The sequence below is a fragment of the Arenibacter sp. P308M17 genome, from assembly GCF_003426735.1.
Lineage (GTDB): Bacteria > Bacteroidota > Bacteroidia > Flavobacteriales > Flavobacteriaceae > Arenibacter.
Window position 1 is genome coordinate 749,729 of sequence record NZ_QVON01000002.1, and the last position, 198,975, is coordinate 948,703.

General features: G+C 40.8%; 175 protein-coding genes, 1 rRNA gene and 1 other RNA gene. 105 read left to right on the top strand and 72 right to left on the bottom strand.

The window, feature by feature from the left end; genetic code table 11:
- The first annotated feature begins 281 nt into the window (after positions 1-281).
- Together D0S24_RS07130 and D0S24_RS07135 are read left to right on the top strand one after the other, a co-directional pair.
- Entirely contained in the window at positions 282-1,175 is an 894-nt protein-coding gene (locus tag D0S24_RS07130; RefSeq protein WP_117019145.1) for a DnaJ C-terminal domain-containing protein, read from the top strand.
- Between the two features lie 66 nt (positions 1,176-1,241).
- Entirely contained in the window at positions 1,242-1,529 is a 288-nt protein-coding gene (locus tag D0S24_RS07135) for a chaperone modulator CbpM (RefSeq protein WP_117019357.1), read from the top strand.
- Between the two features lie 18 nt (positions 1,530-1,547).
- Here the strand turns inward: D0S24_RS07135 and D0S24_RS07140 are convergent, their stop codons facing one another.
- From D0S24_RS07140 to D0S24_RS07170, 7 genes are all read right to left on the bottom strand, one after another.
- Positions 1,548-2,597, bottom strand: coding sequence for a UDP-glucose--hexose-1-phosphate uridylyltransferase (locus tag D0S24_RS07140; protein WP_117019146.1), 1,050 nt, complete (start codon positions 2,595-2,597; stop codon positions 1,548-1,550).
- The gene (gene galK, locus D0S24_RS07145) at positions 2,597-3,733 is read right to left on the bottom strand and encodes a galactokinase (protein WP_117019147.1); all 1,137 of its coding nucleotides are present in this window, start codon (positions 3,731-3,733) and stop codon (positions 2,597-2,599) included. The genes D0S24_RS07140 and galK overlap by 1 nt, the downstream gene beginning before the upstream one ends.
- Before the next feature lie 372 nt (positions 3,734-4,105).
- Complete coding sequence (locus D0S24_RS07150) at positions 4,106-5,245, bottom strand: formylglycine-generating enzyme family protein (RefSeq protein ID WP_117019148.1); 1,140 nt, start codon at positions 5,243-5,245, stop codon at positions 4,106-4,108.
- A 44-nt stretch (positions 5,246-5,289) separates the two neighbouring features.
- Positions 5,290-6,270, bottom strand: a complete 981-nt coding sequence (locus tag D0S24_RS07155) for a M28 family metallopeptidase (RefSeq protein ID WP_251795740.1) — start codon at positions 6,268-6,270, stop codon at positions 5,290-5,292.
- Between the two features lie 561 nt (positions 6,271-6,831).
- The gene (locus D0S24_RS07160; RefSeq protein ID WP_117019149.1) at positions 6,832-8,379 is read right to left on the bottom strand and encodes an arylsulfatase; all 1,548 of its coding nucleotides are present in this window, start codon (positions 8,377-8,379) and stop codon (positions 6,832-6,834) included.
- Between the two features lie 360 nt (positions 8,380-8,739).
- Positions 8,740-10,080: a DUF3472 domain-containing protein gene (locus tag D0S24_RS07165; RefSeq protein ID WP_251795741.1), complete on the bottom strand. Its 1,341-nt coding sequence runs from the start codon at positions 10,078-10,080 to the stop codon at positions 8,740-8,742.
- Between the two features lie 225 nt (positions 10,081-10,305).
- Positions 10,306-14,385, bottom strand: coding sequence for an ATP-binding protein (locus D0S24_RS07170; RefSeq protein WP_147321435.1), 4,080 nt, complete (start codon positions 14,383-14,385; stop codon positions 10,306-10,308).
- Between the two features lie 228 nt (positions 14,386-14,613).
- Between D0S24_RS07170 and D0S24_RS07175 the strand changes: the two genes are divergently transcribed.
- The 5 genes from D0S24_RS07175 (at position 14,614) to D0S24_RS07195 (ending at position 22,694) form a co-directional block, all read left to right on the top strand.
- The gene (locus D0S24_RS07175) at positions 14,614-15,978 is read left to right on the top strand and encodes a Gfo/Idh/MocA family protein (protein WP_117019151.1); all 1,365 of its coding nucleotides are present in this window, start codon (positions 14,614-14,616) and stop codon (positions 15,976-15,978) included.
- A 181-nt stretch (positions 15,979-16,159) separates the two neighbouring features.
- The gene (locus D0S24_RS07180) at positions 16,160-19,351 is read left to right on the top strand and encodes a SusC/RagA family TonB-linked outer membrane protein (protein WP_117019152.1); all 3,192 of its coding nucleotides are present in this window, start codon (positions 16,160-16,162) and stop codon (positions 19,349-19,351) included.
- Between the two features lie 10 nt (positions 19,352-19,361).
- Positions 19,362-20,906: a RagB/SusD family nutrient uptake outer membrane protein gene (locus D0S24_RS07185; protein ID WP_117019153.1), complete on the top strand. Its 1,545-nt coding sequence runs from the start codon at positions 19,362-19,364 to the stop codon at positions 20,904-20,906.
- Positions 20,907-20,938: 32 nt separating this feature from the next.
- On the top strand, positions 20,939-21,583 hold the full coding sequence (locus D0S24_RS07190) for a fasciclin domain-containing protein (protein ID WP_117019154.1): 645 nt from the start codon (positions 20,939-20,941) through the stop codon (positions 21,581-21,583).
- A 22-nt stretch (positions 21,584-21,605) separates the two neighbouring features.
- On the top strand, positions 21,606-22,694 hold the full coding sequence (locus D0S24_RS07195) for a DUF5007 domain-containing protein (protein ID WP_181938043.1): 1,089 nt from the start codon (positions 21,606-21,608) through the stop codon (positions 22,692-22,694).
- A gap of 187 nt (positions 22,695-22,881) precedes the next feature.
- Here D0S24_RS07195 and D0S24_RS07200 read toward each other — a convergent pair whose 3' ends face one another.
- Positions 22,882-24,198: a Gfo/Idh/MocA family protein gene (locus tag D0S24_RS07200; RefSeq protein WP_117019156.1), complete on the bottom strand. Its 1,317-nt coding sequence runs from the start codon at positions 24,196-24,198 to the stop codon at positions 22,882-22,884.
- A gap of 446 nt (positions 24,199-24,644) precedes the next feature.
- Positions 24,645-25,154, bottom strand: a complete 510-nt coding sequence (locus tag D0S24_RS07210; protein ID WP_117019158.1) for a hypothetical protein — start codon at positions 25,152-25,154, stop codon at positions 24,645-24,647.
- Positions 25,155-25,348: 194 nt separating this feature from the next.
- Here D0S24_RS07210 and D0S24_RS07215 point away from each other — a divergent pair, with 194 nt between their 5' ends.
- Both D0S24_RS07215 and D0S24_RS07220 read left to right on the top strand, forming a co-directional pair.
- The gene (locus tag D0S24_RS07215) at positions 25,349-27,985 is read left to right on the top strand and encodes an MGH1-like glycoside hydrolase domain-containing protein (protein ID WP_117019159.1); all 2,637 of its coding nucleotides are present in this window, start codon (positions 25,349-25,351) and stop codon (positions 27,983-27,985) included.
- A 7-nt stretch (positions 27,986-27,992) separates the two neighbouring features.
- Positions 27,993-29,981: an amylo-alpha-1,6-glucosidase gene (locus tag D0S24_RS07220; RefSeq protein WP_117019160.1), complete on the top strand. Its 1,989-nt coding sequence runs from the start codon at positions 27,993-27,995 to the stop codon at positions 29,979-29,981.
- A gap of 8 nt (positions 29,982-29,989) precedes the next feature.
- On the opposite strand, the gene D0S24_RS07225 is transcribed toward D0S24_RS07220, so the two are convergent.
- Positions 29,990-30,247 (bottom strand): heavy-metal-associated domain-containing protein, encoded by a 258-nt coding sequence (locus tag D0S24_RS07225; protein ID WP_117019161.1) that lies wholly within the window; start codon positions 30,245-30,247, stop codon positions 29,990-29,992.
- 544 nt (positions 30,248-30,791) lie between these two features.
- Between D0S24_RS07225 and D0S24_RS07230 the strand changes: the two genes are divergently transcribed.
- Positions 30,792-32,168 (top strand): Gfo/Idh/MocA family oxidoreductase, encoded by a 1,377-nt coding sequence (locus D0S24_RS07230; RefSeq protein ID WP_117019162.1) that lies wholly within the window; start codon positions 30,792-30,794, stop codon positions 32,166-32,168.
- Positions 32,169-32,207: 39 nt separating this feature from the next.
- Here D0S24_RS07230 and D0S24_RS07235 read toward each other — a convergent pair whose 3' ends face one another.
- Genes D0S24_RS07235 through D0S24_RS07245 form a run of 3 tightly spaced genes read right to left on the bottom strand, consistent with a single transcriptional unit; the run spans position 32,208 to position 35,233 of the window.
- Positions 32,208-32,882 (bottom strand): ABC transporter ATP-binding protein, encoded by a 675-nt coding sequence (locus D0S24_RS07235; protein WP_117019163.1) that lies wholly within the window; start codon positions 32,880-32,882, stop codon positions 32,208-32,210.
- A 9-nt stretch (positions 32,883-32,891) separates the two neighbouring features.
- Entirely contained in the window at positions 32,892-34,154 is a 1,263-nt protein-coding gene (locus D0S24_RS07240) for an FtsX-like permease family protein (RefSeq protein ID WP_117019164.1), read from the bottom strand.
- Positions 34,151-35,233 (bottom strand): efflux RND transporter periplasmic adaptor subunit, encoded by a 1,083-nt coding sequence (locus D0S24_RS07245; protein ID WP_117019165.1) that lies wholly within the window; start codon positions 35,231-35,233, stop codon positions 34,151-34,153. Before D0S24_RS07245 ends, D0S24_RS07240 begins: the two co-directional genes overlap by 4 nt.
- 286 nt (positions 35,234-35,519) lie before the next feature.
- On the opposite strand from D0S24_RS07245, the gene D0S24_RS07250 reads away from it, so the two are divergent.
- From D0S24_RS07250 to glk, 4 genes are all read left to right on the top strand, one after another.
- Entirely contained in the window at positions 35,520-35,972 is a 453-nt protein-coding gene (locus D0S24_RS07250) for a pyridoxamine 5'-phosphate oxidase family protein (protein WP_117019166.1), read from the top strand.
- 102 nt (positions 35,973-36,074) lie between these two features.
- Positions 36,075-38,483, top strand: coding sequence for a phosphoenolpyruvate synthase (gene ppsA / locus D0S24_RS07255; RefSeq protein ID WP_117019167.1), 2,409 nt, complete (start codon positions 36,075-36,077; stop codon positions 38,481-38,483).
- A gap of 237 nt (positions 38,484-38,720) precedes the next feature.
- Complete coding sequence (locus tag D0S24_RS07260; protein ID WP_117019168.1) at positions 38,721-39,656, top strand: 1-phosphofructokinase family hexose kinase; 936 nt, start codon at positions 38,721-38,723, stop codon at positions 39,654-39,656.
- A gap of 176 nt (positions 39,657-39,832) precedes the next feature.
- On the top strand, positions 39,833-40,909 hold the full coding sequence (gene glk / locus D0S24_RS07265; RefSeq protein WP_117019169.1) for a glucokinase: 1,077 nt from the start codon (positions 39,833-39,835) through the stop codon (positions 40,907-40,909).
- A gap of 367 nt (positions 40,910-41,276) precedes the next feature.
- Here glk and D0S24_RS07270 read toward each other — a convergent pair whose 3' ends face one another.
- Positions 41,277-42,137 (bottom strand): universal stress protein, encoded by an 861-nt coding sequence (locus D0S24_RS07270; RefSeq protein WP_117019170.1) that lies wholly within the window; start codon positions 42,135-42,137, stop codon positions 41,277-41,279.
- A gap of 220 nt (positions 42,138-42,357) precedes the next feature.
- Between D0S24_RS07270 and pta the strand changes: the two genes are divergently transcribed.
- The gene (gene pta, locus D0S24_RS07275) at positions 42,358-44,451 is read left to right on the top strand and encodes a phosphate acetyltransferase (protein WP_117019171.1); all 2,094 of its coding nucleotides are present in this window, start codon (positions 42,358-42,360) and stop codon (positions 44,449-44,451) included.
- Between the two features lie 24 nt (positions 44,452-44,475).
- Entirely contained in the window at positions 44,476-45,666 is a 1,191-nt protein-coding gene (locus D0S24_RS07280) for an acetate/propionate family kinase (RefSeq protein ID WP_117019172.1), read from the top strand.
- Positions 45,667-45,766: 100 nt separating this feature from the next.
- Here D0S24_RS07280 and D0S24_RS07285 read toward each other — a convergent pair whose 3' ends face one another.
- Positions 45,767-45,976 carry a DUF2892 domain-containing protein gene (locus tag D0S24_RS07285; RefSeq protein WP_117019173.1) on the bottom strand — a complete coding sequence of 70 codons (210 nt, stop codon included), beginning with the start codon at positions 45,974-45,976 and terminating at the stop codon, positions 45,767-45,769.
- Positions 45,977-46,265: 289 nt separating this feature from the next.
- Here D0S24_RS07285 and D0S24_RS07290 point away from each other — a divergent pair, with 289 nt between their 5' ends.
- Positions 46,266-46,652, top strand: a complete 387-nt coding sequence (locus D0S24_RS07290; protein WP_117019174.1) for a hypothetical protein — start codon at positions 46,266-46,268, stop codon at positions 46,650-46,652.
- Positions 46,653-46,885: 233 nt separating this feature from the next.
- Complete coding sequence (locus tag D0S24_RS07295) at positions 46,886-47,650, top strand: exodeoxyribonuclease III (protein ID WP_117019175.1); 765 nt, start codon at positions 46,886-46,888, stop codon at positions 47,648-47,650.
- A gap of 226 nt (positions 47,651-47,876) precedes the next feature.
- Here D0S24_RS07295 and D0S24_RS07300 read toward each other — a convergent pair whose 3' ends face one another.
- Positions 47,877-48,272: a hypothetical protein gene (locus D0S24_RS07300; protein ID WP_117019176.1), complete on the bottom strand. Its 396-nt coding sequence runs from the start codon at positions 48,270-48,272 to the stop codon at positions 47,877-47,879.
- A gap of 154 nt (positions 48,273-48,426) precedes the next feature.
- Between D0S24_RS07300 and D0S24_RS07305 the strand changes: the two genes are divergently transcribed.
- Genes D0S24_RS07305 through D0S24_RS07315 form a run of 3 tightly spaced genes read left to right on the top strand, consistent with a single transcriptional unit; the run spans position 48,427 to position 49,330 of the window.
- Entirely contained in the window at positions 48,427-48,756 is a 330-nt protein-coding gene (locus tag D0S24_RS07305) for a YtxH domain-containing protein (protein WP_117019177.1), read from the top strand.
- 6 nt (positions 48,757-48,762) lie between these two features.
- Complete coding sequence (locus tag D0S24_RS07310) at positions 48,763-49,107, top strand: hypothetical protein (protein WP_117019178.1); 345 nt, start codon at positions 48,763-48,765, stop codon at positions 49,105-49,107.
- 4 nt (positions 49,108-49,111) lie between these two features.
- On the top strand, positions 49,112-49,330 hold the full coding sequence (locus D0S24_RS07315) for a DUF6327 family protein (protein WP_117019179.1): 219 nt from the start codon (positions 49,112-49,114) through the stop codon (positions 49,328-49,330).
- A gap of 38 nt (positions 49,331-49,368) precedes the next feature.
- Here the strand turns inward: D0S24_RS07315 and D0S24_RS07320 are convergent, their stop codons facing one another.
- A complete protein-coding gene (locus D0S24_RS07320) occupies positions 49,369-50,436 on the bottom strand; it encodes a response regulator (RefSeq protein ID WP_117019180.1) in 1,068 nt (355 codons plus the stop codon).
- Entirely contained in the window at positions 50,414-53,167 is a 2,754-nt protein-coding gene (locus tag D0S24_RS07325) for a PAS domain S-box protein (protein WP_117019181.1), read from the bottom strand. Before D0S24_RS07325 ends, D0S24_RS07320 begins: the two co-directional genes overlap by 23 nt.
- Positions 53,168-53,429: 262 nt before the next feature.
- On the opposite strand from D0S24_RS07325, the gene D0S24_RS07330 reads away from it, so the two are divergent.
- Positions 53,430-54,263, top strand: a complete 834-nt coding sequence (locus tag D0S24_RS07330) for a patatin-like phospholipase family protein (protein ID WP_117019360.1) — start codon at positions 53,430-53,432, stop codon at positions 54,261-54,263.
- 230 nt (positions 54,264-54,493) lie between these two features.
- Here the strand turns inward: D0S24_RS07330 and D0S24_RS07335 are convergent, their stop codons facing one another.
- The gene (locus D0S24_RS07335; protein WP_117019182.1) at positions 54,494-54,958 is read right to left on the bottom strand and encodes an Hsp20/alpha crystallin family protein; all 465 of its coding nucleotides are present in this window, start codon (positions 54,956-54,958) and stop codon (positions 54,494-54,496) included.
- A gap of 224 nt (positions 54,959-55,182) precedes the next feature.
- Here D0S24_RS07335 and D0S24_RS07340 point away from each other — a divergent pair, with 224 nt between their 5' ends.
- A complete protein-coding gene (locus tag D0S24_RS07340) occupies positions 55,183-57,687 on the top strand; it encodes a cation-translocating P-type ATPase (RefSeq protein WP_117019183.1) in 2,505 nt (834 codons plus the stop codon).
- Positions 57,688-57,714: 27 nt separating this feature from the next.
- On the opposite strand, the gene D0S24_RS07345 is transcribed toward D0S24_RS07340, so the two are convergent.
- Positions 57,715-58,314 (bottom strand): hypothetical protein, encoded by a 600-nt coding sequence (locus D0S24_RS07345; protein WP_117019184.1) that lies wholly within the window; start codon positions 58,312-58,314, stop codon positions 57,715-57,717.
- Between the two features lie 39 nt (positions 58,315-58,353).
- On the opposite strand from D0S24_RS07345, the gene D0S24_RS07350 reads away from it, so the two are divergent.
- Genes D0S24_RS07350 through D0S24_RS21320 form a run of 4 tightly spaced genes read left to right on the top strand, consistent with a single transcriptional unit; the run spans position 58,354 to position 60,636 of the window.
- On the top strand, positions 58,354-59,373 hold the full coding sequence (locus D0S24_RS07350; protein WP_117019185.1) for a zinc-binding dehydrogenase: 1,020 nt from the start codon (positions 58,354-58,356) through the stop codon (positions 59,371-59,373).
- Between the two features lie 12 nt (positions 59,374-59,385).
- On the top strand, positions 59,386-60,249 hold the full coding sequence (locus D0S24_RS07355; RefSeq protein WP_117019186.1) for an SDR family oxidoreductase: 864 nt from the start codon (positions 59,386-59,388) through the stop codon (positions 60,247-60,249).
- A gap of 23 nt (positions 60,250-60,272) precedes the next feature.
- The gene (locus tag D0S24_RS07360) at positions 60,273-60,518 is read left to right on the top strand and encodes an alpha/beta fold hydrolase (protein ID WP_181938044.1); all 246 of its coding nucleotides are present in this window, start codon (positions 60,273-60,275) and stop codon (positions 60,516-60,518) included.
- A complete protein-coding gene (locus D0S24_RS21320; protein WP_258922822.1) occupies positions 60,511-60,636 on the top strand; it encodes a hypothetical protein in 126 nt (41 codons plus the stop codon). Before D0S24_RS07360 ends, D0S24_RS21320 begins: the two co-directional genes overlap by 8 nt.
- A 128-nt stretch (positions 60,637-60,764) precedes the next feature.
- Here D0S24_RS21320 and upp read toward each other — a convergent pair whose 3' ends face one another.
- From upp to D0S24_RS07390, 6 genes are all read right to left on the bottom strand, one after another.
- A complete protein-coding gene (upp, locus tag D0S24_RS07365; protein ID WP_117019187.1) occupies positions 60,765-61,418 on the bottom strand; it encodes a uracil phosphoribosyltransferase in 654 nt (217 codons plus the stop codon).
- A gap of 94 nt (positions 61,419-61,512) precedes the next feature.
- On the bottom strand, positions 61,513-64,077 hold the full coding sequence (gene glgP / locus D0S24_RS07370; RefSeq protein WP_117019188.1) for an alpha-glucan family phosphorylase: 2,565 nt from the start codon (positions 64,075-64,077) through the stop codon (positions 61,513-61,515).
- Positions 64,078-64,255: 178 nt separating this feature from the next.
- Positions 64,256-65,344 (bottom strand): site-2 protease family protein, encoded by a 1,089-nt coding sequence (locus D0S24_RS07375; RefSeq protein WP_117019361.1) that lies wholly within the window; start codon positions 65,342-65,344, stop codon positions 64,256-64,258.
- Between the two features lie 313 nt (positions 65,345-65,657).
- Positions 65,658-66,419, bottom strand: coding sequence for an SDR family NAD(P)-dependent oxidoreductase (locus tag D0S24_RS07380; protein WP_117019362.1), 762 nt, complete (start codon positions 66,417-66,419; stop codon positions 65,658-65,660).
- Between the two features lie 2 nt (positions 66,420-66,421).
- Positions 66,422-67,060, bottom strand: coding sequence for a WG repeat-containing protein (locus tag D0S24_RS07385; RefSeq protein WP_117019189.1), 639 nt, complete (start codon positions 67,058-67,060; stop codon positions 66,422-66,424).
- 277 nt (positions 67,061-67,337) lie between these two features.
- Entirely contained in the window at positions 67,338-67,742 is a 405-nt protein-coding gene (locus D0S24_RS07390; RefSeq protein ID WP_117019190.1) for a hypothetical protein, read from the bottom strand.
- Between the two features lie 93 nt (positions 67,743-67,835).
- On the opposite strand from D0S24_RS07390, the gene D0S24_RS07395 reads away from it, so the two are divergent.
- The 6 genes from D0S24_RS07395 to D0S24_RS07425 all read left to right on the top strand — a co-directional run bounded on the left by D0S24_RS07395 (position 67,836) and on the right by D0S24_RS07425 (position 74,532).
- The gene (locus D0S24_RS07395; protein WP_117019191.1) at positions 67,836-69,347 is read left to right on the top strand and encodes a PAS domain S-box protein; all 1,512 of its coding nucleotides are present in this window, start codon (positions 67,836-67,838) and stop codon (positions 69,345-69,347) included.
- 7 nt (positions 69,348-69,354) lie between these two features.
- Complete coding sequence (locus D0S24_RS07400; protein ID WP_117019192.1) at positions 69,355-70,407, top strand: response regulator; 1,053 nt, start codon at positions 69,355-69,357, stop codon at positions 70,405-70,407.
- A gap of 441 nt (positions 70,408-70,848) precedes the next feature.
- Positions 70,849-71,700: a universal stress protein gene (locus tag D0S24_RS07410; protein ID WP_117019194.1), complete on the top strand. Its 852-nt coding sequence runs from the start codon at positions 70,849-70,851 to the stop codon at positions 71,698-71,700.
- 96 nt (positions 71,701-71,796) lie between these two features.
- Complete coding sequence (locus D0S24_RS07415; protein ID WP_117019195.1) at positions 71,797-72,642, top strand: universal stress protein; 846 nt, start codon at positions 71,797-71,799, stop codon at positions 72,640-72,642.
- 17 nt (positions 72,643-72,659) lie between these two features.
- The gene (locus D0S24_RS07420) at positions 72,660-73,508 is read left to right on the top strand and encodes a universal stress protein (protein WP_117019196.1); all 849 of its coding nucleotides are present in this window, start codon (positions 72,660-72,662) and stop codon (positions 73,506-73,508) included.
- 184 nt (positions 73,509-73,692) lie between these two features.
- Positions 73,693-74,532 carry a universal stress protein gene (locus D0S24_RS07425; protein WP_117019363.1) on the top strand — a complete coding sequence of 280 codons (840 nt, stop codon included), beginning with the start codon at positions 73,693-73,695 and terminating at the stop codon, positions 74,530-74,532.
- A 41-nt stretch (positions 74,533-74,573) separates the two neighbouring features.
- On the opposite strand, the gene trxA is transcribed toward D0S24_RS07425, so the two are convergent.
- Entirely contained in the window at positions 74,574-74,873 is a 300-nt protein-coding gene (gene trxA, locus D0S24_RS07430; protein WP_117019197.1) for a thioredoxin, read from the bottom strand.
- 239 nt (positions 74,874-75,112) lie between these two features.
- Here trxA and D0S24_RS07440 point away from each other — a divergent pair, with 239 nt between their 5' ends.
- The 10 genes from D0S24_RS07440 to D0S24_RS07485 all read left to right on the top strand — a co-directional run bounded on the left by D0S24_RS07440 (position 75,113) and on the right by D0S24_RS07485 (position 83,955).
- Complete coding sequence (locus D0S24_RS07440; RefSeq protein ID WP_117019199.1) at positions 75,113-75,949, top strand: universal stress protein; 837 nt, start codon at positions 75,113-75,115, stop codon at positions 75,947-75,949.
- Positions 75,950-75,959: 10 nt separating this feature from the next.
- Positions 75,960-76,808, top strand: a complete 849-nt coding sequence (locus D0S24_RS07445; protein WP_117019200.1) for a universal stress protein — start codon at positions 75,960-75,962, stop codon at positions 76,806-76,808.
- A 60-nt stretch (positions 76,809-76,868) separates the two neighbouring features.
- Positions 76,869-77,714: a universal stress protein gene (locus tag D0S24_RS07450; RefSeq protein WP_117019201.1), complete on the top strand. Its 846-nt coding sequence runs from the start codon at positions 76,869-76,871 to the stop codon at positions 77,712-77,714.
- A gap of 255 nt (positions 77,715-77,969) precedes the next feature.
- Positions 77,970-78,380 (top strand): hypothetical protein, encoded by a 411-nt coding sequence (locus D0S24_RS07455; protein ID WP_117019202.1) that lies wholly within the window; start codon positions 77,970-77,972, stop codon positions 78,378-78,380.
- Between the two features lie 72 nt (positions 78,381-78,452).
- Complete coding sequence (locus tag D0S24_RS07460; protein WP_117019203.1) at positions 78,453-79,376, top strand: mechanosensitive ion channel family protein; 924 nt, start codon at positions 78,453-78,455, stop codon at positions 79,374-79,376.
- A complete protein-coding gene (locus tag D0S24_RS07465) occupies positions 79,354-80,199 on the top strand; it encodes an ATP cone domain-containing protein (RefSeq protein WP_117019204.1) in 846 nt (281 codons plus the stop codon). The genes D0S24_RS07460 and D0S24_RS07465 overlap by 23 nt, the downstream gene beginning before the upstream one ends.
- 3 nt (positions 80,200-80,202) lie before the next feature.
- Positions 80,203-81,573, top strand: coding sequence for an MBL fold metallo-hydrolase RNA specificity domain-containing protein (locus D0S24_RS07470; protein WP_117019205.1), 1,371 nt, complete (start codon positions 80,203-80,205; stop codon positions 81,571-81,573).
- 100 nt (positions 81,574-81,673) lie between these two features.
- Positions 81,674-82,102 (top strand): hypothetical protein, encoded by a 429-nt coding sequence (locus D0S24_RS07475; protein ID WP_147321436.1) that lies wholly within the window; start codon positions 81,674-81,676, stop codon positions 82,100-82,102.
- A 223-nt stretch (positions 82,103-82,325) separates the two neighbouring features.
- Positions 82,326-82,982 (top strand): hypothetical protein, encoded by a 657-nt coding sequence (locus D0S24_RS07480; protein ID WP_117019207.1) that lies wholly within the window; start codon positions 82,326-82,328, stop codon positions 82,980-82,982.
- Entirely contained in the window at positions 82,963-83,955 is a 993-nt protein-coding gene (locus D0S24_RS07485; protein WP_117019208.1) for a 2-hydroxyacid dehydrogenase, read from the top strand. The genes D0S24_RS07480 and D0S24_RS07485 overlap by 20 nt, the downstream gene beginning before the upstream one ends.
- Positions 83,956-83,966: 11 nt before the next feature.
- On the opposite strand, the gene cls is transcribed toward D0S24_RS07485, so the two are convergent.
- Together cls and D0S24_RS07495 are read right to left on the bottom strand one after the other, a co-directional pair.
- Positions 83,967-85,379, bottom strand: coding sequence for a cardiolipin synthase (gene cls / locus D0S24_RS07490; protein ID WP_117019209.1), 1,413 nt, complete (start codon positions 85,377-85,379; stop codon positions 83,967-83,969).
- Between the two features lie 262 nt (positions 85,380-85,641).
- Positions 85,642-86,193, bottom strand: coding sequence for a hypothetical protein (locus D0S24_RS07495; protein ID WP_117019210.1), 552 nt, complete (start codon positions 86,191-86,193; stop codon positions 85,642-85,644).
- Positions 86,194-86,453: 260 nt separating this feature from the next.
- On the opposite strand from D0S24_RS07495, the gene D0S24_RS07500 reads away from it, so the two are divergent.
- The 3 genes from D0S24_RS07500 to D0S24_RS07510 are packed head-to-tail and all read left to right on the top strand — an operon-like array spanning position 86,454 to position 90,280.
- On the top strand, positions 86,454-87,761 hold the full coding sequence (locus D0S24_RS07500) for a mechanosensitive ion channel family protein (RefSeq protein ID WP_117019211.1): 1,308 nt from the start codon (positions 86,454-86,456) through the stop codon (positions 87,759-87,761).
- Positions 87,762-87,785: 24 nt separating this feature from the next.
- Positions 87,786-88,391, top strand: coding sequence for an NAD(P)H-dependent oxidoreductase (locus D0S24_RS07505; RefSeq protein ID WP_117019212.1), 606 nt, complete (start codon positions 87,786-87,788; stop codon positions 88,389-88,391).
- A complete protein-coding gene (locus tag D0S24_RS07510) occupies positions 88,388-90,280 on the top strand; it encodes a monovalent cation:proton antiporter-2 (CPA2) family protein (protein ID WP_117019213.1) in 1,893 nt (630 codons plus the stop codon). The genes D0S24_RS07505 and D0S24_RS07510 overlap by 4 nt, the downstream gene beginning before the upstream one ends.
- A gap of 48 nt (positions 90,281-90,328) precedes the next feature.
- Here D0S24_RS07510 and D0S24_RS07515 read toward each other — a convergent pair whose 3' ends face one another.
- Positions 90,329-90,610, bottom strand: coding sequence for a DUF983 domain-containing protein (locus tag D0S24_RS07515; protein ID WP_251795742.1), 282 nt, complete (start codon positions 90,608-90,610; stop codon positions 90,329-90,331).
- Positions 90,611-90,809: 199 nt separating this feature from the next.
- Between D0S24_RS07515 and D0S24_RS07520 the strand changes: the two genes are divergently transcribed.
- Positions 90,810-91,685: an AraC family transcriptional regulator gene (locus D0S24_RS07520; protein WP_117019214.1), complete on the top strand. Its 876-nt coding sequence runs from the start codon at positions 90,810-90,812 to the stop codon at positions 91,683-91,685.
- Positions 91,686-91,828: 143 nt separating this feature from the next.
- On the opposite strand, the gene D0S24_RS07525 is transcribed toward D0S24_RS07520, so the two are convergent.
- From D0S24_RS07525 to D0S24_RS21430, 4 genes are all read right to left on the bottom strand, one after another.
- Positions 91,829-92,287 carry an Lrp/AsnC family transcriptional regulator gene (locus D0S24_RS07525; protein ID WP_181938045.1) on the bottom strand — a complete coding sequence of 153 codons (459 nt, stop codon included), beginning with the start codon at positions 92,285-92,287 and terminating at the stop codon, positions 91,829-91,831.
- A gap of 894 nt (positions 92,288-93,181) precedes the next feature.
- Complete coding sequence (locus D0S24_RS07530) at positions 93,182-94,486, bottom strand: sulfatase-like hydrolase/transferase (RefSeq protein WP_251795743.1); 1,305 nt, start codon at positions 94,484-94,486, stop codon at positions 93,182-93,184.
- Between the two features lie 7 nt (positions 94,487-94,493).
- Positions 94,494-95,966, bottom strand: a complete 1,473-nt coding sequence (locus D0S24_RS07535) for a sulfatase (protein ID WP_220377734.1) — start codon at positions 95,964-95,966, stop codon at positions 94,494-94,496.
- 161 nt (positions 95,967-96,127) lie between these two features.
- Complete coding sequence (locus D0S24_RS21430; protein WP_220377735.1) at positions 96,128-96,229, bottom strand: RagB/SusD family nutrient uptake outer membrane protein; 102 nt, start codon at positions 96,227-96,229, stop codon at positions 96,128-96,130.
- Here D0S24_RS21430 and D0S24_RS07545 point away from each other — a divergent pair.
- From D0S24_RS07545 to D0S24_RS07585, 9 genes are all read left to right on the top strand, one after another.
- On the top strand, positions 96,229-96,444 hold the full coding sequence (locus tag D0S24_RS07545; protein WP_117019216.1) for a sigma factor-like helix-turn-helix DNA-binding protein: 216 nt from the start codon (positions 96,229-96,231) through the stop codon (positions 96,442-96,444). The two genes, D0S24_RS21430 and D0S24_RS07545, sit on opposite strands and share 1 nt — an antisense overlap.
- 87 nt (positions 96,445-96,531) lie before the next feature.
- A complete protein-coding gene (locus D0S24_RS07550) occupies positions 96,532-96,840 on the top strand; it encodes a hypothetical protein (protein ID WP_147321437.1) in 309 nt (102 codons plus the stop codon).
- Between the two features lie 432 nt (positions 96,841-97,272).
- Complete coding sequence (locus tag D0S24_RS07555; RefSeq protein ID WP_117019218.1) at positions 97,273-99,642, top strand: TonB-dependent receptor; 2,370 nt, start codon at positions 97,273-97,275, stop codon at positions 99,640-99,642.
- Between the two features lie 49 nt (positions 99,643-99,691).
- Complete coding sequence (locus D0S24_RS07560; protein WP_117019219.1) at positions 99,692-100,468, top strand: DUF4625 domain-containing protein; 777 nt, start codon at positions 99,692-99,694, stop codon at positions 100,466-100,468.
- A gap of 55 nt (positions 100,469-100,523) precedes the next feature.
- The gene (locus D0S24_RS07565) at positions 100,524-101,003 is read left to right on the top strand and encodes a DUF4625 domain-containing protein (RefSeq protein ID WP_117019220.1); all 480 of its coding nucleotides are present in this window, start codon (positions 100,524-100,526) and stop codon (positions 101,001-101,003) included.
- A 576-nt stretch (positions 101,004-101,579) separates the two neighbouring features.
- Complete coding sequence (locus D0S24_RS07570; RefSeq protein WP_117019367.1) at positions 101,580-103,820, top strand: hypothetical protein; 2,241 nt, start codon at positions 101,580-101,582, stop codon at positions 103,818-103,820.
- 152 nt (positions 103,821-103,972) lie between these two features.
- Positions 103,973-105,394 (top strand): DUF3748 domain-containing protein, encoded by a 1,422-nt coding sequence (locus tag D0S24_RS07575; protein WP_220377736.1) that lies wholly within the window; start codon positions 103,973-103,975, stop codon positions 105,392-105,394.
- A 10-nt stretch (positions 105,395-105,404) separates the two neighbouring features.
- Complete coding sequence (locus D0S24_RS07580) at positions 105,405-107,534, top strand: two-component regulator propeller domain-containing protein (RefSeq protein ID WP_117019222.1); 2,130 nt, start codon at positions 105,405-105,407, stop codon at positions 107,532-107,534.
- A 43-nt stretch (positions 107,535-107,577) separates the two neighbouring features.
- On the top strand, positions 107,578-108,405 hold the full coding sequence (locus D0S24_RS07585) for a glycerophosphodiester phosphodiesterase family protein (RefSeq protein ID WP_181938046.1): 828 nt from the start codon (positions 107,578-107,580) through the stop codon (positions 108,403-108,405).
- Positions 108,406-108,411: 6 nt separating this feature from the next.
- Here D0S24_RS07585 and D0S24_RS07590 read toward each other — a convergent pair whose 3' ends face one another.
- Positions 108,412-108,870, bottom strand: coding sequence for a nuclear transport factor 2 family protein (locus tag D0S24_RS07590; protein ID WP_117019224.1), 459 nt, complete (start codon positions 108,868-108,870; stop codon positions 108,412-108,414).
- A 122-nt stretch (positions 108,871-108,992) separates the two neighbouring features.
- Here D0S24_RS07590 and panB point away from each other — a divergent pair, with 122 nt between their 5' ends.
- Together panB and D0S24_RS07600 are read left to right on the top strand one after the other, a co-directional pair.
- Positions 108,993-109,811, top strand: coding sequence for a 3-methyl-2-oxobutanoate hydroxymethyltransferase (gene panB, locus D0S24_RS07595; RefSeq protein WP_117019225.1), 819 nt, complete (start codon positions 108,993-108,995; stop codon positions 109,809-109,811).
- 83 nt (positions 109,812-109,894) lie between these two features.
- A complete protein-coding gene (locus D0S24_RS07600; protein WP_117019226.1) occupies positions 109,895-110,593 on the top strand; it encodes an RluA family pseudouridine synthase in 699 nt (232 codons plus the stop codon).
- Positions 110,594-110,767: 174 nt separating this feature from the next.
- Here the strand turns inward: D0S24_RS07600 and D0S24_RS07605 are convergent, their stop codons facing one another.
- Positions 110,768-111,628: a DMT family transporter gene (locus tag D0S24_RS07605; RefSeq protein ID WP_251795744.1), complete on the bottom strand. Its 861-nt coding sequence runs from the start codon at positions 111,626-111,628 to the stop codon at positions 110,768-110,770.
- A 9-nt stretch (positions 111,629-111,637) separates the two neighbouring features.
- Positions 111,638-113,182, bottom strand: coding sequence for a hypothetical protein (locus D0S24_RS07610; protein ID WP_117019228.1), 1,545 nt, complete (start codon positions 113,180-113,182; stop codon positions 111,638-111,640).
- 147 nt (positions 113,183-113,329) lie between these two features.
- On the opposite strand from D0S24_RS07610, the gene D0S24_RS07615 reads away from it, so the two are divergent.
- The 3 genes from D0S24_RS07615 (at position 113,330) to pheT (ending at position 118,238) form a co-directional block, all read left to right on the top strand.
- Positions 113,330-114,502, top strand: a complete 1,173-nt coding sequence (locus D0S24_RS07615) for a 2-isopropylmalate synthase (protein ID WP_117019229.1) — start codon at positions 113,330-113,332, stop codon at positions 114,500-114,502.
- Positions 114,503-114,504: 2 nt separating this feature from the next.
- Positions 114,505-115,623, top strand: a complete 1,119-nt coding sequence (gene leuB, locus D0S24_RS07620) for a 3-isopropylmalate dehydrogenase (RefSeq protein WP_117019230.1) — start codon at positions 114,505-114,507, stop codon at positions 115,621-115,623.
- Between the two features lie 188 nt (positions 115,624-115,811).
- On the top strand, positions 115,812-118,238 hold the full coding sequence (pheT, locus tag D0S24_RS07625; protein ID WP_117019231.1) for a phenylalanine--tRNA ligase subunit beta: 2,427 nt from the start codon (positions 115,812-115,814) through the stop codon (positions 118,236-118,238).
- Here pheT and D0S24_RS07630 read toward each other — a convergent pair.
- On the bottom strand, positions 118,230-118,796 hold the full coding sequence (locus D0S24_RS07630; RefSeq protein WP_117019232.1) for a fasciclin domain-containing protein: 567 nt from the start codon (positions 118,794-118,796) through the stop codon (positions 118,230-118,232). The two genes, pheT and D0S24_RS07630, sit on opposite strands and share 9 nt — an antisense overlap.
- 248 nt (positions 118,797-119,044) lie before the next feature.
- Between D0S24_RS07630 and D0S24_RS07635 the strand changes: the two genes are divergently transcribed.
- Positions 119,045-119,764: a hypothetical protein gene (locus tag D0S24_RS07635; RefSeq protein WP_117019233.1), complete on the top strand. Its 720-nt coding sequence runs from the start codon at positions 119,045-119,047 to the stop codon at positions 119,762-119,764.
- 100 nt (positions 119,765-119,864) lie between these two features.
- Here D0S24_RS07635 and D0S24_RS07640 read toward each other — a convergent pair whose 3' ends face one another.
- Complete coding sequence (locus tag D0S24_RS07640) at positions 119,865-121,493, bottom strand: ABC-F family ATP-binding cassette domain-containing protein (RefSeq protein ID WP_117019234.1); 1,629 nt, start codon at positions 121,491-121,493, stop codon at positions 119,865-119,867.
- A 173-nt stretch (positions 121,494-121,666) separates the two neighbouring features.
- Here D0S24_RS07640 and D0S24_RS07645 point away from each other — a divergent pair, with 173 nt between their 5' ends.
- The gene (locus D0S24_RS07645) at positions 121,667-123,055 is read left to right on the top strand and encodes a transaldolase (protein ID WP_117019235.1); all 1,389 of its coding nucleotides are present in this window, start codon (positions 121,667-121,669) and stop codon (positions 123,053-123,055) included.
- 172 nt (positions 123,056-123,227) lie between these two features.
- Here D0S24_RS07645 and fsa read toward each other — a convergent pair whose 3' ends face one another.
- The 3 genes from fsa to ffs form a co-directional block, all read right to left on the bottom strand.
- Positions 123,228-123,881, bottom strand: coding sequence for a fructose-6-phosphate aldolase (gene fsa / locus D0S24_RS07650; protein WP_117019236.1), 654 nt, complete (start codon positions 123,879-123,881; stop codon positions 123,228-123,230).
- 72 nt (positions 123,882-123,953) lie between these two features.
- The gene (locus D0S24_RS07655; protein ID WP_117019237.1) at positions 123,954-124,763 is read right to left on the bottom strand and encodes an SDR family oxidoreductase; all 810 of its coding nucleotides are present in this window, start codon (positions 124,761-124,763) and stop codon (positions 123,954-123,956) included.
- A gap of 125 nt (positions 124,764-124,888) precedes the next feature.
- An RNA gene (gene ffs, locus D0S24_RS07660) (signal recognition particle sRNA small type) lies at positions 124,889-124,987 on the bottom strand.
- A 203-nt stretch (positions 124,988-125,190) separates the two neighbouring features.
- On the opposite strand from ffs, the gene D0S24_RS07665 reads away from it, so the two are divergent.
- The 7 genes from D0S24_RS07665 to D0S24_RS07695 all read left to right on the top strand — a co-directional run bounded on the left by D0S24_RS07665 (position 125,191) and on the right by D0S24_RS07695 (position 132,185).
- The gene (locus D0S24_RS07665; RefSeq protein WP_117019238.1) at positions 125,191-126,231 is read left to right on the top strand and encodes a glutaminyl-peptide cyclotransferase; all 1,041 of its coding nucleotides are present in this window, start codon (positions 125,191-125,193) and stop codon (positions 126,229-126,231) included.
- Between the two features lie 2 nt (positions 126,232-126,233).
- Positions 126,234-126,632, top strand: coding sequence for a thioesterase family protein (locus tag D0S24_RS07670; RefSeq protein WP_117019239.1), 399 nt, complete (start codon positions 126,234-126,236; stop codon positions 126,630-126,632).
- Positions 126,633-127,074: 442 nt separating this feature from the next.
- Complete coding sequence (locus D0S24_RS07675; RefSeq protein WP_117019240.1) at positions 127,075-127,806, top strand: LytTR family DNA-binding domain-containing protein; 732 nt, start codon at positions 127,075-127,077, stop codon at positions 127,804-127,806.
- Between the two features lie 142 nt (positions 127,807-127,948).
- Entirely contained in the window at positions 127,949-128,389 is a 441-nt protein-coding gene (locus tag D0S24_RS07680; protein WP_117019241.1) for a hypothetical protein, read from the top strand.
- Positions 128,390-128,548: 159 nt separating this feature from the next.
- Positions 128,549-130,564: a sensor histidine kinase gene (locus D0S24_RS07685; protein WP_181938047.1), complete on the top strand. Its 2,016-nt coding sequence runs from the start codon at positions 128,549-128,551 to the stop codon at positions 130,562-130,564.
- A 24-nt stretch (positions 130,565-130,588) separates the two neighbouring features.
- Entirely contained in the window at positions 130,589-131,257 is a 669-nt protein-coding gene (locus D0S24_RS07690) for a response regulator (protein WP_117019243.1), read from the top strand.
- Positions 131,258-131,513: 256 nt separating this feature from the next.
- Positions 131,514-132,185, top strand: a complete 672-nt coding sequence (locus D0S24_RS07695) for a hypothetical protein (protein ID WP_117019244.1) — start codon at positions 131,514-131,516, stop codon at positions 132,183-132,185.
- Between the two features lie 77 nt (positions 132,186-132,262).
- Here the strand turns inward: D0S24_RS07695 and glyA are convergent, their stop codons facing one another.
- Positions 132,263-133,537, bottom strand: coding sequence for a serine hydroxymethyltransferase (gene glyA / locus D0S24_RS07700; RefSeq protein WP_117019245.1), 1,275 nt, complete (start codon positions 133,535-133,537; stop codon positions 132,263-132,265).
- Positions 133,538-133,648: 111 nt separating this feature from the next.
- On the opposite strand from glyA, the gene fahA reads away from it, so the two are divergent.
- A complete protein-coding gene (gene fahA / locus D0S24_RS07705) occupies positions 133,649-134,938 on the top strand; it encodes a fumarylacetoacetase (RefSeq protein ID WP_117019246.1) in 1,290 nt (429 codons plus the stop codon).
- A 117-nt stretch (positions 134,939-135,055) separates the two neighbouring features.
- On the top strand, positions 135,056-136,243 hold the full coding sequence (locus D0S24_RS07710; RefSeq protein ID WP_117019247.1) for a hypothetical protein: 1,188 nt from the start codon (positions 135,056-135,058) through the stop codon (positions 136,241-136,243).
- A 241-nt stretch (positions 136,244-136,484) separates the two neighbouring features.
- Here the strand turns inward: D0S24_RS07710 and ytxJ are convergent, their stop codons facing one another.
- Complete coding sequence (ytxJ, locus tag D0S24_RS07715; RefSeq protein ID WP_117019248.1) at positions 136,485-136,886, bottom strand: bacillithiol system redox-active protein YtxJ; 402 nt, start codon at positions 136,884-136,886, stop codon at positions 136,485-136,487.
- Positions 136,887-137,051: 165 nt separating this feature from the next.
- On the opposite strand from ytxJ, the gene clpB reads away from it, so the two are divergent.
- Both clpB and D0S24_RS07725 read left to right on the top strand, forming a co-directional pair.
- Positions 137,052-139,652, top strand: a complete 2,601-nt coding sequence (gene clpB, locus D0S24_RS07720) for an ATP-dependent chaperone ClpB (RefSeq protein ID WP_117019249.1) — start codon at positions 137,052-137,054, stop codon at positions 139,650-139,652.
- A gap of 111 nt (positions 139,653-139,763) precedes the next feature.
- Positions 139,764-140,360 carry a TetR/AcrR family transcriptional regulator gene (locus D0S24_RS07725; protein WP_117019250.1) on the top strand — a complete coding sequence of 199 codons (597 nt, stop codon included), beginning with the start codon at positions 139,764-139,766 and terminating at the stop codon, positions 140,358-140,360.
- A gap of 248 nt (positions 140,361-140,608) precedes the next feature.
- On the opposite strand, the gene D0S24_RS07730 is transcribed toward D0S24_RS07725, so the two are convergent.
- On the bottom strand, positions 140,609-142,240 hold the full coding sequence (locus tag D0S24_RS07730) for a PorP/SprF family type IX secretion system membrane protein (RefSeq protein ID WP_117019251.1): 1,632 nt from the start codon (positions 142,238-142,240) through the stop codon (positions 140,609-140,611).
- A gap of 20 nt (positions 142,241-142,260) precedes the next feature.
- Here D0S24_RS07730 and D0S24_RS07735 point away from each other — a divergent pair, with 20 nt between their 5' ends.
- Positions 142,261-142,866: a phosphoglycerate mutase family protein gene (locus D0S24_RS07735; RefSeq protein WP_309545094.1), complete on the top strand. Its 606-nt coding sequence runs from the start codon at positions 142,261-142,263 to the stop codon at positions 142,864-142,866.
- Positions 142,867-142,869: 3 nt separating this feature from the next.
- On the opposite strand, the gene D0S24_RS07740 is transcribed toward D0S24_RS07735, so the two are convergent.
- Positions 142,870-143,616 carry a DUF6503 family protein gene (locus tag D0S24_RS07740; RefSeq protein WP_117019252.1) on the bottom strand — a complete coding sequence of 249 codons (747 nt, stop codon included), beginning with the start codon at positions 143,614-143,616 and terminating at the stop codon, positions 142,870-142,872.
- Positions 143,617-143,754: 138 nt separating this feature from the next.
- Here D0S24_RS07740 and smpB point away from each other — a divergent pair, with 138 nt between their 5' ends.
- Positions 143,755-144,216, top strand: a complete 462-nt coding sequence (gene smpB, locus D0S24_RS07745; RefSeq protein WP_117019253.1) for an SsrA-binding protein SmpB — start codon at positions 143,755-143,757, stop codon at positions 144,214-144,216.
- Between the two features lie 8 nt (positions 144,217-144,224).
- Here smpB and D0S24_RS07750 read toward each other — a convergent pair whose 3' ends face one another.
- The gene (locus D0S24_RS07750) at positions 144,225-144,866 is read right to left on the bottom strand and encodes a protein-L-isoaspartate(D-aspartate) O-methyltransferase (protein ID WP_117019369.1); all 642 of its coding nucleotides are present in this window, start codon (positions 144,864-144,866) and stop codon (positions 144,225-144,227) included.
- Positions 144,867-145,147: 281 nt separating this feature from the next.
- On the opposite strand from D0S24_RS07750, the gene D0S24_RS07755 reads away from it, so the two are divergent.
- The 7 genes from D0S24_RS07755 to D0S24_RS07785 all read left to right on the top strand — a co-directional run bounded on the left by D0S24_RS07755 (position 145,148) and on the right by D0S24_RS07785 (position 151,549).
- On the top strand, positions 145,148-146,116 hold the full coding sequence (locus D0S24_RS07755) for a Gfo/Idh/MocA family protein (RefSeq protein WP_117019254.1): 969 nt from the start codon (positions 145,148-145,150) through the stop codon (positions 146,114-146,116).
- 72 nt (positions 146,117-146,188) lie between these two features.
- Positions 146,189-147,079 (top strand): 3-hydroxyacyl-CoA dehydrogenase family protein, encoded by an 891-nt coding sequence (locus D0S24_RS07760; RefSeq protein ID WP_117019255.1) that lies wholly within the window; start codon positions 146,189-146,191, stop codon positions 147,077-147,079.
- Between the two features lie 81 nt (positions 147,080-147,160).
- Complete coding sequence (locus tag D0S24_RS07765) at positions 147,161-147,814, top strand: YggS family pyridoxal phosphate-dependent enzyme (protein ID WP_117019256.1); 654 nt, start codon at positions 147,161-147,163, stop codon at positions 147,812-147,814.
- A gap of 71 nt (positions 147,815-147,885) precedes the next feature.
- Positions 147,886-149,253, top strand: coding sequence for an exonuclease domain-containing protein (locus D0S24_RS07770; RefSeq protein WP_117019257.1), 1,368 nt, complete (start codon positions 147,886-147,888; stop codon positions 149,251-149,253).
- Positions 149,254-149,256: 3 nt separating this feature from the next.
- Positions 149,257-150,084, top strand: a complete 828-nt coding sequence (locus D0S24_RS07775) for an ion transporter (RefSeq protein WP_251795745.1) — start codon at positions 149,257-149,259, stop codon at positions 150,082-150,084.
- Positions 150,084-150,998 (top strand): tRNA (adenosine(37)-N6)-dimethylallyltransferase MiaA, encoded by a 915-nt coding sequence (gene miaA / locus D0S24_RS07780; RefSeq protein ID WP_117019259.1) that lies wholly within the window; start codon positions 150,084-150,086, stop codon positions 150,996-150,998. The genes D0S24_RS07775 and miaA overlap by 1 nt, the downstream gene beginning before the upstream one ends.
- Positions 150,995-151,549, top strand: a complete 555-nt coding sequence (locus D0S24_RS07785) for a gluconokinase (RefSeq protein WP_117019260.1) — start codon at positions 150,995-150,997, stop codon at positions 151,547-151,549. Before miaA ends, D0S24_RS07785 begins: the two co-directional genes overlap by 4 nt.
- 149 nt (positions 151,550-151,698) lie before the next feature.
- Here the strand turns inward: D0S24_RS07785 and D0S24_RS07790 are convergent, their stop codons facing one another.
- The 13 genes from D0S24_RS07790 to D0S24_RS07850 form a co-directional block, all read right to left on the bottom strand.
- The gene (locus D0S24_RS07790; protein ID WP_117019261.1) at positions 151,699-152,406 is read right to left on the bottom strand and encodes a response regulator transcription factor; all 708 of its coding nucleotides are present in this window, start codon (positions 152,404-152,406) and stop codon (positions 151,699-151,701) included.
- A gap of 7 nt (positions 152,407-152,413) precedes the next feature.
- Positions 152,414-153,988, bottom strand: coding sequence for a sensor histidine kinase KdpD (locus D0S24_RS07795; protein ID WP_117019262.1), 1,575 nt, complete (start codon positions 153,986-153,988; stop codon positions 152,414-152,416).
- 80 nt (positions 153,989-154,068) lie between these two features.
- The gene (gene coaE / locus D0S24_RS07800) at positions 154,069-154,656 is read right to left on the bottom strand and encodes a dephospho-CoA kinase (protein ID WP_117019263.1); all 588 of its coding nucleotides are present in this window, start codon (positions 154,654-154,656) and stop codon (positions 154,069-154,071) included.
- Positions 154,653-155,606: a hypothetical protein gene (locus D0S24_RS07805; protein WP_117019264.1), complete on the bottom strand. Its 954-nt coding sequence runs from the start codon at positions 155,604-155,606 to the stop codon at positions 154,653-154,655. The genes coaE and D0S24_RS07805 overlap by 4 nt, the downstream gene beginning before the upstream one ends.
- Positions 155,607-155,613: 7 nt before the next feature.
- On the bottom strand, positions 155,614-156,621 hold the full coding sequence (locus D0S24_RS07810; RefSeq protein WP_117019265.1) for a glycosyltransferase family 2 protein: 1,008 nt from the start codon (positions 156,619-156,621) through the stop codon (positions 155,614-155,616).
- A 151-nt stretch (positions 156,622-156,772) separates the two neighbouring features.
- On the bottom strand, positions 156,773-157,585 hold the full coding sequence (locus tag D0S24_RS07815; protein WP_117019266.1) for an enoyl-ACP reductase: 813 nt from the start codon (positions 157,583-157,585) through the stop codon (positions 156,773-156,775).
- A 244-nt stretch (positions 157,586-157,829) separates the two neighbouring features.
- A complete protein-coding gene (gene recN, locus D0S24_RS07820) occupies positions 157,830-159,482 on the bottom strand; it encodes a DNA repair protein RecN (protein WP_117019267.1) in 1,653 nt (550 codons plus the stop codon).
- 121 nt (positions 159,483-159,603) lie between these two features.
- Positions 159,604-160,494, bottom strand: a complete 891-nt coding sequence (locus D0S24_RS07825) for a DUF4835 family protein (protein WP_117019268.1) — start codon at positions 160,492-160,494, stop codon at positions 159,604-159,606.
- Entirely contained in the window at positions 160,487-161,692 is a 1,206-nt protein-coding gene (gene coaBC, locus D0S24_RS07830; RefSeq protein ID WP_117019269.1) for a bifunctional phosphopantothenoylcysteine decarboxylase/phosphopantothenate--cysteine ligase CoaBC, read from the bottom strand. Before coaBC ends, D0S24_RS07825 begins: the two co-directional genes overlap by 8 nt.
- A gap of 3 nt (positions 161,693-161,695) precedes the next feature.
- Positions 161,696-162,028: a DNA-directed RNA polymerase subunit omega gene (locus tag D0S24_RS07835; protein WP_181938048.1), complete on the bottom strand. Its 333-nt coding sequence runs from the start codon at positions 162,026-162,028 to the stop codon at positions 161,696-161,698.
- A 13-nt stretch (positions 162,029-162,041) separates the two neighbouring features.
- A complete protein-coding gene (locus D0S24_RS07840; RefSeq protein ID WP_117019270.1) occupies positions 162,042-162,863 on the bottom strand; it encodes an outer membrane protein assembly factor BamD in 822 nt (273 codons plus the stop codon).
- Positions 162,864-163,000: 137 nt separating this feature from the next.
- Entirely contained in the window at positions 163,001-163,894 is an 894-nt protein-coding gene (gene dapA, locus D0S24_RS07845) for a 4-hydroxy-tetrahydrodipicolinate synthase (RefSeq protein ID WP_117019271.1), read from the bottom strand.
- Positions 163,894-164,430, bottom strand: coding sequence for a DUF6913 domain-containing protein (locus D0S24_RS07850; protein ID WP_117019272.1), 537 nt, complete (start codon positions 164,428-164,430; stop codon positions 163,894-163,896). The genes dapA and D0S24_RS07850 overlap by 1 nt, the downstream gene beginning before the upstream one ends.
- Positions 164,431-164,547: 117 nt before the next feature.
- Here D0S24_RS07850 and D0S24_RS07855 point away from each other — a divergent pair, with 117 nt between their 5' ends.
- The 5 genes from D0S24_RS07855 (at position 164,548) to D0S24_RS07875 (ending at position 170,362) form a co-directional block, all read left to right on the top strand.
- Positions 164,548-165,267 carry a 5'-nucleotidase C-terminal domain-containing protein gene (locus D0S24_RS07855; RefSeq protein ID WP_251795746.1) on the top strand — a complete coding sequence of 240 codons (720 nt, stop codon included), beginning with the start codon at positions 164,548-164,550 and terminating at the stop codon, positions 165,265-165,267.
- A gap of 2 nt (positions 165,268-165,269) precedes the next feature.
- Positions 165,270-166,181 (top strand): bifunctional UDP-sugar hydrolase/5'-nucleotidase, encoded by a 912-nt coding sequence (locus tag D0S24_RS07860; RefSeq protein ID WP_117019274.1) that lies wholly within the window; start codon positions 165,270-165,272, stop codon positions 166,179-166,181.
- Positions 166,182-166,190: 9 nt separating this feature from the next.
- A complete protein-coding gene (fdhD, locus tag D0S24_RS07865; RefSeq protein WP_117019275.1) occupies positions 166,191-167,024 on the top strand; it encodes a formate dehydrogenase accessory sulfurtransferase FdhD in 834 nt (277 codons plus the stop codon).
- A 124-nt stretch (positions 167,025-167,148) separates the two neighbouring features.
- Entirely contained in the window at positions 167,149-169,458 is a 2,310-nt protein-coding gene (locus tag D0S24_RS07870) for an FdhF/YdeP family oxidoreductase (RefSeq protein WP_117019276.1), read from the top strand.
- A 127-nt stretch (positions 169,459-169,585) separates the two neighbouring features.
- Positions 169,586-170,362, top strand: coding sequence for an NIPSNAP family protein (locus tag D0S24_RS07875; protein WP_117019277.1), 777 nt, complete (start codon positions 169,586-169,588; stop codon positions 170,360-170,362).
- A gap of 86 nt (positions 170,363-170,448) precedes the next feature.
- On the opposite strand, the gene D0S24_RS07880 is transcribed toward D0S24_RS07875, so the two are convergent.
- From D0S24_RS07880 to D0S24_RS21055, 6 genes are all read right to left on the bottom strand, one after another.
- Positions 170,449-170,736, bottom strand: coding sequence for a hypothetical protein (locus tag D0S24_RS07880; protein WP_117019371.1), 288 nt, complete (start codon positions 170,734-170,736; stop codon positions 170,449-170,451).
- A 17-nt stretch (positions 170,737-170,753) separates the two neighbouring features.
- Positions 170,754-171,587: a fumarylacetoacetate hydrolase family protein gene (locus D0S24_RS07885; protein ID WP_117019278.1), complete on the bottom strand. Its 834-nt coding sequence runs from the start codon at positions 171,585-171,587 to the stop codon at positions 170,754-170,756.
- 11 nt (positions 171,588-171,598) lie between these two features.
- Positions 171,599-172,933: a GntP family permease gene (locus D0S24_RS07890; protein WP_117019279.1), complete on the bottom strand. Its 1,335-nt coding sequence runs from the start codon at positions 172,931-172,933 to the stop codon at positions 171,599-171,601.
- Between the two features lie 91 nt (positions 172,934-173,024).
- Positions 173,025-175,019 carry an NAD-dependent DNA ligase LigA gene (gene ligA / locus D0S24_RS07895; RefSeq protein ID WP_117019280.1) on the bottom strand — a complete coding sequence of 665 codons (1,995 nt, stop codon included), beginning with the start codon at positions 175,017-175,019 and terminating at the stop codon, positions 173,025-173,027.
- 198 nt (positions 175,020-175,217) lie between these two features.
- The gene (gene prmC / locus D0S24_RS07900) at positions 175,218-176,075 is read right to left on the bottom strand and encodes a peptide chain release factor N(5)-glutamine methyltransferase (protein ID WP_117019281.1); all 858 of its coding nucleotides are present in this window, start codon (positions 176,073-176,075) and stop codon (positions 175,218-175,220) included.
- Between the two features lie 3 nt (positions 176,076-176,078).
- Positions 176,079-176,228, bottom strand: a complete 150-nt coding sequence (locus D0S24_RS21055; protein WP_181938049.1) for a hypothetical protein — start codon at positions 176,226-176,228, stop codon at positions 176,079-176,081.
- A gap of 42 nt (positions 176,229-176,270) precedes the next feature.
- Between D0S24_RS21055 and ribD the strand changes: the two genes are divergently transcribed.
- From ribD to D0S24_RS07920, 4 genes are read left to right on the top strand one after another with little or no spacing between them, the layout of a single operon-like run.
- Complete coding sequence (ribD, locus tag D0S24_RS07905; protein WP_117019282.1) at positions 176,271-177,320, top strand: bifunctional diaminohydroxyphosphoribosylaminopyrimidine deaminase/5-amino-6-(5-phosphoribosylamino)uracil reductase RibD; 1,050 nt, start codon at positions 176,271-176,273, stop codon at positions 177,318-177,320.
- Positions 177,313-177,915 carry an HAD family phosphatase gene (locus D0S24_RS07910; RefSeq protein ID WP_117019283.1) on the top strand — a complete coding sequence of 201 codons (603 nt, stop codon included), beginning with the start codon at positions 177,313-177,315 and terminating at the stop codon, positions 177,913-177,915. Before ribD ends, D0S24_RS07910 begins: the two co-directional genes overlap by 8 nt.
- A gap of 2 nt (positions 177,916-177,917) precedes the next feature.
- Positions 177,918-178,781 carry a DMT family transporter gene (locus tag D0S24_RS07915; protein ID WP_117019284.1) on the top strand — a complete coding sequence of 288 codons (864 nt, stop codon included), beginning with the start codon at positions 177,918-177,920 and terminating at the stop codon, positions 178,779-178,781.
- A gap of 7 nt (positions 178,782-178,788) precedes the next feature.
- Positions 178,789-179,400, top strand: coding sequence for a YigZ family protein (locus D0S24_RS07920; RefSeq protein ID WP_117019285.1), 612 nt, complete (start codon positions 178,789-178,791; stop codon positions 179,398-179,400).
- Here D0S24_RS07920 and D0S24_RS07925 read toward each other — a convergent pair.
- Complete coding sequence (locus D0S24_RS07925; RefSeq protein ID WP_117019286.1) at positions 179,389-179,787, bottom strand: thioesterase family protein; 399 nt, start codon at positions 179,785-179,787, stop codon at positions 179,389-179,391. The two genes, D0S24_RS07920 and D0S24_RS07925, sit on opposite strands and share 12 nt — an antisense overlap.
- Before the next feature lie 200 nt (positions 179,788-179,987).
- Here D0S24_RS07925 and dnaA point away from each other — a divergent pair, with 200 nt between their 5' ends.
- The 3 genes from dnaA to D0S24_RS07940 are packed head-to-tail and all read left to right on the top strand — an operon-like array spanning position 179,988 to position 182,617.
- Positions 179,988-181,412: a chromosomal replication initiator protein DnaA gene (gene dnaA / locus D0S24_RS07930; RefSeq protein WP_117019287.1), complete on the top strand. Its 1,425-nt coding sequence runs from the start codon at positions 179,988-179,990 to the stop codon at positions 181,410-181,412.
- Positions 181,413-181,425: 13 nt separating this feature from the next.
- Positions 181,426-181,884, top strand: a complete 459-nt coding sequence (locus D0S24_RS07935; protein ID WP_117019288.1) for a low molecular weight protein-tyrosine-phosphatase — start codon at positions 181,426-181,428, stop codon at positions 181,882-181,884.
- A gap of 10 nt (positions 181,885-181,894) precedes the next feature.
- The gene (locus D0S24_RS07940; protein ID WP_117019289.1) at positions 181,895-182,617 is read left to right on the top strand and encodes an SAM-dependent methyltransferase; all 723 of its coding nucleotides are present in this window, start codon (positions 181,895-181,897) and stop codon (positions 182,615-182,617) included.
- A 52-nt stretch (positions 182,618-182,669) separates the two neighbouring features.
- On the opposite strand, the gene D0S24_RS07945 is transcribed toward D0S24_RS07940, so the two are convergent.
- The 4 genes from D0S24_RS07945 to dapF form a co-directional block, all read right to left on the bottom strand.
- Positions 182,670-183,299 (bottom strand): hypothetical protein, encoded by a 630-nt coding sequence (locus D0S24_RS07945; protein ID WP_117019290.1) that lies wholly within the window; start codon positions 183,297-183,299, stop codon positions 182,670-182,672.
- A gap of 157 nt (positions 183,300-183,456) precedes the next feature.
- Positions 183,457-184,500, bottom strand: a complete 1,044-nt coding sequence (mltG, locus tag D0S24_RS07950) for an endolytic transglycosylase MltG (protein WP_117019291.1) — start codon at positions 184,498-184,500, stop codon at positions 183,457-183,459.
- Positions 184,500-185,024, bottom strand: coding sequence for a GNAT family N-acetyltransferase (locus tag D0S24_RS07955; RefSeq protein WP_117019292.1), 525 nt, complete (start codon positions 185,022-185,024; stop codon positions 184,500-184,502). Before D0S24_RS07955 ends, mltG begins: the two co-directional genes overlap by 1 nt.
- On the bottom strand, positions 185,011-185,793 hold the full coding sequence (gene dapF, locus D0S24_RS07960) for a diaminopimelate epimerase (RefSeq protein ID WP_117019293.1): 783 nt from the start codon (positions 185,791-185,793) through the stop codon (positions 185,011-185,013). Before dapF ends, D0S24_RS07955 begins: the two co-directional genes overlap by 14 nt.
- A 125-nt stretch (positions 185,794-185,918) precedes the next feature.
- Between dapF and D0S24_RS07965 the strand changes: the two genes are divergently transcribed.
- The 10 genes from D0S24_RS07965 (at position 185,919) to D0S24_RS08015 (ending at position 198,503) form a co-directional block, all read left to right on the top strand.
- A complete protein-coding gene (locus D0S24_RS07965) occupies positions 185,919-187,313 on the top strand; it encodes a S1C family serine protease (RefSeq protein ID WP_117019294.1) in 1,395 nt (464 codons plus the stop codon).
- 119 nt (positions 187,314-187,432) lie between these two features.
- Positions 187,433-188,881 carry a glyceraldehyde-3-phosphate dehydrogenase gene (locus tag D0S24_RS07970; protein WP_117019295.1) on the top strand — a complete coding sequence of 483 codons (1,449 nt, stop codon included), beginning with the start codon at positions 187,433-187,435 and terminating at the stop codon, positions 188,879-188,881.
- Between the two features lie 141 nt (positions 188,882-189,022).
- Entirely contained in the window at positions 189,023-189,643 is a 621-nt protein-coding gene (locus D0S24_RS07975; RefSeq protein ID WP_117019296.1) for a tRNA (guanine-N1)-methyltransferase, read from the top strand.
- A gap of 341 nt (positions 189,644-189,984) precedes the next feature.
- Positions 189,985-190,662 (top strand): tRNA (guanosine(37)-N1)-methyltransferase TrmD, encoded by a 678-nt coding sequence (trmD, locus tag D0S24_RS07980; RefSeq protein ID WP_117019297.1) that lies wholly within the window; start codon positions 189,985-189,987, stop codon positions 190,660-190,662.
- Between the two features lie 150 nt (positions 190,663-190,812).
- Positions 190,813-191,163 carry a 50S ribosomal protein L19 gene (gene rplS / locus D0S24_RS07985; RefSeq protein WP_031444555.1) on the top strand — a complete coding sequence of 117 codons (351 nt, stop codon included), beginning with the start codon at positions 190,813-190,815 and terminating at the stop codon, positions 191,161-191,163.
- A gap of 828 nt (positions 191,164-191,991) precedes the next feature.
- Positions 191,992-194,211 (top strand): NADP-dependent isocitrate dehydrogenase, encoded by a 2,220-nt coding sequence (locus tag D0S24_RS07995; protein WP_117019299.1) that lies wholly within the window; start codon positions 191,992-191,994, stop codon positions 194,209-194,211.
- A gap of 117 nt (positions 194,212-194,328) precedes the next feature.
- Positions 194,329-196,704 carry a TonB-dependent receptor gene (locus D0S24_RS08000; protein WP_117019300.1) on the top strand — a complete coding sequence of 792 codons (2,376 nt, stop codon included), beginning with the start codon at positions 194,329-194,331 and terminating at the stop codon, positions 196,702-196,704.
- A gap of 4 nt (positions 196,705-196,708) precedes the next feature.
- Positions 196,709-197,527 carry a DUF4249 family protein gene (locus tag D0S24_RS08005; RefSeq protein ID WP_117019301.1) on the top strand — a complete coding sequence of 273 codons (819 nt, stop codon included), beginning with the start codon at positions 196,709-196,711 and terminating at the stop codon, positions 197,525-197,527.
- A 19-nt stretch (positions 197,528-197,546) separates the two neighbouring features.
- Positions 197,547-197,783, top strand: a complete 237-nt coding sequence (locus tag D0S24_RS08010) for a DUF6095 family protein (protein WP_117019302.1) — start codon at positions 197,547-197,549, stop codon at positions 197,781-197,783.
- Positions 197,784-197,981: 198 nt separating this feature from the next.
- Positions 197,982-198,503 (top strand): 5' nucleotidase, NT5C type, encoded by a 522-nt coding sequence (locus D0S24_RS08015; protein ID WP_117019303.1) that lies wholly within the window; start codon positions 197,982-197,984, stop codon positions 198,501-198,503.
- A 375-nt stretch (positions 198,504-198,878) separates the two neighbouring features.
- On the opposite strand, the gene rrf is transcribed toward D0S24_RS08015, so the two are convergent.
- Positions 198,879-198,975 (bottom strand): 5S ribosomal RNA (gene rrf / locus D0S24_RS08020); the annotation flags it as partial.

Sequence of the window (198,975 nt, forward strand, 5' to 3'; positions counted from 1 at the left end):
TTGTTCTATTGTTTTTATGTTTTTATGTTTTTAAAACATATTACCAAAATAGGCCTCAAGTCTATTTCCAATCAATTTTCCATTAAATTTAGCGGGAACCAAACGAATAATTCATGACTTTAATCAGTTTCATGTACTCTGTTTTTTTATAATTTTACTTTGATACTTAGGAGGGATACAAATATTATTATTGAATTTGCTTTGCGTAAATCCCCATAATAGGTATATATTACATTTGGTTCAACAATCCACAAGAATAAGGGAAAACAAATAACTGCTAGGTGAAATTTATAGACTACTACAAAATCTTGGAATTGGACAAAAGTGCCAGTCAAAACGAAATTAAAAAGGCCTATCGGAAATTGGCAAGAAAACATCATCCGGATGTCAACCCCAACGACAAGGAGGCCGAAAGAAAGTTTAAGGAAATCAATGAGGCCAATGAGGTACTGAGCGATCCGGAAAAACGTAAAAAATACGATAAATACGGAAAGGATTGGGAACATGCGGAAGAGTTTGAAAAGGCCAGAGCGTCCCAGCAGTCGGCCTATGGCGGTGGTGGGCAGACTTATTCGCAAAGTTATGGGGAACAAGATTTTTCGGATTTTTTCGAATCCATGTTTGGAGGGTCCGGTGGCTTTTCCCAAAGGAGAAAGGCAGGTTTTAGAGGACAGGATCTAAACGCAGAGTTAAAATTGCACCTTAGGGATGTATATACGGCCCATAAGCAAACCCTTAATGTAAACGGTAAAAATATTAGAATTACCGTCCCGGCCGGAATTGAGAATGGGCAGACCATAAAAATTAGTGGTCATGGCGGGCCCGGACACCAAGGGGGGCCCAAAGGCGACCTTTATATAACCTTTGGTATTATAAACGATACCGACTTTAAAAGGGACGGCAACAATCTATACACTAAGATAAACCTGGATCTTTATACGGCCCTTTTGGGCGGTGAAATAATGGTGAATACCTTTGACGGACAGGTGAAATTGAACGTTAAGCCGGAAACACAGAACGGCACCAAGATCAAATTAAAAGGCAAGGGCTTCCCGGTATATAAAAAAACAGGGGTTTACGGGGATTTGTACATTACCTACAATCTGGTTACCCCTACCAATTTAACGGTCAAGGAAAAGGAACTTTTTAGGGAATTGGCCAATCTGAGAAAATAAGTTATCTATGAAAGGAGCAAACTACACTAGGACATCAAACAATTATACTTATCAAAGTTAATGCTTATGGACCAGGAATATATACTTATTACCGACTTTTGCACAAGTCATAACATAGAAACCCATTTCGTATTGGAGCTATACGAGTACGGACTGGTAGATGTAGTGGTTAAGGAAAATACGCATTACCTCCCCATACAGCAGTTGCCGAAAGCGGAAAAAATACTTAGACTGCATTCCGATCTCGATATTAATTTGGAAGGTATCGCCGTTATTACGCGACTTCTAAATAGGATGGAAAAAATGCAAAATGAAATTACCCGGCTAAAGAATAAATTGGACCTCTATAATTAAGGGAGCACCTTTATCAGATTATTCTTCCCCACTCCCACTATAATGCCAATTGGGCAATGTCTTCATCGTTTCCGCTGCCTGTTCGGCAGTGATATCCCGTTGTGGATTGGCAAACATTTCATAACCTACCATAAATTTTTTCACCGTAGCCGATCGCAATAAGGGCGGGTAAAAAGACATATGGAAGTGCCACTCCGGGTGGTCCCTGCCATCTGTGGGCGCTTGATGAATTCCCGCAGAATAGGGAAAAGAAGTATTGAAAATATTATCGTACTTTATGGTAAGTTGTTTCAGGATTTCGGCATAGGATACCTTTTCGGGTTCCGAAAGTAAACCAATATGTGCCAATTTTCTTTTAGGAATGATCATCGTCTCATAAGGCCATATCGCCCAATAGGGAATCAATGCCACAAAATGTTCATTTTCAAGAATATTACGTTCCTGCAATTCTAATTCCTGGACCATGTAATCTTCCAAAATACTTCTACCGTGCTTTTTCCAATAAGCCAGCAGGTTTCCGGATTTCTTGTGCACTTCCTGTGGAATATTATGCTGTGCCCAAATTTGCCCATGCGGATGGGGATTGCTACACCCCATTATGGCTCCTTTATTTTCAAATATCTGAACATACTCAATACCTTCCCTGGCCCCTAATTCCTTATATTCTTTTTGCCAGAGCGAGATTACGTCCGTAATGTCCGGAACGGACATTAAAGGCAATGTAAGGGAGTGATCGGGTGAAAAGCAGACTACCTTACAGATACCGGATTCCGATTCTGCGTACAAAAGTCCGTTTTTATAGGTCTCCTCCTTAACATTGGGCAATAGGGCCGAAAAATCATTGACAAAGGAATAGGGTTTTTCATAGTTGGGGTTGAACCCGCCTCCCATTCTTTCATTTGTAGGGCAAAGATAGCAGGAAGTGTCGTAAGCAGGTAGGTCTGTCCTAGCACTTTTTTCGGTCTTTCCCTGCCATGGCCTTTTGGTCCTATGGGGAGAAACCAAAATCCATTCCCCTGTAAGAATATTTAATCTTCTATGGGGATTATTATTAAAACTATTTTCCATTATACGCTACTATGTATGTAAGTTCCTGCACTGGGTTGCACCCCAAAGGCCTCCAAATCAATATTGAAAGCTTCCTTATATGCCTTAGTGGCTTCCTCTACAAAGGCCTCCACCTTATCCTTATGCACAATGTTCAAAACACAGCCTCCAAATCCACCACCGGTCTGTCTTGCCCCCAATACGGCATCAAATTGTTTGGAAAAATCAACCAAAAAATCGGATTCCGGACAACTTACCTCGTATAATGTACTGATCCCTTCATGTGCCTCGTAGAGCAGGGTTCCCAAAAGTTTAATATCATTGGCCTTTAAGGCATTTGCCGCTTTCAGCACCCTCTCATTTTCACTAACAATAAAACTGCTCCTTTTAAAAAGTGTGGTGTCCATTGTATTCTTAAACTCCTCTATCATGATAGCCGTTACATCCCTTAACGACCGTACTTCCGGATATTTTCCCCGAATAATGTCCACAGCTTCACCACATTCCCGCCGCCTGGTATTATACTCACTGGAGGCTAGGTTATGGGACACTTTTGTATTCAGCATTATCATTTTGTAGGGTTCCATTTGGATCGGGATCTGCTGATGCTCCAGGGACTTGCAATCCAATAAAATAACATGTCCCTTTTCGCTCATTACCGAAGCAAATTGGTCCATGATTCCACATTGGGTACCTACAAAAGTATGCTCTGCCTTTTGCGATAGATGCACTATATCCATTTTGGAAAGCCCCAGATCAAATAATTCATTGAGTCCAAAGGCCAAACCACATTCCAAGGCAGCGGATGAACTGAGACCCGAACCCATTGGTAATTTACTATCAATGGTACAATCGAACCCCCTTAACCTATCCGTTCTCAGCAAAATTTCATTGATAACGCCCAGAATATAATTTTCCCATTCCACCCCGCTCCTGGCAATTTTATCCAATTGTAGGGTGAAGCCGGTATTGTAACCCAAACTATACAGTCTGCACTCCTTATCGGAATGGTTTCGTTTGAATTTAAAGGTGATTTTCTTCCCTATGGCCGTAGGCAATACATAGCCCAGGTTATAATCCGTATGTTCCCCTATCAAATTGATCCTTCCGGGGGATTCAATAACTAGTTCTGGGGAGAAATTGTCGGGAAACGGCATATACTTTCAGTGTTTAGACCACAAATATAGAAAATATATTTTAAATGTAAATTTTACGTTTAAAATATATTTTATTATACCATAGACTTTCAGACCAAGCCAAAAAAAATCCCCTTGGCATGGCCTAGAGGACTAAAACTTAAGGTGAATTCGATTACTGTTTAAATGCTTAATGCAAGATAATTAATTGCCAATAAAATGATTGTCATTTCAACAGAGTGAGGAACGAACGACGAGAAATCCCATTGTTGTGGGATTCCTTCTCGTACCTCGTTCGGAATGACGGATGTTTTATGGTATTATTATATAACTATCTGAAAAACAGTATTTTTAAAATCGAACTCAGGATAATTTTAAAAAAAACAGAAAATACTATTTATTCCCTGCTAGCATATCTACGGTGGCCACTGTCCTAAAACCCAGGTGCTCCAAGGAAGAATCCAAGCTGGAGGCCATCCTGGAAGAAATCCTATAGCTGGCACAATAGGAAGCATTACATAGAAAGGACCCTCCCCTCATTACCTTCTCCTTGGCATAGGGCATACTGGGGTTATAGGCCGTGGCTGCGCCTTGGGGGTTGACCACCGGACCATTCAAGGCACCCAATTCCTTATAATAATTGGTATTGTACCAATCACTGGTCCATTCCCAAACATTACCGGCCATATCGTAAAGGCCAAAATCGTTGGGAGGGTAGGATTTAACTTTGGCGCGCTGTTCAAAACCATCGGCTTTGGTATTGGTTACCGGAAATTCCCCTTCCCAGGTATTGGCCATTTGGGACAAATTGGAATCGTCATCGCCCCAGAAATAGATACTTTCGGTTTTATTGCCCCTGGCAGCCCTTTCCCACTCCGCCTCCGTAGGCAACCTTCTACCTGCCCATTCACAATAGGCCAGGGCATCCTCATAGGCCACCTGTACTACAGGCTCATTATCCTTACCCTCAATAGAACTTCCAGGTCCATTGGGGTGTTTCCAATTGGCCCCAATGGTCCAGTTCCACCATTGTGAAAAGTCGTATAGATTGGGTACGGAGCTCTTGGTTTTCTTAAAGGTCAGAGAACCTGGTTGTAAAATGGAATCATGGGGCTTGGGAGTACCCTCAGGAACCTGGGTCTTCATTTCCTCCCAATCTATGGCCCGCTCGGCTACGGTAACGTAGCCCGTTTCCTTGACAAATTGTGCAAATTGGGCATTGGTCACCTCTGTTTCATCCATAAAAAAACCATCTAGCTTCACCTTATGGGCAGGCTTTTCATGTTCCATCGCCATTTTATCCCCTTTTACGGCTCCTTGTGTAAATTCACCTCCGGGTATCCATACCATGCCATCCGGGGCATTTACATTTTCGGGCTGTTCTATCAAAATAGAGGTAGTATCTGCGGTAGATTCCGAAACCTCCGATATAGGGGAATTATTTTCTTCCTTTTGGGCCGACTTACTTTCTTCCTTGCATTGAACCATCAAAACCAATAGAAAAAGGGCAGTTAAAACATTATTTTTTTGCATTCCAAAATTTTTAATCCTTACAAATGTAAAGAACGAAAGTGATTCTAGTCTACTTGCGGAATAAATTTCATGTCATAAGATGTTGAAGCTACCTTCATTATGGCATTATATATATATTCGCAAACCTGTTTTTGACCTTCAAAGTTAATCAGTTCTACCGTATCCTCGGGCGTATGGTATTGTAGATGGCCCCCGGTATGGATTCCAAGTACGGAAATATTCTTTTTATAAAAGGAAACATGATCCGAACCTCCAACAGACCCTGCATGTACTACTGGCGACAAGCCCAATGGGGGTCCCAATTCCTTCATTAATTCTACCCCGTCCGGAAAGGTTCCGGCTCCGCCCATATAAACCTGCTTGGCATCGTTCAACCGTCCCACCATATCCATATTGATCATTAACTTAATCTGTGATAAGGGAACTACAGGGTGGTCCGTAAAATATGCACTCCCCAAAAGGCCCTGTTCCTCTGCCCCAAAGGCGACCAGCAAAACACTTCTTTTTAGGGTCGGCCTATGGGCCATTAATTTCTCCCCTATTTCCAGTAGTGCCGAAGTACCACTTGCGTTATCGTCCGCGCCATGGTGTATCCCCATTTTATCCGATTTTGAAGACGGTCCGCCCCCCATTCCCAAATGATCGTAATGGGCCCCCAACACAATATATTCGTTCTTTAATACGGGGTCGTTACCCTCTATATAGCCTATGACATTCCAAGTTTTAACCGCCTTTTTTGGCCTTTCCCCTTTCTTTACACGTAATTGCGCCACAAAAGGCTGCCTATAGGATGGTAAAAAGGGAGGTATACCCGATTTATTAAATTCCTTTTTTAAATACTTGACGACTCTTTTATTGGCTTTCCCTCCTGGATAACGACCAGAATTTTTATCGGAGGTCAAGAACGAAATATGATCTTTTAATTCCTTTTCCGTAATTTCTTCTTGGGCCATTGAAAAATTCACCCATAATGCAACAGTAAGCAAGGTGATGTAAAATCCCCTTGTGTAAAAATCTTTGAACATAAAGCACCATATTATTTAAGCCGGTAAAAGTACCATTATTTCACTTTCCAAAAAAATCGACTCCAATTTATGCTCGTGTTGATGCATTGCAGTTATGATTGAAGATTGCAATAGCCGGTAGCCAGTAGGCAGTAGGCAGTAGGCAGTAGCCAAATTAACTCATTTCCTTGAGTACACGACAAAAACTAATTTTTTGTCACTGCGAGGACATAGAGTTTGGAAGTATGCTGTTTAGCAACTTTCATTTTGCAGATGGCTTCGTCTTTCGTTCCTCATTCCTCGCCATGACGTATTTTTTTTATGCTCCAATCAGTCTTGGTCATGTACTAAACCCATTTCCAAATTAACTCATTTCCTAATTATCAAATTAACCCATTGGTTCATTGGTTCATTGGTTCATTGGTACATTGGTACATTGGTACATTTCCCCATTGACCACAATTAACCCATTTTCAAATCATCAAATCATCAAATTGATTTATTGGTACATTGTTACATTTCCCCATTGAACAATTAACCCATTTCCAAATCATCAAATCATCGAAATATCAAATCAAATTACTACTTTAAATTAGGGATTTTAAACTTTTCAATGCTAGGTTCCGTGTGCTGGCTTTCCAATATTTTGGCGGCTTTTTCCAATATTTCCGGATGTTGATCCGCTACATTGGTGGTTTCTCTTATATCTGTTTTTAAGTTGTAGAGTTCCAAGGTAGGTTCATTTTTTTCGTCCTTCAGATGGGTTTTTACCATTTTCCAATCGCCCATTCTAATGGCCAATTGCCCCCCATATTCGGGGAATTCCCAATATAGAAAATCGTGTTCCTTTTGATCTTCCTGCGAAAACAGGGTAGGCAAAAAACTAAGTCCATCCGTATAGCTTGGTTTTTCATAGCCCGCCACATCGGCCAGCGTGGCCATAACGTCATAATGTACGGAGATATGATCGGTTTTGCTGGCCGCTTTTATCTTTCCCGGCCAAGTGGCGATCATTGGTACCCTGATCCCTCCTTCATAAACAAAGCCTTTTCCCCTACCATACTCACTTCTAAAAGGTTTTGCGCTATCAAACCAAGGCGAATCGGTTCCACCGTTAAATGAAGGGCCATTATCCGAGGTAAATATAATCAGGGTATTGTCATAGAGTCCGTCCGCCTTCAATTTGTCCACCAGTTTCCCAATATTTTCATCCAAATAAGAAACCATGGCTGCGTAACCCGCCCGTGGGTTTGGATGCGGAAAATAACCTCTTTCCCCTAAGTAGGGTACTTCTTCCCCAAATTTGTTCTTATAATGATCCACCCATCTTTGGGGCGCTTGTATGGCCGCATGCGGTATGGGGGTTGCCCAGTATATAAAAAATGGGCCTTTCTTGTTTCTATCTACAAAACCTGTAAGTTCATTGAACATAAGGTCCGGTGCATATTCGTTCAAGGTATAGGAAGCATAACTTTGGGGGTCGTTAATATCCGCTCCTTGGGCCAATTTGGTGTTTGGGGCAATGGTATCGTTATTCAAATGAACCCTATTTTCATTTTTGTACAAATGCAAAGGATAATAGGTATGTGCCTGTCGCTGGCAATTATATCCGAAAAAGTAATCGAATCCCATTGTGGTGGGAATGGAATGGGTGTGGGGCGCACCCAGGCCCCATTTTCCGAACATGGCCGTGCTATAGCCCACCTCCTTTAATTTTTTGGCAATGGTAATGGTACTGTCGGGCATGGGCCTTTGTCCCTCCAATACGGAATCTTTGGCCATGGCCCTGTAATTCCATACTTCCCCTCGCTCTCCCCATTCCTCATTCCCACGAATATGCGCATGACCGGAATGCGTACCTGTTAACAACATATAACGTGCAGGGGCACAGACCGGGGCACTGGTATAGTGTTGGGTAAACAACATACCTTCTTTGGCCAGGGCGTCAATATTGGGTGTTTCAATTTTTTCCTGTCCATAGGCCCCTATTTCCGCATATCCCAGATCATCCGCCAAAATGTAGATAATATTTGGCCTTAGGGGCCGATCCAACTTTAGCGTTTTGGTTTTTTCCTCCTTACAGGAAATCAGGCTACTTGCTATTAAGGTCAAGGCAATTAATTTCTTCATTGTTTCTGGTTTCTTATCTGTGGTTTCTTGTTTCTGATTCTGATTTGTTTCTAATTTCTAGTTATGGTTTTGGCTCATAGCCCATGGCTCATGGCTTATGGTTTCCTAAATTAACAAATTTCCAAATTATCAAATTAACACATTGGTACATTGGTACATTGATATATTTCCAAATTAACCCATTTCCAAATCATCAAATTAATACATTGGTACATTGGTACATTGGTTCATTGGTACATTGATATATTTCCAAATTAACCCATTTCCAAATTATCAAATTAACACATTGGTACATTGGTACATTGGTACATTGATATATTTCCAAATTAACCCATTCCCAAATTATCAAATTAACAATAGTTATTGCACGGGTTTCTCCAACAAAGAAAAATCGATTGTAGGGGCCACCCCGTTGGCAGCCCTTTCATGAAAGGTATCCATGGTGGTCCTTTCGTTAAAAAAACCGCAATTCTTCATAAAAAATTTGTTTCCGACTGCCCCTCCGGCGTAATCTTCCCTAGAACCTTTCCTGGCGGTAGCGTCTGCAGTGAACTTTGCCTCTGTAAGTTCGTGCCACTCCCCTGCAGTATCCATTATCCATTGGTTGGTATATTCTCCCATTCTTGAAATATGGCCTACTTCTGTCCTAAAATTTTCCAGAAAGGAATGTGGCCTTTTTAAATAGGTGGAAGTATGCGGTCTTCTAAAACTGGCTATTAAGTTCCATTTTTCAGTTTCCACCTCATAGAAATAGGCGGTATAGTCCGTAGAGTTATTTACTGATGGCTCCCCCTTTAATAAAAACTTATAGGTATTGCCCGCCTTCCAATTGAATACTTTATAACTTTGTCCGCCAGAGCCTTCGTTGCCAAATTCACCTGTGGTTACCCCTTCCCCTTTGCCAAGCAAAATTATTCGATATTCTTCAGGAATACTTTTGGGGTCCTGGGTTTCGAACGGACTCCATACGGAAAAGAGGATCCTCCTTTCGGTTTCAGAATTTACCTGCATACCAAAATAGCCCTCCCCAAAGCCGTTGGCCATATAATAGGATCCTATAACATCCTCATTTTTAGGAACCGTTATTTCATTATAAAACCATAATATATCCTTATTTTCCGGAGCGGTGTAGCTTAAATGTACGGATGGCCCCCTTCTGCCCCAATAAAAATCCTCCTTTACGTAAGTAAGTTTACCATTGGCAGCCTGCCCTCCTATAAGTACTTCATTGACATCCGCAAAATTGGTTGCATTTTTTTCAAGCCCCTCCAGTTCAACAAAGTGATAACCGGGTGTTGTAATCTCAAAGACACCTACATCCACCTTTTCAAAATCATGATTGGAAACTTGGATCTCTTTTGTGGTCCCGTTCAGGGAAACCCTGATTTTGGAAGTACCATCGCTCACCTTAAGGTTTAGCCCTACATTTAATTGACCCGTTTGATCGGTCTTAAAATAAGTTCTAATAATAGAACCCGGATCATTCCAATTTCTTATTCCCTTGTCGGAAATTAGATGACGATTATCCTTTACTTCATTCACCGCCCAACTGTTGCCCCCTGGTTGTATACTGTCCGTAAAGCTCAATCTTTCCATGGAAATATCTTCCGCATTATCCTGCTTGGACAAGGTTGTACAGGAACCTGCCATAAGCAAAAGGCCCAATCCTATATGATGTATACTCCTTTTGCCAACTAACATTGTATTTTTAGTAGTCATTTTAAAAAATCTGGATTTCAAATAGGTTATTGCCATCATTGTAATTGTTAGCGTTATTATTCAAATATTTTGCACTATGCAGTTTAATCCCATTAAATGGGTGTAATTCCTCGATGTTCTTCATCGAAATGGGTAAAGTTTTGTTCATTTGAATACCTCGAGGGCCTGCCTTTGTCGGCAGACAGGATTTCCCAGAGGTAGTTGATTTTAAATCTCCCTATGCGACCCGCTTTTTTCCTTTAACTTCCTCGGGCTCTTCCCAAACTCCCTTTTAAAACATTTCGAAAAATATTTGGGGTCGTTAAAACCCACCAAAAAAGCGGCCTCGGATACGGAGTAATTACATTCGGCGATTAAGACGGCCGCCTTTTTAAGGCGCATGGTCCTAACAAAGTCCACTATCTTCTTCCCGGTCAGCCCCTGAAATTTTCTATAAATGGCGGAATAGCTCATATTTAGGTCCTGTGAAAGATCTTCGGTCTTAAAATCTGGATTACTGATCTGATTTTCCACAAGATGTATCAAATTCTCTAGAAAAACCTCATCTTGGGACCTATTTCCCCCATTTTTGGGCGTAGTAATTAAATCGTTCTTATATTTCATGATCAACCGATCACTACGGGTAATGATGTTGTTCACCTTTAAAACCAGTTCATTGATATTAAATGGTTTATTAATGTATTCGACCGCACCGGCCCGCAACCCTAAGATTTTATTTTTTGCCGCTTTTTTGGCGGTAAGCAATATTATTGGGATATGGGTAGTAAGTTCGTTTTTTTGGAGCATTTTGCTCATTTCAATTCCGTCCAGTTTGGGCATCATGATATCACTTATTATCAGATCAGGGTTATGTTCCATGGCCAGGGCATAACCTTCCTCCCCATTTTCTGCCAGAAGAACATTATAGTAATCGTTAAAAATATCTTTCAATGATATCTGTAGTTCATAATTATCCTCCACCACCAATATGGTCTTTGCCAATTTAGCAGTACCCGTGCCCATATTTTCCTCCTTCAAATCATAATCCACTTCCTCAACTTCTACCATTGCCGCTTCCATGGCTCCCTCGTTTTCAACATCCTCCCTCCTGTTTTTATCAATTGGAAAGCTAACGCTAAAGCAAGTGCCCTTAATGGGGTCCGATTTTACATCTATCTTCCCTTGGTGCAGATCTACCAATTCTTTGGTCAATGCCAGGCCAATCCCGGTACCTGCTTTTTGCTTCCCGGTATCGGCCTGATAAAACAATTGAAAAACATTTTCAAGTTCCTCCCTTGGAATACCAGGTCCAGAATCGGTAACGGATATCTTTACATTTCTATCCCAGTCCTCTACTATTACATCCAAGGTAATGGCCCCGCCTTTAGGGGTAAACTTGAAGGCATTGGATAAAAGATTAAAGAATATATGTTCCATTTTATCCTTGTCGTACCACATTTTCAATTCATCACAGGGGTAACTACATCTAAAGTTGATGCCCTTGAACTTAGCTTGCTCTTCAAAGGAGCTGGTTATTTCCGATAGATCGGCAACAATATTGTGCTCTGCCGCCCTCAACACCAATTTTTCCAATTCCTTGTCCCTTAAGGAGGTTAATTCGAATACAATTCTGGACAAGCGATTTGCGTTGTTGGAAATTAATCTTAATCGCTGTTGCAACAGTACATTGCCACTTTTCACGGCACGTTGCAACATGTTTTCCAAGGGAATCAAGATCAAGGTCAGTGGGGTCTGGATTTCATGCGACATCTTGGCAAAGAAATCCATTTTTAATGCATAAAGCTCCTTTTCATGTTTGTGTTCCAACTCATCGGCAATTACCCGGTTCCTAAGTCTGATCCAGACGACCATTCCGTAGACGAGGCCGAATACTATAAGTAAATAAATAAACTGGGCCAGGTTTGAACGCCAAAATGGCCGTGAAATACTTATGGCAACCGATTTTTCCTTAATATCCCAGTCTCCATTACCGGTACTGGCCTTGACTTCAAAAACATAATTTCCGGGAGGGATATTGGTATAGGTTGCCAGACGCTCCTTTTCGGAATCTATCCAGTTATCATTAAAACCTTTTAGCCGATACGCATAATTATAATTGGAAAACAACACATTGTCTATTGCCAAAAACCGGAAGGAAAATGAGGATTGATCATGATCCAATTTCAATAACTCCAACTTCTCCACCCCTTCTTCCACCTGATCCGGAATGACCTTTATGGCAGGCTGGTTCAGGATTTCTATGTCTTCAATAAACAATTTGGCTATAGTTTCCTCTTTTTTAATTTGATTGGGCTTAAAGTAGCTTACCCCGTTCAGGCCCCCAAAATAAATATTCCCCTCCCTACCCTTATGTGCACTTCTTTGCATAAAGGAATCATCCTGTAGGCCATCTACTTTTTGAAACACCCTCGATATGGAATCCCTCACGTTTATATGCCAGATACCCTTGGTGGAACCCAACCATAAATTGTCCGGGTCCTCCAATACTACGGATCTAAAGATGGTATTGTCATAGGTCCCGTTTATATTTATTTTTTCCAGCTGTTGATCCGCTATATTAAATTTAATCAATCCACCACTTACCATTACCAGCCAAATGGCATCGGTACTGCTAGCGGCCATGGACCATATATCGTAATTCTTATTGGTAATGAGCGTATCGGCAACATGTTGGTACCTGGTAAAATTGGATTTGGCAATGTCTTTTTCATCTTCATTGAACCTAAATAATCCTCCTCCGTTATAGGCAAGCCAGACGGTACCGGAGGCATCCTCAACAACAGATTGGGAAATGGACCCTACTAAACCGACCGTGCCATTTTCAAAACGTGCCAACAATTTGTCGTTGGAAAACAAATAAATTCCCATGTCGGTCGTTACCCATATCCTATCTTTGGAGTCCTTAAAAATAAATCGAACGTCCAGGACCATATTGTTCCTGGAATTGCTCAATGGTACCTTGGAGAACCCACCTTTATCCGGACGATACACCCATAGTCCGTTTTTATAAGTTCCCATCCATATATTACCATTATTATCCTCATTGATAGAGTGGATATAAAACCCTTTACTTTGGGCCGAATTGTTAAAAAATTGCGCTTCCTTTCCATTGGGAGCCACCTTGGTGACCCCGTCCCCGTCCGTCCCTATCCACAACGTTCCATCCATTGCCCTGTAAGAGGACAACACCCGTGAAGGACTTCCCAGAACAGCTCCCGAATGATAATTTATCTGATTGTTCCTATTGCGCAAGATGTTTATATCCCCATAATTGGTAAGTACCCATAAATTGTTTTTAAGGTCTTCATTTATTCCGATCACCGTATTGGTACTCAAGGAAAACCCATTAAGATGATTGTGCTTGTAAATCGTTAATTCGCCAGACTCCGTATCTATTCTGTACAATCCATTTCCGTCCGTTCCCAACCAAACAAAACCATTAACATCACAATACATTGCCGTAAACAATTCATTTAACTGACTTCGCCATTGCGCATTTATAATCCCATCCTGAACAAAGGATTCTTTGTCAAAATCATATACCATTATACCATGCCCCACATAGGAAGAACCTATCCAAAGTCTATTTTTTTTATCCAAGAGCAATAGGCTGTTATCGGCCAAGGTGTAGTCATATGGCACCTCCAATTTCTCCAGACGCTTGGTTTCCAAGTAATAAATATAAAGAGGTCCCTTATAGGTACTTACTATTAATTGATCGGATTTCCTAAGGACCATGGAGTTGATCTCATTAAGGCCCGGGGTATTCACCGGAATAGTGGTTATACTATCCAATACACCCTTCCCATGGTCATAGGAATAAATGTCCCCTTTGTCCGTAGCCAACCAGATAACACCATCTCCCTCCTTAACAATAGTGACCTTATGCCTCTTCTGGAAGCCCTCTATGGCATTGTCTATGGACAAAAATGTTCCATTTTTCTCCAAATAGGATATTTGTCCGTTCATGGACAGGGCCCAAATTACCCCTTTGGCATCCTTCACTATTTTTTTAACCTCATCCGAAGCGGTACCCTCCTTAAAAATAGATCCCTTGGGAATGAATTCGAAATTGTAACCATCGTACTTGGAAATTCCTTCAGCATGGGCCAACCAAACAAACCCTAGGCTATCCTGTACGGTGTGGGTTACCTTTATATTACGATTGTCCAGTTTACTGGAAAGGTGGATAAAATTGGAAGAATGTTGCCCATATGAATAGGACCGGCAAAACAACGCCAGTATTAAGAAAACGTAAATCCTATTCCTATTTAACTTCTTGTTCAAACTGCTTCAATTTCAATTAATCCTCCCTAATTCTGGACTTAACAAATGTACCCAAAATTGACCTTACCCTAAAGGGGATATTTTATGCAAAAAGGTGGAAAAAAACACTAAATAACCCAATTATCCGAAAATTTACCCCTAGAACGCAGAAAAAGAACACCTAAGTAATTAACATAATATTAATATTTGCGAAACACAATGATCAAGTATCCCAATTTAAAGTAACATATGAACCAGAGAAGAAATTTTATTAAAAAGACTGCCATTACAGGGGCCGGCATAGCATTATTGCCCAACTTGAGCTTAGGAAATGGTTTTGCAAAAGACACCCAAAAATTGAGAGTGGGCGTAATAGGTGTCGGACTCAGGGGAACCAATCATTTGGACAACCTTTTAAAGAGAACCGATGTTGTGGTAACCGCCATTTGCGACATAGACCAAAACCGCATTGATATTGCTCAGGATCATATTGTAAAAGCAGGCCAAAAAAAGGCAAAAGCCTTTGGAAAGAATGAACAGGATTACAAAAATCTATTGGCATTGACAGAGGTGGATGCTGTGGTCATTGCCACTCCTTGGTTATGGCATACCAAGATGGCGGTAGATTCCATGAAGGCCGGGAAATATACCGGGCTCGAAGTATCAGCGGCCAATACTCTTGAAGAGTGTTGGGACTTGGTAAACACCCATGAAGAAACGGGTTCCCATCTTATGATATTGGAAAATGTCAACTACAGACGGGATGTGCTTGCCGTATTGAATATGGTTAAACAGAATGTTTTTGGGGAACTTTTGCATTTCAGATGTGGATATCAGCACGACCTTCGAGGGGTAAAGTTCAATGATGGCAAAACTGCCTACGGAAAAGGTGCCGAGTTCGGCACCAAGGGTATCTCGGAATCGGCCTGGAGAACACAGCATTCCTTGTTGAGGAATGCGGATGTATATCCAACCCATGGCCTTGGACCCATAGCGGTTATGGCAGATATAAACAGGGGCAATCGTTTACTTTCGCTTACCTCACATGCTACCAAAGGTGTTGGCCTGCATAAATATATTGTAGATACTGCTGGCGAAAACCATCCCAACGCCAAATTAAAATTTAAACAGGGAGATATCATTACCTCCACCATAGAGACCTCCAATGGGGAGACCATCATTGTTACCCATAATGTAAACAACCCCCACCCCTACTCCTTGGGCTTTAAGGTTCAGGGGGGCCAAGGACTTACGGACTTTGATTACCACACCCAACGCATCCATATTGAAGGTACTACAGAGGGACATGGATGGGAATCCATGGACAAATGGTTTGAAAAATATGATCATCCGCTTTGGAAAAAATTTGGTGATGGTGCTACCGAAGCGGGCCATGGAGGAATCGATTTCTTTGTCATGAACGCCTTTATAGAATCGGCCAAAGAGAATATTGCCCCTCCCATGGATGCCTATGACGCTGCTGCCTGGAGTGCGGTTACCCCACTGTCCGAGCTATCTATAGAAAACAATGGGGAACCACAGGATTTCCCTGATTTCACCAGGGGCACTTGGATAAAGAGAAAACCGTACAACTGGATAAAGGATACCTACTAAAAATTACCAAAAAGATTTTGAGTTGTTTGATTAGTTGTTTTTCATAACCCATTTCATGAAAATGGAATGGGTTTAAAACCAAAACACACAAATAACCTTGGCCAAGGATCATACTCTGATAGACCGCCAGAAGAATTTTGCAATTTTTAAACTCAACCAATTATTAACTTAAACTAGATCAATGAAAAAACCATTCTATTATTTACTAATTCTATTTTTGAGCGTAGGTCATTTTGCCCATGCTCAAAATATAACGGTCCAAGGAACCGTTTTCGATGACAATGGAGTTCCTCTACCTGGAGCTTCAATCGTAGTTAAAGGAACCACTAGCGGAACACAAACCGACTTTGATGGTAATTTTTATATAGACGTACAAGGTTCGCAATCCATATTGGCTGTATCCTATCTTGGTTTTAAGCCACAGGAAATAATTGTGGGTAACCAAACACAGGTAAATATCACCTTGGCCCCAGATGCTACACAATTGGACGATGTAGTTTTGATTGGGTACCAAAAAGTCTTTAAAAGGGATGTTACCAGTGCGGTATCCAGTATTAAGAGCGAGGATATTGAAGGAATCCCGGTATTGGATGTATCAGGGTTGATAGCCACCCAGGCCACAGGTATTCAGAGCGTAAATATGACAGGGGCACCCGCAGGCAGGGGAGCTTTAATTATTCGTGGCAATACAAGCATCGGAGGCAATATTGATGCCGATTTAGCTTATAGTAGCCCATTATATGTAATTGATGGGGTCCAGACCAGCCTAGAGGATTTGGCAGGTTATGGTGTTTCCAATGTAGACTTCTTGGCCTCGCTTAACCCTAACGACATTGCCAGCATAGATGTTCTTAAAGATGCCTCGGCAGCGGCCATCTACGGATCCCGGGGAGCCAATGGGGTTATTATTATTGAAACCAAGAAAGGTGTTGCGCTAGACAAACCAGAATTTTCGTTTTCCTCCAGTTTGGGATTGCAGCCAAAACCCAACTTGGTACCCATGTTGGTTGGGGCAGCCGAACGCCAAGCTAAAATGGGGATGATCCAAAGATGGTGGCATACGGACGAATTACAATCCGATCAAACACCAATGGTCTTGACCGATAGTATAAACCCAGCATTTAACAACAATATAGATTATCAAGGCCTGTTCTATAAAACGGGGATTGATCAGCAATACGACTTCAGTGTTCGAGGTGGCAGTGAAAAAACCAACTATAGGGTTTCACTTGGATATGACAATCAGGAAGGTGTTATAAAGGGGACCGGGGTAGACAGGATTACTTTTTCTTCCAATCTCAATTTTAAGGCCGGTGAAAAATTTCGCGACCAATTAATTACACGGTTTACGCATACCGATCTACAAACTGGACAGGGAAATCCTTACCAAGGAAGTTTTAACCTTAACTCTTCCTTACCAGTGGATCCTGCTGGACTACAATCTTCCCTTTTTTATATCACAGACGAAAGAACACAGTCGTTAAGCGGTGAACTGGAAGGAAAGTTGAACGAGGATAGAACCGTAAACTTTACCATTTCCAATTTTGCCACCTATGATCTTTTACCAAGTCTTAGCCTAAATTCACAATTAAGTTTCGTATATGACAGTAATAAAAAGAACTTTTATGAGCCGTCTACCATACGGACAGAAGGAGATGGTTTTGCTAGTTATGCCCTGTATAACAGAAAAAACTTGACTGCTGAAACCTATTTAAGCCTCTTTAAAAACATAGGCGCCAATAACGATCATGAAGTTACCGGAGTATTGGGAAATAGAGTGGATTACAACAAATATGAGGACATGGCCATGACCGCCTTTGGTTTTGGTAGTGATGCTATTCAAACCATTAACAACAGATACACCCAGGACCAGATAAGTGGATACACCGATATTAGTGCCAATGCTTTGGTATCCTATTTTGGGCGTGTGAGCTATAAGTACAAAAATCGTTACATGATTGGTGGAAACTTCAGTATCGATGGTTCTTCCAGATTTGGTAAAGATGTGCGTTGGGCCAAGTTCCCTTCCCTAAATGCAGGTTGGGTTATTTCGGATGAGCCCTTCCTTAAACCCCACATTTCCGGTTTTATAGATTATTTAAAGATAAGGGGTAGCTGGGGTATCAACGGGAAGCAATTCCCGGAAAACTACTTACGTTTCGGAAAATACAATCTAGGTTACGGTGGTAATCCATATTGGGCCAATCAAATGAATGTTTCCAGCTATGGAGGTGTAACCGGAGTTATTCCAAATTACGACCAAATTGGGAATGCATCCCTTTCATGGGAAGAAACCGAACAATGGAATATTGGGTTTGATCTGGATATGTTCAACAGAAGGGTAAGTCTCGCGTTTGATGCGTACAACAAGAGTACGGACAAGCTATTTTTTGACGTAGCTTTCCCTGCCTACTCGGGTTATAATTCCGCTCCCACCAATGTTGCCGGGGTCTTAAACTACGGTTGGGAATCCATGCTACGTTACCACGTTTTCCCCAGGACCAACGATCTTCGCTTGGAGTTGTCCGTAGGTTTTGCCCAGAACAAGAATTACGTTTCCAAATTGCCCAATGGCAATCAGGATTATATAGGTGGAGATTACGGATATGTAGTTGGGCGTCCCCTAAACCTATATAAAATGTTCATTAATGATTATATTATTGATGATTTGGACCAATTGCCTGTAAATCCATTTACTGGAGAGCCTTTACAAGGTAAATCCGCTTGGGCCAGCATCCGACCCGGTTTTCCAATATGGCAGGATCTTAACGGGGATTATTTACTTAATGAAGAACACGATCTTAAGTTAACTACGGACTACTCTCCTATTCCCGATATTACCGGTTCTTTCAATATCAACCTACAGTATAAAAAATGGTATTTCCAGGCCTATAGTCAATTCTCGTTTGGTGCCGATATTAAAAATACTGTGCTAAATAGTTATATGGATAGCTACGATAGAGGAGGTGATGATTGGGCAAGAAGAGGACTTGCAGACCTAAGTGATTATACTTTTTGGCAGCAACCCGGTGATGGTGCTGCAGGAGTAGACTTTCCTGCAATGTACCCACAGAGCCCTACGCTTGGAGCCTTTTACGGTTTCAGGGACAATCAGACGCTTTGGATAGAAAGCGGTGACTATTGGAAAGTCAACAATGCTTCAATTGGATACACTTTTGATCAGAACGACAACTTTATGAAGAACATTGGACTATCACGTTTAAGAATCTACGGAGCTATGTTGAATCCTTACCAGTGGCAAAGATCCAAGAAGGTGGTAGATGCCTCCATGGTGGATGCCAAAGGACATACTTATGGAAATGGATATCCACAAGCTAGGACAATTACCATTGGAATTGACACAAAATTTTAAATTATAAACGATGAAACAGATAAAAAGTTTTAAAACATATATCATGGTCCTATGTCTTCTAGGTGCAGCCAGTTGTTCCGATTTGTTGGACCAGGAGCCGATAAGCATTACCCATCCCGATGTTTTTTGGGATAGTCAGGCCAACGCCGAACAAGCCGTAGCAGGTGCCTATGGTCTATTTAAGGAGGCTATTATGACACAATCCAATTTTTTGTATTGGGGTGAATGGACCGGGATGACCTTTATGAACAGTCGTAACTGGATTGTTGACTATATTGAAGGTAGTGGCAATTACGTTTTGGCATACCGCGATGCTTCCATGAACTGGAAAAACTTCTACAGGGCTGCCAACTGGGCCTATACCATTGAGCAATATATTACCGACATGCCCGTGGATATGTTCGATTCCCAGGCAGAAAAGGATCGTCTTTTAGGAGAAGCTGCATTCATTAGATCACTGACCTATTTTTATATGGCCCGTATTTGGGGAGATGTGCCCATTGTAGAGCAATCGATAGAAAGTTCTGACCAGCTTATTTCAGAAGACGGATACATTGTGGAAAATGCGAGGGTAGATGAACTTGAGGTTTTGGATTATGCGTTGGAAGCCGTTAATAAATCCATAGGATTACTGCAATATTCCAGTCCCGGAGCTTCCAATTGGGCCATAACCGCCAATAAGGCAAGCGCTGAAGCCTTAAAAGCCCATATTACTCTTTGGTATGCCGGTAGGGACAATGACAATCCGGAAATGATTCAACAAGCCATTGACGCAACTACATCGGTTATCAATAATAGTGGTGCCAGTTTAATCGATTACGTAAATGAGGGTGAAGAAGGTTTTGATGAAATGTGTATTGGCCAATCCAAGACAGGCTTGTTCGAAATCAACATCAGCTCGGATATGAACGAATCCTTTAGGTTGATCCAATATGATGATAACCACACAGGACTCACCTTAAATTACCCGGTTTGGCAAAGTGTCAATACGGGAATAAGCCCTTATATGGATCCGGATTTCTATGGAAATGAGATGATGGCCACAGATGCGGATAGGGCCAACGATGTTCGTAAAGATCTTTTCTTTTATGAATATGGGACCAATACAGATTACGCTTATCTTCAGAAATATTCGCATTCCGCACAAGATGAAGCTTCCGAAGATGCCTATGCCCAATTTTCCGAGTCCAATATCTTAATTTTTAGGTTGGCCGACATGTATTTATTAAGAGCAGAAGCCAATGCTAGAAAGGGCGTTTCCGGACCCGCTATTTCCGATTTAAATACTATAAGAAGTAAAGCCAACGTACCGGATTATACAGGTGGAACAGACCGTGAATCCCTTATGAAGGCCATATTTGATGAACGTGCCATTGAATTGGTTGGTGAAGCGCATTCCGGATATGATAGAATCCGAATGGATTATTACGACGGAGTGCCATGGGCAAATCAAGCAAGAAATGCAAAAAAAGGGTATTTCTGGCCTATCCTTCCGGCCGTGATATCCAGGAACCCCTCTATTCTACAGACTGAATATTGGAGAGGTAAATTGTAGACTAATTTTTAGAACTAAAGAAAACAATCACGATGAAAAAAATAATAATCATACTAACGGCAATAGTAGTCCTTTATTCTTGTGATAAGGATGGGAATTACCTTGTGGATGGAGGAATTAGCAGTCCAGAGGTGGGAACTACCACCATGGAATTTTTCAGATCCCATAATCAATTGGATACTTTGGCCATTCTCATAGAAAAAGCTGGCATGGCCGATTTGGTGAACGGAAACAACACCATCTTTGCTCCCAATAACCTTTCTATAAAGAATTATGTAAACGCTGTACTGACCGATATGAGGGAAATAGATCCCCAGGCCGAATTTACTATAAACGATATTCCTACGGATACCCTTACCAAATATATGGGAGGTTATATTTTTTCCGGAAAAATCAGGAGGGAAAACATGACCAAGGACCAAGGAAAAATCCTTATTGCCCAAAATGGTGAAGAAAGAAGAATTTCCTTGGAACCAACAGATCAATATAACAATGAGTTGGATTCCAAACCCGAATATGTTTATTTCACCTATAAGAAAGGTGATGACTGGGACGAATGGGATAACATTGAAGATGACGATAAGGTGGTAATAAAGACCTCCAATCTAATCTCAACCAATGGAGTTATTCATGTCCTGCAGGGAAACCATACTTTATTCAATTTCGAAAGGGACTAATAAAAATCTTAAAAACAAAAAGATGAAAAATATATTATATTCCATACTGATCATTATTGTAATGGTCGCATCTTGTCAGCCTCCGGAAGTAGGTTATATCAGTGATAATATCCATGCCTTGGAAGACACCATTTCCGTTCCGCGCGGGGTTTTTAAAGTTGGGGCCGCACCGGCCATAGAAGGATCTACCTATCCATTAAAATGGGAGATTACCAGTATAACGGATGCCCAGGGCAACCCTACCAACGATCTGTTCGACGAGTACGAGCTTTTAACTTGGAAATCGGCTTTTAATGCGGATACCGATACCACCTTGGCCTTAGTGGAAGAAAAGTTGGAGTTGGGCAACTACCCTACTATAATGATCAATGAAGTAAGTGGACAATTGGCCTTCACCCAGTCCAGTAAATTTGTAACCAACAATGACATTTACAAAATAAACGTTAAAGCAACCAATGTTAGGGGCGAACGTCAATTGGATGACTTTGTAATTGTTAAATTGGATGATTTTCAACCGGTTGAATTCCCCACAGAAATGCGTTCCAGACTACAATTGGGCACAGGTGGCGGAGCTTATGACATAGGTTATACCTCGACCATTATGAACGATTTTGACGACGGCGTCCCCAGTGTTTTGGATGGCACCCATCCTTATATCACAGTAACCAAAGTAAGTGAGGAACCTGCATTGGGAGTAAAGGTTAAAATGATAATTGCCGACAGCTATGACCAACCTTTAAATCCCGAAAAGGTTATCTTTTATCCTTCTGGATCAACCTATTTACAAAATTATCACGACAATTCCATAGATACTGAAGTGGATGCCATAGGTACCACATTTTCCTTGCCTGCTCCCCCATTCCCCCAATATGGCAGGAGCTATACCGGAACCAGCTCCTATTTGATGTACTATCTAACCACCGATGATGCCTTTACGGTGGATACAGAGGCATTTGAAGCGGATAACGGCCCCAAGGACTGGTCACCTTATCTGGATCCAGATACTGGTGAAATAAGAAATAGGGCATATATACGCTGGGGAATTAAAATAAATGATTCCGGTAGCTGGGAAATAAAAATGAAAATCCCCTATACCAAAATAAAGGAATAGTATAAATTAACATTATATACCTTATAAATGGTTTGTTTTGGAGCAACTTAGGTTCCCATTACAAACCATTTTTTATTTCGCCAAAGCGCATTCCTTTAGGGGACAGTATAAAATAGTACAACCAAAAAAATCCCAAACTCTCTATAAAACAAGAAAGTTTGGGATTATTATTTTAGAATGTAAAGGCTTAAATAACCACCGTCTTTCCCGGGATGGGAATATTATAGGTGCCATCGGCATTGGGCTGTACCGGTGCCGGGGAATCCCAGGTTAAATTGTCCGGTGCCAGATCTATATTGGAAGTCATGGCCTCCTCCCATTTAATTACCTGGCCCGAATAAGTGGCCATTCTGCCTATAATGGCACTCATAGTGCTAAAAGCCCCGTTTTCGGCATCGGAAATAACGCCTTTGTTCCTTATGGATTCGAAAAGCTTAATGTGTTCTACCTGATAAGGATTCGGATCATCCTTGCCCCGGTGTGTAAATATTTCACCTCCGTTATAATCCTTGATGAACGTATTGTCCCCATAGGTTTCAATAGTTCCTTTGGTTCCTTGGAAGGTTTCGGCCACCCTGCTCATGGTCTCCGGCATATGGCGACATTGACTGGCGATAACCGCACCACTTGGATAGGTGTACTCTACAAAGTGATGATCAAAAATTTCCCCATGGTCCTTGCCGGTCCTTACCTGTCTACCGCCAAAACCTTGGGCAGAAACAGGATATTCCCCAAGAAACCAGTTGGCAACATCTATGTTATGAATGTGCTGTTCCAAGATATGGTCTCCGCACAACCAGTTGAAATAATACCAATTGCGCATCTGGTATTCCAGCTCGGACTGTCCGGGCTGTCTTTCCCTTACCCAAACTCCCCCACTGTTCCAGTACACCTGACCGGATACGATTTTACCAATTTTATTATCCTTTATATGTTGCAGACCTGCCAAATAGCTGTCCTGATAATGTCTTTGCAGACCAACGACCACATTTAACTTCTTGTCCTTTGCTACTTGCGCCGCGGCCAACACCTTCCTAACCCCCGGTATGTCCGTAGCTACCGGTTTTTCCATAAATACGTGTTTCCCTGCATTAACGGCATATTCAAAATGCTGCGGCCTAAATCCTGGAGGGGTGGCCAGTATAACCACGTCTGCCATGTCTATGGCCTTTTCGGCCCCATCAAAACCAACAAACTGATTGGCCCGGGGCACATTTACCTTCTTGGTATCCTTAAACTCCTTTTGCAAATTCATTAAACTTTCCTGCAACCTGTCCTCAAAAGCATCGGCCATTGCCACCAACTCAACATTCGGATCCGCGTTCAATGCCTGTTGTGCAGCACCTGTACCACGGCCACCACAACCGATCAAGGCTATCTTTAATTTCTTGTCGTTAGCTACATTTACCATAGCATTCATCTGCATGGTAGGTAACATCATTGCTCCGGTTACCAAAGCACTGCTCTTAACAAAATCCCTTCTACTATTTTTAATATTGGTCATGGTATTTCCTGTTTGCTTAGTTTTTAGTTTTTATATAATAATTGATAGGTCATTGCCCAAGACAAAAATTGGAGGACAAGAACGGGTGGTCAAGATAGAGATTTATTTGGAAACGTACAATGTACATTTTTAAAGAATGCCATTTATTATGTTAAATATGCTACAATATCTTAATATGGCGAAATTTAATCTAAACAATTCTCCGAAGGCTCTGCCTCGGGGTAACCAATTCACCTCTCCTTGGGAGAGGTCAGAACTGCCTTTTCGGGCAGTTTTGGGTGAGGTTAAATACAAAATTTCGGTTTTTGAACCTAAGGTCGAAACGAAACAGACGAAATACCTCTATGGCTCTGCCCCTAGGATAGTCTGTTTCAAGAAATTTTTTATTTCCCCTAATGCCAAAAAATAGGCCATAATTATCAGGTATCTACAAAGGGGGTTTTTGCCTATATTTTAGACTTTTCTTCCTTAGCCTCCGGTTTAAATTGCCCAAACCTTTCCATCATTATATTTTGAAGGGAATCCATTTGTTGGAATAGTTTCCTCATGTCCGAAAAGTTATGGTGGCCCTGTCCTTCAAAGAAATCCTTAAAATATTGGTTGCCGGTCATGAGGGAATCCATTTCCATTGTCCGTCCCAAATTATACTCCTCCATAAAAGTGGATAGATCATCCTGTGAAAAAAACTTCATAGCTCCCATAATACTGTCCAGGTCCATCTCCATGGGCAAGTTCTTGAAATTGTTGTAAGAATAGGAGTAAAGGGAGTCATAGCCTATAACATTGCCGTTCTCATCGTATTTCTTATCTACCTTCCAACTTATTTTCGGTTTATCTACAGCACTACTATCCGTGTTTTTGTCCGCCAAATCAGCCCTGGATCTATTACGGTCGTCCTGGGCTTGGCATGAAGCCAACATTAGTCCCAACAAAAGGGTGGATAACAACTTTTTCATATGTTTAAAATTTTAATTAAACCTCCGTTTTTTTATCATTGGCCGCAAAAAAAATGCCATCCAAGTCATTATTTAAGCGATTGACAGGTTAAAAATGTGTTAAACATATACTATCTTTAATTATGGAATTCAAAGGCGCCAAATGCGCACCGCAATGGATATCCGTATTACCCTTTTTAAGTTATTTTAATTGAATGGTTAAAGAAAGAATAGCTCAAGAACAAAAGCGATTGGACGATTCCCGATCGAAAAGCAAGGATTGGCTTAAATGGGGCCCATATTTAAGTGAGCGGCAATGGGGAACGGTCAGGGAAGATTACAGTCCGGATGGGGATGCCTGGAACTACTTTTCGCACGACGATTCCCGCAGTAGGGCTTACAGATGGGGTGAAGATGGCATCGCCGGAATATCCGACCGATATTGTAATATTTGCTTTGGAATTTCCCTCTGGAACGGCAAGGACCATATCTTAAAGGAGCGCCTATTTGGACTAACAGGGCCCCAAGGGAACCATGGTGAGGATGTTAAGGAACTCTATTATTATTTGGAGAATACCCCTACCCATTCCTATATGAAGCATCTGTACAAATATCCACAGAACCAATTTCCCTATGTACAATTGGTGGAAGAAAACAGGAAGCGGGGAAAAAACGATGTAGAGTACGAGCTTTTGGATACCGGCATCTTCGACAACGATGAATATTTTGATGTTGTTACGGAATATGCCAAGGCGGACAATGAAGACATTCTCATAAGAATTTCCATTGCCAATAGAAGTGCCAAGGCTGCCCCTATACATGTCCTGCCCACCCTTTGGACGAGAAATCTGTGGAGTTTTGTGGGCATGCCCGAAAAACCTATCATAAAAAAGCAAATCCATAATGGCCAGACCTTTGTTTCCATAGATCACATCTACGTAGGCAACTACAACCTCTATTTTGAAGCTCCATCCCGATTGTTATTTACCGAAAACGAGACCAATATGGAGAAGATCTATGCGCAGCCCAACGATCATCCCTTCAAAAAAGATCTTTTTCACAGTTCCGTGATAAACAACGATTATTCCATAATAGCCGCAAATAATCAAGGTACCAAATTTGCACCCTTGTACCAATTGCACCTTGAAGGAGGGGAAACTAAGACCATTAAATTACGCTTGACCGCCTCTTCCTTGAACGACCCGTTCAACAAGGGTTTTGAAGCTACCTTTTCAAAAAGAATCCAGGAATCCCAGGAATTTCTGGATGCTACCTTTAAGACTGCCACCGAGGAAGCCAAAGAAATACAAAAACAGGCCATTGCGGGACTTTTATGGTCCAAGCAATACTACAATTACGAGGTGGAAAGATGGCTGAACGGGGACCACAAGGAGATGCCGCCCCCGCAAAGTAGATTTAACGGACGAAACAAGCAATGGAAAACACTGAGGAACCACGATATCCTTGCCATGCCGGACAAATGGGAATATCCCTGGTTCGCAGCTTGGGATACGGCATTCCATTGTGTTAGCCTGGCCCTGGTGGATCCTAGTTTTGCCAAGGATCAACTGTTGTTATTTACCAAAGAATGGTATATGGCCCCGAACGGACAGATCCCGGCATATGAATGGAATTTTAGCGATGTTAACCCTCCCGTACAAGCTTGGGCCTCCCTACAGGTTTATCAAATGGAGAAAAAAAAGACAGGGAAGGGAGACATTGCTTTTTTAAAACGGATGTTCAATAAGTTGGCCCTTAATTTTACCTGGTGGGTGAACCGGGAGGATAGTCTTGAAAACAACGTTTTTGAAGGAGGATTTTTAGGTCTGGACAATATTGGGGTCTTTGATCGTAGTCGCGATATCCCCGGGGGCGGGGTACTGGAACAGGTAGATGGAACCTCATGGATGGCCCTGTATTGCCTCAACATGTTGGAAATGGCCTTGGAAATAGCGCTGGAAGATATTTCCTTTGAGGATATGACCATGAAATATTTTGGCCATTTTGTCTTTATCGCGGAAGCCCTGAACAATATAAGTCAGGATTATAACGGCTCATGGGATGAAAGCGAAGGTTTTTTCTATGATAAGTTGATATTTCCCAATGGGGAATCCTTACCCATTAAAGTGCGCTCCATTTCGGGATTGTTATCCCTAACGGCGGTATTGAATATCAAAAAGGAATATTTGGACAAACTGCCGCGGTTTAGAAAGAGTATGGAGTGGTTTCGTAGGCACCGTATCGAGAACGCAAAATATCAGGTTATGGAGGAATATTTCGAAAATCAGGATGTTTTGTTATCATTGGTACCCAAAGAGCGTTTGCAAAAGCTGATTGGAAGTATCTTGGACGAAAAGGAATTTCTTTCGCAATTCGGCATTAGATCCTTATCAAAAATCCATAAAAATCCTTACACCATCCACATAGATGGACAAATCTATGGGATTAATTACGAACCTGCGGAGTCTACCACAGGACTATTTGGAGGCAATTCCAATTGGAGGGGACCCATTTGGATGCCCATGAACTATTTGTTTATAAATTCCCTAAGGGAATACCATAGCTATTTTGGAAACAAGTTGGAATTTTCTTATCCCACGGGCAATGGCAATAGGATGAATTTAAAGGATATCAGTGATGAAATCGGCAAAAGACTGATACTGCTTTTTGAAAAGGATGCCAACGGCAATAGGCCCATTCACCAATTACACGAAAAGCATTACCGGGACCCCCATTTCAAGGACCTAATACTATTTTATGAGTATTTTCATGGGGACAGTGGCAGGGGCGTCGGGGCTTCACATCAAACCGGATGGACCGCTTTGGTAGTGAATTTAATGGAAGAAATATAATAACAATTTGGAAAATTTGTTCAACAAGGAATGGTTGGCCACCAATGGCCTGGGCGGATATGCCTCGGGTGCCGTTAACGGTGCCAATACAAGACAGTACCACGGCCTATTGGTAGCTGCCCTTGTACCACCTACAGACCGCACCGTAGTGGTGGCAAAAATTGAAGAACGCATTCTAATGGATGGTCAATATCATGATATTTCCACCAATCAATATCCCAAAGTCGTTTTTCCGGATGGAGGTCGATATTTAAAGGGTTTTGATGTTGATCCCACTCCTACCTGGCAATATGGGGACAATGATTGGGCCTTGCGTAAAAATGTACAAATGATATCAGGGTCCAACACCACTTTACTGACCTATGGTAACTGTGGAAAAAGGCCATTTGTCCTGGAGTTGCACCCACTCTACGCCTATAACGACTTTCATACCACCTTTCACGAAGCGTCATGCTATAATTTCTTCACCGAGTTCCATAAGGACCACCTAAAAACCTACCCCAAATATGGGTGCAATCCTGTTTTTACCGGGTGGACGGCAGGGCAATATTTTGAGGCGCGTAGTTGGTTTAAAAATATTATCCTCTCCAAGGGCAAGGCCCGTGGCCTTGGTTCGGTATGCGACTATTATAGGATCGGATACCTGGTACATGAACTGCTGCCCGGGGAAGAACTTGTAATGTATTTCACCGTCGAAGAGGACATGGTAGGGAAAAGCATAGAAAAAATACCATCCCTAGCCGACAAAAAATATACTTGGAACCAAGAAAAACCTGCCCATGGGTTCTTCCATGACCTAATGGTATCCGGAGAACAATTTTTGGTCAACAGAAAATCTACGAATAGCATGTCCATCATTGCCGGCTATCATTGGTTTACGGATTGGGGAAGGGATACCATGATCGCCATGCGCGGATTGACCATAGCTACGGGAAAAAAAGAGTTGTCCCGTTCTATTTTGAATACTTTCTTTAAAAGTGTGGATCGGGGAATGATCCCGGACCGATTTCCCGATAACTCCAAAGATCCGGTTCATTATAACACCATGGACGCCACGCTTTGGCTTTTTGTGGCAAGCTACGATTACCATCAAAAATTTGAGGATAATGAATTCCTGGAAGATCATATTGGGATATTAAAAAATATATTGGACCAGCATATTGCGGGTGCCCGCTATAATATTCAAATTACCAAGGAAGGATTTATCTACGGTGGGGAACCCGATGTACAGCTCACCTGGATGGACGCCATAGTAGGCGGCAAAGTAATTACCCCAAGAATAGGATGCCCTTTGGAGGTGAATGCACTTTGGTACAATGCCCTAAGGATTTACGAAAATTTCTGCCAAATTCTTGAGCTCGAAATTGAAACCTGTTACTTGGAATTGATCAACAAGTTCGAATCCAATTTCACCAAATTTTTCACCAATGCACAAGGAACCTTATATGATGTGATCATCCCCGGGATATCACAGGACAATAGCTTGCGCCCCAATCAAATATATTGCCTTAGCCTACCTTTCTGCATTTTGGACACCGAACAACAAAAGACCATTTTTGAGACGATAGAAAACAAACTTTATACCCCCTATGGCCTTCGTACCCTGGATCCTGACAACCCTGAATATAAACCGAACTATGAAGGTAACCAATGGTCTCGGGACCATGCCTACCACCAAGGAACGGTATGGCCTTTTCTACTTCACGAATATTTTCAGGCCTATTTCAAAATCTTCGGTACTTCCTTAAATAACAAGAAAAAAGTATTGTTGGAACTGGAGCCGTTGCGCAAACATTTTTATAAGGACAATGGCATCCATTGCATTTCCGAGATTTTTAACGGCAGCGGCCCCCAGGAGGGAAAAGGTTGTATTCACCAAGCTTGGTCCGTAGCAGCCATTATTAAATTGTATATAGACTTTGGACTCGACAAAATTGAACAGGAAATATTGTCAGAACAGGAACAAAACCTTAAAAAAGCTAAAAGTGGAATTTAGTTATTCCCTTATAAAGAAAACAGCCCCTTGGGTATGGCATGAAACCCTAAACCTTTTACCATATTTTCAATCTCTTTTATTTCTACCATCTTTGTGGTATGCACTGTGAACTCTACAGGGAAATCATCGTTGAAAATTACATTTTCTATACCATTGATTTTTAATAGATGTTCCTTAATGCGCCTTAGGTCTTTAACCTCTTTGGCATTGGTCCCAAATACTTTTCCATGATTTCCGGGAATTACATTTTCCGATAGAATGCCCATAATAAATTTCTGTTTGTCAAAATATATTTCATGGACCTAAACCTCTTTAAAACTATATCCATTTAAGTGCGGTAAGTCCTATATAAATTTACAAAAACTAAAACGGAAAAGGGTCATAATTATAATAACTTTAAATATGAATCCAACATCGCCCAATTCCTGAATTTTTAAAGGAAATTTATCCCCTGGGGAACCAATGACCCTAGAATTAGTGGGAATTCCACACTGCTTTGAAAGCTTCCTTATTTTTTCCAGGCCATGTTGCCCCTTCCTTTTTCAACATATTGGATATGGATATCTGGATAGGCTTGCTGCATGAAGAATTGGACCACCTTATCGCCAAAATCAGGAATTATTGAATATTTAGTAAATTCAAGCTGAGATGATGTAGGACATCATGAATAAAATAAAAGGTCAACGGAAATCCTGATATTTAAGGCCCAATAAATCACCTAACAAAATTTTATATAGATTTATAATTCAGGATAGAAGATATTTCGTATTTTTTGAAAACCAATAAATCCGTTAAATAAATAAACTAACCATGGAAACCAAAATGTTCAACATCAATAGAAGACACTTTTTAAAGGGGGCTGCGGCATCCCTGGCACTTTCCTCCTTCGGATCCTATGGCATGGAACTAATTTATCGGGACAAACCGCTTCGTGTTGGACTTATTGGTACGGGTTGGTATGGAAAAAGCGATCTTTTTAGGCTGATGCAGGTGACCAAGGTAGACGTAGTTTCTATCTGTGATGTGGACGGTAATTTACTGAAAGAAGCAGCCCAACTGATCGGCCTTAGACAGTCCTCCGGAAAAACCCCCAGAATGTACAGGGATTATAGAAAAATGCTGGCAGAAAAGGATTTGGACATTGTACTTATTGGTACCCCGGACCATTGGCATGCCCTGCAGGCCATAGAAGCCTTAAAATCCGGGGCACATGTTTATGTGCAAAAACCTATAAGCGTTGATGTAATTGAGGGGGAAGCCATGGTAGCTGCTGCCAGAAAATACAACAGGGTAGTTCAGGTAGGTACCCAGCGTAAAAGTACCCCACATCTTATTGAAGCTAAAAAAAACATTGTGGATGCGGGGCTTTTGGGCAAGGTTTCCCATGTGGAGATGTGTTGTTATTACCATATGAGGGCCAATGGCAATCCTCCCATAGAGAAGGTCCCGGATTTTTTGGATTATGAAATGTGGACAGGTCCCGCACCCCTGCGGCCATACGATGGAATTCCGCACAGGCGTTGGTGGCGTACCTTTATGGAGTATGGCAATGGCATTATGGGCGATATGTGCGTGCATATGTTGGACACCGTTAGGTGGATGTTGGAACTGGATTGGCCAAAAAGAATAAGTTCTACTGGTGGGATCTATGTACAAAAAGATGGGAAATCCAACATTGCCGATACCCAAACCGCCATTTTTGAATATGGGGAACTCAACTGTGTATGGCAACATAGAAGTTGGGGAACCCCTGCTGACCCCGATTATCCCTGGTCGTTTAAACTCTATGGGGAAAAAGGTACTTTGTCCGGAAGTACCATGAGAGCGGATTTTGTCCCGCATGGGGATGGGGAAAAAATACATTTGGATGTTGTTTATGAAAAAGAAAAATATCCGGAAGACCTTACCGAGAAAGATATAGAACTGAATGCCGCCCCTGCGACCAGGCTGCATATGTTGGACTTCCTGGCCGCCATTGATAAAGGCACCTTGCCTATTGCCGATATCCGGGAAGGTCATGTGTCTACCGCCAGCTGTATTTTGGCCAATATGGCCATGGCCACTGGAAGACCTTTAATTTATGATCCCAAAAATATCGTGGTGGTGAATGATGCCGAGGCAACGGCACTCCTACAAAGGGATTATCGTGCTCCTTGGAAGCATCCACATCCCAAAGATTTTATGTAGGGCTTTACTGGTTTACGAGCTGTATTGTCCCATAGAACATTAATTCAAAATACGTCCGTCCTCCATCTGGATGATGCGATCGGTACGTTTTGCAAAATCTTCGTCATGGGTTACTATCAATAGGGAGAGGCCTTCCTCCTCTTTGAGACGTTTAAAAATACTGAAGACATTTTCCGAGTTATGGCTGTCCAGATTTCCGGTGGGTTCATCTCCCATAAGTATGGAAGGATTGTTGATCAATGCCCTGGCAATGGCTACCCGCTGTTTTTCCCCACCGGAGATACGGGAAGCCCGTTGCATTGCCAACTTTTCTATCCCTAACATTCTTAATTTTTCCATGGCATCATGCTCTATTTCCGACAAGGACTTTTCTGCCAGTTTCTTGGCAGGAAGCATTACATTTTCAAGTACACTGAATTCGGACAATAAATAATGAAACTGGAATACGAATCCTATATTTTTATTTCGGATCTTGGAAAGTTCGTGACGCTTCTGTCCGGTAACCAATTTATTATTTAGGTATAGTTCTCCTGTATAGTCCGTATCCATGGTAGACAGAATATAAAGTAAGGTAGACTTTCCCGAACCCGATTTACCCATGATAGAGGCAAATTCCCCCTTTTCTATTCCGAAAAAAATATCTTTGAGCACATGGAATTCCACGGGCTTTTCAAAGTACTTATTAATGTTTTTTGTCTCTAAAACGAATTCCATTTGTCTTGCTTATGTTCCCCTAATAATACGCACAGGGTCTATGCGCTTTGCTTTATTGGAAGGCAACCAACCGGCAACGAAGGTCGAGATCAGTGCAAAGGAAATTCCAATGACATAATACCATGCATTATAGTTTATAGGATATGTGGTTATGGTTGGCAATGCCTCGGTCTCGAAGGCCACATTGTCTATTAGTTTGGAAAGGACAAACCCAACAATTAGCCCAAAGATCCCGCCTATAGCACCAATGATCATGGCCTGGCTCATAAATATAAGTTGCACATCATTTCCAGAGAATCCGGTAGCTTTTAAAATGGCGATATCCTTCATCTTTTCATAAATGAGCATGTTGAGGATATTGTAGATGCCAAATCCGGCCACAATCAATAAAGTAATGGATACGGCGTAGGTAATAAGGTTACGGATATTGGATCCTGTTTCGAATTGGGCATTGGCCTCGTTGATACTTGTTGCCTTTACCTGAAATTGCTGGCCAAAGCTTTTTGCCATGCTAGTGGCTTCATTAATGTCATATAACTTAACATTGATATCGGTAATATAGTTCTGGGCCTCTCCCAAAATACGTTGTATCGTCTTTAAATTGGTATAACTTTGAATATTATCTATATCTGCAATTCCACTTTGGTAAATACCAACAATTTTCAGGGGAAAAACATCTCCCTTTATGGTGCTGACCTGTACCCGATCCCCTTTTTTAAGCGACATTTTTTTAGCGAGTCCTGCGCCCAAAAGTATCCCATTTTCACTATTTTTTAGATCCTGAGCCGTTCCCTCAACTATATAGTCGCCAATATTTGAAAGTTTTGCCTCCTCCATAATATCCACACCTACCAAATTACCACCCAATTCTATAGATCCTGACAGATAAAAGATCTGTGCTCTGAGCTGTGGCGTAGCGCCATACACCTTTTTGTCCCTTTTTAGATAATTCAGAATGGGCAGGCCGTTATGAATCTTCTTTTGACTTTGTTTGGGTTTAATGGAATTTACCACATTAAAGGCATCCTCAAATTCTTGGTAGAGGGCAATAGGCTGCTTCTCCGAGGGCTCTATCTCATTGTAAATATGGATATGCGGTGTTTGGTTCAAAATAAGGCTGTCCAACATTTCGTTAAGCCCAGTCATAAAGCTTACCAAAGTAATATATGCCCCAATTCCAAACGTAACTCCAAGGGAGGCCGTCACCGTAGATTTCATTTTAGTGAGCAGATGGGTTTTGGCAATGTTCAATATGACCTTCCAGTTGATCATTCTTCCGGTTTTAGAATTTCCGTATACTCGTTGATCCCATTCAAAATTTCGACTCGCTCCAAATTTTTCAATCCGGTAACCACCTCAACTACTCCATCCGCTGTCCTCACCTTATTCCCTTCCAACAAGAATTCCCTGGGAATACTCAAGACGCTCTCCTTTTCGGAAATAATAATATTTCCTTCCCCGGCCAAACCAGGGTAAAGAGCGGTCGGGGGAGTGTTAAAAATGGCCTCTGCCTTAAAGGTCTGGGAACGCTCGTCCTTTTTGGGATATATTTTGCTGACTTTGGCATCAAAGACGCTATCCCCATAAGCATCCAAAGTAATAAGTGCTTTTTGGCCCAATTGAAGTTTAACGATATCGACCTCGTCTATCAACAATTCGATAATAAAATCCGTAGCACTGCCCACCGAAGCCAATGGCTCCATGGTACTGACTATTTCCCCTGGTTTTTTGTATAGGGCATACACCTTTCCGTTGATCTTACTACTAACGGTAAAGTCTTTGGTAGAGAGTTCTGAGGTATTATAATTATTGAGTGCTTGCCGGACTTGGGTAGAAAGTTCGTTCTTGGTCTGGACATACTTATCTTTAAGTTGTTCTAAATTATTTCCTGAAATTTCATAGGCCAACTTACGGGTCTCGAACTGCACTTGTGATCCAATATTTTGGTCCCAAAGCCTTTTTTGCCTGAAGTAATTCATGGAATCGTTTTTATAGGATAAGGTTGCAGATCGGATCCCCTCTTCCAAGGAACTCAAAACAGCCGAAGGTCCACTAAAATTTTCCTGTGCCAACTGAAGCGCCAAACGGGCATTATCCGACTGCAGTTTCGGAGTACTGTTCACCATCTGGATCATTGGCGTTCCCCGCCTTACCAAATCCCCTTCCTCCAATAAATTACGATCCAAAATACCCGCTACGGGGGCATAGGCCTGGTACAGACTATCGGGCTGTACGGTTACGGAAGCATATACGGATTCTGTTAAATGTACTTTAGCGGGAAATATTTTTTCTTGCTTATCCACGCAAGCAAAAAAAAGAAATAGATATGGGGCCAATAGAAAATTCTTCATAGATAATATAAAATATTATAGCCTAAAATAACGGGAATTAAACTTTTTAGAATATGAGGAAAGTCATGATTGCTTTTTTCTTTCCAAATCAGCGCGGTTTTAAGTGAATGATCTATTGAAATGAATAAACCCTAGATATGGATTTAATAAAATATACCAAACTGACGGATATCATATTTTACCCAAAAAGAAGAAACTAGATTTGATTCAATTGAAAGATTGAAGATTTTAAAAAAGCATTCCATAAAAAGAAAGCCAAGGGGGTTTCTTGACCATTAAAAGACATATGACAGATTTAACCGTTCACGAAAGCATTCGCCTACTCAAGGATAACTATATTGGCCACTTGGGATATATTTCCCAGCATCTGCCTTATGTAATTCCTATTACCTATTACTATGACAAGGAAGATAATTCCCTTATAAGTTATTCGGCAGACGGCCATAAGATCGATGCCATGCGCAAGAATACTGCCGTGACATTATTGGTTGAGGAAATAAAATCGTCCTACAACTGGCAATCGGTTATGGTCCATGGCACCTATGAGGAACTTCAGGGTCCGGATGCCAAGTTTAAATTGCACCAGTTTACAGAAGGGGTCAAGGACATTATCCTTCGGAAAGAGAAAAGGGAAACCGAATATATAAGTGAGTTTTCCAGCAAATTGTATTCTCGTGGTAATCCAACCGTATACCGTATCAAAATATTGGAGATTACTGGAAAAAGAAAAGAGACCTAGAAGCGAAATCTACAAGGTTGGTTCCCCTAATTTTTCCAGCTTATAGCCATTGGCCTTACATCTCCAAAGTACCTGATCCAATAACCAATTAATGTATAGGAGATGATAAACTACATAAAACACTTTAACGAAATAGACATTGGCAATGTCCAAGAAGTAGGAGGCAAAAATGCCTCATTGGGTGAAATGTATCAAAAGCTGACCTCCAAGGGAATACAAGTTCCCGACGGATTCGCCACTACCACTGAGGCCTATTGGCTCTTTCTTAAGGAGGCCAAGTTATTGGATTTCATTTTCGGAGAAATTGAAAAATTGGACAAAGAGGATTTTTCAAATCTAAGGGAAGTGGGATCGGCCATAAGGCAAGAAATTGCACAGGCAGAATTTCCTGAAGCCATTAAAAATTCAGTGGCAAACGGATATAATGCCCTTGTAAAAAAATATGGCAATGAAATTTCCCTAGCGGTCAGAAGTAGCGCTACGGCAGAAGATCTTCCCAATGCCAGCTTTGCAGGACAGCAAGAAACCTATCTCAACGTAAAGGGCATCGATGGGCTAATTGCTGCCTGCCACAAATGTTACGCCTCCCTATTTACGGATAGGGCCATAAAATACAGGGAAGACAATCACTTTGACCAGACAAAGGTGGCCCTATCCATAGGCGTACAGTTAATGGTACGCTCGGATTTGGCCAGTTCCGGCGTAAATTTCACCTTGGATCCCGATACCGGATTTGATAAGGTAGTTCTTGTTTCCAGTATTTGGGGTCTAGGTGAAAATATAGTTCAGGGCAGTGTAAATCCCGACGAATACTTCGTTTATAAACCCAGTCTAAAAAATAGCATTCGCCAACCCATCATTTCAAGAAAACTGGGCAGCAAGGAAAAAACCATGATCTATGATAGCTCTGGTAGCGGTACCCTTAACCTCGACACCAAAATAGAAAAACAAGAAAAATTTGTACTTACAGATGCAGAAGTAGTAAAACTTGCCAACTGGTCCATCATCATTGAAGAACATTATGGACGTCCAATGGATATAGAATGGGCCAAGGATGGATTGACCAATGAATTGTTTATAGTCCAGGCCAGACCGGAGACGGTGCAAAGTGCAAAAAAGGATAAACTTAAAATTAGTACCTATTCCTTAATTGATAAAGGCAAGGAAATTACCAGGGGAATGGGTCTGGGCAATAAAATAGCCGCTGGCAAAGCACGGATTATCCATAGCCCCCTAGAATCCTATAAGTTACGACCTGGAGAAATTCTTATAACGGAAAAGACCGATCCCGATTGGGACCCTATCCTTAAAAAGGCTGCCGGCATCATTACGGACCAAGGAGGACGTACCAGTCATGCCGCCATTGTTGCCCGTGAAGTTGGTGCTGCGGCCATAGTTGGTACCCTCAATGCCACTAAAACCATTACGGATGGCCAGCAAATTACCATTTCCTGTGCGGATGGTGACACCGGGGTCGTCTACGACGGAATACTGAAATGGGATGAAAAAACAGTGGATACCAAATCCCTTAAAAAACCTGCAACCCAACCCATGCTCATTTTGGCAGATCCTGAGCAGGCATTTAAACTATCGTTCTACCCCTCGGCCGGGGTGGGCCTGATGCGATTGGAATTCGTTATCAACAATTCCATACAAATCCATCCTATGGCCTTAAAACATTTTGACAATTTAAAGGATACTTCTGTCAGAACACTTATTGAAAAACTTACCAATCACTACCCGGACAAGGCAGATTATTTTGTGCACAAGCTGGCAGAGGGCATTGCTACCATCGCGGCCGCATTCCACCCCAAAGATGTTATAGTGCGTACCAGTGATTTTAAATCCAACGAATACGCCAACCTCATCGGAGGCAAAGAATTTGAGCCAGTGGAATCCAACCCCATGATAGGATTTCGGGGAGCCTCACGCTACTATCATCCCAAATACCAGGAGGCCTTTGAACTGGAATGTAAAGCTTTGAAAATGGTCAGGGAGGATATGGGTCTGAATAATGTTAAGATTATGATTCCTTTCTGCCGTACCCTTAAAGAGGCTGAAAAAGTAGTAGCCCTTATGGCCCATTACGGGTTGAAAAGGGGAGAAAACGGCCTAGAGCTATTTATGATGACCGAGATACCCAATAATGTTATTTTGGCCGAAGAGTTTTCACGTTTTTTTGATGGCTTTTCAATAGGCTCCAACGACCTTACCCAATTGACCCTGGGAGTGGATCGGGACTCCGAACTACTGGGCGATATTTTTGACACCAATGATCCGGGAGTAAAAAAAATGATAGCGATGGTCATTGCCTCCGCCCATAAAACGAATACAAAAATTGGTCTTTGCGGACAAGCCCCGAGCGACTATCCAGAATTTGCCCAATTCCTCGTGGAAGCTGGAATTAACTCCATTTCCTTCAATCCCGATGCACTCATTGAAGGCATCAGGAATATAAATATGGCAGAACAAAGTAAGATCAGTTTCGGAATGGCCGAAAGTAGTAATTAAGGAGGGAAAAAAGAATTATGGAAACGGACCGTCCAATGGGCATCGCCCCTTTCGAAAGGCACGGGCGGACCTAAAGCTACCCGCCCGACAAGGCCGTTCTGGCAGATTTCGCATTACCGATAGCTCCTACCCACATCGGCACCCTGATAGGCAACCGGGGGCGCCCCAACTTAAAGGACCAATTACGGTCCAGATCTAAAATCATTAAGCGGTGAACAATCATAAATTTCAACAAGGATGCACAACAAAATAGTAACTCTTACCCTAAACCCGGTAATAGACAAAAACGTTACCGTTGCCGGCATTAGCCCCAATACCAAATTACGCTGTTCCTCCCCCACCTACTATGCTGGGGGCGGGGGAATAAATGTTTCCCGGGCCATTAAAAAATTGGGAGGGGATTCTCTTTGTGCCTATTTGGCCGGAGGCCCTACAGGAGAACACTTAAGGCAACTTTTGAATGAGGTGGGTATTGATCAATTAGTGGTTCCCATTAAGGGATGGACACGGGATAATCTTGCCGTTACAGATACCATAACCAAACTGCAGTACCGCTTCGGAGTTCCCGGACCAAAAGTGGACAAAGAAGAATGGGAGACCTTACTTGATCAATTGGAAAAAAAATTGGAAGATGGTGATTATTTGGTGGCCAGTGGTAAACTGCCCCCTGGAATGCCCAATGATTTTTATGTTCAGGTAGCAGAGATGGCCGATAGGAAAAAAGTCCGCTTTGTTTTGGACACTTCCGGGGAAGCCCTGATCAATGCCGTTAAATCCAAAATATTCCTGCTAAAACCCAACTTGGGCGAATTGGGTACCTTGTGCGGGGTTAACTCAATTTCCGCAATGGAATTGGAACCCCTTGCCAAAAAGTTTCTGGAGGAGCACGATTGTGAAATACTTGTTGTCTCCTTGGGAGCCAAAGGGGCCCTATTGGCCACTAAGCATCTAATACAGCACATTCCGGCCCCTACCGTATTGCAAAAAAGTACTATCGGAGCAGGAGATAGCATGGTAGCCGGTATGTTAACGAGTTTGTTAGGGGGCAGGACCTTCAGCGAAATGGCAAAATACGGCGTTGCCTGCGGTACTGCAGCTACCATGCATGAAGGAACACAATTGTGCAACAGGGAGGATGCGGATAATTTGTACCAATGGATCCTAAGACAATAAAATAGTAACAATTGAATACCGTGAACCTATTGGGGATAATGCCCCTTTCCCAGATTTTTTTTAACGATTTCCAATATTTTTCTTTTAAACCTTTTATGACAGTCATAGAATTACTTATTTTAATCGAGAATATTCCACTTAAAAAGAACATAACCACTGTGTAAAAGATAAACTTCATGAAAAATTTCACAAAATTCCCATTATCGGCCATACATGAAGGAAAAATTCCGTTGGCCCTGATGAACGCTGGCCAACCCAACAACAAAGGTGTAGTCTTGGCTGCCGATGTGGGGGGTACAAAAACCAATTTGGCCCTTTTTGAAATCAAGTCGGGAGATCTGGTAGTCCTAAAGGAAAAATCCTATCCCACCAAGAAATATAAATCCTTTTTAGAAATAGTAAAGGCTTTCCAAACCCCCGCAATGCCCAGAATAAATGCAATCTGCCTGGGTGTTGCCGGACCAGTAACCCAAGGTAAGGTATATGGTACCAATTTTCCTTGGGCCATTGATAGGGAAGAAATAAGCCGGGAACTGCATATACGTTATGTTTCGCTTATCAATGATATGGAAGCAAATGCCTATGGGCTGGCGGTGCTCCAAGAAAAAGACTTTGAAACCCTAAAATACGGATCAAAAATACCGGGCAACGTCGCTTTAATATCTCCTGGTACAGGGCTTGGGGAAGCTGGCATGTTCTGGGATGGATCGTACTACCATCCATTTGCCTGCGAGGGCGGTCATTGTGATTTTAGCCCCCGAAATGAAACGGACATAAAAATCTTACGGCACCTCCAACAAAAATACGGACATGTTAGCTGGGAAAGGTTGGTATCCGGTCCCGGCATCTTGGATCTATATTCCTTCAATCGGGCAGAAAGTAGCGAAACGGAACCGCAGTGGTTGAGGGATAAGATGGCGCAGAACGATCCTTCCGCCGTAATAACAGAGACCGCTCTTGCCGGAAAAGATCCGGTCTGTATGGCCACATTGAATCTTTTTATTCGATTCCTGGCCATAGAATCGGCACAGCTTGCCCTAAAATTTAAGGCTACCGGGGGTATTTATATAGGTGGGGGCATCTTGCCAAAAATTATCCAAGGCATGAAAAAGGAAGTTTTTTATAATAATTTCGTACAGTCCGGAAGACTGAACCCCCTCCTTGAAATGGTACCTGTAAAAGTAATCCTTAATGAAAAAACAGCGCTTCTGGGAGCTGCCTATTATGGGGCCATGGCCTTGCGATGGGATTAAGGCGGATTAATCTCAAAAGTGGTGTGTGAATAGGAATAAGATAGAATTTACCATTCCAAACTCCATAGATAGTCCATAGATAGTCCATAGATAGTCCATAGTTAGTCCATAGATAGTCCATAGATAGTCCATAGTTAGTCCATAGATACTCCATAGATAGTCCATAGTTAGTCCATAGATAGTCCATAGTTAGTCCATAGTTAGTCCGTATATGAATCGGGCATGGCCAAAATTTGGTCGCCAGCCCAAAAAATTCATTCTGGTGGGCAAACTCAAATGAAGATATGCGAATTACACCCGCCTGGCCTTATGGCAACAATCATGTCTTCCTTTAAGAATTGCCGAAGACCAATAATAACCCATACCTTTAAAAATATAAGGTCTGGTGATTGTGCTCATTAAAGCTGATCAGGATTACCTGTCCATATTCCTCCATTCTCTTTACAAGGTCATTATGGAACCATTTATTGGAAAATCCTTTCCTTTCCCTTTCCAACATGGCCACAACATCTGCATTTACCTCGCCTAGATAGCCTTGGAGTGTGCTAAATACATCTTCCGAGAACAAAAGTTCAAAGGCCAAATCCTGGTAGTCTACCTTGGAATGAAGCATTTCCTTGAACCATTCCATCAACAAATCCCCGGCATATTCTTGCTTGGCTGAAATATGCACTACTTTAATCTTTGCCTTTAAGGGTTGGGTTATTTCCAGAAGCTTTTGGATAGCATGTATATCTTCCTCTTCAAAATCCGTGGCGTAGACTATGGTGCGGATCGTCCTAGGCTTCATATCCATAGGAATTGCCACTACCGGACATGGCGCTTTTTCTATGAGCTTCTTGGTAGTACTTCCCAAAATCATTTCTTCAATACCACTTTTTCCTTTGGTTCCCACCAAAATCAATTGCGCCCTATATTCTTCCGCCTTTGAAATAATCCCATTTGGCACCGAATTGTGCTGTACAGGTTCCAATAGGATGTTGGGACTTTCCCACTTGCTCCCAAGGCATTCATTACAGAATTTTTCCAACTCCGATCGGTGCAGTTTAAACGGATTTATTTCCAGAAGCGGCCTTACATCAAGGCCTTCCATACCCAATACCTTAGGGTAATTAAAAACATGGGTAATAACCAACCGTGTACCCAAATCCCGACTCAAACTATAGGCCGACTGCAAAGCGGAAACCGAACTTTTGGAATAATCCGTGGCATAAAGAAGTGCTTTCATTATACAATTTATATGGGTTTATTGGCAAAACTTACAGGCATCGTACCATATGCGGTTGAAGCCAATTACTTTGAATGGGATAAAATCTATTTGTTAAAATTAAGGGCTATTGTGGTATCCATAAATGACTTCTATCATATATGCTCATGTTTCTAAGCCCGAACTTCGCAATTGATAAATAATAGGTTTTAATTTACAGGCCTTTAAATTTTATATATAAATGAGCAAAGCCATATATATTGCCACCACGGAACCCAATAGTGGAAAATCGATCGTTTCCTTGGGGCTTATGCAGTTATTATTGGGAAAAACCGCCAAAGTTGGCTATTTCAGACCCATTATAGATGACTTTGAAGTGGGAAAAGTGGATGACCACATAGATACAGTGTTGAAACATTTTGAAGTAGATCAGCAATTTGAGGACTCCTATGCCTATACCAGAAACCAGGTGGTACAGCTTAAAAACATGGATAAGGATGATGAAATTATGGGCCACATCATCAATAAATATAAGGCCATTGAGGACAGGTTCGATATTGTATTGGTAGAAGGTACCGATTTTTCCGGGGAAGGTGCCATCATTGAATGGGACATCAATGTACTTATTGCAAAAAATTTAGGTATCCCTGCAGTAATAATCGCCAATGGTATGGGAAAAAGTCTGCAAGAACTGGCCGGAAATATATACATGGCCTATGACTCCTTTAGGGAAAAGGGGGTTGAAGTATTATTAACGGTTGCCAACAAGGTGCCATCCCAAAATGTGGATGATGTAGTTGCAGCGCTCCAGAAGAAATTACCTTCAAAAATCTTGGTGGGGGCTATACCCTATAATCCCATATTGGGAAATCCTACAGTCAAGGAAATTGCACAAAAGCTATCGGCCAAGGTCCTGTTCGGTGAAGACTTTTTAAATAATCAAGTGGGGGAATTTAGTGTAGGGGCCATGCAGCTCCGTAATTATATTACCCACTTAAAAAAAGATGGCCTGGTCATTACTCCCGGCGATAGGGCAGACATTATTTTGGGGGCACTACAGGCCAACATTTCCAGAAATTATCCCAATCTGTCCGGTATAGTACTTACGGGTGGACTCCTGCCAGAGGAATCTATAATTAAGCTTATTGAGGGACTGTCCGATATTATTCCGATTATTTCCGTTGCAGATGGTACTTTCTCGGTAACCAATCGAATAGGCACCATTAAACCCAGAATATATCCGGAGAACAAGGTGAAAATTATGGCTTCCATACAAGAGTTCGAAAAATACGTCCCCATCAACGATCTGGCCGAACGTCTAATTACTTTTCAGGCAGAAGGAATTACCCCAAGGATGTTTCAGTACAATCTTTTAAAAAGGGCCAAATCTTCACAAAAGCATATTGTTCTCCCCGAAGGTACGGACCAACGCATCCTAATGGCCACTAAAAAACTAATAGATACCAAGGCCGTAAAGATTACCCTATTGGGAGAACGGGAACAAATACTCGCTAAAATAAATGAGCTGGACCTTAATTTGGATTCCGACGGTATCGCTATAATAGACCCCAAGAATTCCCCCTTCTTTTTGGATTATGCCACTACCCTTTATGAACTGCGAAAGGGTAAGAATGTTAACCTTGCCATGGCAAAAGACCTTATGGAAGATGTTTCCTATTTTGGAACCATGATGGTCTATAAAGGACATGCGGACGGAATGGTTTCTGGAGCGGTACACACCACCCAACATACGATAAGGCCTGCCTTGCAATTCATTAAGACCAGGCCAGAGGTCTCCATCGTTTCCTCCGTCTTTTTTATGTGCCTGCCAAACCGTGTCACTATTTTTGGCGATTGTGCCATTAACCCCAATCCCACTGCAGAACAACTGGCAGAAATCGCCATTTCTTCGGCGGCCACAAGCGCATCATTTGGTATTGAGCCCAAAATTGCCATGCTTTCCTATTCCTCCGGATCCTCAGGGATTGGCGAAGACGTGGATAGGGTCCGAAAAGCAACGGAAATAATAAAAAGAAAAAGGCCCGATCTAAAAGTGGAAGGTCCTATCCAGTATGATGCCGCCGTGGACATCAATGTAGGCAAAAGCAAATTGCCCAACTCAGAAGTTGCAGGCCAGGCAAGTGTATTTATATTTCCCGACCTAAATACAGGTAACAACACCTATAAGGCCGTTCAAAGAGAAACCGGTGCCCTCGCCATTGGCCCCATGCTACAAGGGTTGAACAAACCGGTAAACGACCTAAGCCGTGGCTGCACGGTGGACGATATCTTTAATACCGTAATTATAACTGCAATACAGGCCCAAGGCCTTTAAAATTAACCTTATAAAAATTACATAATGAACATACTGATCCTTAACGCAGGTAGTTCCTCCATCAAATATCAAGTTATCCAAATGCCTAGGGAGCGTCTGATCTGTAAGGGAATGGTAGAGTGTATCGGTTCCAAAAATGCCACCTTAAAGTTCAAAACCGATAGGACAGAAATTAAGGACATCATGGCCATTCCCGATCACAGAACAGGGTTGTTAAAAATGGTGGAACTGTTAATGGATCCAGGGCACGGGGTAATAAAAAATGTCAACGATATTGACATAGTAAGCCACAGGGTGGTACATGGCGGGAATACCTATTCCAAAACAACTTTGGTCACCAAGGAAGTAAAGAATAAAATCAGGGAACTCTCAAAACTGGCCCCATTGCACAATCCACATAACTTGGAAGGAATTATATTGGCTGAGCAAGTTTTTCCCCATGCCCAACAAATTGCAGTATTTGATACCGCTTTTCACCAGACCATGCCGATAAAGGCAAAAAAATACGCCTTGCCCAATGAATTTTATACAAAATCCGGGATCCAGGCCTATGGGTTCCACGGAACCAGTCACAAATATGTGTCCGAAAAAGCTATTTCTTATTTACAGACCAAAGAATCCAAGATTATTACCATGCACTTGGGGCATGGCTGTAGTGTAACAGCTGTTAAAAATGGAAAAAGTGTTGATCATTCCATGGGTTTTACTCCTTCCAACGGACTAATTATGGGTACCAGAAGTGGGGATATAGATCATGCCCTGATATTCTATTTGGTAAATAGCCTAGGGTATAACCTGGAGGACGTAAATATCCTGCTCACCAAAAAAAGTGGAATGCTGGGACTTACGGGCTACAATGACATGAGGGATATCGAGAGCCAGATAGCTGCTGGGAATCCTGAATGTTTGCTGGCCTTGGAAATGAACGCCTACCGCATAAAAAAATACATAGGAGCCTATATCGCTGCCATGAACGGCCTGGATGCCCTAGTTTTTACCGCTGGTATAGGAGAAAATTCCAGCACGCTCAGAAAACTTGTATGTGCGGATATGGAGTATTTCGGCATTGTACTGGATGTTTCCAGAAACGAAGAGAAATCCTCGGAATTGAGGATAATAAACAGCGACAGCTCGAAAATCAAAATTATGGTAATCCCAACCAATGAAGAGTTGGAAATCGCGAAACAGGCCTATAAACTTTCCCATGACCTATGATTTTGATTTCATAGATTTGGGCCACTTTTGGTAAAAATCCTATTTTCCATCATAATCAATGTTTAGGATATAAAGTATTGTAGAATTGCAGAACCAAGGCCTATTTCCTTTTTGCCCCACATGTTTTTATTCCCAATGGAAGGTACAACGGACAAAAGCCCATAAAACTGGTCAGGAAAAAAATTATGGCCAAAACCACCAGTACAATACCCAAGGTTCCCGAGATGGTACCGTTATAATACAGCGCTATCAAAGCCGCGGCGACCACAAACCGCAAGATTCGGTCCAAATTACCCATATTTTTCTTCATGACAATAAAATTAAGTTACACAATTTATAAAGGCCCACAACAGACCTACCATACCATTGTTCATGGCTTTTTCAAATAAGTATTGGCTACCTATCCACCTGTTAAAAGTACCCAATGGAGTTAAACCCTAAAAGTTCCGATCAAATTTCGGATTTCACCAATTTTTATCTTGATAATTCAAAGTAAATGGATATACATACCACTCCAAATGATATAAGTCATTTTAGGGGCCCATGTATTTAAATAATTTTACAGCAAACTGCATTTATAATGATTAAATCCAAAAATCATGCAAAAAGAAATCATATTTAATTCGAACCTGCATTTTGAACACCAACTTTGGAAGCGCGAACTCCTTTTTTGGAAGGATGAATTGGTGTTTTTCAATAATAGGCTAAGTGAAATGGTAACTAGATGGACCAAAAAAGAGGTACTGATAAAACTGGAACATTTTCAAAACGAATTTATCCTGCACGGAGGAGTAATAGAAGATATGTTGGAAGCCATTGAAATACATGAAACCCGTATAGCAGGACAAGATCTAATGGGACAGGATGCCCTGGATACCGCCATGGTAAAAAAGCACATGGAATTTAGAAATAAAATGGAGACCCAGGAACGGATCTATGCAGATCTAAAAAAGGAATTCTTCATGTTTTTATCCAAGTACCTATAAATTAAACGATTGGCATAAAATTCCCTAAGTAACATAGTATAAAAAGATACCATGTCCTAATTGGGATATTTGCCAAATATAGTTTTGAAGTTACTATGGCCGGTAGTATCAATCCCTTCCCACAAAAGGGTCGATTGCCCAAAACTTTCCCGGGGTATTTTTTATTAATTGTTCCGATTCATTATCTTTATTCCGCTACATTAAGACAACCTATTTAAAATAAGATCGAAGCAATGAAAATAATTTCATGGAACGTCAACGGCATTAGGGCCGTTGCCAAAAAAAGTTTTTTTGAATCCGTAAATAAAATGGCACCGGATATTCTCTGTCTTCAAGAAACCAAGGCCCAGGACCATGAGGTTGAAGATACCCTAGCTTCCATCCCAAATTACAACAAACATTATAATTCTGCCAATACCAAGGGATATTCCGGGACGGCCCTTTTGAGCAAAATAGCACCTCTTGGCCTTGCAATGGATATGAATGTTTCGGAGCATGACACCGAAGGCCGCATACAATGTGCAGAGTACGATAATTTCTTTTTGGTAAATGTATACGTGCCCAATTCAGGGCAACAATTGGACAGGTTGGACTATCGTAAACAGTGGGATGCTGATTTTTTAAGGTACCTTAAAAACCTTGAAAAAACCAAACCGGTAATTGCCTGTGGGGATTTTAACGTGGCCCATAGACCAATAGATCTTAAAAACGACAAAAGCAATTACAACAAAACGGCTGGCTATACCCAAATTGAAATTGACGGTATGGATAATTTTATCAAGGCAGGGTTTGTGGATTCCTTTAGACATTTACATCCCGATGCCGTGGAATATACCTATTGGAGTTACCGTTTTAAGTCGCGCGAAAGAAATACGGGCTGGCGTATAGACTATTTCTTGGTAAGCCGATCTTTGGTAGACCACGTCAAGTCTGTAAACATCCTTTCGGATTATTTTGGTTCCGACCACTGCCCCATCTCCTTGGAAATTGAAATCTAGTGTCTTATTATCCGTTTAAAATAGGAATTTGACCGTACATAACAAAAACCGATTGAACATAAAAAATGCGTCATTGCGAACAAAGTGATACAATCTGCCCAATGGGCGACAGATCGCTTCGTACCTCGCGATGACGAAAAACTATTTTTTGTCATTTACTTGATAGGGATTTACATAATTTTTAATGTTATGCTGATTTGGATCGTGATATTGTACAGAGCCATTGTCATAATTTCTTGGCATAGCCAAAGACCATTTTTTTTAGTTCGATAAAGTCTTTGGTAAACAGATCCATTTGATCCCTTAAATTTGTATGTTTTTCCCTGTAATCCTGATCTGATATTCCTTTCTGCCCCTCTATTAAACGGGACAAAAGACTTTCATGGGCTACAATGTCCTCGGCCAAATAATCAAAAAGGGTTTGGTGGACCTTGTCCATGTATTGAAGCATCTGTCCGTATTCCGAAGCATTTACGTTTTCCCTATCCAGCAAGTCCTTAAAGAACTTGGCTTCGTCCTTCCAAAAGGCTATGGTATTCAACCATTCCGTACTTTCCCTGTGCAGGGCGTTCAACCCTTCACCCAACAATATTTCTTTTTTGGCATTTGATCCAGTGTCCATAGTGCAGTAAATTATAGTTTTAGTCTCCTGTCAACCCCAATTTAAGAACTTAAGCTTGTAATGGATATGATTTATATCATTTACAAATCATTTTAATAGGTTTATTTTTGAGTATCATATTTAAAATATATAATAATCAAAAAAATCAATAATCATGACAAACAATAATGGAAATATTCTTTTGGCTTTATTGACAGGGGCTGCCATAGGTGCAGGAATAGGGATTCTGTACGCTCCCGACAAGGGAACGGAGACCAGGCATAAAATAAAGCAAAAAGTAGGGGAGACTACGCACGATCTGTCCGAAAGAATCTCCCATGCCAAGGAAGAACTTACCAAAACGGCCATTGAGAAAAAAGATGCCTTTGACCGCAAACTGGATGAGGCCATATCCACAATGAGCTATAAGGCGGATGATATCATCTCCACCCTGGAGCGCAAATTGGAAGACTTAAAAAAGAAAAACGCCCAATTTCAAAAATAAGGGAATATGGCCTTGGAAGCACTTAAGAGAGACCTTACCGGGGCCGAGGCCGACGTAAGGTCTTATCTGGAAAATAGCGAGGAGTATGCCAAGCTTAAAATATTTAAGATACTCATGGAGCTTGTGACCGCCTTTGCACAAACCCTACTTATAGGGGCTATGCTTTTATTGGCCATGCTCCTATTGTCCTGGGCAGCGGCTAATGCCCTGAACGAGGCGTTGGAAAGTCATTGCTTAGGATTTTTAATAATAGGTTTAGGCTATATGTTTGTAGCTATGCTTTGTTTTTTTCTTAGGGATAGACTAAATGGGCCAATACTACGCACATTTTCCAAACATTATTTTGATTAAGATTATGGGGAAGCAGTACAGTTCTTTTAAAGAGATTGATGAAAGACTAAAGATCTTGAAATTACATCGTAAAATTGAAATTGAAAGCCTTAAACTTAATATCCATCAGGTAAAGACATATTTTGGACCACAGTATTTGGCAGGGAACCTTAAGGGCAACATTCAACAAATGTTGTTGGTCTTTGCCATAAGGAAACTCAAGGCCATATTTAACAGAAGGTAGCACTTTAAGTTTTGAGCAATATCCCCACAATGACTTCCCTAAAAATCCGCTACCTCCCTAAGGCCCTTTTCATTTATAATAAGGATCCTTCTTCCGTGGTCTGTGGCAATGAGGCCTTCGTCCTTGAAATCGGATAAGGTGCGGATTGCGGTTTCGGTTGCGGTACCGATCATCCCTGCAAAATCCTCCCGTGGAATTCCTATTCCACCATTGGGCCTGTCCTGTACAACATGTTTGTCATAAAGTTCCAACAGGGCCTTTGCCGCCCTCTGCCTTACCGACGCAAAGGCCATATCCACCAATTGTTCCTGTAAGTGCATTAGATTATTGGATATCATTCCAATAAATTTTTGGGAAACCACCGAATTGCCATATAACAATTTCGTAAAATCTTCCCTAGGAATGGCACAGATCCGGGCATCCTCCATAGCAGTGGCATTTTCTATATAAGACTTATTTGAATTCAACATCGACATTTGCCCAATAAAATCTCCGGGACCAAAAATACCTGTCACAAATTCCTTTCCGGATTCAGTGCTTTTATACGTCTTTACACTTCCCTTCTCAATAAAATATAAGGAATGTGCATTATCTCCTTCCCAATAAATAATTTCTTTTTTACTGTAATCCTTAAGGGTGTAATTCTTGGATAGGTTTTTAAGATCACTGTATTGGGAGGCTTCGTCCAAAAATTTGTGTATCCCTTCCATGTTTTTGGCTATCTCTGCCTTAAGAAAATCACTTTTACGCAATCGTGAGGCAACGGCATCCAACAATTCCTTTTCTTCAAAGGGTTTGGTCAAATAATCGTCCGCCCCTAAATTCATTCCCAACCTCACTTCCGACCTATCCGTCTTTGCCGTTAAAAATATAAGGGGAATACCAGATGTGGCACCGCTCTTTCCCAAAGCTTCCAAGACCCCGTAACCATCCAGTTCGGGCATCATAATATCACATATTACCAGGTCCGGCCCAAATCGTTTTGCCAGGTCTACCCCTATCCTTCCATTCTCGGCCGCCAATACTTGGTAATTGGCCAACTCCAAAATATCCTTTGTATTTTCCCTAACATCCTTGTTGTCCTCAATTAATAGAATTTTTTTCATATTCGCTTTTATTAACGGGAATCCTTAAGCTAAAGGTACTACCATTCCCCAGTTTACTTTTAAACCTTATACTACCACCGAGAAGCCCCGTGTAATGTTTTACTATATGAAGTCCAAGGCCGGTCCCTTGGAAATTGGTGGCATTTTCTGCACGAAAAAACCGAGTGAACAACTTTTTCCGATCTGCCTTCGGGATGCCTATTCCCTGATCATTAATATGAATGGTTACCTCTTTTTCATTTGCCTCTACCACCATTCCTATAATTTGTCCCTCCATAGAGTACTTAATGGCATTGGAAAGTAAATTAATAATAATATGGTTCAATAGTTTGGGATCAAGATTAACCCATATAGAGGGGTCGGAATGATCAAAAATAATGACCTGCCCCTCTTTTTTGATAGGTTCCATCTCATCGACCAACATTTTTATAAATTGTATTAATTCAAAAGACTGGGCCATTACCTGTACCTTACCCTCTTCCAACTTGCTCAAGGACAGAAAATCGTTAAGGATAACAACAAGATCCTTGACATTGGTCCTTATCCTGGAGACATGTTTCATTCTCCGTTCCTCTTTGCCCGGCTCGTTTTGTTTTCCTATCAGGATGGCCGAAGAAAGAATGGCGCTCAAGGGCGTACGGAATTCATGGGAGGCCATGGAAATAAAACGGGATTTGAGTTCATTAAGCTCCTTTTCCACTTTAACGGTCTTTTCCAATTCATACTGTATCTTCTTCTGTTTGCTAACATTATTGTAAACAAATAGGGCCCACATTATTTTATTTTGATCGGAATAGAGTGGTGTGGAATTCACGGCATAACTTTGATCCTGAAAATCTACCTCAAAAGAAATATTGGCCCCTTTCAATGTCCTTCTAATATCCGACTTTATTTTTGTGATCTGCCGTCTGGAAAAAATAGGAATGTTGTCTATGGGAAGTCCCTCAACACTGGACTTGTTGAGATGTATCCAGTCCATTTCCTTTCCTTCCACATAGACCAATTCAAAATCCGTATTAAAGACCATGATAACACCATTGGGAAAATTATGGGCAATAGCCGTAAACAACGCCCTACTGAGACTTGCCTTCCTTTGGGCCCTTTGCGTCTCTAATATTTGATCTTCCAGGCTTAAATTGGTCGATACCAGTTTTTGTACCGTAATTTGAACTTCCCTTGTCCGTTCCTCCACCTTATCTTCCAAGGCCTGGGCATATATCTCCAGTTTTTTCTTGGCCTCCTGAATTTCGGTAACATCGTTCAGAACCCCAATGAAATGGGTTAATTTCTGACCGTTATCATACAGGGGGGTAATAGACAGGTCATTCCAAAAAAGGGTGCCATCCTTTCGGTAATTTCGAACCAATGCCCTACAGGGGGTACCGTGACCAATTGCTTTGGACATGAAAGCGATTTCAGGCTGATTACTATCCCCCTTCTGCAAGAATCTACAATTTTTCCCAAGAACTTCATGGGATTCATACCCGGTAATTTGGGTAAAGGCCTTATTCGTATATAGAATGGGAAGTTCGGGATGTTGGGCATCCACTATGATAATCCCGTTCCCAACAGCTTCCATGGCCCTGTTTCTTATTCTCAAGGTCTCCTGTGTCAATTTGTTTTCAGTGACATCCAATCCAGAACTTACGACCCCTATAATTTCATTGTTTCCATTCCTTAGGGCAGCATTGCTCCATTGAATTAGGCGCTTCTGCCCACCTTTGGCAATAACATGGTTTTCGTGAAAGTTGGGTAGGTTTAATTTATCCGCAAAAATAGATTCAAACAATTCGATAAGTTGATTTTTGTTCTTTTTGGGTATAAATTCTGTAAACCAGTTTTTGTTCAAGATAGCATTTTGATCAAGTCCCAATATATCGCAGGTACTTTTATTTACCAATTGAACGGTGTAGTCCTTATCAATGGCCAAAAACATGGAAGGGGAAGTATCCATATATTGACGGAGCAATTCTTTTTCCTTGACCAGTGCATTTTCAATCGTCCTAAGATCCGTTACATCCTGAATAAAGCCTTCCCGCCTGATGGGAGTATTGGTATTGTCCACAACAAAGTTACCCTGCTCCCAGATCCACTTTATTTCCTTATTGGAGGTCATTATCCTATAGGAAAGCTGATAGCCTCCTTTTCCCTTAACGGCCATGGCAAGCCCATCCATCACCTTTGGTAAATCTTCAGGGTAGATCAGGTTTTCCCAATAGAGTTCGGAATCGTCATAAAATTGTTGGGATGAATAACCACAAATGGTCTGGCAATTCTCGCTGATAAACTCCATATAATAGGGTCTATTTGGCATACAGCTATAGACTATCCCTGCAACATTGGACACCAAAGTCCGAAACTTTCTATCACTTTCAAAAACGGAAGTATCCGCCGGTTTACAATAAATTGAATATAGAATTTGCCCTTTTAAAACTGTTGGGGCACACCTAATATCCAATGGAAAATGAATTCCATTTTTTTTAAGGCCAAAAAGCGGAATTGGCGCTACCCTATTTTTCTTGGATCGGGTGGTCTCTACCTTTTTCTTCCAATCGGGGACGATTATTTGCATATTCATATTGGTCAATTCTCCAGTACTGAAACCGAAAAGATTTTCCATTGCACGGTTTGCAGCAAGAATAGCCCCAAGTTCATCGATTACCAACAATCCGTCCAAAGAAACATCAAAACTGACTTGCAAAAGATCGTTATTTGTTATTCTGCCGTTCATTGCTGATGATGGATTTAACCAAAAATTGTTTTCCCAAAAAGAAAAAGGGCCGATTGGAGGTATTGGCACTGGTAAACCTATTCTATTGCAAGTATTTCAACCCATTCCCACTAAGTCCAGCAAATGTATTGGTATCCTCCTCTGTAAGAAATGACATCCGTCATAATATGGCCCATGGGTAGATTTCCTTAAACCTGATAAAGGTCATATGACCATTTCCCTGTATATAATAATTTTGAATCAAATTTTAAATAAAATACATATGACAACAGGCCTCGTCCTATCCGGTGGTGGTATTCGCGGGGTTGCCCATATTGGGGCCATTAAGGCCATGCAAGAATATGGCATTTCACCTTCCCATATTGCCGGGACCAGTGCAGGGGCCATAGTAGGAGCCCTTTATGCCGCTGGCCGTACCTGGGAAGAAATGTTGGATTTTTTTAAAGCAACGCAGATTTTCAGTATAAACAATTATGCCAAGGGAAAACCAGGTTTTTTGGATACGGAAAAGTTCTATGATCAATTTAAATCCTACTTGCGCCATGATTCCTTTGAAGCTTTGGAGATCCCTCTTTATATAACGGCAACCAACTTACTGGACGGGACACTGAAGGTATTTGATAGTGGTGAACTTATTCAACCAATATTGGCATCGTCTGCCGTTCCAGGATTATTTGCACCCGTACAGATCAAGAATGGCTATTATGTAGATGGCGGTACCCTGAACAATTTTCCGGTAGACCTTATTAAACAGATCTGTAACAAGATCATTGGAGTATATGTAAACCCTTTCAACAGTGTTAAAATAGAGGAGTTGAATCACGTGACCAAGGTTTTGGAAAGGACCTATCATGTAATGATGGCCAATAAGGCCAACCTTAAATTCAACGATTGCGATTTATTGATAAGGCCTCTGAATATGGATAGATATAGTATGTTCAGCTTAAAAAATTTGGACAATATTTTCAATTTGGGGTATGCCGCTGCCCAGGATATCTTAAAAATCAGCCCTCTTGCCACTGAATTACTTCAGGCAGCAGAATTGGAAGCCATGAATGGTTTTTCAATGGATACTTCCGTTATAGACTCCCATTAATAATATACTCACTGAAATAACTTTGTATCCATGGTTCTTCCATTTTAAAAATTAATAATATTAAAATTCTAAGTTTTATCTACAAAGATTTCAAATACATACTAGATCTTACTTATTCCAAAGACCTCGAGTGAGGTTTCTATATTCAAAACCCTCCCGCCCAAACCCCCCACATGGACATATATTGGGTTTTGACGGGAAGGCATTGCTAACAAATAACCAACCAATAGCTATCCGATAAGTATTTTCTTAGGGGGCATTTTTTTTGCCTCTTCTTTTTTTGATAGATTAAAGCTCAAAATACCATCCTTGTATGCTGCCTTAATGGCTTCCTGCTTAACGGAATCCGGTAACTGTAAAGAACGTTGAAAGGAATTATAACTAAACTCCCTACGGGTATAGTCGTCCTCCTTATCCTCTTTGGATTCGGACTTCTCTGCTGCAATATTTAAACAACCATCATCAATGGTAACCTCAAAATCCTTCTTTTGAAATCCGGGAGCGGCCAGTTCGATCTCAAAATGGTCATCGGTTTCTTTAATGTTCAATGCAGGTTCCATTCTCTTTCCGTTCCAGAAACGATCGGGCAACATATCCCTGACCCATCTACGGTTATCAAAAAAATCGTCCATGTCAAAAAAATCCTGGGACATTAAATTGCCAAATGGCCTACTTTTAAATTTTACTAGTGTCATAATATCTTATTTTTAAGGGTTACATATTTATTATGCTTCTAAAGTACATCCAACTGTGTTTGTACAAAATGATTTAGGTCAGTCCCACAAATTTTCTTTACATTTAATTTTACGATATCCAATAACAGCATCACAACAATATTTTTCCCTGTCCAATATTGGGATAACAAGTGCGGTCCGATTTTTAAGACAGGGAACAGTTCATTTTTTTATTTCAGGTCCCTATGATCAATCCAACCGATTTTGGCATTCACGGGCTTTCCGATGAAGCCGTAGAACAATCCAGAGAAAAGCACGGAGAAAATAGCCTTAGCTATAAAAGTAACAATGGTTTTTTGGAAGCTTTAAAAAGTATCGCCCAAGAACCTATGGTCATCTTATTGATAGTAGCCACCTCCATTTACTTTATTACAGGAAATAACGGGGATGGCATATTTATGGCCTCCGCGATTATCCTGGTAGCCTCAATTTCCCTTTACCAGGATTCCAAAAGCAGGATGGCCTTGGAGAAATTAAAAGACCTTACCCAACCCAATAGTCAGGTCATCCGAAACGGTGTAATCAAAGAAATTCCCAGTGAGGAATTGGTGGTAGGCGATAGCCTTATGATAGAAGAGGGCAATACCATTCCCGCAGATGGTACCATAGTACATTCCAACGATTTTTCGGTTAACGAATCCATACTCACAGGTGAGTCGCTTTCCGTTTTTAAGGATGCTACCAAATTGGACAATAAAATATATAGTGGCACTACGGTAGCAAGCGGATTGGCCATTGCAACCATCACCGGGATCGGCAACGAAACCCGATTGGGTAAAATTGGAAAAAGCCTTGAAGGTATACAGGACGAAAAGACACCACTGGAAAGACAGATTTCCGGTTTCGTTAAAAGCATGTCCCTGTGGGGCGGCATTATTTTCCTATTGGTTTGGGGAATTAATTATTTTCAGTCCAAGGAAGTTTTGGATAGTCTGCTCAAAGCCCTCACCTTGGCCATGAGTATCCTGCCCGAAGAGATCCCCGTGGCATTCACCACCTTTATGGCCCTGGGTGCCTTTAGGTTGATGAAAATGGGTGTCGTGGTAAAACATATGAAAACTGTGGAATCCCTGGGAAGCGCTACGGTGATATGTGCCGATAAAACCGGTACCCTTACCCAAAACAAAATGGAACTCGCCAAACTTTATAGCCTAGAAACGGGAGAGATAGTTGTCCCCGACGGTCCACTCAATGCCTCCTTGAAACAACTGCTGACAATGGCCATGTGGGCCAGCGAACCCATACCTTTTGACCCTATGGAAAAGGCACTTCACAATGCCTATGGCAACATGGTTACAGAAGACCGGAGGCCCCAATTTAAAATGGTGCACGAATATCCGCTAAGCGGGAAACCTCCAATGATGACACATCTGTTCGAAAATAATGAAGGCGAGCGTATTATCGCCTCCAAAGGGGCCCCAGAGGCCATTATGGCGGTTTCCATATTAACGGATGCCCAAAAAAATAGAATCAAGGACATATTGACTCAATTGGGGCAGGAAGGATACCGTATGTTAGGGGTGGGACAAGCCCATTTTAAAGGATACGATTATCCTCAAAAACAGCAGGACTTTAAGTTTTCGTTCATTGGAATAGTAGCCTTTTATGATCCCCCGAAGAAAAACATCTCCAAGGTCCTAAAAGAATTTGATGGGGCGGGAATCAAAGTGAAATTGGTTACGGGGGACAACCCCACAACTTCCATGGCAATTTGTAAACAAATACATTTTCCCGGATATGAAAAAAACATGACCGGGGATCAACTCATGCAATTAAGCGATGCAGAATTGCAACAAAAAGTTATGGATACGCAAGTCTTTACGCGTATGTTTCCCGAAGCCAAATTAAGAATAGTCAATGCCATTAAGGCGAATAACGAAGTGGTTGCCATGACAGGCGACGGGGTCAATGACGGTCCGGCACTGAAAGCCTCCCATATTGGTATAGCCATGGGCAAGAAGGGGACGGAAATTGCCAAGCAGGCCGCCTCCCTGATCCTGCTAGACGACGACCTGTCCAAAATGGTCGATGCCATTGCCATGGGCAGAAAGATTTATAATAACTTAAAAAAGGCCATCCAGTATATTATATCCATTCATATCCCTATTATATTAACGGTGTTTATCCCCTTGGCCCTAGGATGGGCCTATCCTTCAATTTTTTCACCTTCCCATGTTATTTTACTGGAATTGATAATGGGGCCCACCTGCTCCATCATCTATGAAAACGAGCCCCTGGAGAAAAATGCGATGATTAAAAAACCAAGGCCGTTCACCACTACATTTTTTAAGTTCAAGGAATTGATAACCAGTATCGTTCAGGGACTGGTGATTACCTTAGGGGCTTTATCGGTATATCAATACGCCGTTTTCCAGGATTATAACGAAACCATCACCAGGACTATGGTATTCATGGTTTTGATCTCCGCCAATATTTTTCTGACCTTGGTCAACCGCTCCTTCTATTATTCCCTATGGACAACCATTAAATATAGGAACAATTTGGTGCCATTGATCATCGGTATTACCTTGGCATTGGTTATCCTATTGCTCTTTGTACCTCCTCTTACCAGATTTTTTCAATTCGAAACCTTAAAAGGGCATCAACTGGGGATTTCCGTCCTTGCTGGTATGTTATCCGTTCTTTGGTATGAAATCGTGAAAGGAATAAAACGTGCCAGAAAAGAATAAAAATTCTTTTCTAATCGAGAACAAATCCTACATAAGGCTTCCCAAGTATTCGAATACATTTGTTTTGTAATCATTGAAATCCTTATAATGCTCCTCGAACCGGTCTTTTAGCTCTTTATGGCTATCCAGATAATAAGTGTCGCAATTAATTTCCTCACACTCCAAAATTCCTTTTAACTCATCCCCGTATTGTTCTATCGCTTTTTTGAAGGCATGTGTTTCCTTAGTTTTGGTTTCCATTTCTCCCTTGAATTGCTGCAAATGCTCAAAAAGATTAGGGGTGTTTCCCTTAAAAGTATTTGAGTTCAATAATCGGGTAATGAATTGTATTTCGTTTTCCATATATCCAATCATCAATTTCCACCATTCGGCTTCACGGTGGAAGGCCGAAAATTCTTCTTCCTGTGTGTTCTGTTCGCTGGGCATTTTATTATATTTTAATATGGAAGAAAGATAATTCCACCAGCGAATTATAACAATGACCATTATCAGTTTCATTATGTTAAAAAAAGAATGGTCCGATCCCAACTGGATCCGGCCCAATAGAAATAGGAGGCCCCCAAATGCGCTAGGTAATATTTTCAAATAAGCAGGGGCCAACTGATCTGGGTCATTATCTGTTAGCATTATGGGGCCTACCTTGCACCAACCTAAAGGAAACCAACAATGAAAGCAGCTTACCTCGTAAAATACGGCCCTGCCGAAAATGCTTTTGAAATAAGGGAAGTGCCAAGGCCTAAACCGGGCCGCAACCAAGTATTGATAAAAGTAGAAGCGTTCGGGCTAAATTTTGCAGACGTCGCTGCCCGTTACGGCAAATATCGCGGGGCACCCCCCTTACCTACCCTCTTGGGTTATGATGTGGTTGGACATATTGAGGAATATGGAGCAAATGTCAAAAATTTAGTTAAGGGCGACCGCGTTACCGCCCTGACCCTTTTTGGTGGTTATGCAGAATATGCCATTGCCGAAGAAGGAATAGCCCAAAAAATACCGGAAAGTATTGATGCCGGTACTGCCGTTGCTTTAGCTACACAATATTGTACCGCTTATTTTTTATCCGATCGGATGACCAACCTACAGGAAAACGAAAAGATTTTGATTCACGCCGCTGCAGGAGGGGTAGGTACCGCCTTGGTACAACTTGCCCTGTACAGGAAATGTATTGTATTCGGCACTTGTAGCTCCTCCAAAAAAATAGAATATCTGAGAAAAATCGGTGTACACCATCCCATTGACCATACAGAAAATGATTTTGCCAAAACTATTGAAAAACGAGTTGGCAATAAGGGTATCGATGTAGTTTTTAATCCCATTGGCGGCAAATCGCTCAAAGAGGGATATGGATTGCTGGGTGCGGGAGGGAGATTGGTCAGCTATGGGGTTTCTTCACTCAACAACAAGAAAAATATATTTGGAAAACTGAAGGATTTATGGCAATTCGGATTCTATCATCCCGTACAGTTTTTAAGCAGTTCTAAAGGTATAATCGGGTTGAACATGCTCAAAATTGCCGCCGAGAGACCGAAAAAAATTGCGAAGGTCATGCAAGAGGTTCTCCAATTGCACCAAGAGGGAATATTGCTCCCGCATGTGGGCGGGGAATATTCCATTGACCAATTGTCCGAGGCGCACCAGTTTTTGGAATCGCGGAAATCAATGGGAAAGATCGTAGTGAAATGGTAAAAAAGAAATAAAATGAAATGGAAGGGCAAGGTGGCGGTAGTATCAGGGTCAAGCATGGGGATCGGAAAGGCCATTGCGACCGCTTTGGCCCAAAAAGGGGCAAACGTAGTCCTGAACGGTAGGCACAAGGCCCAACTTTATGATACCGAAAAGGAATTATTGCTCAAAGGCTACGATGTTAAAGCGGTAGTTGCCGATATTGGCCGTCCAGGTCAATGTAAACATCTGGTAGCTGAAACCATAAAGGCATTTGGTAAAATCGATATCCTAATTAACAATGCGGGCCAAAGCAGTCGTGGAACTGTTGAAAAAATGGTTGTTTCAAACATTAAAGCCTTGATCGAAACCAATTACTCCGGGGCGGCATATCTTTCAAAATATGCCGTTCCCCATCTTAAAAACTCTAAAGGGCATATTGTTTTTATCAATAGTGTTGGCGGCTTGCGAGGTATGCCCTATAATTCGGCCTATACCGCATCAAAAATGGCACAGGCAGCATTGGCGGAAGCCCTTCGGATAGAATTGTACGACTACGGCATCCATGTGGGCTTGGTATATGTGGGATTTACTGAAAACGATCCCAAGAAAATAATTCTGGATGAAGATGGCACCCGGATATATCTTCCAAAAAGGGACAATATTCGATTGGCGAAACCCCAAACGGTCGCCGAAAGCGTGCTAGCGATGGTCGAAAAAAGAACGGATAGGATCATCTTGACAAATCTCGGACTTCTAGCCAATTTCATGATACGTTACTTTCCTTCCCTTAGCAATTGGATTCTACTGCACCACCGAAAAAAAATCAAGGAACAGTTTACGGAAATCGGTGGAAAAAAGGTAGTGGAAAAAATGGAAATGGAAAAATTGACCTTATAAGGGTATGGAATAGTTGCCAACACATGAGGAATGCCGAACTTCACAAGGTTACCGCACCTACCCTTCTTATTGTTGGTGGTTGGGATGATGTGGTCATTGAACTGAACCAAAAAGCCTACGATAAATTACAATGTGAGCGCAAACTGGAAATTGTTCCACACACTACCCATCTTTTTGAAGAGACCGGAAAACTGGAAGAGGTGGCCCAATTGTCGGCCAACTGGTTCAAGACCCATTTGTCAACCAAAAAAAAAGAAAATAATGTTTGAAGATAGAATCGATGCGGGAACGCAACTGGCAGAAAAATTACAGAAGTTTAAAGGTGAAAAAGTGGTTGTTATGGCCGTCCCAAGGGGTGGACTTCCAATTTTCAATTCGAAACCTTAGAAGGGCATCAACTGGGGATTTCCGTCCTTGCTGGTATGTTATCCGTTCTTTGGTATAAAATTTTGAAAGGAACAAAACGTGACAAAAAAAACAGAAAAATCCAATAAAATTATAGGGATCCAAAGTAGCTATAGTTTCTCCCCAAATGCCAAATCTCCGGCATCCCCGATACCTGGAACAATATAACCCCTGTTGTTCAATTCAAAATCTATAGCGGCAATCCATAAATGTGTCGACTCAGGAAAAACGGCTTTAATATGTTCTATACCGGATTGCGAACCTATTACGGAGATAATATGGATCTGCTTGGGACTGCCATGATTTTTTAGGGCGTTCAAAACGTTCTCCAAAGTCTTGCCCGTGGCCAACATTGGGTCTGTTAGTACCAAGGTCTTATTCTCCAGGGACGGGGCCGCAAAGTATTTTACAATGACCTCAAAAGCATCTTCATCGCCTCTGTGATGCCTAAATGCTGAAATAAAGGCATTCTCCGCATTGTCAAAATAATTTAATAGGCCCTGATGTAAGGGAAGACCGGCACGTAAAACGGAGCACAAAACCAAATCATCTAAGGGCAAGGACATTTCCTTGGTTCCCAAGGGAGTTTGAACGGTTTGGTTCCTATAGTTTAGGGTCTTGCTCAATTCATAGCCCAAAATTTCACCAATGCGTTCAATATTACGCCTGAAGCGCATGCTATCGCGCTGAGTTTTAATTTCCCTGATTTCGGATACAAATTTATTGAGCAGTGAATTTCCGTCCCCCAAGCTGTGTATGACCATCTATTGCCTTTTGGTTTCAAGATACTGAATTCTCCATACAAAGACCATAAAATTTTCGGTATCCGGGGCATGATACTATTTTTCTTTTAAACAATTACCGCTGCCATAATATCAAATTGTTTTCCAAGGGTACGGATATATTTGCATAACAGGGAACTATTCTTGCCGTATAATGACTTGAAGGCCTATTGGTACTAATACATACATGGCATTCATATTCCTGCCCATTCCCTGCAAGCCCCCCGATTTCCATTTTTACTATTTCATTTGCACTGCCATTCAGGCCTTCGGCAAAAAGTTCAACAGAAACGTTGTCGGGACTTATGTGGTTCAACCAAACCTTTATATTGAATTGATACCCTCCTTCAATATTTTCAATTAAGGTTTGCCCAATGCGCATTTGTTGCCATTTTTTCCTCAGATCGTGAAATATATTTACCATTTTCCTACCTTCCATTCCCTTTAAGCTTGCTCTCTTAATGTAATTATCCGCAGCAGGGAGGTAGTACTTTTCCGTGTACTCCCTTACGGCACGATTGGCAGAATACTTGGGAGTCAAGATAGACATACTATTTCGCATTTTTGCAACCCATTGTTCCGGTATCCCATCCTTATTGCGATCATAAAATTCCGGCACCACTTTTTGTTCCAGCAATTCGTACATTTCATTGGCTTCCATAGCATCCCAGGTAAGATCATCCCCATGTTCACGGCCATCTCCCAAGGCCCAGCCTACTTCTGGAGTATAGGCTTCCGCCCACCAGCCGTCCAGCTCAGATAAATTGACCCCTCCGTTTACCAAAACCTTCATACCACTGGTACCACAGGCCTCCCAAGGCCTTCTAGGCGTATTTATCCACACGTCCACTCCTTGAACAAGATGCTCCGTTAACAACATATCATAGTCGCTTAGAAACACCACGTGCCTATATAAATTATGTTTTTGAATGAATTGTATCCATTGCCTTATCAAAGCTTTTCCCGTTTCATCAAATGGTGGGGACTTCCCGGCTATCACCAATTGCACCGGGCGCTGGGGATTAGTAAGGATACGGATAAATCTAGCCTCATCGTACAAAAGTAAGTTTGGCCTTTTATAAGGAACAAATCTCCGGGCAAATCCCAGGGTCAAGGTTTCCATATTAAAGATCTGCATGGCCCTTTCCACTATTTCCGGGGACTGACCGGCATCTTCCGTTTGCCCTTGGAACCTTTCACGGACAAATTTTATCATATGGTACCTGGAATCGTTCCTAAATTGCCATAAATCCAGATCGGATACCGTAAAAATATCTTGTTCGACCGATTCCAAATGCCCCCTCCATCTCTCCTTTCCGCAGGCTTGTGTCCAGATTTTATCGGCATATATGGAGTCCCAGCTGGGCATATGAACCCCATTGGTGACATACCCTACCGGTACTTCATTTGCAGGCCATCTTTTAAACAATTTTCCAAAAAGATTTCGGCTAACCTCCCCGTGAAGCCTGCTTACCCCATTTACGGCACTACTGCCGCGAATGGCCAAATAGGCCATATTGAAATACTGGGATGAATTTTGTGGATCATCCCTGCCCAATGCCAAAAGGTCATTAATGTCTATATGTAAATCCTCTTTGGCATAATTGCCAAAAAACTGCCACATTAAGGACGGACTGAAATTATCAAATCCTGCCGCCACCGCCGTATGGGTAGTGAACAAATTACCTGCACGTGTCACTGCCAGGGCCTCCTCAAAGGAAACGTCATTCCCTCTCATAAAATCGGCCGCCCGTTCCAGTACAAGAAATGCGGAGTGCCCTTCGTTCATGTGGCACACCTCAGGTGCAATGTCCATTGCACGAAGCAATCTCCAACCCCCAATGCCCAGAATAATTTCCTGCTGAATACGAAGGTCCGTCCCACCACCGTATACCGCACTGGTAATTCCTCTATGCAGTGGCATGTTTACAGGATCATTACTATCCAACAGGTAAAGTTTGGCACGGCCTACCTGCACCTGCCATGTCCGCAACCAAACCGTATGGCCTGACAAGGATATATTGATCCGCAACCATTCCCCATTCGGCAACCGTAGGGGCGAAATGGGCAATTGCCCCGGATCATTGTATGGAAAAAGTGCCTGTTGGGTACCAAACCGATCGATCAGTTGTCTAAAATATCCCTGTTGATAAAGAAGTCCAACAGCAATTACGGGAATCCCTAGATCACTTGCCGATTTTAATTGATCCCCCGCAACATTGCCGAGACCGCCGACATAAATGGGCAATGCTTCACTGAGCATAAATTCCATACTAAAATAAGCTAGACATTTTAGGGGAGAAGTGGGATATTTCCTTTGGAACCAGGCCGGGTCGTTGCGCGACTTCTCCTTAAGTTTCATCATTTCATCCAACTTGTTCCGGAAAGCTTCATTTGACATTTGAAATATGAGCTGGTCCCGGGATACGTTCTGCAAAACCACCCACGGATTATGGGTTTCCATCCAAAGATCCGGATCTAACTGGTACCATAATTCATCTACCGCATGGTTCCATGACCATCGCAGATCAAGGGCGAGTTCCGCAAGATCGTCCACCCCATCAATATCGGTAGGTATAAATCCATATACCTGATTGCTGATTGGTGGATGTCGCAAATTATTTTTTTTGTTTCCTGCCATATGTCCATTTTTAAAGACCTTTAAATAGTGGGAGGTTGTATACCTTCGAAACAAAGATTTTTAATTCTGTATTTGGGACATATATCATGGGCCGGCATATTTTTCTTAGGATTTCCTTAAAGTAGCCTCAAAAATAAAGACCCTCTTAAACAGAAATATTGCTTCAAAATAGGCCTCCCTAATCGAACGATATGGTTTTCAGTAATATGAATTCACTAATATTCACCGTGTCTATGGCACCGATCAATTTTTCATTACTTGTCACCGGAAAAAAACGCTTCTTTGCCTTCCCAATAAGTTCCAATACCTTGGTTATTTCTGTAGATCCATCAATCGCAGTAAAGTCCTTATCCATAATATCCTTGACTAAAATGGAGGGGGTCTTGGCGTGCTTAATGACATCGTTTTGGGTCACTATTCCCATTATTTCGTTATCCAGTGCTACTACAAAATCCTTTTCTGTACCTGCCAAAAGGATGTCCATTACTTCCTGAACATTACTGTCCGGCCGCAACACTGTTATATTGGTCAAGGTAGCCTCCTTAACCAGATGCCCCTGCAATATGGAATTTTGCCTAACCATTTGATTCTCGCCATACGCCCCAAAGAAAATAAAAAAGGCGATCAGGATTAAAAAGGGATTTATGAAAAAGCCCAAAATGAAAAATACAACGGCCAAGGCCTGACCAATGGTCGCGGCTATATTGGTGGCTTCCACCCTACTTAACCTAAAACCCAACAAGGCCCTAAGGACACGACCCCCATCCATGGGAAACGCCGGAATAAGATTGAAGAGCACCAGCATAACGTTGGCTATAAACAAATAGAAAAGGAAATTTTGCAAGTTGGGTGCGTAAAGCATCTCCCCTACCACCACATCATCAAAATTAAAATAACTCTTTAGCGGTATCACCAGGGACAATAGGAGGGCAATTACAACATTAACGGCCGGACCGGCTAGGGCCACTAGAAGTTCCTGCCCAGGTTTTTCAGGCATTTTGTCCAAGGTTGCTACTCCCCCAATAGGTAAAAGGATAATGCTACGTGTTTTAATATTAAATTTTCCGGCCATCAGGGCATGGCCCAGTTCATGCAACACTACACAGGCCATCAACACCAAAATAAAACCCTGGTTTACAGCCACCCTTGTAAAGTTACCGCTATTCTGAAATTCAACGAACCCGGCCCAAATCAACAATAAAGCAAAGGTCCAGTGTACCTCCAATTGGATTCCGGCAATCTTTCCCAACCTTAAAAAACCCTTCATAAACATTATTTTGTTGAAGATATTTGCGCAGTGCGACATTGACAATGACAATTGTCATGAGTTGCTATATTACCGTAAGAATATCTATGAATTATAAGAACTGAACACTTGAAGTCCATGAATGGATGCTCCATTGCACTAAAGAACACTGAGGACATTTACATTTGTAGGTATTGGATGATAAAGATTTTTATTTTGCCAATGGCATAAGATCCTTATCCGAAAAAAGGGAAAACCCTAACATTTCCCAATTCCATTCAGGTCCGTTGGAAATTGGTTGCAGTCTTCCCTTTTAATTGTGAATTTCCCAACATTATAAAGCCAACATTCCACCATCGACCACATGGGTAGTGCCCGTAATGTATTTGCTCTGGTCCGATGCCAGAAAAAGAGCCATCTCGGCAATTTCCCTAGATTCTGCATATCTACCTAAAGGTACGGCGGTCTCAAAACCCTTCAAGGCCTCGTTGGGACTGCCGGGCGACATATCCTCTTCAATACGTCGCATCATATTATTGTTTACCGGGCCGGGATGAATGGTATTTACCCGAATTTTGCGCTTGGCATTTTCTAGGGCTGCTACCCTCATTATACCCACCAATGCATGTTTGCTGGCCACATAGGCCCCCAGTCCCTCAAAACCCTTTAAACCGGCAACAGAAGAAGTTATAATTACACTGCCGCCATCCTTCATTCTTGGAATCACATATTTACACCCTAACCAAACTCCTTTTAGGTTTACCGCAATAACCTTATCGAAAATCTCGTCGGGATATTCCGTTATGGGCTTTGAAGTACCTTCAATCCCTGCATTTGAAAAGAATATATCAATCTTTCCATGGACCTCCATGGTCGTTTCCACAAACTTTTCCGTATCCTTTACCTTGGATACATCGGCCACGTAAAAGGAAAGATTCTCGTGATCCAGCTCATAACTTGCCTTTTCCAAAACCTCCTTACTTATGTCCACGATCACCACCTTGGCGCCCTCTTCCAAAAAGAGTTTTGCCGTTGCCAGGCCAATACCTCCGGCTCCACCGGTAATAACGGCTACTTTATCCTGTAATCTTGACATTATCAATTGTTTAAAGTTATTTTTCTTATTTCCCAACCTTGATCCTGGGTGTGAACGGCAATAAGACCATCAGACAATCTCTTTGCCCCTATTGTGGGCCGCTCATATCTTTTTTTGGTCATTTGGATATTGTACCTTCTATTGAAAAACTCAAGGATTTCCCCAGAAGTGTCCAACATTACATCATGAAATTTAAATTCGTAAATATTTAGATTAAATTCGTTTTTGCCCTTCATGGCCTTCTCAAATAGGACTGCAGTAGTATAGCCATCCTTAAAGGGATACACATTTAACAGTTGGGGTTCAAGAACTACCTTTCCCTGGGCATCGATAAATCCAAATACGGGAACATCCTCTTCAACAGTTTTGGTGATCCAGCACCTACCCTCTTTGAACATTGGAAATCGGACCCCAGAAATATCATTCTTAGAGGTATCGGCATCCTTGTTCCAATAGATATCGCTGCGAAAATTGATGACCATAATACCCTCTTCATTAATGAAACCCCATTGATCTCCTTGCCGAACAGCCGCCAAGCCTTCGCTAAAAGGAGCAATTTCATCAATATTTTTTAGGGCTTGGGAAGAAACTGGATTAAATGATAATAATATGGCACATGCCATAAAAACAAATTTTTTCATGACTTCAAATTTTAATTTTTACTAAAGTAGTTTACAGAATACCAGAACAAAATGACCAATGTCATACCTATGGAAATAAAAAACCCATCCTAGTGTCAATACTTAAATGACGGGTAATACTAAAAATTTGATATCCATGCCCTGCCAACATATGGTAGAAAAGGTCTGCCCATTGTATGTTGGGAAGTATTGGGGAAGATATGGCCAACCGTGCAAGATTCGCCTTAATGACATTCAAGGTTCAATCAGTGGTCGGAATCCAGTGGCGACTATGGTATTAATCCTTCAACAATAGTTCCAGTTTGCCCAACATTACCAGTTCGGCCTTGTTCTTTCCTGCAAAACTATTGGAAATGGCGTTTGCCGTATCCAGGATCAATACCTTGATGAATGCGCTGAACATACCCCTATTGTCCTTATAGAACTCCCGAAACTCTTGAAATGATGCATCACTGTCCATATCATTGTCCACTGCCCAGTCGAATACCGATTCGATCTGAAAGGCCGCATCACTACCAAATTCATCCTCCAATTCATCTACCTCTAACCAATATTTTCGGATAAAGTTCCTTAGTTTGCCTATTTCCTTCCCATGTATGCGGGAGTCTGCCTTAGCTATGGCATAAAACAATTTTCCTAGGTTTTCGTATAATTCCATACCCACTTTCTCTGTATTCTTCATTTTTAAATTCCTTGATCCGATAGTTCCAAAAATAGGAAATGGCACATTTTTTTTCTATGACAATAATCAGTTTAAAAAATTTATCTTTGGCTTATGCAGGCCTTCCAAAAAAATAGTGACATCTTCAATATACTTTCCGAAGGGGTATCCGAAGGAATTATAGTAGTCAATACCCAACAGATAATAGTGGCAACCAATTCCTCTGCCGAGCGAATGTTTGGATATGTAAAAGGGGAACTTTTGGAAAAACCATTGGATACCTTGATACCGGGAAGGTTCCATAGGCATCATAGTCATCATGTGGAAGATTTTATCCATAAAAGTGAACGTCGGCAAATGGGCCGGGGAAGGGATTTACATGGGGTACGGAAAAATGGAGAGGAATTTCCTGTTGAGGCAGGCCTCAACCCTTTCAAGCTATTCGATGAAACCTATGTAATGGCACTTGTCATAGATATTACGGAACGAAAGATTAAAGAAAGGGAACTCAGCCATTGGGCAAGAATATTTGATGAATCCCTTAACGAAATCTATGTTTTCGACGCCAACTCACTTTATTTTGTAAACGTAAACAAAGAGGCGCAGCGAAATATCGGCTATGACCTGGAAGAATTTAAGTCCTTGAGACCTTTGGATATAAAGCCCCATATGGATTCCCCTCAATTCCATCTACTATTGGAACCCCTGCTCAATGGCGCAAGGGATAAGGTAAAATTTGAGACCGACCATAAAAGAAAGGACGGGACCATCTATCCTGTGGAAGTACATTTGCAGCTATCCACCTTTGGTGAAAAGGACGTTATTGTAGCTATAATACTCGATATAACGGAACGAAAAAATTATACCGAAAAACTGGAAAAAAAGGTACAGGAGCGTACCCTACAGCTTACGGAGGCCTTGGCCAAGGAAAAGGAATTGAACGAACTAAAAACACGCTTTCTCTCCTTGGTCTCCCATGAATTCAAGACCCCTTTGAGCAGTATACTTACCTCTATAACCTTATTGGCCAAGTATACGGAAAGCCACCAACAGCAAAAGCGCGACAAGCACGTAGAGACCATAAAGAACAAAGTACGTTATTTGGATACCATTTTAACCGACTTTCTTTCTGTGGAGCGTTTGGATTCGGGCAAGGTAAATTATAAGATCGAAACTTTTCCCCTCAGCAAGATCGTAAACGAGGTAGTATATGGAGCCAATATGTTGCTCAAGGCTGGCCAAACGATACAGTATCCTGAGAATATCGATGATATTTTCATCAGGTTTGATGAAAAAACCTTGGAATTGGCCCTGTCCAACCTGATTCACAATGCCATTAAATATTCGCCTGAAGATACCATCATAAGCCTAGCAGTGAATCAGGTAAAGGATACCACTCTAATAGAAGTAATCGATCGCGGCATTGGTATACCTGCCGAGGATCAAAAACATATTTTCAACCGTTACTTCAGAGCAGAAAATGCATTATTGAACCAAGGAACGGGCATTGGGCTTAATATTGCCAAACAGCATTTGGAGAATCTTGGTGCCACCATTGAATTTACAAGTGAAGAAAATAAAGGATCTATTTTTACTATAGCTATCCCATTGGAAAACATAAATTGAAAAAGCAATGAAGAATATTCTATTGATCGAGGACGATAGGGCCTTACGCGAAAACACGGAAGAGCTTTTGGAACTTTCAGGTTATTCCGTGATTACCGCCCCAAACGGAAAAATTGGCATCCACATGGCCAAAGAAAAATTGCCAGATATTATTGTGTGTGACATAATGATGCCAGAAGTTGATGGTTATGGTGTCCTAAAGGATCTGTCCTCAAATGAAAAGACCAAACATATTCCCTTTATATTCCTATCGGCCAAAACAGAACACAAAGAAATCCGAAAAGGAATGGACCTGGGGGCAGATGACTACCTCACCAAACCCTTTGAAGAGGAAGACCTCATAAATGCCATAGAAAGCCGATTGGCAAAAGTGGAACTTTTGGGGCGTATGGCACAGGAGGGCTCTTTAGATCCAGAAGGTTCGGAAAATCAGATACGCACCTTGAACGAGTTGAAGAATTTTTTTGACGACAATGGGGAGCCCGTTAGCCTTATCCAAGGAAGTACCATCTTTCAAGAAGGCAGCTATTCCCATAAAATATATCTTATCCTTAAAGGGGTAGTAAAATGCCATACTATGGACGAGGACGGAAAAGAACTGATCACTTCCCTATACAGGGCGGACGACTTTTTGGGATTTACCTCCCTTATGGACAATATCCCGTATCAGGAATCGGCAACCGCCATTGAGGATGTGGAACTCGCTGGGATATCCAAGGAAAATCTAAAACAGGTATTGGAAAAGAACCACAATATTTCCTTGGAATTAATGGAATTGCTATCCGGAAATATTAAGGACATAAAACAACAACTGTTGCAAATGGCCTACAGTTCCGTTCGCAAAAAAACCGCCCAAACCTTGTTGCAGTTTGCTGAAATAATGAACAAAAAAACCGAGGATCCGATTAAAATTTCTCGAAACGATCTGGCCAGTGTAGCCGGTATTGCCACTGAAAGCCTAATACGTACACTGTCCGGGTTCAAAAAAGAAGGGCTAATCGACATTGAAGGAAGAAATATCCGAATAAAGGAACTAAAGGCCCTGCAGTACATAAATTAAATGAACTACCTCGACGCAGAGCGTACGAGGTATCAGAATCAAGACCGCTGCGCTTCTGGAACCAAGATACAAGACAAAATAATCCAATGCCGTATATCGTATCTACCTATAGCGCTATACCCGAGGCCCGTCCGTTTCCTGTCGGACGGGCTTCGGGGAATTATTTAGATTAAACTTTAAATTTCAATACCACTGGCCTATTACTTATGGCTTATGGCTTATGGCTTATGGCTTATGGCTTATGGCAAAAATACTTTTATCTGCTAAGGCGAAATACCCAAAAGTACATACCTGCTTTTGCTGCCCTACTTCTTTTAGACGGGGTTTTAACTCTAACCGAGATCAATAAATTTCCAATATTCTTAATGAAAACTGACCAATGTCATATTTCGTTGATGGCCATAGGCCTAGCTTTGTAGCCATGCATCTATTTAATTTTGAATGAAGAATATACTGTTCCCCACCGATTTTTCCAAAAATTCCTGGAACGCTATTGAATACGCCATAACGCTTTTAAAAAATATTCCCTGTAATTTTTATGTACTCCACGTGGACGCTTTAAGTCAATCCGGTGTGGACTACAATTCCTTTGCCTTGCCATCCGATGTTATGCCCTCCAAGGCTATAAATATGGCACTCAGGGATAATTTGGCAGCTACCTTTGCTCGTATTAAGACCATTACCACCAACAAGGAGCATCATTTTATTGCCCTTCACGAGTTTGGAAACATCATAGATGTAATTCGCAAAACCGTAGTGGACAAAAGGATAAGTCTTATAGTCATGGGAACCAAAGGGGCCTCGGGCATAAAAGGAACCATCTTGGGCAGCAATACCGGGAACGTCATGACCAAAGTACCCTGTAACCTATTGGTGATTCCAGAAAAAGCCTTACAGTACATCCCCAAGGAAATTGCCTTTCCTACCGATTACAATATTTTCTATTCCCATTCCATATTGGAGGTAATTTCAAAAATGCTCCGTATCACCAATGCCAAACTAAGAGTTGTTAATATCTCCAAACCCAACGTAAAATTAAATGAGGCCCAAAAACAGAATATGGTCTATTTACAGGACTATCTATTGGAGCTCCATGAAAAATCGCATAGCATCCACAACCTGAAAGTTGAAAGGACAAAAACGGCCATTGAGGAGTTTGTGATCAACGAGAAAATAGATATGGTAATCATGGTGGCCAAGAACCTCAATTTTTTGCAACAACTTTTGTTCCGCCCCTCCATTAAAAAGATTAGTTTTCAGAACAGCGTTCCTTTACTTGTCCTTCACGAATAAACGTTCCAAACTTAAGTTGATATGGGGCTACTGATAAATATCATAGGTTGTATATACCGCTAACGATACCTTTGGCAGGTATACAAAAGATAACCTATGAGAACAGTTTTAATTCCTACCGATTTCTCCAATAGTGCAATGCACGCCATAGACTATGCCCTGAACCTATACAAATGTGAGCGCACCAATTTTTACTTTTTACATGCATATGCGGATGAGGTTTATGGACCTTTCAAGACCCATGGGGAAACCTCCATTGAAGAACGAAAGAAAACTGTTGGGAACAATACGGATAAATCCTTAAAAAATCTTATCCAAAAATTAGCTGTCAGGGAATACAATCCAAAACACACTTATGAAACGCTTTCAGCATTCGACACCTTGGTCGATGCAGTTAACGAATTTGCCAATAAAATTAATATCGATCTGGTAATTATGGGTACAAAAGGGCAAACTGCAGACAAAAATATTACTTTTGGCAGCCATACCGTACAGGTTTTCAAATACGTGCAATGCCCAGTACTTGCAGTTCCCTTGGACTACAAATACCAACAGCCAAAAAAAATACTGTTTCCCACAGATTATATGCTACCGTATAAGCGCAGGGAATTGAAGTTACTTGATACTTTGGCCTCCGAATTTAAATCGGAAATACACTGTCTTTACATTTCGGATTTTGAAGACCTAAGCTTCAGACAAATGGATAACCAACGCTTTTTAAAGGAATCTTTGGGCAACGCATTCCTTTTTTTTGAAAGACACCCCACTACCAATAAGGTCGAGGCCATAATGGATTACATCAAAAAGAACAATATAAACCTTTTGGTCATGGTAAACTCTCGGCATTCATTCCTAGAGGATATGTTGTACAGATCTACGGTAGATGATATTGGACTACGATTAAAGCTGCCCTTTTTGGTGATGCAAAACCTACCCCGATAAAATAAAAGGCTACAAGGATGAAAAAAATCTTATTGCCCACCGATTTTTCCGCCAATGCGTGGAATGCCATATTTACAGCATTAAAACTCTATACCGATGTAAAATGTAAGTTTTTCCTTTTACATGCCTTTGAGCCAAAGGCCATGAACATGTTGGGACGGAAAAGTCAACAACGGTTGGGAGTCATATATGACTCATTGGCACAGTATTCCGCCCAGGAACTAGATAAAATATTGTCTTACATGAATCAAAACCACCCCAACCCGAACCATAGTTTTGAATCCATTTCCCGGTCCGCCACCTTGGAGGAATCGGTCCTGGAATTAGTATCGGTAAGAGACATAGATCTCGTTATCATGGGTACTCAAGGGGCTACAGGAGCAAAGGAAATCTTTATGGGCAGCAATACGGTAAAAGTGCTAAAACAACTCAAAAATATTTCCATAATAGTGGTTCCTTCAGCCTTTAACTTCCAAAAGCTAAAAACACTGGTCTTTCCAACGGATTATACCCGAAAACATGAAAAGTTTGAGCTATTGCCCGTGATGGAGCTTTCAAAACTTTGGAACACGGCCATACAGGTAATCCATTTGGGAGAAGAATTTGTACTCACCGATGTCCAAAAAACAAATATGAAAATTTTGGAAGAACGTTTGGCCGGTTCCAACTATTCCCTACATAAACTTGGTATGGAGACCAATATTGCCAAAAGTATTGAACAGTATGTTAATGATACCAGGGCAGATTTATTGGCCATGGTGAGATACCGGCACACTTTTTGGGAAAAAATTATGGGTGAGCCCGTTATTAAAAAAGTAGCCTTTCATTCTATGGTTCCAGTATTGTTCCTTCCCGAACAAGCCTAAGAGCCACCGATAAATGCCGACTAACCGTAACTTTTGCCAAGGGTAAGGGACACCCATTTATTTAGGGTCATAGAGATAGCACCTAAATCCCCACTGCCCGTTAAAGTATTTATGATAATTGTCATTGGGGGAAAGGGCAAGACCAGCTACTTTTAAATTGTTGAAATTAAACAAAGATTTAAGGATGAAAAATATTTTGATACCTACAGACTTCTCCCATAATGCTTGGAATGCCGTAAAATACGGAATGGAACTGTACCACAAAACCAAATGCACCTTTTATATAGTCCATATTAATCCCATTTCTTATAATTCCGGTGGAGAAGCTGCCATGTATGTTTCCCCGGAAATCTTGGAGGAATCCTTACTTAAGGAAAGTAAGAAAAAATTAGAGGAATTGCTTAAAAAGATCCAACGTTTGCCCTTAAACACAAAACATACCTTTAATACATTGGCGCTGTACGGATTTTTTACAGATCATATTAAGCAAGAGGTCAAAGATAAAAATATTGACCTTATCATTATGGGGACCAAAGGGGCCACCGGCCTTAAGGCTGTTTCCCTTGGGAGCAATACCGGTAATGTACTTACCAAAGTGCGATGTGCGGTTTTGGCCGTGCCGGAAGACGCCGAATACAATACCCCTCGAGAAATTGGGTTTCCTACAGATTTCCAGCTAAGCTATGATATAAAGGCCCTGAACCATGTCAAAGAGCTTGCATTATTGCATAATTCCGCCCTGCGCTTCCTATATGTGTCCCAAAAAGGGAAGGACCTCAGCGATCTCCAAATGAAGAACAAGGAATTTATTAAGAACTATTTTAAGGAAAACGAACACTCCTTTCATACCCTCACCATAAAGAACCTGGAAGATGCAGTACAGGCATTTGTAGAAAGTAGGGATTTGGATATGTTGGTGATGGTGGCCAAGAACTTGAACTTTTTGGAACGCATTCTGTTTAAGCCAGCCGTGGAAAAGATAAGTTACCATACCAAGGTTCCTTTTCTAATTGTTCACGAATAGAAAATTACAACTTGAACCCATTACCGGGAACATCTCCGCAATTAAATATGCTGTTGAACAATCCTTAGGATGTCGTTCTTTTGAAGCACTCCGGATTCCCGCCAAACCTGCTTTCCGTTTTTAAACAATAACAAGGTAGGGACCCCCCTTACTTGATAGGTACTGGCCAAGGATTGATTCTTGTCCACATCGATCTTTACGATTTTTAGGGTATTTCCCATTTCCTCCTTGACCTGTTTTAAAATAGGTGCCAACATTTTACAGGGGCCGCACCAGTCGGCGTAAAAATCGACCAAAACAGGGATATCAGAATTGATAATATTATTAAAACTATCCTTCATAATTCAATTTTTGAAAAGTTAACTACCTCGGGCAAGCCCGCCTGAACGAAACGGGCTGACCTGTCTACTGACAAATCCAGGCCCATCCGAACACAAGGGTCGGAGCTCCAGATAGTTATCGGGATTAAATCTCGATTATCGAGTAAAATTACCAAAATAATGAAAATCCGGAACTGACGAATATCATGGTTTTCATAAATCTTACGCATTAATTTTATAGTTCTAACGCAATTCTTACAATGAAACGAATATTGCTTCCCACAGATTTTTCAGATAACTCCCTTAAGGCGATCCACTACGCATTAAAGCTGTTCAAAAATGCAAAATGTAAATTTTACCTTATGCATACCTATATGCCGCCAGTGTACAATATGGAATATTTGGTGGGTAGTCCGGGTCTTATAGGCCTGGGAGATATAATGCAGGAAACATCCATGACCCAACTGGAAAAACTAAAAAGCCGTTTGGAAAAGGAATACCATAACCCCGATCATAATTTTGTTGTTCACACTGCCTTCAACACCTTGGTAAACGAAGTTATGGAAACCGTTGAATCCGAAGGTATACATTTGGTTGTAATGGGTACCAAAGGGGCCACAGGGGCAGAGGAAATACTCTTTGGAACGAATACGGTCCATGTTATAAGAAAAGTTGATTGCCCCGTTCTGGTAATACCCCCCAATTTTGAATATGAAAATCCCTTGGAAATTTTATTTCCAACAGATTTTGAAATAGAATTCAGTAAAGAAAGATTAGCACAGCTTTTGGAAATAGCGGATGAACACGGTTCACAGATAAATGTGCTTCATGTATCCACGGGATATGAATTGACCCCTGAACAAGAAAGGCAAAAGAAAGGCCTTGAAAAAATTTTGGGTCCCAAGGCACTGTTCCACGATGTTCCCAATAATGAAATTATCAATGCAATCAATGAGTTCCAGGCCAAAGAAAAAATCAACCTTCTGGTCATGGTTCAGAACAAGCATACTTTTATGGAGCGACTTTTTATTGAACCCGTAATCAAGAAAATTGGTTTCCACGTCACTATTCCATTTATGGTAATTCCACAATTTTAATTCATGGATAATGAAAAACATACTTGTTGCCACCGACTTTTCCAATAATGCCTATTGTGCCCTATTCTATGTATCAAAACTTCTTGCATCGGAAACATGTACTTTTTTCATTCTAAACACCTATTCAGAACTTACCTTGTCCCCCGGCAAAACACTTCCCATCCTAAACCCCAAAAAATATCTGAAGGAACTGGAATCGGAATCCAAGGAAAAATTAACGCAAACCAAACACAAAATAGTCTTGGACAACGAGAATCCCCTACATGTTTACAAGACCATTTCGCAAAAGGGCGACTTGACCAGTATAATAGCACAAAAGATTGAGGAACTTAATATCGATTTGTTGACCATGGGCAACAAAGGACTTACTGAAGCTACCGATGTATTTTTTGGAAGCAACACTATAAAAGTGGCCGATCACCTTAAAAAATGCCCATTATTGGCCATTCCCGGGGAAATGGATTTTCACCCGATTAAACAAATCGCCTTTGTGACCGACTTAAAAAAGGATTGTGGCCCAAAAACGATAGATCAACTGTTATACATCGCTTCCCTTTCCAATGCAGCCATTAGGGTAGTCCACGTTCAGGAGCAACATATCCTGAACAAGGCCCAAGAGGAGCATAAAAAGAAATTGAAAGACTATTTAAACAAGGTAGACCATTCATTTCAGTGGATCAGGAATTTTGACGACAAGGCCAAGGTAATAGATGTTTTTTTGGAGAAGTTGAAAGTGGATATGTACGCCATGGTACATCAAAAACGAAACCTTTTTGAAAAACTAACCCGTGAACCGGTTGTAAAGGACGTGAGTATGTATTCCGATATCCCATTCCTAATTCTCCCATCCCAAGAATGACCGTTGTCATAGAATCTGTCACGAAAGCCTATTATTTTTAAATAATTAAATAATACTGTTATGGACAAAAGAATTTTAGTTCCTACCGATTTTTCCAAAAATGCACTGAACGCCATACGCTATGCCTTGGGCCTTTACGCAAAGCTTAATTGTGAATTCTATTTTCTGAACGTGTTCCGTTTGGACAATTACACCACCGCCACCCTTATAATGCCAGAACCGGGCAGTGCGGAATATGAAGCGGCCAAAGGGGCTTCGGAGGAAGCATTTGCTAAACTATTGGACATGCTGGAGCTGCATTACGACAACCCCAAACATTCTTATCACACCATTTCTTCTTTCAATTTTCTCTCAGAAGCTATGAAACGGACCATTGCCAGTAAGGATATAGACCTTGTAATCATGGGAACACAGGGAGCTACGGGTGTCAAGGGGATAATTTTTGGGAGCAATACGGTAAATGCCATGGAGCAAATAAGGGAGTGCCCGGTCATGGCGATTCCGGATGGACTGCGGTTTAGTACTCCCAAGGAAATTGTATTTCCTACCAATTATAAATCCGCCTTTAGCCGCAAGGAATTGAATTATTTGATCGAGATAGCCAAATTGCACAATGCGACCATACGCGTTTTACACTTTACGAAAAAAACTGTACTGGACGAAGGGCAGGAAACCCACAAACAACTCCTGGACGACATCCTTAACAGTGTTGACCATAGCTTCCATACGCTCACGGATAAGGATATCGCCAGAGGAATAAGCTCGTTTGTCGAAAGCAGGAACAGCGACATGATAGCATTCATAAACAAAAAACATTTTCTTTTCCATAGTATTTTTTCCAGACCATTGGTCAAGGAAATTGGTTATGATGCCACCGTTCCCATTTTGGCTTTGAACGAACCTTAAAAACTCGGTATTATGAAATAAGCCATAACAATAAAGTTGATACCTCCAGATAATTATCCGGACGAAATGTTAATAGGCGAAATCGAAGATTCATGAACTCCTTTAAAAATAAGTCAAAATGATGTGAATAATTACCCCCGCCTGTCCGCCCGTTCCGGTAAGGACAGGAACGAAGAATTCGGGCAGGTCTAACTCCCGATAACTATCGGGATAATAAACCTATCTGCCGAACAGGCAGGCAATAAATGTTAACATATGAAAAATATTGGAATTTGGATGGATAGGGAAAAAGCCTATATTATCCGTTTGGACAAAGAAGAAGAGCAGCTGGAAACCATATTTTCGGAGATGGAATTTTATAATCGTAAAAGTAGCTCAGGACCAAGGGTAAAATCCGGTGCAACCCAAGATATTACGCATGAACGCACCTACCTGGAAAGGGAGAAAGCACAGCTAAAAACATATTTTAAAAAACTGGTAGATGCCATAGGGGATGCGGATGCCATAGCGCTTTTTGGTCCTGCAGATACCAACGAGAAATTTAGAAAAGAACTTTTGGAGCACCACAAAGGCCTGGCAGGTAAAATAAAAACGGTCACCAAGACCGACAGCATGACCGAAAACCAGACTAGGGCATTGGTAAGGGACTTTTATAACCTACTATAATAAAAATTAAATACCATCCGCAAGACCTTTTAATATTAATGGTTTTGGCTGTTTTAATAATACCATGTACCTATGGAAAAATATTTGGACCTTTTCAATAATCCTACTATCCTAAGATATACAAAATTGGTACTTTGGATATTGGTCATTGTATTATGTATAGGGATTTTTAGAAGGGTACTAAGAAAAAGTATAGACAATATTTCCATTAGGTACAAGGCACAAAAGGGAGTAGAGGTCCTTGGCTATGTGCTTATAGCACTGGTAATATTAATGGGCTTTACCTTTGAAAATATTAAAGATTATACTATTATCATCGGGCTATTTACAGCGGGAATAACCTTTACTCTACAAGAGTTGATACTTAGTATCGCCGGATCCTTCTATATCTTTTTTGTACGGGTCTACCAACCTGGAGACCGTATTGAAATCAATGGAATTAGAGGAGATGTTATTGACATAGACAGTATATATACCACATTAATGGAAATTGGGGAATGGGTAAGTAGCGACAATTATTCCGGTAGGATCGTAAAAATCAGCAATGCCTTTGTTTTTAAAGGGCCAATTAAAAATTATTCCATGGATTTCCCCTTTGTTTGGGATGAACTTAATGTACTTATCACTTACGGTTCCGATGTGGAATTGGCAAAAAAAATAATTCTGGATAATGCCACCGAACTTCTATCGGACGCTACAAAAAACTCCTTGGCCATATGGGAAGGGATGGTAAAACGCTACTATATTGAAAATGCAAAAATAGCCCCTACACTTGCTATTAGCCTTACCGACAATTGGATAGCCATAAATTTAAGGTATATCACGGATTATAAATTAAGGCGTAATACCAAACATGAACTTTTTGAACTTATAGAGAGGTCCATTTTAAGTACCGAAGGAAAAGTGACATTGGCCTCCAATACTTTACAACTATTGAAAATTCCCGAAGTTGATATTAAACTAAAACAGCAATATGAAGGAGCCTGTGAACTTTGAAATTCTAAAATCCTCTGGGGAACGGGCCAAATTTTCTTTGGACAAACTTCGCAACTCCCTAAAACACAGTGGAGCGGACCATAAGGTTGTTGAAAAAATTGTTGACAAGGTAAAAGATGAACTTTATGAGGGGATATCCACAACGGAAATCTACAATAGGGCCTTTGCACTGTTAAAAAAAAATAAATCGATCTTTGCCTCAAAATACAAATTAAAAAAAGCCCTCTACGAACTGGGACCCACCGGATTTCCCTTTGAACGTTTTGTTGCCGCTATCCTGGAGTATTCGGGTTACCATACCCGTGTGGATGAAATTATGAACGGTATCTGTGTCACCCATGAAATTGATGTAATTGCTGAAAAAAATGGGACCATCACCATTATAGAATGTAAATTCCACTCTGAAGAAGGCCGAAACTGCAACGTTAAGATTCCCCTCTATATCCATTCCAGATATGAGGACGTAAAGGCGCATTGGGAAACCAAAAAAAATGAAACAAAAAAAATGGATATAGGATGGGTGGTAACCAATACCAGGTTTACGGCAGACGCCATAGCTTATGGCAAATGCGCCGACCTTTATCTATTAAGCTGGGACCTTCCGCCAAATGATGGCATTAAAGATCGTATCGATCGATTGGGACTTTACCCCATCACCGTATCCACACTGCTCAGCAATAGGGAAAAACAATTTCTATTGAGTAGGGATGTGGTGTTGTGCAGACAACTTTGGAAGGACAAGTTTTTTTTGGACCATATGGGAATCTCCAATACAAGAAAGGAAAAAATATTGGAAGAAATTAAACAACTCTGTAACCAATAAACCATGAATACTGTAAAAATCCATTTCTTGGGCGCTTCCGGAACCGTTACGGGTTCCAAATTCTATTTGGAAACCCCTGAATTGAATATTATGGTGGATTGTGGCTTGTTCCAGGGACTTAAAGAACTACGACAACAAAACTGGATTCCCTTACCCATAGATGCGTCTAAGATAGATTTGGTCCTATTAACGCACGGACACCTGGACCATACAGGATACCTTCCCAGATTATTGAAGGAAGGCTTTAAAGGAAAAATTATAGGTACAGCTCCCACTTTGGCCGTTACCCGAATAATTCTTTTGGACAGTGCCAAGATACATGAAGAAGAGGCCGAACAGGCCAATAAGGAAGGATATAGCAAGCATAGCCCGGCATTGGCATTTTACACCATAAAGGATGCGGAGCGTACCATTGACTTATTCGAATCCCGCGAAAAGGAGGTTTGGATTACCTTATCGGATAATATACGTTTCAAATTCCGATATAATGGGCATATCATTGGGGCAACTTTTATAGAATTGGAAATCTTCGGGAAATTGTTCGTCTTTTCCGGAGATATTGGGAGGCTCCACGACGACCTATTGGAGGCACCGGAGCGTCCAAAATGGGCCGATTACCTTTTTTTGGAAAGCACCTATGGAAATAAATTACATCCTGAGGAGGATGTGGAAGGAATACTTGGAAATCTTATTAAAACCACCATTCGGGAAAGGGGAAATCTGATCATCCCTTCCTTTGCCGTAGAGCGACTACAATCTTTAATGTACCTCCTCTGGCGGTTGTATAAAAAAAACAGGATCCCCAATATTCCTATTTTTATAGATAGCCCCATGGGGAATAATGTACTATCCGTTTTTGAACAATTTCCACATTGGCACAAAATGCCCATGAACGAGTATAAGGCCATGTGCAGTCATTTTAATATTATAACCTCCTACGCCGACACTTGGAAGACCATTGACGATCCCAGATCCAAAATTGTAATTGCGGGAAGCGGTATGGTTACCGGAGGCAGGGTACTCACCTATTTAAAACAGTGGATAGACCTACCATCAACATTTGTTTTATTGGTAGGTTTCCAAGCGGAAGGAACCCGTGGACGCCAACTATTGGAAGGAGCATATGAACTAAAGCTGTTCGGAAAATATTATCCGGTGAAGGGCAAGGTTCATCATTTGGAAAGTCTATCTGCCCATGCCGATCAAAGCGAACTGTTACATTGGATGGAGGACATCGAAAATATTCCTGAAACAGTGTTCCTTATCCATGGAGAACCTACTTCCCTCGATGCCTTTAGGGTAAAGATCAGGGATGTTCTTGGTTGGAACGTACAAATTCCAAAATTAAGTGAAATACATCAAGTCATTGTCTGAATAGGACAGACCATATTATATGGGATGGTCCTTAAGTTGGCCTTAATAATACTATACAATGAATTTACCAGGTTATGCCCTTAAACTTGATTTAAAAAAAATGGAACAAGAAAATTCGACTTCCGATAAAGCAAGAATAATTGCCGATTTAGATTGGAATATTAAAATTTGGAAAACAGACCTTCAGTTTATAGAAGAAGAGATTACTTTTATAGAGCGGTTATTAAAGTCCAATGCTTTTAATACCAACACTCCAAATCTTTTTGAACGGCTTCAGAACTATGGAAGCCGAATTGCCAGCCTTACCTCTGGATGTCAGGAAATTAAAAAGGATATTTACACATTCTTGAGAGATTTGGAATTTATAGGAGAAAACACCCACTCTTCAGTCTTGGTAGCTGAAAACAAAAGACTTGATAAATTAAAGGCCGAAGTGAAGGAATGCCTTGTGAACTTCAAACATCTTAAAGCCGAAATTTTCCATTATGCCGACGGTGTTCTAAAAATGTACTCTAAGGTGGAAAAATAAAAGTGTATGTGACCCCCGTCATTTTTTTTAGACCGTTTATCAGCTACCTTGTACGCCGTTCCAGATCAAAAGAAGAAATTAGTTATACAATATCCATAATTTTTAAAAACATTTTCATTGTAGAGAATACAGTAGCAGTTAAATATGATCGATCCTTTGCAATTCAATATCATTTTTCCCATAAAGGTTCAATTAAAGTAAAATAATCAAATAAAATGGTACCATGAAAAAAATATTAGTCCTATCCGCAATAGTATTAATGGGATGTTCTTCCACGAGTTTGGTAGAAAACTGGAAAAACCCGGACATTGTACTGTTCCATGCCAATAAGGTATTGATAGTAGGTATGGCCTCAAACCCGGAGGCCAGAATGGATTTTGAAACCAACATGCAGGAAGAATTTAGCAAACGAAATGTTGAGGCCATGCGAAGCCTCGATGTTTTTGACGTTTCCTTTTCCAACTCCCGCAAGACCGAAAAAGAACTGGACGATGTGGAACAAAGTCTACTGAACAAGGATTTTGATGCCATATTGTTTACCAAGGTCGTTGGTTCGGAGGATAAGGAAAGCTTTTTGAAATCCATTGCCAAGTGGAACAATTACCAAGGCAGGTTTAATGACGATTATCTAAGTCACCAGGACATCTATTACGACCAAGGATATTATGATAAATTTACGGTATACCATGCCGAGACTACACTGTACTGTATTTGTGAGGGCAAGGAAAGGGCAATGATCTGGAGGGGAAGTATAGACATCACCGACCCCAATAACCTACAAAAGACTATAAAAGATTACATAAAACTTGTTGTTATGGCTATGGAAGACCAAGATCTAATTTTTATCAAAGAAGGAAAAAATGAAATTACTGGTCTATAGCGCTAAAGATTTTGAAATCCCTTTTTTAGATAATGCCAATAACGACCGTCATAAGGTAAGCTATACAAAAGATGCCTTAAATTCCGAGACGGCCATCCAAGCTCTTGGCCATAAGGCGGTATCCATATTTTCTGGTGATGATGCCTCCTCCTTGGTATTGGAAAAATTATCCGATATGGGGGTTCGCTACATTAGCCTGCGTTCGGCAGGGTATAACAACGTGCATCTTAAAACGGCACATAAATATGGGCTTAAGGTAGCCAATGTCCCGTACTATTCCCCCTACTCCATTGCCGAACATGCCATTGCCCTATTGCAGGCACTTAACCGGAAGATTGTTTTGGCAGATAGGCAGGTACACTCCTATAATTTTCTACAGAACAACTTGATGGGCTTCGATTTGAACCAAAAAACCGTAGGCATTATAGGAACAGGTAATATAGGCAGTGTTATGGCGAAGATTATGCACGGTTTTGGCTGCAAGATATTGGCCAACGACCTTAAACCTGATTTTGGACTTGTTCAATTATATGATCTCTCCTACACTTCATTGGACCAGCTTTGCGAACAATCCGATATAATAAGCCTTCACATTCCATTAACCCAAGAGAGCCACTATTTGATAGACAAACAAAAACTATCACTAATGAAACCGGAAGTTGTTTTGATAAATACAGCAAGAGGGGCCCTGGTGGAAACCAAAGAGTTGATCAGTGCTCTAGAGAAAAAAGCTATTGGGGGCTACTGCACTGATGTTTATGAAAAGGAAATAGGGTCGTTCTTTACGGATAATTCTACCGAAGGGATAAAAGATATGCAATTAATTAAATTATTGTCCTTTCCCAATGTACTGCTTACGCCACACCAAGGCTTTATAACCAAAGAAGCGCTGACCAATATAGCGATGGTTACTTTTGAAAATCTAAATAGTTGGAAAGAAGGGAAACCCAGTAGGAATGAACTGGACGTATAAAAACTATAGCTTCACAACAACGAACTAAACACTTTTCCAAAACCCTCCTTTAGCTTGTCCGCCCAAGGTCTCTTTATATAATCTTCATATATCAGCATTCTACTGGAGTAGGCATCACTAAGAAAATCCTCCTTTAACAACTGTGCAAAAGAGCTATCATAAACAATGGCATTTACTTCATAGTTCTGTTCAAAACTCCTATCATCCAAATTAGCCGTACCTATGGTAGCAATGGCATCATCACTTACAATAATTTTACTATGTAAAAATCCGTCGGGAAATAAATAGATCTTGATACCAGATCTAAGAAGGGGTTCAAAATAAGACCGTACACTCCAACTTACTATTTTGTTGTCCGCATTCTCGGAAACCATTAACCGTATATCCACACCTCCCAGGGCGGCGGTCTGCAAGGCCTGCATCATAGCCTGTCCTGGAATTACATAGGGATTGGTTATAAACAGATAATTCTTCGCCTTATTGATCATTGTAAAATAAGTTTGTTCAAGCGAAGGAAAATCATCGTCCGGCCCCCCCGAGACAATTTGTACAAGTTTGCCTTCACTTTTTTTAAAGGTACCGTTATGCGTATCCAAGGGAAGCACAGAAATGGTCTTCTGACAAACCAGGTACCAATCCATTGCAAAAACAAAATCCAAATGACTGGCTGCGGTACCTTCCAACCTAAGGTGCATATCGTGCCAGTTGCCCAGTTCCATATCACCTTTCAAGTATTTATCAGAGACATTGATTCCTCCGGTAAATGCCACTTTGCCATCTACTATAATGATCTTTCTATGGTTTCTATAGTTTAAGGAAGAAAAAAAACGCCCGAACCTGAACGGAAGAAAAGGATATACCTCTACCCCCATAATCTTTAATTTTTTCAAATAGGCCTTACTTAAGGAAAAGCTACCAATACCGTCATAGATCATTCTTACTTCTACCCCTTGCTCAATTTTATGCTCAAAAAGCTGCAATAGCTTCTGCGCAAGTTCCCCTTCTTCAAAAATGTAATACTGTAGATGTATCCTATATTGAGCATTTTCCAAAGCTTCGAAGATAGATTCGAAGGTCGTTTTTCCATCTTTCAACAGACGGAGATCATTCTGGTCCGTGGGAGGAAAATGTGAATTACGGTACACCAAGGTCATTAGTTTTTGGTACTTCCCGTTCATGGAAGCCATGTGCTTCATTAAGGGTTCCGGTAAATTTAAAAAAGCCTTCTTTTTTAATTTCAACAACTTATTTTTTCTCCTATTTCTTCCTAAAAGTAGATAAAGTACCATTCCACCTACGGGTATGGTAAAAATGGCCAGCATCCAGGCCAAACTTTTTGAAGGTTTGGCACCGTGCAAAAGGATACTTATAATAATGGTAAAAGCAATAAGTAAATAGAGACTAAGAAAAAAAGCATTCCACATATTTCCTTTATTGTTTGTTGACCGGGATGGGTGCAATGAACAAAGTTCGGGAATTGTTGTGTTCCAACTATGATAATTATCAGCTGTTGGTAGCGTTGAGTTATTTACAACTTCGCCATTCTAGAGGTTTATGATAAAATAAAACCCTCAAAACATAAATACTTTGTGTTGAGGGTTCTTAATAGTCAAAATAATATTAAGATTCTACGTTTCTAAAAATTAGTGAAGTACTGGGTATAAAGAAAGTTTTGGATCACTAACCCTATGAGTGTGCGAGTTTGCCCGCAAGTACACCTTGACCCTTAAAAACCTGTGCAATGGATTTAAAAAATCCTATTGCTTTAAAGGGTGCAAAATCGAACCGAAGAATGGCTTCCGGTGACTCTTCCCCTACAACAATTAGTCCGTTCACTATCTCAAAATCCAAATATTTAATTCCGTCCGCATCTTCTTCATACCTATCACTATAGGTAATTCTGCTCCCCGTTTTTCCTAGATAAAATCTAATCGCACTATAGGATCCCGGTGCTAAGCTAAGTACACTTTTTGATTTTAGAAAAAGACCGGTATGCATACCTTTGATAGGTATGGCGGTCTGACCAGGGAAGTCCGCTATAAAATGCTCCTGTCCCTTAGTATCTATTGCAGAAAACTTAGTAATGTTCAATTCCATTTCGGACACTTTCATATCCGTGGCATAGCTATTTTGCAATACCAAATCCTTAATACATTTTCCATCGGAATCCAATTGGTACCTATCGGATATAAGTGGAACTACCTGCCAAGTTTTGGGATAAAAATTCATTTTTTTCATGACGCAATATTTAAAGGGTACACTTACAAAGTTATAAGTACCTGTCCTCCAATAAAACAGCAGAATTTTCCAATTTATATGCTATCTTAACTACAGATCCAAAACATATCATAAAAATGGCCAGTATCCATTCTAAACATTAGTATTCAGCATACTTAAATCAATACAGGTCGATTCCATTTTATACTTTTTACATAACCTCCGCCACATCTGGACCTCAATCCTTATTTTTGCCAAGTATTCAACATTGCATTCCGACTATGAACAACGGTTTAAGACGATTACTATACGATTACCTGATCCAATCCGGTTTGGAAGCCAATTCGGCCGCCTACATAAATGCCCTGATCCTTTTCCTAGGCATAATTTTAGTGGCCGTAATAATGGATTATATCCTCTGGAAAATCTTGCGTTTTTTATCGGTAAGGTTCGCTAGGCGGTCCAGGACCAATTTTGATAATTATTTAGTATTTAATAAGGTACCTAGATATGTGGCCCACATTATACCCTTATTGTTGTTGTACCAGTATCTTCCCCTGGCCTTCCTCGATTTTGAAAATGCCGAGGGCATAATATTAAAGGCCATTGAAGTCCTAGCCGTAATCTTGGTATTGTTACTTGTAAGAAGCATGCTCCGGAGTATAAAGGATTATCTAAAGACCCTGCCCCATTTGAAGGACAAGCCACTGGATAGCTACAGCCAGGTGTTTATGATAATCGCCTGGATCGGGGGTACCCTAACACTTTTTGCGGTATTGACCGACACCACAATTTGGAAATTCTTTACGGCCTTGGGGGCGGCCTCAGCCGTAATCCTGTTAATATTTAAAGATACCATTCTAGGCCTTGTTGCCAGTATACAGGTAAGCATTAACGACATGGTCCGTATTGGGGATTGGATAACTATTGATAAATTTGGGGCCGATGGCAATGTTACCGAAATTTCTCTGGCCACTGTAAAGGTCCAGAATTTTGACAATACCATTACGACTATTCCTACCTATTCCCTTATTTCGGATTCGTTCAAAAACTGGAGGGGAATGCAGGCTTCCGGAGGCCGCAGGATTAAACGGGCACTGCATATAAAACAGAAAAGTATCAAATTCCTGACAGCAGGGAATATTGAAACCCTGAAAGGCATACAGCTAATTTCCAAATATTTGGAGATTAGAAACAACAATATAGACACCTACAACAAGGAACACCATATTGACAAACAATTGCCTATAAACGGAAGGAACTTGACCAATATTGGTGTTTTTAGGAAATATATTGAATCCTATTTAAAAAACCATTCCGCCATAAACCAGACGATGACTTTAATGACCAGGCAATTAGCTCCTACCTCTCAAGGAATACCATTGGAAATCTATGCCTTTAGCAGTGATAAGCGATGGGAAAACTACGAATATATAATGGCCGATATTTTTGATCATTTGTTGGCGGCACTACCTTATTTTGAGTTGGAAGTTTTTGAACTGCCGACCACTTTGGGCCATGACCTTGACAAAATAACATCTGGAAAGGAAGGACTACTCAGCGAGGATGGTATGCCAGGGCCGGAATAAATATTTTTGATTAATTTTAAAAGTATGAACCGAATATTAATTTTGTTTGCCCATCCAAAATTTGAACAGTCCAGAGCAAACAAGGCCCTCGTCAAAAAAATTGAAAATAAAGAGGGGGTTACCTTTCATGACCTCTATGAGCGCTATCCCGATTTCAACATAGATATCATAAAAGAAAAAAAACTGTTGACAGATCATGATGTAATTATTTGGCACCATCCCTTTTATTGGTACAGTTGCCCTCCTTTAATGAAACAATGGATGGATGTTGTTCTGGAATTTGGTTGGGCCCATGGTCCCAATGGAAGGGCGCTTCAAGCAAAAAAGTGTTTAAACGTAATTACCACGGGAGGAACCAGGGCCGTTTACTGCTCCGAAGGAAACCATAATTATTCCGTACACGAATTTTTGCGCCCCTTTGAGCAGACTGCCCGACTTTGTGGAATGGAATACCTTCCCCCTTTCACGGTTATGGGAACCCATAACCTGTCCGATCAGGAGCTGGATACATATACCTTCCAATACGAACAATTGATAGATGGATTACTACAAGGCCTTCCTTTTAGCAAGATCAATAACTGTGAGTTCTTAAACGACACGCCCCAACTAAATAAAGTAACTTCCAAATGAGCGGTAGCATACTCTTTGCGGCAATTGTTTTTCTGGCCGGTGCCATTATTTGCGTTCCCATAGCCAAAAGATTGGGCCTGAGTTCCGTTCTTGGCTACCTCCTGGCCGGAATACTGATAGGACCTTATATTTTGGGCTTTGTAGGTGATGAAGGCCAGGACATACTTCACTTTGCAGAATTTGGAGTTGTTATGATGCTATTTCTAATAGGCCTGGAGATAGAACCAAAGCACTTTTGGCAAATGAGGAAAACCATAATTGGTATGGGCGGAGCCCAGGTATTGGGTACCATGCTGGTTTCCTACCTTTTATTTGCCTCCATTGGATTTGATTGGAAGGTTTCACTGATCATTTCCATGGCAGTTTCCCTCTCTTCCACTGCCATAACCCTGCAGACAATCAAGGAAAATGGTTTGATGGATACTACCTATGGGGCATCTTCGTTTTCCATTCTTCTGTTTCAGGATATCATCGTTATTTTTATGTTGGCGGTCATCCCCCTGCTCTCCAATACTAAAAAGGCCGTTGTTACCAACGACCATTCGGAGCATATCTATCTACTTGAAAATTTACCCTTGGGTTTTCAGGCCTTGGCCATTTTCCTATCTGTAGTGATTATTGTTCTTGCCGGCCGTTACTGCTTTGTTCCCATGTTGCGGTTGGTAGCCAAAACCAGGCTCAGGGAGCTACTGTCCGCCTCTGCCCTCCTTATCGTAATCGCCCTTGCCTACCTTATGGAATTGGTGGGACTTAGTCCGGCCTTGGGGGCGTTTTTGGGAGGGGTGGTATTGGCTACCAGTGAATTTAAACATGAACTGGAAAGTAATTTGCAGCCCTTCAAAGGCCTATTGCTGGGCCTGTTCTTTATGGCTGTCGGTGCTTCCATCAATTTTATCGTTATTGCAAATAATCCTTTAATTATCAGCGGTTTGGTCATCAGTGTTATCGTTTTAAAGGCCTTGATCCTATTTTTGGTCGGAGCTATTTTTAAACTCAAGACAGACCAAAGCCTGCTCCTCACGGTAGGGCTGGCCCAAATTGGGGAGTTTGCCTTTGTCCTGTTTTCCTTTGCCTTTCAATTGAATATTCTGGACAAGGCCGCTTTGGATATGATGTTGGTGGTGACCGCCCTTAGCATGACCCTTACGCCCATACTCGGAATTATAAATGAACGATTCATCTTGCCGCGTGTTGGTACAAAAAAAATGGAAAACAGACCGTTGGACCATATTGCAAAGACCCACAATGTTATTTTGGTAGGTTTTGGTCATTTTGGGAGTACGATCGGCAGGTTCCTCAGATCCTATGGCATTGAAGCCACTATATTGGATAACGATTCCAACCGTGTAGATCTTCTAAGAAAAATGGGATTCGAAGTCTACTATGGCGATGCCACGCGAATAGACCTTTTGGAATCGGCAGGAATAGCAGAGGCCAAGATTTTGATATCGGCAATTGACAATAGTGATCACGTAAGGCATTTGACCAAAATGGTCAAAGAAAAATATCCAAACGTAAAGTTGATGTTGCGCGCAAAAAACAGATACGATGCCTATGATTTACTAAATATGGGTGTTGAGGATGTTTACCGGGAATCTTTGGATACCTCTGTCAGGATGGCCAGTGACGCACTGAACTATTTGGGCTTTAGAAAATACACCATATACAGACAAGCCCAAAAATTTATCCAGTATGATGAGGAAAGCCTGAGACGCCTATCGGACAAGCCCCAAACCAGGGAAGAATATATTTTTAAGGCCAAAGAAGAAATCGAACAGCAGGAAAAACAGTTGGAAGAAGATCTAAAAAGAGGCATTATCGAATATGACAATCATTGGGATAGCGAACAAATGAGAGCTGCCCATAAATTGCCCAGGAATAAAATATAAATTCCAATAATATTTATTGAACCCCAGAGCCCTCGCCGGATAGTTCCTCTAAATTTCCCCCGATGCCGGAAGCTTGGTGGATTTGGTCTTGGTAAAAATATACATCCAAATAATTCTGGATAGCCTAAAATTTATAGTACTCAGTAATATGGCCAATACTACCACTCCAAAAAAGGTAGTAGTGAGGGACATGCCCAGAATAAAATAGGAAATAATGGAAAAAGTTATAAACTCGGCTGCTGTAAGTGCATAACTGACAAACATGGCTCCAAAGAAAAAACCGGGTTCCCTTTCAAATTTAAAATTGCATTTATTACACCTCTCATACATTGTAGGGATTCTAAATAGCAACAGATTTCCTTTTGAACTAAAGATTTTTGATTTCTTACAACTCGGGCACTCTCCCCTTAAAATAGATGAAATAAGCATAACAATGGAAAATTGATCTTGCAAATGTAAGCTTTTTAGACTATATAATGGTTGTACACAATTCGCCATTTTTTGTACATTTAGGACATATATTCCATATATGAAAACCATACCTATTTTAAATATCACTGCATTTGAAGCTGATTTATCCCACTCCCAATTTTACTGCAATGACATAAAGGAACACTTGGAGCGCAACAAAAACCACTTCCACAAACCACATAAGCACAATTTTTATCTATGTGTACTTTTTTCCCAAGGCACCGGCATACATGAAATAGATTTCAATACATATGAAATAGTACCTGGAAGTGTGTTTTTCCTGAGACCCGGGCAGACGCATTACTGGAAATTTAATACGGCACCCGAGGGGTATATCTTTTTTCATACCCATGATTTTTACGAGCTATATGTATCCAAGAGCAAACTGGAACAATTTCCGTTTTACCATACCTATGAAAATGAACCCATGCTACAATTAACTACCAAGGAGATCGGTTTATCCGAATCCAGGTTCAAGGAACTTTACCATGAATATAAGACCCATAAAGCCTATAAAGCCCAGAAATTGGCCAGCCTCATAAATACGGCCTACATAGATTTGGCTAGGCAGTATCTCACCAAAGAAAACATTAAAAAAATAAGCTCTACTACCTATTCGGATACCATGAGGTTATTGGAGAAATGCATAGAAGATCATTTTAGAACCGAGAAGTCGGTCCAATATTATGCAGATTATTTGAACATTACCCCCAAGCATTTGAACAGAATCGTGAGGGCGACTTTGGGCAGAACTACCACAGATGTAATTATGGATCGCGTTATCTTGGAATCCAAGCGATTAATTGTACATTCCGGCAATTCTTTATCCGATATTTCGGAGAGTTTAGGTTATCGGGATTATGCCTATTTCTCCCGATTGTTTAAATTGAAGACAAATATGACCCCACGGGAATTTAAAAAGAGCTATAGCTAGATGGTTAGTATTGAGATACTAGAATTGAGATGCTAGATACTAGATTCTAGATATTTAGATGCTAGATGTTTACAACTTCAACTTTATAACTTTAAACCTTCCAACTTTCAACTTTAAGTCCACTACTATCGGAAAAACCTGAATTACTCAAAACATATGTGCCTGTTCATGTTCTCTTCAACGGACATAAAGGATTCTACTCCTTTTATCCCATCAATGGTCAAAATGGTATCCTGATATACCTTACGGTAATGCATACTATCCCTAGCGTGCATTTTAATAAAAATATCATACTTACCGGTACTGTGGTGAATTTTGACAACCTCGGGCACCTTCTCCAAGGCCAATATAACTTGCTTGTACATAAAACTTTCACGCAGATAAACCCCTAAAAAAATGGTCATTTTCCATCCAATCTTACTATAGTCCAGGTTTAGGGTAGCACCCTTTATCAATCCCAAATTGATCATTTTCTTGGTCCTTGCATGAACCGTGCCTGGCGAAATACCCGCTTTCTTCGCTACCTCGGTATAGGGCATCTGTGCATTGTCTGCCAATAAACTTAAAATTTTGAAATCCATTTCATCTATTCTATCTTTCATATTGTTCAATTTTAGATCACCTAGATCATTAAATGGCTGTTGCCCATATTGCATCAGTTACAAAAAGATGAGTTTTATTCTGATAATTATACGTTTCAGTAAATTTAATTCATCGTTTAACGAAAAACACTAATTATATGATAATAAAAAGATGTAATAATAATTTTATATCATTTTTCAGAAGTAAGATTTTTCATATTATTAAAAATTGCTTTTCATTTCCAACGTTGGCTTGGAAGACCCTTAGAAAGCAATCGGCAAAAAACTGACAAATCATTAATAAAAAGTGATCAAAATTATCAATATTCCCTCCGAAACTTATTTCAGCCGCCAATTATTGGGCTATATAAAATCAACCTTTTTTTTGACATCCGGGGTTTTGGAACTGAATGTAATTCCTTGGCGATAACTGGATGATATGTCGGCAAAAAGCAGTAAGGAGTAAGCAGTAAGCAATTGGCAAAAAAACGGATTTCACTGCCCAAATAATAAACAATAAAGGAACAATGGTTTCCCAATGTTCCTTTTTCAACTCAATCAACTAACAAACTCAAATTTTTATTGTTTATAAGAGGTATTACAGTACATGACAAAATTCCTTTTAGAAAGATTTTCCTCAGTTTTTGATCCCGACCCTAAAGCCCGCCTGTCCGCCCGTTCCGGTACGGACGGGAACGAAGTAATCTGGCAGGGGAGAAATCAAGAAAAATCAGGCTCCCTTTAGTCCCGATAGCTCTATCGGGAGAGGTAAAACTGATTTTCCAAGTAACTTTATTCAGACCATTTTTGTCATTTACTTAAAAGAGGTATAAAAAATACCGCTGCAATTTTTCTTGAAAATTAAATGGAGTGTCCATAGCTAACCACTATAATCCCAGCTGTGCCGGCAGAAAATCATTTATAACTTTTCAATACCTCTTGAAATTGTTCCAATGTTGTTTTGGACTCCCCGGAAAGGTGGGATATTTTGAGTGGATCTATCTCTAAAATATCCTGTTCCAAATTATAGAACTCCCCATTTCCATATAACTTCCACTTTTTATTCTGGACGTATCTCCTTGCTTTAAATTTACCCCAATTGGGGTCATAATGGCAAAAGATCCAATCGCGGGTTTCAGAATTATTACCCAATAATTGTGGAAAAAAGCTAATTCCGTCCAAGAACATGGCTTCCTTTTTTTCTAAGCGGGAACAGTCCAATAAGGTAGGTAGGAAATCTGTGAAATCAATTAAATTGTCGTTTACACTTTTAGGAGCTATTTTTCCCTTCCAATTGGCTATCAAGGGAACGTGGGTACCGGCATCGGTCGTCTGGCCTTTGTTTCCTTTTACTAAGGAGCCATTGACCATGGAGCTTACTTTAATGTCCGTACCATTATCGCCAACAAAAAGAATGAGTGTATTTTCACGAATCCCAAGTTCATCCGTTTTTTTAACAATGCTTCCTACTATCATATCCATATAAGTGACCATTTCCCCAAAATAAGCAGGGTCGTTCACTTTTGAACTGGAATCGAAGTCCGAAAAACCTTTGTTTAAGGGAGTGGGCACAAACGGGTCATGGGTAAGGGCCATAGGGTAGTAAACAAAAAAGGGGGAATCTTTATTGTCTTCCATAAAGGAAACAATTTTTTGTAGAAAAATATCAGGACCATATTTACCGGGATAGGTTTGTGTACCCCCATTTTTGGTACTTAACTTTGGATCTTTGTAACGCGATCCCAATTGATCTATTTGCCAAAGGCAATAATCATCAAACCCAGCTTTTTCTGGAGTGGTTCCAATCTTGTTCCCTGCTAATTGCTGTTGATTCGGATTCCCCAGCAGCTGCCATTTTCCGGCAATGTACGTGCTATAACCTGCTTCCTTCATATAATGTCCAAATGTTTTCTCCTTTGGATCCAGCAGTCCGAAGCCGATATAATTTCTATTGTTATACTTTCCGGTCATTAACTGTACACGGGACGGAGTACAGAGCGGCATGGAATAACAATGGTCAAACCGCATACCCTCCTCGGCAAGCCGGTCTAGATTCGGGGTCCGGTAGCTTGTACCTCCATAAGTTCCCAAAGCCTCATAACCCAGGTCATCGGCCATAATGAGGATGATGTTGGGTTTATTTTGGGACATGGCCTCCATACCGCCCATCAGTGTTATGGATAGCATCATAAAATACGTCCTCATCAATTTCTTCCTCATAATATGGTCAGTTTATTAAATTTCCGGCCTTTCTTACATTTTCACCGATACGTCCGGTAAGTTCATCCCCAAGGTCTTTCCTTGCTTTTTCGGCCAATTGCTTTAAGTCCTCTACCACCTCCGGATAAAGTACCTTTACATCGTAATCTTCCCCCGGATCCCTTCTAAGGTCGAACAGTGCAATTGAATCAAATTCAACTTGGGTGGTAGGCCCCGGAAAGCCATCATTCCCTGGTAAATTATTCCTATAGGACCGATGTTTATGTGGAAACACCAATTTCCAATTATCCTTCCTAACGGCCTCCAAATTATTGCTGCCGTAATAATAATATAAATGATTCCTTGGATTGGCATTCTTCTCACCTTTGAGCAATGGCAAAATATTGACCCCATCTATTTTGTGGCCGGGCAAATCCCCCCCTGTAATGGCACTGATCGTTGGCAGGATATCTATTGTGGATGCTATATTGTTGCAAATGGTTCCTTCCAGAACCACATTGGGCCACCTCACTATACAAGGTTCCCGTTGTCCTCCTTCCCAACTGGTTCCCTTGCCCTCGCGCAATCCACCACTGGAGCCGGCATGATTTCCATAGTTCAGCCATGGTCCATTGTCACTTGTAAATATGACCAATGTATTTTCATCCAATCCGTTATCCTTGAGGGCTTTTAAAATTTGGCCTACGGACCAATCCAATTCCATCATAAGATCGCCATAAAGCCCAATTTCGCTTTTTCCTTTAAATTTATCCGATACCGCAATGGGCACATGCGGCATGGAATGGGGAACATAGAGAAAGAATGGCTTTTCTTTATTTCTGCCTATAAAATCGACCGCCTTTTCCGTATATATCGTAGTAAGCTCGGCTTGGTCTTCCAGTGTCCGTATTTCCCTGACCATATCATTACCTTCCATAAATGGTAAAGGTGGAAATGCCTTTTTCCTCCAATTTGAGGTATCGGCAATGGCTTTACCGTCATAATCTACCGGCCACATATCATTGGAATAGGGTAAACCGGTGAATTCGTCAAATCCATGCTGTAGGGGTAAAAAAGCTTTGGCGTCGCCCAAATGCCATTTTCCAAATATGGCGGTGGCATAGCCTTTGTCCTTAAGCATTTCCGCTATGGTAATTTCATTGGGATTGAGGCCTTTTTTGGCATTGGGAAATAAAGCGCCGCTAATTCCTATCCTATTGGGATAACAACCGGTCAATATTCCCGCTCTGGAAGCACTGCAAACTGCCTGGGCCGCATAAAAGTTTGTAAACCTCATTCCTTCCTTTGCCATCCTATCCAAAGAAGGAGTGTTATAATCGGTAGCACCATAGGATCCTATATCCCCATAACCCAGGTCGTCCATGAAGATAAGAACAATATTGGGGGAATTGGCTGTAGTATTCTTTGGACCGGTATCATTGCCACAACCAAACATGGAGATCAATACCGGAACAAGCAAGTGTTTTATTTTCAGGCTCATCAATATTATGTTTAATTATTTTCTTAAATATAATGACAAAATTCGATCCAACTTTTTTCCGATAAATCCGTATGGAACGAATTTTGCCATGTACTGATGTTCATGTTCAGTCAATCCTAAACCTACGGGAAATTTAAACTTTGACTGGACACTAGCACCTTTTACCAATTGGGGTTTTGTTCCAGGTTGGGGTTCAAAATAAGCTCATCCTGAGGAATTGGGGACAAATAGTCCTGGTCTTCCCTAAAGCCATAGGACGGCAATAAATGACCTGCCCCCCAAATGCCGACAAATCTTCATCTTAAGTAAAAAGGAGGGGCTGGACAATATTGAAATTGCCGAGTATTTGGAAGTATCCCGTAAAACCGTTGAGAACCAAATAACCAAAGCCTTTGCAATACTAAGAAAGAAATTGGGCGAAAAATACGAAACCATTCTAATGTTTGTTTTTGGTATCCATACCAAAAAGTTGATTTAGTGCAGGTTAAGGACAATAACCAAAGGTTGGCAACAATTCATGTTTTATTAACATAATTTTTTGGTGTATTTTAGTAAGTTTGTTCCTGTGAAAAATGGTCCTCTAAAAAATAGCATCACTTATTTCTTCCTGTTCCTTCTCATTTCGATGAAGTTGGCAGGACTTCATGTGCTGCCCCATACGGATGACAAGGACCATGCTATTCATTGTAGTATTTGTGACCAAGCCATTTCGAACAACCTGACTCCGGCACTTGCCCCTGAAGAACAGGATTTCACTATTGCAAATACGGAACCGATTTTTCGGACCGGGATAATTGAAAACTATCATTTCATTGTCTCGAATACTATTGCCACAGACCAGCTCTTTTCCCGGCCCCCTCCTTCCCTATTATAAGTTTTCCTATACATTTAACTGATTAAGTGATTAAGAGTACGATTCGTTGAATCGTTACATCGCCATTATACGGAATTTAAATCCCGGGTAAATGATGATGGTTATGGTATAAGGACGGCCACTGCCGTTCTCCAATTGACTTGATATAAGCAGTTGGTTTTCGGACTAAAGGCGCCGGATTACCATCAATTTCAAGCTCTTCCAATGTATAGGTTTGTGATGGTCCTTTCACAAGTGTCATGTCAATGCTATTGTGTCGTTTAAGTCGTCGTTATTTTTTATCTGGCCAAGGCAAAAAAACGTTGCATATCCGTAGCTACGGAACTGTTTTTTAACGAAGGCCGGGGGAAAAAGAACAAGACTTGGAATGGCTAAAGTAGGATTGACAGGACACTAACTAGGTCAATTGTTCAAATCTTATAGTTTCCCATTATGTTTTATAAAATACTGGGTGCATGGCTATATTTTAGCCTATGCTCCCTTGCCGTTGCACAGGAATCCTTTGAAGTAAAAGGGTCTGTAATAAATGCAGGCACCTTAGAACCCATTGAAGGCGTCAATATCATAGGCAAAGGCCTATTTGCAATTTCGTCGGCCAACGGAGAATTTACCATAAGAAATGTGGCTGAAGGTATCCACTCTTTTACCATATCCCACCTAGGCCACTCCTCCAAAACAGTTACCGTCAAGGTGGGACCGGAAATGGAGGAGGTGAAGGTTTTACTAGTGGAGTCTGCTACCAATCTTGAAGAAGTGGCGGTATACGGCAAAACTACAAGTAGAAAAGCCCAAGAACTTCCAACGGCATCACATCAGGTCTACAAAGATTTTTTAGAGGAAAATAGGGAAAACAGCCTTATGCAGACGCTGAAAAAAATCCCAGGAGTAAGCACGATCACCATTGGGTCCGGGCAGTCCAAACCTATAATTCGGGGATTGGGCTTCAATAGGGTTGCCGTAGTTCAAAACGGAATAAAGCATGAGGCGCAGCAATGGGGCAGCGACCATGGACTCGAAATAGATCAGTATGGCATAGAAAATATGCAGATCATAAAGGGACCGGCCTCCTTGCTGTACGGCTCGGATGCTATCGCCGGAGTAGTCGATATACAGCCTTCCGCCATTCCCAAGCCAAATTCATTTGTTGGAGATCTCAACCTTTTGGGCGAAAGTAACAATAATTTATTGGGCCTATCCACAGGAATAGTCTCCAGAAAGGACAAGTGGTTCTATAGGGCGCGTTTAACCTTTAGGGATTATGGCGATTACAAAGTTCCGACAGACAGGATCAATTATGAGAACTATATTTTTGAATTGCACCATAACCATTTAAGGAACACGGCCGGGGAGGAAGCCAACGCCGCTTTTAGTGTTGGATATGTTGCAGATCATATAAAATCGGAGACCTTTTTTAGCAATGTGTACGCCAAGAACGGTTTTTTTGCCAATGCCCACGGTCTGGAGGTTAGAAATTCAAACATAGATTATGACAGATCCTCCAGGGATATAGATCTCCCCCATCATGTAGTAAACCATTTTAAGGTGACCAATACTACTACGATAGCCAAAGGCAAGCACAGTTTACAGTTCGATATCGGGTTTCAGAACAACTATAGGGAAGAACATTCCGAACCCGTTCCCCATGGGCATATGCCCAAGCCGGAGGAGAGCAAGGAAAGGCAATTTAATAAAAACACCTACTCCATCAATATCAGGGATGCCTTCAATCCGGACCAAAGGAACGATATCGTAATCGGAATGAATGCGGAACTACAACAAAACACCATTGGAGGGTGGGGATTTTTGATTCCCGGATACCATCGGTTTACCCTCGGGATTTTTGCTTACGATCAAATAGAACTGAATCCAAACCTACATCTTCAGGCCGGGGTACGGTACGATTATGGCCTTTTGGATACAAAGAGCCATTATGATTGGTTCCGAACTCCAGTAGATAACCCCGACGGTACCACCTCACAGGTATTTTTACAGCGGGCTCAGGATAAAACCCTTGCTTTTGGCAATTTTAGTGCCTCCACGGGCCTAAGCTTTATTCAAAACAATACCACTTTTAAAATAAATTTGGGAAAGAGCTTTAGAATGCCCTTGGCCAATGAACTGGCTTCGGATGGTGTTAATTACCATATGTATCGATTTGAAAGGGGGAACCTTGATCTGGATGCCGAAGAATCCTATCAAATGGATATCGATATCGACCATACCACCGAGCGTTTTAGCATAGGAATAAGTCCATTTATCAACCTCTTTGACAATTTCATTTATCTGAACCCTACCTCCAATTATTATGAGGCCCTTCAAATTTACGAGTACACCCAAAGTAAGGTGTTCCGGACCGGTGGGGAGATTAGGGCAAGTACGCGCTTATTTAAAAATTTGCAGTTGGATGCCTCTGGAGAATTTGTGTATTCAAGGCAGACCAGTGGTGCCAAAAAGGGGTTCACTTTACCTTTTTCCCCTCCCTTATCCGGTTTCTTCTCTGCCCGGTACCAGTTTAATAAGCTTTTGTTTTTTGATGCTCCGCAGCTCATTGCGGATTACCGGATTACTGCGGCGCAGAAGGAGATTGTTCCCCCGGAGGAAAAAACCGAAGGTTACCGTGTTATGCACCTTTCATTTATGGGCAAAATACCCATGTTCAAAGAGAATATCCCCGTTGGCATACGGTTAAAAATCAACAATGTGTTTAACACCGAATATTTTGACCATACCAGTTTTTACAGACTTATCGATGTGCCCGAAGCGGGCAGGAACATCTCATTGTCCATAACCGTACCCTTTTAATAAACAAGAACAATTAATAACTAAATAGTAATCCTTTAAATTAAACATTATGAAGACAAATTTTAAATTTTTAGCAATCATTGCCTTTACAGGAGTCATTTTACAATCATGTAGCAATGACGATGATAATCTGGCACTCAACGCTCCGGCAATCTCCAATTTTGAATATGGGGAAGGCAGTAGCCATTCAACAGAACGGGTCGCCTACAAGGGATCGGACATCCATTTTGAGGCTGAAATAAGTGCAGAGGCCGTGGTGAGCAGTATTAGCCTGGACATCCATGCACATGACCTGACCCCCGGAGAAGCTGAGGTAGAATGGGATCATGAGCAGATCTTTACGGATACAGCTTATTTGGTGATGAATCCCATATTTCATGAGCACATTGATGTACCTTCCAATATTCCCGCGGGAGAATACCACATTACATTGACAGTGACGGACGAGCTGGGCAACAGCACTGAAATTGAAGGGCATATCGATATTTTGGACCCTATCGGCTTAAGTGACATTTCCATAGCCTCCTCTGTTGTTCGTGGAGATGATTTCCATGCCGAATTTATGGTGCATGCGGTACATGGCGTTCACAACATAACCGTAGATATTCATGCCCATGGTATTACACCGGGAGAGGGAGAAGTGGAATGGCATTTTGAAGAAGTCTTTACAGAAGGGTACCATGACCAAACGGAAGTGGAGTTCCACAAACACATAGATGTGCCGGTCACTGCCCCTGCCGGAGAGTACCATATGGTATTCACTGTAGAAGATGATGAGGGCAATACCGTAAACCACAGTGCCCATATAGATGTAGCAACAGAATAAAACAATGATACCGCACAGCTTCAGTAAAGGGGTTGTGCGGTTTAAAATTTACAGTATGAAATTAATATCAAAGTATTTTTATCCTCTATTTTTAATCGTACTTATTACCGCTTGCTCTAGCGATGCCGGTCTTGATAAAGATGACGAAAAACCTACTATTGGCATAAATCACAACGGTGGATTTCCTCAAGCCTGTGAAATACTCCAAAAAGGGGAAACCTATACCTTTAAGGCACAGGTAACGGACAATCAGGCGTTGGCCTCATACAGTCTCAATATCCATCATAACTTCGATCATCACACCCATGACGATCAAGGTGCCCAATGCGATCTGGAAGCTGTAAAGCAGGCCGTGAATCCGATGATCTTTATGGAAAATTATGACATTGCCAATGGGGGCACTACTTATGAAATTAACATTGAACTGACCATCCCAAAGGATATCGATAGCGGAAATTACCATTGTTCCTATTCCGTTACCGACGAAACCGGATGGCAAAGCAGAACATCGGTCGATATCAAAATCGTTGAATAAAATGAACTACCGCGACTAACGGCGTAATAGGTATTGAATCAAGACCACTAGGCTATTGGAACCAAGATACAAGACAGAGAATATTATCTAGGTATTGTCTTGACCAATAGCACATATAACATAAGCGTTTATTACAATCTTGATGTTGGTATAGTAATGGATTAATTACATAAAAGCAGTGCCGGAAAGCAAATGTCGGCACTGCTATTTTTTATTTAATTGGAGAAACATAGGCTAAGCTAAGTGCCAAACCAAGCAGAAAAAAACCTGCCACAAACATTCCCTTTTCACCATCCATATTCCCCATTTCCAAATAATCACATTTTCAAAATTTTCAAATCACCTCATTTTCACATTTTTAAATTGTTACATTATCAAAATTTCAATTATTCTAACACTTTATTTGAAATTTAAATAAGAAATCAATAATAAAGTTAATATATGATGTAAATCACGTAATATATAGGAAGTCCAATACCCTCAAAATGGGTTTATTTGTACAAGTGTTCTGTGAATTTCATTCAGGAATTCCTTACAGTCCATCTAATCTACTACAACCAAAAAATATTCATTGAAATGAAACAACGCTTTCGAAATTTATCATGGATTGTTCTCCTGGTGGGCATATCCTGTTCAGAGGCCCCAAAAGGGGAAACCGCTACAAAATCATTGCCCGTTTATAAGGATGTGCCCTATCTGCAGGATTATAGCATTAAATACGACAAACAAAGGGAGGATTTGGTGCTCTTCGAAGCTTTTATGGATCGTAATAAGGTTATCCAAGCCTCCTCATCGGACGGGATCTTACGTACCCATGATGGACAGTTCCTCTACCCCGGCGTCCTTTTACAGGATAAAACATACCGCCCTATTGCCGATAAGAATATCTCTTCAATGACCACCTTTCAGGACCAATTTGTCTACTTGGACGACAGGGCGGTACTCAGCAACGCCTGGGCAGGTAGCCTATACCTAAAGCACAACCTTCCCCAAGCGAATATGTTTGCTGCAGGAAATGATTTTGATTTCCTGATAAGCGAAGGACAATTGTTGCAATATGTTTCCAAAAATAATAAGGGTTGGCAGGGTGCCATGCCCAAGGGTATGGCCATAGCCATCAAATTCGACAAAAAGACCAACTCCTTCTGGATTTTGGGAGAAAAATCCGTTACCACCTTCAACCCTAAGGATAAAACCCTAAAAACCTTTTATGAAGGAAGTAATTTTACCTCCTTCGCCCTTTTGGACAATATATTAATAGTGACCACCTTGGATGGGTATTTCGAAGTGGATGCCACTTCCGGAAAACAGATTGGTGAAAAAAAGACCAAATTACCATGGACTGAAATTAACTATGTAGGGCAAATTAATGGAAATCTCTGGTTCGGATCCACCAAAGGGGCATTTATGCTGAAAGACGATGGCAAATTCAATTACTATTATGGAAAACGTTGGCTGCCGGACAACAATGTTAAACATATATCCAAAGGTACAGACGGTTCTATTCTGATGGTGACGGACAAGGGCCTTGGACAAATAGTATATGAAGAAATGACGCTTTTTGACAAGGCACAATATTATGAAAAACAGGTACGGGACAGACATATTAGACTAGGGTTCAATGCCACACTTGTGGATATGGAAAGTGGTAATTTTGATACGGGCCGACTTTCAGATTCCGATAACGACGGACTATGGACTACTATGTACCTGGCAGGAGAGGTTTTTCGCTATGCAGTGACCAAATCCGAAGACGCCCTTCAAAACTGTAGGGAATCTATGGACGCCATGGAAAGGTTGTTCAGTATCAATCCCGTTCCAGGATTTCCCTCCAGGTCCTTTGAGCGTAGTGGTTATATAGAAAGATTGGGAGATCCTGAAAGGTGGCAGCATACCAATGACCCCGAATGGGATTGGAAATCTACCACTAGTAGCGATGAGGCCATCGGGCATATCTTTGCCTATGGAGTCATGGCCGAATTAATGGACAACGATCTGAAAGATCGCGCTATTGTTCTTATAGACACCCTCATGAGCCATATTGTACGAAATGATATGTATATGGTAGATTTTGATGGCAAACCTACCACATGGGGCCGTTGGAACCCGGAATATGTTAATGCAAGACCCAAGATGGTAGGGGATCGTAAAATAAATGCCTCCAATATTATAGGCATGCTACAAACGGCCTATCATTTTACAGGAAAGGAAAAATACAAGGAAAAAGCCTTCGACCTAATGGATAACCATGGCTATCTCGACAATCTAATGTGGCCCATGGAGAAAGTGGCCAAGGCCCCGGATGATGCGGATGACTGGAGCAAAATGCTATCCGAATCCTGGAACCATTCCGATGATGAAATGTATTTTGTAGGGTATTGGGGACTTTATAGATATGCCTTTAACGACACCCTAAAAACCAAATTTAAAGAAGCCATCATTGACCATTGGGAAATTGAACGCCCTGAAAAAGAGGGTGCCTGGAATATTATGACCGCCCTCACCGGGACTGGGGAATTCGACTTGGAAGAAGCGGCCTGGTACCTTAGGGAACACCCAATGGACATGGTAGCTTGGGAGGTACTGAACAGTCATAGAAAAGACATTACTTTTATAGCACCAAATTTTAGGGAACAGACAACTAAAGAGGTATTGCCTCCTGATGAGCGCCGGGTACAAAGGCATAACGCCAACATGTTTACCCTGGATGGGGGTAGAAATGGTACGGAAGAATACTCTGCAGGGGATATCTGGCTATTGCCCTATTGGATGGGCAGGTACCTAGGGGTTATAAGTGCCCCTCAAAATAAGGATTGAAATTTGAATATAAAGAGAACAACCTCTGGGCAGGCCCACGAGGCATCATGCAAAAAACCTGAAAAACATTTCGACGCCCGCCTGAACGGATACGGACGGGCCTGTCTGCCAACAAAGGCTGGCAAGCGTTGGAGCATTTTAAATCTCACTTAGTGAGTAATAACGACCCAAGTAATAGTATGGACAACAAGAGAAAACTAATGAATTTAAATTTAGAATGTAGACCAATGCTCCTTCTCTTCATTACACCCATACTTTTTAGTGCCTGTGGACAAGACAATTATAAAATGGAAAGACAAATTACCCAAGATCTTACTTATAACCATGACCTGGACAATAATGACAATTTTTCCCCAGATGATGAATGGCTGGTGTATGACACCAGAACCGAGGAAGGAGGTATTGGGGCAAATAGTAAAATTGAAAAGGTGCATGTCAAGACCGGCGAAAAGGTAGTTTTGTACGAACTACAACAAAACAGGGCCTACGGTCCCGGGGTAGGAGCCGTAAGTTATAACCACACCAACAACGAAGTGGTTTTTATACATGGGTTATTGAATTGCTCCCTGGACAAACCCTATGAGCAATGGAGGAGGACCGGAGTAATAATCAAGGATGAACAACCTGGAAAGCCCATTTTTATGGATGCGAGGGATATATCCTTTCCATTTACAGTTGGGGCCCTGCGCGGGGGGACCCATAGGCATGAATTTAGTGGTGACGGAAAATGGATAGGCTTTACCTATAATGATGCCATAATGAAGAAACTTGAAGATTCCACTGGCCTTTCCCATAATCTTAGAACCATAGGGGTGTCTGTTATGCATCACCCGGTAACCGTGCCCGAATCCCATGGCGGGGAGAATTTTTCAGGGGAATGGTTCAGTGCGTTAGTCGTAAAAGTAGTACCGGAACCGGTGCCAGGTTCCGATGAAATTCTTAAGGCGGCGGGAGACAGCTGGGTAGGACGCGTAGGTTACCTAAAATCCGATGGAGCTACCCAAAGGGCAAGGGCCTTTATAGGCGCTACCCTAAATAATGAAGGAGAACAGGTAGATGAGGTCTATATAGTGGATATTCCTGAGGATATTACCGTTCAGGGCGATACTCCCCTAGAAGGTACGGAGACAAGCCTGCCCTCCCCGCCCAAAGGAACCCGCCAACGTAGGCTGACCTTTACTGCCAATAGCAAATACCCAGGTTGCGAAGGTATTGTGCGCTCCTCATATGAAGGAAGCATTCTTGCCTATCTGGCCAAAGATGACCATAACATTAAACAAATATTTACCATCTCACCATGGGGAGGCCAGGCCATACAGCGAACTTTCCATGACTCGGACGTACAAGGTCATTTTCGTTGGCATCCCAAAGAGCATAGCCTGGTATACGTATGGCAAAATTCCCTGATAGGTCTGAGCATTGAAGATGGCAAAAGTACGATCTTGACCAAGCCTTCCCAAAATCCGCCAAAAAATCCGGTGTGGTCCCACGACGGACGTAAAATAGCCTACAACCGCATAGTTTCCGAAAACGGAAATACACCTACCATGCAAATTTTTGTCATCGACCTTTAAATGCTACAATATGCATAGAATCCTATTTTCAATGAGCGTAATTCTTTATTTTTCCTCTGGAATCTGCGCACAGGAAACCGTATTTTACCAGGATGTTGCCCTAATCAATGGTATTTCCGAAGGACTTCCCAAAGGCAGTATCGATAAAATATTAATAGTGGACAATGCCCCAATGGCTACTTCCTCTTCGGGACAATTTGAATGGAGGAATTCCAAATGGATCTCCAACAATAAAAAAGGTTCGCCTACTACCCTACCTAATTTTAAGGGAATACCAAAGGAGGCAGGTAAGGTACTTAGTACAATACATTATAGGAATACCACCTATGTGGGATGTGAAAATGGACTGTATAAAAAATTGGACAACAACAAATGGAAACAGGAACTGCCCTACGATATAAATTATAGTTGGGCCCTAAAAGAGGTAGCTGCACTAACAGTGGATTCAAAAGACCGATTGTGGTTCGGTGCCAAACAAGGTATAGGCCGTTTGGAGAAAGGCGAATGGAAGCTATTTACCGGAAGGGAAGGGGTACCCTACAATCATTTCACCTGTGCTTCGCCCGGTTCAAAAGGTATGGTTTGGTTCGGTACTGAAAATGGGGCCTTCAGGGTAGACGATAATGTTTTTTTCTATAGGGCCAACCGCAGGTGGTTACCGGATAACCATGTAAACGCTATTGCCATTGATTCTTGTGGCACAGCCTGGATCGCCACCAGAAACGGCCTGGCCAAAATCGTTTCCCAGGAAATGACCTATACCGAAAAAGCGGCTTATTTCACAAAACAGGTAGAGGAAAGACATAACAGGATGGGATTTATCTGCCAAAATGATCTGAAAGAACAGTTCAATATAAACACCAATCAATTGGCCATTTCAGATAACGATGGGGAATATACCGCCATGTACGGGGCCGCACAGGCTTTCCGATACGCCATTACCAAAGATCCTGAGGCCAGGGAACTGGCCAATAGAAGCTTTTATGCCTTGAAGTGGCTGGTAGACATTACCCATGAACCAGGATTCCCTGCAAGGGTAATCATTCCTGTGGATTGGCATGAACCTGTTAATGAACAATACAGCAGGGAATACAATAGTAGGAATCAAAAAAACGACCCCTTCTGGAAAGATATCTTTCCTCGTTTTCCCCTTAGTGAGGACGGGAATTATAGGTGGAAATGCGATACCAGCTCCGATGAATTGGCCGGCCACTATTTTTATTATGGTATTTACCATGATTTGGTTGCGGAGACCAAGGAAGAAAGAGAAGCCGTTAAACAAGTGGTTGCGGACATTACCGATCACCTGATTCGCCATGGTTTCAAATTAGTGGACTATGACGGGAAACCAACCCGTTGGGGGAGTTTTGATCCGGATTATTTCAATTCCATTTGGGGCTGGGATCAACGCGGTTTAAATGCCATGATGATGCTTTCCTTTTTAAATGTGGCCTCCCATGTAACTGGAGACACCAAATATGAAGAAGTGGCCGAAAAGCTTCGGGAAGAGGAAAACTACGATATCTACGCCATGCATGCCAAAGAATTTTTTCCTCCGGAAAATGCGGTACCCTGGGACAATAATCTGGGCCTTATGAGTCTGTACGGCCTCATCAATTATGAAAAAAATCCGGAGAGGCAGATTATGTACCGTATTGCCCTAGAGAACGCCTGGTTACATATCAGTAAGCAAAAAAATGCCTTTTGGGACGGACTCTATGGTGCCATGGCCGGTTTTTTTACCCAAAAGGTGGACGAAGGTTTTTTTAAGCCCGAGGAACTATTTGTTGAAAATCCTTTATTTGCAAAGGCCTGTATTGACAGGTACTACGAAAGCAGCTTGGACAACCGCTACATGACGGAAACCTTACAGCGAATTCCATTGGATCTAATAGGCTATGATATGGACAACACCCACCGACTTGATATTTTACTGGACCCTACACCGGGCCAGGCCAAAGGTATGGGCTGGGGCAATGATACCTATGCCTTGCCAATAGACGAAAGGGGTCATGTAAGATTGGACCGTGATGCCACTGTTCTCCACGATAATGAAGGTAATGGATATGCGGAGCACGAAGGCACCTTTTACCTCCTACCCTACTATCTGGCCGCCTACCATAAGCTAATTAAGCAATAGGACACAATGGTACATTCCTGAAATGCTTTCAATAAAAAATCAAATGTGTGGATATTCTAAAATAATAGGGTTTATTTTCCTTTTATTCCTAGGTAGTGGCCATGCACAAAATGGACCGTTCAAACCTAAAAATGGCAACACCTATGTTATAGCCCACAGAGGTGAGCATAACGGAATTCCTGAAAATTCGCTGGCAGCATATCGGAAAGCCATAGATTTGGGGTGCGATTATATAGAAATTGATGTCAGGACCACCAAGGACAGGAAATTTGTAAGTGTACATAACGCAACCATAGACGCCTATGTTATCGGAAAAACCGGAAAGGTGGCCGATTTTACCTTGTCCCAATTACATGGCATGGATATAGGCATCAAATTAGGGGAAAAGTGGAGAAATACCAAAATTCCTACCTTTGAAGAAATCCTAGCGCTTTGCCAAGGAAAAATAGGAATCTATCTGGACCTAAAGGAAGCGGATCCCAAAGACTTGATCCCGTTCATTAAAAAATATGGGATGGAAGATGCCATTGTTTGGTACCTTCCTGCCAGCGCCCATAATGAACTAATTTCCATAAAGACCAACTGTCCGGAATGCCTTATAATGCCCGATCCCGGCAACAAAAGGAATATAAGGAAAGTGTTTAAAGACTATGCCCCCAAATATATGGCTTCGGACATGGGCAATATTTCTAAATCCTTTGTTAAGCAAATACATTCCAAAGAAGTCAAGGTCTTTGTAGACGATAATGGGGACGATCCCAAGAAATGGCATCAGAAATGGCAAAAATTACTTGATCTTGGGGTGGACGGTATTCAAACCGACCAGCCGCAAGCCCTGATAGAATTTATTTTAACTACAAAAAACCAATAGCCCCAATCAATTACAGCCCTCTTTTCTTCTTGTATCGATCAAATATATAATCTTCCAAAGGCCTTGGTCATTAAACAGTTGAAAAGAATTTACCCCACAATGGCTAAAGTTATCGTTTACCCAAAACTCATAGCTGGTCCATGCATTGGCCATAGGACCATCTATTTGGATATTATAGGTCCGTATCCTTTCTTCAAATTTGGTAGTGGAGGGAATGGATACGATCGATTTTAAAAATTGATGAAAATTTTCTGTTTTAACCTGCTCTGAACCCTCGGTATTTTTTACAATGGTCTGTAAAACAATATCCTCGGACACTATTTTTTTGATGGCCGTTGAATCTTGTTGGTGAAACGCCTTAAAAAAAGAATCAATTGTATTTTTGACCATCTCCTCTCCTCCATTTTGCGCCTCTATCCCAAACGCCAAAAACAACATAAAACAAGTGACAACAATTTTGTTCATGATATATGGATCGAAGCATCCATAAAAATAATCAAAAAAAATAAAAACATCGGAACTAACGATGGTAAGGTTGACGATTTTTGGAACAAATCATTACTTTTATCCCATCAAAAACATAATAGATGTCCACTGCCAAAAAAGAATACAAAAGAATTACCGTAAAATCTCTCGTGGATATGAAAAAAAACGAAGAGAAAATATCCATGTTGACGGCTTATGATTATTCTATGGCCAAAATTGTAGATGCCGCCAACGTAGATGTAATATTGGTGGGCGACTCTGCCAGCAATGTCATGGCCGGACATGAAACTACCCTGCCCATTACCTTGGACCAGATGATCTATCATGCCTCCTCGGTAATACGTGCCGTAAACCGTGCCCTAGTGGTCGTAGACATCCCTTTCGGAAGTTATCAAAGCGATCCCAAAGAGGCATTGCGCTCCGCTATCCGAATCATGAAAGAAAGTGGTGCCCATGCCGTAAAGGTCGAGGGTGGACAGGAAATAAAGGAATCTGTAAAAAGAATTCTAAATGCCGGCATCCCCGTAATGGGACATTTGGGCCTAACCCCTCAATCCATTTATAAATTTGGCACCTATACCGTAAGGGCAAAAGAAGATGAGGAAGCTCATAAACTCATTGAAGACGCCAAACTTTTGGAGAAAATGGGTTGTTTTGCCATAGTTCTTGAAAAAATCCCGGCCAAATTGGCCAAAGAAGTAGCAGAAAGTGTCTCCATTCCCATTATTGGCATTGGGGCAGGTAATGGTGTAGATGGCCAGGTATTGGTAATTCACGATCTTTTGGGGATAACCCAGGAATTCAATCCAAGATTCTTGAGAAGATACCTCAACCTATATGAGGAAATGGGCAATGCCATTTCCAAATATGTGGACGATGTAAAGACGAGGGACTTCCCAAGCGACGAAGAACAATACTAAAGACCGTACACAATTATCCCTACATAATACCGACCATTGTAGTGCACGGATAATCGATGAACTAGATAATAAATTCTATAAAAGTGTCCCTAAAAACAATTTCTACCCCTGAGAATCTTCAGGTCCTATACGAGGATAACCACCTTATCGCCATTAATAAAAGGGCCGGTGATATTGTACAGGGCGATAAGACCGGGGACACTCCCCTGAGCGAGGTTGTAAAACGGTATATTAAAACAAAACACAACAAACCGGGAAACGTATATTTAGGAGTGGCGCACCGCTTGGACAGACCTACAACAGGTATTGTGGTCTTTGCCAAAACCTCAAAAGCCCTGCCCAGGCTCAACAAATTGTTTGCCGAAAAAGATGCCCAAAAAACATATTGGGCGGTAGTGAACAAAATTCCCGACAAAGAAGCGGACACTTTGATCCATTGGATGAAACGCAATCCCAAACAAAATAAATCCTACAGTCACAAAAATGAGGTTCCAGATAGTAAGAAAGCTGTTTTGGACTATAAGGTCATAAAGCAATTGGATCGTTATTTTTTATTGGAGATCGATTTAAAAACCGGGCGGCACCACCAAATAAGGGCACAATTGGCAGCCATTGGGTGTACCATAAAAGGGGACTTAAAATACGGCTCGGACCGGAGCAATAAGGACGGAAGCATACATTTGCATGCTAGAAGCCTTACATTTATACATCCCGTTAGCAAAGAATTGTTACAACTTATGGCCCCACCCCCAAAGGATCCCGTTTGGAATGCCTGTTTGTGATTTTCCCAGTGTCGTGTCAATATTACTGTGTCGTTTAAGTCGCTGTTATTTTTTATCTGGCCAAGGCAAAAAAATGTTGCATAGCCATGCTATGTAAGCGTTTTTGCATCGCAGGAGCGGCTCAAGAGACACATTGGATTACCCCTAGGTTTAGGCCTGACTAAACACTTGCTATTATTTATAGGACCTTACACTCTCAATAACCACGGAGCTCAATATAAGTACTCCTCCCATTACCGTAGTCCAACTAGGAATTTCCGATAGAAAAACCACTCCGATCAATATACCGTATACCGGTTGCACACTACTTAGGATACTTACGGTAGTAATACTAAAATGCTTAAAACAATTCAGGAACAAGGTATGACCTATAGCAGTAGTAAAAAGGGCCAATGTTAACAGTGCCGGCCACTGGTCGGCAATTGCATCTACATTATAAATAAAAAATGCCGGACCCAATATAAACCCTACCAGACCTGTTTGATAGGTCATCATTAAAGACCCATTGTAATGGGCCGCCCTGGACTTTAGGATAATATTCCTAACGGCATAGGCCAATGCCGAAAAAACACCAAGACCCACTGCCAATATATGCGAATTGCCGGTATCAAAGTCGGGCGCCAACAAATAAATTCCCGCCAATACCAAAAGTCCTAGTAGAAAATGAATTCTTTGGAAGGGCGTTTTTAGAATCAACGGCTCCAGTAAGGCCGTTATAATAGGATAGGTAAACATGGACAACATACCAATGGCCACGTTGGAAAGCTGCAGGGCGTAGAAATAGGCCAACCAGTGGATTCCCATGAAAAAACCGCCTAAAAAAATAATGGGGTAATCCTTTTTGGCAATACGGAACGATATTTTCTTCCATTTGCAATAAAGCAACAAAAATAAAAATGCCAAGATTGCCCTACTAGCAATGGTAACGGGTACCGGCAATTGTACATATCTACCCAGTGCTCCTGAAGTACTTATAAATATCATGGCCAGATTGATCTCCAGCAAATGGTTTATGTGAAGGCTTTTGCTTTTCAAGAATATATTTTATCGGGTAACGGACATGGCCTTCTCTTTAATAATCTGTGCTACGGGTTTGTTTTGTAGATGGCTTTCCAACCATGAAATAATATCCAAATATAAGAAAGCACGTTTTTCATAAGGATGGTTTTCATATTTTTTTAATTCATCGTACAACTTTTGAAACTCATTGGGCAACTCGTGCGGGAAAATATCGCCCAAGCCCCTTAAAAATTTGATCATTTCCTTCTGAACCGCATGTAGATCGTTCATTTTTAAAAGGAACTTATAAGTGCTCTTCAACTGTACTTCCAAATGATAGTCCATCCCGGCCTCGTAATGGGCAATAAGACTTAGCACTCGGGCAAAGCACATTAAGTCTTCCCGCATTTTTAGGTGCTTATTATTAATGATCCTCTTTAAATACTGGATACAGGCTTTGTTGTCCCCATTTCCAAAATAAAGACAGGCTATCTTATAGTACAATACCATTATATGATGCTGGTCTATCCTATCTTTATGTTTATTGATCCCGTATTCTACAATTTTGACCAAATAAAGGCCCTTCTCAAAATTGCCTTCCAAAAAATGTAGGTTCAATTTGTTTAAATTGATATACAAAAATTTCAATGACGCTATATTGTCATTATCTGGAAATTCCTTGCTCCCCGCAATTTTTTCCAATTTCTCCAAGGTCTCCTTAAATTGGGAACTGTATTTTACATAAAATAAGGATTCCAACAAATAATGGTTTCCCTTTAAAAAGAATACAGGGTTTAAATAGATCATTTCCTTATTTTCATAAAAAAGATCTACCCATTTACTGGAGTATTTATAGCAGGACAAAAAATCCTGGGTTAAAAAACTGTACCAGAGATGTGCCTTGTAAAGCCAAAGCTTTTCCCTAAAGCCAAGGTCCTCTATATTATAGTTGGGCAGATGCTTATGGAAATATTTCTGAACCCTTTTAATATCCTCATCGCTTCTGACATAGCCTATTTTTAACATCTGCCCATACAGTTGGAGTGCAAGATTGGATAACTTACTGGTAATAACATTTTGTGCCGAAAGGTGCTTGGCCTGTACTGCCAGTTCATCCGCCCTGTCCGGGATACTCCTGGTAATATACTGGGTCTCTATCAACTTCTCAAATTCAACAATTTCATAGGCCACGTTTTTCTCCTCATTTTCAATGGCAATGGCCTTGGCCTTATCCAATATTTTAAGACTCTGCTTATAGAGTCCCTTTTGGTAGAGAATGGTAGCAAAATCCAATTGCTCCCGAATCTGGACCCTAATATTTTGGTTTACCGGGTTTAACCTAAGGCTCACCAAGATCTGTTTGTACAGGTGGGCCTTTAAATTGGATAACTGGGCCTTCTTGACGATCCCATTTTCCAGTATTAATTTTTCATCATATACCTTAATTTTATCCATTAAATTAAAAAGGGCCAGAAATTTCGCATCGGTGTTGACTCCCAAGCGTCCAACATACAATTTAAATTGACGTTTCTCCGACTTGGAAAGGGATTTGACCAAAACGAATAATGCATCTTTATGCGCATTTGTCATCGTAATAATAAAGGTTTATATAATTGATAATCAGTGTTTTAAATACCTCAAAAAGTTATTTAACGTTGTAAATGCCATTTTGCGATTAGGACAAGCAAACCTACTAGTACTATATTCGTATAGCGCATATAAAATTACGTAAATATAATGAGCAAAGAAAAGGTACATATTTTTGACACAACACTTAGGGATGGGGAGCAGGTTCCAGGCTGCAAATTGGATACGGACCAGAAATTGATTATCGCTGAAAGACTGGATCTTTTAGGGGTAGACATTATAGAGGCCGGTTTTCCAATCTCAAGTCCAGGAGATTTCAATTCTGTGCAGGAAATTTCAAAAATTGTAAAAAATGCAACGGTATGTGGACTAACACGTGCCGTTAAAAAAGACATTGAGGTTGCTGCAGAGGCCTTGAAATATGCTAAAAGACCAAGGATACATACGGGTATCGGAACTTCGGAATCCCATATTAAATTTAAGTTCAACTCCAACAAGGATGCTATAATAGAGAGGGCCATAGAAGCGGTAAGCTATGCCAAATCCTTTGTTGAGGATGTAGAATTTTATGCCGAGGATGCGGGTAGAACGGATAACGAATTTTTGGCAAGGGTCTGTGAGGCAGTAGTTAAGGCCGGGGCCACAGTATTGAATATCCCTGATACCACCGGCTACTGTTTGCCTGAGGAATACGGGGCCAAAATAAAATACCTAAAGGAAAACGTAACCGGCATTCATAAGGCCATTCTATCCTGTCATTGCCATAACGACCTTGGATTGGCCACTGCAAACTCTATAGCCGGGGTAATCAACGGTGCCAGACAAATAGAATGCACCATCAATGGGATTGGTGAAAGAGCTGGTAACACTGCCCTAGAGGAAGTGGTAATGATCCTTAGACAGCATCCTACCCTTAATTTGGATACGAATATCAACAGTAGATTACTATATGACACCAGCCAGATGGTTTCCCAAAAAATGGGAGTGTACGTACAACCCAACAAAGCCATAGTGGGCGCCAATGCATTTGCCCATAGCTCAGGGATTCATCAAGACGGAGTAATAAAAAACAGGGAGACCTATGAAATAATAGATCCCGCAGATGTTGGGGTAAACGAATCGTCCATTGTCCTTACTGCAAGAAGTGGAAGGGCGGCATTGGCCTACAGGGCAAAAAATGTAGGGTACGAACTTACCAAGACCCAACTTGATGTGGTGTATCAGGAATTTTTGAAATTTGCGGACAGACAAAAGGAAATTTTTGATGAGGATATCCATGATATCATCATTGCCAGTGGGATAAAAATAAAAAGTATAGCCTAATTATGAATCTAAAGATTGCTCTTTTAGGGGGAGATGGAATTGGTCCAGAGATCCTGGCACAATCTGTAAAATGCTTACAGGCGGTCGAGGAGACCTTTAACCATCATTTCACCTATACGGAAGGGTTGATCGGAGCTGCTGCCATGGACAAATACGGCTCCCCGCTACCAGAGCAAACCATTGATCTTTGCAAGGCATCGGACGCCATTCTTTTTGGTACCATAGGTACTCTCAAATATGATGACAACCCCAGCGCCAAAATACGCCCCGAGCAGGGATTGCTACAATTGCGCAGGGAATTACAACTTTTTACAAATATTAGGCCCGTTAAGGTTTTTCCAACTTTGGTAAATAAATCCCCTCTAAAAAAACACGTGATTTTTGGAACGGATTTCGTTATCTATCGTGAATTGACCGGGGGAATCTACTTTGGTGAAAAAAAACTTAGTGAAGACGGGACAGTTGCTTCTGATTTATGTGAATACTCCGAAAAGGAAATCGGCAGAATTGCCCATTTGGCCTTTAAGGCCGCCAAGAATAGACGCAAAAAATTAACATTGGTAGACAAGGCCAATGTCTTGGAAACCTCCAGACTTTGGCGTAAAGTGGTAACCAGAATATCTGAAAGCTATCCGGAAGTGCAATTGGATTTTTTATTTGTGGATAATGCTGCCATGAAAATGATGTTGGATCCGAACGACTTTGATGTTATCCTCACCGATAATATGTTCGGGGACATTTTGTCCGACCAAGGAAGTGCAATATGCGGATCCAAGGGACTTCTACCTTCGGCCTCGATCGGTAATGAGCATGCTATGTTTGAACCCTTCCACGGTTCCTACCCCCAGGCAACTGGAAAAAACATAGCCAATCCCGTAGCCTCCATCTTATCAACGGCCATGATGTTGAGCCATTTCGGATTGAATGAGGAATCGCTCGCCGTTGTAATTGCCGTAGACAAGTCCATGAGAAAAAATGTGGTGACCAAGGATCTTAACCCTTCCAGTAAATATGGCACTAGCCAGGTAGGGGATTTTATAGCCGGAAACATAATAGATTCCGATGAAAACCTCAATTACAATTACGAGAATATAGGATTGGGAAGATCTACCATCATCTAAGGTCCGATAGCCCTACACATTAAAAGTGCCTTTTGGCGCTATTTTCCTCCTCCCTACTATAAAATTGAAAGGAAAATAACGAATTAAGCAACAAAAAATTTTGGAAAATAAAAATTAAGACATTCAATCAATTACATATTGAATGTCTTCTTTCATTGTTTTATATTTGAGGTCTTTAAAAAAGCTCGATGAAAATATCTTACAACTGGTTGAAACAGTTCTTAAAAATTGACTGGGATTCAAATAGGACAGCGGAATTGTTAACCGACTTGGGCCTGGAGGTTGAAGGTATTTCCCCTTTTGAATCTATCAAGGGGGGATTGAAAGGAATCGTAGTTGGCGAAGTCTTAAGCTGTGTAAAACATCCCAACGCGGATAAATTAAAACTGACCACCGTAAATATTGGACTTGAGGCTCCAGTGCAAATTGTCTGCGGTGCCCCCAACGTTGAGGTAGGACAAAAGGTGGCTGTGGCCACTATAGGAACAACCCTTTATACAGTGGAAGGGGAAGCCTGGAAGATAAAGAAAGGAAAAATTCGTGGAGAGGAAAGCCATGGTATGATCTGTGCCGAAGATGAGCTTGGATTGGGCGAAGGCCACGACGGAATTATGGTACTCCCCGATGGCTTAAAAGTAGGAACCCCTTGTAGCGAAGTTTTTGAAGTGGAACTGGATGAGGTATTCGAGATCGGGCTAACCCCGAACAGGGCCGATGCCATGAGCCACTATGGAGTTGCCAGGGATTTAAAGGCCGGATTCAAACAAAGGGATATCCATAAGGAACTGATTACCCCCCCAGTAACCAATTTCAACATTGTAAACCGATCCTTAAAAATAGATGCCGAAGTAATTAAAAGTGAACTGGCACCAAGATATTGTGGAATTACCATTAGTAATTTAATTGTACAACCCTCCCCAGACTGGCTCAAAAACAGATTAAGGGCCATTGGGATTACCCCAAAGAACAATGTGGTGGACGCTACCAACTATGTGCTGCACGAATTGGGACAACCCTTGCACGCCTTTGATGCTGCAAAAATAAAAGGAAACAAAATAGTGATAAAAACACTTCCCAAGGGAACCCAATTTACTACTCTGGACGGAGTTCAGCGCACATTGGGCGACGAAGATCTTATGATCTGCGATACTGAGAAGCCCCTTTGTATCGCCGGGGTGCTTGGCGGGCAAAATTCCGGAGTTACGGAAAGCACCAGTAGTATATTCCTGGAAAGCGCCTTCTTTAATCCGGTCTCCATACGAAAAACCGCCAAAAGACACGGTATAAATACAGATGCTTCCTTCCGTTTTGAACGGGGAATTGACATAGATAATGTTGAATATTGCCTAAAACGGGCCGCACTACTTATTCACGAAATTGCAGGAGGTGATATCACTTCGGAAATAGTAGATATTTATCCCAAGAAAAAGGATGACTACCACGTATTTTTGACCTTCGATAAAATAAACAAACTGATAGGTCAGGAAATACCCAAGGACACTATTAAATCAATACTTGCATCATTGGACATCAAGGTAAAGAATGTTACAGAATCCGGTCTTGGATTATCAATTCCCTTTTATCGCGTAGATGTTCAAAGGGAGGTCGATGTGATTGAGGAAATTCTTCGCGTTTTCGGTTATAACAATGTTGAGTTCAAAGAAAAATTGAATGCTTCCATTGCCCCAACTTCCAAATTTGAGGACTATAAGATTCAAAACATAATAGGTAATTATTTAGCTTCGAACGGATTTAATGAAATTTTGGCCAATAGCCTAACGTCCCCGACCTATAACAAATTATCGAAAGATATTAGCGAGGAGCATACCATAGCCATGTTAAATCCCCTTAGTACCGATTTGTCGGTGATGCGTCAATCCATGCTATTTTCAGGTCTAGAGGTCATTGCACACAACAGCAATAGGCAGATGCACCACCTTAAAATATTCGAATTCGGAAAGACCTATCATCAGTATCCGACCAAGAAAGAGGAAAAAAAGCACCTAAGCATCCTTATCACCGGCAACAGATTGGAAGATAACTGGACCACTCCTCCCAAAAAGGTAGATTTCTTCTACCTTAAAGAAATTGCAGAAAACCTCTTGAATAGATTGGGTCTTGCCCAACTTATTTCCCAACCTACTTCAAGCGATACGCTTTCGGAGGGTATTTCCCTGTTGTTGGCCAATAAGCCCATTGTGGGCATTGGAGTAGTCAAGAAGTCCATTTTAAAGGAGTTTGATATTAAGGAAGAGGTGCTATATGCAGATTTTGATTGGGATTATATTTTGGAAGCCATTGTGAACAACAAAATAATCTATAAGGACATTCCAAAATATCCTGAAGTGAAAAGAGACTATGCCCTGCTGGTGGACGAACAGGTGAGTTTTAAGCAAATTTATGATATCGCACTGGAAACGGAACGGAAATTTTTGACCAAGGTAAACCTTTTCGATGTGTACAATGGTAAAAATTTACCCGAAGGCAAAAAGTCGTACGCAGTAAGCTACACCTTGCAGGATGAAAACGGCACTTTGACGGACAAACAGATAGATAATATAATGAATAAGCTTTTACAGCGCTATAAAAGTGAATTAGGAGCTGAATTACGGTAGATTTGCCGTTATAAGAATATTGGGAAGGATAACACTGTCTATCTCATGGATAATCCCATTGCATTGATTGGCATCTGCACTGGTTATCTTGGCCTTATTCCCGGCCCTGTCCGTTAGTATTATATCCAGTCCGTCCATAGACGCGTAAATTTTGTCGCCTTGAACAGTTGTAAAACTTGCCTTTCCATTACCGTTGCACAAAGCCTTTAAAATTTTTGAGGCCGTTATGTTGCCGGCAACAATGTGGTAGGTTAAAAGCGAAAAGAGTTCCTGCTTATTTTCCGGTAACAACAATTCCCTCAGGTTTACCTTGGAAAGTTTTTTGAAAGCCATATCCGAGGGCGCAAAAACGGTAAAAGGGCCATCCTCATCCAATATTTTATCCAAATTGGCCGCCTTTACGGCTTCCAACAAGGTATAGTAATGTCCTGAATCAGCAGCACTTTCTATAATGGAACTTTCCTTTTGTAAAAAGCTATTTTCAATGAAAGAAGTTTGTCCATAAGCAAGGGAAGAAATTAAAAATAGTATTGCGCAAACGGACACATAGCTTTTCATTGGTTCTGACTTGGGAATTACTAAAAAATCGACGAATGGTTAAATTCTTCGACAATATACAATAATAGGTTTATTGTTCTAAAAAAAGTTATCAACTAATTTTGAAATATCGGAATATAGCCATTCAGGTTACGATTTGGTCACATTGTCATTAGGATTCACGGCCCATTTTATTTTTTAACGCCCTAAACCAAATTGGAAAACCTTAATTTCTTAATTTTATAAACGTAGCTATAAAAGAATATAAAATGTTGTTGAAAAGAACCAATATTCAGGAAAAGCTTATTCTGGCCAAACAAAGGGACAAGGCTGCCGATAGTTTAATAAATGAAGTTTACCGTCTTTTGGCCAAAGGGGACCATGACCGGAAAAGAATTGGGGCCAATCTTAAAAACAAGGCCGAATTAGTTTCCAATGACTTTAATTTTGATCTATTGGCTACTACCGAAATTTACCATCTTCGCCATATAAAAAAAATAGCGGTCGATTATAGATTGCGTTTTTTGGATTCCCACTATTTTAAAGGTAAAATACCGGAAGAGGCGATCACCAAAATTAAAAAACTGGAAAAAGAGCATGAACTGGAATTAAAGGGGTTTAAAATTCTTGCTCCCTCCAAACTTTTTAAATTGAAAGACAGGGACGATCCCATTTTATTTGCCCCGATCGGGAATGACCATTATTATTTGATCCATAAATGGGGCCATGACCTGCATCCTCTGAGAAAAATATTGATGTGGCCTTTCAAAAGTCTGGTGAATCTAATTGCTTTGGTAGTAAGCATCAGTTATCTAATAACCCTTTTGGTCCCCAACGGCTTGTTCTCGAAGGAAAGTTCCAGCTTTCAATTTTGGGTAATTTTCTTTTTTATGTTCAAATGTCTTGCTTCCATTGTCATATTTTATGGCTTTGCTTTGGGCAAAAATTTTAATCCCGCCATCTGGAATTCCAAATACCTAAAAACCTAGTATACAGTGGGCAGTAAACGGTAAGCGTATGCAAAAAAACGGATTTCACTGCCCACTGCCTTTTGCTTATAGCTCATTGTAGGAATTGGGTCCTACAAAACTATACCGGAACCGTATACATTTTGTTTCGCTGCTCCTTTATATTCTTATCGGACATATACTCATCAAATGTCAAATACCTATCAATATTACCTTTTGGCGTTAATTCTATTACCCTATTCGCCACGGTTTCGGCAAATTCGTGGTCATGGGTCGTAAAGAGAACGGTACCTTTAAAATTCTTTAGGGAATTATTGAAGGTGGTTATACTTTCCAGGTCCAAGTGGTTGGTAGGTTCGTCCAACATAACTACATTGGCCCTCATTAGCATCATTCTGCTCAACATACAGCGTACCTTTTCCCCACCGGACAAAACCGTACATTTCTTAAGGGCTTCTTCACCGCTGAACAACATTTTTCCCAAAAAGCCCCTGATATTTACTTCCTCCCTTTCCTCTTCCGTTTTGGCCCATTGCCTTAACCAATCGACCAAGTTGATATCTTCGGTAAAGAAGGAGGCATTATCTGCAGGTAGGTAGGATTGGTTGGTAGTAACCCCCCATTGAAAGGAACCGCTGTCCGCCTTTCTATTGCCATTTATTATCTCGTAAAATGCTGTTGTAGCTCTGGAATCCCTAGAAATTATGGCCACTTTATCCCCCTTGGCCAGATTAATATTGACATCCTGGAACAAAATTTCGCTCTCTTCAGTAGTTGCGGACAGTTTTTCAATGTTCAATATTTGATCTCCTGCCTCCCTTTCCCTTTCAAAAATAATGGCAGGATAACGTCTGCTTGAAGGTTTTATATCCTCAATTTTTAACTTGGACAACATCTTCTTTCTGGAAGTGGCCTGTTTGCTCTTTGCCACGTTGGCGCTGAACCGCTGAATAAACTCCTGCAATTCCTTGGCCTTTTCCTCGGATTTTTTGTTCTGTTGTGCTCTTTGCCTGGCAGCCAACTGGCTACTCTCGTACCAGAAGGTATAGTTCCCGGAGTATAGGTTCATTTTTCCGAAATCTATATCACCAATATGGGTACAGACCGAATCTAAAAAATGCCTGTCGTGCGAAACTACAATAACCGTATTCTCATAGTCGGCCAGGAAGTTCTCCAGCCAATTAATGGTTTCATAATCCAAATCGTTCGTCGGCTCATCCATTATCAACACATCCGGATTACCGAACAAGGCCTGCGCCAATAAAACCCTTACCTTAAGCTTGGAGTCCAAGTCGCCCATTAAGGTATAATGAAATTCTTCCGTAATGCCCAAGTTGGACAATAGGGCTGCCGCATCGCTATCGGCATTCCAACCGTTCATTTCCTCAAACTGCACCTGTAACTCCCCTATCCTATCCGCATTTTCGTCACTGTAGTCGGCATATAGGGCATCTATTTCCTTTTTTATCTTGAACAAAGGTTTGTTTCCCATTACCACACTCTCCAATACAGTATATTCGTCATAGGCATTATGATTCTGTTCCAGGATGGACATCCTTTTGCCCGGTTCCAAGTGGACACGACCGGATGTAGGGTCTATTTGTCCTGATAGAATTCGTAAAAAGGTGGACTTTCCCGCTCCATTGGCGCCAATAATACCATAACAATTACCTTGTGTAAAGGATACGTTTACTTCATCAAAAAGAACCCTTTTCCCAAATTGCACAGATAAATTTGATACTGACAGCATATATAATATTTTAAATTTTGTGCAAAAATAACAAAAATTAACCCGTTAAAGCAACTATATTACAACGCCTTTAGAGGTCGCCTTAACTAAGTTTCAGTAGATTTAACTCACAATTAACAGCCTCTATCTCTTGCTTTTATTAGATTTGTTCACTATAAAGTAGCTATTCCCATATGAATAAACCTTTACTATATTCTTTTCTAGTTGCGCTGATTGGTTGCAGTACGATAGAAAAAAAATCCCCTGGTGCATTCTTTGCTGGTGAAATTGTAAATCCCACCAGCCCATTTGTGGTTCTATTTAAGGATGATATTGCCATAGATTCGGCCAAACTGGATGGCGATAATAGATTCAGTATTCAATTGGATACTGTTGAGGAAGGTTTATATCATTTTGACCATAGTCCTGAATTACAGTACGTGTATCTGGAAAAGGGAGATAGTTTGATGATCCGCCTAAATACAGAAGATTTTGACGAAACATTGATATTTTCGGGGAAAGGGGAAGAAATAAATAATTTTCTTGTTGAGTTCTTTTTAAGTACGGAATCGGAGCCGGCCATAGTTTATTCCTATTCCCAACTTGGTCCAGAGGAATTTTCCCATATTTTGGATTCCTTAAAAAACATTAAGGTAAATGACCTTAACGACCTGATAATGGATGGTACCCTTTCCGATAGGGCAACAGAAATGGCCAAGGCCAGTATAGATTACAACTATTATATCTACAAGGAAAAATATCCGTTCTGGAACAGGAGAAAGACCGGAAAAGGCAATATCCAAGAGCTCCCCAACAACTTTTACGATTACAGAAAGGAAGTAGACTACAACAATAAAAGTCTAACCTACCATAGGTACTACTACAATTTTATGAAGACCCATTTTAATAATTTATCCTATATGGGCTGTTATACAAAATGTAACGATACGCACCATGACATCGTCAAGAATAAATTACATTTTAACCAGCACAAATTAAAACTGATCGATAGCCTCGTCATCGAAAAAAACCTGAGAGACAATTTATTCAGAAATGTGGCTATGGACTATTTGATCAGTGTACATGATACGCATGAAAACAATAGAATTTTTCTTAACGATTTTCACAGATTTTCAGGAAACAATAGTCACAGTGCCGAGATTGAAGCCATTTACCAAGGTGTAAACAATCTACAGCCCAGCAATAAATTGCCCAATATTTCAGTTTTCAACACGGATGGAACTTTGGTTACCCTACAGGAAATTGCCGAAAAGGAAAAAAATGCCGTATTTTATTTTTGGTCGGGAACCCAGAGATCCAACTTCCAGAATATCCTTACGCGCGTGGCGCAACTATCCGAAAATAGGCCCGAATTTACTTTTATTGGAATTAATTGCAATACGGATGTCGTAAGATGGCAGTCCTTGTTAAGTGCCAATCAACTGGATATGGACAGGCAGTTCCGTACCGATGATTTTGAAAATTTAAAAAATGCCCTTGTGATAGGTGGACTCAATAAGGGTATTATAACCAAAGACGGACGTATTGTAAACGCATTTGCCGATCTCTATAGTAGTTTTTAAGGAAGCCCTCTTTAATGGTCAGCTTCATGTTAGGACTAAAAAATTCGCTTTTTCATTTGAACTATTCTTATTCTGGCTCAATAATCTATAAATGGATTGCGATATAAATTAACAAAGCCTCTTATGCCCTATGGGCCCAAGAGGCTTTATACTATTTAGAATTTTGGTAACGTTAGTTTCCTTTTTGGTAGTCTTCCAAAAACTTGGCGAGACCACTATCGGTCAAAGGATGTTTTAAAAGACCCTCAATGGCCGACAAAGGTCCGGTCATAACATCAGCTCCAATTTTGGCACAATCTATCACGTGCATAGTGTGTCTTACCGAAGCCGCCAATATTTGGGTTTCAAACTCATAGTTATCGTATATATGCCTAATCTCGGAAATCAAGTTTAGCCCATCGGTAGAAATATCGTCCAACCTACCTATAAACGGAGAAACATAGGCAGCCCCTGCTTTAGCGGCCAACAAAGCCTGTCCACAAGAAAACACCAAAGTACAATTGGTCCTTATACCCTTATCCGAAAAATATTTTATAGCCTTGATACCGTCCTTTATCATAGGCACTTTAACCACGATTTGCTCATGCAATTCCGCCAATTCCTCTCCCTCCTTGATCATACCTTTTAAATCTGTGGAAATTACCTCGGCGGATACGTCACCATCTACAATATTACAGATATCCACATAGTGTTTTAGAATATTGTTTCTTCCGGTGATACCCTCTTTGGCCATTAGGGAAGGATTTGTGGTTACCCCATCCAATACTCCTAATTCCTGGGCTTCTTTTATCTGTGCTAAATTAGCGGTGTCAATAAAGAACTTCATGTCAATTGCTTTTAAAATTATTAATTTGAAAGATATTGCCTTTTCGCAGGCCTGTCTTTTGGTCCTGCAAAATTACAATTTATAATGGTTCATCAAGAGTTTCTCATATACTTTGTCCGGTAATATTTTTTTTAGGATCAAAGAGAACTTTTGCATAAACTCCCCTACCTTATAATGTACATAAGGCTCTTTTGTGTTTATTATTTTGTGGACCATATGTGCTACCAATACAGGATCCTTACCTTTTTCAACATGCTCGTTCATCATTTGCAAGGTATTGCCATAAGATGCTTTATAAGGCGAGTCCTCAAGGATAGGTACGTGGTAACGGCCCGAGGCTATATTGGTAGCAAAATCCCCAGGGGCCAAATTCGTTATGTTCACCCCAAATCCTTTGACCTCCATTCTCATGGCTTCCGTAACCAGCTCCAAAGCCCCCTTACTGGCGGAGTACAATCCCCTATATGGCAAACCCATATAACCAGCAATAGATGTAATATTGATGATCAAGCCCTTTTTCTGGCTCCTCATATAGGGCAAAACCGCCTTGAACATGTGTATGGGACCGTTAAAATTGGTGTCGAATGCCTTTAAAATTTCAGCGTGGGGGGTTTCCTCAATAGGTCCCGTAATTCCGATACCGGCATTGTTTACCAGAACATCCAACCTACCCTCCTTTGCCATGAGGTTCGAAATGGCATTACCTATACTTTCCGGATTTCTCACATCCAATTCCAATAGCTCAAAATGGGTAAAACCGGGATGTGCTTCCAATCGCCTGGTAGTTCCATAAACTTTAAAACCTTTTGATGTTAAATATACCCCGATCGATTTTCCAATGCCCGAAGAACCTCCCGTAACCAGTACAACCCTATGCTCCATTAAATAAAATTAAGGTGCAAATTAACAAATAAAACAGGAATTGTGGGGGAATTAGATCTGATAACTATACTTGATCCTACCTAAAGCTTTCAAAAACAATAAACACCATAGCTTTAGGGTACAAAAAATGGCAAGCTACCTACATCGCACCGCTACAACCATATACCCTTGCTGCGTTCCCACCCTGGGGGATTCTACAGGAGCTGGTCGTGTAGGACTTGCCGATGCAAATATACAATCTTTTAATTTTTTTGCAATCGTTTTCAGGTCTTAATTTTATTAAATATCTTGCCTTATGAAGTTGCCAAATTAATTTTTGGATAGCAAGTTGATTTTAAGACAACTATAAAAAATTAAAGAAAAAAATAGTGCAAAACAGGCACTTTACCCGCTAAGATTTTATTTTAAATAATACCTGTATTATATTATGAATGCCTTCAAATTAAACCTATTATTCACTATTCCCTTGTTCTTCTTGGCCTGTGAAGGTACCACCAACCCCTCCAAACTCTTCGAAATCCAGATAGAGGGAAACCAAACGGAATTTCATAAAAATCAGGTGGTAGGCATCTCGGTAAAAAATCTAAAAAATAAGGAAATCGATCAGATTACCTATACATTGGACAATGAAGAAATTATACCGAACAACAATAAAATTAAGCTGGACCAACTGGAACTTGGGGCCAAGACCCTAACTGCCAGCATTCGTTTTGATGACCAAACCGTTGAAGTCTCCAAAGGAATTAAACTATTGGCAGAACACGCCCCTGAGATATATACCTACAAGATTCTGAACATATATCCCCATGATATGGACGCCTATACCCAAGGATTGGAATTTTATAAGGATACACTTTATGAAAGTACAGGAAAAAAAGGGAAATCCTCTTTGAGGCAGGTAGATTATAAATCTGGCAAAGTTCTAAAGAAAATAGACTTGGACAATAACTATTTTGGAGAAGGCATCACTATTCTAAACGATAAAATTTATCAACTCACTTGGCAAAGTGGATTGGGATTCATCTACGACCTTAAGGACTTTAAGAAAATAGACAGCTTTAAATACAACCAAAGTAAGGAAGGATGGGGTCTGTGCAACGACGGCAAAAAAATATTCAAGAGTGATGGCACCGAGAAAATATGGTTCTTAGATCCTGTTACTATGGCCGAGTTAGGCCATTTTGAAACGGTAACCAATACCTCCATCTTCAACAAGGCCAATGAACTGGAATATGTGGATGGAAAAATATACGCCAATGTCTATCAAAAGGAAAGTATGATGATCATAGATGCCAATAGTGGTGCAATAGAGGGTGTTATCAATTTTAGTGGCCTTAAGGAGAAGGTTACACAACATCAAAGCCTGGACGTACTAAACGGAGTGGCCTATCACCCTGAAAGAAAGACCTTCTTCGTTACCGGAAAAAACTGGGATAAATTGTTTGAGGTAAACATCCTTAAAAAATAATTATGGGAATTTTTGAAAAAACCATAAAGGTAGAAGAGGAGGATCTGGACGACCTGAACCATGTTAACAATGTACGATATGTACAATGGATGCAGGACATTGCCAAGGAACACTGGCGGGCCAAAGCGCCCAAAGAATTGATCAACACTACGATCTGGGTGGTATTGACCCACCATATTACTTACAAAAGTGCAGCAAAATTGGATGATGTTATCTTAATGAAGACATATATAGACAAGACCAAAGGCCCCGTATGTGTTAGGGTTGTAGAAATGTATAACCAAGAAAACCATCAATTGTTGGTCAAATCCAAAACCGAATGGTGTTTGCTCAATTCAGAAACCTTCAAACCCATGAGGATTTCCCCTGAAATAGAAGATATCTTTCTAACCCAAACCTAAGTAACTGTTTACCATTTATCTAGTAGGCCTCTTTTTCCTCCTATTGGATCCACTTTGATCCTACTAAAAGTAATGGAGCTTTGGAATTCGCCAATCGTACAGTTTTTTAAGGAAACTGTTTCATGTAGTATGGGCAGCATATCCTACACACAAAATATTCTGTCAGCAAAAAAAATTCCAGTGGTACTGAAACAGAAAATACGGTCACCGCACAGATGGTTCCCTTAAAATTTCTAAGGGCAGACGAAATAAAAAACCTAACTCATGATAAAAATACAGCATTTTAAGTTAAAAAATTGATAATACACTTCAATTTTTATAAGAAAAAACTTTCAAAACTTAATTTTTTTCAACATAAAACGAAAACCCTAGTTTTTCTAAGGTCGAAATACCCTCCTTTGCTATAAGGTATCAGTAAATTGCCGTAAAATCATCTGAAATTATGGAATATACCTATACTATTTTGGACTCCGATGCCCAATCCAATTTACAGCTGCAACACTATATGGAAGAATATGGTGAATTTTATTGTTCTGGAGTAGCCACCAATAGTATTGATGGCCTAAATAGTATCCTTAAAAAAAACCCGGATATTGTTTTTATCCATTTAAATGAAAAGGCCCATGAATATTTTCATATGATTATGGAATTGCACCAATATGTTAAGGAAACCCCCATATTCATTGCAATTTCCAAGAACAAGCAATATGCCTTTGAAGCTTTAAAATGCCATTTTTTCGACTATTGGCTATTACCGTATAACGAATTCGATATCAGAAAAACCCTGCTTCGGTTAAAACTAAAAGCCCCGAAGGAGCAGGAGCCCAAAACACTTTTACTTCAATCCTATAAAGACTATCGCTACCTCAATACCCAAGAAATCATGTATTTACAGGCCGATAACAATGCTACAGATTTTTTTATGAAGGATGGAAGTACTATAAGCGCTTTTAAAACGTTAAAGACTTTTGAGAACAATTTGCCAACGAATTTTATTAGGGTACATCAGAGTTATATCATCAATATCGACTTTGTTTCCAGGATCAACTATGGAAAAGGTATATGCACCTTAAAGCATGACAAGTTGCAATTGCCCTTTTCCAAATCCTATAAAAGCAATATAGACAACCTAAAAAAGATTTTGGCCAAAAACACCATTTCTACCCTAAATTAAACAAATTCTCACAGATACAGTACGTTTACTAACAGAACTCCCACTCCTACTAAAGATAATTCTTACATAATCTTCTAGAGACTGATTGTTGTTAATTTTGTTTAGAAATAAACCTCATTAACCCTCGAAAATCACTAGAAAAATGAAAAGATTTTTATCTATTTTTGCCGTAGTACTTCTAAGTATCGGCTTATTTGCCATGGGAACCCAAGATGTTTTCCCAACAATAAACAATGACATTGCCACAGATGGTGACAACGTTCCCAAGGATAGAAGGGATCCTCCCAAGGCGACCCTTGATTATCAGAACAATGACAATGCCGTGGCCACCGATGGAGACAACGTTCCCAAGGATAGAAGGGATCCTCCCAAGGCGACCCTTGATTTTCAGAACAATGACAATGCCGTGGCCACCGATGGAGACAACGTTCCCAAGGATAGAAGGGATCCACCCAAGGCTACCCTTGATTATCAAAATATTGACAAAGCCGTGGCCACCGATGGAGACAATGTTCCCAAGGATAGAAGGGATCCTCCCAAGGCGACCCTTGATTTTCAAAATGTTAGTAACGCCATTGCATAACTGACTTAAAAAATATCAGTGCCGAAAGGTTTAAACTGTATTAATAAAATATAAAGCCCTAAGCAAATTTGTTTAGGGCTTTTTTTTTATCTTTCCACCTTAATGGAAAAGAAAGTCAATTATAAGTTTTTGTTCTATTTTATAATTTGCTTGCAACTGATGCATAATAGTTGTAAGGATACTTCCTTTGGCTCCACAGATTCGGTTCCCCCACCGGAAAACGACAGCATCACATACTGGCTGTCCGAAGAAAACAGTAGTTCCGCCGAAGAGTATGCCCAAAATCTTTCCAAGGCCTATGAATTGGCCCTACAAGAAAAAAACGACTCCCTTAAATCCAAACAATTTTCAAAAATCTCTTATTACTACTCTCTAATGGGCGATTCCCTGCAATTTAGGCGCTCCAACCATATTGCCATGGCTCTTTCCGCAAAAATTAAGGATTCAAATGCCTTGGCCAACAATCATTGGGACTTGGCATTTTTTTTGGAAGACAATGCAGTTGAGGATAGTGCCTATTATCATTTTTCCCAGGCCGAAAAAATCTTTAGGGGCCTAAATGATAATTATTCACGAGCTCGGGTTCTCTACAATATGGCTCTTGTCCAGGCCAATATTAAAGATTATACAGGTAGCGAAATAACTACCATAGAAGCCATAGAGCTTTTTAAACCACTGGACAAACCTTATTATTTGTTTTCTTGCTATAACAATCTGGGATCGGTAACCAATGCCCTAAATGAATACGATAAGGCCTTGGAATATTATGGGAAGGCATTATTTTTTCTTGAGAAATCTGGATTTGACAAATCTAATCAACTAAGGTATAAAGCCATCAATAATATTGGTATGGTATACCAATCAAAAAAACAATATAAATTAGCCGCAGATTCCTTTAGCAAAGTAATCAATTTTGATAGTATTTATTTCAAGGACACACAATTATATGCACAGGCCCTTTCCAATTATGCACAAAGTAAAAGTAAGCTAAACGACACTGTTGGAGTTTTGACCTCATTTAAAAGAGCTTTGGCAATAAAGGATAGTATAGGCGACTCTAGAGGATTGGCTATTACCTATTACGAATTAGCGGAATTTTATTTAAATAAAAGAGATACTGCTTTAGCTCTAAATTACGCAAACAATGCTAAATCCATTTCGAAACAGACCAGTAATAACAGAAGGCTATTGGAGTCCTTGGAACTGCTGGCAAAGCTAGACCTTAAAAACTCGAGAAGATATACCAACCAATATATACAGTTAAACGATAGTTTACAACGGGAGGAACGCTCTACTAGAAATAAATTTGCAAGAATACGGTTTGAGACCGACGAATTTATTGAACAAAATGAATTGCTAACCCGGCAACGCCAATTATGGATCGGGATAGCTACAACCCTATTTGTTCTTGCTGCATTTATTTTGACTACTATAGACCAACGCCGAAAAAATCAAAAATTGAGATTTGAACAGGCACAACAGAAAGCCAATCAAGAAATCTTTAATTTGCTCTTGGCACAGAACAAGAAGGTAGAAGAAGGCAAACAACTGGAAAAAAAGCGGATTTCAGAGGAATTGCACGATGGTATTTTAGGACAGATGTTGGGAATACGTTTAATTCTAACCGGACTTAACAATAAAACAGATTCCGATTCCGTTCTTAAACGTAGTGAGCTACTTAAAAAATTACAAGGTTTGGAGGAAGAAATCCGTACAATTTCCCATGAATTGAGCAGGGCATCTCAAGAAAAAATTCATAACTTTATTATATCCATTGAAGAATTGGTAAAAACAATTCAAGATTCCTCTAAAATGAAATGTCATTTTAAGTATGACCACAATATTGATTGGGACCAATTAAAAGGGGATATTAAAATTAATATTTATAGGATTGTGCAAGAAAGTTTGCAGAATTGCATAAAGCATGCCAAGGCTACTAAAGTGGATCTTTTGTTCGAATCGGAAAATGGACATTTAAAGATAATAGTTCTGGATAATGGTATTGGTTTTGACCAGAAAAAGGGAAAAAAAGGAATAGGGCTCAAAAACATTAATTCCAGATTGGAAAAGTTGAACGGAACCTATGGTATTCATAGTAAAATTGGACAGGGAACAAAGGTAATAGTTACCATTCCCTGTGTAATGGAAGAACAGATGGAACCGTTACCAGCCTAATAGATTATTTTAACCGACAATAAAATGAGAACTTTAAGAATCTTAACGGTAGATGATCATGAAATGATTACTACTGGATATAAATATCTTTTGGAGGCTGCCGAATTGGAAGAATTTCAGATAAAAGTAGAAACAGCCAATACTTTCGAAACCGGAAAGCAGAAAATAGAGGATTCGGCAAGATCATTTAAATACGATCTTTTATTGTTGGATGTGCAATTAACGGAGACCCATTTGGAGGAACCCCAAAACGGGGAGGATTTGGGAATAATTGCCAGAAAAATAATCCCGGATACCAAAATTGTATTCATGTCCTCATTTAGTGATAACTACAGAATTAACAGCATTCTAAAAAACGTAAATCCCGATGGCTATATGGTAAAATCGGAAATAGATGAAAAATCCCTAATTGCCATGGTCAGGGGCGTAATTAACTCGCCCCCTTATTATAGTCAGAAAGCATTGGCGGCTATTAGAAAAAAAGTCTCCAATGACCTCTTATTGGATGATAATGATAAAAAAATACTATACCACGTTTCAATTGGCACAAGAACAAAGGATATGGTCGATTTTATAAACTTGTCCCTGGCAGGGATAGAAAATAGAAAAAGACAGCTAAAGGTAATTTTTGGGGTGGAAAAGCAGAACGATTTGGCTCTGGTCCATGAAGCCAAAAATAGAGGATTTCTATAATCAAATTCTTGCCTTTTCACCCACTTTGGCAATGCTTTCCTATATAAATATCCAGAATTTCCAGAAAATATTGTCAGTTCGCTTTATCACCTTCCATTTAAGACGTTCCATGTGTCCATTTACCGTTTAACGTCTACTTTTTCGACGAACACACCCAATCTGAATGAGAACCTTATTTTTTATAAGGTTTTTATCTAATTAAGGACAAAGCATTAACCTAATTTTGATGTAAGTTTTTTAATTAATTACTATTAGAATGTCGAAATCGGGAAACGAGTTTTTTAATAACCCAAAAATTGGAACAAAAAGCACCGACCATATTGTAGGTTTAGAGACTTTTAGAAAAGGGTTGGAAAAGCATTTTTTTGCAGAAGTAAGTATTACCAATTATGGTATTAAAGAAGATTCCGCCAATTTGATCATAGACCTTAAATGCAACCTAAGTCTGGACGAAGCTTTGTTTTATATAAATAAGCCATCCACTTGCACCGGTCGCCCTAAAGATTCAGACCAAGAAAAGACCATATTGTTCCTTTTGGCCTATTCGGAACTAAAAAGGCGGAACGGAATAAATATAGATATAAGTGAACTAACCATTTCCTTAATGGACACCACCATTCTCATAAGCAAAATTTATGATCAAAGTATTGTGGATCAATTGGAAAATATCTTTTCGGAACTTATCAACCACAATTTATTCTATACAAAAGGATTGAACGAGACTCCCTTTGAAATATTTATCCCTGTATTTGAGGAGGATACCTTGGAAAGCGATGCAAAATTAAAGAATATTGTTTCTGACAATAACAGCACGAACGACTATTTCGGCTTTTGGGGAATGTATTATGACCAAACAGAAGAGGCGGGCATTTATGACCTAAATACCAAAACCATAATATTTGGCGATATTCAAATTCTCAGTGAATAGGAAGTATTAAAAAAACTGTCCACAAAGCATAAAAAAGTCTTGAGCGTAAACCTTATGGACAGTATTTCGATTGTAAATTAAGCGTTGAATAGCGCTCTGGAATGCATTAGGGCATTTACTTTTTCCCTTACCCCATCAATAATCTTTACATCTTCAGGATTCATTAACACCTGATCGATGAAGTCTACAATAACCTTCATTTGGTCTTCCTTTAAACCTCTAGTGGTGATCGCAGCCGTGCCAAAACGTATACCGCTGGTAACAAAAGGGGACTTGTCATCAAAAGGAACCATATTCTTATTCGCGGTAATATCAGCTTTCACCAAGGCATTTTCAGCATCCTTTCCTGTGATGTCCTTATTCCTAAGATCAATCAGCATCATATGGTTGTCCGTGCCGCCGGAAATAATTTTATACCCCTTATCAACAAATGCGCTTGCCATTGCCGCAGCATTTTTCTTCACCTGGAGCATATAATGCAAGAACTCATCGGTCAAGGCCTCTCCAAAAGCGATGGCCTTTGCCGCAATAATGTGCTCCAACGGACCTCCCTGATTGCCCGGAAAAACTGCCAGATCCAATAAAGCGGACATTTTTCTCAAAGCACCGTTCTTTAACTTTACCCCAAAAGGATTGTCAAAATCCTCTCCCATTAGAATAAGCCCTCCCCTTGGACCGCGCAAGGTCTTATGGGTAGTTGTAGTTACAATATGACAATGCGGTAATGGATCGTTCAAAATTCCTTTGGCGATAAGTCCTGCAGGATGGGATATATCGGCCAAAAGTATAGCGCCTACACTATCTGCAATTTCCCTGAATTTTTTAAAATCCATATCCCTGGAATAGGCTGAGGCCCCGGCTATAATAAGCTTTGGCCTTTCTTTAGTGGCTATGGCCTGAATTTTATCGTAGTTCAGTACCCCGGTCTCCTCATCCACCCCATAGAATACAGGATTATACAATCTACCGGAGAAATTTACGGGAGAGCCATGGGTTAAATGCCCCCCATGAGACAGATCAAATCCAAGTATGGTATCGCCCGGCTTAAGACATGCATGGTATACAGAGGCATTGGCCTGGGAACCGGAGTGCGGCTGAACATTGGCATATGCGGCTCCAAATAATTGTTTCGCCCTATCTATCGCCAATTGCTCTATTTCATCCACAACTTCACAACCCCCATAATAGCGTTTGCCAGGATATCCTTCCGCATACTTATTGGTCAATACGGATCCGGCAGCCTCCATAACCTGTGGACTGGTAAAATTCTCTGAAGCAATTAGTTCAATTCCATCTATTTGGCGTTCCTTTTCCGCCTCAATTAATTCAAAAATTTGATTGTCGCGTTGCATAAAGTAATATTCTATTAAATAATGTGCAAAAATACGAATTGCCGACCGTTAATTGCTAGAAAATAATATATTTGATAAGATATTTATTAAACACAAGTTAACAATTCCGAAATGCCGTTAAAAACAAATCTTCCAGAAAAAAAAACATGGTTACCTGTACCCATCAATTCTGATTTCCCCATTCAGAATATCCCTTTTGGAGTTTTCCTTACCAGGGATGATATTATTACCATTGGCTCAAGAATTGGTGATTACGCAATAGATTTAGGGGCGTTGCATCAATTGGGATATTTTAAGGATATTCCTTTGACCGACGATATTTTTCTACAGGACACTCTGAACGACTTCATTTCGGACGGTAAAAAAACTTGGCGTTTGGTCCGAAACAGGATTAGTGAAATATTCGACATCAACAACAATGATTTGAAGAACAACGAAGAACATAAAAGTATTGTTCTTTTTACCATGGACGAAATAGAAATGCAACTTCCCGTGCAAATTGGGGATTATACGGATTTTTATTCCAGTAAGGAACACGCCACCAATGTGGGTAAAATGTTCAGGGACCCGGCAAATGCATTACTTCCCAATTGGTTGCACATACCCGTAGGATATCACGGAAGAAGCTCCTCTATTGTACCTAGTGGTACCGCAGTCAGAAGGCCCATGGGACAGACCCTTCCGGCAGGAGAGGAACAACCTATTTTTGGTCCCTCCAAATTAGTGGATTTTGAATTGGAAATGGCATTTATTACCACGGACGCCAATGTTTTGGGGGAGCCTATTCCTGTTGAGGAGGCGGAGAATTACATATTTGGAATGGTACTTTTTAACGATTGGAGCGCAAGGGATATCCAAAAATGGGAATACGTGCCCTTAGGTCCATTTTTGGCCAAAAATTTTGCATCGTCCATATCGCCCTGGATTGTTACCCTGGATGCACTGGAGCCCTTTAGGTTGGCCAGCCCAATACAAACCCCTACCCCGCTGCCCTACCTACAGCAAACAGGCAAAAAAGGTTTTGATATCAATTTAGAAGTTTCTATAAAGCCGGAAGGTGGCAAAGCAACTACCGTTACCCGATCCAACTTCAAGTATATGTATTGGACAATGGCGCAACAACTGGCTCACCATACCATAAATGGTTGTAAAGTAAATAGTGGTGATATGATGGGCAGCGGTACCATTTCCGGCCCGACCCCTGATACTTATGGTTCCATGTTAGAGCTTACTTGGCGGGGGGAAAAACCCCTGACCCTAGAGGATGGCTCCACAAGAAAGTTCATTGAGGATTATGATACTGTCACCATAACCGGTTACTGCAAAAAGGATAATGTCCGTATAGGTTTTGGGGAAGTCACCACAAAATTGTTGCCTGTATATCAGCAGAAGAAGAAATAAGACATAATAAAAAAAACAATCCCCGTTTGTACGATACGGAATAGTTTAACGTTGGAGTATAAGATTATTTTGGCATAGCTATTGAACTATGTCCAATATATTTTTAAACCAAACGTTATGAAACAAATATTACTCACCTCATTGATGTTGTTTTTTTTAATCTCTTGTGGAGGGGTCAAAAAAACCCAAGAAGCCCTAAATACAGGCAATTATGGCAACGCAATAAATACGGCATTGAAAAACATAGCAGAAAACAAATCCAAGAAATCCAATCAGCCCTATATTCAATTGTTAGAAGAGGCTTACAAGAAAAATACCGAACGTGAGCTACAGCAGATCGCTTTTTTAAAGAAGGACAGCAATCCGGCCAACCATGAAATAATTTTTAAGGGCTATCAAAACCTAAAATCCATCCAAGAACACATAAAACCTCTATTACCATTACAACTATATGAACAAAATAGAGATGCCCATTTTGTTTTTAAGAATTATGACGAGGAAATAATAAAGTCTAAACGCGAATTGTCGGACTACCTGTACAATAATGCCACTGCACTTTTAAATACAGGTCGATACAAGGATGATTTTAGAAAGGCTTTTGATGAGTTTACATATTTAAACGAAATAAACCCCAATTTCAAAGACACCGAGCTTAAATTGGATGAAGCCCATAACAAAGGACTAGATTATGTTCAGGTAGTGATAATCAATGATTCCGAACAAATAGTCCCCAGTCGTCTAGAAGAGGAACTGCTCAATTTTAATTCTTACGGATTAAACGACCTCTGGACCGTTTACCATACCAACGCCTTGGAAAGTATTAAGTATGATTATGAAATGCAAGTGGCTTTTAGAAACATAAATATTAGCCCGGAACACATTACCGAAAAACAGATCTCCAAGGAGAAACAGATCAAGGACGGTTACAAATATGCTACAAACTCCAATGGTGAGGTTTTAAAGGATAGTTTGGGCAATAAGATAAAGGTCGATAAATTTAAGACCGTAAAATGTAACTTTTATCAATTTACCCAACTGAAGTCGGTGGAAGTAGTTGGAAATGTTAGCTTTTTGGACTTGAAAAATCAACAGCAAATTAATTCCTACCCTTTGGCCAGCCAGTTTGTCTTTAACCACGTTTACGCCAAACACAATGGGGATACAAGAGCCCTTGAAGAAGAGATGGTTCCCTTGTTGCAACTTTCTGCCATACCCTTCCCTAGCAATGAACAAATGGTCTATGACGCAGGAGAGGATTTAAAGGCCAAATTGAAAGGCATAGTCACCAGACATAGATTCAATTAAACCATTGCAGGTACAAGCTATTTCTTTGTACTTATTAAATACATCTATTTTATTTGTAGAAAAATTCTTCCCTATAACCAGTGTCCTGTCAACGTTTAAATGACGGGTAAGGAATGATGGATCTTGAGTTGGGCCAAGGCGCAAAAAACGAGTATGGCCATAGCCAAGTAAGGATTTTTGCAACACGGGAGCGGCTCAAGAGACACTTTAAATTACCCGTAGGTTTAGGCTTGGCAGGACACTAGATGTATTTATTTAAGTCCAGATGTGTAATGGCCCCATGTGATTCGTGCGCCACTACCACTCCGTTTTTAATCACAAGCAACTGTGGGGATTCATGGACAACACCAAAAACATTACTGGTTTCATTGGAAACAGGCCGATATTGGTGCAGATCCAAATAATGAAGATCCAGACTATCTTTAGATATATCATACCCCTCATTAAACCGGTTCATGACCATTCTACTTATCCCGCAGGTAGTAGAGTGCTTAAATATTACCTGAGGCCTGGCCTTGGACCTTTCCTTGATTATCGCTAGTTGATCTACGGACGCCAATGGGATCCATGGGGCCACCTTGGCAAGTTTTTTTTCACTTTCGCTATTATTTTCCTTTCCAAAAAGCCGATTAAATATTCCCATTTCGTAATTTTAGTATTAAGTCCAATAATTGTTGTTAACCTTACAAACTGCCGAATTGTCGTTAAAAACTACATATTAAAGGACATTTTGTCGTGTTCAAAACAGTGGTAAGGTTGTTGTTTTAAGACTTCAAAAGTAATCAATAACACAAAAAAAATCAACTATATGAATTTTAATAACTTCACTATAAAGTCGCAGGAAGCCATACAGCATGCGCAACAATTGGCGCAAGGCCTAGGCCACCAGCAAATAGAGAACGAGCATATTTTTAGGGCAATCTCCGAGGTGGAGGAAAACGTACTTCCGTTTATCCTTAAGAAATTGAACGTAAACACTACCTTATTGAACCAAATTTTGGAAAAGGAATTGGAAAGTTTTCCCAAGGTCTCGGGCGGCGAAATTATGTTGTCCCGGGAAGCCAATAAGACACTTACCGATGCAAGTATTATTGCCAAAGAAATGGCAGATGAATATGTCTCCATAGAGCACTTGTTGTTGGCAATTTTTAAATCCAAGAGCAAGATAGCCCAAATATTAAAGGATCAAGGGGTTAGCGAAAAAGACCTTAAGACCGCTATAAATGAGTTGAGAAAAGGGGGCAAGGTAACTTCCCAAAGTGCCGAGGACACCTACAATTCCTTGAACAAATATGCCAAAAATCTAAATGAGCTGGCAGATAGTGGAAAGCTGGACCCGGTTATAGGAAGGGATGAGGAAATTAGAAGGGTTTTACAGATCCTGTCACGTAGAACAAAAAACAACCCAATGTTGGTTGGGGAACCTGGTGTAGGTAAAACCGCGATTGCAGAAGGTTTGGCCCATAGAATTGTACAGGGCGACATCCCCGAGAACCTAAAGGATAAAACAATCTATTCCCTGGATATGGGCGCGTTAATTGCAGGTGCCAAATACAAAGGGGAATTTGAAGAGCGATTAAAAGCCGTTATCAAGGAGGTAACCTCTTCGGACGGGAACATTGTTCTCTTTATAGATGAGATCCATACCCTGGTCGGCGCCGGAGGCGGACAGGGTGCTATGGATGCGGCAAATATTCTTAAACCTGCACTGGCACGAGGGGAACTCCGGGCCATAGGTGCCACTACCCTGGATGAATATCAAAAATATTTTGAAAAGGACAAAGCCTTGGAGCGAAGGTTTCAGAAAGTGATAGTGGATGAACCCGACACTGAAAGTGCCATATCCATTCTTAGGGGAATTAAAGAAAAGTACGAGGCGCACCATAAGGTTAGAATCAAGGACGAGGCCGTAATTGCGGCCGTTGAATTATCACAACGCTATATTACCAATAGATTTTTACCGGACAAGGCCATAGACCTAATGGATGAGGCCGCTTCCAAGCTAAGGATGGAAATCAATTCCAAACCTGAGGAACTGGATGTATTGGATCGTAAAATAATGCAGTTGGAAATTGAAATAGAGGCCATAAAACGAGAGAACGATACTTCAAAACTAAAGGCCTTGAATGTGGACCTTGCCAATTTGAAGGAAGACCGAAATGAAATCTTTGCCAAATGGGAAAGCGAAAAGACGGTGGTGGACGATATCCAAAAAACAAGGAACGATATTGAAAATTATAAATTGGAAGCCGAAAGGGCCGAACGTAACGGGGACTATGGAAAAGTGGCCGAAATAAGGTACGGCAAAATAAAGGAAGCCCAAGAACGGTTGGAAAAACTGGAAAGGGAACTGGAACATCAGCAACTTGGGGAAACCCTGATCAAGGAAGAGGTAACCAATGAGGACATCGCCGAAGTAGTAGCCAAATGGACAGGTATCCCCGTTACAAAAATGCTACAAAGTGAAAGGGAAAAGTTATTAAAATTGGAAGATGTTCTCCACAAACGAGTGGTCGGGCAAGAAGAAGCCATACAGGCCGTTTCCGACGCCATACGAAGAAGTAGGGCCGGATTGCAGGACAGCAAAAGACCAATTGGCTCCTTCCTTTTCCTAGGGACTACAGGTGTAGGTAAGACAGAATTGGCCAAAACATTGGCCGACTATCTATTTGATGACGAAAATGCCATGACCAGGATCGATATGAGCGAATACCAAGAGCGCCATGCCGTAAGTAGACTGGTAGGTGCCCCTCCGGGATACGTTGGCTATGACGAAGGAGGCCAATTGACCGAGGCAGTGCGCAGAAGACCCTATTCCGTGGTCTTGCTCGATGAAATAGAAAAAGCGCACCCGGACACCTTTAACATCCTATTACAGGTATTGGATGAAGGCAGGTTAACGGACAACAAAGGCCGGGTGGCCGATTTTAAGAATTCCATCATCATCATGACCAGTAATATGGGAAGCCATATTATTCAGGAAAAGTTTGAGGCGAACAAAGATATCTATAGCGCCACTGAGGCTGCCAGGGTGGAAGTACTGGGACTATTGCGAAAAACGATAAGGCCAGAGTTCCTAAACCGTATAGACGATATTATCATGTTTACCCCTTTAAGCAAAAAGGATATCAAAAAGATAGTGGTATTACAACTGGATCAGTTGAAAAAGTTGGTGGCCAAACAACAAATTACAATAGATGCAACTGATGAGGCCATAGATTATCTGGCCAACAAAGGATTTGATCCCCAATATGGTGCAAGACCCATAAAACGGGTAATTCAGAAAGAAGTATTGAACAATATTTCCAAAGAATTGTTAAGTGGTAAGATCCATCCTGGTGGAATTCTTCTTATCGACTCCTTTGACGACCAACTGGTATTCAGAAATGAGAACGAACTGGCGAACTAAAACGACCACCTTTTAAAAGGGGCATCCTGTTTATCATAGGATGCCCTTTTTTATCAACAATATATACCATGCAGTATAAAATTTTTTATATTAGCATAAAACTGTAAGGACATGTCTACAAAAGCCGAGAGAACAACTGCCTATATCATTGAAACCGTTGCTCCAATTTTCAACAAACTCGGGTATGTTGGGACTAGCATGAGCGATCTTACAGAGGCAACAGGCTTGACCAAGGGAGCCATCTACGGAAATTTTGAAAACAAAGATTCCTTGGCCCTTGCTGCCTTTGAATATAACAGCAAAAAACTCTTGGCTGAAATAGACGATAAATTAAACTCCAACGGCACCTCCCTTCAAAAGCTCTTTGTGCTTACCAATTTCTACCGTCATTACGACTCTTTTATTGAGGAATTGGGCGGTTGCCCCATTTTGAATATTGGAATAGACGCCAATCACAATAATTCCCAACTGCTGGCCGCTACCAAGGAAACCATAAAGACCATAGAGGGAAAAATTGCCCTGGTCCTAGAAAATGGGCTGAACAACAATGAGCTTAGACTGCCCGTAACACCCCTTCAGTTTTCCAAACAACTATTTACAATGATCCAAGGAGCAGTGGCCATGGCCACTATAACGGGAGATAGAAAATACTTACTGAACACGGTGACCTACTTGGACCAATTAATTGTCCGGGAAATAAAAAAATAATTGAACTCGTTTAAACTTTTTGGATTGAAGCGAAAATTAGACATTTTTTGCCCAATTTGAAGACTTTTTTGAGTTGCATAGCATCGCTACGGAAAGAAAAAAAGACAGGACGGAGCGCCTAAAAATAACCCTGTGGGTTATTTTAGCGAACGGGCCGGCTTGCGCAAGAGTGAAAAAGAGCAATTCCTGCCCGTACCGGATAAGGCGGGTTTTAGCCAATTAAAAAGTTTAACGAGTTCATTGTCCGATTACTCCCCTATTATCCTAAATATCCAGGTTCTTTCGGCGTATTTACCATTAAAATTATTATCCCTTGCCACTTCCGCTTCTCCCAAGGTATCGAACCTTTCCAAATACACATAGTCCCATTTGGTCTTTTCCAAATAGAAAAACTTGGCATCGATTCCTTTCTTTTTAAGGCCCTCCACAAAAATATCGCGATATCTGGAGGTACCGTAAACATTGCCTATAAGATAAAATCCGGCTTTCTGGCCCTCCAGTTTGTCCACTTCCTCATAATGGCCCTTTGTAATCGCCCTGCCCGCCTTTTTCCTGGCAGCCATCATATCCAGATCATCCTGGATTTTCTTGGCCAATGCCAGTTCCATAGCTTTTATGGAATCCAATCTTTGCTTTTCCTTTATCCGGACAGCCATCGCCAAAGCCTCGGCTTCCTGTTCTTCCTTCAATCTTTTTGCCTCGGCCAATTCTTCCGCCATTCTTAATTCTTCGGCAATCGCTTTCTTCGTGCTGCCCTTAACGCGCTTTTGTTTTTTGGCTTTTTTTAATGCTTTTTTCTCGGCTAGGGCCTCTGTCTTACTAATTTCTTTCTGTATTTTCCTTTCTTCATTTATACGATCCCTAGCTTCCGGTATACGATCCCTAGCTTCCGGTTCCGTAGCCACCTCCGGTTTCCCATGTTCCACCGGCGTCTCATCCACGTGAAAACCTACTACCTTTTTTCGGGTATCGGGACTACCCAGGGTATAGGCCGCAATTATTTCAAAGGTGGGATCCTGATCCTTAACATCTGCATCCAAGCCATATTCTATTAGGGCCCCCAATGACAAATGCTTGAAAAATCTACCGCCCAGACCACCGGATATACCGTAAAAACTATTATACCCCCCTTGCAGCCAAAATTTATTGGAGGACAACAATGCATTTAGCCCCAGTTGCGTATCCCCGTAGGGCACAGATTTTACATATATCATGGGGAGAAGATATGCATTGTCCGTCCCAGCGAACAGACTAATGGGAAATCTATAATCTACCATTCCCATGTAGATTTTTTCATCGGATCCGGAAGCACTGGTATTCGTGGAAAAATTATAATCAAATAAATTTTCGGCCGTAAAGCCCACACTGAAACCATCTACCGAAAATCGAACACCCGGTGCAAATTGCATGATAAATGCATTTTTGGACAACTCCAACTGTGGCAATGAAATTTCAGGATTTGGATTATATCTGTCGTCCGCAATTACACTATTAAAACCAAAAACATTCAAGCCAACGGACAATTGCATATTATTGTTAAAACTGAAGGCGTAGGCATAGTTGATCACTCCACCGGTATTTAAAAACACTCCAGTATTGTTTTGGATAAAACCGGCGCCTATAGAGGAACGGGTATTTATTTTTCTGGAATAATTTAAGAAAATGGAAGTAGGGTCACTATCTATGGCCTGCCATTGATACCTGGTCCACCATGCAATGGACTCAGGATTGTTCCTGTCCAATGAAAAAACCGGATTGAACAAACTGGCATTGAATTCGGTCAAACTGTGCTGCCTAAGGTCGGTTGGAACGGCAACTTCTTGGGCACGCGAAAAGAATACCGCAAGTAAAATAGTATATATAGCGTACTTTTTATCCATATACAAAAGAACAAAAAACTATGGGTACTGCATACTATTTTACTGTAATTTTAGTTACTTTACAGGGAGAACCGAACACCAAAATAGAATTGACCATGAAACACCTTCAACTGCTATTGATGCTTTCCTTGACCATCGGTCTTATGTCCTGCAAGGAAGATCCGAAGTTACCCATGGAAATGGCAGAAGATTCTATTTCGACCTATTATTTTATAAGACATGCGGAAAAAGATCGCAGCGATCCCGAAAACCTAGATCCTGAACTAAATCAGGACGGGCTTGGACGGGCCATACGCTGGGCAGAAGTTTTTGACCCTGTTGCCCTGGATGCCATATACATCACCGATTTTGAAAGAACCGCAATGACCGCCGCGCCCACTTCCGTAAAAAAAGAAATTACCCCCCAATACTATGACCCCAAGGCAATCAATATCGAGGAATTTAAAAGTTTAAATCTGGGCAAAAACGTTCTTGTTGTTGGACATAGCAATACTACTCCGGAGTTTGTCAATCTCATGTTGGGAGAAGAAAAATATGTTCAAATGGACGATTATGACAATAGCAGCCTGTTTATTGTGCGGATCATAAATGGAAAAGCCACCGATATTAGGCTAAAAATGGACTAGGCCCTAATTGGACGCTTTCACGGAAATATCTTCCAATACTATTTTGGAGAATAGTTTCAATTTATTTCTTTCATAAAGTTGCTCCACATCATTAAATGTAGTCCCTTCCAAGGAAGCCCCATAATTTTCATAATCCACAAAACGGATACCACCTACAAAACGCTCATTATAAGCTGCCCTAAAACGGATCCCACCTCCGTCCACATAAAACTTATATGCCAAGTAGTCCGGTTTAAAGGTCTCTTTGTTAAACCAATACAGATAAATATCCTCATAATCCTTTCCTCCGCCTTGCCGATCAAAAGTTACCTTTATCTTATAATACTCCTTGTTCCTTATCGTAACTTCGCCCAATAACTCCTTATTGACGGCTGCATCGTTCAGCCCGTATGGCAAGTAAGCAAAATAATGTACGGAGTTCACGGAATTTGAGTACAAATTGGCAATGGAATCCTTTAAGGGTACCAAACTATCGTTTACGAACCGTTTAAACCCCTGGTCACCTTTCACATCTACTACCTTGGTAGAGTCCGTGTATGCGATACGTTTTAATATTCTACCACCGTTTTTCCATTCAGAGGCATATTGATAATTCCGAAATTTATAGAAAATATCATTGGTGGTATACTGCTCCCCGCCACATGCAGAAATGGACCTGTCCACTATTTCCTGGGCAGAAAGAGTGGCCTGCACTTTCTCCTTACATGAAGCAACCACAAAAACAACGGCTAAAAGGTATATTACTTTCATTTATAAACTTTTCCCATTAATCGTAATGCTTCCCCTTACATTACAAAAAAAATTGATTTATATCCAAAAAAATTAATACTATTATGTACTTATGACCTGATGGTCAATCGGATAATTGTTTCTATTTTTGTCCAACATATGCAGAAAAAAGTAAATATAAAGAACAAAAGGGCCCGATTCGATTACGAGTTACTGGACACCTATACGGCCGGTATTGTTTTGTCCGGTACCGAGATTAAATCCATTAGGGAGAGCAAGGCTTCCATTTCGGAAAGCTTTTGTGAGTTTAACGACCTGGGAGAGTTGTTCGTAATCAACATGCAGGTAGATGAATATTCCCATGGCACCCACTACAACCACAAACCCAAGGCAGAGCGAAAACTACTACTCAACCGTGGTGAACTAAAAAAACTGGAAAAAGAAGTAAAAAATTCAGGTCTGACCATAATTCCCTTAAATCTTTTTATGAACGATAGGGGCTTGGCCAAAATAAACATCGCATTGGCCAAGGGTAAAAAACTCTATGACAAGCGTGAGACCATCAAAGATCGCGACAACAAGAAAAACTTGGACAGGATTAAAAAAAGCTTCAACAATTAGAACATCCCTTAATTCTTATTCTCCAATAAAGGCACAAACCTAAAGGATCCCAATTCCTTTTTCTCAAATTCTTTGGCAGATTTCCGAACAAACAACGTCATGATCTGCTCGTCCGTCCCTACCGGGATCACCAACCTGCCGCCTACCTTCAGTTGGGCAAGTAAAGGATTTGGTACAAAGGGGGCCCCGGCGGTTACTATAATACTATCAAACGGCGCCTCTTCTGGCAATCCCTTATACCCATCCCCAAATATTACTTTTTTGGGGCTATATCCCATCTTTTTAAAAAAAATACTGGTCTTCTTAAATAGTTCCAACTGACGCTCAATAGTATATACTTTTGCCTTTAACTTTAATAAAACCGCAGTTTGATACCCACTACCCGTTCCTATTTCCAAAACCTTGTGATCTGGACGTACCTGTAATAGCTCGGTCTGAAAGGCCACCGTGTAAGGCTGGGAAATGGTTTGGTCCGCCCCAATAGGAAAAGCTTTGTCCTGATATGCATGATCCTCAAAACTGCTATCCAGAAATAAGTGTCTTGGAACGGCCCGGATAGCCTCCAATACGGAATTGTCCACAATCCCCTTCCCCGAAAGAAGGTCTGCCAATTTATTGCGCATTCCCCTATGTTTTAATGTATCTTTCAATTGTTTGGTTTTGGAGGACAAAGTTAAAAAACGTAAAACTTAAAATGAAGAAATAAAAAAATTACATGCCGCAATCTAATCTATTCTTTTATCCTAAGGTAAATTTGAACCAGATTTCTTTAGGAATGGGAATTCTAATTCAATAATCTACTTTATTGTTTTTATCCTATTTTTAGCACCTGGCATTGTTGACAAAAAAGAGGGGATACAACACTTAACTTTTATTTTTTAAGCCCCCTAAACTTGCAAACTATCCTTATTTTTGAGGAAAATATATACATATGCTTAATGTTGGCGTCCTTGGAGCAGGACATTTAGGAAAAATCCATCTAAGATTACTGAATGGGTCCCAGAAATATAATTTGGTCGGTTTTTATGATCCCGATGTCATCAATGGAAAAAAAGTAGCCGCTGAATTCGGTTATACTTTTTTCGATAATATAAACAAACTAATGGACGCCGTAGATGTAGTGGACATTGTAACCCCCACCCTTTCCCATTTCGACTGTGCCAAAAAGGCCATGGAAAAAGGAAAACATGTTTTCATAGAAAAACCTATTACCAATACCCTTCAAGAAGCAGAAGAATTATTGCAGTTGGAAAAAAAACATCGGGTCAAGGGACAGGTGGGCCATGTGGAAAGATTTAATCCCGCCTTTATGGCGGTAAAGGGAAATATTAATAACCCCATGTTCATTGAAACCCATAGGTTGGCAGAATTTAATCCAAGGGGAACCGATGTACCGGTAGTTTTGGATTTAATGATCCACGATATTGATGCCATCCTTAGTGTGGTCCGGTCGGAGATTAAGCAGATCAATGCCAGTGGCGTATCGGTCATTAGCAGTTCTCCGGATATTGCCAATGCCAGAATAGAGTTTGAAAACGGTTGCGTGGCCAACCTAACGGCCAGTAGAATTTCTTTAAAAAATATGCGCAAGTCGCGCTTTTTCCAAAAAGACGCCTATATCGCCGTGGATTTTCTGGAGAAAAAAGTGGAAGTGGTCAAAATGAAGGACGCCCCGGAAATACCTGGGGATTTTGATATGATCCTTCAAAATGCCGAAGGCGTAAAAAAACAGATCTATTTTGAAAATCCGGACATCGCTGCCAACAATGCCATACTGGACGAACTGGAAACCTTTGCCGAGGCTATAAACAACAACACTGTTCCGGTAGTCTCCCTGGAACAGGGCACCCGAGCCTTAAGGGTTGCTTTGGAAGTTATTGCGTCTTTTCAAAAAAAATAGGTGCCCATTGTATATACTTACTAGGTAGGCCCAATAAATAATAGCATAAAGTTTCATGCAAAACATTTAGAAATGAAAAACATAGCAGTCATAGGGGCAGGAACAATGGGTAATGGCATTGCCCATGTAATGGCCCAAAATGGATATAAAACCAATCTTATCGATATATCGCAGGATGCTCTTAACAAGGGCCTTACCACCATTGGCAAAAATCTCGATAGAATGGTGGCGAAACAGCTTATTACCGAAAATGAAAAGAAAGCCACTTTGGAAAACATAGCCCCCTACACCATTCTGGCAGATGGGATAAAAAAGGTAGACCTTGTAATAGAGGCGGCAACGGAAAACACGGCACTTAAATTAAAAATCTTTGGGGAATTGGATGCCATTTGTGAACCCACTACCATTTTGGCGACCAATACCTCCTCCATTTCCATTACACAGATGGCAGCTGCCACCAAAAGAGCGGATAAGGTAATTGGTATGCACTTTATGAATCCCGTACCCATTATGCAATTGGTAGAGGTAATAAGAGGCTATAACACCTCCAATGAAGTAACAGAAACCATTATGGACCTGTCCAAGAAGCTCGGAAAAACACCAACAGAGGTCAATGACTATCCAGGGTTTATTGCCAACCGCATATTAATGCCCATGATCAACGAGGCCATAGAGACCCTGTATCATAGAGTTGCGGGGGTCAGTGAAATAGACACGGTCATGAAATTGGGCATGGCCCACCCAATGGGTCCTTTACAGCTTGCCGATTTTATTGGGCTGGATGTTTGTCTGTCCATTTTAAATGTAATGTACGACGGCTTCAAAAACCCAAAATATGCTCCCTGCCCCCTATTGGTGAACATGGTAACCGCTGGAAAATTAGGTGTTAAATCCGGGGAAGGTTTTTATGATTATTCCAAAACCCGCAAAGCCGATAAGGTTTCCCGACAGTTTAATCAGTAGTCCGTTCTGCCCGTTTCACCAACTGTAAATTTAAAGGTGTATAAGGGCCAAATGAAGATCAATAGCAAAAAAAATAATTGAATGTCCATTAAAGATAATTTAAATACCATCAAGGAATCGCTTCCTTCCCATGTAAAGCTCGTTGCGGTTTCCAAAACCAAGCCCATATCGGATATAGAAGAGGCCTACGCTGCCGGACAAAGGGTTTTTGGGGAAAATAAAATTCAGGAAATGACGGAGAAGCAAGAAGTGCTTCCCAAGGATATTGAGTGGCATATGATAGGCCATATACAGCGCAACAAGGTGAAGTATATGGCAGAATATGTGGCTTTGATCCATGGAGTGGACAGCCTGAAACTTTTAAGGGAAATAAACAAACAAGCCAAAAAGCACAACAGGGTCATCCCCTGTCTACTTCAGATCCACATTGCCGAGGAAGACACCAAGTTTGGCTTTGACGAAAACGACCTTAACGAATTGATTGCCTCAAATGAGATCGGGGAACTAAGCAACATAAAGATAGTTGGCCTAATGGGAATGGCGACATTTACGGACAATGGCCAGCAAATCAGGAAGGAATTTAAACAACTTAAAAACCTGTTTGAAAAAACCAAGTCGGTATTCCCCGATCTTTCCCAATTATCTATGGGTATGAGTGGCGATTATAAGATTGCCTTAGAGGAAGGAAGCACCATGATACGAGTGGGAAGCAGCATTTTTGGATCTAGAAATTAACGAACAGGCTTGCTGTTTCCTTGGCATTGGATTATGTATCTTTGTCCTGTAATCCGAATTAGAAATTTTACATGTACGTTATATTAGATATTGAAACCACAGGAGGAAAATACAATGAAGAAGGGATTACAGAAATTGCTATCCACAAATTTGACGGACATAAAGTGGTGGATCAGTTCATTAGCCTCATAAACCCTGAAAAAGAAATCCAACCCTTTGTGGTCAATCTTACCGGTATCAACAACAATATGTTGCGCACTGCCCCAAAATTCTATGAAGTGGCCAAGCGCATTGTGGAAATCACGGAAGATGCGGTTATTGTGGCCCATAATGCACAGTTCGACTATAGGATTTTGAGAACGGAATTTAGGCGATTGGGCTTTAACTTTGAACGCAAGACCCTCTGCACCGTTGAACTGGCCAAGCAATTATTACCGGAGGCGGAATCTTACAGTCTGGGCAAATTGGTACGGTCTCTTGGGATTCCTGTAAGCGACCGCCATAGAGCCAATGGGGATGCCCTTGCCACCTTGCAGCTATTTAAACTATTGCTTTCAAAAGATCTGGACAAAACTATTTATAAGAGCGTCTTAAGAACAGAGAGCCAAGGGGAACTATCGTCCAGACAATTGGATATGGTAGACGAATTACCTTCGGAAACAGGGGTCTACTATATGCACAATAAGGATGGAGAAATTATTTGGTTGGGAAAAAGTAGCAACATTAAAAAAAGGGTCAACCAGCATTTTACCAATAACAGTCCAAATGCAAGAAGGATTCAGAAAGAAACCAAAAGGATTTCTTATGAAAAAACGGGCAATGAATTGGCCGCCCTTTTAAAGGAGAATGCGGAATTGTTGCGAAACAGGCCCAAGTACAATACCGGCTATAAAAGAAGGTTGTTTTCTCATGGAGTCTATCAATCCATTAACCAAGACGGCTATATTACATTAAGCCCGGAGGCGGTGAATCCAAGCAAAAAGGCAGTAGCTACCTTTAACAGCCTTCAGGGAGCAGAGAATTTTCTACAGGGCATCAGGGATGAATTTCAACTGTGCAATAAAATAAATGGCCTATCAAAGGCAAGGACTCATTGCTCCCATTTTGAGGACAATAATTGTCTTGGGGGATGTATAAACCAAGAGCCTGTGGAGGCATATAATTTAAGGGTATCACAAGCTATTGACAAGTACAGTTTGTCAAATAAGAGCATCCTGATCATGGACAAGGGAAGGGAAATAGGGGAGCGATGTGGAATTGAGATCAAAGATGGTGTTTTTAAAGGATTTGGCTATTTTAATTTAAACCATCAAATCAATAATATCCATATCTTGGAATCCATAATAACTCCCATGGAAGGAAATGAAAACACGACCCATATTATTTCCTCCTATCTTAGAAAAAAAAAGATCCTGAAAATTATAGATCTAAATCGGTAAATTGTGAAAATCAAAAAGAGTTGGAAACACAAAATTCATGAAGTAATCTACGGGACCCACACTCCAGCTGGTAGACTTTTCGATATCTTTCTGCTTATTGTGATAGTGTACAGCGTTATTATTGTAATGTTGGAAAGTATTCCTACCTTCGATGAAAAACACCATAAATTCCTAAACTACTCGGAATGGGCGGTGACCATACTTTTTTCCATAGAGTACATATTGCGCATTATTTCCATAAATCGACCAAAAAAATATATTCTAAGCTTTTTTGGAGTGGTAGACCTACTTTCCACGATTCCAAAATACCTTTCACTTTTCCTGGTCGGTTCCCAATACATAACGGCCTTCCGTATTTTGAGATTGTTAAGGGTATTTAGAATTTTAAAGCTGGTCCGCTTTGTTGGGGAATCCAATAAACTTATAAGGGCCTTGAACGCCAGTAGAACAAAAATATTTGTTTTTGTTTTCTTCGTCATCGTCATATCCGTTATATTGGGGACCGTAATGTACATCGTTGAAGGTCCCGACCACGGTTTCACAAGTATTCCCCATAGTGTTTACTGGACCATAGTTACCTTAACTACAGTAGGTTATGGGGATATATCTCCAGAAACGCCCTTGGGACAATTTATCGCAACCTTGATCATGATCATCGGTTATGGGGTAATCGCAGTACCTACGGGAATTGTTTCGGCCGAATATGCCGCCGGAATCACCAACAAAAAAAATTTGGACACGGACAGAACCTGTCCGGAATGTGGCACGGAAATCATGCGTATTGATGCCCATTACTGTAGGGAATGCGGACACAGACTAAGTGATGATTAATGGATAAAAAAAATCTCATTTCCATTGTTGGACCAACCGCTATAGGAAAGACAACTTTGGCCATAGCCATAGCCAAACACAACAAAACCGAGGTCATTTCTGCCGATTCCCGTCAGTTTTACAAAGAAATGTCCATTGGGACCGCAGTACCTGCCCCTGAAGAATTGGCCAGTGTTCCGCATCATTTTATTCAACACAAAAGCATTTTTGAAAAATATACAGTAGGGGATTTTGAAAGGGAAGCCATTGAAAAACTGGAATTACTTTTCAAGGATAACAACCTCGTAGTCATGGTTGGCGGAAGTGGCCTTTACATTGACGCCATTAAGGAGGGACTGGATAATTTCCCCACCATTGACCCTAATGTTCGCCATGCACTTAACGCAACTTTGAAGACCGAAGGCATTTTAAGCCTTCAGGAAAGACTTAAAACCCTCGATAGGGATTATTACGGTCTGGTAGACCTGAACAACCCACATAGACTTATAAGGGCCCTAGAGGTGTGCATTGTTTCAGGACTCCCCTACACCTCTTTCCTTAACCAAGCAAAACCCAAAAGGAATTTTAGTACAACTACCATTGCCATAAATGCAGAAAGGAAAATCATATACGACCGTATAAATAAAAGAGTGGACATGATGATGGAACAGGGCCTATTGGAAGAGGTGGCATCCTTAAAGGAACAACAGTCCCTGAACGCTTTGCAAACCGTAGGCTACAAGGAATTATTTAAATATTTTAAAGGCGATATTGATCTGGATACCGCGGTAGATGAAATAAAGAAAAATACAAGAAGGTTTGCGAAAAGGCAATTGACATGGTTACGAAAAAAAGAGGATATCCATTGGGTAGATTACAAATACGACTTAAATGAAATTCTGGAAAGGATAGTTCAAAAACGTAAGGATCAATGACATTAAAAGAACAACCTCAAGAAAATCCCGGTAGGCATCGGGCGAAAAACTTGAAAAATATTCTATTTGTAATCGGGGTCTCCGGAACAGGTAAATCTACCATAGGGCAATTATTGGCGGAAAAACTGGACCTACCATTTTTTGATGGCGACGATTTTCACACCGAAGCCAATATAGAAAAAATGTCCAATAAAATCCCACTGACCGATGAAGACCGTTATGAGTGGCTTATAACATTAAACAGATTGGCCGTTTCCAACCAGGAAACCGGATCTGTCATTGTCTGCTCCGCCTTAAAGGAATCCTACAGAATATTACTTGCAAAAAAAATTGAAGAAAAAGTGGTATGGATTTCCTTGGAAAGTTCTTTTGAACTGCTATTGGAGCGTCTACATAAACGAAAGGGGCATTTTATGCCCGCCGAACTATTGCGGTCCCAATTGGACACTTTTGAGCCTCCGATCGGGGCTATAAAAATCTCAATAGAACCCAGCCCCCAAGAAATTATAGATCATATAATAAAGGAGTACCGGCAACTGGAAGATGAGTAGGCAGTGGGCAGCTATACTCGTTTTTTACCTCCTGGCCCACCTCAAGATCCCCCATTCCCAACCCGTCATTTAAACATTGACCGGACAGTGGATAATAAAAAAGCACCAAGATATCCCTTGGTGCTCTATAAAATTCTTAATAGGGGCGATTACTCGGTTTTCACCACCAATCTAAATCCTTCTCCGTGGATGTTCAATATCTCCACATTTTCATCTTTTTTGAGATACTTTCTCAATTTGGCAATATACACGTCCATACTTCGGGATGTAAAATAATTGTCATCCCTCCAAATTTTGGTCAAGGCCAATTCCCTGGGCATTAAATCGTTCTCGTGCAAGGCCAACAGTCTAAGCAATTCGTTTTCCTTAGGGGAGAGTTTAATGGCATCTTCATCTTTGTATTTCAGAAACCTAAGCTTGGAATTCAATTGAAAACCACCAATAGTAAATTCAAATTGTTTACTGTCCGCTAGGGAACTGGAAGATTTTCTTTGGATTATGGCTTTAAGCTTCATCAAGAGCACTTCCGAATCAAAAGGCTTGTTCAAATAATCGTCGGCCCCTGCTTTATATCCCTTAAGGACATCTTCTTTCATCGTCTTGGCCGTTAGAAAAACAATAGGAACGTTTTCGTTCTTTTCACGGATTTCCTTGGCAAGGGTAAAGCCATCCTTGTAGGGCATCATAACATCCAAAATACAAACATCAAAATTGTCCTTCTTAAATTTCTCAAAACCTTCCATTCCGTTTTTGGCCAATGTAACATCAAAGTCGTTCATTGCCAAGTAATCCTTAAGTACAATTCCAAAATTGGGATCGTCCTCTACGAGTAATATTTTCTTATCTATTGTTTCCATTATTGTTTTAAATTAAAGGTAGTTTAATATAAAAAGTGCTTCCTTTTCCTTTTTCACTTTCTGCATAAACCTCACCTTGATGATCATCTACTATTTTCTTTACGTAAGCGAGCCCTAAACCGTGGCCCTTTACATTGTGTATATCCCCTGTATGTTCCCTATAGAACTTTTCAAAAACTTTTTTTAATACCGCTTTGCTCATTCCGGCACCCTGATCCTGCACTTTTATAATGATAGAATTCCCGACCACTTCGGTAAAAACATCGATCTTGGGCACTTCTGGCGAATATTTCATCGCATTATCCAATATATTCACAATAACATTGGTGAAATGCATCTCATTGGCCAATACCTCGGATCGTTCCGCCTTCAAATGGGGCTTGATATATCCTCCCCTATCCGCTACTATAAGCTCTACATGGGTAATGGCATCCTCTATTATGTCGTGTACATCCGCCCTATCCTTACTTATATCCAATTGATTTTTTTCCAACTTGGATATCCGGAGTACATTTTCCACCTGTGCGTGCATTCTCTTGTTTTCGTCCCTTATCATTTGCAAATAGCGCAGTACCTTCTCCTTGTCATCAATGATTTTCGGGTTCTTAATAGCTTCAACTGCCAGGTTTATAGTTGCAATTGGAGTTTTGAACTCATGTGTCATATTGTTGATAAAGTCTGATTTAATCTCTGAAATCTGCTTCTGCTTTATCAACTGATAGATGGCACTGGAATAGGCCACTACAATAACCAAGGTAAATGTTAGGGACAAAAGTGCCATTCCAAGAATGGACTGTATAAGGAACCTTTTCTTTTTGGGAAAAGTCAACAATAGAGAAAAATTAGTATTTCCTTCACTATCCTTAAATAAAGGTGCCTTATAAAGTGTGGTCTCGGAAAATTTGAATTTTTGGGATTTCACTTTTGTGGGCAGTCCCTTGCTATAGACCCCATATTCATAGTCAATATCGATACCCCTATTATTTAATTCCTTACTGAGCATCAGTTCAACCTCCTGTTTGGACACCCGCTTATGGATGGGCCTATTTTTCGCCTGTTCCCTAAAAACATCATCCAAAGCAAACTTGTCAAGATCTGTCATAGATCCAATTTTTTCAAGTTTTTGGACAGGCGTTAACGAATATTGTGTCCCATCCAGACCAAAATCCTCTTTGAAAATCTCGGTGGTCCTGGTACTGGTAATATTCCTAAAGGTAGTGGTGTCCAAGCCTATATCAAAGAACGTAGATGCCATATTGTAGTCCTCCTCCAAAATACCATGGGTATAAAAACGTACTTCGTTGGAATTAATATCACGGTCAAAAAAGAAAAAATTCTTAAGATGGGTAGCCTTTGGCTTTCCAATACTATCGCTAAGCTTGTAAAACTCGTTCAGGTAATCCTGCACCTCCCGCTTTTCAATATTATCCACAACCCTACTCAATATTTGGTTGACTGTATTTGAAAATTGTTCTTCCTTGTCCGATACCGACTTATTTATCCAATAACTCTGAACAAAGATGATTCCTATTAGGGAAAGGCTCATTAAGACTACCAAAAGACCAAATAACCTCTTATTCATTTATCGACAAAATTAGAAATTTAACATTTAGCAAAATGTACGTTTAACCTAACCTTAACAAAAATGTTAAAATTTAGCGCTTAAACCTTTATTTTAAGCAATTTATGATGAATTCGAAAAACTTCCCCTTCCGTGGCCTCAAGGTCTATATTTTCAATAATGAAGTCTGACAACCTCTCTTTTTCACTATCCGGCCATTGATTGTCCATACGTGCCATTAGCTGTTCCGCCGTAATTCCGTCCCTATCCACAACCCTTTGAATCCTGATGTCCCTTGGTGCGGTCACAAGGATTATTTTATCATAACGTTCCTGGTTCCCGCTTTCGAATATAATGGCGGCCTCTTGAATTACATAGGTGGCATTCTGGCGTTTGCACCAACTTTTAAAATGACGTCTCACAGCGGGATGTACTATATTGTTGAGACCTCGTAATAATATCTTATCCTTGAACACTTTCTTGGCTATATATCCCCTATTGGGTTCCCCATTCAAATAACTTTCCTTGCCCAAAAGGGCTTCAATGTCCTTTTTAATCTTTTTGGAACGGCCCATTAACTTCTTCGCCTCTACATCGGAATTATATATGGGTACTCCCAATTTTTGGAACATAGATCCAACAGTAGATTTCCCACTACCAATCCCTCCTGTCAAGCCCACGATCATCATTGCCTCTTCAGTATAAATTCAACCTTATTCTCCCTTAACCGTACTACATTCACGCTATTGGGCTTTTTCGTCAGTTTTAGATCCAAAACATTTTCATTTTTGTCCTTGAGGTCGGAATAATCGGCCGTAACCACAAAATCGGTTACCAACAATTCCTTAATGGCTCCCATGCGCCCCCTGCACAAAACCGATACCGATTCCGGAAACGTTCTTATCCCTACACCTTCCGGTACATTGATAACCACTACTGGAACCTTAAAAACCCTTTCTGAAAATTTAAATACTTTAGCGGACAAGTTTACACTAAGATGGGAATATTTGGTGTCTTTTAGTTCGGGCGGAAGATTCAATTTTAATTTTTTTGAAATATCACTGGTCGTATGTGGCAATACCAAAGTTTGGGTAGTAAGGCCCGTCAAAGTATCTATTTCCATTTTGGGGCCCATTACGGTAATGGAATCGGGCAACAGGGTATACGTGCTGTCCATTAGATAGTTTTGCTCCAAATCTATGGTGACTTTAGGAAGTACAGGCACCTTTTTTCTAAAGAGTCTTTGGAAATTAAAAAATAGGGTATCCCTATCCATGTCCTCAACCCTTATAAACTTTGAAAGTTGATTTTCTATTTGGTTTCTGTATGCCGAAGGGGAAACAAAATACTTGGAGCCTCTTTTTTCCAGTTCGGAAAGGTCCACCTCCACCGTTTTATTTTTAAACCCCAACATCAAGAATTGAAACCCACTGGCCCTTAACCGAACCTTAATGTTCCTTTTGGAAACGCTATTCAGCAATAAACTGTCCGGGGTGCTGCCATAATTAATATCAAAGGTGGCGTTACTGGAATATTGTTCCGCCAAATTACTTACAAACCAAGCGAGACCGGAACATAATAGAAAGATCAGAAACAGTTTGACCTTTCTCTTGTTGAGTCCGTTTTTAATTTTATCCATCAACTTATTACAGCGTTTTAAAGAAAAGCTTGGGAAATAGCTCCTCCGGTTTTTTATTGCTTATTGCTATAAGCATCGAATTTTTCAAAAATCCATAGCCATAGCCCGCAAATTGGATGACCACCGCTATCAATGACAGCATAGCCACCTTAAAATTTTTATTGACTACCAAGGAATGCACAAAAAGTAAACCAAAATAAAGGACATATATTGCAAATGGCCAAAAAACGCCTAATGCCCACATGGCCACGGCCCCTACAAACCCTAAACAGAACAGGGTAGGGAACCAATAGGTTATTTTGGCACTGTTGGGGTGCCAATGGTTTAATACAGGTCTTACCATTCCAAATTTTTTGACCTGGGTGTAAAATTTGTTCCAATCTATCCGCCTTTTGTGGTATACAAAGGCATCTTGGATCAATTTGGTGTCATAGCCCGCTTCCCATATTCTAAAGATAAGGTCGGGATCTTCCCCTGGGTGTATATTGCCATATCCAAGGGTTTTTTCAAAGGCCGCCCTGGATATTCCCATATTAAAGCTCCTGGGCTGAAATTTACCTACGGCCCGTTTATTCCCCCTTATCCCCCCTGTGGTAAGGATTGAGGTCATCGCATAATTAATGGCCTTTTGTACAGGAGTAAAAGTAGGGTGTGCCGCATCCGGCCCCCCAAAACAATCCACATAATTATTTTTCAAGGACTGCTCCACCACGGACAAATAATGGCTTGGAATTATACAATCGGAATCCAGCACTATAAAATAATTGCCATGCGCGCGATTCATGCCATAATTACGGGAATCACCGGGACCCGAGTTCTTCTTCTTCAAATATGTTATGGACAATCCATCCCCATACTTTTTCACTACATCTTCGGAACTTTCCAAGGAACCGTCCTCTACCACCACCACCTCAAAAGATTTATCATAGTCCTGCACTGAAAGGCTTTCCAGCAATTCATCTATCTCATTGGGCCTATTGTAGACCGGTACTATAAAAGAAAAAAATAAGTCCATTGGGTTTCTTTACTATTTAAAATTGCGGAACAATAGTGTTGGCCTGCCCTCACCCCTTCTGCAACTGCATAATTCCATTTATTAGATGCGACCCCCGTATTAAACCAATAATAACTTGGCTATCGGGCAAGTTACCCTAATACCCGCGAAGCTATTCTGAAAACGTATCGATTACTTCCTGACTAACACCAGTATTGGAAAAACCGCCATCGTGGAACAAATTCTGCATGGTAACCTTTCTAGTGAAATCCGAAAAAAGGGTAACGGTATAATCCGCACAATCCTGAGCGGTTGCATTTCCCAAAGGGGACATCTTATCGGCATAGGAAATAAAACTGTTAAACCCCTTAACTCCCTGCCCTGCCGTGGTAGCTGTTGGGGATTGGGATATGGTGTTTACCCTCACCTTCTTCTCCTTGCCAAAAAAATAGCCAAAACTACGGGCAACCGATTCCAAATAGGCCTTATTGTCGGCCATATCATTATAATCAGGAAAGGTCCTCTGGGCGGCGATATAGGTCAAAGCTACGATGCTTCCCCATTCGTTCATGGCATCCGCCTTGTAAAGGCTCTGCATTACTTTGTGGAAAGATAGTGCGGATACATCCCAACCCTTGGTGGTAAAATCATACCTTCCATCTGTATAGGCCCTACCCTTGCGTACGTTGACGGACATCCCAATGGAGTGCAGTACAAAATCTATTTTACCTCCCAAAATCTCCATGGATCGCCTAATCAAATTATCCAAATCCTCTTCGCTCGTGGCATCGGCAGGAATAACCTTGGAGCCCGTGTTTTTTGCAAGTTCATCTATCTGCCCCATACGCATGGCTATGGGCGCGTTGGTCAGGATAAAGGTCCCCCCTTCGGCATGTATGGTTTCTGCAGTTTTCCAAGCGATGGAATTGGCGTCCAATGCCCCAAAAATAATTCCCTTTTTTCCTTTTAATAAATTAAACGACATAGTCTATTATTTGTGCTTTTTAGATCGCCAAAGATATTAAAAATTAGTGGGTAGACCGTAGAAAGAGGAAGGTATAAAAATCATTTCCCATTATGGAGTACCCTTGAAAAATATCCCCTAAGTACGTTGTTATAGCCCTTTTACATGGAAACAGGTGTAAGGAAAATAAGTTTGTTTTACACGAACAGGCCCATACCATACCCCTGATCGAAATTTGAGGTTTCCCTACCGCTACATACGAAAGTTAATCCAGCAACTGCCTTGCATGTGCCAAAGCCGATTCGGACAAGTTTTTTCCTCCCAACATTTCTGCCAGCTCTACAACCCTTTCTTCTGAAGTAAGCCTTTTCATTTTGGTGTTGGTCCCCATCAGTTCCTCTGTCTTGTACACTTTAAAATGATGCACCCCTTTGGCGGCCACCTGTGGCAGATGGGTAATGGAAAATATCTGCATGGAATTGCTCATATCCTTCATAATATCTCCCATTTTATTGGAAATTTCCCCGGATACCCCCGTATCTATCTCATCGAACATCATAGTAGGCAGCTGTTCGTATCGGGCCAAAATAGCCTTAATGGTCAACATAATCCTAGAAAGTTCCCCACCGGAGGCCACCTTCTTGAGGTCTCCATAAGCGGACCCCTTGTTCGCCGAAAACAAAAAGCTAAGATTGTCCCTACCTGTGGGTTTAAACTCTTTGGCTGCCGAAATTTCAATTTTAAAGGTAGCACTTGCCATTCCCAAGTCGATCAAAGTTTCCTCCAATTGGCTTTTTAGCTTTGGAACAACCAACTTCCTTTTCTTACTTATGCTGGATGCTTCGGTGTTCAAAGCCTTTTCCAATTGCTGCAGCTCCTTCCTTTTGCGATCTATATCCGTAGCAACATTCTCCGTGGCACTGACCTTTTCATCAAGATTATCCCTAATTTCCAATAATTCCGAAATAGTCTGGACCTTGTGTTTCTTTAAAAGATCATAAAGCAATTGAAGCTTGGCATTTACCTGTTCCAACAACTGTGGATCGGCCTCTACCTTGTCATTTAGAATAGTGAATTCGTTGGAGATATCATCCAACTCAATAAACACCGATTTTACGCGTTCATTTATATCCGAATATTGATGGCCAAAACTGGCCAACTTATTGGATACCTGCTTAAGCGCTGTAAGTAGGTTTATCAGCCCAATCTGCTCATCATTCAATAGCTGTTGCCCGTGGGACAATTGTTCTAGGATAACCTCCACATTGTTCAGCTGTTCGTACTGCTCTTCCAGCTCCTCCAGTATTCCTTCTTTTAAAGGTGCCACATTTAATTCCTGTAATAAAAAACTATTGTATTCGTGTTCTTTGGTGGCACTATTCTGAAAATCCACCAGTTTTTGTAACTGCTTTTGTGTAGATTGATATAAGAGCAACTTTGAGGAGTACTCCCCAAGCAACTGTCCATTATCGGCCAGGGCATCAATAACTTTTAGTTGAAAATCATTATCGGCAAGTCGCAACGTTTGGTGCTGGGAGTGCACATCTATCAATTGATCTCCCAACTCGGACAAAATATCCAAGGTCACAGGGGAATCATTGATAAAGGCCCTGGATTTACCACTCGGTAAAATCTCCCTTCTCAATATGGTCTTTTTCTCATAATCCAGGTCGTTTTCGGTAAAAAAAGCCTCCAGACCGTATTTGGAAATTTCAAATTCCGCCTCTACGATGCATTTATCCTCCTTCTCCCTTAAGGAGGAAAGATCCGCTCTTTTACCCAATACCAAGGACAGCCCACCCAATAAAATGGATTTTCCGGCACCTGTTTCACCTGTTATTACCGTAAAACCATTGGTAAACTTAACGTTTAGATGGTCTATTAAGGCGTAATTCTTTATGGAAAGATTTGTCAGCAAGGTTTATTATCTAAGATTGCCGTAAAGATAATTTATATTGCCTTGGAAAAAAATGTGTGGTAAAAAATTTCTCTATACCCCCATAACGAAGGGAGACCAAATAATTTTGTCCTGATTCCGATCAAAATTTTATTTCGTTCCAAGTCGACGAATACATTGGGGCAATTTTGTTCAAGGTTTCCTTAAGCTGTACAATATCCACTTTTGGTCCGTCGGAAAAAACGTTTTGTATCTCTTCCGACTTCGCATCAAAAAAAGTTTGGATCAAAAAGGCATTGGGATATCTGCCCGCCATGGTCTCCAGTAAACGCATACTACCGGCAACTACCTGCTTTCCCGTACTGTTATTATCCGCCAGCACATCCAATCCCTTTCTGTGATAATTGTACATTGCTATTCTATATTCCCTGTAAGAATTGGACAACAGGTTATCCACCAACTCGAATCTGCTTCTTTGTCCCGATGTCTGTGACCATCCGGAAAAACCGGCACTTTGTGCCAAAGTAACCACTTGTTGCGCCTTTTTGTAAAAATCGGTTCCGCCCTCCAAAGAAAAAGTGTCGGCATCCAGTCCCAAAATAATATAGGAATAGAAAGATACCACCCCTACCAAATTGGAAGTAATATTGTTTTCGTTCAAGATCAAAGGCTGAAACTCAATATAATCGAAACTGAATTGATTGTCCTTATAATTAAAAACAGGACTTTCATAGGAGGTATTAAAAACAGGTCTTGAGGATTGAATTTGAATATTCCCTTTAAACCTACTGGATTCATACTCCGTAATGGTAATGAACATTTGGGCGTTCACCCTTTCATTCTCCTTATAGACCCGATTGGACCATCTGTTCTTATTTACAAAATCGTTTAGGGAACGTTCCAAGGTCTTAAAAATCTGTTGATTGGTCTGCCCAACCTGATCCGAATTTATAGTAACCACACAATTCAATTCTTGGGCTCCCAAGGCCATGGAAGTTATAAAACAAATAATGGTCAAAGATAAATTACGCATGGATCCTGTTCTTGATTTCATTTAAAATATCCAAGGCTACCTCTGCCTTGGTCTTTAACCCAAACGTTTTAATATCCAAATTCTTATCTATGAACGATATTTTATTGGTCAATTTTCCAAAACCTGCACCGCTATCGTTCATGGAATTTAGGACAATGGCGTCCAGGTTTTTTCGTTTCAATTTTCCAATGGCATTTTCAACCTCATTTTCGGTTTCCAGCGCAAAACCGACCAAGAACTGGTTATTTTTCATCTCTCCCAAAGAAAATAGGATGTCCTTGTTCCTTACCAAGGTAATGGTAAATTCATCGGACGTCTTCTTTATTTTCTGTTCAGCTACCAGTTTAGGTTTATAATCGGCAACCGCCGCAGCACAAATAGCGATATCCACCTCCGGGTACAGGGCCACCGTTTCCCTATACATTTCATCTGCCGAAGTTACTTTGACCAGTTTTATCAGGGAATGTTGAATACTTAAATGGGACGGACCGGATACCAAATATACCTTAGCGCCAAGCTTGGCGGCATTTTGTGCCAATTCGTACCCCATTAGGCCCGATGAATGATTTCCTATAAACCTTACCGGATCTATAGCCTCATAGGTAGGGCCGGCCGTAATCAACACTATCTTGCCTTCCAACGGTAGGCCCTTGCCCAGATGATCATTGAGAAAACTTACAATATCTTCAGGTTCGGCCATGCGGCCCTCCCCTATCAATCCACTGGCCAACTCTCCGGATGCGGCAGGAATCATTATATTCCCAAAGGATAACAGCTTTTTAAAGGTCGCTGTAGTGGAAGGATGTTTATACATATCCAAGTCCATCGCCGGAGCAAAATAAACAGGGCATTTTGCAGATAGGTAAGTGGCCATCAACAGGTTGTCACAGGTACCATTAGCCATTTTGGACAGGGTATTGGCCGTAGCCGGAGCTATCAGCATAATATCGGCCCAAAGCCCCAGGGCTACATGGTTGTTCCAAGAAACCGTTCCACTTTCCTCATCTACAAATGAAGACAGTACGGCATTCTTGGACAGGGTAGCCAGGGTTAAGGGGGTAACAAAAGAGCTGGCGCTTTCCGTTAAAACTACTTTAACATTAGCGCCAGCTTTAATAAGTAAACGAACCAAAAAGGTGGTTTTATAAGCAGCTATACCCCCAGTAATGCCCAAAAGTATATTCTTACCGCCCAACATCCTCTAAGCGTCCTTCTCTGTATTCCTGTAGTAAATTTTATCGTCCAACCACTCCTTTACCGCTAATGCGTGTGGTTTGGGCAATTTTTCGTAGAATTTAGAAACTTCGATCTGTTCCTTGTTTTCAAAGACTTCTTCCAAACTATCGCTATAAGTGGCGAACTCTTCCAACTTTTCCAAAAGCTCTTTTTTAATTTCAGAATTAATCTGAACAGCTCTTTTGGCAGCTATTGAGATTGCCTCATAAATATTTCCAGTTTTGGCATCGAATTCATTTTTATTGATCGTTACCGTAGAAACAGGAGCCTTCGAGTTCTTTAAATCGTTCATATTCATATCAAATCGTATTTTATTTGGAATAAATTTCTAATTCTTTTTCAACTTTTTCCAAGGTCTTATCGGCATCCTTGAGATACTTGGACTCGGGAAAGGATTTTTTTAAGGCCATATAAGCCGCCTTAGCATCATTCAACCTACTTTTTTTAAGATAATCAAAGCTGTTAAGCGCCAAATTGGTAGCTGAATCAAACTTATAATATAGGGCATCTTCGCGATAAACGGAACCGGGATTGTCCGAAATAAAGTTATCAAAAGCCGCAACCGCCGGAGTTAAAAAGGTATAATCAAATTCCCCAATTGTATTGAACTGCTTTGCTATTTCGTAGGCTTTACGCTCTTTCTTGGTCGTCAATTCCTTGGCCATGATATTGGCCTCCACTAAAAACTCGGATTCCGGATAGGTATTGATAAAGTTTTGCAGTTTCATCAAGGCCTTGTCGGTATCCGTTTGATCCAAAGAATATTTAGGGGAAAGTTCATAGTAGCTTTTCGCCCCATAAAATCCTGCCTCTACTGCCTTATCACTTTTGGGATAGGATTTTAGGAACCTTTCGAACTGGTAACCTGCCATATTATAATCCTTGGTCTGGTAATACGAATCCGCAAGAAAGAACATAACACGTTCCCCTTGCGGCTTACCGATATACTTTGGGGCAATCTGTTCCAATAATCGGTTGGCCCTTTTAAAATCCTTGGCATCGTAAAATTTTTCCGCCAAATCATATTTGGCCTTAACATCTTCATTTTTGAGTACCTTTTGGTACTCACTACAAGAGCTAAGGATGGCGACCAATAATAAAAAGGCAAATAGACGCTTCATTTTTAAAAACATTCTGCAAAATTAAGGATTCTAAACGGATTAATAAAACATTTTTATCGCGCTAAAATAGTCCGCCCCTCTACCAACTACAACATTTTTGTGCAAGTTTTAACTTTGTTGGTAAAAAACCCAATAAAAAATAGGGTTATTTACTTAATCACCGTCTTTAGCAAAGTGTTCAAAAAACTCTTTATGGTCCTTTTTAGAGTTGTTGTGGCTTCTACCAATGGCAACCTAACGACCGCAGTTCCCAGGCCAATAGCTTCCAACAAAGCCTTGATTCCAGCAGGATTCCCTTCCTTAAAAATGAGATCCATACCGTCCTGAAGGGCATAGTGCAATGTAAAGGCTTCCTTGACCCTTCCTTCCAGCCCAAAACGTATCATTTGGGAAAATTCTGAAGGCAGTCCCTGTCCCAAAACCGATATTACCCCGGAACCACCGGCCAATACCGTAGAAAGTGCCGTAAAATCATCTCCTGAAATTACCATAAAATCGGTGGGTTTATCCTTAATGGTACGCATTACTTGAACCATGTCGCCACAGGCCTCCTTTATACCTACAATATTATTGAAATCGTTGGCCAATCTCAAAACCGTTTCAGGAAGCATATTGCTCCCGGTCCTACCAGGTACATTGTACAATAATATTGGCTTTGGCGAGGCAAGGGAAATGGCTTTAAAATGCTGATAAATCCCCTCTTGGGAGGGCCTGTTATAATAAGGTGAAACCGATAAAACGGCAATAAAATCCTTTAGATCGGTTTCCTGTAGTTCTTCAACAACGGCTGCCGTGTTATTGCTACCTACTCCCAAAACCAATGGTAGTCTACCTGCATTGGCCTCCACAATGGTTTCGACGACCAATTGTTTTTCTTTTTTGGACAACACCACAGATTCTCCCGTAGTTCCCAAAACAACCAAATAATCTATTCCACCATCCACACAATAATTTACGATTTTTGCCAAGGCCATCGTATCTATAGAAAAATCCTCCTTAAAAGGAGTCACCAGGGCAACGCCCGTTCCTACTAACTGTTCCATTATTTAATCTCATTTAAAACCCTTAAATATTTCCCTAACTCTTTTTTAAAGGTCTGGAAATCCTCGATGGGGGTATTCAATATCAAATCATTTAAACTTTTATCCACACTACCAAAGCCTACCTTTAGCCTGGCCTTGGTATTTAACGTCATTAACTGTAACAATAATTTATCATCCGTATAATAATTAACCAAAAGATCGTACTCCCTATTTAAAAACTCCAGGGCATAGCTGTTCTCTATATTTCCTTTCCATCCCAAATCCTTGTCCGAAAAAACCGGGGTCGAATAAGGGGAATTATTGTCGTTATATTTCTTATAGCCTATTATTTTCAAAGCATTGTGCCTGAGGGAAAATTCCTCCACAAACTCATCGAAAGCATTGGTATTTTCAAACTCGTCCAAATCCACAATGCATCCAACAGCACTTATTCCCTTGGCCCGGTCAACAATTTTGGGAGAAGCGTTCAACCCCTTCTTTAACAACTTTTTACCGGCCCTAAATTTAATTTTTTCCTTAAGCGCTTTTAAAAACATGTATTTTTACATTTTCATGACTGTAAATGTAAATAATATCGACCCAATAATTATTACGAAGGTAAGAAGTATATGATTTTAAAAAACAAACATTTTGTTATAATTGCAACAATATTCTTGACGCTGGGTTGCACGGAATCCGTTCCCAAATTGAAAAGTATTGAGGGAGAAAGGATTCAGATCAATTATTCTTCCAGTTCAAAAGATTCCATAGAAAACGTCATCGGCCCTTATAGGAACAGGATCAATCAGATATTGGACAGTGTTTTGGCCTATGCCCCAATGGCCATATCCAAAACGGATGACGGGCTGAATTCTCCTGCCGGTAATTTAATGGCAGATATTGTAATGCAGGAGGTAAACCCTGTCTTTACGGCCAGAACTGGAAAGCAAATAGATTTTGTACTTCTTAACTTTGGCAGTATAAGATCTGTAATTTCGCCAGGGAACATTACGGAGCGTACGGCCTACGAGATAATGCCCTTCGAAAATTCGGTAGTTATTGCCGAATTGGATGGTAAGGCCATCAGGGCCTTGGTATCTTTCCTTATAAAGTCCGGCGTGCCCCACCCCATTGCTGGTATCCAAATAATTGTGGATAAAAATAAGAGTTTGCAAGCGGTAAACATTCAAGGGAAACCCTTTGATGAAAACAGGACCTATTATGTTGCCACTTCAAATTATTTGGTCACCGGTGGTGATAATATGGATTTTTTAAAAGGGTATATTTCTTTGACCGATTCCGATTACCTGATTAGAAATACCCTGATAGATCATTTTAAAAAAATTGATACCCTAACTGCGGCCACGGATGACCGGTTTGTTCAAATCAAATAAGTATGGAACGTAGAAAGTTTATATCGGGAACAGCAGCCTCTGCTACTTTTATTGGCCTAGGAGGGCTGTCCATGAATTCTTGCGGAAATTCGGCCAACAAACACATCACCATTTTGCACACAAACGATGTGCACAGTCATATAGATCCCTTTCCCAACAACCATTCCAACTACCCTAATTTGGGCGGTTTGGCAAGAAGGGCCACATTGGTGGATCAAATCCGAAAAGAAAACCCAAATACCCTGTTATTCGATGCAGGCGATATTTTTCAGGGAACGCCCTATTTTAATTTTTATGGGGGAGAATTGGAATTTAAACTGATGAGCATGTTACAGTATGATGCAGCTACCATTGGCAATCACGATTTTGACAACGGAATCAATGGACTGTATGCCCAAATGCCCCATGCCTCCTTCGATTTTTTATCGGCCAATTATGACTTTTCCAACACCCTTTTGGACAGTCATGTGCAACCATATAAAACATACATGGTAGATGGGATCAAGATCGGGGTTTTTGGATTGGGAATAGAACTGGACGGACTGGTCACCAAGAAGTTGTACCAAGAAACCGTTTATCTAGACCCCATAGAGATTGCACAGGACATGAGCCGTACCTTAAAAGATGGGGAAAAATGCGATTTAATTATTTGTCTTTCCCATTTAGGGTATCAATATCAAAATCCTCAAAAACCGGATGACTTAAAATTAGCGGCGAAAACAGAGAACATAGATTTAATTATTGGAGGCCATACACACACATTTTTGGATAGGCCCGCCATAGTATACAATAGAAAAAAAGAACAACTATTGGTAAACCAAGTGGGCTGTTTTGGCATTAACCTAGGCAGGATCGACTTTTATTTTGACGATGGCAAGCAAAACACCACCGAAGGAGTTGCTATTAAGGTATAACCCTATATTATGATTCAGGAAAATGTAAAGTCGATTGTTTTAAAGAATATCATTAAAATTCAAGGGAGCGATGTTATAGAACACGCTGACGCCATTGCCGTTGAAGAACCCTTACAAATTAGTATTAACCTCTTAAATTCGGATTCCCCCTTCATCAATAAAAACATTTCCATTACCATGAGAACCCCGGGCCATGATCAGGAGCTGGCCGTTGGATTTTTGTTTACCGAAGGCATTATCCAAGCTTCCGATCAAATAAAAAAGGTCACCCTTGAAGAAAACAGTATAAATATCCACCTGATCCACTCCAAAAACATTGATCTTGGCAAACTGGAGCGAAATTTTTACACCAGTAGTAGTTGCGGTGTTTGCGGCAAGTCCAGTATTGAAGCTATAAAAACGGTATGTTCCCTACCCCCGTCCTCCGCAGATTTTCAAATTGAAAAAAATCTTATTAAATCCTTTCCCGGCAGACTGCAGCAAGTGCAGAATATTTTCAACGATACCGGAGGAATACATGCCGCCGCACTATTTAATCTTCAGGGCGAATTAATGGCTATGCGCGAGGATGTTGGAAGGCATAACGCCCTGGATAAAATTATTGGCCATGCCCTTACCCAAGCCCTATTTCCCATAGACACATATTTACTCTTTCTTAGCGGTCGCGCCAGTTTTGAATTGATCCAAAAAGCGGCCATGGCAGGGATTCATTTTATTATGGCCGTGGGAGCTCCGTCCAGCTTGGCCATAGAAATGGCTTTGGAACACGATATTACCTTAATAGGTTTTCTGAACAAAACCAGATATAACATCTACTCCGGCACAAAACGGATCAAATTTTAGACCTAAACTTTGAGACCGATAAGAGATTTCTTAATTTTATGGGATTAGATTTTGTTTGTTTGGATGGACACATGGAGGACCCGTCCGAAAATTGCCCCAACCCTGCCGCAACACCTGAAAAATTATGGCCAAAAACCCTGAAAAATCAGACCCCGAAGCCGTGGCTCCGGCAAAATTAACCGGTTTGATTATAAAAAGCCCTAAAAAAGTAGCTGCAGGTATTCCGGCGGTTATCTCCTCCGTAAAACAAGTTTTTGGGGAAATGGGACCGGTTAGGGGATTGAAAGCACTGGCCAACCTTAACCAAAAGGGCGGAATTGATTGTCCCGGCTGTGCCTGGCCGGATCCAGATGATGAGCGAAGCGCTGTAGCGGAATATTGCGAGAATGGTGCCAAGGCCATTGCCGAGGAGGCCACAATGAAAAAACTGGACACTGTCTTTTTCCAAGAAAACAGTGTTTCCCAACTTTCCCAGCTTTCAGATTACGAAATAGGTAAAAAAGGGAGGTTGACGCGACCCATGTTTTTGCCCGAAGGTTCCGATCATTATCAAGAAATAAGCTGGGAAGGAGCTTTCTCCAAGATAGCAAAACATTTAAATGGGTTAAAAAGTCCTGACGAGGCCATATTTTACACCTCTGGAAGAACAAGCAACGAAGCGGCCTTCCTGTACCAACTTTTTGTAAGGGAATACGGTACCAACAATATGCCGGACTGCAGCAATATGTGCCATGAAAGTAGTGGGGTTGCCCTTACGGATACCTTGGGCATAGGCAAGGGTTCTGTAAAATTGGAAGACTTTTACGAAACCGAGGTTATTCTGATCCTTGGCCAAAACCCCGGCACAAATCATCCCAGAATGCTGAGCGCCCTTAAAAAGGCCAAGGAAAATGGTGCTACCATTATCTCTATAAATCCGATCCTTGAAACCGGACTCTTAAATTTCAGCAATCCTCAGGAAATAAAAGGTGCCCTGGGTATAAAATCGAAATTAACCGATCTATACCTTCAGGTAAAAATAAATGGGGATATGGCACTCCTACAAGCGTTGGCGAAACTTATGTTGATTGAGGAGGATAAAGATCCAGGGACAGTTTTCAATTTAGATTTCATTAAAGAAAAAACACAAGGCTTTGGAGAGTACCTAACACACATAAGGACATTGGATCTAAACATTTTAATTGCCGAAAGTGGCATTCCCCTGCCAAGCTTGCAGGCTTTGGCCAAAATCCTTTGCAGCAAGAACAAGATTATTGCTTGCTGGGCCATGGGCCTTACCCAGCACAAAAATTCGGTAAATACCATAAAAGAGGTCGTAAACCTTTTATTGTTAAAGGGAAGTATTGGAAAACCCGGGGCCGGCACCTGCCCTGTCCGTGGCCACAGCAATGTACAGGGGGATAGGACCATGGGCATTTACGAAAAGCCCTCGCCCCCATTTTTGGACCGGTTGGAAAAAGTATTCCATTTTAGCCCACCGCGCAGGCAGGGATATGATACCGTAGAAAGCATCAAGGCCATGCATTCCGGGAAGGCCAGGGTATTTTTTGCCATGGGAGGTAATTTCCTGTCAGCCACCCCGGACACCCTATTAACGGCCGAAGCCCTTCAGAAATGTGACCTTACGGTACAGGTTTCCACTAAATTGAACCGCAGTCATCTTATCCACGGCAAAGAAGCCCTGATCCTGCCCAGTTTGGGAAGAACGGACAAAGACCTAATGAATGGCGAACTGCAGTTTGTAAGTGTGGAAAATTCCATGGGGGTGGTACATAGTTCCAAAGGAAGTCTCAAACCTATATCCTCCCATATGCTGAGCGAACCCACCATAGTTTGCCAATTGGCCATAGCCACCCTAAAAAATTCCAAAGTGGACTGGGAAAAATATATGCAGCATTATGACCATATCAGGGACAGCATAGAAGAATGTATTCCTGGATTTGGGAACTATAACCAAAGGGTGCGGCAACCTGCCGGCTTTTATTTGCCCAATGGGGCACGGGAGAATTCCTATAACACCACAAGCGGAAAGGCCAATTTTAGTATATCCAATAGTGAGGCCATAGTTTTGGACGAAGCCGAGCTTTTAATGATGACCATACGGAGCCATGATCAGTTTAACACGACTATTTACGGGTTGAACGATAGATATAGGGGCATATTTAATGAGAGACGTGTTATATTGATGCACCCCAAGGATATGGAAAGGCAGCATCTCAAGGAAAGGGATTTGGTAGACCTTTATAATTTCCACAACAAAACGGAACGCATTGCACGGAAATTCATTGTTTTGCCATACAATATCCCTGAAAAATGCTGCGCCACCTATTTTCCGGAGGCCAATGTCCTTGTTCCTTTGAACAGTACAGCCGATAAGAGCAATACCCCGACCTCCAAGTCCGTGGTCATTAAGCTTAAAAAACATATATCCTAGACCTTCACATTTACAATTTAGGGACATGCCCAACATTGTTTGTTTTTAAAATACTATGACATTATTTACAAAAACCCTAACTTAACGGACAATAAAATAAACTATTATTTATCTCAAATCAATTACAATGAATAAAGTGGCATATATTTCGGTTCTTTTATTGTTATTCACCATCAACACCTATGGCCAAACTGACCAGCGTGAATACTACCAACTAAAGACCTACCTTTTGGATACCCGGGAACAGGAAAATTCCACGGACCAATACCTTAGTAAGGCTTTGTTGCCCGCGCTCAAAAAACTCAATATAAAGAACGTGGGGGTTTTTAAACCAAAAACAATAGATTCCCTAAATCCCAGAAGCATCAAAGTATTGATCCCAATGAAAGGTCTTGGCGATTTGGAAACCATGGAGACCAAACTTCAAAAGGATAAAGTTTATATGGCAGCTGCCAAAGACTTTTTGGATGCCCCTTATAAAAACCCTCCCTATAGCCGGGTGGAATCAGTTGTTCTAAAAGCCTTTGTGGATATGCCCAAGATGAAGCCTTCACCTTTAAGCGGTCCCCGTGAAGACCGTGTCTATGAATTAAGAAGTTATGAATCGGCAACGGAGGCCAAATATGTTAACAAAGTAGACATGTTCAACAAAGGCGGGGAGGTAACCCTTTTCGACAAGCTGGGCTTTAATGCCGTATTCTATGGCGAGGTGTTGTCCGGCGCTACTATGCCGAACCTCATGTATATGACCACATTTGAAAATCAGGCCAGCAGGGATGCCCATTGGAAATCCTTTTCCGATTCCCCGGTATGGAACAAATTGAAATCGGATCCCAATTATCAAAACAACGTTTCCAAAAACGTTACACGTTTCTTTTACCCTACGGAATATTCCGATTATTGATCTTAATGCCCATCAGGCATCAAAAGGCGACCAATGATAACATGTCGACGCAGGTCCGAACGGGCACGGGTTGGAGCATTCCCATCTCACTCGGTGAGTAGAAAATACTCCACTAATTGCCGTTGTTCCTCTTCAAGGGTTATAGCGGGAAACTTTTTTCCTGCCATTCCATACCAATATCCTGAATTGAACCTATCTCCTTCCTTTCGGTGAAGATAGGCATGTATCCAACTACCATTGGCCGTATGTAGGTCCTGTGCAATATTGTGGGAAGACTCCCAGTCTCCCTTAACATCAAACCACATGGCACGTAACCCTTCAGACCACGAAATTGGTGCCGATGCCAGTGTTAGGGTTGCATTAAATTCTTCCATATTTTTTGGAACGGACACTAGGCGACGGTATTGGATAGGGTCCCTATAGAATCTACAGTAATGTCAATAACATCCCCATGATCCAAAGTAAAGGAATCCGGTGGCACCACTCCTGTTCCCGTCATTAAAAGACTTCCAAATGGAAAGGACATTTCACGATATAAAAAGTGGACAAGATCGGTAAGTTTTCGTTTCATTTGGCCTAGCTCGGTCTCGCCTTCAAATACCGTACTTCCGTTTCGAAATATTTCAATTTTGATCTTGGTGTCCATAGAAATAGGTTCTTTGCTCAACCAAATACACGGGCCTATAGCAGCTGCCCCGTCATAACTCTTGGCCTGTGGAAGATATAACGGATTTTCCCCTTCAATATCCCTGGAGCTCATATCATTACCTATGGTGTAACCAATTATTTTTGCGTTGGGGGTTATTACCAGGGTCAATTCCGGTTCCGGGACATTCCATTTGGAATCCTTTCTGGTCCGGACCTCCTGCTTATGCCCCACTGCCCTACTGGCCGTACTTTTAAAAAATAGTTCAGGTCTTTCCGCATTATAGACACGGTCGTAAAAATCGCCCCCACCGGCATCCTTGGATTCTTCAATACGGGCCTCCCTACTCTTATAGTAGGTTACTCCGGATGCCCAAATTTCTTGGCGTCCCACTGGTGGCATTAAATCTCCGTTCATGATGGAAGCACTGTTTTTTATAGGATCAAGCTTGGAAATTAAACTTAACGTACTGTCGTATACGGCATCATCGGTAATAAAGGAATCCCATTCCTTATCGGTAAGATAAAATTTTTGGTCATTTTCGATCAAAACCCCTTGGCTGGTCTTATATATTTTCATTCCTTAAAAGATTAAATTATTAAACTGATTATAGTTAATACGATCATAGCGGAAAGGCCCAAAATAGCAGTGCCCAAACTGTGTGTCCTGTATCCTTGATTTACTTTCATATCGCTTAGCTGGGCAACTACCCAAAAAAAACTATCGTTGGCATGGGACACCAATGATGCACCGGCCCCAATGGCAATGACCGCCAAAGCTTTTGAAATCTCTGTATCAAAACCCATTGCCGGCATTAAAGGGGCAATAATGGAAGCCGTTGTAATTATGGCTACCGTAGAGGAGCCCTGAGCGGTCTTAATACCCGCAGCAATCAGAAACGGAAGCCATATTCCCAAATTTCCACTGGATACGTTCTGCTCCAGCAAGGAACTGATATCCGATGTCTGCAGCACCTTTCCAAAAGCTCCGCCCGCCCCGGTTATCAATATAATAATGGCAGCGGAAGTAAGTGCCTCCCCTATCCAACCAGAAGTGCCCAACATTTCCTTATCCAATTTCTTGGGCAAAGTAAATGACAGTACCATTCCGATCAAAAGGGCCACTACCGGGTTGCCCACAAATCCGATAGCATACTTAAATGTCCCATCCCCAAAAGGCATTGTGGGGTATTGGGCAAAAGACCCCAACACAATAAGAAGAATGGGAACGACTATTGGAACAAAGGATTTAAAGACCGATGGCGCGTTTTCGAGTTGTGTATTAATCTGCTCCTCCGTTAGCTTTGGCGCCGGATCTATGAAAATTTTGGAACCTATTTTCTTGGCAAACAATATACATACCAACAATGCGGGTATACTGGTCATTAGGCCAAAGAGAATGACCTGACCCAGATCGGCACCCAGGATTCCCGCGGCAGCGATGGGTCCCGGAGTTGGGGGTACCATGGTGTGGGAAGCCATTAGGCCCAATGACAGGGCCACGGCCGTTCCTGCCAAGGACAATTTTGCCTTTTTGGTAAGTGCCCTATTCAATGGCGAAACAATAATAAAGCCACTATCGGCAAATACTGGAATGGATACAAAATAACCTATAAAACCCATCGCCATATGTACCCGCTTGGGACCTATTATCTTTAGGACAAGGTTGGCCAAGGTATAGGCTCCGCCCGATTTTTCCAAAAAAGTCCCAATGATCAATCCCGCAATAATGATAATGCCTATCCCACCAATGGTACCTCCAAAACCATCATTAATGGTCCTTATAAGCTCATCCAAAGGGAGTCCTGAGAAAATACCGAATATCAAACTAGCGGCAAGCAATGCCAAAAACGGATGAAGTTGAAAACGGGTCGAAGCCACAATTATGAATACAATACAGAATAGCAGAAGTAGTATGGTATACATAATTATAATTTAATATAAATTTCCATTATCCCCATTTGCCCATAGTTTTTGCTTCTAGATCTGTTCATTTTATTTTTCACGGGATACAAAATTATAGCATATTCAAGAAATCGGACTCCGAAATAATGGGAACGCCCAGACTTTCCGCCTTGGTCCTTTTGCTGGGACCCATATTGTCTCCCGCCACAAGATAGGAAGTTTTTGAAGAAATATTGGAGCCTACCTTTCCCCCGTTGTCCTCGATCAATTTTTTAAGTTCGTCCCGACTCAAATTTTCAAACACGCCGGATACCACGAAAGTCTGGCCCTTTAAAAAGTTGGTCTGATGCTCCAGTTTATCGGCGGAGACTTCAAATTGCACTCCGTATCGCCTTAATCTGGAAATAATTTCAAGATTAATGTCGTTCCGAAAAAATGACACCACACTTTCTGCAATACGTTGGCCAATTTCATCGACCGATATTAATTCCTCTACCGAAGCTATCATAAGGGCATCTATGTTTTTATAGGCCTTTGCCAGTTTCTTGGCCACGGTTTCCCCTACAAACCTGATCCCAAGGGCAAAAAGCACCCTTTCGAAAGGAATTTTCACCGATTCGGCAACCCCTTTCACCAGATTTTCGGCCGATTTCTCCGCCATTCGTTCTAGTGGAATCAATTGCTCTTTGGTAAGTAAATAAAGGTCTGCATAATTATTAATAAGCCCTACCTTGAAGAGAAGTTCAACCGTTTCCCCTCCAAGACCCTCAATATCCATGGCCTTGCGCGAAATATAATGTTGAATTCGTCCTGTAATCTGAGGGGGACAACCATACTCGTTGGGGCAATAATGTTTGGCATCCCCCTCGGTGCGTTCCAAGGGAGTACTGCACTCCGGACAATGATCTATATATATGGTAGGTTGGGAATGGATTGGTCTTTTGGTGAAATCCACCCCCACTATTTTCGGAATTATTTCCCCTCCTTTTTCCACAAAGACGGTATCGCCTTCCCTAATATCGAGCTTTTCTATTTGGTCCGCATTATGTAGGGACGCCCTTTTCACCGTAGTACCCGCCAAGAGCACCGGCTCCAAATTGGCAACCGGGGTTATGGCCCCAGTACGCCCCACTTGATATGTAATTTCATTTAAAACTGTGGACACCTGCTCTGCCTTGAATTTGTAAGCCATGGCCCAGCGTGGGGATTTGGAAGTGTACCCCAATTCTTCCTGATGTTGAATACTATTCACCTTAACAACCACCCCGTCCGTCTCATAGGGCAGTTCATGCCTATGCTTGTCCCAATGATCTATAAATTGAAGAACTTCGTCCGTCGTTTTACATAATTTGGCCGCTTTTGGAACTTTAAATCCCAAATATCTTGCCCTTTCCAACATTTGGAATTGGGACTCAAATCCTAAATTCACCCCTACCATACCATACAGTAAACAATCCAAAGGCCTTTCTGCCACAAGGGCACTGTCCTGCAATTTTAAACTGCCGGAAGCTGTATTTCTTGGGTTCATATAAGGTTCTTCACCCTTCTCTATCCTCTCTTGGTTCATTTTGGCAAATCCTTCATAGGGCAGTACGATCTCCCCTCGAATATCAAATTTGGAAGGATAGTCCCCATTTAACTGCAAGGGCACCGATCTAATCGTCTTAATATTATTGGTGACATCATCTCCCTGAAATCCGTCCCCACGGGTCACTCCCCTCACCAACCGACCATTTTCGTAGGTTAAACTAATGGAAGCCCCATCATATTTCAGTTCACAAGTAAATTCGACCGGGGCATCCCCCAATATTTTTTGAATGCGTTTTTCCCAATCTTCCAGATCTTCTTTAGAGTATGAATTGTCCAAGGAATACATGCGATGCTCGTGGACCACCGTTTCAAAATTTTTCGTAATTGCCCCCCCTACCCTCAAGGTTGGGGAACTTGCATCATAAAATTCAGGGTGTTTTGCCTCAAGATCCTGAAGCTCCTTTAGTTTTATATCAAATTCAAAGTCGGAAATAGTGGCATTGTCCAATACATAATAATTATAATTGTGCTGCCGAAGTGCTGCTCTAAGGCTTTCTATTTTCTGTTTGATTTCCATTCTATGGATTGGATTTAAAGTCCGTCATTAATTGTTTACTTTTCCTGTTTGTCCTGTTACCGTATTATTGAGTTATCAAGTTATGGATTATGTTGTTTCTGTTTTCTGGTTTTAAAAACACACCCCTAACCTCCTAAAAAAAATTCGGGGCCGGCTCATTCAAGAGGGGATTTTATATATGCCCCAATTATTACATTGTCACATTAAACACCCTTTTAACATCCTATCGTTTCCATACATATCCTTTCCGAGTTCAATTTCGGAAAAATTATTGGCTTCCAGAAGTTGTTTCATTTCTTTGCCTAGATATTGGTTTATCTCAAAAAACAAGATCCCATTTTTCTTTAGATGGCCCAAGGCCAGGTGGGTTATTTTTTTATAAAAAATTAGAGGATCCCGATCGGGAACAAATAGGGCTAGTCCAGGTTCGTTGTCAACAACATTATTTTTCATTTCCAATTTTTCCAATTCCCTTACATAGGGAGGATTGGATACAATTATATCAAATTTATCCTTAAGACCCTCAACAAATAAAATATCCCTTTCCAAAAAGACGATGTCCACCCCATTATCCATTGCGTTCTGCCCCGCCACCTGCAATGCTTTTTTTGAAACATCTATGGCATACACTTGGGCATTGGGCAAATTTTTGGCAAGGGAGATGGCAATGCAACCACTTCCTGTACCGATATCCAAAATCCTTAACCCTTCCCGGGAACTTCTTTTTTGAACCTCCTTTAAAATCCAGTAAACCAATTCCTCCGTCTCAGGCCGGGGTATTAAAACGTTTTCATTAACATGGAACACAAGTTCGCAAAAATGGGCCTTCCCCAGAATATACTGAATAGGGCGTTCCAATTTTAATTGGCTCAAGGCATAGAACAAGGGTTCCTCCTCCTCTTTGGGCACCATGAGCTTAGGTTGCATGGCCAGTACAAATCGCTCCAAACCCAAATAATGGTCAATTACCAAATAAAAAAAGCTATCCACCTCTTCTTTTGGAAAAATGGGATCCAGTTCTAAGTGATAGATGTCTTTAATCTCTTTTAACAGCATTCCTTAATTTTGCGCAAACATTTCATCCAAGGTCTTATCGGCATATGCGGTACCCACTTTAAGCACTCCAAGGTTCTCTAACGTTTTTCCTGTTAACCTGGCAACATTCCCATTGTTCTTCGGATGAATTTCCCTTATGGCAATGACTAACATAGGATTACCAATAATCTACTTATATTGTTCTATTTTTACGGAGTGAAGATACACGAAAAATATATTTCAAGATGTATACAGCTCGCCAAAAATGGGCTGGGAACCACCTTTCCCAATCCCATGGTGGGCAGTGTAATTGTGCATGGGGCCAAAATCATCGGAGAGGGCCATACCAGTCCCTATGGGGGTTCCCATGCCGAAGTAAATGCCATAAACTCCGTAAAGGACAAGCAGCTCTTAAAAAAGGCTACCTTGTACGTTACCCTGGAACCATGTTCCCATTATGGAAAGACACCTCCCTGCGCAGACCTGATCATTGAACATCAAATTCCCAATGTTGTAATTGGATTATTGGATCCGCATGAAAAAGTGGCCGGCAAGGGCATTGAAAAATTAAAAGCGGCCGGCTGTAATGTTACCCTGGGTATCCTGGAAGCTGCATGTATGGAACACCATAAACGATTCCTAACCGCCCATACCAAAAAAAGACCCTATATAATTTTGAAATGGGCAGAAACGGCAGACGGCTTCATAGCCCCAGACCAACTAAAAAGACTTAAGCATCCCGAACCATATTGGATCAGCAATACATATTCCCAACAACTTGTCCATAAATGGCGTAGCCAGGAACAAGCCATTTTGGTCGGAACCAATACCGTATTGGCAGACAACCCTAAATTGAACGTGCGCCATTGGAAAGGGCAGGATCCTATTAGGATTGTTCTGGACCGGGAGTTGAAAATAGGTCCCCAACACCATGTTATGGACGGAAGTGCAAAAACCATAGTCATCACCGCTCAAATACCTGAAAAAACACATCACGGAATTATATATGAGGTCATTGATTTTGAAGCTAATTTGGCGGCCCAAATCTGCGCCATCCTTTATAAGCATCATATAATTAGTGTCATCATTGAAGGAGGTGCCAGAATACTTCAAAACTTCATAGACTCCCATTTATGGGACGAGGCCAGGATCTTTAAAGGTAAAAACCGTTTTGGGGAAGGCTTGGAATCTCCCAAGATACATGGTTACCTTCAAAGCGAAACGCAAATAGCATCGGACATACTAACACTCCTTAAACATGATTAAAAACATTGTATTCGATTTTGGGGATATTTTTATCAATCTGGATAAACAGGTAATTTTTAGAGCATTGCAAGATAAAGACATTCAAAAATTCTTGCCCAAATACCATAGCATTAACGCGGATTTTGAAGTTGGTAAAATTGGCCCTAAGGAATTTGTGGAAAGACTACAGCCCGATTTTCCCCATCTTAGTCCCAAAGCCATTACCGATATTTGGAACTCCATGCTGTTGGATTTTCCGGAATACCGTCTAAGCTTTTTGGAAAACTTGGCAAAGGACGGCCAGTATAGATTATTCCTTCTTAGCAACACCAATGCCCTGCACATTCCACATGTCACCAAGATTATGGGTACTGGGAGTTTTGGACGATTTAAGAATTCGTTCGAGCAATTTTATTTATCCCACGAAATTCAATTGAGAAAACCGGACCTAGAAATATTCCAATTTGTTCTGGAGCAAAATAAATTGACTCCCCAGGAAACGCTTTTTATAGATGACACCAGTGAAAATACGGGGGCAGCCAAAAAATTGGGCATTAAAACCTGGAACCTAATGGTTGGCAAGGAAGATGTGGTTCATTTGAAGGAAAGACTTTAGTTATGTTGGATCTGGCATTAAGTATACTATTTTCCAGCCTGATCTTTGTGGTATTTAAATTGTTCGGCACCTATAAGGTACAAACGCTTTATGCCATCATCATCAATTACATGGTAGCCTCTGCCGTAGGAATGGCTTTTTACGAGAAAAAGATCGGGCTTTTACAAATTCCATCGAAACCTTGGTTTCTAGGCACTTTGGCTTTGGGTATATTGTTCATCCTTGTATTTAACCTTATGGCGGCCACTTCACAAAAAAGCGGAGTATCAGTAGCTTCCGTCGCTACTAAAATGTCCTTGGTAATACCTGTCCTTTTTGGTTTGCTGGTTTACAATGAAAAATTGGGAACCTTAAAATCCGTTGGTATTCTATTGGCCTTGGCTGCCGTATACTTTGCCTCCGTAAAGGAAAAGGATATTCCCTTTAAGAAAAATAGCATTGTATTGCCCATCTTGGTCTTTATAGGTTCAGGGATAATCGATACCAGTATCAAGTATTTGGAGGAGACCTTGGTTCCCAAGGAGGAGTTTCCCTTATTTTCCGCGGTGGTCTTTGGTTCTGCCGCTGCTACAGGGGTAATCTTTATTGTGATCAAATCCTTTAAAAAGTGGTTGCCCCCCCATATACAGACCGTTCTTGGTGGAATTTGCCTGGGCATTCTAAATTATTTTTCAATATTTTACCTATTGCGCGCACTGCAGCACGAAAGCTTGAATAGTGCATCCGTTTTCACCATTAATAATGTAGCCATAGTTATGCTTTCTACCCTTTTGGGCATAGTACTGTTCCATGAACGTCCCAGCATCAAAAATTGGTTGGGAATTGCGTTGGCCATTATCAGCATTTTTCTAGTGGCTTTTTTTTAATTTACCTATGGAATTGGACGTTTACAAAACCTTGAAGGCACCTTCGGAAGAAATTTTGTTCAAAGAACGCAAGAGCAAGTTTTTTGGTTACGCCTTTCCGATATCGCATGAGGACGAGGTAAAACCTATTATTGATGCACTTAGAAAACAACACCATACCGCCAACCATGTTTGTTATGCCTGGCAGTTAGGGGTTGAGGATGTCAATTACAGGGCCAATGACGATGGCGAGCCCAATAATTCTGCAGGAATGCCCATATATGGCCAAATACAGTCTTTTGGGATTACCAACGTTCTAGTAGCCGTAGCCCGCATCTTTGGAGGCACAAAACTGGGGGTCGGCGGCCTGATATCCGCTTATAGGACAGCGGCCTATATGGCCCTGGATTCAGCGGAAATAATTGAAAAAACTTTGCGACAAAGGTATTTATTATGTTTTGAATATTCAGAAATGGATAAGGTTATGCGGATTTTAAAGCAACACCAAATGGACATTATTAACCAAAAAATGGAAATGGACTGCACCATTGAAATATCCGTTAGAAAAAACGACGCCCTTTCTACCGAAAATATTTTTGCCAATTTGTATCCCGTAAGAATAAAAAAACTAAATGTCTAACTTATCAAGAATATAATCTGGACATTTTATTGGTTTGTTTAATTTCATATCCATAAATGCCAGAACGGTGTTTGCCTCTATCAATAATTCTTTGGACTCATTACGTATCTCATAGTCGAATTCTATTCTTACCATAGGCCGCTTTCGGAGGTAGGTCGTAACCGTTAAAAGATCGTCATAAACGGCCGACTTCTTAAATAAAATATTTAAAGAGATCACAGGCAACATTATTCCGTTTTCCTCCATACTTTTATAGGAAATGCCCATAGACCTTAACCATTCTACCCGTCCCATCTCCAAATATTGTGCATAATTGCCATGATAAACTACGCCCATCTGATCTGTTTCCCCATACCTGACCCTAAAAGAAAATTCATTAAAATTCATATTATTCCGTGTAAAACCTTTATATTTAAAAATGGAGAAATACCGTGGTACAACATGAGAAAAAAAAAGAGAAAATTCAACCTCTTTGGATTTTTTTTTTAGAATATTTGTTCACATATTTGCCCACTTGATAGTCCCATTTTACCTGGCCGAATATCATCCATAATTTACACTAACCAAAAAAAAAGAAAACTTTAAAAATGAGTGTTACTGCAACGTCCGTATGGAACCATTGTTTGAGCTTTATAAAAGACAATATCCAACCGCAGGCATTCAAAACTTGGTTCGAACCAATTAAACCAGTCAAGCTTTCCGATAATGCCCTGAGCATTCAAGTTCCCAGTAAGTTTTTTTATGAATGGTTGGAAGAGCACTATGTTAAATTGCTAAAAGTAGCTCTCACCAAAGAATTGGGCGAGACCGCCAAATTGGTGTACATCATTAAAATGGAGAACACCTATGGCAATCGGGAGCCTTTTACCGAAAAAATACCTAGCTCCAATAGGTCCCATGTAGAACCGCAGGAATTGGACGTGGCCATAAAATCCAAAAATCCGGAATTAAAAAATCCATTTGTAATTCCCGGAATAAGGAACATAAAGATCGAATCCCAATTAAACCCTAGCTATAATTTCGATAATTTCTTGGAAGGAGACTCCAACAGACTGGCAAGATCCGCAGGTATGGCCGTAGCCAACAAGCCCGGGGGAACCTCTTTTAACCCACTATTGGTGTTTGGCGGTGTTGGTTTGGGAAAAACACATTTGGCCCATGCCATAGGCGTGGAAATAAAGGATAAATACCCAGAAAGGACCGTATTGTATATCTCTGCTGAAAAATTTACCCAACAATATATTGAGTCGGTCAAGAAAAACACTAGAAACGATTTTATTCATTTCTATCAGTTGATAGATGTGCTCATTATTGATGATGTGCAATTTTTATCCGGAAAATCAGGGACTCAGGACGTATTCTTCCATATTTTCAATCATTTGCACCAAAACGGCAAACAGGTAATACTAACGTCGGACAAAGCCCCAGTTGATATGCAGGACATAGAACAACGTTTGCTTTCGCGATTTAAATGGGGTTTATCCGCAGAGCTCCAAACACCCGACTATGAAACGAGAATATCTATTTTAAAAAACAAATTGTATCGGGATGGGGTGGAAATGCCGGACGACATTATAGATTATGTGGCCAAGCACATAAAAACTAATATCAGGGAATTGGAAGGAGCAATAATTTCATTGATCGCCCAGTCTTCCTTCAATAAAAAGGAAGTCACCTTGGAATTGGCCCAATTGGTAGTAGAAAAATTCGTGAAAAATACCAAAAGGGAAGTGTCCATAGATTATATCCAAAAGGTAGTTTCCGATTATTTTGAAATGGATGTGGCCACACTTCAATCAAAAACAAGAAAAAGACATATTGTACAGGCAAGGCAATTGGCCATGTTCTTTGCAAAAAAATTCACCAAAGCCTCATTGGCAAGTATCGGCTCCCAAATTGGAAAAAGAGACCACGCTACTGTGCTACATGCATGTAAGACTGTAGATAATCTTGCTGAGACCGACAAGCAGTTTCGAAAATACATAGACGACCTAACAAAAAAATTTTCTTAATACCTCGATTGTCATGGGAACCAAAGTCCTTATGGTCTGTTTGGGCAATATATGCAGGTCGCCGTTGGCAGAGGGAATTCTAAAAAGCAAATTGGACAGGGATACTATCCAGGTGGATTCTGCGGGTACCGCAAGTTATCATATTGGAAAAAAACCCGATAACAGATCTATTTCGATAGCCAAAAAATATGGTATCGACATTAGCCAACAACAATGTAGGCAATTCACTACCAAGGATTTTAACGAATATGACCTTATTTATGCCATGGACAACAGTAATTACGAAAACATTGTTGCCCTGGCAGGGAATAAAAACGATATTGCCAAGGTGAATTTATTGCTACATAGAGCAAATTTGACCAACAAGGAAGTTCCGGACCCCTATTTTGGGGATGAGAATGGATTTGAGGAAATTTTTCATTTAATTGATTCCGCATGCAACCTTATAGTGCAGGACATAATTCATAAATAATCCAATCCCTATGGAAGAGGTAATGGGCACTACTGGAAAATTATATTTAATCCCCACAACCTTGGGAGATAACGAGCCCCTGGAAGTGTTGCCAATATCCATTAAAAGGACCATTGAACAAATTGATCATTACATCGTTGAAAATGAAAAAACGGCCCGGCACTTTATTAAAAAGATAAGTTCCAAAAAGTCACAGCCGGGTTTACATATCAATATACTTAACAAGTTTACCGAACCGGAAATACTTCCTACTTTTTTAGATCCGTGTTTTGAGGGATATAACGTAGGCATAATATCGGAAGCCGGTTGCCCGGGAATTGCGGATCCCGGTGCGGATATCGTACGAATTGCCCACATCAAAGGGGTACAGGTAGTACCTTTGGTAGGCCCCTCCTCTATCTTATTGGCCCTAATGGCCAGTGGCCTTAATGGACAAAGTTTTGCTTTTAACGGATATTTGCCCATCGAAGCCGGGGAGAGAAAAAAAAGCATCAAGAGACTCGAAAAACTTTCAAGGGATTTTGACCAATCGCAGATTTTTATTGAAACGCCCTATAGAAACGATAAATTGTTGTCCGAATTAATAAAGACACTTTCACCGCAAACCTTGATCTGCATTGCTTGCGACATAACTTTGTCTACCGAGTTTATCGCCACCAAAAAAGCGATGGACTGGCAAAGAGCCCCTCTTGAACTGCATAAGAGACCAACCATCTTTATCATCCACGCATAAAAAAACCCTAACAATACGTTAGGGCCTTTCCATTTTCATAATTACAAATCTTTTATATTCTAGGATTTTTTTTGGGCGTTACATGGGAAATATCGTATCCGGAAAATTTTCTGATATAGTATGAAACGGATGACCCAAAGTCATCATCAACATTTAATTTACCATAAGATCTCAAATACTTTTTTACGTTCCCTGCCCCTGCCAAATGTGCAGCCGCCAGTATGCCCGATTCGGTTATCTCCTGGCCATTGATTACCTTACCAACAAAACGTTTGATATCCCTTCTCAAAATCCATTTATTTCTGGAAAGATTGGTATGGAATACCCTTTCCTGCAGTATGGGATCGTTAAGAAATAATGTAGCGTTGTAAACACCGAGAAGCTCTAGGGTTCCTATACCAAATTGATACTTTCCCAGATAACCTAATGCATTGGTGGTAAAATAATTTCCTTGGGATTCCTTAAAGGCCAAAGCCTCTTTAAACCCGTTGTAAGAAGTTCCTAAAAAGGGAGGTGCAGCCATAGTTGCATTCATAACAGTTCTGTATTTGGGAAACAGAACTTCGGTAGGTCCATTTACTCTAAAAGCGTCGGGAACCACCATTTTAACTGGCCTAAACCCATAACTTATTAGAATAAAAATCATGATAACGGGGAACAAATAACTTGTCCACTTTCTCATATATTTGTTTTCTTAAGACTTACAACCAAAATAGGGTTTGCTTAAATTTCACCCTGCAAAGATAGGCCCGATTTTTAAAAACCGACCTATTTTAACGTAACTTTGTACAAAATGTTAAAGATATTGGATAAATGACCCGGAAATAAGGGTCATCGGTTCACCGGTTTATCTTTTGACCGTTAATCCATCGGACGTACTGCTCTTTATTACGGTTATGCTGGGCCAAGGTCTTTGCAAACTTATGGTAACCAAAGTTTTCCACATTGGCGACAAAGTAATAATAGTCGTGCTTTTCTGAATTTAAAACCGCATCTATGGCCGAAATATCCGGCATAGCAATAGGCCCTGGAGGCAAACCTGAATATTTATAGGTGTTATACGGCGAGTCCAATTCCAAATCCTTATATAATACTCTTTTTATAATGGTATCAAAATTGCCCGAATGCAATTTAATCGCATATATTACAGTTGGATCGGCCTGTAGCAACATCCCCTGGGACATGCGGTTTAGGTATACGCCTGCCACCCTAGGCCGCTCCTCTACTTTTGCCGTCTCCTTATGAACTATGGAGGCCAATGTAGCAACTTGTGAAGGGTTCAGGCCCAGAGATTTGGATCTGGCGAGCCGTTCTTCGTTCCAAAACCTTTTGTATTCCTTCAACATTCTCTCCCTAAATCCTTCCGCCGAAGTATTCCAGAAAAACTCATAACTATTGGGAATATACATGGAAAGTGCCGTTTTCTCGTTAAATCCGTTTCCTTTTAGAAATTCCAGCTCCCCAAAGGCACTCAATAATGCAATACTATCCGCCTCGATCTGAAGGGATATTCTACCTGCTAGGTCTCTCAGGTTCTCCTGGTTGTTAAAAGCAACTTTTACGGGAATATTGCCACTTCTCAGGGAATTGACAATATCGTTATTGTTCATCCCTCTTTTTACGGCATATTTTCCAGCTTTTACATTGGCACTATAACCTTTTTTATCTGCTGCGGATTCAAAGGTTTCCAGATCTTTCAAAAGTGGTTCCAAAATCACCTTTACCTCCTCAAAATCCGAATTGGAAGGTATATACACATAGGCCACCTCATTGTTGAACTGTGTATTGGGCACAAAGAAGGCCCTATAAACCATGAAGGCAAAAGCGCCCCCCACCAACATTCCGGCAACAACGATAACCAGTAAAATTTTCTTTAAGTACATTAGCTATTTATCTTTTGAAACAAGATTTCATTTTTAAAAGTGCCATTGGCATATATCCAATCCTTTTTTATCCCCACCTTCTTAAACCCCAGCTTTGTAAACAAGTGTATGCCGGGCGCATTTTCTTCCAATACATTTGCATAAACCTGTCTCATACCCAACACGGAAAAGGCATAATTGGTAAGCATCCCTATGGCTTCAGTACCCACTCCTTTATTTCTATACATCTTCCGGTTCACTATAATTCCCATTCCCACTCTTAAATTCTTGGGGTCAAAATCAAACAAATCGATTAGACCCAAAACCGTACCGTTCAAATCGCAAATACACAATCGCAATTGTTTTACCTCATAAATGTCCCTATGGGCATTTTCCAGGTAAAGTTGCATTACATGTTTGGAATAAGGGGCAGTAGTACCACTTATTTCCCATATTTCAGGATCGTTCTCCAAATTATATAGAAAATCCAAATCTTTGGGCTCCAAGGCCCTAAGGCAAATCCTTTCCCCTTTAAAGCTCAACATGTATTTCCCCTTTAAAAACCAGTAGTGCAGAACCTGTCAGCCATATCTGTTCATAGCCATTTACATGGCTCTTGAATTTTACTTGTAGATCACCCCCTGGGGTAACGATCTTTACGGAATCCCTATTGGTCTTGCCCGAATGGTACATGGCCAGGGCAACAGCGGTTACCCCGGTTCCACAGGAATAGGTTTCATCTTCCACTCCCCGCTCGTAGGTCCTTACATTAAAGGTATTCTCCCCGGCCTGGTCCACAAAGTTGATATTGCTCCCTTGTTCACCGTACAATCCATAACGAAGCTTGGCACCTTCCTTACGGACATCAAGATCCTTAAGTCCGTCTACCAGCTGCACATGGTGGGGAGAACCTGTATTAAGGAACAAAGAATTTTCCTTTTGCCTAATTTCCTGTACATCCTGCATCTCCAAACTGACCATATCCTTTGCAATGGTCGCATTATGGAGTCCGTCTATTGCCATAAATGATGCATTTTGGCCCACAATACCCAAATTATGGGCAAAGGCTACAATACACCTACCTCCATTGCCGCACATGGTGCCCTGCCTCCCATCGGCATTATAATAGACCATTTTAAAGTCCCTCTCCTTGTCATTTTCCAATAAAATGAGTCCATCGGCACCAATGCCGAATCTTCTATTACACAAAAAAGAGACCAGTTCCACGTTATCCTTTGGAAAAAAACCTTCGCGATTATCTATCATTACAAAGTCGTTCCCAGTTCCTTGATATTTAAAAAAATTCAGTAGCATATTGTAATTTATTGTGCAAAGATATAATTTTATTAAGGTTTTATTATCAGTTAAAAACTCGTTAAAGGCAAATAATTGCTATAGAAATATGTTAATTTTACTTGAGCAAATTAAAAAATGTTTTTATGAAGAAATTTGGAAGTTTATTATTGGTCTCTGTATTTGCAGGTGCTATTACCTTGGGTACTTACAAACTTTTTTTAGAGAAACCAAATTATGCGGTTATTCAGGAGAACAATGGGGCAAAATTGATATCATCCAGCTATACCCCAACCTCGGCAAAGGGTGCGGGAATTAACGAGGTAGACTTTACTTTAGCCGCACAGAATACGGTGAATGCAGTGGTACACGTTAAAAATGTAGCCACCAGCAAAGGTCCGTCCAGTATAATGGAATTTTTCTACGGATATGGCGGAAGCCCAACACCCCAAGTGGGAACCGGTTCCGGGGTAATCATCTCCCAGGACGGTTATATTGTCACCAATAACCACGTAATTGCGAATGCCGATCAACTGCAGGTTACCCTAAACAACAATAAAACCTACGATGCCGAACTGATCGGTACCGACCCAAATTCGGATATTGCCCTTATTAAGATAGATGTTGACAGGCAATTGCCCTATCTCGCCTTTGGGGACTCGGACAATACAAAGGTAGGGGAATGGGTCTTGGCCGTAGGGAACCCATTTAATTTGACGTCCACGGTTACGGCGGGGATCGTGAGTGCCAAGGCCAGGGCATTGGCCAGTTTAGATCAGTCGTTTATTCAGACCGATGCGGCCGTAAATCCGGGGAACAGTGGTGGGGCACTGGTTAACACCAATGGCGACCTTATAGGCATCAACACGGCCATTACCTCCCAAACAGGTTCATATGTAGGCTACTCCTTTGCTGTACCCAGTAATATTGCAAAAAAAGTAGTGGAGGACATTATGGAATATGGCAACGTTCAAAAGGGCATCTTGGGTATCAATACCGTTCCCATGAACAGTCCATATGCCATTGAAAATGGAATAAACGAAATTGATGGGGTTTACATTGCAGGTGTTGAGGAGGATTCCGGTGCTTTTGACGCGGATTTGAAGGAAGGGGATATTATAAAAAACATAGACAATGTTGAAATTCACAAATTCGCAGATCTTATAGGCTATATATCTTCCAAAAGGCCCGGTGACGAGCTTTTGGTAACCGTTCTTCGCAACGATGAGCGGATGGAGTTTCCTGTTGTGCTGAAGGAAAGGCAAACGATAATTATTCCAGTTTTGGGCTTTGAAGTTAAAAACCTGACCGATGAAGAGAAGAAGGCCTTTAAAACGAAAAAAGGGGTTAAAATTATTGGAGTGCCCGAAACCTATAGGAATTACGGTTTCGAAGGAAAAGTTTTGCTCTCCTTTGGGGATGAGGAAATAAACAATATTCAGGATGCCAAAACCAAATTTGGCCGTATTTCCAGATATGATAGGGCGAGTATTACCATGTTGAATAAAAATGGAGAGAAAGAACGACTGATAATTCAGTAAAAAACAAATTTCAAAAACAAGAGCGCTCTTTTAGGGGCGCTTTTTTTATATCATATTCCTTTACGAAAACGTTTGAAATATATAATTTTGTCCAAAATTAAACAAAACAAGATCAACCTATGAGCGCTATTCAACTTTATGAAAAAGAATTGGCCTTTCAAGCGGACAGAAGGAAGGCTACCACCGAGTTCATTAAAATTGTAAGTGATTTGTGGTACGACAAATCCATTGAAATCGTTCTTTTTAAAAATCAGGTAATGGACAGGAATGTTAGCGATATTATAAACCTGCATGAATATGCCGGCGAATTTGTCCAAAAACCAATATCAATTTTTGATTCGGTCGAAATCTTGCGAACCATAAACGATATTCATTTGCCCCCTTCCAAATTGGATATAGGAAAACTTACTTACGAATATCATTCCGACGACAATAATTATGGTAATGTTAAGGCCTTTGTATTGGACAAGCTAAAAGGTGCCGGTTCGGGGAACGGGATAACTCCAAAGGATGTAGTGCTGTATGGCTTTGGGCGAATAGGTAGATTATTGGCCAGGGAATTAATGGCAAAAACCGGTAAAGGAAACCAACTAAGGCTTAGGGCAATAGTTACCCGAGGGGCCATTACTCCGGAAATTTTGGAAAAGAGGGCCAATTTATTAAGGACAGATTCCGTGCATGGGCAATTTATGGGAACAGTGGATGTCGACTTCAAAAACAAAGCTATGTACATAAATGGCACAACAGTACATTTTATCGAGGCCGATAGTCCAGAGGACATAGACTATACACGATACGGGATTACCAATGCCTTGGTATTAGACAATACAGGGGCCTTCAGGGACAAAGAGGCCCTTGGCAGACACTTAAGCTCCAAAGGGTGCAGTCAGGTGCTGCTGACCGCTCCCGGCAAGGAAATCCCCAATATCGTCCATGGTGTAAACCATATGGAATTTGATCCCGACTCCCTTAAAATATTTTCTGCCGCCTCTTGTACCACAAACGCCATAACCCCTATATTGAAAGTAGTGGATGACTCTTTGGGAATAAAAAAAGGACATATTGAAACCATACACGCCTACACCAATGACCAAAACTTGGTAGATAATATGCATAGCAAGTACAGGCGCGGCAGGGCTGCGGCCTTAAATATGGTAATCACCGAAACGGGAGCTGGAAAAGCAGTAGCCAAAGCCCTTCCCCAACTAATGGGCAAGTTAACATCGAATGCCATAAGGGTGCCGGTACCCAACGGGTCCTTGGCCATATTAAATCTAGAGATAAACAACAAAACCTCAAAGGCGGCATTGAACACCATTGTTAAGAAATATGCCCTGGAAGGCGATTTAGTGGAGCAAATAAAATATTCCTTAAGCAATGAATTGGTGTCAACGGACATAATTGGAACTTCTGCGCCTGCAATTTATGACAGTACCGCTACCATTGTATCGGAGGATGGAAAGAATCTTGTGCTATACATTTGGTATGATAATGAGTTTGGATATTCCCACCAAGTAATCCGCCTGGCCAAATACATTGCGAAGGTTCGCAGATACACCTATTATTAATAATTTTATCAATATATAATAATATACAGATTTGTGGGTTATTCTATTTAGTTAAGATACCTGGTATCCCTTTTTTATAATTGGGAATATTAAAGTATTTTAGCCCTCTCTAAATCATTATTAACAATAAGAATTACATAAATGAAAATTTCAAAATTACTCTTTATCGTAATGGCCCTATTGTCATTTAACCTTCACTTTGCACAGGAAACCGAGGAAGAGGACCAACTTTCCTTGGACCAAGGTCCTATCAGTTCCCAATTCGAATATATCTCCATAAAATCAGGCAATTACAGGGCCGATGGGGTAAGATACGAGGTGGTAAAGGAGTTAAACTTGGAAAAATTGAGACAAAATGTATTGGATTCCATTAATGCCTTCAATAAAAAGGTCAATGAACTAAACAGTACCATTACCGGACATGTGGAGACCATTGAATCGCTTAACAAAAAACTGGAGGAGACCACCAATAAACTTGCAGAGGTTACCGAAGAAAAGGATAGCATGTCTTTCCTAGGCATTCTAGTCTCCAAGGGCACTTACAATTTTATTCTTTGGACCATTATCGTGGCCCTATTGCTGTTTTTATTATTTTTTATTTATAAATTCAGAAATAGCAATATTCTCACTCAGGAAGCCAAATCAACGCTTGCTGAAGTAGAGACCGAATATGAGGATCACAGAAGGAGGGCTTTGGAAAGGGAACAAAAGATCAGTAGACAGCTCCAGGACGAGATAAACAAGCACAAAAAGCCCAAATAATTTAAAGTAAACTACCTCTGGTCAAGCCTGTCTGCCGACAAAGGCAGGCGCACGAGGCATTGAAAGGAAATTCATGTTTGATTTCGACGCCCGCCTGAACAGAACCGGGAAGGTAAGCGTCGGAGCACCTGCCCGTGGCAGGCAGGTTTAAATCCCGATTATCGAGTAAACCATTTGGATTTTTACCTTTAAAATTTTAAAAGCTCCCAAAAAAGGAGTTTTTTCTATTAGGCCCTTGTAAAATAGTTCCGAATCCAAACAAAATTGACGGAAAGGGTTGTGCCTAATTTTAGTACTTTTGAAGCCGCTACGCAAAAGCATTAACTGTTATTGATTTTCCTATGCGAATAGATATAATTACCGTAGTTCCGGAAATTCTCAAAAGTCCCTTCGAAGTCTCTATTTTAAAACGGGCCATCGAAAAAGGGATTGTAGAGATCCATTTACACAACTTAAGGGACTATACGGATAAGACATACAATCAGGTAGATGATTATCAGTTTGGGGGCGGCGCAGGCATGGTCCTGATGATAGAGCCCATAGACAAGTGTATCTCAAATCTAAAAAGTCAGCGGGAGTATGATGAGGTCATCTATATGACCCCGGACGGAAAGACTTTGAATCAAAAAATGGCCAATGGCCTATCTTTGCTAAATAATGTAATTATACTATGCGGCCACTACAAGGGTGTGGACCAACGTGTTAGGGACCTGTTTATAACCAAGGAAGTATCTATAGGCGATTATGTCCTGTCCGGAGGGGAATTGGGAGCAGCAGTGCTGTGCGATACAATAATTCGATTAATCCCAGGTGTATTGAACAATGAAACCTCTGCACTTACGGATACGTTTCAGGATAATTTACTGGCGCCACCTGTCTATACCCGGCCATCGGAATACAAAGGCCATAAAGTGCCGGATATACTGTTGAGCGGAAATTTTCCGGAAATAGAAACATGGCGGGAAGACCAGGCATATGCAAGGACTGAACAGCTTCGTCCGGACCTACTGAACGATTAGCGCTGTCGTCGATTTTTTTAATGAATATTGGTGATAAAAATCGTCCATTCACTTGTAAGTTATAAATATTAGATTAATTTTGCACTCCATTAAATCAACCTCTGACGATAATCGTGAAAGTTGGTTTAAGTAAATATTAATTAAAATACAATGGAAGAGTTATTAAAATTTGTTGAAAACGAATTTATTCCTAAAAAAGATTTTCCAAACTTTTCAGCAGGGGACACTATAACTGTGTACTACGAAATTAAGGAAGGTGAAAAAACAAGGACACAGTTTTTTAAAGGTGTTGTTATTCAAAGAAGGGGAACCGGGGCTACCGAAACATTTACAATCCGTAAAATGTCGGGCACTGTAGGTGTAGAGCGTATTTTTCCAATAAATATGCCAGCATTGCAAAAGATAGAGGTCAACAAAAAAGGTAAGGTTCGTAGATCACGTATTTTCTACTTTAGAGGACTTACCGGTAAAAAAGCTAGAATTAAGGAGGTTCGCTCTTAATTATTCTATAGAATTTATAAAAAAGCATCCTTACCTCCCTAAGGATGCTTTTTCATTTATAAACATTTGTTCAAAACAATAGTTCATAATATGTTGATAATAAAATTGTTATAATTGTTGTTTAATAAATAAAAAATTCCTACTTTTAGTATGTGGCTGGTAATTCGTTACGCGGATTAATGAATGTCACATAAAGTTTACGTTCTTTATCCCATTGTTATTTGTTCTTCTATGGTGTTTTACATTATAGATTGCATACTGGCTATTGACTTGCCCAAGCAAGTGGATAGATTGGTGAATATTGTGATATTTTTAATGCAAGATCAAGGTTCTACATTAAAATGCCAAATATTTAAACATTGGGGAGAAACATCCTTGTTTCTTGGTAGTATTGATATTATTAAGGATGGAATGTTTCAAACGTTGAAATAGCGATGCAAATGCAATCAATGGTTGCCGTTTTGTAAAAACAAAACAACAAGTTTGTAAACTATTTCTAGAAAGCCATATCAAGGTAGTTATACAATGATATGGCTTTTATTTTTCCATAAGATCAACTTCAACATAAAGAATATTAAGGGATCCTTTCGACCCCCTCAACAGCTTTGATTTCGACTCCGCCAATCTATGCAGGAAGTTGCCACTTTTAATATTTAATCTTCAACAAAAGCCTTTTATTGATCATTATCCAATACCCAATACTCAATACTCATTACCCAATACTACTTCCCGAGTACATATTTAGGCAATATTATAGGCTTTCGCTGTTAATTTGGCATTTTTAAAATTGTATATTTGCTCCGCTTAAACTTAAAAAACAAAATTATAATGCCAAAAATTTTATATACCAAAACAGACGAGGCCCCTGCATTAGCTACACAATCATTTCTACCCATTATTAAGGCATTTACAAAGACAGCCGGGATAGATGTCCAACTTAAGGATATATCCCTGGCCGGTAGAATAATTGCTGTATTTCCTGATTATTTACAAAAGGATCAGCAGATTTCGGACGATTTGGTAGAACTGGGAAATTTGGCCAAAATGCCCGAAACGAACATCATAAAACTTCCGAATATAAGTGCATCGGCTCCTCAATTAAACGAAGCCATAGCAGAATTACAAAGTAAGGGGTATACCATTCCCAACTATCCGGATAACCCAAAAAACGATGTTGAAAAGGATATTAAGTCCAGGTATGACAAAATAAAGGGAAGTGCCGTGAACCCCGTACTAAGGGAAGGCAACTCGGACCGAAGGGCTCCGAGAGCGGTTAAAAATTATGCCAAGAAGCATCCGCACTCCATGGGTGCTTGGAGCGCAGATTCCAAAACGCACGTGGCTACCATGACCCATGGAGATTTTAAATCGAATGAAAAATCGGTTACCATAAAGTCGCCCAGCTCCTTAAAAATAGAACTCACTCAAGCAGATGGTACCAAGACTATATTGAAGGAAAATATCAAACTTTTGGAAGGCGATATCATAGATGCCACCGTACTGAATAAAAATGCGCTGATAAAATTCTTACAAGAGCAGGTAAAGGACGCCAAAGAAAAGGGCGTTTTGTTTTCAGTACACCTTAAAGCTACCATGATGAAGGTGTCCGACCCTGTTATTTTTGGTCATATTGTAAAGGTGTTCTTTGCCGATGTCTTTAAAAAACACAGCACTACTTTTAATAAAATTGATATCAATGCCAATGATGGTCTAGAAATTTTACTTAAAAAAATAAAGACCCTTCCCGATGACGAAAGAAAACAAATTGAAGCGGATATTGAAAATACCATACTGCAGGGCCCTGCCCTGGCCATGGTAAATTCGGATAAGGGGATCACCAACTTACATGTGCCAAGTGATATCATTATTGATGCCTCTATGCCGGCCATGATTCGTAATTCCGGTAAAATGTGGGATTCTAAAGGAAAGGCCCAAGATACCAAAGCCATAATCCCGGATAGTAGTTACGCCGGAATATATACCGAGACCATCAACTTCTGTAAAAAACATGGTGCATTCGACCCAACAACCATGGGGACAGTTCCCAATATAGGGTTAATGGCCCAAAAAGCAGAGGAGTACGGATCCCACGACAAAACTTTTGAAATCAAGACCAATGGTAAAGTTTCCGTAGTAGACACCGGTTCAGGCAAGGTTCTAATTGAACACAAGGTAGAGGAAGGGGATATTTGGAGAATGTGCCAAACAAAGGATGCACCTATCCAAGATTGGGTCAAACTTGCCGTATCCCGGGCCAGGGCCACCAATATCCCCGCCATATTCTGGTTGGATGGGAATAGGGCCCATGATATGGAATTGATCAAAAAAGTAAATACATATTTGGCCGATCATGACACTTCCGGATTGGACATCAGAATAATGTCTCCCGAAAAGGCTACGTTATTTACATTGCAAAGACTTAAAGAAGGAAAGGATACCATATCCGTATCCGGCAACGTGTTAAGGGATTATTTAACGGATCTTTTCCCTATTTTGGAAGTAGGTACCAGTGCCAAAATGCTATCAATTGTACCCCTTATGAACGGTGGTGGACTCTTTGAAACCGGTGCAGGTGGCTCTGCCCCCAAACACGTAGAACAGTTTTTAAACGAAGGCCACCTTAGATGGGACTCGTTGGGAGAGTTCTTGGCCCTTGGGGTGTCCCTGGAATTTTTTGGCGAAAAAAACAACAATAGTCAGGCTATGGTACTTGCAGATGCCTTGGACAAGGCTACGGAACAATTTTTGGAAAATGACAACTCCCCTTCAAGAAAAGTTGGAGAGCTGGATAATAGGGGAAGCCATTTTTACTTAGCTCTATATTGGGCAAGCGCCTTGGCACAGCAAAATAAGGATCAGGAACTTAAAACGGTTTTCACACCTATTGCCGAAAAGCTTTCAAAAGGCAAGGACGAAATTCTTAAACAGTTGAACGATGCGCAGGGTGCCCCGGTCAATATTGGAGGATATTACTTACCGGACGCAAATCTAATAAGTAAGGCCATGAGGCCAAGCATTACCTTTAACTCCATTTTGGATTCCATATAATCGATTTTTATTTAAAAAGACCTTTTCCCCTTATGAAAAGGTCTTTTTACTTTAAGAGATTGCAAACTGTTTTTTCCTCATGGAAAATATCGATACTTTTAGGCAAAATTGCTTTAAATGGGGAAAAATACATGTTTGCCGTTTTGTTTACTGATACTATTTTCCATAAATCTATTTTCTCAGGAACGCTTCACCCTGAGCGGAACAATAACGGAAATAGCAAGTAACGAGACCCTGATCGGTGTCACAGTTGCCGTACCGGCCTTAAGTACAGGGGTTATCACCAATGAATACGGATTCTATTCCATTACTTTGCCAAAAGGAAGCTATGAGCTTCAAATAAGCGCTTTGGGATATCAGGAAATTATCCAGACAATTGACCTGTCCTACGATCAAAAAATAAACTATCAATTGCTTGAAGTTGCGGAACAATTGGAAGAGGTAGTGGTTACCGAGGATATTGAAAAATTAAATATCCGCAAACCCCAAATGAGTGTTAACTCCCTATCGGTAGAAACCATAAAAAAAATACCGGTAATCCTAGGGGAGGCAGATATTATTAAATCCATACTCCTCCTTCCTGGAGTGAGCAACGCTGGCGAAGGGGCATCAGGATTCAATGTACGAGGTGGCGCTGTAGACCAAAACCTTATTCTTTTGGACGAGGCCACCATTTTTAATTCCTCACACCTATTTGGCTTCTTTTCCGTTTTTAATCCAGATGCCATAAAGGATGTAAAATTATTCAAAGGTGGTATACCCTCACGTTACGGAGGTAGGGTTTCCTCTGTTTTGGAAATTTTTCAAAAAGAAGGAAATAGCAAAGCACTAAAAATTAACGGTGGTATCGGGGCAGTTGCTAGCAGGCTTTTGGCCGAGGGCCCTATAATCAGGGACAAAGCCGCATTTCTTATTGGTGGTAGGGCATCCTATGCACATTTGTTCCTGCCACTTTTCGACATAGACAATACTGCTTATTTCTATGATCTAAATACCAAGTTGAATTTTAAATTGAATGCGAACAATAACATTTTTATCTCTGGGTATTTTGGAAGGGATGTTTTTTCCATAAGCGAAAGCTTTGTAAATACTTATGGCAATGCGGTTCTAAATTTCCGTTGGAACCATTTGTTTTCGGACAAATTATTTTCCAATTTGTCACTTATTTACTCCGACTATTATTATGGTTTAAAACTGGATTTTGTAGGCTTTAAATGGAATTCCGGAATTCAAAACTTTAATCTGAAATACGATTTTAAGTATTATTTAAGCAATAATTTTCAGGTAAATTACGGTATCAACAACATCTATTATCGCTTTAATCCCGGGAAGATAGCACCCAGTGATGCGGAATCGGGAATAATTGAAAATCAGTTGATCCAAAAATACGCCAATGAATTTGCTGTTTATGTGGATGTTGAACAGAATATTACTGAAAAATTAAGTTTACAATATGGGCTGCGTCTCAGTAATTTCATCCGTTTGGGGCAAGAAGAATTAAATGTTTATGGGAATAACCAACCCGTAAGTTTTGATCTCTTAATGCAGATATACAAGGAGGCCGATCCAATTGGGGTTAAAAATCCCAAACGCAGCGAACACCTCGCTACCTTTACAAATTTGGAGCCCCGTATTGCCCTAGCTTATACCCTAGATCCTAACAATTCCATAAAGGCAAGCTACACCAGATTGGCACAATATCTCCACCTGCTTTCCAACACAAGTTCCCCTACTCCACTCGATGTTTGGACCCCAAGTGGACCCTTTGTAAAACCACAATTATTGGATCAGTATGCATTGGGATATTTTAAAAACCTAAAGGATGGTGATTATTCCCTAGAAACCGAATTTTTTTACAAGGACATCCAAAATAGGATAGACTATATAGACGGAGCCAATTTAATAGCCAATGATGCCATTGAACAGATAATTCTAAACGGGGAAGCAAGGGCCTATGGATTTGAGCTGCTGCTGAGAAAAAATCGGGATAGGTTTGAAGGTTGGCTTGCATACACCCTGTCCAAGTCGGAACAGAGGACCCCGGGACGAAATGCTTCAGAAACTGGCATCAATTCAGGAAATTGGTACAACACTCCCTATGACAAAACCCATGATGTTTCTCTCTATGTAAATTATGAATTGAATGAAAAGTGGAGCTTTAACAGCAATTTTGTGTTCCAGACAGGGCAACCTACCAACTATCCCATTGGCCAATTCGAATTCCAAAATTTGGCAGTTCCATATTATGGACCTAGAAACAAACAGCGATTGCCAGCCTATCACAGAATCGATTTTTCGGCTACACTTACCCCGCGGAAAAACAAGGGTAGAAAACTACAATCTGAATGGGTCTTTAGCATATACAACCTGTACAATAGAAGAAATGCGGCCTCCATCGGTTTTAGCAGAAATGGGGACACAGGGGTGAACGAAGCGGTTAGGACCTCCATTTTTGGTTTGGTACCCGCCGCCACTTATAACATCAAATTCTAAAGAAATGAAGAAGATATTGTTTTTAATCGCTTGTCTTATAACCCTTGGGTGTCAGGATGTAATTGAAGTAGACCTTCCTACAGAAGAACCTAGATTGGTTATCGATGCCCTGATCAGATTGGAGGATATGGACAACCCGTCCGTATTGGTTCAAATAAGGGCCAGTTTAACAAGTTCATTCTTTGAAGAGGTGCTGCCGGCCCAACTACAGGAAATTACCCTCACAAATACGGAATCCGGGTCTACAATAACTTTACAAGAATCCATTCCGGATACCGGGGTTTATGAAAATGTATGGGATTTGCAGGAATTGACCCAAGGAGAAGTGGAACTTAACATCCAATATAATGGACAAAGCTATATAGCCCGGACCAATTTTGTTCCAACCGTTCCTCTGGATTCCCTGGAACAAGGAACCACTACTTTGTTCGGAGAAGACGAAACAGAAGTAATTCTTAGCTTTACGGATAATGGGGAACGGGATGATTATTATTTGTTCGATTTTGATTTTGGGGAGTATTTGGTGAGCGAAGATGAATTTTATCAGGGAAAGCGATTTCAATTTTCATTTTTTTACGATAGTAAATTGGAAGATGAAAGATTGGTGACAATCCGTATTTTAGGTATAGATCAGGATCTTTTTAATTATATGAACCAATTGATTCAGCAGAGTGGAGCCGATAACGGACCCTTTAGTACCCCTGCCACAACGGTTAGGGGAAATATTGTTAATGTTGGTGATACCGCTGAAAGTAATAACTTTGCCTTGGGTTATTTTGCCATTTGCCAAACGTTTTCGGACTCCCTATTGATAAAAAAATAAGACCCCCTAAAATGAAGCCATGAGAACTAATAAAGCCCTATTGTTAAAAGGCCTAAAAAATATTGCTTATACCATTGCCCTCATGTTTACTGCCCCGATAGTAATATACCAGGCATTTAAAAACCAGGGACATCCATTTTACTGGCCGGTTTTAATTGTGGGCCTATTGCTGGCCATTGCGGCCATTACCATGGGTTTCTATAGTATTAAGCTGATTATGGATGCATTGTTCAACAAGGACAACAAGCAAGATTAATTTTTTAGTCTAGGTTATCCTTAAAACAAAGCACCCTATTGAAGTTATTCGCCTATATTTTGCTTCTATTAAAAAATACTTACACCTCTCAAAAAATTTAATTCAACTTCATATTTCCGTTATCAATTTATGGTCCAAGTGCAATTGATCTGATCTTGATTGGAAAAATAGTTATTTTCGTATTTAAAATTTAATTCAATGACCTTATTTGTAGATATGGACGAGGTGTTTGCCGATGCATATAATGCACATATAACACTGTACAATGCTGAATTTAACGAAAACCTTACGGAAATGGACTGCATGGGCCGCGAGGTTTGGCAAGCTGTACCAGAAGAACGGCAACCCAGTGTAAGAAACCATGCTAGAACGGACGGCTTTTTTCGTGCTCTTGAACCTATTAAGAATAGTCAAGAAGTCCTGAAGGAACTATCCCGGAAATATGACCTTTATGTAGCCTCCGCCGCCATGGAATATCCCAATTCATTAAGGGAAAAAAGTGATTGGTTGGATGAGCATTTTCCTTTTATCCACTGGAGAAATAGAATCCTCTGTGGCAGTAAGCATATTCTCAATGGAGATATTTTGATCGATGATCGCAGTTACAACCTGGAATATTTCCAGGGAAGGAAAATATTATTTACCTCCCCCCACAATATACACACCACAGGATATGAGCGTGCCGACAATTGGTTGGAAGTAGGTAATTTGTTGCTTTAATATCTTGAAGTTGCTCGGGAATCAATGATTTAATGTAGCAATTGTTCGATGTAACAATGGTCCAATATATCGATTTGGCAATTTAATGATCTGACGATATGAAAATGGGCCAATTTGTCAATTTGAAGGTTTGAAGAAAGGTGGATCTGGAAATGTAGCAATTGTCCAATGGAACAATTTACCAATGGTCCAATGGTCCAATGTAAAAATATAACAATTGGGCAATTAGTCAATTTGACGATGGGCCAATTTGACGATGGGCCAATGTAAAAATGTAGCAATGGTCCGATGTAGCAGTTTGGCAATGGCCATCGGCGTGGCCTTTGGCCGCATACAAAAAAAAGTCCCCGCATCTTGCGATGCGGGGACTCCAAAAAAAGGCGGCGGCCTACTCTCCCACTTGGTGTAGCAGTACCATCGGCGCAGACGGGCTTAACTTCCCTGTTCGGAATGGTAAGGGGTGGGCCCCGTC

Bases quoted from the DNA above. Each gene is read 5' to 3' on its own strand.
- leuB (WP_117019230.1), top strand. From the start codon at position 114,505: ATGAATCTAAAGATTGCTCTTTTAGGGGGAGATGGAATTGGTCCAGAG.
- D0S24_RS07395 (WP_117019191.1), top strand. From the start codon at position 67,836: ATGCAGGCCTTCCAAAAAAATAGTGACATCTTCAATATACTTTCCGAA.
- D0S24_RS07345 (WP_117019184.1), bottom strand. From the start codon at position 58,314: ATGCTAACAGATAATGACCCAGATCAGTTGGCCCCTGCTTATTTGAAA.
- D0S24_RS07160 (WP_117019149.1), bottom strand. From the start codon at position 8,379: ATGAAGAAATTAATTGCCTTGACCTTAATAGCAAGTAGCCTGATTTCC.
- D0S24_RS07285 (WP_117019173.1), bottom strand. From the start codon at position 45,976: ATGAAGAAAAATATGGGTAATTTGGACCGAATCTTGCGGTTTGTGGTC.
- pta (WP_117019171.1), top strand. From the start codon at position 42,358: ATGAGCAAAGCCATATATATTGCCACCACGGAACCCAATAGTGGAAAA.
- D0S24_RS07935 (WP_117019288.1), top strand. From the start codon at position 181,426: ATGGGAACCAAAGTCCTTATGGTCTGTTTGGGCAATATATGCAGGTCG.
- D0S24_RS07805 (WP_117019264.1), bottom strand. From the start codon at position 155,606: ATGGATAAAATTAAAAACGGACTCAACAAGAGAAAGGTCAAACTGTTT.
- D0S24_RS07495 (WP_117019210.1), bottom strand. From the start codon at position 86,193: ATGAAAAAAATGAATTTTTATCCCAAAACTTGGCAGGTAGTTCCACTT.
- D0S24_RS07825 (WP_117019268.1), bottom strand. From the start codon at position 160,494: ATGCGTAATTTATCTTTGACCATTATTTGTTTTATAACTTCCATGGCC.
- D0S24_RS07290 (WP_117019174.1), top strand. From the start codon at position 46,266: ATGCAAAAAGAAATCATATTTAATTCGAACCTGCATTTTGAACACCAA.
- D0S24_RS07965 (WP_117019294.1), top strand. From the start codon at position 185,919: ATGAAGAAATTTGGAAGTTTATTATTGGTCTCTGTATTTGCAGGTGCT.
- D0S24_RS07910 (WP_117019283.1), top strand. From the start codon at position 177,313: ATGATTAAAAACATTGTATTCGATTTTGGGGATATTTTTATCAATCTG.
- trmD (WP_117019297.1), top strand. From the start codon at position 189,985: ATGCGAATAGATATAATTACCGTAGTTCCGGAAATTCTCAAAAGTCCC.
- D0S24_RS07560 (WP_117019219.1), top strand. From the start codon at position 99,692: ATGAAGACAAATTTTAAATTTTTAGCAATCATTGCCTTTACAGGAGTC.
- D0S24_RS07760 (WP_117019255.1), top strand. From the start codon at position 146,189: ATGAAAAACATAGCAGTCATAGGGGCAGGAACAATGGGTAATGGCATT.
- D0S24_RS07735 (WP_309545094.1), top strand. From the start codon at position 142,261: ATGGGTACTGCATACTATTTTACTGTAATTTTAGTTACTTTACAGGGA.
- D0S24_RS07535 (WP_220377734.1), bottom strand. From the start codon at position 95,966: ATGAGCCTGAAAATAAAACACTTGCTTGTTCCGGTATTGATCTCCATG.
- D0S24_RS07850 (WP_117019272.1), bottom strand. From the start codon at position 164,430: ATGTTTTTAAAAGCGCTTAAGGAAAAAATTAAATTTAGGGCCGGTAAA.
- D0S24_RS07940 (WP_117019289.1), top strand. From the start codon at position 181,895: ATGGAAGAGGTAATGGGCACTACTGGAAAATTATATTTAATCCCCACA.
- D0S24_RS07815 (WP_117019266.1), bottom strand. From the start codon at position 157,585: ATGTCGTTTAATTTATTAAAAGGAAAAAAGGGAATTATTTTTGGGGCA.
- trxA (WP_117019197.1), bottom strand. From the start codon at position 74,873: ATGAAGGATAGTTTTAATAATATTATCAATTCTGATATCCCTGTTTTG.
- D0S24_RS07385 (WP_117019189.1), bottom strand. From the start codon at position 67,060: ATGAAAAAATTTGTTTTTATGGCATGTGCCATATTATTATCATTTAAT.
- D0S24_RS07870 (WP_117019276.1), top strand. From the start codon at position 167,149: ATGGCCAAAAACCCTGAAAAATCAGACCCCGAAGCCGTGGCTCCGGCA.
- D0S24_RS07310 (WP_117019178.1), top strand. From the start codon at position 48,763: ATGGCCTTGGAAGCACTTAAGAGAGACCTTACCGGGGCCGAGGCCGAC.
- D0S24_RS07335 (WP_117019182.1), bottom strand. From the start codon at position 54,958: ATGACACTAGTAAAATTTAAAAGTAGGCCATTTGGCAATTTAATGTCC.
- D0S24_RS07505 (WP_117019212.1), top strand. From the start codon at position 87,786: ATGAACCGAATATTAATTTTGTTTGCCCATCCAAAATTTGAACAGTCC.
- D0S24_RS07590 (WP_117019224.1), bottom strand. From the start codon at position 108,870: ATGAACAAAATTGTTGTCACTTGTTTTATGTTGTTTTTGGCGTTTGGG.
- mltG (WP_117019291.1), bottom strand. From the start codon at position 184,500: ATGTACTTAAAGAAAATTTTACTGGTTATCGTTGTTGCCGGAATGTTG.
- D0S24_RS07180 (WP_117019152.1), top strand. From the start codon at position 16,160: ATGAAAAAACCATTCTATTATTTACTAATTCTATTTTTGAGCGTAGGT.
- D0S24_RS07440 (WP_117019199.1), top strand. From the start codon at position 75,113: ATGAAACGAATATTGCTTCCCACAGATTTTTCAGATAACTCCCTTAAG.
- galK (WP_117019147.1), bottom strand. From the start codon at position 3,733: ATGCCGTTTCCCGACAATTTCTCCCCAGAACTAGTTATTGAATCCCCC.
- D0S24_RS07915 (WP_117019284.1), top strand. From the start codon at position 177,918: ATGTTGGATCTGGCATTAAGTATACTATTTTCCAGCCTGATCTTTGTG.
- D0S24_RS07710 (WP_117019247.1), top strand. From the start codon at position 135,056: ATGAAACAAATATTACTCACCTCATTGATGTTGTTTTTTTTAATCTCT.
- D0S24_RS07455 (WP_117019202.1), top strand. From the start codon at position 77,970: ATGAAAAATATTGGAATTTGGATGGATAGGGAAAAAGCCTATATTATC.
- ligA (WP_117019280.1), bottom strand. From the start codon at position 175,019: ATGGAAATCAAACAGAAAATAGAAAGCCTTAGAGCAGCACTTCGGCAG.
- D0S24_RS07695 (WP_117019244.1), top strand. From the start codon at position 131,514: ATGTCGAAATCGGGAAACGAGTTTTTTAATAACCCAAAAATTGGAACA.
- D0S24_RS07320 (WP_117019180.1), bottom strand. From the start codon at position 50,436: ATGAAAAAAATTCTATTAATTGAGGACAACAAGGATGTTAGGGAAAAT.
- D0S24_RS07240 (WP_117019164.1), bottom strand. From the start codon at position 34,154: ATGATCAACTGGAAGGTCATATTGAACATTGCCAAAACCCATCTGCTC.
- D0S24_RS07270 (WP_117019170.1), bottom strand. From the start codon at position 42,137: ATGAAAGCACTTCTTTATGCCACGGATTATTCCAAAAGTTCGGTTTCC.
- glk (WP_117019169.1), top strand. From the start codon at position 39,833: ATGAAAAATTTCACAAAATTCCCATTATCGGCCATACATGAAGGAAAA.
- D0S24_RS07635 (WP_117019233.1), top strand. From the start codon at position 119,045: ATGTTGTTGAAAAGAACCAATATTCAGGAAAAGCTTATTCTGGCCAAA.
- D0S24_RS07305 (WP_117019177.1), top strand. From the start codon at position 48,427: ATGACAAACAATAATGGAAATATTCTTTTGGCTTTATTGACAGGGGCT.
- D0S24_RS07195 (WP_181938043.1), top strand. From the start codon at position 21,606: ATGAAAAATATATTATATTCCATACTGATCATTATTGTAATGGTCGCA.
- D0S24_RS07565 (WP_117019220.1), top strand. From the start codon at position 100,524: ATGAAATTAATATCAAAGTATTTTTATCCTCTATTTTTAATCGTACTT.
- D0S24_RS07885 (WP_117019278.1), bottom strand. From the start codon at position 171,587: ATGAAAATATATAAGACCAGCCAAGGGGTTTTGATCGAAAATGACCAA.
- D0S24_RS07655 (WP_117019237.1), bottom strand. From the start codon at position 124,763: ATGGAGCATAGGGTTGTACTGGTTACGGGAGGTTCTTCGGGCATTGGA.
- D0S24_RS07665 (WP_117019238.1), top strand. From the start codon at position 125,191: ATGAATGCCTTCAAATTAAACCTATTATTCACTATTCCCTTGTTCTTC.
- D0S24_RS07515 (WP_251795742.1), bottom strand. From the start codon at position 90,610: ATGTATGAGAGGTGTAATAAATGCAATTTTAAATTTGAAAGGGAACCC.
- D0S24_RS07445 (WP_117019200.1), top strand. From the start codon at position 75,960: ATGAAAAACATACTTGTTGCCACCGACTTTTCCAATAATGCCTATTGT.
- fdhD (WP_117019275.1), top strand. From the start codon at position 166,191: ATGATTCAGGAAAATGTAAAGTCGATTGTTTTAAAGAATATCATTAAA.
- rplS (WP_031444555.1), top strand. From the start codon at position 190,813: ATGGAAGAGTTATTAAAATTTGTTGAAAACGAATTTATTCCTAAAAAA.
- D0S24_RS07555 (WP_117019218.1), top strand. From the start codon at position 97,273: ATGTTTTATAAAATACTGGGTGCATGGCTATATTTTAGCCTATGCTCC.
- D0S24_RS07350 (WP_117019185.1), top strand. From the start codon at position 58,354: ATGAAAGCAGCTTACCTCGTAAAATACGGCCCTGCCGAAAATGCTTTT.
- D0S24_RS07585 (WP_181938046.1), top strand. From the start codon at position 107,578: ATGTGTGGATATTCTAAAATAATAGGGTTTATTTTCCTTTTATTCCTA.
- D0S24_RS07890 (WP_117019279.1), bottom strand. From the start codon at position 172,933: ATGTATACCATACTACTTCTGCTATTCTGTATTGTATTCATAATTGTG.
- D0S24_RS07690 (WP_117019243.1), top strand. From the start codon at position 130,589: ATGAGAACTTTAAGAATCTTAACGGTAGATGATCATGAAATGATTACT.
- D0S24_RS07475 (WP_147321436.1), top strand. From the start codon at position 81,674: ATGGAACAAGAAAATTCGACTTCCGATAAAGCAAGAATAATTGCCGAT.
- D0S24_RS07225 (WP_117019161.1), bottom strand. From the start codon at position 30,247: ATGGGCATTCTATCGGAAAATGTAATTCCCGGAAATCATGGAAAAGTA.
- cls (WP_117019209.1), bottom strand. From the start codon at position 85,379: ATGTGGAATGCTTTTTTTCTTAGTCTCTATTTACTTATTGCTTTTACC.
- D0S24_RS07675 (WP_117019240.1), top strand. From the start codon at position 127,075: ATGGAATATACCTATACTATTTTGGACTCCGATGCCCAATCCAATTTA.
- D0S24_RS07150 (WP_117019148.1), bottom strand. From the start codon at position 5,245: ATGCAAAAAAATAATGTTTTAACTGCCCTTTTTCTATTGGTTTTGATG.
- D0S24_RS07460 (WP_117019203.1), top strand. From the start codon at position 78,453: ATGGAAAAATATTTGGACCTTTTCAATAATCCTACTATCCTAAGATAT.
- D0S24_RS07400 (WP_117019192.1), top strand. From the start codon at position 69,355: ATGAAGAATATTCTATTGATCGAGGACGATAGGGCCTTACGCGAAAAC.
- D0S24_RS07175 (WP_117019151.1), top strand. From the start codon at position 14,614: ATGAACCAGAGAAGAAATTTTATTAAAAAGACTGCCATTACAGGGGCC.
- D0S24_RS07995 (WP_117019299.1), top strand. From the start codon at position 191,992: ATGCCAAAAATTTTATATACCAAAACAGACGAGGCCCCTGCATTAGCT.
- D0S24_RS07295 (WP_117019175.1), top strand. From the start codon at position 46,886: ATGAAAATAATTTCATGGAACGTCAACGGCATTAGGGCCGTTGCCAAA.
- D0S24_RS07480 (WP_117019207.1), top strand. From the start codon at position 82,326: ATGAAAAAAATATTAGTCCTATCCGCAATAGTATTAATGGGATGTTCT.
- D0S24_RS07360 (WP_181938044.1), top strand. From the start codon at position 60,273: ATGAGGAATGCCGAACTTCACAAGGTTACCGCACCTACCCTTCTTATT.
- D0S24_RS07645 (WP_117019235.1), top strand. From the start codon at position 121,667: ATGAATAAACCTTTACTATATTCTTTTCTAGTTGCGCTGATTGGTTGC.
- D0S24_RS07315 (WP_117019179.1), top strand. From the start codon at position 49,112: ATGGGGAAGCAGTACAGTTCTTTTAAAGAGATTGATGAAAGACTAAAG.
- D0S24_RS08010 (WP_117019302.1), top strand. From the start codon at position 197,547: ATGAGAACTAATAAAGCCCTATTGTTAAAAGGCCTAAAAAATATTGCT.
- D0S24_RS07755 (WP_117019254.1), top strand. From the start codon at position 145,148: ATGCTTAATGTTGGCGTCCTTGGAGCAGGACATTTAGGAAAAATCCAT.
- dnaA (WP_117019287.1), top strand. From the start codon at position 179,988: ATGAGTGTTACTGCAACGTCCGTATGGAACCATTGTTTGAGCTTTATA.
- D0S24_RS07520 (WP_117019214.1), top strand. From the start codon at position 90,810: ATGAAAACCATACCTATTTTAAATATCACTGCATTTGAAGCTGATTTA.
- D0S24_RS07260 (WP_117019168.1), top strand. From the start codon at position 38,721: ATGCACAACAAAATAGTAACTCTTACCCTAAACCCGGTAATAGACAAA.
- D0S24_RS07340 (WP_117019183.1), top strand. From the start codon at position 55,183: ATGATCAATCCAACCGATTTTGGCATTCACGGGCTTTCCGATGAAGCC.
- D0S24_RS07165 (WP_251795741.1), bottom strand. From the start codon at position 10,080: ATGTTAGTTGGCAAAAGGAGTATACATCATATAGGATTGGGCCTTTTG.
- D0S24_RS07450 (WP_117019201.1), top strand. From the start codon at position 76,869: ATGGACAAAAGAATTTTAGTTCCTACCGATTTTTCCAAAAATGCACTG.
- smpB (WP_117019253.1), top strand. From the start codon at position 143,755: ATGCAGAAAAAAGTAAATATAAAGAACAAAAGGGCCCGATTCGATTAC.
- D0S24_RS07725 (WP_117019250.1), top strand. From the start codon at position 139,764: ATGTCTACAAAAGCCGAGAGAACAACTGCCTATATCATTGAAACCGTT.
- D0S24_RS21055 (WP_181938049.1), bottom strand. From the start codon at position 176,228: ATGTTAGTCATTGCCATAAGGGAAATTCATCCGAAGAACAATGGGAAT.
- D0S24_RS07185 (WP_117019153.1), top strand. From the start codon at position 19,362: ATGAAACAGATAAAAAGTTTTAAAACATATATCATGGTCCTATGTCTT.
- D0S24_RS07875 (WP_117019277.1), top strand. From the start codon at position 169,586: ATGAATAAAGTGGCATATATTTCGGTTCTTTTATTGTTATTCACCATC.
- ppsA (WP_117019167.1), top strand. From the start codon at position 36,075: ATGATAAACTACATAAAACACTTTAACGAAATAGACATTGGCAATGTC.
- D0S24_RS07955 (WP_117019292.1), bottom strand. From the start codon at position 185,024: ATGTTGAGCTTTAAAGGGGAAAGGATTTGCCTTAGGGCCTTGGAGCCC.
- D0S24_RS07500 (WP_117019211.1), top strand. From the start codon at position 86,454: ATGAACAACGGTTTAAGACGATTACTATACGATTACCTGATCCAATCC.
- D0S24_RS07425 (WP_117019363.1), top strand. From the start codon at position 73,693: ATGAAAAATATTTTGATACCTACAGACTTCTCCCATAATGCTTGGAAT.
- D0S24_RS08000 (WP_117019300.1), top strand. From the start codon at position 194,329: ATGGGGAAAAATACATGTTTGCCGTTTTGTTTACTGATACTATTTTCC.
- D0S24_RS07790 (WP_117019261.1), bottom strand. From the start codon at position 152,406: ATGGAAACAATAGATAAGAAAATATTACTCGTAGAGGACGATCCCAAT.
- D0S24_RS07525 (WP_181938045.1), bottom strand. From the start codon at position 92,287: ATGAAAGATAGAATAGATGAAATGGATTTCAAAATTTTAAGTTTATTG.
- D0S24_RS07245 (WP_117019165.1), bottom strand. From the start codon at position 35,233: ATGAAGAATTTTCTATTGGCCCCATATCTATTTCTTTTTTTTGCTTGC.
- D0S24_RS07770 (WP_117019257.1), top strand. From the start codon at position 147,886: ATGTACGTTATATTAGATATTGAAACCACAGGAGGAAAATACAATGAA.
- D0S24_RS07375 (WP_117019361.1), bottom strand. From the start codon at position 65,344: ATGAAGGGTTTTTTAAGGTTGGGAAAGATTGCCGGAATCCAATTGGAG.
- D0S24_RS07765 (WP_117019256.1), top strand. From the start codon at position 147,161: ATGTCCATTAAAGATAATTTAAATACCATCAAGGAATCGCTTCCTTCC.
- D0S24_RS07920 (WP_117019285.1), top strand. From the start codon at position 178,789: ATGGAATTGGACGTTTACAAAACCTTGAAGGCACCTTCGGAAGAAATT.
- D0S24_RS07355 (WP_117019186.1), top strand. From the start codon at position 59,386: ATGAAATGGAAGGGCAAGGTGGCGGTAGTATCAGGGTCAAGCATGGGG.
- D0S24_RS07325 (WP_117019181.1), bottom strand. From the start codon at position 53,167: ATGAACGGCAGAATAACAAATAACGATCTTTTGCAAGTCAGTTTTGAT.
- coaE (WP_117019263.1), bottom strand. From the start codon at position 154,656: ATGATGATCGTGGGCTTGACAGGAGGGATTGGTAGTGGGAAATCTACT.
- glyA (WP_117019245.1), bottom strand. From the start codon at position 133,537: ATGCAACGCGACAATCAAATTTTTGAATTAATTGAGGCGGAAAAGGAA.
- pheT (WP_117019231.1), top strand. From the start codon at position 115,812: ATGAAAATATCTTACAACTGGTTGAAACAGTTCTTAAAAATTGACTGG.
- D0S24_RS07380 (WP_117019362.1), bottom strand. From the start codon at position 66,419: ATGTCAAGATTACAGGATAAAGTAGCCGTTATTACCGGTGGAGCCGGA.
- D0S24_RS07615 (WP_117019229.1), top strand. From the start codon at position 113,330: ATGAGCAAAGAAAAGGTACATATTTTTGACACAACACTTAGGGATGGG.
- coaBC (WP_117019269.1), bottom strand. From the start codon at position 161,692: ATGTTGGGCGGTAAGAATATACTTTTGGGCATTACTGGGGGTATAGCT.
- D0S24_RS07925 (WP_117019286.1), bottom strand. From the start codon at position 179,787: ATGAATTTTAATGAATTTTCTTTTAGGGTCAGGTATGGGGAAACAGAT.
- ytxJ (WP_117019248.1), bottom strand. From the start codon at position 136,886: ATGGGAATATTTAATCGGCTTTTTGGAAAGGAAAATAATAGCGAAAGT.
- D0S24_RS07840 (WP_117019270.1), bottom strand. From the start codon at position 162,863: ATGTTTTTAAAAATGAAGCGTCTATTTGCCTTTTTATTATTGGTCGCC.
- D0S24_RS07135 (WP_117019357.1), top strand. From the start codon at position 1,242: ATGGACCAGGAATATATACTTATTACCGACTTTTGCACAAGTCATAAC.
- fsa (WP_117019236.1), bottom strand. From the start codon at position 123,881: ATGAAGTTCTTTATTGACACCGCTAATTTAGCACAGATAAAAGAAGCC.
- prmC (WP_117019281.1), bottom strand. From the start codon at position 176,075: ATGCTGTTAAAAGAGATTAAAGACATCTATCACTTAGAACTGGATCCC.
- upp (WP_117019187.1), bottom strand. From the start codon at position 61,418: ATGGTCATACACAGCTTGGGGGACGGAAATTCACTGCTCAATAAATTT.
- D0S24_RS07730 (WP_117019251.1), bottom strand. From the start codon at position 142,240: ATGGATAAAAAGTACGCTATATATACTATTTTACTTGCGGTATTCTTT.
- D0S24_RS07580 (WP_117019222.1), top strand. From the start codon at position 105,405: ATGCATAGAATCCTATTTTCAATGAGCGTAATTCTTTATTTTTCCTCT.
- D0S24_RS07470 (WP_117019205.1), top strand. From the start codon at position 80,203: ATGAATACTGTAAAAATCCATTTCTTGGGCGCTTCCGGAACCGTTACG.
- D0S24_RS21320 (WP_258922822.1), top strand. From the start codon at position 60,511: ATGTTTGAAGATAGAATCGATGCGGGAACGCAACTGGCAGAAAAATTA.
- D0S24_RS07610 (WP_117019228.1), bottom strand. From the start codon at position 113,182: ATGACAAATGCGCATAAAGATGCATTATTCGTTTTGGTCAAATCCCTT.
- D0S24_RS07465 (WP_117019204.1), top strand. From the start codon at position 79,354: ATGAAGGAGCCTGTGAACTTTGAAATTCTAAAATCCTCTGGGGAACGG.
- D0S24_RS07280 (WP_117019172.1), top strand. From the start codon at position 44,476: ATGAACATACTGATCCTTAACGCAGGTAGTTCCTCCATCAAATATCAA.
- D0S24_RS07570 (WP_117019367.1), top strand. From the start codon at position 101,580: ATGAAACAACGCTTTCGAAATTTATCATGGATTGTTCTCCTGGTGGGC.
- D0S24_RS07415 (WP_117019195.1), top strand. From the start codon at position 71,797: ATGAGAACAGTTTTAATTCCTACCGATTTCTCCAATAGTGCAATGCAC.
- miaA (WP_117019259.1), top strand. From the start codon at position 150,084: ATGGATAAAAAAAATCTCATTTCCATTGTTGGACCAACCGCTATAGGA.
- D0S24_RS07510 (WP_117019213.1), top strand. From the start codon at position 88,388: ATGAGCGGTAGCATACTCTTTGCGGCAATTGTTTTTCTGGCCGGTGCC.
- clpB (WP_117019249.1), top strand. From the start codon at position 137,052: ATGAATTTTAATAACTTCACTATAAAGTCGCAGGAAGCCATACAGCAT.
- D0S24_RS08015 (WP_117019303.1), top strand. From the start codon at position 197,982: ATGACCTTATTTGTAGATATGGACGAGGTGTTTGCCGATGCATATAAT.
- D0S24_RS07230 (WP_117019162.1), top strand. From the start codon at position 30,792: ATGGAAACCAAAATGTTCAACATCAATAGAAGACACTTTTTAAAGGGG.
- D0S24_RS07390 (WP_117019190.1), bottom strand. From the start codon at position 67,742: ATGAAGAATACAGAGAAAGTGGGTATGGAATTATACGAAAACCTAGGA.
- D0S24_RS07215 (WP_117019159.1), top strand. From the start codon at position 25,349: ATGGTTAAAGAAAGAATAGCTCAAGAACAAAAGCGATTGGACGATTCC.
- D0S24_RS07300 (WP_117019176.1), bottom strand. From the start codon at position 48,272: ATGGACACTGGATCAAATGCCAAAAAAGAAATATTGTTGGGTGAAGGG.
- D0S24_RS07975 (WP_117019296.1), top strand. From the start codon at position 189,023: ATGAAAATTTCAAAATTACTCTTTATCGTAATGGCCCTATTGTCATTT.
- dapF (WP_117019293.1), bottom strand. From the start codon at position 185,793: ATGCTACTGAATTTTTTTAAATATCAAGGAACTGGGAACGACTTTGTA.
- D0S24_RS07235 (WP_117019163.1), bottom strand. From the start codon at position 32,882: ATGGAATTCGTTTTAGAGACAAAAAACATTAATAAGTACTTTGAAAAG.
- D0S24_RS07250 (WP_117019166.1), top strand. From the start codon at position 35,520: ATGACAGATTTAACCGTTCACGAAAGCATTCGCCTACTCAAGGATAAC.
- D0S24_RS07860 (WP_117019274.1), top strand. From the start codon at position 165,270: ATGGAACGTAGAAAGTTTATATCGGGAACAGCAGCCTCTGCTACTTTT.
- D0S24_RS07530 (WP_251795743.1), bottom strand. From the start codon at position 94,486: ATGAGGAAGAAATTGATGAGGACGTATTTTATGATGCTATCCATAACA.
- fahA (WP_117019246.1), top strand. From the start codon at position 133,649: ATGCCGTTAAAAACAAATCTTCCAGAAAAAAAAACATGGTTACCTGTA.
- D0S24_RS07685 (WP_181938047.1), top strand. From the start codon at position 128,549: ATGCATAATAGTTGTAAGGATACTTCCTTTGGCTCCACAGATTCGGTT.
- D0S24_RS07410 (WP_117019194.1), top strand. From the start codon at position 70,849: ATGAAGAATATACTGTTCCCCACCGATTTTTCCAAAAATTCCTGGAAC.
- D0S24_RS07485 (WP_117019208.1), top strand. From the start codon at position 82,963: ATGAAATTACTGGTCTATAGCGCTAAAGATTTTGAAATCCCTTTTTTA.
- D0S24_RS07190 (WP_117019154.1), top strand. From the start codon at position 20,939: ATGAAAAAAATAATAATCATACTAACGGCAATAGTAGTCCTTTATTCT.
- D0S24_RS07330 (WP_117019360.1), top strand. From the start codon at position 53,430: ATGACAACAGGCCTCGTCCTATCCGGTGGTGGTATTCGCGGGGTTGCC.
- D0S24_RS07785 (WP_117019260.1), top strand. From the start codon at position 150,995: ATGACATTAAAAGAACAACCTCAAGAAAATCCCGGTAGGCATCGGGCG.
- D0S24_RS07810 (WP_117019265.1), bottom strand. From the start codon at position 156,621: ATGGACTTATTTTTTTCTTTTATAGTACCGGTCTACAATAGGCCCAAT.
- D0S24_RS07880 (WP_117019371.1), bottom strand. From the start codon at position 170,736: ATGGAAGAATTTAATGCAACCCTAACACTGGCATCGGCACCAATTTCG.
- D0S24_RS07835 (WP_181938048.1), bottom strand. From the start codon at position 162,028: ATGAATATGAACGATTTAAAGAACTCGAAGGCTCCTGTTTCTACGGTA.
- D0S24_RS08005 (WP_117019301.1), top strand. From the start codon at position 196,709: ATGAAGAAGATATTGTTTTTAATCGCTTGTCTTATAACCCTTGGGTGT.
- D0S24_RS07945 (WP_117019290.1), bottom strand. From the start codon at position 183,299: ATGAGAAAGTGGACAAGTTATTTGTTCCCCGTTATCATGATTTTTATT.
- D0S24_RS07155 (WP_251795740.1), bottom strand. From the start codon at position 6,270: ATGTTCAAAGATTTTTACACAAGGGGATTTTACATCACCTTGCTTACT.
- dapA (WP_117019271.1), bottom strand. From the start codon at position 163,894: ATGGAACAGTTAGTAGGAACGGGCGTTGCCCTGGTGACTCCTTTTAAG.
- D0S24_RS07140 (WP_117019146.1), bottom strand. From the start codon at position 2,597: ATGGAAAATAGTTTTAATAATAATCCCCATAGAAGATTAAATATTCTT.
- D0S24_RS07210 (WP_117019158.1), bottom strand. From the start codon at position 25,154: ATGAAAAAGTTGTTATCCACCCTTTTGTTGGGACTAATGTTGGCTTCA.
- D0S24_RS07630 (WP_117019232.1), bottom strand. From the start codon at position 118,796: ATGAAAAGCTATGTGTCCGTTTGCGCAATACTATTTTTAATTTCTTCC.
- D0S24_RS07420 (WP_117019196.1), top strand. From the start codon at position 72,660: ATGAAAAAAATCTTATTGCCCACCGATTTTTCCGCCAATGCGTGGAAT.
- D0S24_RS07640 (WP_117019234.1), bottom strand. From the start codon at position 121,493: ATGCTGTCAGTATCAAATTTATCTGTGCAATTTGGGAAAAGGGTTCTT.
- D0S24_RS07740 (WP_117019252.1), bottom strand. From the start codon at position 143,616: ATGAAAGTAATATACCTTTTAGCCGTTGTTTTTGTGGTTGCTTCATGT.
- glgP (WP_117019188.1), bottom strand. From the start codon at position 64,077: ATGGCAGGAAACAAAAAAAATAATTTGCGACATCCACCAATCAGCAAT.
- D0S24_RS07680 (WP_117019241.1), top strand. From the start codon at position 127,949: ATGAAAAGATTTTTATCTATTTTTGCCGTAGTACTTCTAAGTATCGGC.
- D0S24_RS07200 (WP_117019156.1), bottom strand. From the start codon at position 24,198: ATGACCAATATTAAAAATAGTAGAAGGGATTTTGTTAAGAGCAGTGCT.
- D0S24_RS07795 (WP_117019262.1), bottom strand. From the start codon at position 153,988: ATGAATAAGAGGTTATTTGGTCTTTTGGTAGTCTTAATGAGCCTTTCC.
- panB (WP_117019225.1), top strand. From the start codon at position 108,993: ATGTCCACTGCCAAAAAAGAATACAAAAGAATTACCGTAAAATCTCTC.
- D0S24_RS07970 (WP_117019295.1), top strand. From the start codon at position 187,433: ATGAGCGCTATTCAACTTTATGAAAAAGAATTGGCCTTTCAAGCGGAC.
- D0S24_RS07670 (WP_117019239.1), top strand. From the start codon at position 126,234: ATGGGAATTTTTGAAAAAACCATAAAGGTAGAAGAGGAGGATCTGGAC.